The sequence below is a fragment of the Paenarthrobacter nitroguajacolicus genome (assembly GCF_031455195.1).
In the GTDB taxonomy this organism is placed as follows: Bacteria; Actinomycetota; Actinomycetes; order Actinomycetales; family Micrococcaceae; genus Arthrobacter; species Arthrobacter nitroguajacolicus_D.
In genome coordinates this window covers 282,236-512,921 of the sequence record NZ_JAVDSH010000002.1, presented here as the reverse complement: position 1 = coordinate 512,921, position 230,686 = coordinate 282,236, and the positions used below count along the sequence as shown (strand labels likewise).

The window sequence follows — 230,686 nt, the reverse complement described above, 5'->3', positions numbered from 1 at the left end:
CCCAGGATTACGGGAGCTATGTGGAGGCGCAGTTCGTCGATCAGCCCGGCCGACAGGAATTGCCGCGCAGTCGACGCGCCCCCGGCAATGGCCACGTCCTTCGCCCCCGCAGCGTTCCGTGCCAAGGCCAGCGCAGCTTCGATTCCATCGTTGATGAAGTGGAACGTGGTACCACCCTGCATTTCCAGGGGCTCGCGAACATGGTGGGTCAGCACATACACCGGCGCGCGATAGGGCGGCTCCTCGTCCCACCAACCGCGCCATTCGGCGTCCCAAGGGCCCGGGCCCGGTCCGGCAAACATATTCCTGCCCATGATGAAGGCCCCGGCAGCCAGGATCCCCTCCACCTGGGCGGCGTTGGCTTCCCGTTCCTCGAACTGCCAGCGGTGCAGGGTCTCGCCCCGCTCCCCCAACGGCATCTGCAGGCTTTGGTGGGGACCGGCAACGAAGCCGTCGAGGGACACGGTGAGGTCGCATGTGACTCGGCTCATGCGCCCATCATTGCATCCCACACCCTGAAGTGGTGCCAACCCCTCGCCAAACCACCACAGCTAGGCGGACACTGGGGCTAAACCTTCAGGAGGATCCCATGGCACGTGCAGCAAACCTGGAGCAACTTGGCATCCTGGTGGGCGAGTGGGAAACCACCGTCCCAGGGCGGGAGGTGAAGGGCCGGACGACGTTCGAGTGGCTCGAAAACGGCGGCTTCCTCATCCAACACTCCACGGTGCAGCAGCCGGACTATCCCAACTCGGTCAGCATCATCGGCGCCACGGGCTCCGACGGGGCATTCCAGCAGCACTACTTCGATTCCCGCGGCGTCGCACGAATTTACGACATGATCCTCGAAGACAAGGTGTTGACGCTTTTCAGGGACGGTCCGGACTGGCCTCAGCGGTTCGTGGGACGGTTCAGCGACGATGGCAACACCATCAACGCACGCCTGGAACGCGGCACGTACCCCGGCGGGCCACTGGAGCACGACTTCGACATGGTCTACACACGGATACGCTGACACCCGCCGGGCACCAGCCAGTTACTCCACCTCATTTACAGAACCCTTGCCCGGTGGGAACATAAGGCCCATAGTCCGCGGAGGCATCGCCCGGCCACACCCGGCGACCCCCACCCGCGACGCAGCGAAAGCTCTCCCTCGAGAGGAACGGCCATGGGTCGTCTGGGAACCGGAAACGGCGGAGATACGGGTTCTGAGCCCGCTACTGCTCCGGTACGCCACACTTCGAACGGTATTGAGAAAGTTGATGCCGTGGTGGTCGGTTCCGGATTCGGCGGTTCCGTAGCCGCCCTCCGGCTGGCCGAGGCGGGCCAATCCGTGGTGCTCATGGAGCGCGGCAAGCCTTATCCGCCAGGCAGTTTCGCGCGCTCGCCGTCTGAGATGGGCCGGAACTTCTGGGATCCGGACCGCGGCCTATACGGCCTCTTCGATGCCTGGACGTTCCGCGGCACTGAGGGGCTTGTATCCAGCGGGCTCGGCGGCGGTTCGCTGATCTACGCCAATGTCCTTCTGCGCAAGGACGAGAAGTGGTTCGTCAACGAGTCCCCCATCCCCGGTGGCGGCTACGAGAACTGGCCCTTCACGCGGGCAGACCTGGACCCCTACTATGACGCCGCCGAAGCCATGCTCCAGCCGGTCCCCTACCCTTACCGGGACACGGCCAAGACCATGGCCATGGAAAAGTCTGCCGCCAACCTGGGCCTCTCCATCACCAGGCCACCCATTGCGGTGACGTTCGCGGCAGGACCGGGGCAGGAACCAGCCACCAACCGGGCGCTTCCCCTGCCCGCATACGGCAGCATCCATGGCCCAAACACGGTCAGGACCACATGCACGCTCAGCGGCGAATGCGACATCGGCTGCAACGCCGGTGCCAAGAACACCCTGGACCACAATTACGTCTCCGCCGCCGCCTTCAAAGGAGCCGATGTCCGCACTTTCCATGACGTCCGCGGCATCCGGCCCCTGGATCAGGGCGGCTATGAGGTCCGTTACGTGGTCCACCAGCCCGATCGCCAGGGCGAACTTCTCACCGAGCGCATCATCCACTGCCGCCGGCTCCTCCTCGGTGCAGGAACGTTTGGCACCAACTTCCTCCTGCTCCGCAACCGTGGCTCCCTCCCCGCCCTCAGCGACGCCATGGGGACCCGGTTCAGCGGTAACGGCGACCTCCTGACGTTCATCATGGCCGCGAAGACCCCGGCCACCAACGGCGGACGGCCGGGAGTCCGCACGTTGACCGGCAGCAAAGGTCCCGTGATCACCACGGCGATCAGGGTTCCGGATTCGAACGACGACGACGGCGACGGCCGCGGCTACTACGTTGAGGACGCCGGGTATCCGGCCTTCATGAACTGGCTCATCGAAACCGCGCAGTTGCGAACCACCATCAAACGCACCGCAAAAGTTGCTGGGCAGCTGTTCAAGGACAGGCTGTTCGACGCCGGCCGCTCCAACGTCTCAGCCGACCTCGCCGCAGCCCTGGGCGACGGACACTTGTCCTCCAGTTCGGTTCCGCTGCTCGGCATGGGCCGGGACATTCCCGACGGCGTCATGACACTTCGCGACGGACGCCTCGCCATCGCGTGGACCATGGCAACCTCGCAGGAATACTTCGGCCGGGTCCGCAGGACCATGGAATTGATCGCCAAGGACCTCGATGGCGACTTCGTTGACAACCCGCTCTGGTGGGTCAAACGCGTCATCACCGTCCACCCCATCGGTGGTGCTCCGGCCGGACGGCATCCGGGCGAAGCGGTTTGCGACCCTTACGGGGAGGTCTTCGGCTACCCGGGGTTGTTCGTGGTGGATGGGTCCGCGATGCCTGGCCCCGTGGGCGCGAATCCGTCGCTGACCATTGCCGCCTTCGCGGAACGCACGTGTGCGCGCATCAACGAACAAAACGAACAAGCGGACAGGGCGGGCCGTGGCGGCATCAACCCCGGCGACGCCGCAGGCGCACAGCGGGAGGCGGCTGGCGCCGTCGTCGACGTCGGTTCCGTGGCACCGCGCGCCCTGGCGCCGGACGCAACCAAAGGCAAGGCCGCGCCACCAGAGCAGCCCGCGAGCGCTTCCCCGGAAACGGCGAGCCGCAGCCTGGGTGCCCCGGAAAATGCCACATCCAGCAGCAAGGCGACATCCGTGCGTTTCACCGAACAGATGCACGGTTGGTTCAGTCCGGGCGTGACGGATCCGGAACGGGGCCGGAGCCTGGGCCGGGATCGCAGCCGGAAGATCATGTTCGAACTGACCATTATCGCGGAGGACATCGACGCGTTCGTCGCAGATCCTGCCCATCCTGCCAAGGCCGAGGGCTACGTGCTGGCCGACTACTTTGGCGGCCGGATGCCTGTGGAACGTGGCTGGTTCAACCTGTTCGTGAAGGACAAGTCCGACGACGGCGTGCCGGCCAGGCGCATGCTGTACAGGCTGTGGCTCCGCGACCCTGGCGGCACGCCATTCACCTTCACCGGTCACAAGCTGATCCATCACGAAACAGGGCTCGACGTCTGGCCGGACACCACCACCCTCTACGCGACCATCCTGCGCGGACACGTGCCTCCGGGGGCCGCAGAACCCGATCCCGATGGCGTGGCAGGCGCGGGGATCCTCTACATCCGACCCCTGGACTTCGCAAGGCAGCTCACCACGTTCCGTGCCGAGGGCCCGTCTCCGGCGGCGGGGTTGCTGGCTTTCGGAACGTTGTTCGGCGGCGAGCTGTGGCAGGTCTACGGCCGTTCCCTGGCTCGCGTCCCGTTCCCCCTCAAGCCGAAGCGATGAAAAGCCGGGAGCTCGCGCAACACCACGCAGTCCTGGGCTTCACTCCCCAGGAGGCGGTTCGTTGGCTCTCACCCATGTCTTTGGCGAGGACTGCGCTGAAGGTCATGGCGGCCACCGTCTTTGCCGACTTCGGGGACAAGCGTGAGCTGGAGGGAGGTTTCCCGGCCGATCCCCTGCGCCTGGACAAACTCCCGGTGCCGGGCCAACCAGCGCAGCCATCCGTCAGCAGCAGGGGCCTTCCATTACCGGGCGAGTTGCCGGGCGAGCTACCGGGCGAGCCAAGGGAAACCGTCCCAGCAGCGACGGACATGTGGCTCGACTACACGGCGGATCTCGGCGATGGGTTCGATGCCACCTACACGGTGGCGTCCCTGCTGGCCCAAGACTCCCTGAGCGTAAACGGCCGTGAACTCCCCCGCGGCAGGGTGCTGGTCCTCGGCGGGGACGAGGTCTATCCGGTGGCGTCCCCGGCAGCGTACGAGAACCGGATGACCGGCCCGTACCGGATGGCGTTTCCGAAGCGAAAGGTTGCGTTGCGAGGCCCGCAGAGCACGGTAAGCGGCCAAGATAGCCTGCAGAGCGGGCCTCACAGCGAGACCCCGATCATGCTCGCCCTGCCCGGGAACCACGACTGGTACGACGGCCTCACCTCCTTTATCCGGACGTTCACCCGGCAAAGAAGCATCGGCAGGTGGCGGACCATCCAGACGCGAAGCTACTTCGCGGTCCGGCTCTCGGGCGAACCACCCGGCCGCGACGGCAAAGGCACGCCGGGCTGGTGGCTCCTGGGATTGGACAGCCAACTGGGGCAGTACATCGACGAGCCCCAACTGGACTACTTCTACCGGAACGTCACACTCCAACTGCAGCGCGGTGATGCGATCATCCTGTGCGTCGCTTCGCCCTTCTGGGTCAAAGCCGCCGAACCCGGGCTCAACGCCTTCCGGCAGGTCAACTTCTTCGAACAGGACTACCTTCGCCGCCGTTTCGACCCCGAAACTCAGACGTTTCAACCCACCGGCGCCAGTGTCCGGCTGTGGCTCACCGGCGACCTGCACCACTACGCACGGTACGAACAGCGAGGACCCGGCGAACCCCGGAACCTCCCCGCGGATCCCACCAGGACCCAATTGGTTACGTGCGGCCTGGGTGGGGCCTACCTTTCCGACGCCCACTGGCTCCCCGACGATCTGATCCTCCCAGCACCGTCCAACCTTCCCGGGGAGCCCACCGTTCCCAGGGAGTCCAACCTTCCCGAACAGTCCACCGGCGGACGCGACACCACCACAACGCCCCGACGATTCGCTCGGATGCCCGCGGTCTATCCCGGCCCCGCCGATTCCCGGCAATTGGGTCGCCGCCTCGCGAACCCCCTCTCCCCGTTCTGGCTACCGGTCCGCAACCCCGGGTTCGGGCCTTCCCTAGGCCTGGTGCACATCGCGGCGGCCCTGACCCTGTGGACTGTCTTCAGCGCATTCCGCGGCGAATCGTTCGTTGACAGTTTGCGCAGCCTCAGGGAGGGGAACACTGCCCTGCTGGTGGTCTGGGTGGTGCTGGCCATGCCGCTCCTGCTGGCCGTCGTAGCCCTCACCGCCCGCGCACTGGGCCTTGCAACATCCGGCCTTGTCGTCTTTGCCCGGGGTGCGCTCTACCAGCTGTCCGCGCTCGCGGTCAGTGCCGTCGTCGTGATCCTGGTTCCTTGGCCGGACTGGCCGGATGTCGTCATCCTGCTCCTCGCGGTCACGCTGGCGTACCTGGGCGGGTGGGCTGTTGGCAGCGAAGCTTTCGCCCTGTTTATCCTGGCGACCCCCGCCGGGGAAGTGTCGTCGTGGAAGATGTCCGGGCAGTCCATTGAGGACCACAAGGGGTTCCTCCGCATGCATCTGACCCCCGACGGCGACCTCACCATCTACCCCCTCATGGTGGACACGGTCAGCCGGGACTGGCACCTGGCAACCAACGACGACGGCGCGCGGCTGGTTCCAGCCAACGGCCTGCCAACCGTTCGGCTGCTTGAACAACCCATCACCATCGCACGGAAGGGAAGCACCCCATGATCATCACCCGTGCCGAGCACAGGACCGAGGTCATCCCGATCCGTGCCCGGGACAACACACCGCTCAGCCTGGTCCACGTCACGTCCCCGGCGGAGGCCACGAAAGGACCGGTGATCCTGGTCCACGGCTCCGGCGTCCGTGCGGAGCTGTTCCGGCCGCCAGTCAGGACCACGATCGTCGATGCCCTCCTTGAGGACGGGTGGGATGTGTGGATGCTGAATTGGCGGGCTTCGATCGACCTTGATCCCCTGTCCTGGACGCTTGCCGACGCCGCCGTGTACGACCATCCCGCCGCCGTCGAGCATGTCCTGGCCGCTACCGGTGCGGAGACCACGAAGGCCGTGATCCACTGCCAGGGGTCCACCTCCTTCACCATGTCCGCAGTGGCAGGCCTGCTGCCCCAAGTGGACACCATCGTTTCCAACGCTGTTTCCCTGCACCCAGTGGTCCCCGCATTTTCGAGACTGAAGATCGACTACCTGACGCCGCTGGTTAAGGTCTTCACCCCGTACCTTTCACCCGCGTGGGGCTACAAGTCACAGGGCTACTTCACCCGGGCCATCCGCGGCCTGGTCAAAGCCACCCACCACGAATGCGACAACACCATCTGCAAAATGGTCAGCTTCACCTACGGCAGCGGCCGTCCTGCCCTGTGGTCCCATGAAAACCTCGACGACGCCACCCACCAATGGCTGAGCGGCGAGTTCGCCGAGGTCCCCGTGACGTTCTTCGAGGAAATGGGCCGCAGCATCAAAGCCGGGCACCTGGTGGCCGCCGGCAACCATCCGGAACTTCCACCCAACCTGGTAGCCGAAGCCCCCCAAACCGACGCGAGATTTGCTTTCATCGCAGGCCTGGACAACCTGTGCTTCCTCCCCGAAAGCCAGCAACGCACCTATGCGTTCTTCCAACAGCACCGTCCAGGCAAAGACTCCCTCCACCTCATCCCCGGCTACGGCCATTTGGACGTCTTCTTTGGCGACCACGCCTGGCAGGACACCTTTCCGGTCATCCTCCAGGAGCTGAACGGAACACAGACAACCAGTACAGCCCAGGAGCCAAGGTCATGAAATCCCTTACCGAGCTGGTCACGCCGTTGCTCAAGCTCATGCCATCGCCGGTCCCCCGCAGGCAGGAGCGGCTCCGTGGACAGCATGCCTACGCCGATGGCATCAAGTACGTGATGCCGGTCAATTCAGACGACTCCCCCGTCCTCATGGCCGCCTTTCCCATCGACAAGCGGGCCGCAGCGGCCGCACTCCCAGGTTCCGAAATGCGGCCCTTCAGCCTTGGCGGCAAAGGACTGCTGGTGGTCACTGTGGTCAACTACAAATCCACGGACATCGGGAAGTACATCGAATACTCCCTGGCAATCGCCATCACCCACGGGAGCCGGCCCGCACCGCCCATCCTTCCCCTGCTGTTCCAGAAGACCTTCAAACTGGGCCAGTTCGTGGTGGACCTGCCCGTGAGTACCGAAGTGTCAGTCAAGGGTGGCAAGGGAATCTGGGGCATGCCCAAGCATCAGGCGAACCTGGACTTCGTGGTCACCGACTCCACGGTGTCGGCGCAGTACGACAAGGACGGCCAACTGGGCTGCTACATCGAAATCGAACGGCCCCGCCCCCCAGAGGCAAGCCCGCTGCCGCTCAAACTGGCTGCTTCCAACTACTGCGTCTTCCGGAACATGCTCTGGAAATCGGACATCTATTTCGAAGCCTCGGGAGACATCGCACTCGGAGCGCAGGCCAAGGCCCGACTCATCCTCGGTGACGCGCCCGGCGTCGAACCCCTCAAGAACCTGCACGTGGGGAGCAAACCGGTGTTCACCGCCTGGCTGCCCGAGGCCCACGGAGTCCTGGATGACCACTTCGAAGCTTGGTTCCTTACCGCTCCCACCGAAGCCGGAGCCTCAACGCTGAAAGGCGGAGACATGATGGACAGCGTGGCGGACCTTGGCCAAAGCCAGGAGTGGCTTGCCCCGCCGGACCGGAGCCGGATTTCCGGCGCTCCCGCAGGAAACACCCCATGAACTGGTTACTCCTCCTCAACGCCCTCTATTTCCTCTTCGGCGCCACCATGTACGTGGGCACCATGTGGGTCCTGAAATTCTTCCTCTACCCCACTTGGCACGGACTGGCACGCGACAACGTGGACATGCACTTCGGCATCCCCACGCGGGCCGCCACCAAGTTCTTCACCGTGGTGGTGCCCATCATGTTCATCTCCGGCGGCATCCTGGTGTGGTCCGAGTGGGGCACCATCCGGGTCATCCCAGCAATCATCTGCCTGCTGGGAATCATCGTCCTGACCTGGGTAGGGCAAGGGATCATCATTCCCATCAACATCCGGATCCGTGGCGGCGACTTCGCTGACGACGCCGAACTCCGCGCCCTGCTTAAACGCTGGATGATGCTCAACGACATCCGCTTCTATGTCTCCACCCTGACCTGGGCCTCTATGGTGTGGTTGCTGGTGGACCGTGGCCGCCTGCTGGAATCCTTCGCATGACCGCGAACCAGCACGCTTCCCGGAAACCCCACCCTCCCGGGACGTTGGCGTGGGCCGCAGCCGATCCGCTGAGGGCTGTCCTGGCCGCGATCGCCATCATCACCATCCTGACGGGCGCCATCCAGGTCCCGTTCGGCGGCCCGGTCCTCCAAATCATCGGCGCCGACTCCACGCGCGGAACCCGGCAGCTCTTCGGCACAGTGGGGATGTTCATGGTGGTAGTAGGTGGGCTTCTCCTCCACACCCTGCTCAACGCGGTCCCCGCACCCGAAGTGGTGCTCTGGTCCGGGGTTCAGAAGGCCGGGGCCTTCGGGGCGGTCGGTATTGGCGTGCTCAATGGCGTCTTCGCACCGCTCGCACTGCTGGTCACCTTCTTCGACCTCGCGACGGCGGTACTGCTGTTCATCTACTGGCGCCGTATCCCGGCGCCGCCGCTGGATGCCCGGCCCGCCCGATGAAACGCTCACTGGTCCTCGCCGGAGGGGGGATGCGTGTGGCGTGGCAAGCCGGAGTGATGAAAGCCCTCGCCGAAGAGGGCCTGGAATTCCAGCATGTCGATGGCACCTCCGGCGGGATCCTCACTGCCGGGATGCTGCTCTCCGGGGTCCCGCCCGAGGAACTGTGCACCCGATGGTCCGGAGTGGACGTCAAGGACTTCGGCTCCGCGCTACCGACGGGTGACTACCTGAAAGGACCCTGGTCCCTTCCCGCCATCGGGGATGCCGACGGCATCCTCAACAAAGTCTTCCCTGCCCTGGGGATCAACGACGCCACCATCCGGGCACGCGCAGCGGAACCGGACGCCGTCGAGGGTTCCTTCAACGTCGTGGAATTCACCGGAAAACAGTGCCACGCCATCGACGCAACAGCCATCGACGCCCAACTGATGGCTGCTGGGATGTCCTTGCCCATCTTCCTGGCTCCCCTGCGCCGGGACGGGCAGGTCTGGACCGACGCTGTCTGGGTCAGGGACGCCAACGTGGCCGAAGCCCTGAGGCGCGGCGCCGATGAGGTGTGGCTGATCTGGTGCATCGGCAACTCGCCCTATTGGGGTGATGGGCCGTTGGAGCAGTACGTGCACATGATCGAAATGAGCGCCATGGGCGCGTTGCTGGCGGATTTTGAGGCCGCCAAAGCTGCTGGACGCGAATTCGTGCTGCACGTGGTCCGGCCCGAACATCCGCTCCCCCTTGACCCAGAGTTCTACCTGGGCCGGATTGACGCGGACACCCTGGTGGGCATGGGTTACCGCGATGCCCGTAACTACCTTGCCACTATGGACCCCGCAGGACTGCCCAAGGATTCCACCTGCACGGCCATGACCGAGCCTGCGCCGGGGGTGCGCTTCAACGACACCCTCCGCGGCGAACTGGACGGCTCGTCGCTGACGTTCCGGGCTGCCGTGGTGCTGCCATCGGTCCGGGGACATGCGGCGCCCCAGCTCACCGGCTACCTTGAACATGCACGGTTCGGTCGCGCGTTCCTGGCGGAAGGGCAGGTGGAGACCCACGGCGACGACGTCAGCTACCGGGCACGGATCAGGCTCGACGGCGGGTGGCAGGACTTGTCGGTGACGCGGACCCTGCGGGACGACCCCGGACCGGACGCCTGGGCCGACTCCCGGCGGGCCCGGATTGAAGTGGGCGGGTTGGCTGCCGATCTGACAATGAGCCTGCCCGATGCTGCCGGGCTCCTGGCATCGGTTGAACCAGTCGGCGCCCACGGATTCGTTGACCGGGCCGATGCAGTGGCGGGCTTCGCCAGGAACGGCTTCCGTGAACTCTTGCGACGTTACTGACCCGGACCCGAAACCCGATGTGACGCACGTTATTACCGGCTGGTAAACAACACGCTACGGATCAGCCAAAGATGGCAACAGCGGGGAAACACCCGCGAAAAACCGGACGCCTACGCTGATGATCAACAGCACCAAGCAGGTCATCAGCGAAAGGGCCAAACATGTCCGCCACCCCGTCCGCAGCATCCCTCCACATCGTCATCGCAGGCGCAGGCCCAGCAGCCCAGGCTTTGGTGCGGCGGCTGGCAGGCACGGCCGATACCAGGCAGCAGCGTCCCTTCGGCGGCACCATCACCGTGCTCAGCAACCGCGACGACTGCCCGGACGCGCTCCTCGAACTGGCAGAACTTCCCCAGGTCTCCGTGCGGTTCGGGCAGGCCGCCAGCTTCATCGACCCGGACGCCAAAGTTGTGACCACGGTGGACGGCATGGACTTCTCCTACGACCAGTTGGTCATTGCGACCGGATCCGCCCCGGCCCTCCCACCCGTCGCCGGCTCCGAAGCCAGCCTCAGCTACTCCACCATCGATGACGCCGCCAACATCGGCGAAGCCGTCCACGATGTCGCCCGGATCGTTGGGCGCCGCCCGCTTGGAATCCTCGTGGGCAACGGTCCTGCTGCCGGCCAGGCAGAGGCTGTGCTCCGGGCCCGTGGAGTCCGTCCCGTCCGCACCACCCTCCGCCCGGCCGCCGTCGTGCGTTCCATCGCCGGTTCCCCCTTGCCCGCAACCGGCATCGTGTTCGAGGACGGCAGCAGCATGAACGGAGACCTTGTGGTCCTGGCCGAGGAGCGTACGGCCCGCAACGACCTCGCCGAGAGCGCCGGGCTCCTGATTGGGTCCGACGGCGGCATCGCGGTGGGCCGCGACCTCGCCACCTCCGTCCCGGGCATCTGGGCAATTGGCGATGCAGCGTCCTGCGACGGCCTCCGCTTGGGGCTTCTCCTTTCCGCCGAATCCTCCGCGATGCTGTGCGCATCCGGCATGTTGCTCGGAGTGGTGACCAGCGATCAGTTGGCCCCGTTGGCGGCCTAGCTCTTGTGGCAAGATGGTCCTTTGACGGGCAGTGACAACCCTGCGGCCACCGGGCCGGCCACGCCCTGCACGGAAGGATCCCATGAGCAACGAAGCCGCCACCCCGGCACACATCGCCTCCTACATCGACCACACCCTGTTGAAGCCCGAGGCCAGCGAGGCGGACATCCTCAAAGTGTGCGCCGAAGCCGTCGAATACAAGTTCAAATCGGTGTGCGTGAATCCCCTTTGGGTCAAGACCGTCGCCAAAGCCCTCAAGGGCTCAGGCGTCCTGACATGCTCCGTGGTCGGCTTCCCGATGGGCGCCACGCCGAGCGACGTCAAGGCATTCGAGGCCCGCGGCGCCGTTCTTGATGGGGCCGACGAAATCGACATGGTGATCAACATGGCTGCTGCGCGCGCTGCAGACAAGGGCGCCCTGGTGGACGACATCCGGACAGTCGCGGAAACCGTGCACGCCGGTGAAGCAATCCTCAAGGTCATCATCGAGACCTCCATGCTGGACGACGAGCAGAAGGTCATCGCCTGCGAGGCCGCCGTCGAAGCTGGCGCGGACTTCGTCAAGACCTCCACCGGGTTCAACGGTGGCGGAGCCACTGCCGAAGACGTCGCCCTGATGCGCAAGACAGTCGGACCGGAGCTGGGCGTCAAAGCCTCTGGCGGAGTGCGGTCGCTGGCCGATGCACAGGCTATGATTGCAGCTGGTGCAACACGTATCGGAGCGAGTTCCGGAATTGCAATCGTCAAGGGTGAACAAGGTTCATCAGCCTACTGAGGCTTCCCGACCGCCAGAGATTTTGAGCCCTGCGGGGCCGAGGAGGAACGAATGTCCAAGAACGCAACCAGCGCCCCCATCGAGCGTGAGAACAACCTGGGCCAGAGCATTGTCCTGTTCCTGGTGATGATTGTGCTCTTCCTGGGCGCTATCTACTCGCTGTCCTTCCTCAGCCTCGAAAACCCGTGGCCGATGGCTGTCTGCCTGGGCCTTTTCGCCCTCGCCTTCTGGATCCCGCAGACCATCCTGGGCCGCTCGGATTCCGCTGGCGAAAGCTAAACCCCCTACTTCCCAAGAATGGCCCGGGCATCTGCCCGGGCCATTCTTGTCTGGCGGCCCTGGCGGCCCTGGCCGCGCATCGCCTCGCAGAAAAGGTTTGTCCTCTCAGGGCATCGGCAGGACGCCTCCAAACGCCGCGAGCATGCCGGGCCAGTGCTCTTGAGCCAGGGTCCAGGCCGCTACGCCCATCCCCACCATGGCATAGCCGCTCACCGGAATCAGCACAAGCCATTCCCTCCGCGAACCGGCCCGGCCCAGCAGGGGAATCGAAAACGCGCCGTTGGCCCGCCAAATTCCGCTGACCAGGGATCTCCGCAGGAATTTGGGAGGCTTGATCACTATCGGCCACAAGAGCGGTACGCCTCCCACGGTGATCATGTCGCCCACAATGTGGATCACGACGCCGGTGAGCATGGAGAGCGGCAACCATCCCCACTGGTCCGGCGCAAACCAGGTCACCAAGCCCGCCATCGCCACAGCGAAAAGCCAGTTGGTTATCCAGCCGGATTTGGGAAACAGGTTCAAGGCCTTCGCCGCGAGGTTAATCATGAACATGCACAGCAACCCGGCGCCGATCGAGAGTTTTCCCACGGGTGTCACCATCTGGAACTGCGCCGCCATCGCCGCGAGGACCACGAACGCCGAAGCACCAAGCAGCGAATGGGTCCCCTGCCGGTGCCCGCCGCTGGCCTTTTCGATCCCCACCGCGATCACATTGGACAGCGGTGGCAGCGAATTCGCGATGGTGCTGTGCCGGTGGTCCCAGTCGCACACAAGCGCAGTTCCCGCCGTCGCCATGGCTCCAATGAGGATTCCTGTGGAATCGAGCGGGTACCAGCCCAGGGCGTAAGGGCCGGTCGAGGCAATAGCTATCCACGCCGCGGCTCCTGACGCGGCGTGGTGTCCTCCCATCATCCGGTTAGCCTGCCTTAACGGGCACGTCGGTGAAGATCGCTTCGATGACTGTATTGGCCCATTGCAGGATGTCGGCGTCCTGGAGGTCCCGCCCGCCGATCCTGGCCGTCTTCGGCTTCGGAATGAGCACGGCGTCCAGTGCAGGCTTGACCTGCGAACCTGGGTACATCCGGTTCAGGCGCATCGTCTTGGACTCAGGCAGTTGCGCCGGCGAGAAGCGGATGAAGTTTCCCTGGAGCGCGACGTCGGACAGCCCGGCTTCGCGGGCGCCGACGCGGAAGCGGGCCACGGCAATGAGGTTTTGGACAGGCAACGGAGGCTCGCCGTACCGGTCAACGAGCTCAGCCAGGACCTCATCGATGGCTTCGTAAGTGATGGCCGAAGCCAGCTTGCGGTAGGCCTCCAGGCGCAGCCTTTCGCCGGGCACGTAGTCGTGCGGCAGGTGGGCGTTGACCGGCAGCTCGATCTTCATCTCGGCGGCCTTCTCTTCGGCCTCGCCGCGGTACTCGGCCACAGCCTCGCCCACCAGGCGGATGTAGAGGTCGAAGCCCACCCCTTGGATGTGGCCTGATTGCTCGCCGCCGAGCAGGTTGCCGGCCCCGCGGATTTCGAGGTCCTTCATGGCCAACTGCATGCCCGCACCGAGCTCGTTGTGCGCCGCCACGGCTTTCAGGCGCTCCAAGGCAACCTCGCCCAGCGGCTTCTCCGAAGGGTAGAGGAAATAGGCGTAGGCACGTTCGCGGCCACGGCCAACACGGCCACGCAGCTGGTGCAGCTGCGAGAGGCCGTACTTGTCCGCGCCATCAACAATCAGGGTGTTCGCGTTGGAGATGTCCAGGCCGGTCTCGATGATGGTGGTGCAGACCAGTACGTCGAACCGTTTCTCCCAGAAGTCCACGATGATCTTCTCGAGGCGGCTTTCGGACATTTGGCCGTGCGCCACTTCCACGCGGGCTTCCGGTACCAGCTCGCGGATCTGGGCAGCGATCCGCTCGATCGAGGACACCCGGTTGTGGACGAAGAACACCTGTCCTTCGCGCATGAGTTCACGGCGGATGGCGGCGGAGGTCTGCTTGTTGGTGTACGGACCAACATATGTCAGCACCGGGTGCCGCTCTTCGGGCGGGGTGGCAAGGGTGGAGGTTTCCCGGATGCCTGTCAGCGACATTTCCAGGGTTCGTGGGATGGGGGTGGCACTCATGGCAAGGACATCCACGTTGGTGCGCATTTTCTTGAGCGCTTCCTTGTGCTCCACCCCGAAACGCTGTTCTTCGTCCACGATCACCAGGCCCAGGTCCTTGAACTCGAAGTCCTTGGACAGGAGACGGTGGGTGCCGATCACCACGTCCACGGCACCGCTCTTGACCCCCTCCGCCGTTTCCTTGGCTTCCTTGGTGCTCTGGAAACGGGACAGCGGCTTCACGCGCAACGGGAAACCCGAGAAGCGTTCAGTGAACGTTTCGTAGTGCTGCTGGGCCAGGAGCGTGGTGGGCACCAGAACGGCAACCTGCTTGCCGTCCTGCACCGCTTTGAATGCAGCACGGACGGCGATCTCGGTCTTGCCGTAGCCCACGTCGCCGGAAACCAGCCGGTCCATGGGGATCTCCCGTTCCATGTCGGCCTTGACCTCGTTGATGGTAGTCAGCTGGTCCGGCGTTTCGACGTACGGGAAAGCTTCTTCGAGTTCGCGTTGCCATGGAGTGTCCGGGGCAAAGGCATGCCCGCGTGATGCCATGCGGGCAGAGTACAACCGGATCAGCTCGCCGGCGATTTCCTTGACGGCCTTGCGGGCCTTGGATTTGGTGCTCGCCCAGTCAGCACCGCCCATCTTGCTCAGTGCCGGCGCATCGCCGCCGACGTAGCGGGTCACCTGGTCCAGCTGGTCGGTGGGAACGAAGAGCCGGTCGCCCGGGGCGCCGCGCTTGGACGGTGCGTACTCGAGCACCAAATACTCGCGAAGCCCGGCGTCGGAGGAAGACGTGCCAACCACCTTGCGCTGGATCAGCTCCACGAACCGGCCAATGCCGTGCTGCTCGTGCACCACGAAATCGCCCGCATGAAGCTGCAGCGGGTCCACTGCGTTCCGTCGCTTGGAGGGCATGCGCCGCATGTCCTTGGTGGAACCCGCGGTGGCGCGCCCCAGCAGGTCGGCTTCGGTCAGCAAGCCCAGTTTCAGGCCGTCAAGGACAAAGCCACGTCCGACGGCGGCCGTGGTCACCTCGATGATGCCCGGCTGGGGTTCCTTGTCCAGGGAGTCCACGCGGGAGCAGGGAATTTCGGCGTCGTGGAACAGCTCGGCGAGGCGCTGGGCGGGGCCGGGGCCATCGGTGACCACCACAACACGCCACTGCTCGCGGACACGTGAGCCGATGAACTCCAGCATTTCGGCCACGTCACCCTGGTACCCGCGTGGTTCGCGGGCACGCATGTTGAGTACGTCAATATCCAGGACCAGGTCCTCGTCCGACGCCAGCGAGGTGATGGACCACCAGGACACGCCATGTGCAAGGGCCGCCGAGCGGGTGTCGGTCAGGGACCGGAAACTGGCAGCGTGCAGGTCGGTGGAGGCCTGGGAGGACAGGTCAAGGGGGGCCGCACCGCCGTCGGACGCCGTTGACCAAGCAGCTTCCAGGAACTCTTCGTTGGTAGCCGCGAGGTCGTGCGCGCGGGTGCGCACCTTCTCCGGTTCGATGACTACCGACAGGGAACCTGCCGGTAGCTGGTCCACAAACGGGACCATGGCGTCCACCAGCACGGGAGCCAGGGATTCCATACCCTCCACCGCGATGCCACCGGCGATCTTCTCCAGCATGTCGGCCGCGGCGGGCATGTCCGCTTTGAGCTTGGCGGCCCTGGACATCACCGAGGGCGTAATGAGGATCTCCCGGCACGGCGGGGCATGGAGTTCCGTTGGGTGGTGGATGCCAGGCGCGGACAGCGAGCGCTGGTCGGCCACGGCGAACCACCGCATCTGGTCTACTTCGTCGCCGAAGAACTCCACCCGGATGGGGTGGTCCTCTGTGGGCGGGAAAACGTCAATGATGCCGCCGCGGACGGCGAACTCGCCCCGGTGCGTCACCATATCCACCCGGGCATAGGCGGCATCGGAAAGTGCCCGGACCACCTCGGTGAAGGAGCGATCCTGCCCCACCTGCAGCGTCACGGGCACCAGGTCACCCAGGCCGGCCACGATGGGCTGGACCACGGCGCGGACCGGGGCAACCACTACACGCAACGGGGCCGCCGTCGAGGTTTCGGGGTGGGTCAGGCGGCGCAGGACCGAGAGGCGCCGGCCCACGGTGTCCGATCGCGGCGAAAGCCGCTCGTGCGGGAGGGTCTCCCAGCTGGGGAAGGTGGCCACCGTTTCGACGGGAAGGTAGGAACCGAGCGCTGCGGTGAGGTCTTCGGCTTCGCGGCCCGTCGCGGTGACGGCGAGTACCACCGGAGCGCCGGCGCCATCGGCAGCAGTCTGGGCCAGGGCATCGGCCATTTCGGCGAGGAGGACCGCACGCATGCCGGTAGGCGCGCTGATCTGGTAGTCGCTGTTGCGCTCGGAAAAGTCCCGCTGCGCCTCCGTTCGCACGCGCGCAAAAGTCTTGTCCTCCGCCAGTGCGCGGCGCAGACCGTTGAGGCTCATGGCAGAAACTCCTAGGGTGGGTCCAAGGGCAGGCAACACAAATGCCCGGAAATTCACATGAACGCCGGGTCATTCCAGCCTACCTCCTACCCCCAGCCCCAGGAGTTCCTTTGCAGCCTTCCGAATCCACCCATTCGAACACTCCGGAGAACACCAGGACGGTCCTGGTGACCGGTGCTACCGGCTACATTGGCGGCCGCCTTGTCCCCCGGCTCCTCCAAGCGGGCCACCGGGTCAAAGTCCTGGTCCGTACGCCGCAAAAGATCGCGGACGTGCCTTGGCATGACGACGTCGAAATCATCGAGAACAGCCTGTCCGACGCCGAGGGACTCACCGAGGCTTTGAGCGGCGTCGACGTCCTGTATTACCTGGTGCATTCCATGGCCTCGGGCAGCGATTTCGAAGCCAAGGAAGAAGCCATGGCGCGGCTCGTCGCAGGAGCAGCCGCGGAGGCTGGCGTGGACAGGATCGTGTACTTGGGCGGCCTGCACCCGGAGAGCACGGAACTTTCAACCCACATGCGTTCGCGGGAGACCGTGGGCAAGGTGTTCCTCGAATCCCCGGTCAATGCGATCGTGTTCCAGGCCGGTGTGGTGATCGGTTCGGGGTCCGCCTCCTTTGAAATGATCCGGCACCTCGCCGACACCCTGCCTGTCATGCCCGCACCAAGCTGGGTCAACAACCGCATCGAAGCCATAGCGGTCCGGGATGTCCTGCATTACCTGGTAGCGGCCGCCGCCCTCCCGGAGCACCTGAACCGTTCCTTCGACATCGGTTCGCGCGATGTCCTGAAGTACAAGGAGATGATGAACGAGTACGCCGTGGAACGCGGGCTCCCCCGCCGTCTGGTCATCGCGCTCCCTGTTCCAGCACCCAAGCTTGCCGGGCTGTGGGTTGCGCTGGTAACCCCCATTCCGCTGTCCATGTCCCTGCCGTTGGTGCAGTCGCTGCAGCATGACGCAGTGTCCCGGGAGCACGACGTCGACCATTACATTCCGCAGCCCGACGGCGGACTGACGCCTTACCGGCGTGCCGTCGCTTTGGCGCTGGGGAAGGAAAGGGACGGGCAGGTGGAGACCACCTGGGCCAATGCGGGTATCGACGCGGACCCGTTGCCGAGCGACCCCAACTGGGCCGGTTACAAAGTATTCCTGGACGAGCGGACGTTCCACAGCGAAGCCAAACCGGAACACGTATGGACCATCATTGAGGGCATCGGCGGCAAGAACGGCTGGTACTCGCTGCCCTTGGCGTGGCGCGTCCGCGGTTGGCTGGACAAGCTGCAGGGCGGGGCCGGGCTGCTACGTGGCCGACGGCACCCGAAAACACTGAACACAGGCGAGGTGGTGGATTGGTGGCGCGTCGAAGCCATCGACCGCGGGCATTTGCTCCGCCTGCGGGCTGAAATGCGAGCTCCGGGCGGCGCCTGGCTGGAGTTGGGCGTGGAACCCGACGGCGACGGCAGTCTCTACAAGCAGCGCGCCATCTTCTTCCCCCGCGGTTTGGCGGGCCGGCTGTACTGGCTGGGTGTATACCCGTTCCACGGGTTCATCTTCCCGTCCATGGCCCGCAACATTTCGGCGGCCGCAACAACGCTCCAGGACGCCGGGCAGGAGCAGGGTTCAGGGGTGTCCACCCAGACCCCGTAGGATGTTTGGGAGCTAAGAAGCTTCACCAACACCATCCACGGAGGACCCATGGCCCTGAGTGCATCCACCACCCTGCCGCACAGTGTCGACCGCGTAGCGGCCGTATTCATCGACGAGGATTTCCTGCGCCACACCAGTGAACTGGTTGGCGGCTCCCTGGAATCGTTCACCATCGAAGGCGACCCCGCAGGTGCGTTCAACACCACCACGGTCCGCACCCTGCCCACCACCCGCCTGCCGGACATTGCCCGCAAGTTCGTTGGCGAAACCCTGACGGTCACCCAGAAGGAACAGTGGGAAGCTCCTGCTGCTGACGGCTCACGCTCCAGCAACATCGCGCTGAAGATCTCCGGTGCTCCCCTTGACGTGACCGCCGTCCAGCGCCTGGTGGCCGACGGCACCAGCACGCGTATCGAACTCGATGGCACCGTGTCCTCTTCGGTGCCGTTCCTGGGTGGAAAGATCGCCGACGCAGCGGAGCCCATGGTGGGCAAGGCCCTGAACATCCAGTCGCAGCAGGCCCAGGCCTGGCTCGAAAGCCACTAGCGTGGAGATTCCGGCGATCCTGGCCGTTGTCTTGATCGTTGCCGGCGTCTGGTCCTTGGCTGTCTGGCCGCAGTTCCTGAAGCGCGTCATGAAGGACCCCCGCGCCCGGGACGCTGCCGGCAAGGCCACCAAGTTCCTCACGGTCCACGTCGTGCTGGTCACCATCTCCATGGTGCTTGGCCTCGCCACCGCGGCCATTGGCGTCGCAGGCCTGGTCGCCTAACGCCTCCCCCACCCAACTAGGGGACAGCACATGCTCCATTGAGTCCTCAGTGGAGCATTTGCTGTCCCCTAGTTGGGTAAGATGGATATTGGTGTGCCGGGAAGTCTGGTCGGCGGAGTCATTGTGCTCCCCTTTGACCGACTGATTCCCGCGAGTTAAGGAGCCCTTCGTGGCCCAGAAACCCCCCGCAGCCCCCCGGCAGCCCAGCAAAGTCTTTGCCCGGTCCAGTTACCCTGAGTACCGGCGCATCCTTTCCATCCTCCGCACCGAAACCGTCGGCGGCGCCCTGCTCCTGGCAGCCACAGTGGTTGCGCTCATCTGGGCGAACTCCCCCGCAGCGGACGGTTACTTCGCCCTCCGCGACTTTAAGATCGGCTTCGAACCCTGGCACCTTGAACTCAGCCTCGGCCACTGGGCCTCGGATGGACTGCTGGCCGTGTTCTTCTTCCTCGCCGGCCTTGAGCTGAAGCGCGAATTCGTTGCCGGTGAACTCCGCAAACCGGCCCGGGCAGTGGTCCCGGTGGCAGCAGCTGTCGGTGGCGTGTTGGTCCCGGCCCTGATCTATGTCCTCTTCAACCTCAGCAGCCCGGAAACCCTCCAGGGCTGGGCGATTCCCACAGCCACTGACATTGCGTTCGCCTTGGCCGTCCTTGCTGTGATCAACACGCACCTCCCCGCGGCGCTACGCACATTCCTGCTGACACTGGCCGTGGTGGACGACCTCATCGCCATCGGCATCATCGCGTTCTTCTACTCAACAGGACTTCAGCCGCTCATGCTGGTGGCGGCACTGGTGCCCCTTGGCCTGTTCGCGTTCCTCGTCCAGAAGCGGATCCGCAATTGGTACCTCCTGCTCCCTCTGGCTCTCGCCACCTGGGGCTTCGTCCACGCCTCCGGTATCCATGCCACTGTTGCCGGAGTCCTGCTGGGCTTCGCCGTTCCCGTCCTTGCCAGCGGAAAGAAGGGTGAACCCGCCGAAGGCTTGGCCGAGCACATCGAACACAAGCTCAGGCCCTTCTCCGCAGGATTCGCGGTGCCTGTCTTTGCGTTCTTCTCCGCTGGCGTAGCCCTGGGCGGACTCGACGGGATGGGTGCGGCGCTTAAGGACCCGGTTGCCCTGGGCATCGTGGCAGCCCTGGTGGTGGGCAAGGCCGTGGGCGTCTTCGGAACCACGTTCCTGGTCACCAAGACCACGCGCGCAAGCCTGGACTCGGGCATTGCGTGGATCGACCTCTTCGGGCTCGCTCTGCTCGCCGGGATCGGGTTTACCGTCTCGCTCCTGATCGGCGAGCTGAGTTTCGGTGCCGGATCCGCGCACAACGACCACGCCAAGGTGGCCATCCTGGCAGGTTCCCTGATCTCGGCGCTGCTGGCCGCCGTCGTCCTTAAGGCCCGCAACCGGCGGTACCGCCAGATCCAGTTGGACGAAGAACGGGACGACGACGGCGACGGCGTGCCTGACGTCTTCGCCCGCACCTGAGTGCGGGGCCGCTGCGGCGGATGGCTAGGTGGTGGTGGCCTGGTTGAGGGCGTCCTCGGCCGCGACCCAGGAGATCATGGCGCACTTGACGCGGGCCGCGTAGCGTGCGACGCCTTCAAACGCGGCGGCATCGCCCAGGATCTCGGGGTCGGCCTGGACTTTTCCGCGCGAACGGAGGACCTCCCGGAAATTCTCGATCACCGAGTGCAGCTCGTCTACCGACATGCCCTCACCCATATCGCTGAGCACCGAAGCAGAGGCCATGGAGATGGAGCAACCCGCGCCGTCCCACCTGATCTGCTGAACGGTTCCGTCCGACACAGCGAGCCGCAACGTGACCTCGTCCCCGCAGACCGGGTTCAGCTGATGCGACTGTCCGGTGGTGGCGCCGGCCGGAGCTGGAGTTTCCGCGAGCCCGATGCCGTGCCGTTGCTTGGAGTGGTCCAGGATGATCTGTTGGTACAACTGGTCAAGACTCATGATGCGCTGATGCCTAACTAAGTATCTGGGGGGAAACCCGGTATTCAGGCCTGGAAGTAGGCCCGGACCCCGGAAACGGCGTCAAGGAAAGCATCGACGTCGTCCGTGGTGTTGTAGAGGTAAGTGCTTGCGCGGGTGGTGGCCGTCAAACCCAGGCGGCGGTGGAGGGGCTGCGCGCAGTGATGGCCGACGCGAACCGCGATTCCGCGATCATCAAGGAACTGGCCGACGTCGTGGGCATGCACGCCGGCGACGTCGAAGGCGGCCAGCCCGATGCGCTCAGCGCCGGAAGCAGGGCCCACAACGCGGATGCCGTCGATGCTCTTGAGCCCCTTGACCAGCCGTTGGCCCAGGGTCGATTCCCAGGCGTGGATGCGGTCGATGCCGGTTTCGGAGAGATAGTTCACGGCCGTTGCCAGGGCTACGGCCTGCGAGATGCGTTGGGTTCCGGCTTCGAACCGCTGCGGGGCGGGCAGGTACTCGGCCCGTTCCATGGTGACCGTGGTGATCATGGAACCCCCGGTCAGGAACGGTGGCAGGACATCCAGGAGTTCCTGCTTGCCGTACAGGACGCCGACGCCCGTCGGTGCCAGCATCTTGTGACCGGAGAACACAGCGAAGTCGACGTCCAGGGCCTTGACGTCGACCGCCATGTGCGGCACTGACTGGCAGGCATCGAGCACTGCCAAAGCACCGACGCGACGAGCCAGGGCCACGAGCTCCGCCACAGGATTGATGGTGCCCAGGACGTTGGAGGCATGCGAGAACGCCAGCACCTTGGTCCGCTCCCCCACGATTTCCGCCGCAACATCCAGGCGGAGCGCGCCGTCGTCGGTGATGGGGATGTATTTGAGCGTGGCGCCCGTCCGGAAGGCGAGTTCCTGCCACGGGATCAGGTTGGCGTGGTGCTCCATCTCGGTGACCACGATCTCGTCCCCAGGGCCAACGGCGAGTTCCTTCAGGGCAGAACCACCACGCCCCTGGGCTGCCCACAACGCGGCATTGGAGAGGGCGTAGCTGACCAGGTTGAGGCCTTCGGTGGCGTTGGACGTCCACACTGTTTCTTCATAGTTGGCGCCGATGAAGTCCGCGACAGTCTGCCGGGCATCCTCGAACACTTCCGTGGCTTCGACAGCCAGGTGGTGCGCCCCACGATGAACGGCGGCATTGCGTTGCTCGTAGTATTCCTGCTCGGCCTCGATCACGCTGAGCGGGTTCTGCGACGTGGCCCCGGAATCGAGGTAGATCAAGGGCTTGCCGTTGACCAACTGATCCAGCACCGGGAAGTCGTTCCGGATCCGCAACACCTCCGCATTGTCCATGGCAGGCACGGACCGTAGAAGTGAGGCGGGGGTTGATACGGCAGTCAAGGGACGCTCCTTGGAAATCCTTCAGGGACTCCCCATTATCCCACGGAGACCTCCGGCGTGCGGTGCAGCAGGTGTGCCTTACAGCACGTCAGCTGCCGGCCCTCCCCGGTACCCACCCCAGCGGCGGAACAACACCGCTGTCAAAAGCAATGAGCAACCTGTTGACCAGCATCGTGGCGCGGCGGCTGGCCGCACTTCGGGTCTTTGCCTCGTAGCCGCGCGCGGCCCGCGAATAGCTCATGGCGGCGTGCGCAAACAGGCGATCGGCCGATAGGCTGCGGCCCGCTGCCTCAAGCAACTTGGGCTCGTCACCCAGCAACGCTGTGGCAAACGTCCCCAACGAGGCACCCGCCGCCCCATGGAGGGCTGCGACTGCCTCGGCCAGCTGCCGCTGGATTACCAGATCGTCGACGGCGGTACTGTTTGGGTCCAGCGTCATGAGGGAGAACGCCTCGGCTTCGATCAAAAAGGCCCCCTCGCGGTGGCTCTCTCCTGCGAGTTGGAGCAAGTGCGCTGACTGGCCGGAGGCGTGATCCCGCCCGGAGACGCAATCCCGGGCCGCAGCGACGTAGAGTGCGCTGAGCCGGGGCAGCAACTCCTCGGGGTCGTGCCCGGTAAGCGCGGCCCCGCTTTGCGCGGCCCGTTCCAAGGCCGCCTCCGGATTGCCGCACAGGGCCTCCGAGTAGGCCAGCAACGCGGCGGCCAGCGAGAGTACCGGGGGCAGGCCGGCGTCGGACAATTCTGCCAGCACTGGCCTCAAGGTGCTTCGCGCTGCACGGGCAAGGCCCTGGCCCAGCTGCGCGTATCCACGGGCCACGTCCATGCACAGGGCCAGATTTGCCGGCAGGGCGTAGGGGGTGGGGCATTTCAGGAGTGCGTCGATGTTGTCCCACGCCAGGTTGTAGCGCAGGCACATCACGTGGCGGAGCAGAACCGCGGGCCGGAACATCGCCAAGGCCGGGTCCGCGTCGAGTGCCGCCATCGCAGCTACGGACCGTTCAAGTGCCTCCGGCGCGGCTCCGGCGAGCAAGAGCCGTTCGGCGTCCCGGACGTTGCCGGTGATCAGGGACCACGGTTCCGCGGCGTCCACGGCCGCCGGCCCGTGGACCGGAACGGCCCCCAGGAGGTCCAGTGCCATGAGGTGGTGCGTGGCGTCGGACTGCACGGCCGCCGACTCCCCGCCTTCAGCCAGTTCACGAAGTTCGGGAGCGGCCTCGCGAAGCTGGCCCTCGGCGAGCAGCGCCCTGGCCCTCAGGAGCCTCGCTTCGTCGCGGTGGCCGGGTCCCGTCACAGCCGCCGCAGCCCGCATGGCAAGTTCCGCCGTCGACGGCTTGTCAGCAGCAGGCGCCGCCGCCAGGAGAAGTTCATCCGAAAGGGTCAGTCCACAGTCCAGCGTCCACGTCATCCACCGCAGCAGGGTGGGTGCGGATTCCCTGGTGAGCGCCGGCTCCTCGATTCCCAGGCGCAACGCCAGGCTCCGGGACCGGGGAACCGACAGTCGGGTCGCCTCACCGCGCAGCCACGAACTTGTGCGGAGCAGAGGGGGGCTGCCGGCCAGCATCCTGATGTACTGCATGGCGAGGAGGTGCTCCACGGCCCGTTGCCCAAAGTGCCGCTCCACGACGTCCAGTCCCACCGGTTCGGCGAGCGCAATGAGTTCCAGCGCCTGCCGTTCTTCGGAAGTCCTCGCAGCATTTTCCGTGCGGACATGGTCAACAACCCGAGGCCACTCGCAGTGTGCGCGGACGTTGATGGTCCAGAAGCCCTCCCGCTGCACCAGTAGTCGGGCGCTTCGGGCGTCATCAATCGCCAGGCAGAGCAGCCCCGCATTGAAACCACTCATGGCTGACAGCAGGCTGCTGGCCCGTCGCTGGACCTGCCCGCCGAGTACCGCCTCGCACAGGGCGTGCGCTTCGCTGAATGTGAAGGGGGGAAGGAAGTACTGCTCCAGGAAGCCGTCCTCCCAGAGCTGGTAGAGATCCTGGGGCAGCGGACGGCGGCTGTCGGCGGTTGCAACCAAGGTGGCCCCGAAGCCCGGAATGAGCTGCAACAAGACCGCCAACGACGCCGGGTCGATGTAGTGGATGTCGTCCACCAACAGGACCAGCGGTGGCCGTGCCTGCTTCTTGTTCCGGCGTCGTCCGGGAGGAGGGGTGTACAGGTGCTCGGCTGGTCCCAGCGAACTGGTGAGGGCCCTGAGGACGTGCAGGCCCGGCGGAACGGAGTCCCCGCCGTCAGCTTCGAAGACCCCCAACGCGCCATACCGGATGGTCTTCAATTCAGGCTTGCCCGCAAATGTACGGACATCCATGGTCTCGGGTAGTCCTGCCTTGACGGAGAGCAGCAAGTGGGTCTTTCCCGATCCCCTGTCGCCTGCAACTACTATCCCGTTGGTGGATGGCGAGGGTACTGAGGAAAGAATGATGTCCAACAACTGTGTGCGGTCCGGGAAAGGCGATGGCCGCAGTCCGGCTGTGACGGTCTCTTCGTCCAGCCAAGGATCCGGCAGCATGCACACTCCACTAGAAGCAGTCCCATGGTCCGGGAAGTTTGGGGTTTCCGCGATTCGCGGGTCCCTGGCCTAGAAGCCGGCGACGGCTGGGGGGAGAGTCTCGGTCTCAGAAGACTCTGTCGCCGCCGGCTTCGTCCAGGGCCGAACCACCTTGCGGTGGCCGGAGCATCGGCTCTAGAGACCACCGATGCGGATGATGCGACTTTCGGAATCCCGGTGATGCTTGGGGCTGAACCGTTCTTCCAAGATCAATACTGCCGGGACCGGAAATCCCGTACATCAGTAGTTGGTACTCGAATAGTTGGGGGCTTTTAGGACCCCGATACTGTGTTGTACTCAGTCCCTTGGGTGGGCACTACTTGGTTTGGGCGCGGGACATCCGCGTATTACTCCAGTGAATGGTTAAATGCGGCAGGATCCCGGCGTAAGTAGCGCGGGATCCTGCATGCGGGTACTCGGTCGGGTCCGCTCAGGGACGGACGGCAGCACCCAGGTCTTCGCGCCGGCGGATACCCAACTTGGCGTAGCTCCGGTACAGGTGCCCTTCAACGGTACGCACCGAAACCATCAGCTTCTCGGCGATCTGCCGGTCAGTCAGTCCGGAGACGGCCAACGCAACGATGTCCTGCTCGCGTCGCGTCAGCGGGACCGACCGGTCAGCGTCGGCATGTGGATCGTGGACCAGTGCGTCACCGAGGTTTGCCTCGCTGGCGTCCCGCAGGACCGCCGCTTGCCTGGCCTCGGGGCGTTTGCCCTCGGCATCGAACGTTGCCGCAGCCTTGTCGAAAGCAACAGCTGCGGGGCCCGGCATTCCGCCAGCGGCCAACAGGTTTCCCGCGTTAACGAACCCTTGGCCTGTACCGTCCAGGTCGGCTGCGGCCAAAGAATGCCAGCCGGCCGCCCAAGCCCCCGCCATCGATGACGCCGTTTCCCTTATGGACTCCATGGCCTGCACGTCCCCGAGTTCCGCCCTGAGGACCAGGTTCTGGAGCAAGACCCCTGGCAGGCCGTGTACTGGCTTGGACCCGGGGAGCTCCTTCAGTGCCGGCAGGCCGGAGCCCTCCTCAACGAGTTCCTTGCCGGCCAGCCTGAAGGTCTCGGCCAGTGCGTCCACATATGCGCCTCCCGACCCGTTGGTGTCCTGCTCCCCTGCCACACGCTGGGCGAGGGCGGTATCACTGGACCTGGCCGCGGCATACATCGCCAGGGCGACGCCCAATCCACCCAGGCGTTGAGGATCAGAAACCCTGAGGGCCTCCACCGCCGGGGTCAGAAGCTCAGTAGCCTGCTCCAACCGGCCCTGCCGAAGCAACGACAACCCCTTGAGGGCCTGGATGCCCCCGCCAAAAACAATGAGACCCATGGCCGAGCTTGCGGCGTAAAGGTCAAGCGCAGAGTTGGCCGCATCCCAGTCGCCGGACTCCAGGGCCGCGAACACATAGCGGACCACCACGAAGTCGCGGAAGTAGAGGAGGTCCTCCGCACGCCCGTCCAGGAGCGACAACGCCTCCCGACCCGCCTCCATTGCCTGTACAGCCTGGCCTTCGGCAGTCAGTAATTCACACTGCATGGCCAGCAGGAAGATCCGGTTCATGACGAAATCCTGCTGATCCGATTCCAGGCCCACCTCAAAGTGTTCCAAACCTTCGCGGAGTTCCTGATACAGCCCGTCATAGGCCAGTGCGGCCAACTCCAGCACCCGTGCCTGCCTGCCGACATGCCCGATCATGGCCTCAGGCAGCCCCTTCACCAGGGCCTCCGCAGCGGACCGGGCCTCAGCCACGATCGACTCAGAAGAATCCCCGGCTGCCGTCCTGGCTGCGGCCCACAACAGGCCGGCTCCCAGGGGTCCCGACGGGTCGGCGTCCAGGAACCCGGAGTCCACTTCCAACAAGCGCGCGGCGCTGCGGAAGTCGCCGTCGTTGTAGTGGACCATCGCCATCACCGCTCGTGCCCGCGGCTGCAGCGCGTCCGAACGGACTTTGCGGGCTGCAGCCATGGCCAATGGTTTTTGGAGCAGTTTGGCTGCGAGGAAGGCAGCCTGAAGCAACTGTTCATCCTCGACGTCGGCGCCGCAGTCCAGCGCCCAGCTCACCATGCGGAGCAAGCCCTCAGCCGTGGGCGGCTCCGAGGGCAGGTGCTGCACCATCCGCTGGCGGATCTGCAGGCTGCGGGCCGGCGAGACGATCTGGCGAAGAGCCTCGCTGTACATGGGATGCCACATTTTGAGCGGGCTGCCGGGCCCATTGGTTGATACCACCAGGCGGTTGTCCACCAACGCCCTCACAGTGTCCCTGCCAACCTGTGCATCCAACACCGAGGCAGGGACGGGTTCGGACAGGGCAATGACGTACATAGCCTCCCGTTCAGCCTCGCTGGTCCGCAGGACCCTGTTCCGCACAACCTCGGCCAAGCCTTCGCCGCTCCCGGTGAGGGCGCGCGTCAGGAACCAGATACCGTTCCGGCGCACCAGGTTCCCGTCGGCCCGGGAATCGTCCAGCAAGCAACGCAGCAGCAAGGGGTTTCCCTCGGAGAGGGTGTGCAGCACCTCAGCGACGCTTGCCATGACTGTTCCACCGAGTGTCTTCTCGGCGAGTTCAGTGACCTTGTCCTTCTCCAAGGGATGCAGTTCCAACCGCTCGGCCAGTCCGTCATACCAAAGCTGGAGCAACGCCGGCGGCAAGCCAGGACGCGGCCTGCTGGTAGCAACCAGCCGGGCCCATCCTGCCGTCACCAGCTCGGCCAGGATCTGGGTACTGCCTTCATCGAGGTCATGGGCGTCATCGACGATCAACAGCAGGCGGGCACCTTCCCCACCACGGCGCCTCTCGAACTGCGACCAGAACTCGCGGAGGATCGCCACCGGGGACGTGGCCTGCCCTACCGGGAGGTCCAGCAGGTATGGAGCGAGGACACCATAGGGAACAGCGGACAGTGCGGGACTACCGTGAATCCGCATCACCACCATTTCCCCGGCGAGGCGGGCAGCGATTTCGGCTGCCAAGGCAGTCTTGCCAATACCGGGATCCGCGACCAGGAGCACCGCCCCCGCACCCTCTTGGCGTAATATCTCCGTGGCCAGGGCAAGCTCTGAGTCCCGGCCTACAAGGTGCTCAGCCTGCATGGGCAATCCGTGCCGGCCTTACGGGGTTTCCTGGTCCAACCTCACAGCAGCCCATTGAGCTCGCCTCGAGACGAAACACCAAGCTTGGTGAACACCTGGTACAGGTGGCCTTCCACAGTTCGCACAGACACCCCAATATCCATCGCGATTTCGCGATTGCTGACACCTTTTCCCGCGAGTTTAGCAATTTGGCGTTCCCGCTCCGTCAACACCGGCGCGTCGCTACGTGGTTGGATGGGCAGCGCCGAAACCGAGTGCTCCAACCGTTCGAGCCTCAACTGGGCTGTCCGGGCAGCAGTCGACTCGCCGGCGTCGCGTGCAAAGTCCAGGGCCATGGCCACGCAGCGCGCTTCGACAACCAGCAGGTCCAGCGCCGAGGCTGCGTCTGCGGCGGCAAGCATCGACTTCGAGCTCTTGTTCAGCGCTCCGCGCGCCAGGTCCGCTGAGATTCTGGCCAGCGGCCCTTGGCGGCGGGTAGCAATGTCCTCCAGGAGGCGGTATTCCTCGTCCGTGCCTTCCACTGTTGCACCGAAGAGGCAGATGCCGGCTGTGGTGTACCGCTGGTTTTCCATGTCGTTGCGGACCCGGGCCAGGAGCCGCTGCTTGACGTCCCGGTCCCCCATCCACCGCCCTGCCATCTCAGCGCAGAACTCGGCCACGGACTCCGAAAAGTAGGTTCCAACACCACGGCAGGTGCGGTAAAGGTCCAGGTACCGGCCCGCCTCCACCGAATTGCCCAGTTGGGCGTAGGCGAATGCGGTGGCCGCATAACCCACCTTGTTCATGTTCATGGCCGGGCGCAGCTCCAATTGCGCAACGGCGGACCGCAGGGGTTCGATCGCGCTGGCTGGCTTGCCGGCGTAAGCGTAGGCCAATCCGATCCCCAATTCAGTGAGCGCACCCCTGTACTGCAGGCGGGAAGATCGCGAGGGGGTGCGGCGCATGAGCTCTATGCATTGCCGCCACTGTCCGGAGAGCAACAGGACCAGGAACGCGTGCCTGGCGAAGGCTTCCTCGAGCTGGGCGGGCCGGTCCGTGTCGCCAAGCTGCCGCGAAACGGTCCGGGCAAGCTCCTGGGCGTCAAGCTCCCTGCCCAGCATGCAGCGGGCCTCCACCAGGAACAGGGACGACCGCAGCCAGTGCTCGTGGTCCTCGGCGGGGTCCTTGGCCAGCTCCTCTTCCAGGGAATCGATCATGGCCGCATATTCACCCATGTAGGTGTTGTACTCGTAGCTGCAAAGCTGGAGCCGGTTGCGTGCCCGGCCCATGGTCCCTGCCGGGTGTGAGCCGTCCATGGCTTCCAGCGTTTGCTGCCCGTCCGCGATGACGCCGGGAACCAGAGCCGACCGGCCATCGATCCACGTCATGGCCTGGCACTTGGACGCCGTGAATTCAGCGAACTCCAGCGGGTCCAGGGCAGCAACATGCGGCTCTGAGACTTCATCCAGTGCCTGCGCTGCGTGCAGGGGAAGGTCCAGCATGAGGTAGGCAGCAGCTTTCAGGCGCTGTCCGGGAACCCACTCACTGTCCTTCGGGTCAAGGGACTGCGTGCACTGGATCGCGAAGTTGGGGTCGTAGTCGTCCAAAGCCGCCCTGCCTGCGGCCAGGGCCAAGGAAGGAGAGGGCATGGGCTCGTCCTCGGAGGCGTGCATCCAGGCCGCGTAGCTCAGCAGGTCCTGGGGGGCCAGCCCCTGAAGCTCAGGCTCTTTGGGGCCGTGGAGCATCAGCCGCAGCTCCCTCATCCGGCGGGTGTTGAGCCACCCCCGGACAACCTCTCCCACATACGGGTCCCGCAGCGAGACCCAGTGTGCCTCCCCGCGTTCGACTGTGAGCAGCCCACGCTCTTCCATGTCCACCAGGACTTCGGTGTCAAAGAGTGCTGCCAGGTCCACGAGTGTTGCGCGCTTTGCGCAAGCCAGGATTTCGACGACGGTCCTGCTGGCTTGCGGTTCGCGCGCCAGCCTGGAACGGACGAAGTCCTCCACCACCGTTGCGCCTTCGAGCTTGATCCGGTCGCGGAGCGTCCACACGGAATCATTGAGGACCAGGTTGCCGGTATGCCGTTGCTCCTCCAGAAGGGCGTGCAGCAGCATCGGGTTACCACCCACGGCAGAGTGCAGCGACCCTACCAAGGTGGAAGAGACGTAGTGGCCAAGGACGGAACCGAGCACCTGCTTGGTCTGTTCTTCGCTGAGCGTGTTCAAATGAACTTCGGCCAACTCGCCCTCAAGGACCAGCCGGTGGAAGTCGGCCGGGAGTTCGCTTGCGCGCTGCACGGTGGCGATCACCTTGGCGGTTCCGGTGGCCATGAGGTTCAACAGGACCCCTGTGCTCATGGGATCCATGCCGCCGGCGTTGTCCACGATGAAGACTGTGTCCCGGCCTGCGGCTTCGGTGCGGATCAGGTTGGTCACGGCGTGCAGGATGCCCGTTGGCGAACTGACGGCTTCGGAAGGCAAACGCGCCAGGAGGAAGCCCAGGCATCCGTAGGGGGTTTGGCCGCCAGCCACGGTATTGCGAAGTTGCAGGCTGTGGACCTTGGGCCCCAGCGATGAGACAACCGCCCGTGCGACGCCGGATTTGCCGATCCCCCGCTCACCGGTCAGGACCACGCCGAAGGATTCCGGGGACTCCAGGACCTTTGCGGCCCTGGACACATCGTGGCTTCGCGCCAGGAGCGACCACGTTTGCCGATCCGTCGCGCCGCCCACAAGATCAGGAGCCGCAGCCCTCGCTGCGCCTCCACCGCTCCTGTTTAGCAACTCCGCCGACATCCGCATCCTTAGCTACACATCCGCGACAGTCCCCCACCGCTTTTCTGCGTACCATGCACACTACCTTCGGGCGCCGACAGTGTGTAGGCCTTAAGGTCCTGGGGACCGTCAGGCTTTGATCAGGCTTTCCTCAAGATTTGCTCAAGTTTTGGCGGGGTGGTGTTTCTGCTGCGCCGCCATCAACCCCTGGTCCATGAGCAACTCCACGGCGTCGGCTGCTTCGTCCAGGAGGAACGGGAGATCCTTCTTTTCCGCAGTGCCGAAATCGCGCAGTACGTAGTCGGCGGTTTCCATTCGTCCCGGCGGCCTTCCGACACCCACCCGAACGCGGTAGTAGTCCTTGGTGCCGAGGGCTTTGGAGATGTCCCGAAGGCCGTTATGTCCGCCTTCACCGCCACCCGTTTTTAGCTTGACTGTGTTAAAAGGGATGTCGATCTCGTCGTGGACAGCGATGACGTGGTCCGGGGCGATGTCGAAAAAGTTGCACAATCCGGCGACCGGGCCGCCGGAGACATTCATGTACGTCATGGGCTTGGCCAACACCACCCGCGGTCCGCCAATGCCAAGCCGGCCCTCCACCACCTGGGCCCGCGCTTTATGGGTCTTGAACTTCCCGCCCATGCGTGAGGCCAGCTCATCCAACACCATCTGGCCCACATTGTGCCGGTTGTTGCTGTACTCGCTGCCGGGGTTGCCGAGGCCGACAATCAGCCAGGTGTCAGTCATGATCCCATCCTAGGAAAGCGTCACGGTCCGTGTTCAAGGGCAAAGGCAAATGGCCGGGACCCCAATGGGGACCCGGCCATTTGAAGGCAGGAGCCTCAAGCAGTCAAAGACTACTCAGCAGCTGCTTCCGTGGTCTCTTCGTCCTCAGCTGCGGAAGCTTCCTCAGCGATGCGGACCACCAGGGTGTCACCTTCGGTGAGCAGGGTGGAACCCTTCGGCAGTTCGAGGTCCGAAGCGTGGATGTTCTCGCCGGCCTTACGGCCTTCGATGCTGACCTCGACGGCGGTGGGAACGTGGGTTGCCTCAGCTTCGAGGGAAACCGTGGTGGCTTCGAGGCTGGCGACAGCACCCGGAACAACTTCACCGGAAACGTGGATGGCGATGTCGACGGTAACCTTCTCGCCGGCCTTCACGGTCTGGAGGTCAACGTGCTCGATGATCTGCTTTACGGGATCGCGCTGGATGTCCTTGACGAGCGTCAGGTGCTGCTCGCCGTCGACGTCGATCGCGAGGAGGGCGTTGGAAACGCGTACTGCCAGCGTGGTGGCGCGGCCGGGCAGGTTGATGTGGATCGGCTCTGCTCCGTGGCCGTAGATGACAGCCGGGATCTGGCCGGCCATGCGTGCACGGCGGGCGAAACCCTTGCCGAATTCGGTGCGCAGTTCTGCGGTGAGCTTCTGCTCAGACATGTGTACTCCTTGATTACTGTGGCGTCCGGCTCAGCCGGACTGGTCTATCAGCAAGGGCGGAGGTCTGGAGACCTTCTACGCCCAGCTGAAGCCGGCCGCGGAGCAGCCGTTCTGCCTGTGTTGAAGGAGATGCAGACCCAGTCGATAACGGAGACCCGCAACCCTGGTTCACACTGATGCGAACCGGATGTGCTCTCCCTCGCCAAGGTATCCCCAAGAGTTTACCAGTGGAACGTCCGGATACTGAAAACGGGCCACCTGCTCGCACGGAGGCGGCAGGTGGCCCGTTTCATGGGGCTTTGGTATCAGGCCTTGCCGTCGAACAGGCTGGTGACCGAACCGTCGTCGAACACTTCACGGATGGCGCGAGCAATCAACGGCGCGATCGACAACACGGTCAGCGACGGGAAGCGCTTCTCGGCCGGGATGGGCAGCGTGTTGGTGACAACCACCTCGCGTGCGCCGGAGTCAGCGAGCCGCTGGGCTGCGGGATCGGAGAAGACTGCGTGCGTGCAGGCAATGATGACGTCCTTGGCGCCGGCATTCTTCAGCACCTGGACGGCGCCGGAGATGGTTCCGCCGGTGTCGATCATGTCGTCGATGAGCACGCAGGTGCGTCCCTCAACCTGGCCAACAACGGTCTTGGAAACAGCCTGGTTCGGCACGGTAAGGTCGCGGCTCTTGTGCACGAAGGCCAGCGGGGCACCGCCCAGGCGCTCGGCCCACTGCTCTGCCACCCGGACACGGCCGGTGTCGGGCGAAACAACGGTGATGTTGTCAGCCTCAACCTTGGTGCGGATGTAGTCAGCCAGCAGCGGGATGGCCATCAGGTGGTCGACGGGGCCGTCGAAGAAGCCCTGGATCTGCGAGGTGTGCAGGTCCACGGACATGATGCGGTCCGCACCGGCCGTCTTGTAGAGGTCGGCAACCAGGCGGGCGGAGATGGGCTCGCGGCCACGGCCCTTCTTGTCCTGGCGGGAGTACGGGTAGAACGGCGAAACAACCGTGATCCTCTTGGCAGAGGCCCTCTTGAGGGAGTCGATCATGATCAACTGCTCCATGAGCCAGTTGTTCAACGGCGCCGGGTGGGCCTGGATGACGAAGGCGTCAGTGCCTCGCACGCTCTCGGCCGAACGGACGTAGATTTCCCCATTGGCGAAGTCGTAGGCATCGATGGGCAGGAGCTCGGTTTCCAGCTCCTTCGCGATTTCCTGCGCCAGCTCCGGATGCGCCCTTCCGGCGGCGAGAATCAGTTTCTTCTCGCCGTGTGCGGTAATTTCGCTCATGCCTATTTGCCCTCTTCTATGGTTGCCGGGGATTGTGAAGATGTGGAGGCCTGCGCGGCCTGGGCCAGCTGTGCGGAGGCAGTTCCTGGGCGGTTGGAGATAACCCAGTCTTCGGCGTTCCGCTGCGCGGCCAGGCTCACGGCGAGTGCACCTGCGGGAACATCCTTGCGGATGACTGCCCCGGCGCCGCTGTACGCACCGTCGCCTACTGTCACGGGGGCTACGAACACCGTGTTGGAACCCGTGCGGACGCCAGAGCCGATTACCGTACGGTGCTTCTTCTCGCCGTCGTAGTTTGCGGTGATGTTGCCGCAACCGATGTTGGTGTCCTCGCCGATCTCGGCGTCGCCGGCGTAGCCCAGGTGCGAGAGCTTGGAACCACGGCCGATGGTCACGTTCTTGGTCTCGTAGAACGCACCGATCTTGCCGGTCTCCCCCAGCACCGTGCCTGGACGCAGGTACGTGAACGGTCCCACGCTCGCCTTGGCACCAATCGTGGAACCGGAGCCGTGCGTGCGGGTCACTTTCGCGCCTTCGCCGATGGTGACATCGGTCAAGGTGGTGTCCGGACCCACGACGGCGTCGCGCGCCACTGTGGTGGAACCGTGCAGTTGCGTATTGGGCAGGAGACGGACGTCTTCGTCCAGGGTGACGGTGGAGTCGATCCAGGTGGTGTTCGGATCCACGACGGTCACGCCCGCGCGCATCCAGGCCTCGACGATGCGGCGGTTGTGCTCTGCGCCCAGCGCCGACAACTGGATGCGGTCGTTGGCACCCTCAACCTGCCAGCGGTCTTCAGTAACGACGGCGGCAACCCGGCCGCCGGCGTCGCGCGCCAAACCGAGGACATCGGTCAGGTACATCTCGCCCTGGGCGTTGTCCGTGGTGACCTTCGAGAGGGCGGTCCTCAGCACGGCAGCGTCGAAAGCGTAGATACCGGAGTTGACCTCGCGGATGCTGCGCTCGGAATCGCTTGCGTCTTTGTGTTCGCGGATGCCCGTGACGGTGCCATCCTCGGCGCGAAGGATCCGGCCATAACCGGTGGCGTCGTCCAGTACTGCGGTGAGTACCGTAACGGCGTTGCCTTCAGCCTCATGGGTGGTGACGAGCTCGCCGAGCAATTCACCCGTCAACAGGGGAACATCGCCGTAGGTGACAACAACGGTGCCGGAAAGTTCGGCGGCGGCGTCGAGTGCGTTGAGCGCTACCTCCACTGCGCGGCCCGTACCGGGTACGTCGTCCTGGTCAACGATCAGGGCTTCCGGGTCCAGGGCGGTAACGTGCTCGGCCACACGGTCGCGCTCGTGGCGGACAACAAGGGCCAGCTGCAGCGGGTTGATGGCCCGGGCAGCCAACAGGGCGTGGCCCACCATGGAGCGGCCGCCGATTTCGTGGAGAATCTTAGGAGTCCGCGACTTCATGCGCGTTCCGGCACCGGCGGCCAGAACAATGACCGCTGCGGGACCGGTGGTTTCGGGGCTCACGTACTGGCTCTCCTTGCTCGGTATGTCCCGGGTAACCCGGCTTCGGAATGCTGCCATCCAACAATGGACCCAGGCACCGTTCGAGCCGTTCCAGGTACAGAGAGGAGCGCATTTTCCGACCGTTCCGCCCATAGGATTCGAACCTATACTCCACGGCTCCAAAGGCCGGGGTGCTGCCATTACACCAGAGCGGACCGTGCATGATTCACACCTCCAGGCGGCAGGGCCCGGGGGCTTCCCGACTCACCGGGATGCACACACAAGAATCTAGTTTGCCATGACCTTTGCGTGGTTCGCGACTTGGCTGCCCGCCACCACTTCGCCGACGCACCAATGGACACCGCCTTGGCCCTCACCGGCTGGCACCTGAGGCATGATGGTCACGTGAGCAAGCGCACTGAAATCCCCCTGCCCGCAGCCGCCATCGAGCCTGTGGAGGCTGCCCACAACGGCCCGGTAGTGCGCGTTCGGATGACTGGGCAGCAGCGGAAATTGCAGCTCATTGGCATCGGCCGTGCACTCTTCGCGGCCCGCGGACTGGATGGCACCACCATCGAGGAAATCGCAGCAACGGCCGGTGTGTCCAAGCCGGTCATATACGAACATTTCGGGTCGAAGGAGGGGCTGTACCGGCAGGTCGTTGAGACCGAATTCCGGATTCTCCTGGACTCCATTACCGAGGCACTGAGCACCGACGCCAAGCCCCGCGTCCTGGTGGAGCGTGCCGCGCTTGCCCTTCTTGGCTACATCGAAGACCGCACGGACGGCTTCAGGATCCTCATGCGGGATGCCCCACCCTCCCAGCCCGAGGGTGCCTTCTCAACCCTGCTCTCGCATGTGACAGCGCGCGTCGAGCACCTGCTTTCGGACGAATTTGCCCGCCGGGGTTTCAGCGCAGCCGATGGCGCCATGTACGCGCAAATGCTCGTAGGCATGGTGGCCATGACGGGCCAATGGTGGCTCGACAGCCGCCAACCCGACAAACGTGCGGTTGCAGCCCACTTGGTGAACCTCGCCTGGAACGGGCTCACCGGATTGCAGAAAGAGCCGGAGCTGCGTTCCGAAGGCTGAGCCCGGTTCTCCCCTAGTTCCGTCGCCAACCCGCAATTGCGTCGCTGGGCAACGACGGAGAAGCGGGCCCACGACGTGTCAGCGCAGGAGAAACCTGGCCGTGTTCGTAGGATTTGCCCATGACAGCACCCGAGATCTATGTCCTCTTCCCAGGTACTGCCCGCGAAGCCTTGGGTTTCTACGCGAAAATCTTTGGCGGAGACCTAACCCTTCACTCTTATCAAGACTTCTCACGCACTGACGGACCGGCAGACGCCATCGCCCATGGGGTCCTGAGCGGAGTAGTTGCCGTGGCCGGCGCCGACGCAGCGACGGGTGAGAAGAGCGTCCGCATGGAAGGCGCCATGCTTAGCTTGCTCGGAGCGGCCGAGCCTGCGGTCCTCCATGAGTGGTTCGACAAGCTTGCCGACGGCGGCCGCATCGTCGACCCCCTGGCACAGAAGCCGTGGGGCGCGTCAGACGGCCAGGTTATCGACCGCCACGGTTTGCATTGGCTCCTGGGCTACGAGGCCGCCAAATAGCACGCGTGAAGTGAGCGAGCGTCTGCGGGAAAGCTACGGGACGTGAGCGAGCGTGGGAGCAGCGGCGGGCATCCGGCAGCGTGCGTCAAAGCGACGAAGGAGCAGCACGCAGAGGATGCGCGCCGCTGCGTCCCCACCAGCAGCACGCAGAGGATGCGCGCGCTGCGCCGCCACCAGCACCCAGAGGATGCGCCGCTGCGGCGCCCCCACCAGCCCGAGCTACTCGCCCAGGATTTCGGCAGCCTCCAGCCACTCGAGCTCCAGGCCCTCTTTCTCGTCGAGCAATTCGCGGAGCTTGCCGTTGAGTTCGCCGAGTGCGTCGAAGTCGCCGGATTCGGATTTCGCAGCCATCTGGGTGTGGAGCTTTTCTTCCTGCTGGGCGATCTTGCCGAGTTGGCGGTCGATCCTGTTGAGGTCCTTGCGGGCTTCGCGTTTTTCGGCCTCGCTGGCACCTGATGCACCAGTGGATGCAGAGGACCCACTGGCGGAAGTCGGCGCGCCGGATCCCCCGCCGACGGCGCCGGAAGCAAGTGCGGCTTCGCGCAGTTCGAGGTATTGGTCCACGCCGCCGGGCAGGCCACGGAGTTTGCCGTCTCCCAGCAGCGCCATTTGGTTGTCGGTGACGCGTTCCAGGAGGTAGCGGTCGTGGCTGACCACCACGAGCGTCCCGGGCCAACCGTCAAGGACGTCTTCGACGGCGGCAAGGGTGTCGGTGTCGAGGTCGTTGGTGGGTTCGTCGAGCATGAGGACGTTGGGCTCACCGACCAGGAGGCGCAGGAGCTGGAGTCGTCGGCGTTCGCCACCGGAAAGGTCGGAGACCGGGGTCCACTGCTTTTCCTTGGTGAACCCGAGCTGTTCCACGAGCTGTCCTGCGGTGAATTCCTTGCCGCCGACGCTGAAGGACCGCTTTTCGCGTTCAATGACTTCAATGACGCGCAGGTCCGAGACGTCGTCGAGTTCTTTGACGTCCTGGGTGAGCACGGCGGTGACCACGGTCTTGCCGCGCTTCACTTTCCCGGACGTGGGCTGGATTTCGCCGTTGAGCAGCTTCAGCAGGGTGGATTTCCCGGCACCGTTGACGCCCACGAGTCCCAGGCGTTCGCCCGGCGCGAGCCGGAGGGTGATGTTGTCGAAGAGTTTCTGTCCCTCGTCGCCGTCGAGGAAATCGAGGGTCACATTCTCGAGGTCCAGCACGTCCTTGCCCAGCCGGGCCGTGGCCATCTTGCTGAGGGCCACCGAATCGCGGGGATCCGGTACATCGGCGATGAGGTCGTTGGCGGCTTCGATGCGGAATTTCGGCTTGGCGGTCCGGGCGGGGGCGCCGCGGCGAAGCCAGGCCAGCTCCTTTTTGACCAGTTGCTGGCGCTTGCCTTCGACGACGGCGGCCATCCGGTCACGCTCGGCGCGTGCCAAAACGTAGGCGGCATATCCGCCGTCGAACATGTCCACCATGGCATCGTGGACTTCCCAGGTGTAGTTGCAGACTTCGTCCAGGAACCAACGGTCGTGGGTGACCACCAGGAACGCGCCCTGGTTGGCGCGCCAGCGGGTCTTCAAGTGCCGGGCCAGCCAGGCGACGCCTTCGACGTCGAGGTGGTTGGTGGGCTCGTCCAACATGATGACGTCGTGGTCTTCGATCAGTAGCTTGGCCAACGCGACACGGCGTTTCTGTCCACCGGAGAGGGCGTGGACGTTGGCGTGCCAGTCGACGTCGCCCACCAATCCGCCCATGACTTCGCGGATTTTGGCGTTGGCAGCCCATTCGTGGTCCGCGCGGTCGCCGACGATCGCAGCGCCAACTGTGAGGTCGCCGTCGAGCACATCGCCTTGGTCGAGGTAGCCGACGGTCACGTCGCCGCGTTTGGTGACGCGACCGGAATCCGGCGTTGAGCGCAAGGCGAGCAGGCGCATGAGGGTTGATTTGCCGTCGCCGTTGCGGCCCACCATGCCGATGCGGTCACCGTCCTCCAAACCGAGGGTGACGCCGTCGAGGACAGTGCGGGTCGCGAACGAAACGGTGAGGTTTTCGCCGCCGAGCAGGTGGGCCAATGGGTACTACTTTCTACTGCTGGAATGCGGGAGTACAGAAGCTGGAGGGGTACTACAGGAGGGTATCGGAGATGATCCGGGCACCGGGAACGGGACCGTGCACCGCTACGGCGGTGTGGCCCCGGTGGGTCAGTTCTTCGGCGAGGACGCCGGCCGAGACGGCGTCCCGGGCCAGCAACGCAATGGTGGGGCCGGAACCAGACACCATTCCGGCCAACGCGCCGCGTGCTTCGCCCAGTCCGATGGTGTCGCGCAGTTGTGGGGCGAGGGTGATGGAGGCTCGCTGGAGGTCGTTGATGAGGACCCGGCTGAGGGTCTCGGGGTCGCCGTGGCGGAGGGCTTGGAGAATGGTGGGATCCACGTCCACGGGCTCCGGGATGTCCACCCCTTCGGAATCCCGGAGGCCATCGAGGGCGCGGAAGACGTCCGGCGTTGACAGACCGTAGTCGGCGAAGACCAGTACCCAGTCCGTTTGCGCCTTGGCCAGTGCGGGCGAGAGTTTATCTCCCACGCCAAGCCCAACGGCGGTGCCGCCTAAGAGGGAGAAGGGCACGTCTGCACCCAGTTCTGCTGCCAAGTGCGCGAGCTCCTCGCGGGAAAGGCCGCTGTTCCACAGGGCATCGCACGCGAGCAGCGTGGCCGCGGCGTCCGCGGAACCTCCGCCCATGCCACCCGCAACCGGCACGCGCTTGGTGATTTCCAGGTGCACGCCAGTGGGCTTCTCGGACATTTCTGCCATGATGGCGGCGGCCTTGTAGGCGAGGTTGCGTTCGTCCAGCGGTATCTCGACGCCGTCGAGGTCCAGGGTGCTGTCCGGGCTGATGCTGACGGTGATTCCCTCAGCCTCGGTACTGGTTGCCGCTACTTCCTCGTAGAGGGAAACGGCGAGGTAGACGCTGGCCACCGAATGGTAGCCGTCGGCGCGCAGGGGGCCCACGCTCAGGGAGACGTTGACCTTTCCGGGAGCTTTGACCCGCACTGTCCGGGCATGGAAGCGGTCCCCCACGAACGGCAGGCTGCTCGGCTTACGGGTGCCCGGCGTCATGCGTCCACGGGGTGGCGGGCTTCGGCGATTTTGACGTACGCGGAAATATCCAGGACTTCACCGCGGGCAGTCGGGTCCACTCCGGCAGCAACGAGGCAACGCTCCGCTTCTGCTGCGCTCCCTGCCCAACCGGCCAGGGCTGCGCGAAGGGTCTTGCGCCTCTGGGCGAACGCTGCGTCGATGACGGCGAATACCTGTTCCCGGGTGGCGTGCGTCTGCGGCGGGTCATGGCGGGTGAACGCGACGAGTCCTGAGTGTATTTTGGGCGCGGGCCAAAACACGTTCATGCCGATGACACCTGCCTTGCGCATGTGCCCGTACCAGGCGGCCTTCACGGACGGCACCCCGTAGATCTTGGATCCCGGAGTTGCTGCCAGGCGGTCGGCTACCTCGTCCTGCACCATGACCAGGCCGTGCTGCAGGCTCGGGAAATGCTGGAGCAGGTGCAGCACCACGGGCACGGCAACGTTGTAGGGCAGGTTGGCCACCAGTGCCGTGGGAGGCACGGGCAGTTCGGTAACCTTCATGGCGTCCGAGAGCACCAGGTGGAAGTTCTCCTCGGCGTGCGGCCGCCAAGCCCGAACGGTTTCCGGCAACTTCCTGGCCAGGACGGGGTCGATTTCCACAGCCACCACCGATTTGGCCGCGTCCAGCAGGCCCAAGGTGAGGGAACCCAGCCCGGGGCCGACCTCCAACACGGTCTCGCCGGCGTCGATATTGGCGGCGGACACGATCCTGCGGATCGTGTTGCCGTCAATCACAAAGTTCTGGCCCAGGGTTTTTGTAGGGCGTACACCGATTTCCTCGGCGAGCCGTCGGATGTCTGTGGCGCCCAGCAAAGGCGCGACGGCGGCGGGATCGGAATTCGGTTCAGTCACCTAGGTATCGTATCGCCTGTGCGGGCCTAGGCTGCGTGCGCGCAGCCCCAGTCGCTGAGGCCGTTCTTTGCGTAGAGGCGGTTGGCGATCTCGATTTGCTGCGCCTTGGTGGCGAGGCTGGCGTTGGCAGCGTAAGCGCCACCACCGTTGGCCAACCAGGTAGGACCGGAGAACTGGAGGCCGCCGTAGTAGCCGTTACCGCTGTTGATGGACCAGTTTCCGCCGGATTCACACTGGGCGATCCTGTCCCACATTGCCTCGTTCGGGGCGCCGGTGGGGCCACTGGACGTTGGTGCCGCTGCGGTGGCCTTGGCCGGTGTGGCGACAGGGCGTGCCTTGGTTCCTACGCTGACCTGCTCGGTAACGGGTTTGGTGGTGACGTCGCTGGAAACCAGCGTGCGGGACGCCTCGCGGCCATCAACCATGACCAACTTGAAGTTCTTCGTCAGTGCGCCGGGAACGCCCTTCTGGGTGACCTTCTCTTCGCCCTTGAACAGGTCTGCGGAGTCGGTCTTCACGCTTTCGAAAGGAACTTCCTCGGTAGCCTGGGCGGTCTTGCTGGTGTCCACCCGGGAAACCTTGATCACCATGTCCTGGATGACGGGGGCGTTGCCGGGCTGGGAGACACGGTCGTTGGCGCCCACGGCGATGCCGGCGTCCTTGAGAACAGTGGCGACGTCGGGCGCCGTCGTGGTGGTGCTGGTGTCCTTGCCGTCAGCGACGAGGCTGATGGTCTTCGGAGTGGAGATCGAAACGAAGGAGCCGGTCACCTGGAGGGAGGCTTCCTTGGGCTGGGACACCTCGGAGGAACTGGCCACTCCGAGTTCGCTCACCAGCCCAGCCACGTCCGGAGCGGTGGTGTTGACGGTCTTCCGGGCACCGTCCAGCTCAATGGAGACAGCCTTGGCCAGGTTGACGTTGACCACCGAGCCGTTCTCGACCTTGCTGTCCAATGCAGGGGAAACACGGTCTGCGTCCTTCAACTCGACCTTGGCTGCCTTGACCACCTGGTCTACGGTGCCACCGAAGGTCTGGATGGAGCTCACTTTGCCGTCGACGTTAAGGGTGACCGTCTTGTTGTTGCCCACGAAGGCGACGACACCTACAACCAGCGCTGCAACAACCAGCAACTGGGTCCCGACTTTGAGGAAGCTGAACTTGCCATCCGTTGTGAAGAACTTGATCACGATTGCCCATTACTCTCAGACCATCCGGGCACGGGGAAAAGCACAGAAGAAATGCCAGCCGCAAAACGGAGGGGCCAGACTACAAGCCTGGTCCCACTCATGCTGCCGGCATCTGCGCCGCCAAAATCATTCAACTTGTGGGCACGGAATCAACCCGCCCAGTTGTCCGAAGGCCTTCCCCGACCCCGGCTACTTGTTTAACACAGTAACCGATCTGTTATAAAGCGGCCAAGACATCTGCATACCCGGTATCCATCAGAAAGGCCTCCAAGGGGAACTCAAACCGGCATCAGGCCCATGATCCGTAGGCCCGCAGCGTGTTTTCGGCCAATCGCGAACACAGCTCGGAAAGGTCATTTCCTGTCACTTCCGCCATGGAACGGACCGTGTACGGAACCATGTAGCTTGCGTTTGGCCGTCCTCGATGCGGGTGGGGAGTCAGGAAAGGCGAATCCGTTTCCACCAGGATCCTGCTGGGCTCGGCGATGGCCAACGCCTCCCGGAGATTCCCTGCGTTCTTGAAGGTCATGGTGCCGGCGAAAGACATGTACCAGCCGTTGTCGTTACAGATCCGGGCAAGCTCCGCGTCGCCTGAGAAACAATGGAAAACCACCCGCTCCGGTGCCCCCTCCTCCCCCAGCACCTGCACCACGTCATCATGGGCGTCACGGTCGTGGATCTGCAGGGTCAGACCCAGCCGCTTTGCTATGTCGATGTGGCGCCTGAAGGAGTATCGCTGATGGGCCAACCCTTCCCCGTGGGTCCGGAAAAAATCCAACCCGGTCTCTCCGATGGCGCGGACGCGCGGGTGGGATGCCAATTCCTCGATCTCTGCGAGCGCCGACTCCAGCTCCCCGCGCCCTGCATAGATGGGCGCGTCGTTGGGGTGGATGGCCACGGCTCCCAGCAGGCGCGCATCGGCTTCCACGGCCTGCACGGTGAACCGGGAGGATTCAAGGTCGCAGCCCACCTGCACGGCGCCCTGTACGCCCACGGCCTCGGCTGAGTCCATGGCGTCCCGGACCGAGACCTCGATCAGGCCGTGCCGGAAGTCCAGATGGGTGTGGTTGTCCATGACCGGCACGGGCAGTGGTTCTGGCGCCGGCGGATATTCCTTCCGGGCTTCTGTGGGTTCAGTTGCATCGGCTGGCGCGCGGTACGGAGCAGGGGCGAGGGAGTTGCACATCTTTCCACCTTAATCGGACCGCGGTCCTTGGAACGGAGGCGATAAATTCCAGATGGCACATAAATTCCCGAAGCACTATGTCAGGGACGGCCAAAGTCTGGGTAGTCTGGAACGGAAAGGCGCCAGCACCAGCAGGTTTGCTGTTGTGTAGCCACGGCTGAAGGGCAATCCATGGAGTCCAAGCGACAAGTCACTGTTGAACCCTCGCCCCTCCATGGCGAGGCCTACAGTGAGCGCCCCCATGATGGTGCTGCCCTCAATGGGCACAGGCCGCAGGTCATGGACGCGGACCGGTTCCACGACGCCAGTGAACGCATCCTGGCCTCCATCAACCAGGTCATCGACGGGAAAGCGGACGCCGCCAAGCTGGCACTGACTGTCCTGCTGGCCCAGGGACACCTTCTGTTGGAGGACGTACCCGGCGTCGGAAAGACCCTCTTGGCCAAGACGTTGGCCCGTACCGTGGACTGCACGGTCTCACGCATCCAGTTCACCCCGGACCTCCTGCCCTCGGACGTCACGGGCGTGTCCATCTATAACCAGTCCTCGCGGCAATTCGAGTTCCGCCCGGGCGCCGTGTTCGCGAACATCGTGATCGGCGATGAAATCAACCGCGCGTCTGCCAAGACCCAGTCGGCCCTCCTGGAGTGCATGGAGGAGCACCAGGTCACCGTAGACGGCCATTCCTACCAGCTGGGTCTCCCATTCATGGTGGTGGCTACGCAGAACCCCATCGAAATGGAGGGCACGTACCCGCTGCCCGAAGCGCAACGCGACCGGTTCATGGCCAGGATCTCCATGGGCTACCCGGACAAGGAAGCCGAGATCGAGATGCTTGAAACGCACCAGGCATCTTCACCGTTGGTCAAGGTGACGCCGGTGGTGACGGCCAATGATGTTGCTGCCATGATTGCCACCGTCCAGCAGGTTTATGTGTCCACGGCCATCAAGGAATACACGGTGGCGATCGGTCGGGCTACCCGCGACAGCGCCCGTCTGCGTCTGGGTGCGAGCCCGCGGTCCTTGCTGCAGCTGTTGCGGGCCGCGAAGGCCACAGCGGCCCTCGACGGCCGGGACTTCGTCCTCCCGGATGACGTCGTGGATGTGGCCGAGTCGGTGCTGGCGCACCGGATCATCCTGGACCGCAAGGCTGCGAGTTCGGGCGACACACCGCAAAGCATCCTCCGGGGCATCCTCGCCTCCCTGCCGGTGGCGCAGGAAACGCCCGGCGCGGGTCGCAGGGACCGGCACACCGCTTAGGAGGCGGGCACATGGCACTCGTGGATCGGCTTCCCAAGCACTTGTTCACTAATCGCGGCTGGGGACTGCTGGCCGCCGGGGCACTGGCCCTCGGGTGTGCGTATGTCATGGGCAGGCGCGACCTCCTGACGTTGGCGGTCCTCTTGCTTGCCCTGCCGTTGGTCTCGCTGGCCGGCGTCCGGGTGCTCAAACCGAAGTTCCAGGTGTATCGGGAGTTCAATCCCTCCACAGTGGAAACGGCCAATACGACCACGGTCCGCCTGGCCGTTGCCCGGTCCTCCTACTCCAGCGGCCACGTGATCATGGAAGAGCAACTCCCTCCCCGGTTCGGCGAACCTCCCGCTTTCCGGTTCCCGGCCCGGTCGGCTTCCGGCGGCACCAGCCGCTATGAATACCATTTGCGTTCGGGCAAGCGGGGCCAGTTCCGGATCGGTCCGGTCACCGCTGAGTTCAGTGACCCTTTCGGTTTGTCGTTGCGCCGCCATTCAATAGACGACGGCGACATCCTCACCGTGACGCCCGCCGCCGTCGAACTTCCCGTCACCGGCCTGGCAGGGGCGCGTGGCAATGACGGCGTGACGGCGACCCGGATCCGGGCCAACCCCAGCGACGACGACATCATGACCCGCGAGTACAGGCACGGCGACCCGATGCGCCGCGTCCACTGGGCTGCCACCGCACGCCACGGCCAGCTCATGGTGCGGCAGGAGGAGTCAGTCACCACCCCGGAAGCCACGCTCGTCCTGGACCAGCGCTTCACCGCGTTTTCGGGTGGACCGGTCTCTGTGTTCGGGGGCCACGACGACGACTCGGACCTGGTGACCAGCCCTAACTTTGAGTGGATGGTTACCGCTGCCATGTCCATCGCCGCGCACCTGGCGGAGCGTAACTATTCGCTGAGGGTGCTGGATTCCTTTGGCGCCCCGGCGTTCCTCCGTTCGCGTTCGGCACCGGAGCCGGACACGGAGGAGTTTGCAGGTGCTGGCGGCTTGCATGCCGTCGCGGAAGGGCTGGCGGCGATAGAGCTCAGCGGCCCCAGGCATGCCCGGGGCGACCACCATCGGGGCGAGCATCCACGCGCGGACCACGGCGCCCAGGGAAACCACAGCCCTGACCACCGCGAGTCCGGTGCCGGCGCAGAGGATTCCGTCTTCGATGACCGGCTCATGGACAAGCTCGCGGCCCACCGCCTGCGGGGCCCGTTGCTGGCCTTGGTCGGGCAAATGACTGCGGCCGAGGCGCGGTCCCTCGCCCCGGCCGCCGCCTATGGAGCGAACGCTTTTGCCCTGGTCATGACGGACGCTTCCCGGAGCAACGACGAGGTGTTGGAGATCCTGCGGCAGGCCGGTTGGCGGGTTGCCGCCGTCACGTCCAAGACGTCCCTTGCTGCCTCGTGGTCCTCATTCGATGAAGGTGGCATCGTCGCGGCCGCAGGAGCAGCCATGGATGTGCGGCGCGGGGCCGCGGTGCCCCGATGACTGCCACTTCGCACCGCTCCCCTAGCGCCACCACCCAACCCGGCGGAACGCCCGGCCAGGACCAGCCCAGGAGGGCCCAGCCGCAGAGGCCTGGGCCTGGGCTGTACCCATGGGTCATGGCGGGATCCATCGCAGTGGCTGTCCTTGGAGCTGCACTTTCCCTGAATGGGGTGCTGAGGGGCTGGGCCTGGTTCATGCCGCTCATCACCACGGTCGCGGTGGTTTCGCTGACCCTGGCCGGGCTACGGGCCCTGCGTGCCCAGCCCATGCTGGCCACGTTGGGCTCGTTGGCGAGCCTCACGGGGGTGCTGAGCTTCGTTTTCTGCCGCCAGGACAGCCTCGCCGGTTTCATCCCCACTCCCGGGACCTTGACCGCCGTCGGACGCCTCATCAAGCGCGCCGGGGAAACGGTAGTCTCCGAGAGTGCGCCGGTAGCGCCCAACGCGGGCATCGTCTTCGTGATGTGCGCTTGCCTTGGCCTCCTGGTGATCCTGGTTGACGCCCTGGCTGTTCCGCTGGCCATGCCGGCTGCCAGTGGAATCGGTCTGATTGCCATCATGGTGGTTCCAGCTACCATCAAGCCCCAGAGCGTGGGTATGCCCGGGTTCCTCGGCGCGGCCGTGGGGTATCTCCTCATCCTCGGGTGCAGCCACTGGTTCGCCCCCGATGCCCGGCTCCAGTCCGGGACCGGGCGCGGTTCCGGCCAGTTCCGTCGATCCGTGGTCACGGGCGGGCTGGCGCTTGCTTTGGCCATGGTGGTTCCGCTGGCCATCCCGGGCTTTGAGACGGGCACGTTCCCGCAGGGATCGAGGTTGAGCCCGTGGGGTACCTCCAACGGGCTGAACCCCATGATCACGTTGGGCAACAGCCTCCGCAGCCCCATCGGTTCGGGTCGGATAACGTACGCCACGAGTTCCAGCACGCCGCTGTATCTGCGCTCGGTCACCATTGACCATTTCGACGGCGAGACCTGGGCCCCGGACGACCGCACCGCCCAGAGGCGCACCGGCGCCGACAGGATCGAGACCGGCTACTCAGTCCAGGGCGACATCGTCAACGCCGTGACATCAGTCAACGCGGGCCTGTTCACCAGCCCCTACCTCCCGGCGCCCTTCGCGCCGGCATCAGTGAACGGGCTCAACGGAAACTGGACCTGGGACCCGGCGACCCTCAGCATCATGAGCACGGAGACCACCACCCGCGCCCAGCGCTACGTCGTCTTCTCCGCCGCGCCCAAGGTGACGGCGCAAGCTTTGGCCCAGGCGTCCCCCACGCCGAGGGGCATCTCCGATGACTTCCTGCGGATCCCCAACGGCCTGCCGGAAATCGTCCGCCAGACCGCGGACTCGGTCACACGCCCTGCCGGGAACAACTACGCCAAGGCGTTGGCCATCCAGAAATACCTGCGCTCCGGTGAGTTTACGTACTCGCTGCAGGCCCCCGTCCAGAACGGTTACGACGGAAACGGCCTCTCGGTACTGGCTGACTTCCTTGCAGTGAAGAGCGGGTACTGCGTGCATTTCGCATCAGCCATGGCCGTGATGGCGCGGGCTGAGGGCATCCCGAGCCGGATCGCCGTGGGGTACGCGCCCGGCCGTCTCACCGGCGAGTCTGTTGCCTTGGTGGGCCAGGGCTCCTTCCCGGAGTACGAAGTTGACGCCCGGGACGCACACGCCTGGCCGGAACTGTACTTTGAAGGCCTCGGGTGGGTTCCTTTTGAACCAACACCGTCGCGGGGTGTCGTCCCCGAGTACGCTACGGAAAACTCCTCCACGGGAAACCTCAGCACCAACGCGGACGAGAAAGATGTCCCAACCACGGCGGCACCGCCGGCCATCACCCCCGTTCCCCTGCCCGGCGTTGACACACCGGCAACGACCACGGCCAGCGTCAACCCCTACCCCGCCATGGCTGCCATCGCGGCCGGGGTCCTGCTGTTGATCGGCTTCCTGTGGTCGCCCCGGCTGAGCAGGACAATGCTCCGCAGGCGACGGCTCAACCGGAAGCCCCCGGTTGATGCCCACGGTGTCCCGCCCGGTTCTGTTGATGAGGCTCCGCAGTTGGCCTGGGATGAACTGCAGGACCTCGCTACGGATTACGGGGTGCCGTCAACGCCCAGCGAGACGCCCAGGCACTTCTCCGCCAGGCTCCGCTCAAGTCCCGCTTTGGGTGAAGTGGGCGGGATGGACGACGCCGCGCACGCCGCCGTCGCATCGCTCACCTCGGACTTCGAACGGCAGCGCTATGGTCGCCCCGCGGAGGCCGCCCCACCGGCGGCGACGCGCATCGCCGTCGTCCGTGAATCGTTGCGAAACAACTCACCGTGGTTGGTCCGCTTCCGCGCGGACTGGCTGCCGCCGTCGATGATGCGCCGCTGGGTCCGCGCCCTGGGTGCGCCGTTCCGGGCTGTTGGGGCACTGGGAAAGTGGCTCGGATGGGCGGCCGCCCGGTGGTGGCGGGCGCTCCGGGGGCTGCTGCCCGAGCGCCGCTGACGCTGCCGGATCCAGCGCCACCCCACCATTCGTCGCAGGACAGCAAAAGGCCCGACGCCGGAACTTGTGGTTCCGGGGCCGGGCCCCTGCATGTGTCAGCCGTTCTTGTTGCGAGAGCGGCGGACCGGGCTCCTTGGTGGAAAGAGCAGCATTAGTCGGCGTACGGGTCCGCGATACCTACGTACTGGGTGTAGAGGTACTCTTCGATGCCTTCGGAGCCGCCTTCGCGGCCCAGTCCGGACTGCTTGACACCACCGAACGGAGCGGCGGCGTTGGAGATCACACCGGCGTTCAGGCCAAGCATGCCGGTTTCAAGGCGTTCGCTGATCCGCAGGCCACGGTTGAGGTCCTTGGTGAAGACGTAGGCAACCAGGCCGTATTCGGTGTTGTTGGCCAGGCGAACGGCGTCGTCCTCGGTGGAGAACGTGATGATCGGGGCAACCGGTCCAAAGATTTCTTCCCGCAGGATGCGGGCGTCCGCGGCGACGTTCTTCAACACGGTGGGCTGGTAGAAGTAACCGGGACCGTCCACTGCGGCACCACCGGTGACTGCCTCTGCGCCACCTTCCACAGCTTCAGTGACCAGGGCGTGCACGCCGTCGCGGGCCTTGCCGTCGATCAACGGACCAACCTTGGACTCCGCTTCGGTGCCGCGGGCCGTGGTCAGTGCGCCGATCCTGGCGGCGAGCTTCTCCGCGAAGGAGTCGGCGATGGACTCGTGCACAATGAAGCGGTTGGCTGCGGTGCAGGCCTCGCCCATGTTGCGCATCTTCGCAGCGATGGCACCTTCAACGGCCTTGTCCAGGTCAGCGTCCTCGAAGACCACGAACGGGGCGTTGCCGCCAAGTTCCATGGAGGTGCGCAGGACCTTGTCCGCGGCTTCGCGGATGAGGGCCTGGCCCACCGGCGTGGAACCGGTGAAGGAGATCTTGCGGAGCCGGTCGTCCTTGATCAGCGGGCCGGTAACGGCACCCGCCGTGGAAGTCTGGATGACGTTCAGGACACCAGCGGGGAGCCCGGCCTCCTGCATGACCTGCGCGAACAGCAGGCTGGTCAGCGGGGTGAGGTTGGCCGGCTTGAGGACCATGGTGCAGCCAGCGGCGACGGCGGGGGCTACCTTGCGGGTGGCCATGGCCAGTGGGAAGTTCCACGGGGTGATCAACAAGCAGGGGCCCACCGGCTTCTTCTGCACGAGCAGGCGGTTCTTGCCGTCCGGTGCTGCAGAGTAGCGGCCCGAGACACGGACGGCTTCCTCGGAGAACCAGCGCAGGAATTCCGCACCGTAGGTGACTTCGCCGCGGGCTTCGGCCAGGGGCTTACCCATTTCCAGGGTCATCAGGAGTGCGAAGTCTTCGGCACGCTCGGTCACGAGCTCGAAGGCACGGCGCAGGATCTCGCCGCGTTCGCGCGGGGCGGTGCGGGCCCAATCAGCCTGGGCGGCAGCAGCGGCGTCCAGGGCCGCGGCGCCATCCTCGGCACCGGCGTCGGAGATGCTGAGAAGGACCTTGCCCGTAGCGGGGTCCTCAACATCAAAGGTCTTTCCGGATCCTGCCGGGCGCCACTGACCGTTGATCAGCAGGCCGGTGGGAACGGAAGCCAGCAGTTCGCTTTCGCGTTCAACCGTGACAGTCATGGCGACTCCTTCGTCTTGGGTGCTTTGTAGTGTTGCACCACTAGGGTTCCTTGCCAGAAGTGGCTTGAATTACTGCCACGGTACTGCCCAGCCGGAAGGAGTGTCTACGCCTTCGCGCACTGCCAAGCAGGCGCCTATTTGTGCAGCTGCACAGCAACGATCAACGGGCTGCCAGGACCGCCGAGTACAGTTCCCGTTTGCTGACGCGTGCATCCTCAGCCACCGCTGCCACGGCTTCCTTCAGGCGGATACCTTGGGAAATGAGCTCGTTGACGGCTGCAACGTGGTCCTCCGGCTTGCCGGGTTCCTGTTCAGGCGCACCACCGACAACCACGGCGATTTCGCCGCGGACCTCGTTGTTTTCGGCCCATTCAAGGAGTTCACGGAGGCTACCGCGGATGACTTCTTCGTAGGTCTTGGTCAGTTCCCGGCAGACGGCTGCCCGACGGTCGGCGCCGAAGCGCTCATGCAACGCCCGGAGCATTACTTCGAGCCGGTGCGGGGCCTCGAAAAAGACCATGGTGCGGCGCTCGTCGGCGAGGTCCACCAGGCGGGAGTTCCGCTCCCCGGACTTGCGCGGCAGGAAACCTTCGAAGCAGAAACGGTCAGTTGGCAAGCCGGAGAGGGCCAGCGCGGTGAGCACTGCGGAGGGTCCGGGAACCGCGGTAACGGTCAGTCCGGCCGCGACGGCTCCTTCAACCAGACGGAAGCCGGGATCCGAGACCGCCGGCATGCCGGCGTCGCTGACCATGAGGATGGTCTTGCCTGCACGTACGTGGTCCAGGAGTTCGCCGGTCTTGGCCACCTCGTTGTGCTCGTGGTAACTGATGACCCGGCCGGTAACTTCCACGCCCAGTGCTGTCACCAGCCGGTGCAGGCGGCGGGTGTCCTCCGCTGCGACGATGTCAGAGGTCCCAAGGAGTTCAATCAGGCGGGCCGATGCGTCGCCTACGTTGCCGATCGGGGTCGCCGCCAGCACGATCCTGCCGACCCCCGGGGTTCCGTTGGACTGTGGACCGTCGGCGAGGGGTGCCTCGTCCACTTCTTCTTCGCTGAAAGGAGCCGGGTCCGGGGTGTTGCGTTGTTCGTCCACCTGCCAAGCCTAATGCCGCACGGCCCTCCACGCCGCACCTCAACGCCGGCATAAGGATGGAAAGGTAGCATGGGCGGGTGAACCAGTCGCCCGTTCCTGCCACAGCTTCCGGCACTCCTGAGGCGTCTTCCGCGACCGCCGAAACAAACGGCGCAGCGGCCCGCGGGACCCCTGCGCTGCCCGGCACTGCGGGCCACGCGGGAACGCCAGCCCATGACGGGCCAAAAGCGTCCGCCCCGCGAGGCCCAAGCGCTCCCTTGCCTGGCCGCGGGTTGGAACGCCACAAGTGGATAGCCCGGCCGGCGGAAGCCTTCACCGCCACCGCCCTGCGGGCCCGGCTCATCGGCGAGGTGCAAAGCTGGCGCGACTACCCGGCGTCGTTGCGTTTGTGGTTCTGGCTGATCCCAACCATCACGGCGATACTGGGCGGAATCCTGCGTTTCTTCCGCCTCGGGGAGCCTCACAGCCTGGTTTTCGACGAAACGTATTACGTCAAGGACGCCTACTCCTACCTGGTGAGCGGCTACGAGCGCAGCTGGCCGGCCCAGGCCAATGACTCATTCAACGCCGGCAACCCGAATGTCCTGCTCAACACTCCCGAATACGTGGTCCACCCACCTGTGGGCAAATGGATGATCGCGTTTGGGATGTGGCTCTTCGGCGGCGACAATCCGTTCGGCTGGCGTTTCAGCGCAGCGCTGACGGGCACACTGATGGTGTTCCTCGTCTCGCTCATAGCGCTCAAGCTCTTCCGCTCCCACACCCTGGGCGCCGTGGCCGGACTCCTTCTTGCGATCGACGGCCACCATCTGGTGCTCTCGCGGACCTCACTCCTGGACATCTTCCTGGCGTTCTGGATCCTCGCCGCTTTCGGCGCCCTGCTGTTGGACCGCGACGACGGCCGCCGCCGGCTGGCTGCACGGCTCGCCGCCCAGGCGGCTGCTTCGCCGGGCCGTATGCCAACACCCACCCAACTCGTCGCTGGCCCTTGGCTTGGAATGCGCTGGTGGCGGCTCGTCGCCGGCTTGTGCCTTGGCTTGGCGGTGGGCACCAAATGGTCGGCCCTTTTCTTCGTTGCCGCCTTCGGCCTGATGACGGTCCTTTGGGACATGAGCGCCCGCCGTATCGCCGGTATCCGCAGTTGGTTCAGCGCTGGGATCATCAAGGACGGACTGCCTGCTTTTGCGACCATCGTCCCGGTCGCCGCCCTCACCTATGTGGCCACATGGACGGGATGGTTCCTCTCCAAGGACGCCTACTACCGCCAGTGGGCAGCAACCAACCCGGCCCCCGGCTGGGATTGGTTGCCGAACTCTGTCCGGTCCCTGGCGCACTACCACCTGGAGGCGTACAAGTTCCACCAGGGCCTCAGCGCCGACCACCCGTACGAGTCGAGCCCGTGGACATGGCTGGTCATGGGGCGGCCTACGTCTTTCTACTACCAGTCACCGAAGCAGGGCACCGCCGGCTGCGTCGTGGACACCTGTTCCTCGGCCATCCTCCCCGTGGGGAATCCGGTGGTCTGGTGGGGTGGGACCATCGCCCTGGTCATCCTGCTGTTCTGGTGGGCCGGACGCCGTGACTGGCGCGCGGGAGCCATCCTTGCCGGGGTGGCAGCCGGTTATCTGCCCTGGTTCATGTACCCGGAACGCACCATGTTCATCTTCTATGCGGTGTCATTCGAGCCGTTCCTGGTACTGGCCTTGGCCTATGTGCTTGGTTTGGTTCTGGGGCGCAGCAGCGACCCTCCGTGGCGGAGGCGATCGGGGCTCTACATTGTGGGTTTGGTGATGGTGTTGGCAGTTCTTGCAACCGCGTTCTTCTACCCGGTGCTGACTGCTGAGGTGATCAGCTACCAGGAGTGGCGGATGAGAATGTGGATGCCGTCGTGGATTTAGGAGGCAAGAAGTGAGGGAAGCAACCACGGAGCTTCTGGTGGAGGCCGATCCCAACACCAACGTGACGGACCTCCTCCTGGAACGCTGTGCCAAGGATCCATTCGGCATCCTCTATGCCCACAACACTCCCAACGGCTGGCTGAACGTGTCAGCAGCCAGGTTCCTCGCCGACGTCACGGCACTGGCCAAGGGGCTGATCGCCGGCGGCCTGAACCCCGGCGACCCCGTGGCTGTACTCTCGCGGTCAAGCTTCGAGTGGACACTGGTGGACTTCGCCATTTGGATGGCCGGCGGGGTCACCGTGCCCATATACGAGACGTCCTCTGCCAGCCAGATCGAATGGATACTGGCCGATTCCGGGGCACGACGGATCTTTGTGGAGGACACAGATAAGGCCAACCTCGTCCACGCCCTGGTGGACAAATCACCGTCGCTGGGAGACGACCCAGTCACGATTGTGCGGATGGAGCACGACGGCGACGCCCCCAACCTGACCAGCGTGTCCGCCGTCGGCGTCGGAATTATGGACGCCGAGCTGGAGCGGCAGCGCAACGCCGCGACGCTCGCCGACGTCGCCTCCATCGTCTATACCTCCGGAACCACGGGCAAGCCGAAGGGCTGCGAGATCACCCATGGCAACTTTGTCCTGGTGGCACGCAACGTGATCCCTTTCCTTCCCGAATTGTTGATGCAGCAAGGCGCCAGGACGTTGATGTTCCTGCCCTTGGCCCATGTACTCGCACGGGCTGTCCAGGTGGTCTGCCTCACGGCGGGCATCACCCTGGGGCACAGCGCCGGCGCCAGCGGGCTCATGGCCGACCTCGGAACCTTCAAACCCACGTTCTTGCTGGCGGTCCCCCGCATCTTCGAGAAGGTCTACGCCGGTGCGGGACACAAAGCTGCCATGAGCGGCAAGTCCGCACTCTTTTCCGCGGCTTCGGCAACCGCTGTTGAATATTCGACGGCGGTGGACCTCGCCTCGCGCGGCAAGGGGCCTGGTCCGGGTTGGCTCCTGAACCTCAAGCACAGCACCTTCGACAAGCTCCTCTACCCGAAGGTCCGTGAGGTATTCGGCGGCCAAGTGGGTTACACGGTGTCCGGCGCCAGTCCCCTGAGCCTGCGCGAGAACCACTTCTTCCACGGCGCAGGCGTCCCCGTGCTGGAAGGTTACGGCCTGACCGAGACCACTGCACCGTGCACGGTCAATACGCCCAGCATGACCAGGATCGGCACGGTGGGGATTCCCTTGCCCGGGACCACCGTGAGGGTGGCCGCGGACGGCGAAATCCTGGTCAAGGGAATCGGTGTGTTCAAGGGCTACCACGGCAATCCCCGTGCCACTGCCGAAGCCTTCGTGGACGGGTTCTTCCGGACGGGCGATCTCGGCGAACTGGACGAGGACGGCTTCCTGACCATCACGGGACGGAAAAAGGACCTCCTGGTCACGGCCGGCGGGAAGAACGTGGCTCCGGCTCCCTTGGAGGAGAAGCTCCGCGAACACCCCTTGGTGGGCCAGGCAGTGGTAGTGGGCGACGGCAGGCCGTTTGTCGCAGCACTGGTGAGCCTGGACCCTGAAGGGCTCGCCGACTGGTGTGCCGTAAACAAGGTGTCCCTCTCCTTCGAGGAAGCGGCCGGGGACAGCCGGGTGCAGGCCGCGGTTCAGTCCGCAGTGGACGAGGCTAACAAGCTCGTCTCCGAAGCCGAGTCCATCCGGAAGTTTGCCTTCATCAAAGCCGAGCTCAGCGTCGAGTCCGGGCACCTGACGCCGTCGCTGAAGCTCAAGCGGGCCGCCGTCGTCAGCGACTTCGCGCCCATCGTGGAGAAGCTCTACGCAAAGTAGGGGGCCGGCATCGGACAACAAAAACGGACCCCAACCGGGGTCCGTTTTCGTGTGGCTTAGCGGGCAGCGCCGTTCGCGTTCTCGCGAACGTCAACAGCTTCGGAATCGTCGTCCGCTGCCTCCGTGGTCATTTCCAGGTTGTCGTCAGCGGGTGTGGAAGCGATGCCCGCGCGACGCCGCTTTGTCGGCCAGGTGAAGATGAACGTCAGCGTCGCCACCAGGAACACCAGGGCACCGATAACGATCCCGGCATCCACCCAGAACTGTCCCGGGAAGAGCCGGATGAGGGTGTCATCCAGGGAGAACGTCCACGTCCCGTTGGCGAAGAAGATCCTGTGGAACTCGGTAAAGAACTGCTGCCAGCTCAACGCGGCCAGGACGGCGAGGCCAATGATGATGACCAACGTGACAATTGATCCCGCGAACAGGCCGCGGCGGATTCCGCCGTTGCTTCGCTTACGCAGGTACAGGATGCCGATGATGCTGAGGATGATCAGCAACAGACCAGCCGCGAAGGAGGTCAGGATGACCACTTTCACATCAGCCATGTGTGCCACTTCGCTGTCCTTGAACAGCTTGGTCCCGTCCTGGTTCACCAAGCCGCCCAGGTACCGCGGACCGGCCCAGTTGCTGAGGTAGTCCACGGCATACGAACCATAGGTCATCCGGTCATCGGTGCTGAAACCGTAGCCATCGCCAGGGAAGCCGGGGCGGTTGTACTCCACCCACAGGAACAGCGGGCTGGTCACGGCCCTCACGGCGAGCACCAGGAGGATCACCGGGTAGAAGACCGCCAACAACACCTGGAAGATCCGGGGACCCACAGGCTTGACCTTCGCCGCCTGCTCGCGTTCGGCATTGCGCCGGGCTACTTCGTCTTCGGGCGGTCGGACCTGGAGGGCCGACGTCGGCAAGGGTTCCGAATAGTGCGACGGCTCCTTATCCGCTGAAGTACTCGCAAGCGTGTCGGCAAAAAGCGGCGGTTCAGGCTCGGCGTCGGCCGCTTCGGCGGCCTTCCGGTCTGCCCGGCTCCCGGGCTGGCCCGTGCTTGCTGAGGCGGTGGGAGTGGCGCCCGTGGTGCTAGCGTGCGCCGGCTGGGCATCGTTGGGAGTGGGGGCTGCCGTGGTTTCGGAGGTCGCTGCGGAAGCACCGGCGGACGTCTTTGGCTTCATCCAGTCGAATGCCGGTTCGTTGGGGTCCTCAGGGACGTCCGTGTCAGGCTCTTGTGGTTTTGGGCTCTTGTCGCTCACAGCGGGTTCACTTCCGTAGGCATGCACCGGCGGTTGGGGACTGCCGGCTCTCTTGTCTGCATTCGAGCCTACCGCCCGGCATGACGCAGACACGCGGAGCCACCCCGCCTGCGACCAGATCGCAACGCAACCGTAAGGTCTAGGCTGCGATACTCCGGTAACCGGCGTCGCGTGCGTCCAAATCGCCTGTGACACCGGACCGGACCGCCTTCCGGCCCAGAATCAGCGTGTACGCCCAATAGGCAGCCAAAACGAACGCGCCGATGCCGATCTTGGCCCAGACCGGCAGTTGGCTGGGCGTCACGAAACCTTCCACGATCCCGGATACCAGCAGGACCAGCACCAGGCCCAACGCAATGGTGATCAGGGAACGGCCCTCATCGGCGACCGCCTGCAGCCGTGTCCGCGGACCGGGCCGTACCATCGCCCAAAAGATCTTCAGCCCTGCCGCACAGGCGATGAAAACGGCGGTAAGTTCCATGAGCCCATGCGGAAGGATGTAGCTGAAGAAAACGTCCATTTTTCCGGTCGCCAGGAAGAGTCCGGCGGCTATGCCCACTCCCTGCGCATTCATGAACAGAATGAAGGGAACCCAGAAACCCGTTACACCGAAAGCGACTGCCTGGGCTGAAATCCAGGCGTTGTTGGTCCACACCGCGCCGGCGAACGAGGCTGCGGGATTCTCCGAGTAGTAGTCAATGAAGTCCTCCTCCACGTACTGCTTCACCTTCGCGTCGCTTGCCACAGCCCTCAATGCTTCCGGGGATGTGCCTATCCAGAGTGCATAAGCCCCTGCCACCAGCACGAAGGCGAGCCCGCACCACACCGTCAGCCAACGGATCCGGTAAAAGGCGGCCGGCAGGGCGATGACGAAAAAGCGTGCCAGGTCTTCCATGAAATTCGAGCGGGCACCGGTGAACCTGGTCCGGGCCTGCGCCAACGCTGCAGAAAGGGACGCTGACTGCCCGGACTCGGGCGCCACCGACCTGATCAGCGACAAGTGCGAGGACACGGTTTGGTACAGGCGAAGGAGTTCGTCCGCCTCAACCCCTGTGAGCCGGCGTTTATGCGCGAGGAAGTGAAGCCGCGCCCATTTGTCCCCATGCACGGCCGAGAAGGCATCGATGTCCACGGCACCACCCTAGCGCCCTTGTCCGCCCACCGGACCTGAACCGCCGTTAGACTCATTGGTGCGGGCACGCAGCCCGCAGCATGGGGGGCAGTCTTGAGTTCCATCATCACTGGCGAGGCAGTTGTCCTTGAGTTGCGCCCAGCGTCCTTCGCCTCCCGGGCGCTGGGGCTCATCCTGGACGTCATCTCACAGGTGGTCCTCGCGATCCTGCTGATCATCCTGGTCTCCGCCGCCTCCCGGGACCTCGACGAAGCTGCCATCCGGGCCCTGATCCTCAGCAGCGTAATCTTCTCCGTCATCGTTGTACCCGTAACCGTCGAAACGCTCACCCGTGGGCGATCCCTGGGAAAGCTCGCTGCAGGGCTTCGCATAGTGCGCGACGACGGCGGCGCCATCCGGTTCCGGCACGCCCTCATCCGCGGACTCCTTGGCTTCCTGGAGATCTACCTGACCTTTGGTGGCCTCGCCATTTTCGTGGCCCTGTTCAACGAAAAATCCAAACGCCTCGGGGACATCGTCGCCGGCACCTACTCCCTCCGGCAACGCGTCAACTCAAAGCCGCGCATCATGCCCGTGGCACCGCCCTACCTGCAGGCGTGGATAGCCATGGCAGACATCGGCAGGGTGCCCGACGCCACGGCACGCCGTGCCGGAACCTTCGTACAGCAGGCCTACCTGATGGCCCCTGCCTCACGCATCAACATGGCCGCATCGCTGGCCTCGGAACTCACCCGCTACGTGGCACCGCCTCCGCCCGCCGGGACCATTCCCGAGGACTACATCGGCGCGGTCCTCGGCGAGCGGCGCAACCGCGAACTGGCACGCCTCCGCCAGGCCGAAATACGGAACCGCGCCACCGGCGAAAGGCTCCGTAAACTGCCCTTCACCAGTAACTAACCGGCCCCGGGGCCGACACCCTCCGCGTGCTCGTGCCCCGCTTGGACGCACGCTGCCGGATGTCGCCCCGGGCTCGTTGGGGTGGCCGCTTAGAGCCAGTGGTCCGGTCTTGAGAGCCGCGTTGGTAAGTGCGTGTCGGAGTTGCCTTCGGCGGCGTTCATTTGCGGCTGGGTCACGTAAAGGGCGCTTGAGAGGTCCGCGCCGTGGAGTTGTGCTCCGCGCAGGTCGGCTCCCAGCATGTCCGCCGCTGCCAGGTCACTCCCCCGCAGGTCCGCCCCAATCAGATAGGCGCCACGGAGGTCCACCCCGCAGAGGCGCCGGTTCGCCAGGGCGGCACCCATGAGGTCGGCACCCGGGCGGAGGCCACCGTCGAGCGTTGCGGTTCCTTCGGCACCGTACGAACCGCGGACTTCCCCGCTGACCTCCATCAGGAGGTTCCGCACCTCGCCATGGAGGAGTTCGACGTCGGCGCCCAGCACCGCCGACGCGTCGCCTTGGGCGATGGTTGCGATGCGGCCGGACAGGAGGGCTGCCTCGCCGGCGAGCTCAGGATCGAAAGTGCGCCGCCCCGCTTCGTCCAGGTACCACAGCATCTCGTGCAGTTGCTTAACTGTTTTGAAAACGGCGAACATCGAGTGCCTGGACGACGGATCTTCGGCCCAGCTGATGCCTCCGAAGGTGTGCTGGGATACGGCTTGGCCTGCCCCGAAACAGTCAAAGACCGTGCATCCGCGGAAGCCCCGGGGGCGCAGGCGTTGGTGGATGGTGCAGGAAAAGTCGCCGGCGAGGTTGGGGCATGGCGCAGCCGCAGGTTTGTCGATGGCGAAGTCCGCCGAGCGGGCGAAGCCGAGGGCGGTACAGCAGAGCGCAAAACAGCTGCCGCAATCAGGGCGAAGGGTTGGTGAAATAGTCACATGTGCTCCAAGTGGGGAAAAGGGGTCCGGTAGGGAGGGCCGGGGAACCCGTGGACGGGTTCCCCGTAGGGACTCCCGGAATCACCACAAAGGGCAGCACAAAAGAGAGGGCCAACGAAGGGTGGGCGCCTAAGGAATGGGTCAAAGCATGCAGGAAATAATCACTGCCTTGATCCTACAACCGGAACTATCGCTGGGCGTAGCTGGCCCAAGGGATGTTCCAGTCCCCGAAGCCTTCCAAAGGCTCCACGGCAGGTGCCCCGGTGTTCAGGATCTGGACAACATCTCCGGTCTTCATGTTGTTGAAGAACCAAGCGGCATCATCCGGCAACAAACCGACGCAGCCGTGGGAGACGTTCACTCGGCCTATGGCGCCCCAAGCAGCTTCGAGCGCTTGGTGTACGTATACGCCGGACCAGGTGAGGCGGTTGGCGTAGTCCACCACCATGGGCGCGTAGTAGCCCTTGTCCCCGGGCTTCAGGCCGATGCTGCCGGCGTTGAAGTTGGATTTGCGTTCCTGTTCCAGGATGACGGCGTACCCCGTGGGCGACAACCAGTCTTCGCCGCCCAGGGAGACCGGTGCTGTGTGCACCAACTGTCCATCCGAATAGACATTCATGGTTTTGGTGGTGTCGTCCACCACGGCAACACGCTGGGGGCCGGTGGTGAACGTGGACACGACGTTCCCGTTGCCGATCATCTTGTTGCCAAAATCGACGCCCAGCAGCTTCATGTCGACGGTGACAGTGCTGCCGGAGGCCCAAAAAGCCTCCGGACGGATCCGGACCTTCTTGTCCGAGTACCAGTGCCACGCGACAGGCTGGCCCGAGGACACTGTGATGGCAACCCGTTTCTCCATGGCTGCCTTGTCCAGGACCGGCTCGCTGAAGTTGATTTCGATCGGCTGGCCGGACCCGGCCGTGGTGCCGTTGCGGGGGTAGATGGACGCGTCGGCCTCATAGGCCGCGGAAACCGTGGTGAAGGTCTGGGTCTTCTTGGTCTCCTTGCCGGCTGTATCCACCACGGTGAAGGAATAGGTGTACTGGGTCTTGAACTTCAGGACCTCAAGCGTGGTCCATGTGCTGCCGTCCGGGCTGGTCTTCCCTTGCACCGGCGCGCCACCGCCAACCGGAGTGAGCACCACGTCCTTGACCTTGCCGTTGACTGCCTTGATCTGCGGTCCAACCACAGGGTTCCATTCAACGGCGCCGTCCAGGGGCGTGATTCCCAGCTCCACGGGCTTGGCTTCAACTGTGGGAGTGGGTGACGGCGCGGCTCCGGCATCCTGGCTGGATCCAGCCAGCAACCCTGGAACGGTTGCCACGCCAATCCCGCCCACGGCGATAGCGGCGCAGATCCCTGCAATGGCAAGGATCTTGCCCGTCTTCCGTTTGGCGACTTCCGTCATGGTTCCCGTCTTCCTGTCCCCCGGCAAGCAATACTGAACACCCAATTCTAGCCGAAAGGCCGGCCACGCTGGACGCGTGCCGACCTTTCAACAGTGAGGTGGTGACCCAAGCACCGCTTAGTAGCGGTAGTGCTCCGGCTTGTAGGGGCCGGCTACGTCCAGGTCGAGGTAGTCAGCCTGGTCCTTGCTCAGTTCGGTCAGTTCAACGCCCAGGGCATCCAGGTGGAGGCGGGCAACCTTCTCGTCCAGGATCTTCGGAAGGACGTAGACCTGCTTCTGGTATTCGCGCTCCCCGGCAGGCTGGTCCTTCTTGGTCCAGAGCTCAATCTGGGCGATGGTCTGGTTCGCGAAGGAGTTGCTCATCACGAAGGACGGGTGGCCGGTCGCGTTGCCCAGGTTGAGGAGGCGGCCCTCGGAAAGGACAATGATGGAGCGCTCCGCGCCGGTGCCGGCCTCGAAGACCCACTCGTGGACCTGCGGCTTGATCTCGACCTTCTTGACGCCTGGAATCTTGGCCAGCCCCGCAATGTCGATCTCGTTGTCGAAGTGGCCGATGTTGCCCACAATGGCCTTGTTCTTCATGCCCAGCATGTGCTCGGCCAGGATCACGTCTTTGTTGCCCGTGGTGGTGATGAAGATGTCACCCTGCGCGAGCACCGATTCCAGCTTTGCCACCTGGTAACCGTCCATGGCTGCCTGCAGGGCACAAATGGGGTCGATCTCCGTGACGATGACCCGCGAACCCTGCCCGCGCAGCGCCTCCGCGGCGCCCTTACCGACGTCGCCGTAACCGCAAACCACGGCAACCTTGCCGCCCATGAGGACATCGGTGGCACGGTTGATTCCGTCCGGGAGGGAGTGGCGGATCCCGTACTTGTTATCGAACTTGCTCTTGGTGACGGAGTCGTTGACGTTGATGGCCGGGAACAGCAACTTGCCCTGCTCTGCCAACTGGTACAGGCGGTGCACGCCGGTAGTGGTTTCCTCAGTGACACCCTCGATCCTGGCTGCCAGGCGGGTCCATTTCTGCGGATCGGCTTCGAGGGTCCGGCGGAGGAGGTCAAGGATGAGGACGTATTCCTCGGGGTCATCCTCCGTGGCGGTGGGGACAGCGCCCGCCGCTTCGAATTCGACGCCCTTGTGCAGCAGCAACGTGGCGTCGCCGCCGTCGTCGAGGATCATGTTGGGACCCAACTCCGGGTTGGTTTCCGCGCCGGGCCAGGTAAGGATCTGCTCGGCAGTCCACCAGTATTCCTCGAGCGTTTCGCCCTTCCACGCGAAGACCGGGACACCCTGCGGGTCTTCCGGCGTGCCTTTACCGACGACGACGGCGGCGGCTGCTTCGTCCTGGGTGGAGAAGATGTTGCAGGAAGCCCAGCGAACCTCGGCGCCCAAGGCTGTGAGGGTCTCAATGAGCACAGCCGTCTGCACGGTCATGTGCAACGACCCTGCGATGCGTGCGCCCTTCAGCGGCTGGGAAGCCCCGAATTCCTCCCGAAGAGACATAAGCCCGGGCATTTCATGCTCGGCGAGGCGGATCTGGTGGCGACCTGCCTCCGCGAGGGTGATGTCGGCCACTTTGAAATCAAAAGTCATGGAAATCCTTTGGGTACCGTGCGGGTTTGGTGAAAAGAGGGTATTACGCCTTGGAATCGTGCTGGCCGGAAGTCGCTGCGTGGGCAGCGGCCAACAATTCCGGCGGCAGGAGAAGCGGAATGCCGTCCTCGATCGAGTAGCGGAGCTTTTCGCCGTCCGCCGCGGCGACGGAGGCAACCAACTCGTCGCCCTCCTGGACCAGCGGTGAACCCGTCACGGGACAGCGCAGGATGGACAACAGTTCAGGACTGACCTTTGGCATGAATGATGCTCCCTGGGTGGCGCCGCCCGGCGCCGCTGGCTGGTTAATCTGCAGATTCCAGACTACCGCGCACGTTCGTGCCGTCTGGAGCACCGCGACGATTTGCGACCCCTGCCTTGGGGTGCCCGATCAGGACGGTTCGCGAAGGATCCGCAGGTGACCGCGTCGTGTGCCTTCGGTACCGGCAGGTGGCTCCATGTGCGCATGGTTGTGCCGCACGGGAGCTTCCGGAGCTGCGGAGGCTGCTTCGCGAACAGCGTTGGCGAGTGCGAGCAAGTCGTCGGGCCCGGGCTCAGGGGGCGAGCTGGGCATGGCCAGCCGAAGCACTTCCCATCCCCGCGGGACAGTCAGGCTTTCCGCGTGCTGCGAGCACAGGTCATAGGCGTGGGGCTCGGCATAGGTGGCCAGCGGACCGAGGACCGCTGTCGAATCCGCGTATACGTACGTCAAAGTAGCCACCGCGGACTGGCGGCAGGCCGACCTGGAACATTGACGAATAGCACCCACAACATCCCAGAGTAGCGCCTCGTGCCACCCAAAGTGCGCATTGGCCGTCCGTGGCCCACCACATCCGTTTATCGGGAACAGCTGCGGCGCGCTGGGGGCGGTGATGTCGCGCTGGCGGTCGCCCGGTACTAAAGTCGATATATGCAGTCACAGCCACATATCCCCGGTTTCACCATCCGGTGGACTGACGCGGATGGCGACCAGGCCGGGGAACACGCAGGCACGGGCGGGCGGAGCTTTCGGCGCCGCAGGCGCAACCGCCACGGACGGGGGCTGCGCGGAGAACTGATGCTTGCCAACCTGCCCGGGTTCCGTACCCGTTCAGAGCGTTTTGACGACATGGTGCTGGACTCCGCGGAACGGCTCCAGGACATGTGGGGCAAGCAGTTGGACGGCGTGCTCTTCGCAGTCGATGAAATCCCACCGGATCTGGAGCAACTGGTCGCCACGGGAGGCACCGCGCCCATGGGCTCGTATACGCCCGGTGGCCGTGGCGAAGCACCCATGATCACCATCTACCGCAGGGTTGTGGTGCAGGGCGCCAACACACGGGAGGAACTCCAGGACCTGGTGCACGACGTCGTGGTGGAATACACGGCTGAGATGCTCGGTGTGCCACCGGAAACGCTGGACCCGGTCTACCGCCGTCGCTATCAATAACGACGGCGGCCGACCCGGGAACGCTGGCTAGTAACCCACCGAAACGGGAACCTTTTCAAGTCCCGCCGCTGCGTCCTGGATCGCCACGACCGATACGTCCGGACGTCCCTGCTTTCCCAGGACAAGGGCACCGTAGACGGGATCCCCGGAAGCCGAAACAACATATCCGGCCACGATGGCGTCGCCGGACTTCGCCGGGAGCTCGATCACGGACGTGGTTCCGCCGCTCATGTCCACATCCACGGCCTTGCCGATTTTACCGTCGGCCGTCACGGGGGCGTAGCTCACTGTGGCACGGCCGACGGGCACGCCGAAGCTCAGCAACCGTTGACCATCACGGGGAATGGCAACCAGGTGCTGGCTTCCCAGGCGGGCTGAGGCCGGCGACCAGGCGAAGTCTGTAGCGTCCTCCGGCTTGGCGCCGCGGGTGATCCTGGTCGATGCCACGAACGACACGTCGGAGCTGGCCTTGACGGTGTAACTGCCGGCAGGAACGCCGTCAAGGTTCAGCGTGGCCACGGAACCGCCCTTGACCGTCACTACTCCCCCGTTGGGTACCTTGCGTTCACCGTTGGCTCCGTAGAGACTGACCTGCACCACGGCATCGGTGGAACCCGGAACAGCTATTTGGAGGGCCGGCACGGCATCGGCAAACCCCGACTTCCCGGCCAGCGCTTTGGTAGCCGCCGGGTCCTGGATGTCGACGCCGGACATGACCTGCAGGTTCGACGGCCCGGTTCCGGGAGAGAGGTATTCAACCCCGCCCGGAGCGAGCCCCCGCAGCACACTTTGCTGGATGGTCCCTGCCACCGGACCGCCCGTACTGCGCACATGGACAGCCAGTTGCGATTCACCCGGAGCGAGGCCGGCCAGGTTGACAGAACGGGTTGTTCCCGGAGCTACCAGGAGTCCACGAGCTCCCGGCGCCTGGATTTGACCCTTGTAGCCGAAGAGCTCCAGGTTCACCGTTGCGGGGGTTTCGGAGGCATTGCTCAGGTTCAGGACGGCGGTGCGTCCCACAGCGGTGTTGGCCCCCAGCAGCCAGGCATCATTTCCAGGCGGCTGGCATTGGGCTGAGGCCAGTCCACGGAGGTCACCGTCTGCGGCCGAATAGCTGAGATTTGCGGCCAAGGAGGCCTGTTCGTTCCCCAACGCATCCGCAGCCACCACTGACGGTCCCGTGACCGGGCTGATGGAGGCTACGCCCGCGGACAATACCGGCGGACCGGATGTGGGCGTGGGAGTGCTGGTGGGCGCCTTGGCGATCTCAGCCACCGTGCCGCCGCCAAGCGATGTCACCGTGCTTCCGGGAACGGTTCCCGCCGGATTGCTCAGCACTACGGCGTTCAGCGCGCTGGTGGCGGTGGTGGACACCGGGCTGAAGTCCGCATCCGTGCCCACTACAGTTCCGTTGACCAACCGGGCCGGTTCAGGGCAGACACCAAGGGCGCGCCCCGCGGGGACATCAGCCTGCCGGATGCCCATGGTTGTGCCGCCGGAAGGCTCGGGCACCATCGACGCAGCAGCAACCGCGCCACCGCCGGCGGCCAGGATGACCACGGCGGAGAGCGCACCGGTGACGACGCCCTTCCGGGAGCTTCGGCTGCCCTTGCCGGCGCTGCGGGAGCTGCCGGCGTCGCCGCCCTTTTCGCCGCGGGAACTGCCGGCGTCACCGCCCTTGGTGGCGCGGGACTTCCGGGGCACCGGGACTTCAGTGGCTTCGTCAGGCACTTTCTTCCGGTCGTCAGACACTGCTGTACTCCTTACGGAGGGAAACTTCGTCCCTCGACATGCCGGTTCGGGTGCGGCGGGCGGGCATCGGCACAGCAAGCAGGAGCGTCAAGCCGATCACCACTGCCTGCAGGATCCCGAACCATACAGCCCACGGATTCGTGTAACGGACTTCGAGGTTTCCGCCAGTGGCCGGAAGGTCGAAAGCCTGCGACCAGCCCGAGGTCGTGGAGGTCAACTCGCGGCCGTCCAGCCAAGCGGACCAGCCGGGATCGGCACGTTCAGCCAGCACCACTTTGCGCCCCTCGTCACCTGGCGCCACATCGGCGTCAACGGAGACCTCTTCGGAGGGCAGGGAACCGGTTACTGCCCCTTGCGCGTCGAGAATCCTGACCCGGTGTGTCGTGTCCGCTGCAGTAGCCGCCGGCTGGTTCCGCGGCGTGACGCGCCACAACCACCCGGCGTCGGTCTGCCCGACAGCAACGAGGCCGGGAACGGCGTCGATCCTGCTGGCAGTGAGCTGGGCTGCATTGTCGGCAACCTTCAGGACGACGAAACCGGCACCAAGCTGTTCCAGGTCTGCCCGCGGATCCACTCCGGTGCTCGCCACGATGGTGGCAACCGCCCTGCGGAGGGACGTGGTGGCGGGGTCGTCGGCGGTGATCTCCTCGCGCCCCGGAGCACCAATGATGGTTCGGGCCGAAGCGATGGTGGACAGGCTGTCCAAGGTGGTTCCCGCACCGCGCATCAGTGATGACGTGAAGGCGCCCTGCTCACCGCTGGTGATAACCAGGGTGCGCGTCCGTTCGGGACCCATCCCGCGGTCGACGGCGGTGGCCGGCAGCGTGCCGGTATCCACCGGCCGAACCTGGCGGCTGGAGCCCAATGCCGACGTCGGTTGTTCAGTCGCGGGTGGTCCCGCCTCGCCTGCTACGGGTGAGGGCTGGAGGACGTTCTGGGAAACCCATGCACCCAGGCCCGCCAACGGGCCGGCAACGAGGAGCGTCATCACCACAGCGGACGCAACCCGGCGCAACGGAAGCTTCGCCCGCTGTGTATCCGGAGTCCGGCGGCTGGCTGTGAAGAGTTTGTCGGCACCGATGATCCCGGCGCCGAGCAACAGCATCCCCGCAGCGGAGACGGCCGGCCCGGTGAATGGGCCGACCATCACGTTGCCATTGACCCCGGTGGCGACATGCCCAACCAGCCAACTGCCCGCCAGGGTAGCCAGGGCCGCCAGCCAGAAGACCCTGGCCATGGCGGTCCGTTTGCCGGGAAGGAACAGGGCTGTCACAGCGAGGATAAGGATGGGCGCACTGACGAGCAGTGCCAGGATCAGCGCCCACGGCACAGCGCCTGGACCGAAGAAAGCCAAGCCGTTCAGGCCGCCGTCGATGCTGAACGCCAGCGGTTGGCCCAGAAGCTGCTGCCACAGCGGTGCCGCTTCAAAGGTGAGGGGCAGGCCGGGGTCGGCGAGCAAGGAACGGGGCCTGTCCAGAACGGAAATGCCGTAGGGCAGGAACAAGGCAATGGTTGGAAGGAGCGACCACCACAGCGTCTTGCCCCGCTGCCCCAGAACCACGGCTGCGAGAATCACGGCGACGGCGATGGGACCCAGGAGCGAGGGTGCCGATGAGGTGACCACTGCCATTGCCAGGCCTGCGGCTGCGGCAGCGGTCCACGACGGCGTTCCGTTGATTCCGGGCTTACCCAGGATCGGAGCGGGCCGTCGACTGAGTGCGGAGCTGCCAGTGGGCCCTTGGCCGATGGCGGATCCGGAAGCACGCAAGAGCGCCAGGAGCAGCAGGGGCATCATCACGTGCACCACCAAGGCACCGATTCGGCCCTCGTTGATGGCGATCAGGAGGGCAGGTGCGGCGGACCAAGCCAGTGCGGCCACGGTGCGGAAACGACGTTTGGCCGTCAGGGCGCCAGCGGCGAACCAAGCTCCCACCGCGGAGAGCGGCATGGCCAGGATGAGCAGCCAGACCATGGCGACGTTTCCATCCCCGCCACCGAACAGCGACAACAGCCACAACACGTATCCGAACGGATCGCCATGCCCGGGCAAGCCTGCCCCCAGGGAGATCCACCAGGTGGACGCGTTGGCCCAGATGTCTCCTGGGGAGGCGGACAGGGGAAGAAGGCCCCCACCGGTCACTGAGCCGGAGCGCAGCAAACCGAGGAGTCCTACCAGGGCTGCGGCAAGGGCCAGGACCGCGGCTGCGACTGCGCCCGTGCCCACCCAGCCGCGTTCATTGGTTGCCAGTGCCGCGAAGTCGTCTGCGGCATCGCCACTTGGCTCCGGTGCCAGGAGGTCGGAGGTGGCGGAGGATTCTTCACTGGGACGGATGGCCTCCAGCAGTGAGCGCCGGTTTGCCCGGACTTCGCGCGTGGATGTTTGCAGGCCACGGATGACGGAGCGGTGCACTCGCCGCGTCCCGGCCGCTACCCGGCGGCCCCTCGCAATTGCGCCCGGGCGGAACAAGGCAGCCACCGTGGAGGTGAACTGGGAGAAACCGTAACCCGGCTCCTTGACCAGGATGCTGAGCAGCAACCGGACCACCGCACCGAACAAGGCGCCGATTGCCTGGAACGGCACGTTCCACCACGGGGTGTGCTTGAGCCGTAAGTGGATCTGCGCTTTCCGGGCCGCGGAGGAAGTACCCAAACCGTGCGGCCTGTGCTCCACGTGGAACATGCGGGCGCTGGGGACCACCACAACACGGTTGCCTGCGAGCCAGTTGCGCCAGCAGAAGTCGACGTCGTCCCCGCTGCCCGGGAGGGCGGGGTCGAAGCCCTGCAACTGCTCCCAGACGTCACGGCGGATCAGCATGCCGGCAGAATTGACGGCGAACGTGTCAGTGCGCGCGTCGTATTGCCCTTGGTCCACTTCATCGGCGTCGATCAATGTGAGGCGTTCGGCCCAGCGGCTGGTCGACAGACCCACATCCACCAGGTGCCGTTCGTTATCCCAGCCGAGCTGCTTGCAGCCGGCCACCGTTACGGACGGGGCGCGTTCCACGGCGTGGAGTAGTTCCGCCAACGCATCCGGCGCCGGCGCGGCGTCGTCGTGAAGGAGCCAGATCCACTGGACGGACGCCGGGGTGCTGCCTTCGGCTGCGCCCTGGGCGGGGGCAAGCTCGTGCAAGCCCGCCTGGACGGCCGCGCCGAAGCCGGACTTCGGGTGCGTGAAGGTAGTGACGTTGCCTGTTCCGAACGATTCGCGGAGCAACGCCTGCGAGTTATCGGTGGAACCTGTATCAATGCCAATGGCGGCATCTGCCGAACGCGTCTGGTTCGACAATGCCGCCAAGGTCCTGGGGAGATAGTTTCCGCCGTCGTGGGCAACCACGACGGCGGTAACATGCACTTCCTTGAGAATTAGACCGCTCGCTTCCTTAGCCGACGACGTTCCCGCTCAGAGAGGCCGCCCCAAATACCGAACCGTTCGTCGTTTGCCAGGGCGTATTCCAGGCACTGCGAGCGGACATTACACGCCCCGCAGACCTTTTTGGCATCCCTCGTCGATCCACCCTTCTCGGGGAAGAACGCTTCAGGATCGGTTTGCGCACACAGCGCGTCTGTCTGCCAGCCGAGCTCTCCTTCGTCATCGAAGTCACCCTGGCTGGGAAGGCCGATCCACACGGGCTGCCCCGGTGTTTCCAGCGGACGACGCAGCTCCATGGGAGGGTCGTCAACGTCATCGTCCGGCCCCGCGGGCAGATCACCGATCAATGCCTCATGTGCTGCCAGGAGGGCAGTTGCCTGATCCTCCAGAGACTGCTGCACATTCTGGTTGTAGCGGTCTGCCGCTTCCGGATCCGCAGGATCGACGTACCAGTCTCCCGGTACTTCCCGCGAACGGTATTTCACCGACGCATGTTCTGCGACGACTGCATCTTCCTGGATACGCAACGCTTGCCCCATGGCGTCCCTCCTGAGTTTGCAGCTGCTGCTTGGATGTATTTCCGATTCCCGGTGGCGTTCCGGTCCTCTGTGCAGCGGCGTTGATTACTAATTACACGCGTGTAACTACCGACAGTCAAGCCGCGCCGGAATAATAATCAAGAATCTGTAGAAACGTGGGATGCGCCACGCCCAACATTTTCGCCGCGTCGCCGCGTGTTGCGGCGGAAAACGGGAGCCTTGGATCGATTTACGTGAACTTTCATTGAATTTATGCGGAATTTCGCCCGCCCCCGGAGCGTCAACCACCGCCCCACACGGGGCTGGCGTGTTTCATTTCACAATGGCTGGCGACCGCCCAATCGCAGCGTGGCAAGATGGGCCTATGACTATCCCGGCAGCGAACCTGATGACGGCCCTGAGGTCCGGACACGCAACTTCACCACGGCTTACCTGGTACGGACCGGACTCAGAGCGCGTTGAACTTTCGGGCCGCGTTTTGGACAACTGGGTGGCCAAGACCAGCAACCTGCTGCAGGACGAGCTGGACGCCGAACCAGGGATGGCAGTCCGACTGGACCTCCCCGCGCACTGGAAGTCATTCGTGTGGGCCTTGGCGGCCTGGCAGCTTGGACTGGAAGTGGTGTTCGACGACTCGTCAGCGGACCTTCTTGTCACGGACAAGCCCGACGACGGCGGCGGGGCCGGCTTCGACGCCGTCGTGGCCGTGCCATTGGCCGCACTCGCTATGCGTTGGCCCGGCGAGTTGCCGGCCGGCGTCGTGGACTATGCCGCGGAAGTCCGCTCCCACGGTGACGTTTTCATGGCGCATAACGAACCCGAAGGTGATTTGCCCGCAGTCCGAAGCACCACCGCTCATGCGCACGACGCGCTGATGGACGGGTTTGCTGCCGCCCAGGAGCCAGGGGTGCGCCTTTTGGTACGCGCCGCCGACGGTTTGGAAGAGGGCTTGGCGGCGTCGTTGGGTGCCTGGAAGCAGGACGGTTCAGTGGTCCTGGTGCACCCTGCACTGGACGTCACCGAACACCTTCTGGAGAACGAGCGCGTCACCCGTCGCTGATGTCAGTGGAGGTGCTGGTCAGACGTTCTTGATGGGGAGTTCGCCGGTGGCAGGGCTGCCGGTCTCGCCGTTCCTGGGCTTGTGGTGTCCCTCGAGGATCTCGTGGTCGTGCGAGAACTCCGGCTCGGCGTCCAGTTCCTCGTTGAAGACCCAGAAGCGGTAGGCGAAGAAGCGGAAGATGGTACCCAGGATGAGGCCCACAACACTGCCGGCAATGAACAATGACGGCTTGTCGTTCAGGTCCAGGATGTACTTGGCGAACCACACACATCCGGAAGCGATCAAGAGCCCGACCACGTTCATGACGGCAAACAACACGGCTTCGCGGACCACGTTGGCCTGCTTGCGGTGGCGGAAAGTCCAGAAGCGGTTGGCTACCCAGGAGAACACACTTGCAACAATGGTGGCGAGTGCCTTGGCCCACACTTCGCTGCCGTGCATCGGGCCCGAAAAGAGCCAGATGAAGACAGCCGAGTCAATGACGAAGGCAACACCGCCGACGGCGCCGAACTTGGCTACCTCGCGCCAGAAAAGCGAGGCAAGTCCGCGGATGCGATCTGCAAGTGTGGTGATCATGACCCTCCATGGCCGTTGAAGATGGGCCGATGGGCCAAATTTATTTTAGCGCCGATTTCGCGGCGTTGCCCGGGAACAGCCTGTGAGAACACCCATAGAAGGCAGGGCACACCGCAAAAAGGCAGGGAAAGAGCGCCAGAATCAGTGATCCCGCCGCCGGTTCGGTAGGCTGAACATTGTGACTTTTCCAGTAATTGGCGTTGTTGGCGGCGGCCAACTCGCCCGAATGATGGCTCCGCCCGCTACCGCACTGGGCTTCGAACTCCGCGTTTTGGCCGAAGGCGAGGACGTTTCTGCCGTGGCCGCGGTGGCCTCGTCCCCTGTCGGCGACTACAAGGACCTGGACACTCTCCTCGAGTTCTCCAAGGGCGTGGACGTGCTGACCTTTGACCACGAGCACGTTCCTACCGGTCACCTCCAGGCGTTGCTGGACGCCGGCGTCAATGTCCAGCCGGGACCGGATGCCCTGGTGAACGCCCAGGACAAGCTCGTGATGCGGGCCGCCATTGATCGGCTTGGACTGCCCAACCCCGAATGGTCCGCCGTTCACACACCCGACGAGCTGGTGGCTTTCGGTGACCGCATCGGCTGGCCCGTGGTCCTGAAAACACCCCGGGGCGGATACGACGGCAAGGGCGTCAGAATCATCGGCTCGGCGGACGAAGCCCAGGAGACCGGCGACTGGTTCCAGGCCATGAGCCCACTGCTGGCCGAAGCCAAGGTGGAATTCAGCCGCGAACTCTCCGCACTGGTCGCCCGCACCCCCAGCGGCGAGTCCCGGGCATGGCCCGTAGTCCACACCATCCAGGTGGATGGCGTCTGCGACGAAGTGATCGCACCGGCCCAGGACATTTCCGTTGAGGTGGCTGCCGCCGCCGAGGAAGCTGCACTTCGCATTGCCAACGAACTCGGCGTCACAGGCGTCATGGCGGCCGAACTGTTTGAAACACCCGGAGTGGGGGCAGGCTTCCTCATCAACGAACTGGCCATGCGCCCCCACAACACGGGGCACTGGACGCAGGATGGCTCCATCACCAGCCAATTCGAACAGCACTTGCGGGCGGTCCTGGATCTTCCCCTTGGCGCTACGGATGCATTGGCCCCGGTTACGGTCATGAAGAACTTCCTGGGCGGCGACAACCAGGATCTCTTCAACGCCTTCCCCATGGCCCTCGCCTACGAGCCTGCAGCCAAGGTCCACGCCTATGGCAAGTCCGTCCGGCCCGGCCGGAAGATCGGGCATGTCAACCTCGTCGGTACGTCGATCTCCGACGTCGACTCCGTCCGCCAGCGTGCCACGGCCGTGGCCAACATCATCCGCGACGGCCGCAAACCCGAGCCGACATCCTTGGAGGAAACCGTATGACGACTGGAACAACTGCCCCACTGGTCGGGCTCGTCATGGGCTCCGACTCGGACTGGCCCGTCATGGAGGCTGCCGCTGACGCCCTTGCCGAATTTGGCATCCCGTTCGAGGCAGACGTCGTCTCGGCGCACCGCATGCCAACCGAAATGATCCGGTACGGCCAAACGGCCCACGAACGCGGCCTACGGGTCATCATTGCCGGTGCCGGTGGCGCTGCGCACTTGCCCGGCATGCTGGCATCGGTAACCCCCCTGCCTGTGATCGGCGTACCTGTCCCCCTGAAAACGCTCGACGGCATGGACTCCCTGCTGTCCATCGTGCAAATGCCCGCGGGCGTTCCCGTTGCCACGGTGTCCATCGCAGGAGCCCGCAACGCCGGACTCCTGGCGGTGCGCATGCTGGCATCGGGTACGGACGAGCTCGCATCCAAGCTCCGTGCAGACCTGTTGGCCTTCGCCCAGGAGCTGAACGACGTCGCCACCAAGAAGGGTGAAAACCTGCGCCACAAAGTGGAAGAGGTCTTCTCCCCCGCCAACGCTTCAGCCCGGAGCATCCGCTAGGAAGGCAGCGGATGACTACCATGCACAAGACTCCGAATCAGCCCGGTGCTGCACTGACTGATCCTGTCCGCTACCCCTCCGGAGCCAGTGCTCCGGTACGGACCAAACGCGCCTTCGTGCTGGTACTCCTGACTCTCTTCATCCCCGGCAGCGCGCAGATTGTCGCTGGTGACCGCAAACTGGGCCGCAGGGCGTTGCGCGTTACCCTGACGGTCTGGGCCTTGGCGCTGCTGACCCTCATCATTGCCCTGGTAAACCGGACCATGCTGCTGAGCATCGTCACGCACCCTGTTGGTTCTCTGGTGGTCATCGTGCTGCTGGTGGCCCTGGCGCTGGGCTGGGCCTATTTGTTCCTCAACACGCTGAGGATCATCAGGCCCAATCTCCTGGCACCTGGGATGCGGCCCATCATCGCCGTTGTCCTTGCCGTGTCCACGGTCCTGGCCAGTGGATCCCTGGGTTACATCGCGTACGTCCTGAACGTGAGCCGCAACGCGATCGGCAGCATCTTCGACGCCGGTCCCGCCATCGATCCCGTGGACGGACGCTACAACTTCCTGATGATGGGCGGGGATGCCGGGGATGACCGGACGGGCCGCCGCCCGGACAGCCTCTCGGTCATCAGCGTCGACGCGAAGACGGGCGAAAGCGCCATCATCTCGGTCCCCCGGAACCTGCAGAACGCGCAGTTCAGCGAGGGCTCGCCGATGCGCAAAATCTACCCCGATGGCTACAACTGCGGCGACGAGTGCCTCATCAACGCCGTCAACACCGAAGTCACCAACAACCACCAGGACCTGTACCCAGGCGTAGCAGACCCCGGCGCACAAGCCACCCTGGAGGCAGTATCCGGAACGTTGGGCATTACCGTACAGGCCTATGTGCTGGTGGACATGGATGGGTTCGCCAAACTTATCGACGCCATGGGTGGAATCCGCATCAAGGCCGGAGGCTGGGTGCCCATCAGTGGCCCCGTCACCGATGAGGCCCACGGCATCCACGGCATGCCCGATGGCTGGATCCCTGCCGGAGACCAGCACCTCGATGGCTTCCATGCCCTGTGGTACGGGCGGTCCCGCGAATTCGTGGACGACTACGCCCGGATCGCACGCCAACAGTGCGTGCAACAGGCCATGCTCAAGCAACTGGACCCGGCCACTCTGCTCACCAAATTCGAGGACATCGCCAACGCCGGCACCAAAGTGGTGGACTCGAACATTTCCTCCAACCAGCTGGGCAGCTTCGTTGACCTTGCGCTGAAGTCCAAGAACCAGCCCGTCAAACGGCTCACCATCGGCCCTCCCGACTTCGATGCGTCGTTCTCCACCGTTCCCGATTTCGACCTGATCCACGCAAAGGTCCAGGAGCTCCTGAAGTCCGCCAACAGCCCCAAAGCGGATGACGCCGTCGTCTCCCCGGCCGGCACCCCTGCAGGTGCGACCGCAGCAGCGGGCCCGGTATCCGGGCGCCTGCCGGCAAGCCAGCTCCCATCGCCGTCGGCGGATTTCACGCCGGTGACCACCACCCCGGACGGCACGCCTATCACCATTGAATTGTTGAACGGCCTCAAGGCCCAGGGCGATGAGCAGGGCATCCGTGACCTCGTGGCCACCAACGGGCAATGCGCACCGCTCTAAGCCCGGCTGTCGTCCAACCACCACGTCCAGCGCAACGATAAGGACCTTCTTTCGTGTACCAGATTGAGAATGTTTTGCGGCCCTACGTCTGGGGGTCGACGACGGCGATCGCCGACTTGCTGGGTCGGCCGGCCTCGGGTGGACCGGAAGCGGAATTGTGGATCGGGGCGCACCCGGATTCACCCTCGACGGCCATCCACCCGAATGGCGTCACTGAACCCTTGGATGCTTTGATCGCGTCCGATCCCCGGCATTTCCTGGGAGCAGAAAGCCTCGAAGCGTTCGGGCCGCGGCTTCCGTTCCTGACCAAGCTCCTGGCCGCGGAACAGCCGCTGTCCCTGCAAGTCCACCCCAGCCTTGAGCAAGCCCGTGAGGGCTACGAGCGCGAAAATGCGGCCGGACTGCCAGCCGATTCCGCCGAACGGAACTACCGGGACGACAACCACAAACCGGAACTGATCTTTGCCTTGACTCCGTTCCGGGCACTGTGCGGATTCAGGTCCGCTGCGGCCGCCAAGCAGGTTTTCGAGCACCTTTCAGCGTCGATGGACTCCGCCGCAATGGATGTCCCGGACATCATCACGGGGGTCATTGCCGACCTCAGCCAGGCCGATGAACCGGCAGCACTGAAGGCCGCCTTTACCCGCCTGATCGAAGGTGGCCGGAAGGTTTCGGAGGCTGTTGTCGAAGTCGAAGCAGTGCTCCGCTCGGGTGCGCCCAAGGAACCCCACGAGGACGTGCTAAGTGCGCTCCTTGACATCAACGAGGCCTTCCCCGGGGATCCCGGGGTGCTCATTTCGCTCCTCCTGAACCTCGTTTCGCTGGAGCCCGGCGAGGTGGTCTACCTGCCTGCCGGGAACGTCCACGCCTACCTCCATGGCCTGGGGGTGGAAGTGATGGCGTCCTCGGACAATGTGCTGCGCGGTGGCCTGACCCCCAAGCATGTCGATGTCCCCGAGCTGCTGAAGACCGTCCGATTCGAGGCACTTGGCGTGCCCCGCGTCGAGGCTAGTGGCACAGAATTCGGGCAGGAACTCTACCGGCCGCCGTTCACGGAATTCCAGTTGCAGCGCATTGAACTCGCTCCGGGAGCAGAACCGGTGCCCCTGGCGCAGGCCGGGCCCGCCGTCGTCGTGGTTGTTGCCGGCGACGTGCTGCTGGACTCCCCCAAGAGCGATCTCCAGCTCCACCGCGGTGCTGCCGCCTTCATTCCCGACATCGAGGCGCCCGTCAACGTGCACCCGGTGCAGGGCGCCACGGAAACCAGCGTTGCCTTCGCCGTCACCACAGGGCTGGGGAACTGATCCATGGAGTTTTTCCTGCAAACCCCCGCGTGGGCCGATGTCCAGCGCGCCCTCGGTCGCCGCGTCCATCAGCAGTCCGGCCCGGGCTGGAGCTTCCTCGCCATTGAGGAGAAGAACCCCGCGGGCAAGGTCATTTACTCCCCGTACGGCCCGGTCGCCGAGTCAGTGGAAGCTTTCGATGCCGCAACTGAGGCCCTGGTGGCCTTGGCCAAGAGGGAGCATGCGGTCTTCGTCCGCATGGAGCCCGCTGCCGCCGGTTTTACAGCGTCCGACGCCGGCGCCCTCCTTCGCGCACGCGGCTTGCGGCCGGCTCCGGTCAACCAGCAACCGGAACTCAGCTGGGTGGTGGACCTCGAGGGTGACTTCAAGGATGTCCTGGCCGGGATGAAGCCGACCAACCGGAACCTGTACCGGAACATCCACAAAAAGGGTGTGACCTTCCGGGCTTCCCAGGATCCCGCCGACATTTCGGTGCTCCTCCACTTCCTCCACCTGACGGCGGCCCGCAACGGCTTCAAACCGCAAAGCGACGAGTACCTCACCCAGGTGGCAGCGTCGTTGCTCCCCGTAGGCGCCGGAACGTTATTCATCGCGGAGTTGGAGGGCGAGCCGATCGCCGCGGCTTTCGCCTACGATTCGTCAGACACCCGCGTGTACGCCCACGCAGCCTTGGACGATACCCACCGCAAGCTCAGCGCCGGGATCCCGCTCCTGGTTACCTTAATGGCAGATGCCAAGGAGAAGGGCCTCAAGCACGTAGACCTGTGGGGCGTGGCGCCCGAGGACCAGCCGGACCATAAATGGGCGGGCTTCACGTCCTTCAAGAAGTCCTTCGGTGGCCGCGAAGTTTCCTACCCGGGCACCTGGGACCTCCCGTTGAACAAACTCCGCTACGGTGCCTACCAGCTGGCCCGAAAGCTCCGCGACAAAATCCGCTAGGCCTTTCCCCGCGATCCGCCCGTACCGCCACCACCCACTTTGAGCCCGGGGCACTCTGACACGCCGTGGATCACGGTGTGTCGGCAGGGTTACCAAATCAAAGTGGGTGGTGAAGGCACACCTCGCGCTCTGCCGTACCAACCCCACAACAGCGGGAAGCCGGAAGCCGCGGCACCATCGCATCCGGACAGCGAAAAGCGCCCTATCGCGTCAGCGGCATCAAATCGACGAGGTACGAGGAGATAGCCGCAGAGCGATAGGGCGCTTTTCGCGTCAAAGACGCGACAGCAACGGGGTGGTTACGCCTTGCGCGCGTACGTCTCCCACTTGGATGCGTGGTGCTCAGCATCCACGAAGCGCACGGTCCCGGACTTGGATCGCATCACGATGGACTGCGTGAGGACGCGGTCCTTCTGGTAGCGCACGCCGTGGAGGAGGTCGCCGTCGGTGATTCCGGTGGCTGCGAAGTAGCAGTTGTCCGAGGTGACGAGGTCGTTGGTGGACAGGACGCGGTCGAGGTCGTGTCCGGCGTCGATGGCCTTCTGCTTCTCGTCGTCCGACGTCGGCCACAGCCGGCCCTGGATCACGCCGCCGAGTGACTTGATGGCGCAGGCAGCGACAATGCCTTCCGGGGTTCCGCCGATGCCCATGAGCGCGTCAACGCCGGTACCGGTCCGGGCTGCTGCGATGGCACCTGCGACGTCGCCGTCCATGATGAACTTGGTGCGCGCTCCGGCTTCGCGGATTTCTTCCACGAGGGGACGGTGGCGGTCGCGGTCCAGGATCATGACGTTGAGCTGGTTGACCTTGACGCCCTTGGCCTTGGCGATCAGGTGCAGGTTCTGCTTGACGGGAAGGCGCAGGTCCACCATGTCAGCGGCTTCGGGACCGGTGACGAGCTTCTCCATGTAGAAGACAGCGGAGGGGTCGAACATGGAGCCACGCTCGGCTACTGCCAGTACTGCGAGGGCGTTGTTGATGCCCAGGGCGGTGAGGCGGGTTCCATCGATGGGGTCGACGGCGACGTCGCACTCCGGCCCGGTGCCGTCGCCAACCTGTTCGCCGTTGAACAGCATGGGGGCTTCATCTTTTTCGCCTTCACCAATCACCACGACGCCATTGAAGTGGACGGTGTGAAGGAACGAACGCATGGCGTCGACGGCCGCGCCGTCTGCCTTGTTCTTATCGCCGAAACCTACCCAGTGGCCGCCGGCAATTGCCGCGGCTTCGGTGACGCGGACGAGTTCAAGCGCAAGGTTGCGGTCGGGTTCGTCGATGCCGACGGCGAGCGACGGCGAAATCGTGGAATACTGCTGGGTCATTGGTGCAGGAGACACTTGAACCTCTTCTTCGAGTGACGATTCACGGGACCGGACATGGTTGCGCGGGGCAACCCGGGGTTCCTCTACCAACGATCATAGTCGCCGCATCCACTTGCGGTCGTTGAATGACCACCGACCGCAATAACAGTGGTGAGGTGCCCGGATGTGTGTTCCCTGCCCCGATAAGGGATCATGGAGTGGTGAGCGAAACGCAGGACAAGCCCGCAGCGGACAACCCTTCCAATGCTGCAGAGGCCAACCACACCCATGACCAGGCCGCCCCTGATGCACCGTACAAACCCGTCATCGCGGCGAAAGCTGCCAAGCGGGCCAACGCTTCGGTCATCGGTATGGTCATTGCCCTGCTGGTCTGCGTCCTGGCATTCCTTCCGATCGTCCTGATGAACCCGGCACCGAAAGGCGAAGGCTTCAGGCCGCCTGTGGACGTTGCATCCATCGCCAAGAACGCAACGGATGTGGCGGGATTCACACCAGTTACGCCGGATACCGGCGACACATTCACCCCTAACTACGCCAGGTGGGAGTCCGGTACGGGCAGCGGAGTTCCCACGTGGGAAGTGGGCTACCTGACTCCCAAGGAGGCTTTCATCGGCCTCACCCAGACCAAACAGGCCAACCCCACCTGGATTTTGCAGCAGACGGGCAACCTGCCGGTCACCGGTACACGCAACGCAGGCGGGCAGGACTGGGAACTGCGGGACTCCGGGAAGGACAAGCGCAGCATGGTGCTGGAATACCGCGGCACCACGCTGATCCTGAGCGGCACAGCCAGCCTTGACGAATTCGCAACGCTCGCAGCCGCCGTCGTTAAATCCGCCGACCAGGCGCCGGCACCCACCGTGTCCGCCCAGCCGTAGGATTAGCGCCAAACAGCGCAACAGTTTCGCAGCCCGCGACACCGGCACCGTAAGGTAATAAGGTGCCTACTAAACTGACTCCAGCCCTGGCTTGGCAACGCCTCCGCGAGGGCAATGAACGCTTTGTATCGGGCGAGTCACGCCATCCCAACCAGGATGCCTCCCGCCGCTCGTCGCTCCTTGAGGGCCAGAATCCTTTCGCGGTCATTTTTGGTTGCGCGGATTCCCGCCTGGCTGCTGAAATCATTTTCGACCTCGGTCTTGGCGATGCCTTCGTGGTCCGCACGGCCGGGCAGGTGATTGATGACGCGGTCCTGGGTTCGCTCGAGTACAGCATCAGCGAACTCAAAGTTCCCCTGATCGCCATCCTTGGCCACGACAGCTGCGGAGCTGTGACGGCTACCAAGGCCGCGGTGGAAACAGGCGAGATGCCGCCAGGCTTCATCCGGGACCTCGTCGAACGCATCACCCCCTCGGTGCTCACGGCCAAGCGCAACGGCCAGGAGGACGTCAACGACATGGTGGTGGAACACGTCAAGCAAACTGCCGACCGCCTGGCCGACAGCTCGCGTGTGATTTCGGACGCCATTGAGGAAGGTCGCGTCGCTGTCATCGGCCTTTCCTACAAGCTTGGCGACGGCCAGGCGGCCCTTGTTTCCGCCATCGGCGAGCTGTAGCACAGCGTGCCCCGGCCAGGTGGCCGGGGCACGTAGCACTCCCCAGCGGGTTTTCGGTGAGGCGTCCAATCGCCATAAGCTAGCCCCATGACTTCCACCACTGAGTTCCGTATTGAACATGACACGATGGGCGAAGTTCGCGTCCCCGTGAACGCCCTGTACCGCGCCCAGACGCAGCGTGCTGTGGAGAACTTCCCGATCTCCGGCAAGACGCTCGAGCGCACCCACATCGAAGCCCTGGCCCGCGTGAAGAAGGCCGCTGCACTGGCGAACGCCGAACTGGGGGTGCTCGATGGTGAGCTCGCCGAGGCCATCGCTGCCGCTGCCGATGAGGTTGCCACCGGCAAGTACGACGGCGACTTCCCGATTGACGTCTTCCAGACCGGCTCGGGCACGTCCTCCAACATGAACACCAACGAGGTCATCGCCGAGCTCGCTTCACGCTCCCTCGCAGCAGCCGGGAGTGACAAAGTCGTCCACCCGAACGACCATGTGAACGCGTCGCAGTCCTCCAACGACGTCTTCCCGACGTCCGTGCACGTTGCCGCCACCTCGGCCCTGATCAACGACCTGATCCCGGCCCTCGAGTACCTGGCAGCATCCCTGGACCGCAAGGCTGTTGAGTTCAAGGACGTCGTCAAGTCCGGCCGCACCCACCTCATGGACGCTACGCCGGTCATGCTGGGCCAGGAGTTCGGTGGTTACGCCGCCCAGGTCCGCTACGGCATCGAACGCATCAACGCAGCACTCCCCCGCGTGGCAGAGGTTCCCCTCGGTGGCACCGCCGTTGGTACGGGCATCAACACGCCTGCCGGCTTCCCGGAGCGCGTCATCGAACTCCTCGCAGCCGACACCGGCCTGCCGCTGACCGAAGCCCGCGACCACTTTGAAGCACAGGCGAACCGCGATGGCCTCATCGAGGGTTCCAGCCAGCTGCGCAACATTGCGATCTCCTTCATGAAGATCAACAACGACCTCCGCTGGATGGGCTCGGGCCCCAACACGGGCCTCGGCGAGATCGCCATTCCGGACCTTCAGCCGGGTTCATCGATCATGCCGGGCAAGGTCAACCCGGTCATCTGCGAAGCTTCCATCATGGTCTGCGCCCAGGTCATCGGCAACGACACCGCCATCGCCTGGTCCGGCACCAACGGCGCCTTCGAACTGAACGTCGGCATCCCCGTCATGGCCGCGAACCTGCTGGAGTCCATCCGCCTGCTGGCCAACACCAGCCGCGTCATGGCCGACAAGATGATCGACGGCATCACCGCCAATGTTGAGCGCGCACGCTTCCTCGCTGAGGCTTCCCCGTCCATCGTGACGCCGCTGAACAAGTACATCGGCTACGAGAACGCAGCCAAGATCGCCAAGATCGCCGTCAAGGAAGGCCTGACCATCCGCCAGGCAACCGAGAAGCTCGGCTTCGTTGGCGAGGGTGAAGGCAAGGTCTCTGAGGCTGACCTCGACAAGGCCCTGGATGTCACCACCATGACGTCGCCTGCACACAAGAACTAAACACAAAGCACGACGACGGCCGGTACCTTTCGCACGAAAGGTGCCGGCCGTCGTCGTACCCGGATTAAGTGAGAGATGACACAGGGCGATCTTTTTGCACTTTCTAATCATGAGTGCAAAACTTTACTTTGTGAGCAATAGTGCAAATATCGATGGGGGTCTCCGCGAGCGCAAACGGGCCGCCACAAGGCTGGCCATCACCGCAGTCGCACGTACCCTGACCGCCGAGCACGGCCTCAATGGCTACACCGTGGAGGAAGTGTGCGAAGCGGCGGGCATCTCCCGCAGGACCTTCTTCAACTACTTCCATTCCAAGGAAGACGCAGTGATCGGAGCTTTCTCCGACGACCTGCCCCAGGATGCGCTGGACGAGTTCAACCGCGATCCGAAGAGGCTGCCGGATGGCATTTCCGCCACCCTGCTCGCCGCCCTCTACCACCTCACTGTGGACATCGTGGAGCGTTCCACCATCAGCCGCGCCGAAATCCACCAACTGATCGCCGCCATCAAAGCCGAGCCCCAGCTCCTGGGCCGCATGACATTGGAAGGCGAGGCCAGGGAACGGCAGTTCATGGAACTGGTTGCCGCCCGTGAAGGCCTCTCCCCCGACCACCCGGAGGTCATCATGGCCTCAGTGGTCTTTGGTGCCGTTTCCAAGAAAACCTCCCATCAGTTCTTCTCCGAGGACAACGCCCGGCCCTACCGCGAGCTCCTGGAGGAGAACCTCGCCGCAGCCCGGAAACTCTTTTCGCAACCGCTGGACTCCACTCCTGCACAGACACCGAAGGAACCCGCATGAGTACACTCTCGAAAGCAGCAGAACCCTTGCTGCTGACCCAGAAGAGAATCTGGATCATCTTCTCTGCGCTGATCGCAGGCATGCTCCTGTCCAGCCTCGACCAAACCATCGTCTCCACCGCCATGCCCACCATCGTGGGCAAGCTCGGCGGCGTCGAGCACCAGGCATGGATCACCACCGCCTACCTTTTGGCAACCACCATCGTGATGCCGATCTACGGCAAGTTCGGTGACATCCTGGGACGTCGGAATCTGTTCCTGGTTGCCATCGCCCTGTTCACCCTCGCTTCCGTGGGCTGCGCGTTCGCCACCGACTTCTGGGGCTTCGTGATCTTCCGTGCCATCCAAGGCCTGGGTGGCGGTGGCCTCATGATCCTCTCGCAGGCCATCATCGCCGACATCGTTCCCGCCAAGGAACGCGGTAAGTACATGGGCCCGCTGGGTGCCATCTTCGGCCTCTCCGCTGTGGCCGGTCCGCTCCTGGGCGGCTTCTTCGTGGACCACCTCACCTGGGAATGGGCTTTCTACATCAACATCCCCATCGGCATCGCCGCCTTCATCACGGCCTGGTTCACCCTGACGCTGCCGAACAAGAAGGCCGAAAAGAAGATCGACATCCTTGGTGTCGTGTTCCTTTCCGCGGCCACCACCTGCCTGATCTTCTTCACCGACTTTGGCGGCAAGAAGGACGAAGGCTGGGATTCCCCGCTCACGTGGGCTTTCGGTGCCGGCATGGTCCTGGCAGCAGTAGCGTTCGTGATGACTGAACGTCGCGCAGAGGACCCCATCATTCCGCTCAGCCTCTTCAAGAACCCCATCTTCATCAACGCAACCGCCATCGGCTTCACCCTGGGCCTGGGCATGTTCGCGGCGATCGCCTTCGTCCCCACGTTCCTGCAGATGTCCTCCGGGACCTCCGCCGCCGAATCCGGCCTCCTGATGCTGCCCATGATGGTGGGCCTGATGGGCACCTCCATCTACTCCGGTATTAGGATTTCCAAAACCGGCAAGTACAAGATGTTCCCCATCCTCGGCGCATCCCTGACCATCGCGGCCATGCTGTGGTTGACCACCCTCACGGCTGAAACACCCATCTGGGTCATCTGCGTTCAACTCTTCATCTTCGGCGCCGGGCTGGGCCTGATCATGCAGGTCATTGTCCTGGTGGTGCAGAACTCCGTTCCGGCTGACCAAATCGGTACGGCAACAAGCACCAACAACTACTTCCGTGAAGTAGGCGCCTCATTGGGTGTGGCTGTCTTTGGCTCCATCTTCACCAACCGCCTGGCAGAGTCCCTTACCAAGGCCTTTACCGGGGCCGGTGCGTCTGCCGAGCAGGCGTCGCAGTCCACCAGCACCCTGGATCCGCAGGCACTGGCACAGCTGCCCGAGCAGTTGCGCGACGCAATCGTCAACGCTTATGCGAACTCGCTGGCTCCCGTGTTCTGGTACCTCGTGCCGTTCATCGCCATCGCCCTGCTCCTGGCCATCACGTTGAAGCAGATTCCCCTTTCGGACACCGCCGGCATGGTGGCCCGTGGAGAGGCTGTGGGCGGCGCCGAGGCTGAAAGGCTCGAGGCGGAGCGCTTGGAGGCCGCCCAGTTGGAAGCCAGCCTGACGGCTTCCGCAGAGCTCGACGACGTTCGTCCCACGGCCGATGCGGGCCGTCAGTAGTCCTCGTCCTCCAGTTGGTACGCCACGGGGCCTTCGGGCTCCGTGGCAAGCCTGATGGCTTCAAGGTTCCCGGCGCTCATGTCCGGGAGGTCATCCAAGGCGAACCACCCGACGGCAAGTGATTCGTCGTCGTTCACACGCGCTTCTCCTGACACGTATCTGCAGCGGAACGTGATGTCCAAAAAGTCGCAGACATCGCCGTTGGGGAACGTTATTGGCCCCACTACGCCTACGCCGATGATTCGCTCGGTCCGGGCCACTACCGCCGTTTCCTCGAAGATCTCGCGCACCAGGCCGGGCGCAGGATGTTCGCCGGGTTCCAGCATGCCGGTGATGAGGGCCCAGTGCCCATTATCGGCACGCTGGCCGAGCAGCACCTGTCCGTCGTCGTCGAAAACCACTCCGCGGACGGCGGGAAGCCAAAGGGCGTCGTTGCCGATCTTTTCCCTCAGCTTGAGCACGAACTCGGGTGCACCCATGGTCCCAGCTCCTCATGAACAGGTTTCAGTTTCACGCGTTGTTGCCTTTGCAGACAGGCTAGCCTCAGGCGGGCAACAGCACCATGGCGGCCACGGCACCGGCGAGCATGAACGGCCCAAAAGGGATGGCCGAACGCAGGGTTCCCTTCCGCGTTGATAGGATGGCCAGGCTCCAGAGCCCTCCCAGCAGGAATGCCGCGAACGTTCCCGCGAAGAGGTGCGTCCATCCCAGGTAGCCCAGGTAGAGGCCAAGCACCCCTGCGAGCTTGACGTCCCCGAACCCCATCCCGGGCGGGTGGATCAGCCGGAGCACAAAGTAGAACAGCCAGAGCCCAACTCCGCCAGCCAGTACCCCGAGCCCTGGCACTCCCAGAAGGGCGCCTGCGGGTTCAGGGGCCGCGCCGGCCATGGATGCTGCGAGGGCTGCCGTCAGCAGGAGCACCCCGGCCACGGCGTAGGACGGGAACACGATGCGGTTGGGCAGCAGGTGGCTCTGGACGTCAATCACTGTGAGCCGCACGGCCATCACCAGGAAGTACAGGCATGCGACGGCGACCAGCCAGAAGCCCAGCGGGCTGTCGTACCAGAGGTCAGAGAGTCGTCGGATCACCTTCGGATGCTATCCCGTTTTGGTTTCCCGAACCGTGTGGACGCCTAGGTAAACTGTGGATATGGGGCGATACAGTGCAGGCGGACAGGCTTCTGACATGTCCTCCACATTCCGGAACCTTTGCCGTTCTTCGCCGTGGAAGTGGACCACCCTCCGTTTCGAATACCTTGAGCGGCCAGGGACCGGGGCCACCATGGTCCGGGCCTGGCTTCGGCGTCCGGGTGCCCTCCGCCTTGAAACTCCTGACGGCCAGTTGCTGCACAGCACCACGGGCATCAACGATTCCCGGGATGGCTTTTACGTCAGCGCCACCCGCCGCTCGTGGCTGCTCCCACCCCACCTTGTTACGCCGGTCTATGACGACGTCGGTTTGGTCCGGCGACGCCCTGAGGCGGCGTACGGTGAGCCTGCGTTTGGAAATGGCCGGCTCGCCGCTGCGCTCGACCCCGTGGAACTTGCCGGCAATTCGCCGGTTCCGATCGAGTTCCCCGATACCAACAGGGTCTTCATGGAAGAGCCGCGTGAGGTGGATCATGAGGGCCGGCCGGCATTGGAAACGATCGTCACGCCCAGCCGGGCCTACGTCCCTTCAGACCCCAAGGAGCCACTGGTTCACCCGGGACGGACACTGCTAAGGATCGACGCCGGTACGGGAGTTTGTGTTGCAAGCCAGAGTTTGGACGGGGACACGTCCGGCAAGGGACACTGGCTCAAGATCCTGGGCGTCGATGAGTACATGTTGGACGACCTGTTCCTGGCGGAGTCCATGAACCTCACCGACGTGAGGCGCCACATTCCCTGGGACATCGGCCCCGCTGCCTGAACCAGGGGCTTGACTCGCCCATGCCCACCCGGCGGGCTAAGCTACGGCGATGACATCGCTGGCAAACATCTGGCCCCCGTTCGGACTCATCCTCACCACCCCGAGGCTCACCCTGCGCGCCGTTCTCGACGCGGATATCCCCTCCGCTGTGGCTGCCGCCCGCTCCGGCGTCCACGAGCCCGGCAAGAGCCCCTTCAGCACCCCATGGGCCGAACTGCCGGAGGACGAGCTGGCGCCCAACATGGCCCAGTGGTACTGGCGGTGCCGTGCCAACTTCACGCCGGCTTCGTGGACGCTGCTGCTCGCCGTTTGGCATGAGGACGAACTCCTCGGAGTCCAGGACATCGGCGCCAAGGACTTCGCCACTCTGAAAACAGTCAGCACGGGCTCCTGGCTCAAGCAGTCCGCGCAGGGCCGGGGCTTCGGCAAGGAGATGCGTGCCGCCGTCGTGGGTTACGCCTTTGACTACTTGAACGCGGAGGTTGCCGAGTCCGAAGCCGCGGGCTGGAACAAACAGTCCCTGGGCGTCTCCACCGCCTTGGGCTACGAACCCAACGGCATCTCCCGCCATGCCTGGGGAGAAAAAGTCGAAGAAGTCCAAAAAGTCAGGCTCACTCCCACCACATTCAAGCGCCCCGACTGGACCCTCAAAGTCCAAGGCCACGAAGAGCTGAAAACGTACTTGGGTCTCTGACGGGAGGCACCAGCGCGACGGCGAAGGGCCGTGGCCCGGCGAACCGGACCACGGCCCCAGACCAAGGAAACGCTTAGATTTCAGCCCCTTCGAGCAATTCCGTCACAAGGGCAGCAATCGGCGAGCGCTCGGACCGCGTCAAGGTAATGTGCCCGAACAACGGATGACCCTTGAGCGTCTCCACGACGGCCGCGACACCGTCGTGCCTGCCGACACGGAGGTTGTCGCGCTGGGCTACATCATGGGTCAGGACGATCTTGGAGTTTTGACCGATCCTGCTCATGACGGTGAGCAGGACGTTCTTCTCCAAGGACTGGGCTTCGTCGACGATCACGAAGGCATCGTGCAGCGAGCGTCCGCGGATGTGGGTCAGGGGAAGGACCTCGAGCATGCCCCGGTCCATGACTTCTTCCACCACTTCCTGGCTGACCAGGGCTCCCAGGGTGTCAAACACAGCCTGCGCCCAGGGGTTCATTTTCTCGGACTCGGACCCGGGGAGGTAGCCAAGTTCCTGGCCACCTACTGCGTACAGGGGCCGGAACACGACTACCTTTCGGTGTTCGCGGCGCTCAAGCACGGCTTCCAGGCCCGCACAGAGCGCCAACGCCGACTTGCCGGTTCCTGCCCGGCCGCCGATGGAGACGATGCCCACCGATGGGTCCATGAGCATGTCGATGGCTAGCCGCTGCTCGGCTGAGCGTCCGTGGAGTCCAAAGACGTCGCGGTCGCCCTTGACCAGCCGGACCTGCTTGTCGGCGCCTACGCGGCCAAGCGCGGAGCCGCGGTTGGAGAGCAGGACCAATCCGGTGTTGACGGGGAGTTCCGCCGCTGCGGGGATGAAGACGGGCTCGTGTCCGTAGAGCGTGGTGATTTCGTCATCGTTGGCTTCCACCTCGGCCATGCCTGTCCAGCCGGAGTCTTTGACCAGTTCGTTGCGGTACTCGTCGGCATGGAGACCCATGGCGGAGGCTTTCACGCGCATCGGCAGGTCTTTGGAGACAACCGTGACGTTATGGCCTTCGTTAGCCAGGTTCTTCGCAACGGCCAGGATGCGGCTGTCGTTGTCTCCCCCACGGAACCCTGCAGGGAGGACGTCCGGGGAGATGTGGTTCATTTCCACCCGGAGGATTCCACCGTCGGGTCCAAGGGGGAAGGGGTGGTCCAAGCCTCCGTGTTCGATCCGGAGGTCATCCAGGAGCCTGAGCGCTTTTCGGGCGAAGTAGCCCAATTCGGGGTCGTGCCGTTTTCCTTCTAGTTCGCTGATGACAACGATCGGAACGATGACTTCGTGTTCGGCAAAGCGCAACAACGCGTGTGGGTCGGATAGCAGGACCGAGGTATCGATCACATAGCTGCGGCCTGTGGCGGACGTGAGGGTCCGCTCTTTTTGTGGGACCCGCTTGGCGCGAGAGGTAGCTGCACTTTCCCCGTCGGAAACCACTGCGGGCAGTTGCTCAGAAATAGCCACATCGACTCCAGCCCCGGGCGGTCGCCCGGCCTAATGGTGAAGCGGCTCGGCCGGAAGGCCGGGCGTGGCCTCCCATGTAACTGGTGCGATGATCCGCTCCATGTACTGGCCTCCCCGATCAGCGGGCGGTTTTGCCTGCTGATGGGATTAACGTAATCCCGGACACATTCATTTCCGCAATCCGTCGTCGGCAAGTCGCATGTCCGGCTCGTTAATTTTCGGCGAACCGGACCAGGGCTAGGTTCCGTAGCGGCGCTGCCGCCCGGCATAATCCCTGAGCGCACGCAGGAAATCGACCTTGCGGAACGCGGGCCACAGGGCTTCGCAAAAATAGAACTCACTGTAGGCGCTTTGCCACATGAGGAAGCCGGAGAGCCGCTGCTCTCCGGAAGTGCGGATCACCAGGTCCGGATCGGGCTGGCCCCGGGTGTAAAGGAAGCGCGAGATGTCGTCCACCGAAAGTTCATCTGCGACCTCCGTCATGGAGCGTCCCTTGGCGGCAGCATCGTGCAGGAGTTCCCGCACGGCGTCGACGATTTCCCGGCGCCCTCCATAACCAACTGCTACGTTGACGTGGATCTTTTCATGGACTGGCGTGCGGGACGTCAGCTTGTTGAGTCGTTCGGCTAGGTAGTCCGGGAGGAGCTCGGGTGCGCCCATTGCGTGGACCGAGACGTCTTCGTCCTCATCGAGGCGGTCCATGGTGTTGGCGATGATGCCCATGAGCAGGTCCAGTTCCTCACCGGAGCGGTTCATGTTGTCGGTGGAGAGCATGTAGAGCGTCACAACTTTGACGCCGAGCTCCTGGCACCAGCCCAGGAATTCGTGGATCTTGTCCGCGCCGGCTTGATGACCCTGGCTGGTGGGAGCGTTGAACTGGCGGGCCCACCTGCGGTTACCGTCCACCATTACGCCAATATGTCGCGGGATCTGGTCCTGCTTGAGTGAGCGCAGCAGCTTGCGCTCGTAAAAGCCATAGAGGAAACCGGGCAGCTCCACCGGACTCTCACCTGACTTCCTTGCTTGTACGACGACGGCGCACATCCAAGGCTACCTGCCCGAGCCGTCAAGCCGGTGCAGTCCCCAGTCAAATTCCATCCTGCATCGGTTACCCTGCAGTAACTTACCGGAACGTAAGTTATTCTTGAACCATGGCTGAGCTCCTCGAAACCAAGCCCCTCTGGCGTGGGTGGATCCACGCCGTCGCTGCTCCTTTCGCGCTGGCTGCCGGGATTCTTTTGGTGGCAGTCGCACCCACTCCGGACCGCAAGGTCACCTCCGCCATCTATGCGCTGACTGGATTCCTGCTCTTTGGCGTCAGTGCCGTCTACCACCGCGGCAACTGGTCGCCCCGGGTCAGGATGATCCTCAAGCGGCTGGACCACACCAACATCATGCTGGTAATCGCGGGCAGCTACACCCCATTGGCCTGGTCCCTCCTGGGCCGCTCCGAGGCTGTAACCCTGTTGTGGCTCGTGTGGTCCGGGGCGATCGTCGGCGTGCTCTTCAGGATTCTCTGGACACACGCTCCGCGCTGGCTGTACGTCCCCGTCTACATCGCGTTGGGGTGCGGAGCCTTGTTCTACCTGCCGCAGTTTTTTGCGGCCAACGCCGCCGCGGCGGTCCTTATTTGCGTCGGTGGTGCGCTCTATATCGCCGGGGCCGTGTTCTACGGCATCAAGAAGCCGAACTTCAGTTCCACCCACTTCGGCTTCCATGAGCTCTTCCACGCCTTCACGGTGCTGGCCTTCGCGGCACACTTCATCGCCATCATGATGGCGGTCCTGAGCTAACTGGCGGACTGACTGCTTGAAGCCATCGCCGCCAGCCGCGCCAGTATCGCCGGCACGTCGCCCAGGGGCCGTTCACACACCATCCCGTGGCACAAGTAGACCAACGGTTCCCCTTCCGGGCCTCCGGCCCTCTGGAGCAGCAACGGAACGTCGACTATGCCGCCCTCCGGGGACGCGCCGTCGGGGTCCGGCTGCAAAGCGACCACCAGCCCGGGGCTGGGCGACTTCAACAGCGCCAGGTGCAGTTCGCGCCGGAGGGGTGATTCAGGACCTGCGACTGCGGCCTCCACCGGCCCGGCCAGGGCGGCTTGGGCGGTGGCCAGCAGCCATCCGGCAACCCGGGGCGCCTGGGTGGCCAGCGGCGGGAGCAAGCCCAGGATATTACCTCCCATGACCCGGTGATCGTGCGAGCCTGAGTAGGCGGCGTAGGACAGCAGCGCACCGGCGAAGGCGGAGGCGCCACTGGGCGTGGCGTTATCAAAAGGGTCAAGCGACGGGAGCTGGCCCTGCGCGTTGAATACCTGCGCGGACTCCCCTGTCGAGTCAGACAGGTTACCGTTTTCGGTGAACCGCGTGCAGGCAGCGCGAATGATGTCCTCCGCAGCCGCGTACCAGCAGCTGTGCCCCGTCACGGCGTACAGCGCAAGGAGACCGTCAGCGCAGAACGCATAGTCCTCCAGGAGGCCGCCGATGCCGCGCGCCTTCGAGTCGTGCGAAACGCGCACCAACTGCCGTGCCCCGCTGTCCCAGTGGACGTCGACCAGGTACCGGGCAACAGCTTCAGCGGCCTGCACCAGGTCCGGGCGGTCCAGGACTGCACCTGCCTCGGCAAGTGCCGCTACGGCGATCCCATTCCAGCCTGCCACCACTTTGTCGTCCCGGGCCGGCTGGCTCCTGAGGTCGCGGGCGGCGAGCAGCCGCGGGCGGACACGCTCCCAGAGCTGTGCCTCGGCGTGGGTCAATGATCGCCCTGGGTGCAGCGGGGATCCGAGGGTGGACACGGTCCCCCGCGCACCGATATTCATGATGGCAGCGACGGCCAGGGCATCGCCGGGCCCAAGGGCGTCCATCAGCGCCTCGTTGGTCCACAGGTAGGTGGCACCCTCGTGGTGCACGCCATCCACCACGGTGTCGGCGTCCAAGGACGATGCCAGGCCGCCGCCCGCGAGCAACAGCGAGTCCAGCATCCAGTCCGCGCACCGTGACGCGACAGCGGCGCCCTCCTCGGCCGTAAAGACCTCATCACCGCCCCGGCGAACCCAGTGTGCGTACACCCGCAGCAGCTGGGCGTTGTCGTAGAGCATCTTCTCGAAGTGCGGTACGGACCAGTCCGCCGTCACCGAATACCTGGCGAATCCACCGTCGAGCTGGTCGCACAGAGCCGAGCGGGCCATGCCGGCAAGGGCGCGTCCCGCCATGTCGCGCGCGGCGTCCGCCGTATCCGAAGGTACGGTCGAGTGCCGGATCAAGAACTCAAGCACCGCCGACGGCGGGAACTTGGGTGCGTTGCCGAAGCCGCCGGCGTCGGGGTCCTCGGAGCGGGCAAGAAGCCGGACGGCCTCGGCGAGAACCGCGGGATCCAGCAGTTCAGGAGGCCCGTCGAGCCGAACAGCCGCCGCCATCTGGGTGTTGGCCATGGTGGCTGCCAACCCCCTGGCGTTCTGTTCCACCCCATCGCGGCGTTCCATCCAGGCGTCATGGACAGCTTCCAGGACATTCCGGAAGGACGGCCTGCCGGGTAGCGGGGTGGGCGGAAAGTAGGTGCCCGCATGGAAGGCAAGGCCTTCCGGTGTGAGGAACACGGACATCGGCCAGCCACCCTCGCCGCTGATGGCTTGGGTTGCTGCCATGTACACGGAGTCGACGTCGGGCCGCTCTTCGCGGTCCACCTTGACCGGCACGAAGTGTGCGTTCAGGTAGTCGGCAATTTCCTGGTCCTCGAAGGACTCGTGGGCCATGACGTGGCACCAGTGGCAGGCGGCGTAGCCGATGGAAAGAAAGACCGGCACGTCGCGCTCGGCAGCGAAGGCGAAAGCCTCATCACCGAAAGGCCGCCAGAACACAGGGTTGTTCGCATGCTGCCGCAGGTAGGCAGAGGGCTCCGAGCCAAGGGCGTTTCCCGCCCCTGGCCAGTTGTGCCCGCCGGGGTCAGCGGGTCCCGGGTCCGGCATCGCCGTTCTCATCCGAGCGGTCGCCGGCTTGCGCAGGCTCACCGGCTTGCGCGGACTCGCCGGTTCCCGTGGGCTCGCCGGCTTCGGCAGCCAGGCGGGCTTCCTCCACCTGCGCCCGGTAGCGGACACGACGGATACGCCGCACCATGTCCACAATGAGGAACGTCGTGAGGATCACGATGAAGGCCGTCAGGACGAAGCCCCAGGTACCTGGCGTCACCTGATCCTCGGACAGGCCGGGCCGCAGCGTGCCCGTGGGATCGGGCGACGGGGTAACGGTCAGGGCGAGTAGCAAGTGGTGCACGTTCAAACCTTCTATGGGAGCTGATGCAATTTCTACGAGCGATAGAAACTACCGGCGTTCCTATCTTATCCCCGCGAAGAGGTCCTTCTCCGGCAGTTCGGAGGGGACCCGCGAGGTGACCAAGGTGTAGTCCTCCCATGGCCACACCGTTCGCTGCAGCTCCGGTGACACAGCGAAGAAGAACCCCAGCGGGTCGATCTGGGTCCGGTGTGCCCGCAAGGCGTCGTCCCTGGCCTCGAAAAAGTCCCCGCAATCCACCTGGGTGGTTGTCTGGTGCGCAGGGACCGGCGGGGTGTGGCCCTCGGCGTCGGCTTCCAGCCACGCAGCGAGCCGTTCGGCGTAGGGCGATTGCAGGCCGGCTTCTTCCAAGGCGAAGTGCAGGGCACGGAACCGTTCGGGGCTGAATGCGCGGTCGTAGTAGAGCTTGCTCGGGGCCCAAGGCTCCCCGAGTCCGGGGTACCGATCAGCATCCCCTGCGGCTTCGAAGGCTTCCACCGCCACCTTGTGGGCCATGATGTGGTCCGGGTGCGGGTACCCTCCATTTTCGTCATAACTCAGGATGACGTGGGGCTTGAAGTTCCGGACCAAGCGGACCAGCGGCGCCGTTGCCCGCTCCAATGGCTGCAAGGCGAAGCAACCCGCGGGCAGCGAAGGGAGCGGATCCCCCTCGGGCAGCCCTGAGTCCACGAAACCCAGCCACCGCTGCTTGATACCGAGGACGGCCGCTGCGTTGGCCATCTCCAGGCGCCGTGCACCAGCCATGTCGCGCTTGGGGTGCGGGGCATCCTCCATGGCCGGATTCTGGATGTCGCCGCGCGACCCGTCCGTGCACGTGGCAACCATGACGTCCACTCCAGCCGCGGCATACATTGCCATGGTCGCCGCACCCTTGCTGGACTCATCGTCCGGGTGGGCGTGGACGGCGAGCAGCCTCAGCTGCTGGTCGGAACTGCGGGACGCTGTCACGTGACGGCTCCTCTTTCGTGTAACGGGTTTGTGTAACGGGCATGCGGGGCGGTGAGCGGGCGCCGGGATCGGCACTAAACTGGATGGGTGACTTCAGAGGACCTATCGGCCACCCACGTACCGGCAAGCACCAGCCTAGCCAATCGCTACGGCGGCCAAAAGCACGCCATGACCCGCAAAACCAAGCGGATCATCGTCCTCGTGGCACTGATCGTGGGTATTGCGTTCGCGGCGTGGGTTGCTACGTCCTCGGCCCAAGCCCCCGTCACCTTCAAAGATATCGGGTACAGCACCGTGGATGGCACCCAAGCGGAAGTGGACTACCAGGTCACCAAATATCCCGGCGCAACAGCAAAGTGCGCCATCAAGGCCATGGATTCCAAGTTCGCCGTGGTGGGCTGGAAAGTGGTGGAAATCGGCCCCAACCAGCCCGAACAGAGCGCCGACGGCGGCCGGACCACTGCACAGCGTACCGTCCTGCGCACCGAGTCCCCGGCAGTTTCCGGCGTGGTGGACAGCTGCTGGATCGTGGACAGCGGAAAATAACAATCATGTGACCCACGACTCAAGCGGTTTGGGTTCGTCCAGAGGATTTACTACAATGGATGAAACCTTCACCCCGTTAAGTTGGTTACTGAGTTTCATGAGTGGCCACCTAGGCGGGGTCTTTTGCATTGTCAGATCAAGAGGAGAAATCCGTGTCTACCACCAACAGCGCCACTGCAGCTTGGCTTACCCAGGAAGCATTCGATCGCTTGACGGCTGAGCTGGACCACCTTTCCGGCGCTGGCCGGGCGGATATCGTCCAGAAGATCGAAGCTGCCCGCCAGGAGGGCGACCTCAAGGAGAACGGCGGCTACCACGCAGCCAAGGAGGAGCAGGGCAAGATTGAGGCCCGCATCCGTCAACTCACTGCACTTCTGCGCGATGCCCAGGTGGGCGAAGCACCTGCCGACGACGGCATCGTTGAACCCGGCATGCTGGTTGTTGCCCGCATCGCCGGCGACGAAGAGAAGTTCCTGCTCGGCTCCCGCGAAATCGCCGGGGATTCCGATATTGATGTCTTCAGCGAGAAGTCCCCATTGGGCGCCGCCATCATCGGCCACAAAGAGGGCGACAAGCTGAGCTACGTTGCCCCCAACGGTAAGGAAATCCCGGTGGAGATCGTTTCCGCGAAGCCCTACGCCGGCTAAGCTGCAACGCCTTTAACCAACGACGCCGGTCCGCCCCTTCAGGGGGCGGGCCGGCGTTTTCTGTGTTGGGTCAGAAGGTAGCGGCGGGTTGGGGTTTAGGGCGCAGGAGGACGGCGGCGATGACGCCACCAACAGCTCCGCCGAGGTGTGCCTGCCAGGAGATGTAGCCCATGACCGTGGGCAGCACTCCGAAAAGGATGCTGCCATAGGCCATGAAGAGCACCACGGACAGCAGGATCTGCCACCAGTTGCGGTTGAAGAATCCCCGCACCAGGAGGAACGCGAAAAGTCCGAAGACCAGCCCGGAGGCGCCCACCGTCACGCCTCCCCCACCGATAAGCCACACGGCCAGTCCGGAGCCCAACCAGCTGAACGCCAGGGCAGTGATGAACACACGGAACCCGGACATGAACGCCAGAAATCCGAAAATGATCAGCGGCAGCGTGTTGGACAGCAGATGGTTGAAGTTGGCGTGCAGGAGCGGAAACGTCAGGATGTCCAGAACGCCATCCAAGGTCCGGGAACGCAGTCCGAATGTGCGGTTGAGGCCATGAAGCATCAGCGTGTTGATGAACTCGATGACGTAGAGCAGGATCACGAAGCCGCCCATGAACAGCAGGCCGCCCTTCGCCCGCCCGGCCAACGATTCCTTAGCCTCTACCGGCGTCCCTTCGGGCATTCCGAGCACCAATGGCCCCCTCTGTCAGTGCACCACGATTGGCTGGAAGCCCTCGGCCCGCAACGCGCCGAGAACCTGTTCGCCATGTTCGTGGCCTTTGGTTTCCAGGTTGATGGTGATGGAGACATCGCCCATGCTGATGGATCCGCCCAGGCGGGTGTGGTCGAGTCCGGTGACATTGGCATCGTTTTCGGCGATGATCCGCGCGATGGTCGCCAGCGAACCGGGACGGTCGTCGAGCATCATGCGGACCGTCATGAACCGGCCGGCCGCCGACAGGCCGCGCTGGATCACCTTGAGCATCAGCATGGGATCGATGTTGCCACCGGAAAGCACGACGGCGGTGTTCCCCGGGTTTTCGATCTTGCCGTCCATGAGTGCGGCTACTCCGACGGCGCCGGCAGGCTCAACCACCATCTTTGCCCGTTCGAGCAGGAAGATCAGCGCACGCGCCAACGAGTCTTCGCTAACGGTGACGACGTCGTCGACCAGCTCCCTGATGATGCTGAACGGAAGCTGTCCCGGGCGGCCCACGGCGATACCGTCTGCCATGGTGGTGACCTTCTTGAGCGGCACCAGGGCATCGGCGGCAAGGGAGGGAGGGTAGGCGGCAGCGTTTTCTGCCTGGACTCCGATGACGCGGATTTCGCGGCCAAGTTCCTTAGCCCGCGCCTTGATGGCCACTGCCACACCGGCCAGGAGTCCACCACCACCGACACCCATGAGGATCGTGTCCACGTTGGGGATCTGGTCCAGGATTTCGAGCCCGATGGTGCCTTGGCCGGCCACGACGTCCACGTTGTCGAAGGGGTGCACGAACACTGCGCCGGTTTCGTTGGCGTAGCGTTGGGCCTCGGCGAGTGCCTCATCCACGTTGTGCCCGTGCAGGACCACTTCGGCGCCATGGCTGCGGGTTGCTGCCAGTTTGGGCAGGGCAACGCCGAGCGGCATGTAGATTCTGGCATTGATGCCAAGGCTCTTTGCGGCTACGGCCACGCCTTGCGCGTGGTTTCCGGCGGAGGCCGCCACCACGCCGCGCTTCTTTTCGTCGTCGGTCAGGCGGGCCATCCGGACGTAGGCGCCACGGACCTTGAAGGAGCCTGCACGCTGGAGGTTCTCACACTTGAAAAAGACGTTTCCGCCTACAAGGCTGCCCAACGCACGGGACGACTCCACCGGAGTCTTGGTAATAATGCCCTCGAGCAGCTCCTGCGCCTTGAGGACATCGTCCAGCGTGACGGGCAGGGTTTCGAGGGTATTCACTGACTATTCTCCTTTGTTGGTGTTGGCCGCAGGGTCCTCCACGGAGGTACTCCCTGAAACCTTGGTCTTTCCGCCGACGCCTTTGCCGGACCGGGATTGGAGCTTTTGGATGCCAATGTCCTTGAAGTTGGCGTCTGAGTCCGGACCCGCCGAAGCTGTGCCCGGCTGGAGCTCCACGCCGCCCAATCCTTCATCATGTTCCCACGTCCGGCCCGCAATGTAGCGAACTGCCGTGTTTACTACGGCGAGCAACGGCACTGCGAACAGCGCTCCGGGGATTCCGGCCAGGTAGGACCCTGCGGCCACCGAGAGGATTACTGCGACCGGGTGCAGGGCTACGGCCTTGCCCATCACCAGCGGCTGGAGGATGTGGCTTTCGAGCTGCTGGACAAGCAACACGATGGCCAGCATGATCAAGGCGTTGATGGGCCCGTTGGCCACCAGTGCCAGCAGCACGGCGATGGCACCGGTGACCAGGGCACCCACCACGGGGATAAAGGAGCCGATGAACACGAGCACTGCAAGGGGCAGGGCCAGCGGGACCTGGATGATGGCTGCGCCAACACCAATGCCCACGGCGTCCACGAAGGCAACGAACATCTGGATGCGGACGTAACTGACCATGGAGGTCCATCCGCGGCGACCGGCACCGTCTGTGGCCCGGCGCGCTGTCTTGGGCAAAAGACGGACCAGGAATCCCCAGATCCGGCTGCCTTCGAGCAGGAAGAAGATGAGGATGAACAGTGCCAGGACCAGGCCTGCCGCAAAGTGGCCGGCGGTGCTGCCGAAGGACAGGGCACCGCTAAGGATGCTGCTGCTGTTGTTCTGCAGCGCGTTGGCGCCATCGGCAATGTATTGGTCGATCTGGTCGGCCGTCAGGTGGAGCGGCCCATCTGCCAGCCACGTCTGGATCTGCTGGATGCCGGCCAGGGCCTCTTGCCAGAGCTCTCCGAAGCCGGATACCAGCTGCCTCCCCACAAGGGCCAGAGCACCGGCGATGACGCCAATGAAGCCCAGGACTGTGACGGCGACGGCGGCGCCGTTGGGCATACTCCGTTTGCGCAGCCAGGCGACCACCGGATAGAGCAGGCCGGCCAGGAGGGCTGCGACCATCACGGGAATAATGAGGAAGCTGACCTTGCCCAGCAACCACACGAGGGCGCCGATCATGAGCAGGATCAGCCCTGCCCGCCACGACCACGCGGCGGCAATACGCACCCCATAGGGGATGTCCTCGGCGATTTGGCGGTCAGAACGTGGTCTGGCGTCCGGTGTTGGCGTCATGAACCTATACTTCCGCAGCCCGCGCCGTATGGGAAACCGGACCGCGCCGCGGTCCGGTATGGCTAAAGGGACGCCGTGATGCCCCAGTTCATGGTGAATGCTTCGCCGGGGGCAAGCCAGCGCAATCCGTCGCCGCTGTTGAACGCGTTGGCCGGACCAGTCATGGGCTCTATGGCTACCGCCCTGGCGCGGCCCGGGAAGGTGTCGGTGACGAAGACGTGCACATACTGGCAGGCTTCATCCTGCTCCAGGCTCACGCTTCGGCCGTCTGCTGCCGTCAGCGTGTGGCGGGCCACACCGCCGTCGAACGCCAGGTCCGTCAGGGCGACGTCCACCAGCAGTCCGCCCACGGTGGGCCCTCCGGAAAAATCGAACTCCCCGTCCGCCGCAGCGGCGCTCCTTGGGATGAGCCGTTCATCGGCCACCAGGCGGGTGCCTGCGTGCACGGTCAGTGTCAGGTCCTCCGGTGCGACGTCACCGATGCGCAAGTAGGGGTGGGCGCCCAGGACGAACGGCAATGCGGATGGGGAGTCGTTGAGCATTGTCTGCGAGACACGGAGGTCCAGGGCTTCATCCAGCTCATACCGCACCTGGTGCCGAGCCAGGAACGGGTACCCGTGCTGCGGGAAGACAGTGGCTTCCAGGGTCACGGAGAATTCGGACTCGTCCACCAGCGTGTATCCGGTGTTCCGGAGGAGGCCGTGGCTGGCGTTGTTGCGGGAGGCTTCGGTGATGTCGAGCTGCTGCTTTTTCCCGTCGAGGTACCAGACGCCGTCTTCGATGCGGTTCGCCCAGGGTGCCAGGGTGATGCCTGTTGCGCCGGGCGGGATCTGGTGGTCGCCGTAGCTTTCGGTCAGCTGGGTACCGTTGCGGGAATAGAGGCGGAGGCCGGCTGCGAGCTCTGTGACCACGGCGAGCGCGTCGCCCCTGCGAAGCTCGAATTGGCGGCCAGTGGCGAAGCGGCGGGAGGCTGGCTGGTCGGTTTGGTCAGCGGGCGTTGGTGAGGCAGGCATGGCATTACCGTACTGCATAACGGATGCTCCCCACCGCTCGGCAATGTTTGCTTTTGTTAGAAACTATGCGTTTTTGGTCACTTGTGGAATGATGGATTCATGAGTCGCATCACCAGCACACGCCTCGCGGACAGCCGGGAGCTGATCTACTTCGACGACCCCGGAACCCCGGAGCGAACCCCCGGATCCGTGGTGGACCACCGCAAACTTCCCGCCCGGGGCGAACCGGGCGAAGTCAGGTACGACGCGTTGTCCGGTGACTGGGTGGCCGTAGCTGCCCACCGGCAGGCCCGGACGCATCTCCCGCCCGCGGACCAGTGCCCTATTTGCCCCACGACCCCAGCGAACCCGTCCGAGATTCCGGCCCCGGATTACGACGTGGTGGTCTTCGAAAACCGCTTCCCGTCGCTGGGACCTGCGGTGGGCGACATTCCCGCGCTTCCAGCACCAGGCTTCAGCGGCCACGGGGTCAAGGGAGCGGCGTATGGCCGCTGCGAAGTGGTGGCTTTCACCCCGCAGCACACGGGTTCATTCGCCGAACTGGGTGAAACACGCGCCCGCACCGTGATCGAGGCGTGGGCCCAGCGCACCGAGGCCCTGAGCGCACTGCCGGGCATTAAACAAGTGTTCCCGTTCGAAAACCGTGGCGCAGACATCGGCGTCACCCTGCACCATCCCCACGGCCAGATCTACGCCTACCCGTACGTGCCCCCCCGCGCGGCCCAGCTCGGCGCAGTCGCCCGTAAGTACTACGACGACGTCGACGCGAAGGAAACGCTGGGTGCCTCACTGCTCAAGGCCGAGCGTGACGATGGAAGCCGGATGGTGCTGGAGGCCAAGCACTTCAGCGCCTATGTACCTTTCGCCGCGCGCTGGCCCCTGGAAATCCATCTGGTGCCGCACCGGAGCGTCCCGGACCTGGCAGCGCTGACCGGGGAGGAGCGGGACGAACTGTCGCACGTCTACCTTGACCTTTTGAAGCGGCTGGACTCGCTCTACCCGACACCCATGCCATATATCTCGGCATGGCACCAGGCGCCGTTGGATCCGGTCCTGCGCCCGGCCGGCCAACTCCATCTGCAGTTGACCTCGCCCCGCCGCGCGGCCGATAAGCTCAAGTACCTGGCCGGCTCCGAAGCGGCCATGGGAGCGTTCATCAACGACACCACGCCGGAGGCCGTCGCCGAGCGGCTGCGCAACGTTGCCGCCCCGGCCTCCGCCGAAACCCTGGAAGGCACCCGAGCATGAGCACCACCACCGACACCAGCGCCCTCGCCTCCCGCTTCCAGGAAGTCTTCGGAGCCGCTCCTGACGGCGTGTGGCAGGCTCCGGGACGGGTGAACCTGATCGGCGAGCACACCGACTACAACGAAGGGTTCGTCCTGCCCTTCGCCATCGACAAAACGGCAAAGGTGGCAATGCGCGTCCGCGCCGACTCCACGGTGCGCCTGCTCTCCACCTTCGGTGGCCACGGCCTTGTGGAGGCTGACATCAACGCTCTGGAACCTGGCTCGGGCGAGGGCTGGTCGCGGTATCCGTTGGGGGTGGCCTGGGCTTTGCAGGAACGCGACGTCACCGTGCCTGGATTCGACCTGCTCCTCGACTCCGATGTTCCTTTGGGCGCTGGCCTGTCCTCTTCCCACGCCATCGAATGCGCGGTCATCACTGCCCTCAACGACCTGACCGGCTCCGGGTTCGCGGCCGAGGAACTGGTGCTCGCCACCCAGCGCGCCGAGAATGTTTTTGTTGGCGCACCCACGGGAATCATGGATCAGTCGGCCTCCTTGCGGGGAGCCAAGGGGCACGCGGTCTTCCTGGACTGCCGCGACCAGCACGTGGAGCTGGTCCCCTTCGATGCCGAGGCTTCAGGCTTGGTCCTGCTGGTCATCGACACCAAAGTGTCGCACTCCCACGCCGACGGCGGTTACGCCTCCAGGCGGGCGTCCTGCGAGTTGGGTGCCGAGATCCTTGGAGTCAAAGCACTGCGCGACGTCGGTGTGGAGCGTTTGGAGGAAGCGTCCGGCCTGCTGGACGAGACTACGCTTCGACGGGTCCGGCACGTCGTCACTGAAAACGACCGGGTCCTCCAAACGGTGGAAATTCTTGGTACGCAGGGTCCAGCCTCCATTGGGGCGCTCCTGGATGCCAGCCACGTCTCCATGCGGGACGACTTCGAGATCTCCTGCCCGGAACTCGACCTCGCTGTGGACACTTCCCGGTCCGCCGGCGCCATCGGCGCCCGCATGACCGGCGGCGGTTTCGGTGGCTCGGCCATTGCCCTGACCCCGGTGGGCCAGGAGCAGCAGGTGCGCGACGCCGTCGTGCGTTCCTTCGCGGACGCGGGCTTTACGGCGCCGGACATTTTCACCGTTACCCCGGCAGCCGGCGCCTTGCGCCTGGCCTGATGTCCACCTCGCTTGCGCCCGGATTCCCTCCCGGATGCCGGGCGTAAGCTGGGGCCATGGTTGAGGCTGTCATTGTTTCCACTGCAAGGAGTCCCATAGGCCGGGCCTTCAAAGGCTCGCTCAAGGACGAACGTCCGGACGACCTTGCAACCGCCATGGTCCAGGCGTCCCTGGCCAAGTTGCCCGACTTCGATCCGGGCGCCGATGACGGCCGGGGGCTGGACGACATCCTGCTCGGCTGCGCTGAGCCCAGCGGCGAGGCTGGCTCCAACATGGCACGGGTGGTTGCTGTCCTCGCCGGACTGGACCGTGTTCCGGCAGCCACCATCAACCGCTTCTGTGCGTCGAGCCTGCAAACGCTGCGAATGGCCTTTCACGCCATCAAATCGGGGGAAGCCCACGCGATCGTCTCGGCGGGGGTGGAGAGCGTGTCCAGGTACCAGAACTGGGCCGGGGCAGGCGAAACCGATACCGCCAACCACAACCCCCTCTTCGAGGCCGCCGCACAACGGACTGCAGCCCGGGCGGCCTCAAACATCCCGTGGACGGACCCCCGGCTGGGCGGCCGTTTGCCGGACATCTACATCTCCATGGGCCAGACCGCCGAGAACGTCGCCACCAGCTACGGCATCAGCAGGGCTGAGCAGGACCAGTGGGGAGTGCTGAGCCAGAACCGCGCCGAAGCCGCCATCGCCTCGGGGTTCTATTCCCGCGACATCACACCGTACACACGCCAGGACGGGGTTGTGGTGGACCGCGACGATTCGCCCCGGGCCGGGGTGACCCTGGAAGCGGTATCCGCGTTGCAACCCGTGTTCCGCGCATCAGGGACGGTGACTGCGGGCAATGCCTGCCCCCTCAACGATGGCGCCGCCGCCGTAGTGGTCATGAGCGACACCCGTGCCCGCGAACTTGGACTCCAGCCCCTGGCGCGGGTGGTTTCCACCGGCGTGAGCGCCCTCTCCCCCGAACTCATGGGCATGGGACCGGTGGACTCCTCGCGACGTGCACTCGCGTTGGCCGGCCTGACCATGGACGACATCGATCTGGTGGAGCTCAACGAAGCCTTCGCGGTCCAGGTTGTCGCCAGCGCCCGCGAACTTGGGATCGACCCCGCCAAGCTCAACGTCCACGGTGGTGCCATCGCGTTGGGGCACCCTTTCGGGATGACGGGGGCCCGAATGACCAGCACGCTGCTGAATGGCTTGAAGGAGCGCGACGGGACCTTGGGCCTTGCGACCTTATGCGTGGGCGGCGGCCAAGGCATGGCCGTGGTGTTCGAGCGCCTCAGCTAGCACGGAATACGAAAATGCCCCCGAACATTGTCCGGGGGCATTCTTGCATTTACTTGTTCCGGCGGCGTTAGTCGTCGCCGCGCAGAATTGCCAGCAGGCGGATGATTTCGACGTAGAGCCACACCAGGGTGACGGTCAGGCCGAATGCCGCAACCCAGGAATAACGTTCCGGGGCACCGGCGCGAACGCCTTCTTCGATGCTGGTGAAGTCCATGATCAGCGAGAAGGCTGCCAGGCCGATGGCCAGGATGCCGATGAAGACACCCAGGGGGATGCCCGCAATCGTGATGCTGGTACGCAGGCCGAAGGGCTCCTGCACGGCGCCGGTCCACATCATGACCAGGTTAATGAGCGCGAAGACCGCGTAACCGATGGTGGCGATCATGAAGAAGCGGACCATCTTGGGAGTCGCGCGGACCTTGCCGCTCTTGAACAGGACCAGCGTGACACCGAAAACAGCCAGGGTGCCGATGACTGCCTGCAGGCCGACACCCGGGTACATGCCATCAAGGATTCGGGTGAGGCCGCCGAGGAACAGGCCCTCGAGGCCGGCGTAAGCCAGGATCAGCGCGGGCGAGGGCTGCTTCTTGAACGTGTTGACGAGGGCCAGCACGAATCCGCCCAGCGCGCCAACGACCATCAGCATGGTGGAGAGAGCCGGGGCAACGAAGAGCGTTATGCCAGCACCGATGACCAAAACCACGAGGCAGGCGACGGTCTTCATGATGACGTCGTCATAGGTCATGCGACCGGTGTCGGCGGGGCCGGCAGCGGGCTGGTTGTACATCTGCTGCAGTTGCTCATTGGTCATGCTCTGCTGCTGGGCCGACCATGCGGCTTGACCGTCCATGACCTGCCCGGGCGCCCGGCCTGCAGGGTTAAACTGCTGGCCGTACGGATTTTGCGGTACAGGCGGGGCCTGCTTTGCTCCACGGAAATTCTTTCCGTTGAAGACTGGGTTTCCGCCAAGTGCCATTACGGGTGTCCTCCTGAAAAAGGGCTAAGTGATAGTTCACGGTACCAATTACCACGGCCGGGCGGCAGGGATAGTTCCCTTGTTCACGCAGCCGAAACGTAACCGTGACACGAAATTGGGACAGTGGCTGGCGTAGGCGTTCGGCCGAACGTTTAGTAACACCGTCAAACAACAAAGGTTTACTTAAGGAGTGCTACACCCTTAGTTGCCTCCAGCTTCACAGTTGTTACCTGATCGCGATCTTCGCGCCGCCCAACTGGGCATTTATTACTCGCCGCGAGCGGTAACATAGGCCACACATGGGTGACTTAGATCACAATCGAGGCAGCTAGGCAAGAACTGTTCACAAGCCCCATGACCGTTCGCACCGGCTGCAATGGCGCAGCCGGGACCACCCCCACTGTGGAGGTTTCCATTTTGAGAAGCACACTGCGCGACCCGTCCATCAGACGGTCCAAGGGACTGCAGAGAGTAGTGGGGGCGCTTTTCGCTTCCCTCATCGCTGTTCTGTTGATCGCCGCCCCCGCGGCGGAGGCAACCACCCCCTCGCCTTCGCCATCAGCAACAAATTTCCAGAACAACATCAGCGGGTTCCTCCGCGATGACGCCCGGGCGCCCATACCCGGCGTCAAAATCAAGGCCTCAGGTAATGGCTTCCAGGGTGAAGCCACCTCAGGAGCCAACGGAGCCTGGAGCATCGGCGTTCCCGTCCAGGGCACTTACACCGTCGAGCTGGATACCTCCACCTTGCCAGAGGGCATCAAGCTCGCTGAAGGCCAGGACAATCCCCGCGATGTCACCTTCAGCCAGACCTCCAACTTGTCGGTGATCTTCGCTTTTGGCAAAGGCATCGTGATCCAGCAACAGGACTTCGGCCAGAACCTGCTCAACCGCCTGGTCGCGGGCCTGAGCTTCGGCTTGCTCCTGGCCCTCGCCGCTGTTGGACTGTCCCTGATCTTCGGAACCACCGGCCTCACCAACTTCGCCCACGGCGAGATGGTCACACTGGGCGCGGTCCTGGTGTTCATGTTCAACGGTATGGGGCTCCCCTTCTGGCTGGCCATCCTGCTGGCACTGGTTGGCGGCGGACTCTTCGGCTACGTCCAGGACGCGGGACTGTGGCGCCCGCTGCGTAAACGTGGCTCAGGCCTGGTGCCCATGATGATCGTCAGCATCGGCCTTGCCTTGGCGATCCGGTACGTCATCCAGTTCTTCTTCGGCGGCGCCACGCAGCAGCTGCCCGGAGCCCAAAGCGCCGAAATCCAGATCGGGCCGGTGTCCATCACGCCGAACAACCTTTGGTCACTGATCATCAGTGCCGTGGTCATCGCGCTGGTGGGCATCGTCCTACTGAAAACGCGCCTCGGCAAGGCAACCCGCGCCGTGGCGGACAATCCCGCACTGGCAGCGGCTTCCGGCATCGACGTCGACTCCGTAATCAGGCTGGTGTGGATCGTTGGCGGTGTCCTTGCTTCCCTCGGCGGCATCCTGTGGGCGTACTACCGGCCAGGCGTCACCTTCGACATGGGCTCGCAGATCCTGCTTCTCATCTTCGCCGGTGTGACCCTTGGTGGCCTGGGAACTGTCTTCGGCGCACTGATCGGCTCGATCGTCGTCGGCGTCTTCGTGGAACTGACTACCGTGTTCGGCCTCCCCGCCGACCTCAAATACGTCGGTGCCCTGTTCATCATGATTGTTGTCCTTCTGTTCCGACCGCAGGGTATCCTCGGCCGGCGTGAGCGTGTGGGTTAGGAGCGGGCCATGGATTTCGGATTTATTCTCTCCAGCGCCCTTGGCGAACTTTTCAGTCCGACGACGGCGGCCTACGCACTTGCCGCTTTGGGCCTTGCGGTCCACTTCGGCTACTCGGGCCTGCTGAACTTCGGTCAGGCAGGTTTCATGGCCGTGGGTGCCTACGGCTTTGCCATCTCCACCCTGACGTTCAAGGCTCCGTTCTTCATTGGCCTATTGATCGCCATCTTGTGTTCGGTGATCTTCGCCTTCATCCTCGGCATTCCCACACTGAGGCTACGGGCCGACTACCTGGCCATCGTGACCATTGCCGCCGCCGAAATTGTGCGCTACGTCGTCACCACCAACCAGCTGACCAGCGTCACCGGTTCGGCAAACGGCCTGGCCGCCTTCGAGGGCGATTTCTACGCCATGAATCCTTTCCCCGAGGGCTCCTATATGGGCATGAACAATAGGGACTTCTTCATCCGCGTGGTGGGATGGGCCTTGGTCATCGTTTGCTGCCTGTTGGTCTGGCTCCTCATGCGCAGCCCCTGGGGCCGGGTACTGAAGGGCATCCGTGAAGACGAGAACGCCGTTCGGTCACTCGGTAAGAACGTCTACTCCTACAAGATGCAGGCGCTGGTCATCGGCGGTGTGCTCGGCGCACTTGCCGGCATGATCTTCACGTTGCCCCGCGGCGCTGTCCAGCCGTCCAACTACGGCACGGAGCTGACGTTCTTCCTGTGGACCTGCCTCCTCCTCGGTGGCATGGCCACTGTCCTGGGACCCGTCATTGGAGCCATGATCTTCTGGGTAGTGCTCTCCCTGACCCAGAGCCTTCTGTACGGCCTCATCGAATCGGGGGTCATCACTTGGCTTACCACCGTCCAGGCAGGCCAGCTCCGCTACATCCTGGTGGGTGTGGCCCTGATGCTCCTGATGATCTTCCGCCCGCAAGGCGTCTTCGGCAATAAGAAGGAGCTTGCATTCGCATGAGTGAAATGAACGAACAAGACATCGACTATATGACCGATTCGCGGCCGATCGCCGTCGGGGAGAACCTGCCCGGCTGCAAGAAGCGCGACCCGATCGTGGTGGCAGAGGACGTTACCCGTTCCTTTGGCGGCATCAATGCCGTGGACGTCGAGTACCTCGAAATTCCCCGCCACAAGATCACGGCCCTGATCGGGCCCAACGGCGCAGGCAAGACCACGCTGTTCAACCTGCTCACGGGCTTCGACACTCCCAACACGGGAAAGTGGCAGTTCGAGGGCAACAGCCTCGCCGGTGTTTCCTCCTACAAGGTGGCCCGTATGGGCATGGTCCGCACCTTCCAGCTGACCAAAGTGATGGGCAAGCTGACGGTCATGGAAAACATGCGTCTCGGCGCTGCCGACCAGCCCGGCGAACGTCTCTCCAAGGCCCTTTTCAAAGGCATGTGGGGTGGCCGGGAAAAGGAAATCACCGCCCAGGCTGACATCCTGCTGCAGAAGTTCAAGCTTGATGCCAAGAAGGACGACTACGCTGCGTCACTCTCCGGCGGCCAGCGCAAGCTCCTGGAAATGGCACGCTCGCTGATGGTCCGGCCCAAGCTCGTCATGCTCGATGAACCCATGGCAGGCGTGAATCCGGCCCTGACACAGTCGCTGTTGGATCACATCAAGAACCTCAAAGCCGAAGGCATGACCGTGCTCTTCGTTGAGCACGACATGAACATGGTCCGCCACATCGCTGACTGGGTGGTGGTCATGGCCGAAGGCAAGGTGGTGGCTGAGGGACCTCCGGGAGAAGTGATGAAGAATCCCGCCGTCATCGACGCCTACCTTGGCGCCCACCACGACGTCGATCTTGGCGACGCTGAAGGCATCAAGGAACTTGAAGCGGAACTCGTAGCCGATGACGAGTCGGTTGTCGGAACGGAAGATGCCGGCATTCTGTCCGACATCGAAGAACCCAAGAAGGAGGACGGGAAATGAGCAGTCCCGCTGCAATGCCCGCCTCGGCAGCCGCCCCGGCAAGCGATTCCGTCGTCAAAGTCACCAACCTGGTGGCGGGCTACATCCCGGGCGTCAACATCCTCAACGGCTGTAGCATCGAAGCACGCAAGGGCGAGCTGATCGGCATTATCGGCCCAAACGGCGCCGGCAAGTCCACCCTGCTCAAGGCCATGTTCGGCCTGGTGAAGGTGCACTCCGGCACCGTAGTGGTTCGCGGACAAGACCTCACAGGTTTGAAGGCCAACAAGCTGGTGACCCAGGGCGTGGGCTTCGTTCCGCAGACCAACAACGTCTTCGCTACCTTGACCATCGAAGAGAACCTCCAAATGGGCATGTTCCAGCGGCCCAAGGACTTTGCCGAGCGCTTCGACTTTGTCACCAGCCTGTTCCCGGAACTGGGCAAGCGGCGCGCACAACGCGCCGGTTCCCTCTCGGGTGGCGAACGCCAGATGGTGGCCATGGGAAGGGCCCTCATGATGGACCCGGCTGTCTTGCTGCTGGATGAGCCGTCGGCCGGCCTCTCCCCCGTCAAGCAGGACGAGACGTTCCTCCGCGTCCACGAGATCAACCGCGCAGGCGTCTCCGTGATCATGGTGGAACAGAACGCCCGCCGCTGCCTGCAGATCTGCGATCGCGGCTACGTCCTGGACCAGGGCAAGGACGCGTACACGGGTACGGGCCGTGAGCTCATGAAGGACCCGAAGGTTATCCAGCTGTACTTGGGCACCCTGGCGGACGAGGTCTAACCTCAAGCAACGCGGGGTCACATCCGGCCCATGTTGGGTTTCCCAACGGGCCGGATGTGACCCCGCGTTTTGCTGTTTGCTGGCATGCTGGACTGATGCCAGAGGGGATCACCGAAAGACAGCAGAGTATTTTGACGTCCTGGCTCGGCCGCTATGAGGTCGTGGTGGACCACTCCTGGCCCCTCCAGGACACCACCGTTCTGCAGGTGAAGGATGTCCAAGGACACCAGCTGATCATCAAGGCGAGCGAGACAAGCCATCACATCCGCCGGGAAATCGCAGCCTATTCCCGTGGGATGCCCGGTCTCGACGGCAGGGTCCCGGTGATGCTGCACGCCGCAGCCGACGCCGGACTGCTGGTCACCCGTTTCCTGCCGGGGACTTTGGTTGCGGGGACTCCCGCCGAACAGGAGCCGGAAACCTACCGGCAGGCCGGCGTCATCCTGGCCGCGCTCCACCAGCCGGCAGGTACGTCCCACAGCTACGTGCGGGCGTTGAAGACCAGGACGGGCTCCATCATTAAGCGAGCAGGCTCCCTACTCCCCCGGCAGACCCTGGAGCAGCTCACGGTGGCCCTCGATGGCATCGTGGCGGGCCCTGCTGAGCTGGTCACCACCCACGGCGACTACCAGCCCCGCAACTGGTTGACGGACGACGGCGAGACAAAAGTCATCGACTTCGGTCGGGCAGAGCTACGCCCTTGGGTCCACGACCTTGTCCGACTCAGCCATCAGCAGTTCTTGGGGCATCCGAGGCTTTCTGAGGCCTTCTACAAGGGCCTGGGAAGGACAGTAGAGTCCGGGCAGGACCGGCAGCTTTTGAGGCTGGAAAGCCTGAACCAGGCCATCGGCACTGTCGTCTGGGCACACGACGTCGGCGATCCGGTCTTTGAGCGCCAGGGCGTGGAAATGGTGGAACGCGTGCTCAACCACAACGCGGGGTCACTTACGGCCCATGTTGAGCCCCCACATATGCCGTAAGTGACCTCGCGTTGGAGTTAAAACAAACAGGCCCCCTTCCTCCGTGAGGAAGGGGACCTGTTGCGTCGCTACGGTCTCAAGAGTTTAGAGCTTGCCGAACTCTTCGCGGACCGGCTTGTAGGTGTTGTCATCCTGGTACTGGTAGATACCGATGTACGCCTCGGTGGGGTCACCGGCGTCGGAGAACGTGACAGGACCGGACTGGCCGTCGTAGTCGATATCCTTGCCCTGGCGGAGCAGGGTGACACAGGCTGCGAAGCTGTTGCACTTCTCGCCGCCTTCAGAGACTTCCTTGAGCTTGGCTGCGATGTCTGTACCCTTGGTGCTCTTGGCTGCCTCGGAGGCCAAGGCAATCAGGTTCACGGCGTCGTAGGATTCACCTGCGTAGCTGTAATCCTTCAGGGCCGGGTCGATTGCCAGCAGCTTCTTCTTGAAGTCATCCTTGGCGAACGTGCCGGGAATGGTTCCCTGCGCGCCCTTCAAGGTGCCCGGCTGGAAGTCCTTGCTGTAATCCGACGTGTTGCCGTCAACCATGAACAGCTGCGTGGGCTTGATGCCCTTGCCGGTGATCAGGGGGACGATGCTCTTGGCCTGGTCGAAGGTGATCAGTGCGATGGCGTCCGGCTTGGCGGCCAGTACCTTGTCCACCTGGCTGCTGAACTGGGAGTCACCTTCGTTGAAGAGTTCCTCGGCCACAACCTTGCCGCCAGCTGCCTCGAAGGCTTCCTTGACGTTCTTCTGCAGGCCGGTTCCGTAAGCGTCGTTGAGGACGATCATGCCAACGGTCTGGGCTCCACAGGTAGCCATGTAGTTACCGAGCACCTTGCCCTGCAGGACGTCGGACGGTGCAGTTCGCCAGTAGAGGCCCTTGTCGTCCCACGTGGTGAAGTCGGGCGACGTGTTCGCAGGCGAGAACTGGATGACACCGGCGCCAGTGATCTGGTTGATAACCGTCTTGGAAACGCCCGACGAAGCCGCACCGATGACAGCGCTGACGCCTTGGCCCAGGAGGGCCGTGGTGGACTGGGTGGCGATGTCTGTCTTGGTATCACCGGAGTCACGGTGAACAACCGAAACAGGGGCACCCAACACGCCACCGGCGTCGTTGACTTCCTTGATACCGAGGTTGACACCGGCGATTTCGGGCGGGCCAAGGAACGCCAGCGACCCCGTTGTCGGCAGGAGCGATCCAAGCTTAAGCGGCGTGGAAGTAGTGGTGGTCGAGGGAGGTACAGGTCCAGAGTTGGTGGCAGCCTGGCTGTTGCCGGCTCCCGCCCCCGCACTCGGCGCCGGGCAGGAGATTCCTGCTGCGGCCGCGGCGGATGAAGACCCAGTTTGGGTTGGCGTCGAAGACCCACCACAAGCTGTGGCCAAGAGGGCGACCCCAATGCCAAGCGCGGTTAGCTTGGCGGCTCGGGGCGCCGCCGGGGAAAGATCAAACATTCGTTGTCTCCTCGATCGAAAGGTGCGAACTGCCTTTGATGCGATTACTCAGGTGTTCCTGATTAAGACTCAAACTAATGCAATTGATCGGCGAACATAAGTGATTCAGGTCACATCCCTATAACACTCGTTGCCTGTGGGAAATCTACGAGGTTGCTGGGAAAGGGCACCGAACACAACACCCGCGTCGCGGAAGGGAGAAACAGCTCTCACCTTCCGCCGTGCCCCAGGTGGGACTCGAACCCACTTTAAGTCTGAGCTTTGGGGTTGCGAGGGGGTGCGCTGGGGTGCTTATTCGCCTAGATCACGGGGAACTCCGGTGCGCTGTGGTGCGCTGAAATGCGCCCGCGTTTGAATGATAGACACCAAATAGGCCACCAATCAGCCGGCGTTCGGTCGGTCCTGCCTCGCCCCCAGCCATTCCTTGACTGGACGGACGAACCACTGGTAGCACCTGAAGAAAACGCGCCGCCAGATGGAGTCCCTGTCGACTGAGTCAAGGTCGGAACGCATGGCCTCGAGGAGCCGCTCCAGCGCCAAGTTGAGAGCGTACCTATTGGTGATGTATTCACTTTTGCTGACAGCCTCGCGACAACGCCAGCGCTCCCCTTCGAGTCTGACGATCAGACCCCGCACCTTCCGGGATGCCACCAGATCTAACCTTGCGTTTGTTGTGTCAGTGATGTCCTTCAAGGGAACGGATTCTTCATCTGCCGCCATAGGTGCATCGTGTTCTTTGTCTAGAGCCCTGATCCATGCGTGGATCTGGCGGAGGAAGTTCGTATATGAGTCGATCTTCTGATTCCTCAGCCACTGCTCATGCTCTGTCGTCTTGCTCAGCCGAGCACCGATCCAAACGCCGGCCACAGTGCCTACTACCGCCGCAGCAATAGGCACAAGAAGCCACCACCACTGGCCCTGCCTTAGAAGTTCGTCCATCCCCTAAACCTAAGGGAAATAGGATTGGGTGCTTGGAAGTAAAGCTGAGCTATGAAAATCCCCAGGGCGAGCAGGGGCACGTCAGCGCGTTTGGTCATACCTACGAGGACGCGCTTGCCGTCGCTCGCAGCTTGGTCCCCGAGGGCTGCACACTCCTAGATATTCGCAAGGATTAGAGCAGCCCGGCCGTGCAGGCGAGACTCACTGTCTGCACAGTCCAGGACTCTGGTGGCGCTATATCTTCCAACGGAGCACGAGCCGAGGACAGCATCAGCTAGAACCAATGCGTCAAGGAACCGACACGTTCGTCTGTGAGGCGGCGCAGCCGTTCGCGGGGGCCAGGCTGATAGGCCCCCAGCAATTTGACCTTGGGCGTGCCCGTCGTCTCGTCATAGTCCAGCAGTTCGTAGAGGTGCGTTTCTTTATAACGAAGGGACTGGCGTCCTCTGGCGGGACGGAAACTGATGTTCCATCCACTGCCCGTGGGGTCTACTGTCGAGCGGAAAGCCCAGCCGGAACTCATCTGCTTGGGCATATCCCAGAACTCCAGCGCCAGCAACCTCGACAGCCTGTAAGGTTCGGGGTCATCACGTCCGGCTTTTGAGCTGAAGGACTCGTCAAGGAAGTCCTGAATGACCTGCAACTTGCGGCCGTTTTCCTCGCTGAGTCCAGGCATCAGCGGGGCAAATCCAACGACGATGGCGCTGAGGAGATCTTTAGCCTCGAAGCGGCTCATGGCAAACACATCTCCCACTTCGAAGCGGCACTCTGCCAAGGCCGTTCGAGGAGAAGCTAATGACGTGTACAGAATCGACTCTCCCGAGCTGTTCAAACGTCCCGCCCGTGAGACGTGCTCGGCCTTGGGTTCCCAGATGTCCGATGTCGTCCGTAACTGCTTGTCCTTGTCCTCTATCCAGCGGGCACGGAAGAGGTTGCTGCCGGCGGCGATCTCGATCTTGGTCCGAAGGAATGTTATTGATTGGCTCTTCTCGCCTAAGAGAATCGCGTATACGCCGTCCCGTAACTGAGTGTCCGAAAGCTCGTTCTGTGGACGGGATCGGAACGCATCGACACGGTGTTTCAGGTCCTCAACCGAGAAGCGAATGTACTGATGATCTAGGTTGCCGGGTCCCCCGCTTGCGGAACTTTTGGCCGGATCAGTGGCAAGGATGCCAAGGCCGCGCGCGACATATAGATCTCCAGCTGGAATGATCTCCGGCGTCAGGTACTCGTGCAATTGTTCTCCCCCATTTTTAGACCGAGTTCAAATTATCAGGGGCAGCCGGAAGGAACGGCAAGCGGCACTCAACGGCGCTAAGGCCCCCACCCTCCCGAAGGAGAGTGGGGGCTTTCGCTTTTTATCTGATCGGGGTGTTGCCATCGATGATTTTGGTTGCGGCGTTGGCGATGGTGCCCTCGCCGCCAATCTAGAGGTCTGCTACGGGTGCTCCGGTTTCGTGCTTGCCCTGCTTCTGCTGGATGTCTGTTGCGGTCTGAATGGCTTCGACGACGCGAGCTTCTTCCAGGCCTCGCGATAGGCAGTCCCGCAACGATGAACACGAGAAGCACCGCGGCAACCCAGCCAACGACGTTGAATAGGCCGTTGAGCCAAACCCAAATGCCAGCTATTACGACGTAGAAGAGGAAAGCCACAACGGATTTCTTCCGAGCAGACCATTGTGTCTGCTGAATGACAGCGATTACTGGCGGGGCGAAGAAGGCCACGGCCATGAGCCACAGCACTGGAGTGCCGTGCTTGGCGAGTGCGTCTAGGGCGGCCGGGTCAAGGCCAGGGACGATGGGGGGTCATTGGGTAATCTCCTTTGCTTCGATGACTGCAAGTTCTTCGGGCGTCGGTGCGCTCAGTCGCTTGAAGGTTCAAACCGAGGGGAGCTGTTTATTGATGGTTAGTGAGATTCGGCCTGTTATCGCACATGGGCCGGAGGGGTGCGCTCAGCACGCCGTCAGGGGGCATGACAAATGTGTTTGGCACTATCGCCAGGCGCGTTGAAATTGGCGGAGGCGAGGTGTGGGAAGTTCATTAGCCGGACGGAAGTTTGAGCCTTTGGTTTCACGCATCAAGCACTTAGACCACCAAATAGACCACCAAGCCCATCTTGGTTGGTCGAACTCGGGCAACAAAAAGGCCTCCGAATCCCTTAGTTCGCAAGGGATTCGGAGGCTTTTTTGTTTGTGCCCCAGGTGGGACTCGAACCCACAACACGCGGATTTTAAGTCCGCTGCCTCTGCCAATTGGGCTACTGGGGCGCCCGGACCATGGTATCCCAGCTACAGCCTGTTGAAGGGTTCGGCGTAACGGAAGGTGCCCCGAACGCCGTTGGGCCATTCCGGCAGTGGCAGCAACTGGAAGTGCTCACCCCACGCCGCTTCCGGCGCTTCAACGCCAAAGGACGAGGCCGGCACGTAGCCGAAGCGTGGATAGTAGGCGGGGCTGCCGAGCAAGGCTATGCCGCGCTCCCCCATGGCTGTTGCCCGCACTGCGGTTTCACGCATCAACGCTGATCCGACACCGCGCCGCTGGAACGTCGGCAGCACACCGATGGGGCCCAAACCCAAAGCGGGCAGTTCGCCGATCCAGCCCCGGGTGGTGATGGCGTGGCCCACGATCTCCCCGCCGATCTCCGCAACAATGCTGAGTTCGGGAATGTACTCCGCGCATTCGAACAGCTCCCGCAGCAGCCCTACCTCAATGGGCGTGCCCTCCACGGGTTCGCCAGTCACCGGCGAAATGGAGAACGCCCGGGCCGTCAGGTCCAGGATCCCGGCCCGGTCCTCGGGCCGTTCGGAACGCAGCACGACGCCACGAGCCAGCAGCTGGAGCACATCCATGGCCCGGCCCGCATCTGCGGTGGGCACCAAAAGGTGGTCGTGGTGGAACCCGGCCAGGACGTTGCAGCTGATCCCCGCGTGAGTCAGGGCCGCGCTCACAGCCGCCGTGAGACCTACGGCTTCGAGGGCGGAGTGGACCTGGAGGGTGATCCACGAGGCCACAAAATCATAAGTGAGGCCCAGCCGATCGGCCTCGTCACGGTGGAGGACAACGGTCAGTCCCTCGGCCTCGCGCACGGCCGCCTCCACCTCGCCCTCCAGCGGACGCCCGTGCGGCCAGAGGGCGTACACGTACTCGCCGTCGCGGACCACGGGATGCAAGGACTGCAGGAGGGTCTTCAGGTCGGTTTCACCGGACATGCCAACAGTCTAGGGCCCGGGGAAACGCGACTGATTAAACGCCGACGGCGGCCACCCCCGCAAGGGGATGGCCGCCGTCGCGCGTGTACTACTTGGCGTCAGCAGTTACCGGGGTCTTGGCTTCCTCGGCAGCAGGCTTGGCTTCGACGGGCGCCGGGGCAGCTGCGGGCTTGGGGGCCGGCGTTGCCGCGGCCACGAAGGCACCGCGCGGGTTGTCGAGATCGATCAGCTGCGTGGTGTCGCGGCCTGCGAAGAAGGCCAGGATCCAGCCGAAGATCACGCGGAACTTGCGCTCAACGGTGGGCATCGCCATGCCGTGGTAGCCACGGTGTGCCAGCCAGGCGAGGCCGCCCTTGAGGCCGATGCGGCCGAGCAGGTTGATGTTTGCAACACCCTTCCACTCGCCGAAGCCGGCAACAGCGCCAAGGTTCTTGTGCTTGTAGTCGTGCAGCGGCTTGTCCCAGCGGGAAGCCCACAGGTTCTTGGCGAGCTTCTTGGCCTGGCGAAGTGCGTGCTGGGCGTTGGGGACGCAGGTGCCGTCCGGCAGGCCCTTGCCCGTGAGGTCCGGGACAGCGGCGATGTCGCCAGCGGCCCAGGCGTTCTCGACGATGCCTTCGTCGCCTGCGATGCGCAGGTCCGGGAGGACGCGAACGCGGCCACGGGGTTCCAGCGGGAAGTCCGTGGAGCGGATCATCGGGTTGGCCTGCACACCGGCAGCCCACACCAGGGTGTCAGCTTCAACTTCCTGCGCCGGGGTCTTGTCCGGGAGGTTGATGAGCTTGAGGTTGCCCTCGGCGCTGTCCAGGGAGGTGTTGAGGAGAACTTCGATGCCGCGGCTGCGGAGGTGCTCAACAACCCATTCTGCCTGCGAGGCGGTAACCTCGGGCATGATGCGTCCCATGGCTTCGACCAGGATGAAACGGATTTCTTCCTGGCGGATGCGCGGGTTGTTGCGCACTGCGGCGCGGGCGAGGTCTTCCATCTCGGTGAGGCACTCGATGCCGGCAAAGCCGCCACCGACTACGACGAATGTGAGGGCCTTGGCGCGCTCTGCGGGGTCGGTCATGGTGGAAGCGGCTTCAATGCGCTCCAGCACCTTGTTGCGCAGCGCAACGGCTTCCTCGATGGTCTTCAGGCCGATGCCCTTGTCCGCGAGGCCCTTGATGGGGAAGGTGCGGGTGATGGCGCCAGCAGCGATGACGACGTCGAAGTACGGGATTTCGAAGTTTTCGCCGCCGTCGGACGGGGCGATGACCGCGGTGCGGTTGGCGTGGTCGATGCTGGTGACGCGGCCCTGGATGAGCTCAGTCTGCTTGAGGTGCTGACGGTGGGAGACGACGGCGTGGCGTGCCTCGATGTTGCCGCCTGCAACTTCCGGAAGGAAGGGCTGGTAGGTCATGTACGGCAGGGGATCGACGACGGTGACGATGCCGCCGGCGTTCGCGATCTTCTTCTGCAGTTTGAGTGCTACGTACAAGCCGACGTAGCCGCCGCCGACGACGAGAACCCGGGGACGGTCAATGAGCTCTGGGGTGGTTGCCATGACACCAGAGTACAGTACTTTGTGAAAATCTTCACTAACTACTTCTTGCCGGGTGGATCCACCGTCTCCATGACTCCGGTTTCGGCTTCCTCGACCACAGGACCGGGACGTTTGGAAACCCTTCGCAGTTGAATTGCGGCACCTACGATGAGGGCGAGGAACAGGCCACCAAAACCAAGGACGACGGCGGCAGGAAGGGCGTCGTCCATGGACGCCGGCGTCTTGGCTACGGGGACGGTGGGATCGGCCAAGGTGGGCGCGGCGCTGGTGGGACTCGCGACCGGTGCCTGCGAAGGCTCGCTGAAGTCTCCGCGCCGATGCACGCGAATCCAGTCCGCGATGGAGCCCAAGGGATTGCTGGCCGCCGCGGGTACGTCGTCCTTGAGTGCAGCTTCGGCGTTGAGGATCCCGTACCCGTACAGCGGGTCCTTGCCCGGGGCGCCTGCATCCTTGGCGGTGCTGACGATCCTGTTGATGACCTGGTTGGCGCTCATCTCAGGCCACTTGGAACGGATAAGGGCGGCCACACCGGACACGATGGGTGCCGCTCCGGACGTCCCGGCCCACTCGGCGTAGCCGGCGCCTGGCATGGCACCCACCAACTTCTCCGCCGGGGCTGCGACCCCAATGCTGATGCCTTGGGACGAGGAGTCCACGCTGGCGCGTCCCTCGCCGTCCAACCCGGCGACGGTAAGGACACCTGGAATGGTGGCGGGGGCACCCACCTGGATGTTGCCACCAACCCGGTTACCGGCGGCGGCCACAATGACAACGTCCTTTTGCTCGGCGTAAAGAAACGCCGCGTCCCAGCTCTGGGGCCAGTCCGGCGAGGTGCTGCCCAAGGAAATGTTGATGACCTTGGCACCGTTGTCCACGGCCCAGCGAACAGCGTCGGGGATTTGTTCCTGGTCCGACTTGCCGCCAGGGTTCGGGGAGCCGAGCCACGTGGAAACCGAGAGGATCTGCGCCTCGGGCGCGACACCTACGATTCCGTCGGGCCCTCCGGCAGGAGGTGTACTGGGCGGCACAGGCGGCGGGGCCGAAGCGGACGCTGAAGGAGAGGCCGTGGGAGTGGTGTGTCCCCGGCCGGCAAGCATGCTCGCAACCAGGGTCCCGTGCTCTGTCTTGGCGCCGATGCTCTTTTGCCCGTTGGGAGCGCCGGCACCGGATACGTCGGTCCCTCCGACCACGACGCCGTTGAGGTCCGGGTGGCTGCCGTCAATACCGCTGTCGATGATGGCGACTTTGACGCCCGCTCCCTTGGAGACCTGCCAGGCGTTGGTGACCCCGGAGTCCTTGAGCCAAAACTCCTTGTCCCGCCAGGCGTCGGCGCTGGCAGCCGGAGCCGTCAGCAGCGCGCCCGCGAGCGTCCCGCCGGCCAGGGTGGTGGCCAGCGCGATCGAAAGGGAACGGCGGCGTCGCAACGTCATTCGGCTCCCCGGATGCTCAGCGCAATTCCGTCCAGGATGTCGTGCTCGCTGGAGACAGCAGCGCTGATGGCACCTTCACTGACCTCGGTCAGGCGCGCCAGGATGCGTCGCCACACCAAGGCACCGGCACCGATGACGTCCACGCGACCGGGATGCATGTAGGGAAGCGCTGCCCGTTCCGCACGGGTCATTTCGAGCAGGTTGGTGGCGGCGTCGCTGATCGTTTCCAGGTCGAGGGAGGCACCGTGGATCCGGCTTGGCTGGTACTCGCTCAGGCCAAGCGCGTGCGCGGTGATGGTGGTGATCGACCCGGCGACGCCAACAACGGCTGTGGCGCGGTTCAACGGCACAGCCTGGGCGGCAAGCGCAAGGGCGGCATCGACGTCGGCCTCTGCTGCGGCGATCTGGGCGGCAGTGGGCGGATCGCTGCGCAGGTGGCGTTCAGTCAGCCGCACGCATCCGATGTCCACGGAACGGGCAGCGATCACGCCGGAGGAGTCCCCCAGGACGAATTCCGTGCTGCCTCCGCCGAGGTCCACGACGAGGACGGCGTCCTCCCCCGTTATTGGAAGGACACTACTGGCCCCGGCGAACGAGAGCGCGGCTTCCTCATCCCCGGAAATTACTTCGGGCTCGACGCCAAGGAGGTCCCGGATCCCGTCCACGAAAACCTGGCGGTTGCGGGCGTCGCGGGTGGCTGATGTCGCCACGAAACGGACGGGCCCGGCACCATGTTCCTTGATGAGGGCTGCGTAGTCCCCAGCGGCGGCGAACGTGCGTTCCAGGGCTTCAGGAGCGAGCTCGCCGGTGGCGTCAACGCCTTGGCCAAGCCGCACCACGCGCATTTCGCGCACGACGTCCGTCAATGGCCCCGCAGCCCCCTCGACCGAGGTGTCCGCGATGAGCAGGCGGATGGAATTGGTTCCACAGTCGATCGCGGCGACGCGGCTCATGCGGTGCCGTCCTGGTTGCTGGCGGACTGCTCGCCAACAGCTTCAGACTTCGGCTTACGTACGGGCGCGGGGCGGCCCACGATGTCGGGCAGGCCCTGCGGGCCGTGGCGGCTGAGATCGCGGGAAGGGGCCTCCCCCGCAGTGTCCCACGCGCCGTCGCAGTAGCAGCGGTCCTTGGTCCACCACTCGGCGATTGCTTCCAAGGCTTCGTCCCCCAAGGGGTTGACGCCCGGCCCAGCAGCCAGCGAATGGCCTACCAGCACGTGCAGGCACTTGACCCGGGTGGGCATGCCGCCGGCGGAAATGCCGTCGATTTCGGGCACAGCGCCGGTTCCGGAACGGTCAGCGATCTCGTTGCGTGCCTGGAGGTAGGCTTCGTGCGCACCGCGGTACGAGTCAGCGAGTTCCCCGTCTGCGGTCAGCCGGTCGTTCATCCGGGTCATGAGCCCGCCCGCTTCCAGCCGCGACACAGCGGAGGTGATGACCGGGTGGGTCAGGTAGAACGTAGTGGGAAACGGTGTTCCGTTGCTCAGCCGGGGCGCTGTGGCCGCGACCAGCGGGTTGCCGCAGACGCACCGTGCGGGGATCTCAACGACGTCGCGGACCGGCCTGCCCAGCTGGCGGCTGAGGACCTCGAGATCGTGTGCTGACGGCTGGCGGGATTCCTGCGGCAGGGCTGCCGTGTACTCTTCCACGTGCGTTGCCAACCTTCCTGCCCGTTAGTCGTGTCCCAGGCGGGCACGACGGCGGCGGGCACCGCGTCTAGTCAGTTGCCGACCGTCTGATTGACTCCCAAAGAGCATCCACCCAGGGCAGATTCTCCGGGTTTGCAGACGATCCGGAGCCGGTGCGGCCACCCGGCGTGCCAGCGGCTTCTTCCCCGCCAAACACCCAGTAGCCCGTTTCACCCGGCATAACCATGTTAATGCGGTCTCGGGCCTGCTGTTTCACATAGTTGGGATCCTGCCAGCGGGAGATCTGCTTGTTCAGCTCCGTTTGCTCAGCTTTGCGGCTGGCAATTTCGCCCTCCAGTGCCGAGATCTCGGCACGTTTCTCCAGGAAGATCTTCACCGTGGGGGCCAACATGATGGTGATCGCAATCATGACGACCGCCAGCGCCAGCATTCGTCCGGAGAACGCCTTGGCTGGAACGGGATCGGTGTCACGCCCCTCCTTGGCAGACGGAACAGTCCGTCCGGACCCGCCGGATGTCGGCTTCGCGGAAGGGGCAGGCTTCTTTCCCGCGGCCTGGCTCTTTCCGGCGGCCGGGCTTTTTCCGGACTCCGCGGGTTTGTTTGCGCCCTTGCTGCCGCTGCCAGCCGCTGTGGTGGGCGCTGCCGCCGTCGACGGTTTCGAAGCGGTGCGTGTGGCACCGAACTCTGCCTTGATGACGTCCGCCCCACTGTTGCCCGCGCTCCCTGACCCGGCCGGGCCGGGACGGGGAGCCGGGGTGGACGGCCGGGCTGCGCTGGAGCCGGAGCCCAAGGCGTCGGCCCTGGGTACCTTCGGACGACGGGTGGCCATGACACTCCTGTAATGCCCGGTGCTTGCCTGGCGGGTTGCTGCGCTTGCTTGTTCGAGGTGGCCAGCGTTAAACAGAACCGGTGGCCATGGTCTTTCCACCATAGCCACCGGTCAGCTGTTTTCGCGGAATGCTAGCCCTTGAAACGCGGGAACGCGCTGCGGCCGGCGTAGCGTGCGGCGTCGTCGAGTTCTTCTTCGATGCGCAGCAGCTGGTTGTACTTGGCGACGCGCTCGGAGCGGGCCGGGGCACCGGTCTTGATCTGGCCCGCGTTGGTGGCAACGGCGATGTCAGCAATGGTGGTGTCCTCGGTTTCGCCGGAGCGGTGCGAGGTGATGGTGGTGTAGCCGGAGCGCTGTGCCAGCGAAACAGCATCAAGCGTTTCGGTCAGGGAACCGATCTGGTTGACCTTGACCAGCAGCGAGTTGGCCGTGGCGGCGTCGATGCCCTGCTGCAGGCGGACCGGGTTGGTGACGAAGAGGTCATCGCCCACCAGCTGGACCTTGTCACCGATGGTGTCGGTGAGGGTCTTCCAGCCTTCCCAGTCGTTCTCGTCCAGCGGGTCCTCGATGGAAACCAGCGGGTAGTCGGCAACGAGCTCGGCGTAGTAAGCGCTCATCTCGGTGGCCGAGAGTGCCTTGCCTTCGAACTGGTAGGCGCCGTCCTTGTAGAACTCGGAGGACGCGACGTCCAGGGCCAGGGCGATGTCCGTGCCCGGGGTGTAGCCGGCGTTCTTGATGGCTTCGGTGATCAGGTCAAGTGCCGCACGGTTGGACGGCAGGTTGGGGGCGAAGCCACCTTCGTCACCGAGGCCCGTGGAGAGGCCCTTTTCCTGGAGGACGGACTTGAGGTTGTGGTAGACCTCAACACCCCAGCGCAGGCCTTCGGAGAAGGTCTCGGCACCGATCGGGGCGATCATGAATTCCTGGATGTCCACATCGGAGTCGGCGTGCGAGCCACCGTTGAGGATGTTCATCAGCGGAACCGGCAGCACGTGGGCGTTCGGGCCACCCAGGTACTTGTACAGCGGCAGGTCAGCCGAAGCTGCTGCAGCGTTGGCCACCGCCAGGGAAACACCCAGGATGGCGTTGGCGCCGAGCTTGCCCTTGTTGGGGGTGCCGTCCAGGTCGATCATGGCCTGGTCGATGCTGCGCTGGTCTGTGGCGTCGAAGCCGATCAGGGCCGGCGAGATTTCGTCGATGACCGCGTCAACGGCCTTCTGGACACCCTTGCCGAGGTAACGGCCCTTGTCACCGTCACGGAGTTCGACAGCTTCGTGCTCGCCGGTGGAAGCACCGGACGGAACTGCTGCGCGGCCGATCTGGCCGTCGGAGAGCAGGACCTCAACTTCAACGGTCGGGTTTCCGCGGGAATCAAGGATCTCGCGTGCGTGGATGGCATCGATAAGCGCCATGGATGTGCTCCTTATGGGCAAATTACAGGAATGAGGAGGGAAATTCTCAACGTCCTCGTCGCTACTAGCGTAGTCCAGAGTGGCTCAGGTTACGGAACGACTTCCAACCTTTCACGTCATGAAGCCTGGGCCTGGCCGTTCTGAAACGATCGAACGGTCGCGCGGAGGGCTCGTTCGGCGTCGAGTCCTTGCTCCCGGGCCGCGGCGACGACGGCGAGCAGCAGCTCACCGAGCGCCTCTTCCGAGTCCGGGACGGCTGGAAGTCCGACGGCGGCCAGCGCGCCTTCCGCGTCGACATCCAGCCCGGCGCGGACTGCCCTGTCCAACGATTTCTGCGCCGCTGCCAGCGCCGGAAGGTGCGGCGGAATGCCCTCGAAGGGGTCCTTCCGCTCAGGCTTCTCGGCGCGTTTTGCGGCGTCCCATTTCACGATGATTTCCTCGACACTGGCCGGGAAACTCTCCTGCAGGGAACCGTCCGCTTTGAAAACGTGGCTGTTCCGCCGGACCATCTTGGCGTTGATGGACCGGGCTACGTCGTCGAAAGTGAAGCTGCCGCGCTCCTCGGCGAGCCGGGCGTGAAGCACTACCTGAAGCAGCACATCGCCCAGCTCGCCGCGAAGTTCGTCGTCCCTCGCGGGTAAGTCGCCCGCTTCGATCGAGTCCACCACTTCGTAGGCTTCCTCGATCAAATACTCCACCAGCGACTCGTGGGTCAGCGCCCCCATCCAGGGACAGTGCTCACGCAGGGCAGCGATGGTCCCCAGCAGCTCCCCCACATCGCCGGGCCGGCCCGGGAGTGCGGAGTTGTCAGCCGAGGTTGGCGTAGGCATCGTTGATGTACTCGACCAGGGCTTCACGCTCGTCCAGCGGCAGGAAAGCTGCCTCCGCGGCGTTGAGGGTCAGTTCGAGCAAATCGTCGAGGTCGTAGTCGAAGGTCTCCACCAGGAGTTCGAACTCGTCCGTCAAGGTGACCCCGCTCATGAGGCGGTTGTCCGTGTTGATGGTCACGTTGAAACCGAGCTGGAACAGCATGTCCACGGGGTGGCTTTCGATGCCCTCACCGAAGCTGGAGATCGCGCCCGTCTGCAGGTTCGATGAGGGGCAGATCTCCAAGGCGATGCCGCGGTCGCGGACCCAGGCGGCCACGCTGCCGATGGTCACCATCCCAATGGTGTCTTCGCCGTCGTCGTCGGAGTTGTCCTCAAACTCAACGGAGATGTCCTCGGCGATCCGCACGCCGTGGCCAAGGCGCAGTGCCCGGCCGTCAACCAGTGCCGATTGGATGCTGTCCAGGCCTGCAGCCTCACCGGCGTGGACGGTTGCAGGGAAGTTGTTTTCGGCGAGGTAGGTGAAAGCGTCCTTGAACCGGGACGGCAGGAAGCCGTCTTCGGCGCCGGCAATGTCGAAGCCTACGGCGCCGTTGGCCCGGTGACGGACGGCGAGTTCGGCGATCTCCTGGCCGCGGTCGGCGTGGCGCATGGCGGTGATTAGCTGACCCACCTGGATCTGCTGCCCGCGCTCCTCGGCCGCGTCCACGCCGGCTTCGAGGCCACTCTGGACGGCCTCTACCACTTCGTCCAGGGTCAGGCCCTTCTGGAGGTGCTGCTCGGGAGCCCAGCGGACTTCGCCGTACACCACGCCGTCCTCGGCGAGGTCTTCCACGAATTCCTTGGCGACCCGGAACAGGCCTTCCTTGGTCTGCATGACGGCGATGGTGTGGTCGAACGTTTCAAGATAACGGACCAGGGAGCCGGAGTCGGCGGACTCGCGGAACCATTCGCCCAGGGCCACGGGATCGGTGGAGGGCAGTGTGTGGCCGACGGCTTCCGCCAGCTCAATGATGGTGGCGGGGCGGAGACCTCCGTCCAAATGATCGTGGAGGGAAACCTTGGGAAGGCTCTTCAGGTCGAAGTCGAGGGCAGGGGCGGCGTCAAGTATGGGCTCAGTCACGTACTAAGACTAGTCCCCACCGGCAGGTGCGGGCCGCTTAGCCGGCCGGCTTGGAGAGGTCGACGCCGGCAACTGCGGTTTGCTGCGGGTCCGGCTTGGTTGCGTGCGCAGATGCCGCAGCCTCGCGGGCTTGGTCTTTCCTCTCCAGGTACTTGTGCCACCAGCGCAATGCGTGGTCAACCACGACGCCGAGGACCACCGCGAATGCCACAGCGATGCCGACACCGAGCAGTGGGTTGTTGTGTACCCACTGGCCGGCGAGGAGGCCGATGCCGATGGAGTATCCCACCCAGGTGACGCACGCGAAGGCGTCCAGGAGGAAGAAGGTCCGGTGGCGGAAGCCGGTCTGGCCTGCCACGTAGTTCACCGCGACGCGTCCCCAAGGAATGTAGCGGGCCGTGAAAATGAGGACCGCTCCGCGCTTATCCAGCTCGTATTGGGCCCAGGCGAACATCTTCTGGACTTTGGGTCGTCGCATCCACTTCCAGCGGGTGAGGCCGATTTTGCGGCCCAGCATGTATGCCATGTTGTCGCCGGCCATGGCACCGACCAGTGCTGTGGCCCCAAGGATCCACAGGTTGGGCTCTCCGCTGTGAAGGGACAGCGCCGAGAGGCCAACGATGGCCGTTTCACTGGGCAGGATGGTGGCAAAACCATCAATAAAGAAGAAGACCAGGAGTACCGGGTAAATCCAGGGCTGCCCGGCTGCATGCTCGAGCATTTGGTTCAAAGACTCCACGCGGCGGTAGCTCCTAGATGAATATGACTTGACACTGTGACCAAAGTCGCTCTTAGTGTCCCACGGCCGGGACGTCGTTCGCTACGTCCCAGCCTTGGGATCACGCGTTTAACGCTACCGGTGCGGTCCCCGTTCCGTCGTCAGCCGCGGGACTGATCTTGCGGAGCCATCAACGTCATACCGTGGGTGGAGGTGGGGCGCCTTCCCCGGGGATGTTTTTTCGGTCCAGCGGCACGGATCCACGGACCCTGCTGATGATGCGATCGATGATGACGCCCAGGATCACTGCCACGACGATCGCTATGACTGCGCCCAGCAGATGGTTGTGCTCGAACCAGACTCCGAAGAAGTATCCAAGCACCACCGAGTACGAGGCCCACAGGATCGCGGACATGGCGGTGAGGCCAACGAAGCGCCGGTGGTTGAAGTGCGTGGCGCCCGCTGTCAGGTTGACCGCCACCCTCCCGATCGGGATGAATCGCGCCACCATGATCAGGGACGCCGCCCGGCGTCGGAGTTCCTTGCCCGCCCAGCGGAAGGCGCCTTGCATCCGCTGCGTTCGCATCCATCGCCACCGATGGATGCCAATCCGTTGCCCAATGATGTAGGCGAGGTTATCGCCCGCGAAAGCGCCGAGGGCCGCCATCAAACCCAGAAGCCACACATTAGGCAAGCCGCTGCTCCCCGATACGGCGCTCAGGCCCACCACCACCGATTCGCTGGGGATCGGTGGAAAAAAGCCATCGATCAGGCAGCACGCCAACACCAGGAACAACACCCAGGGCTGCCCTGCCGCGGCGAGGATGAAATCGTTGATGCCCTGCACGGTTTCCTTACGGTAGCCGGCTCCACCTGGGGCGCCGGATGGCTGGTGATCCGGGCCGTCCCTGACGAACAGCCCGGAACACTTAAGCCTAGGCGATGCGGTCGATGATGAGCTGATGTGCCGGGCGTGATCCCTCGGGGGCAATCACCACGGCGTCCTGGAGTGCTTCCTTGGCGCGGTCGAACTTTTCCGGCGTGTCCGTAAGCAACGTCATCAGGGGTTCACCGGCGCGCACCAGCGCACCCGGCTTGGCATGCAAGCGGACGCCTGCCCCGGCCTGGACCTGGTCCTCCTTGCGGGCCCGTCCGGCCCCAAGGCGCCAGGCGGCAACACCCACCGAGAGCGCGTCCAGCCCCACCAGGACGCCGTCAGCGGGTGCGTAAACAACCTCCGACTCCCTGGCCACGGGAAGGGCTGCCCGCGGGTCCCCACCTTGGGCTTCGATCATCCTGTTCCACACGTCCATGGCCCGGCCGTCCTTGAGGGCCGCGGCCGGATCGGCGTCGTGGATACCGGCACCGGCCAGCATCTCCTCGGCCAGCCGGACAGTCAGTTCGACGACGTCTTCCGGACCACCGCCGGAAAGGACCTCCACCGACTCCTCAACCTCGATCGCATTGCCCGCGGTCAGGCCCAGCGGAGTGGACATGTCCGTGATCAGCGCAACGGTGTGGACCCCGGCGTCCTTCCCCAGGGCCACCATGGTCTCGGCGAGCTCACGTGCCCGTGCCTCATCCTTCATGAAAGCACCCGAGCCCACCTTGACGTCGAGCACCAGCGAACCAGTGCCCTCGGCGATCTTCTTGCTCATGATCGAGGAAGCAATCAGCGGGATGGCTTCCACGGTGCCTGTGACATCGCGCAGCGCGTACAGCTTCTTGTCCGCCGGCGCGAGCCCGGAACCTGCCGCGCAAATGACCGCACCCACGTCCTGGAGCTGCGCCATGATCTCGTCATTGCTCAAGTTGGCCCGCCACCCCGGAATGGCCTCAAGCTTGTCCAAGGTGCCGCCTGTGTGGCCAAGGCCGCGGCCCGAAAGCTGTGGAACCGCGACGCCGAAGACCGCCACAAGCGGCGCCAGCGGCAGGGTGATCTTGTCCCCCACCCCACCGGTGGAGTGCTTGTCGCTGGTAGCCTTCCGGCCGCCGTCGGGCGTTGTCAACGACGAAAAGTCCATCCGCTCGCCCGAGGCGATCATGGCGGAAGTCCACCGCGAAATCTCGGCACGGTCCATGCCGTTGAGCAGGATGGCCATGTTCAGCGCCGCCATCTGCTCCTCGGCGATAACGCCGCGCGTGTAGGCGTCGATGGTCCAGTCGATCTGCTCGGGAGTGAGCGTGCCTTTGTCCCGTTTGATGGAAATGATCTGGACGGCGTCGAATGCTTCAGTGCTGGTCACGGGGTTTCCTCCAGATTTTCGGGACCGAAGGCATCAGGAAGCACCTGGTCCATGGATTTGATGCCCTGCGTTGTCATGAGCTGCATGCCCGGTGCCCGGAACTCGTACAGCAGCTGGCGGCAGCGCCCGCACGGCATGAGGACGTTGCCCTGGCCATCCACGCAATAGAACGCAGCGATCCGGCCGCCACCGGTCATGTGGAGTTGGCCCACCAGGGCGCATTCGGCACAGAGGGTCAGGCCATAGCTGGCGTTCTCCACATTGCAGCCGCTGACAATCCGGCCGTCCTCGGTAAGGGCCGCAGCCCCTACCGGGAACTTCGAATACGGCGCGTATGCACGCTCCATAGCCTGTTTTGCCGCGTCTTCAAGGGCTTCCCAGTCGACGTTGTTTGCCGGCATGGTCAACCCTTCACGTACGGTATGCCGCTGGCGGCCGGTGGCCGCGACTTACCCACCAAACCGGCGACGGCGAAGATGGTCACCAGATACGGCAGCATGGCCATGAACTGGCTGGGCACCGGAGTGCCGATGATGCCCAGGATGGACTGCAGGTTGTAGGCGAAGCCAAACAGCAGCGAAGCAAGGAAGGCACCGATCGGGTTCCATCGGCCAAAGATCAGCGCGGCCAGGGCAATAAAGCCACGGCCACCGGAGATGTCCTTGGTGAAGGAATCGATGGTGACCAGCGTGAACACGGCGCCGCCGATACCGGCGATGGCGCCGCCAAGGGTGACGTTCCAGAAACGGGTGGCGTTGACGTTGATGCCCAACGTATCGGCCGCCTGCGGGTGTTCGCCGACGGCGCGGACGCGAAGCCCCCACCGCGTCTTGAACAGGCCGAACCAGACCACGGCCACTGCAACGTACATCAGGTAGCCGGCGATGGACTGCTCAAACAGGATCGGTCCGATGATGGGGATGTCCGAGAGGAGCGGAATCGGAAGGATGTCCAGCCGGCCCGGGGTGTTGAACTGTTCCTTGTTCGGCACCATCAGTGTTCCGTAGAGGAAACCGGTGAGGCCGGAGACCAACACGTTCAGTACCACGCCAACGATGATCTGGTTGACAAGGTATTTGATGCTGAACACGGCCAGGACCATGGACACTGCAGCACCCGCGGCAGCGGCAGCGATCAGGCCGATATAGGGGCTGCCGGTCATCGTGGCCACCAAGGCCGCGGTGAATGCGCCACCCAGGAGTTGGCCTTCGATCGCGATGTTGACCACGCCGACCCGTTCACATAAGACGCCCGACAACGAACCGAAAACCAAGGGCACGGCCAGCGTCACCGAACCGGCAACAAGGCCAGCCAACGAGATGGACGGCTGGCGTGCACCGGCCACAATCCAGACCAGCAAGGCAAACACGAACACCACGGCAAACGCGATGGGCAGCCACTTCGGTGAGCGCTCCCCCCGCGTCCACAGGTAGATCGAATACGCCGCCATGGCCAGCAGGAGGATGCCCAGGACAACCCCGCCCACCTGGCCCGGGATCATCAAGGCAGGCACGGCAACAGCATCCCCGGAATCGCTGATCTTCATCTCGGCGGTCTGGTCCGGGCCCAGGAAACCGAAGAAGACCAGCGCTATCAGCGCCAGGACTCCAAGCGAGATGGGGACCTTCATGGAAGGCCGGAATGCAGGCAGGGCCGTTGCTCCCGACCTGGGAGCGGTGGTTGTAGCGCTCACTTGGCACCTCCGGTGGCGTTGGCAAGGGCAGCCTTCGGGGCCGCTTTCGGTGTCTTGTCCTTCTTCTTGGGTTCAAGCCTGAAGATGGACCGGATCAGTGGCGGCGCCGCAATGAACAGGACGATCAGCGATTGCACCACCAGCACGATGTCGATGGGCGTACCCGTTTGGATCTGCATTTGAACGGCTCCGGCGCGGAACGCACCGAACAGCAGGCCAGCGAAGAACGTTCCCCACGGAGTGCTGCGGCCCAGCAGGGCAACAGTGATGGAGTCGAAGCCGATCTGGGCCGCGACGCCACCGGTCAGTACCTTTTCGGTACCGGCCACCTGGGCGACGCCGCCGAACGCAGCCAGCGCACCGGCCATGGCCATCACCATGATGGTGGCGCGGGATACCTTGACGCCGGCGGTCCGTGCTGCGATGGGATTCGCGCCGACGGCACGGAATTCGAAGCCGATGGTGGAACGGTTGAGCAGCCACCACACGCCGTACGTCAGTGCCACTGCCACGAGGAAGCCAAGGTGGAGCCTGGAACCCGGGATGAGCACAGGGTATGCGGCCGTCTCGTCAAGGCGCGGCGAAATGGGGCTGTTGTCTCCCGGACGGCGGAATGCTGCGGTGTTCAGAAGGAAGTCCAGCAGGAACAACGCCACATAGTTCAGCATGATGGTCACGATCACCTCATGCGCACCGGTCCGGGCCTTGAGGATGCCAACGATCGCGCCCCACACTGCACCGCCCAGGACACCCATGATGATGACCACCAGCAGGTGCAGGCCGAATGGCAAATGCCACGCGAAGCCGACGTAGGCTGCAAGGGTGGCGCTGATAATGATCTGCCCCTGGGCGCCGATGTTGAACAAGCCCGCACGGAACGCCAGGGCGACGCCGAGGCCCGCACAGATCAGCGGGGTGGCAACGGTCATGGTTTCCAGGATGGGCTTGAAGCCTTCACGAGGGCTGAAAACGGAACCTTGGAAGAGGGCGCCGTAACTCTCGGTCATTGCAGCCCACAAGGCACTTAGGAAGTCAGTGGGCCGCGCGAAGAGGTAGCCCGCAGTCTTGGCCACCTGGCTGTCCGTGCTGGCAATCAGCAGGCCGCCAAGGAAGAGCGCGACGATCACCGCCAGGACGGACACAAAGCCGTTTCCCATGACGATGCGGCGCATCACGCTGGCCTGCTGGTGGCCCGAGTCTCCGCTCTGGGAGGACACCGGGACAATGGACGGTTCCAGCATTCCGCCGGCAGTATCGAGTGCGACGTCCGCCGCCCGTACCTCCGCCGTGGACTCAGCGGGGTTCTGATCGCTCTTGGCCTGATCCTTCTCAGTCATCGGAGCCTCCTTCCGGGCCGACGCCGGCCATCATCAAGCCGAGGGTGTCCCTGGGAGTTCCCGCAGGGACAATGCCCACGAGCTTGCCCTTGTACAGCACCGCGATCCGGTCTGCGAGCTCAATGACCTCATCGAGCTCAGTGGATACGATCATCACCGGTGTTCCCACATCGCGTTCGGCAACGATGCGCTTATGCAGGAACTCAATGGATCCCACATCCACGCCGCGTGTGGGCTGGCTTGCGATGAACAGCCGCAACGGGCGGGACAGTTCACGCGCCATCACAACTTTCTGCTGGTTACCGCCGGACAGTGTTCCTGCAGCAGAACCGGCCGAAGGTGTCCGGATATCGAACTCCTCGATCTTGGCCTTGGCATGTTCGGCAACCTTGGCGGGCTTCATGCTGATACCGCTCGCGAACGGGGCTTGATCGTAGAGGTCAAGGACCAGGTTCTCGGCGACCGAGAACGGACCAACAAGTCCGTCCACTGTGCGGTCCTCCGGGACGAACCCGACGCCGGAACGCAGCACATCCTTGACGGGCAGGCCAAGCAGCTGCTTTCCATCCAGGGTCACGGATCCGGTGACGTGCTCCTGCACGCCAAGGATGGCTTCCGTCAGTTCCGTTTGGCCGTTGCCCTGGACACCGGCGACGGCGAGGATCTCACCCTGGGCGATGTCGAAGCTGATGCCATCCACCACGTTGGTGCCGTTGGCTGCACGCACGGTCAGGTTCTCCACGACAAACGTGGTTTCCTTCGGCTGGGCTGGAGCTTTATCCAGGCTCAGGCTGACGGGGCGGCCCACCATCATGGAGGCCAGCTCGGTAGCGGACGCTGTGGGAGGCGCATCCCCCACCACTTTGCCCCGGCGGATGACGGTGATGACGTCCGAAACAGCCTTCACTTCGCGGAGCTTGTGCGAAATGAAAACAATGGAGGTGCCACTCGCCTTGAGCTGCCGCATGATGTCCAGGAGTTCATCGGTTTCCTGGGGTGTCAGCACGGCCGTGGGCTCGTCGAGGATGAGCACCTTGGCTTCGCGTACCAGTGCCTTGATGATTTCGACGCGCTGCTGGACACCCACGGGGAGGTCCTCCACGAGCGCGTCGGGATCAACATCGAAACCGTACCTGTCAGAGATCTCCCGGATCTTCTTGCGGGTTTCGTCGATGCTCAGGACGCCGCCGAACTTGGTTGGTTCGGCACCGAGGGCCACGTTTTCTGCCACCGTGAAGACGGGAACCAGCATGAAGTGCTGGTGCACCATGCCAATGCCGGCCGCCATGGCATCGCCGGGGCCGCGGAAGCTGACGGGCTTGTCGTCCACCAGGATGTGGCCGGCGGTGGGTTCATAGAGCCCGTAGAGCACGTTCATGAGGGTCGATTTGCCGGCCCCGTTTTCGCCCAGGAGGCAATGGATCTGGCCGGATTCGACCACGAGGTCAATATCTTGGTTGGCGTAGAAGGTCCCGAAGGCTTTCGAGATCCCCTTCAATTCGAGTTTCACAACTCCACCGTTCTGTGAGTCCGAGGGACTGTACTGCCCGCAAGCCGTTGGCTTGGGTTCAGCCTAGTCAGGGCAAAAACGCGCCGCCAGTACCGGGGCACGGTACTGGCGGCGCGTTCAGGAATTGTTTACTTCTTGGGGCTCGCTGCCGATTCGACAACCAGCTTGCCGGAGACGATGTCCGCCTTCAGGGCATCGAGTTCGGTCTTGGTGTCAGCCGAAACAGCGGAGTCGAGGTCGTGGAACGGAGCGATAGCAACGCCGTCGTTCTCCAGCGTGCCGACGTAAGCGGTGTTGCTGAACTTGCCGTCCTTGTCGTCCTTCACCACGGTCTCCACGGCTTCGCCCATCTGCTTGACCACGGAGGTCAGCATGAGGTCCTTGTACTCGGGAGCCGTGAGGTAGCCATCGGAGTCAACCCAGATGAGCTTGACGTCCTTACCTGCAGCCTTGGCTTCCTTCAGTGCAGCACCGGCACCCTTGCCTACCGGGCCGGCTACGGGCATCACGATGTCCGCGCCCTGGTCCAGCAGGTTGATGGTGACCTGCTTGCCGGTGTCCTGCTTTTCGAAGTCGCCCGTGAACGAGCCGTCCTGGGTGTTCTTGTCCCAGCCGACAACCTGCACGGACTTGCCCTTGGCCTTGTTGTAGGCTTGGACGCCGTCGTAGAAGCCATCCATGAAGATGGTGACAGTGGGGATCTTGATGCCGCCGAAGGTACCGACCTTGCCGGTCTTGGTGGTGGCCGCAGCAGCGTAACCGGCCAGGTAGGCGGCCTGCGCGGTGTCATAAACAACGGGCTTCACGTTGGCGATGGGCTTGTCGTACGTGTAGTCGATGATCGCGAAGTGCTTGTCCGTGTTCTTCTCTGCAGCGGCCTTGGTGGCATCGCCCAGGAGGAAGCCGACGGTGACCGTGAGGTTGCAGCCAGCGGAGATCATGCCGTTGAGGTTGGTCTCGAAGTCGCTGTTGGCCTTGGATTCGGCGGACTTCATGGTGATGCCGAGGTCCTTCTCGGACTTCTTGAGGCCTTCGAACGAGGACTGGTTGAAGGACTGGTCATCGAATCCACCGGAGTCGGACACGATGCATCCCACATAGTCGCTCTTGGTGGCAGCGCCGGATCCGGCGTCGGGAGCCTGGCCACAGCCGGTCAGCAGGAGCGCTGCTGCGCCGACGGTTGCGACGCCGGCCATTGAACCGCGCTTCAGGGTGGCACGCAGTGGTTTCTTCAATTTTCCTCCAGGAAGAAAGTGATTGGCGCTACGACGGATGGTCAATGAGTGTCCGTTTCCTATACCTGAGGCAGAAATTCTGTTTTCACTGATGCTCGCAGCTGCGCCTAAGCGCATTGATGGAACCAACACTAGTGTCCTAAAACACACCCGGATAGCACATCGCGGTCCCGGAGGGCAGATTGTTGACCTTTTGTTACCAAGCAGTAGCCGGGTGCGCAAGTCACACCCGGCTACTTGGACCTTAGAGTCGGACGAGCATCTTTCCGGTGTTCGCTCCGTCGAGCAGGTCGATGAAGGCCTGGGGTGCGTTTTCGAGGCCATCGACGATCGTCTCGTCGTAGCTCACACTGCCGTCGGCGAGCCAGCCGGCCATCTTCTGCGCGAACTCGGCAGCGTGCTGGCGCTGTCCGCCCACCAGGAAACCGCGCAACGTCAGTTGCTTGCCGATGGCGACAGCCAGGTTGCGGGGAGCGACCGTCGGCTCGGTGGAGTTGTACTGGGCGATGGCGCCGCACATGGCCACGCGTCCGCCGACAGTCAGCGTCGCCAGGGCAGCCTCAAGGTGCTCGCCACCGACGTTGTCGAAGTAGACGTCGATGCCACGCTCCCCCGCTGCTTCACGCAGCTGGTCCAGCACCGGGGCGTCGTTGTAGTTGAAGGCCGAGTCGAAGCCAAGCTCCAGGAGTCGGGCCACCTTCTCCGGGGAGCCCGCACTGCCGATCACCTTGGAAGCGCCCATGGCCTTAGCGATCTGGCCCACCATGGAGCCAACGGCCCCGGCCGCGCCCGAGACGAACACGACGTCGCCTTCCTTGAACTCGGCCACCTTCAACAGGCCCGCGTAGGCGGTCAATCCCGTCATGCCCAACGCACCGAGGAACGCCGAGGTCGGCGCCAGGCCGCCCGGGACAGGCGTGGTTGACGCCGCATCCACTACCGCGTGTTCGCGCCACCCCAGTTGATGCACGACGACGTCACCCACCTTGTGCGCGTCCGAACGGGACGCGATCACCTCACCTACGGCACCGCCGTCGAGCGCTGCATCGAGGCGGAACGGCGCCGAGTACGACTTCACGTCGTTCATGCGGCCACGCATGTAGGGGTCCACGGACATGAACTGGTTCTTCACCAGGAGCTGTCCCTCCGCCAATTCAGGCAGTTCGGCCTTGGCCAGGCGGAAGTTCTCTTGCGCCGGGCGGCCTACGGGACGGGAGGCGAGCTGGATTTCGCGGGTTTCGGCGGGCAGGGCCGTTGTTGCGGCGCTCATGCTGCAAACTCAACGAGCTTGAGGTCAACTGCCATGTTTCCGCGCGTGGCGTTGGAGTAAGGGCAGATCTGGTGGGCTTTGGTCATGAGCTGTTCTGCGGTCTCACGGTCCAGTGCCGGCAGGGCAATTTCAAGTTCGGCGGCTAGTCCGTAGCCTTCGCTGTCCGTCAACGCACCAAAGTGGATCTTGGCTGCAACGGCCGAATCGCTGAGGTCCACCCGCTCCTTGCGGCCCACCAGGCGGAGGGCGGAGTGGAAGCATGCGGCGTAACCGGCAGCGAAAAGCTGCTCCGGGTTGGTGCCTTCGCCGTTGCCACCGAGTTCCACGGGGCTGGCGAGGGCGACGTCCAGCTTGCCATCGTTGGTACGGGCGTTGCCGTCACGGCCTTCGCCGGAGGCCAGTGCCTCAGCAGTGTAAAGAGTCTTCATGGTGCTTCCGTTTCTCTTCGGTAATGGGTGGCTTGGAAAATTCTTAGAGTGAGCTGTTCAGGGCCGTAGTGAGTTTGGCCAGCGTGGCGTGGAGTTGTTCAATTTCCCCACTCGACAGTCCGGCGGCATCGGCCAGCCGTTGGGGCACGGCCTTGGATTTGGCGCTGAGGGCATGTCCAGCCTCGGTGAGGACCACGTCAACGCGGCGCTCATCCTCCGCCGAACGCCGGCGCTCCACCAGGCCGAGCCCCTCCAGGCGCTTGAGGAGCGGCGAGAGCGTGCCGGAATCGAGCCCCAGTTCGGCGCCGAGTTCGCGGACGCTTCGCGGCTCCTGCTCCCACAGCACCAGCATCACCAGGTACTGCGGGTACGTCAGGCCGAGGTCCTCCAGCACCGGGCGGTAGACCGCGGTCGCTGCTTTGGAGGCCGAATACAGCGCAAAGCAGACCTGGTGGCGGAGGCGAGGTGCATCACTCATGGATAAAACGATAGTGCACAATTCAATTGTGCACAACTCAATCGGCCAGCCATCTACCAACAGGTCGCTGATAAGTGCGTTCTGAGGGCTCAAAACGCACTTAACTGCGACTCAGTGGGGACTACTGCTCGAGGTCGCGCACTGTGCGGAGGGCTGCGCCCGTGAGGACGCGGATGGCATATCCCAGGGCACGCTCATCGACGATGAAATCGCCGCGGTGAAGGTCGTACTCCTCGCCACCAGGCGTGTGCGTACCAAGCCGCATCATGGCACCGGGGAGGTCGGCCAGGAACCACGCGAAGTCCTCACCGCCCATTGACTGTGGAGTCAGGACCACGGCGTTCTCGCCGAGCTCAGCGCGGGCCGACGCTTCGATGAGGGCCGTCTCGTGTTCCGAGTTCACCACCGGCGGCACGCCGCGCGTGTGCTCCAGATGAACATCGACGCCGTAGGGCGCGGCAACCTGCTTCACGACGTCGTCCAGCAACTCGCCCGCACTGTGCCAGGCATCGCGGTCGAGGCAACGCATGGTGCCGGCCATGTATCCGGACCCGGGGATGGCATTCGGCGCCGATCCGGCAGAAATCTGGCCCCACACCACGGACACGCCACTTCGGACGTCCACCCGGCGGGAAAGTACGGCCGGGACGTTGATGGCGATCTGCGACAAAGCGAAGACCAGGTCTTCGGTCAGGTGCGGCCGCGAAGTGTGTCCGCCACGCCCTGACAGTTCAATCTTGATGGTGTCCGACGCCGACGTGATCGCACCAATACGGGTACCGATCTGGCCTACGTTGATCCGGGGATCGCAGTGCAGCGCGAGAATACGGGGAACGCCTTCCAGCACGCCCTGCTCGATGCAGGACAAGGCACCACCGGGCATGGTTTCCTCGGCCGGCTGGAAAATGATGCGGACGGTGCCGCCCAGCGGATTGTTCTTGTGCATCCGGTGCAGCACCAGGGCAATGCCAAGCATGGTGGTGGTGTGGATGTCGTGCCCGCAAGCATGGGTTACGCCGTGGTTCTTGGAAGCGAACGGAAGACCGGTTTCTTCGATGATGGGCAGGGCATCAATGTCGCCGCGGAGCGCTGTGGCAATGGGACCTTCGCCGACATCTACCGTGAGCCCGGTGCCCTCGAGCCGGCGCGGCTTCAGGCCCGCTGCCTCGAGGCGCTCTACGAGCTTGTCCGTCGTCCTGAATTCCTTGAAGGACAGCTCAGGGTGCGCATGGAGGTCGCGCCGGAATTCGATGAGTCCGGGCAGGAATTCGTCAACCCAGGGACCGACTACAGGGGTGGGCTCGGTTTCAGTCGTGTAATTGCGCACGTCACAACTGTAGCCATCCACGGCCCCCGAAGAACGAAAGCCACCTCTTGGTTACGCCGCGTTCAGGCGCACGATAACCAAAGAGGTGGCTCACGGTATAAGCAGATGCGTTACAGCACGTCCGTATCGCCGCTGGCTTTGAGAGCGTCGACGGTGCCCTTGACCAGTTGCGCGTGTTCCTTCGTGGTCACCAGCAGGGCGTCCGGGGTGTCCACAATGACCACGTCCTTGATGCCGATGAGGGCAATAACGCGCTTGGTATCGGAAACCACCACGCCGCTGGCATTCTCCGCGAAGACGCGTGCGCCCTCGCCCAGGACGGTGACTTCGTCGACGTCGCCGGCGTTGTTCAGTCGACCGATTGCGGCGAAGTCGCCGACGTCGTCCCAACGGAAAGTGCCAGGCACGACGGCGACGTCCCCGGCTTCCGCTGCGGGCTCAGCCACGGCGTAGTCGATGGCGATCTTGGGCAGGGTTGGCCAGACACGCGCCTTGACCTCGTCGCGCTGCGGCGTGTCCCAGGCTTCGGCGATCTCCTGCAGGCCTGCGAAAAGCACCGGCTGGTTCGCTTCGAGGTGCTTCAGCATCAGGGCAACGGGCGCAACGAACATGCCCGCGTTCCAAACGTAGTCCCCGGCTTCGACGTACTTGTTGGCCACTTCCTGGCTGGGCTTCTCAACAAATTCGGCCACGGCCATGGCGTTGGGAGCGCCCTCGACGTTCAGCGCCGCGCCGGAGCGGATGTAGCCAAAGCCCGTGGACGGGTGCGTGGGCTTGATGCCGATGGTGACGATCTTGCCCTTGGCAGCCGTATAGATTGCCTCACGCACGGCCTCCTGGAAGAGATCGTCGGGGCTGATGACCTGGTCCGCGGCGAAGGAACCCATGATGGTCTCCGGATCGCGGCGGTGCAGGATCGCGGCGGCCAGTCCGATGGCAGCGCCGGAGTCTTTGGGCTCGCTTTCGAGGACGAGCTCGTCATCCCCCACCTCGGGCAGTTGACGGCACACGGCAGCACGGTGTGCCTCACCAGTCACCACCAGCACCCTATCCCCGGCCAGCGGTTGGAGCCTGTCATAGGTGGCCCTCAACAACGTGCTGCCGGAACCGGTCAGGTCGTGGAGGAACTTGGGCGCAGCGGCACGCGAGAGTGGCCACAACCGGGTCCCCACACCGCCCGCCGGAATGACCGCGTGAAAGCGGTCCAATGGCGATTCCGGGTATTTCGCGTCTTCTGTACTCACCGCAACACTTTATCCTGTGCAAGCAGGAAGCCCCGCAGAACGCCACACATGTGGCGTTCGTCTCAGGCAGCACCGAAAATCGCCTGAATCCGGGCAGGAAACATGGAATTAACAAGCAGAGAAGCCCGTCCTAAATTGAATATGCTGTGAGCGAAGCCTAGATTTAGGCGTGAGCTACGAGTGCTCTCGCAGCAGGCGTTCCCCCCGCATGGATCCCATGCCAGCGCCGCTGTGTTGCAGGAAGGTTTAATCAGTGCCGACAAAACCAGCTGGCACCTTGTACCGCGGCCGTGAAGGCATGTGGTCCTGGGTTGGACACCGTATTACCGGTGTAGTGATCTTTTTCTTCTTGTTGGTCCATGTGCTGGACACCTCATTGGTGCGCGTGTCCCCTGAGGCCTACACCGCCGTTATCGGCGCATACAAGAACCCCCTGATGGCCCTGGGTGAAACGGGCCTGGTCGCAGCGATCATCTTCCACGCCTTCAACGGCCTGCGTGTGATCGCCATCGATTTCTGGAAGAAGGGCGCGAAGTACCAGCGCCAGCTGCTGTGGATCGTGCTTGCGCTGTGGCTGGTCACGTTCGCCGGCTTCGCGATCCGCCACCTTTCCCTTGCGCTGGGAGGCCACTAAGCCATGACAACCATCGAAACACCACGCAGTGGAAAAATCGGGTCCGGGAAGATCGCACCGAAGTACAACCGCACCGGCTCCAGCCGCGGCAACTTCGAGATGATCGCCTGGCTCTTCATGCGCCTCTCCGGCATCGTCCTGGTGGTGCTGATCTTCGGCCACCTCTTCGTTAACCTGCTGGTGGGCGAAGGCATCCACGCCATCGACTTCGGCTTCGTTGCCGGCAAGTGGGCCGATCCCTTCTGGCAGTTCTGGGACCTGGCCATGCTGTGGCTTGCCATGCTTCACGGCACCAACGGTGTCCGCACCATCATCAACGACTACGCCGAGAAGGATTCCACTCGCTTCTGGCTCAAGATGGTTCTTTACGCGGCCACCCTGGTCATCATCATCCTGGGCACTCTGGTGATCTTCACCTTCAACCCGTGCCCCGTCGTCGACGGCGTTCAGCTGCCCGGCGGATTCTGCCCGGCCCCGTAGCGGGTTGTGCCACAGCGGCGCTCCGGCCCCTCCTTGGAGTAAACCGGTTCGCCTGACGTAGCGGAGCAGCCTCCGCCGACCATCTGAATTTTTGAAAGAGAGAGCATCTGGTATGCAGGTCCATAAGTACGACGTCGTCATTGTCGGTGCAGGTGGCGCCGGCATGCGCGCCGCGATCGAATCCGGTCAGCGCGCACGCACAGCGGTACTGACCAAGCTCTACCCCACCCGCTCGCACACTGGTGCGGCACAGGGTGGTATGTGTGCAGCACTGGCCAACGTCGAAGAAGACAACTGGGAATGGCACACCTTTGACACCATCAAGGGTGGCGACTACCTGGTTGACCAGGACGCAGCCGAGGTCATGGCGAAGGAAGCCATCGACGCCGTGCTGGACCTGGAAAAGATGGGCCTGCCGTTCAACCGCACGCCCGAGGGCCGGATCGACCAGCGTCGCTTCGGCGGCCACACCCGCGACCACGGCAAGGCGCCCGTTCGCCGCGCCTGCTATGCAGCGGACCGCACCGGCCACATGATCCTGCAGACGCTGTACCAAAACTGCGTCAAGCACAACGTTGAGTTCTACAACGAGTACTACGTCCTGGACTTGCTGATCGTCGAAGAAGACGCAGTGCGCGAAGACGGTACCCCGTACAAGCAGAAGCGCGTTGCCGGTGTGGTCTCCTACGACCTCGCCTCCGGCGAGCTTCACGTGTTCCAGGCCAAGTCCGTGGTCTTCGCTTCCGGTGGTGCAGGCAAGGTCTTCAAGACCACCTCCAACGCCCACACCCTCACCGGCGACGGCATGGGCATCGCGTTCCGCCGCGGCATCCCCCTGGAAGACATGGAGTTCTTCCAGTTCCACCCGACCGGCCTCGCCGGCCTGGGCATCCTCCTCACCGAGGGTGCACGTGGTGAAGGTGCCATCCTGCGTAACTCGGAAGGTGAGCGCTTCATGGAGCGCTACGCCCCCACCATCAAGGACCTCGCACCCCGTGACATCGTGGCCCGCGCCATGGCGAACGAAGTACGCGAAGGCCGCGGTTGTGGCCCGAACAAGGACTACGTCCTCCTGGACCTGACCCACCTTGAGCCGGCGCACATCGAGGCCAAGCTTCCGGACATCACCGAGTTCGCCCGCACCTACCTGGGTGTGGAACCGTTCACGGACCCCGTTCCGGTATTCCCCACTGCGCACTACGCCATGGGTGGCATCCCCACCAACATCACCACCGAGGTGCTGCAGGACAACGACACAATCGTTCCTGGCCTCTACGCAGCCGGTGAAGTCGCCTGTGTTTCCGTGCACGGTTCCAACCGCCTGGGCACCAACTCGCTCCTGGACATCAACGTGTTCGGTAAGCGGGCCGGTATCGCCGCTGCGGAGTACTCCAAGACGGCCGACTATGTTGAGCTTCCGGCTGACCCCGAAGCCATGACCCGTGGCATCCTTGACCGCCTGCTCACCGGCAACGGCACCGAGCGTGTTGCGCAGATCCGCAAGGAACTGCAGGACACCATGGACGCCAACATGCAGGTGTTCCGTACCAAGGAATCGCTGGAGCAGGTCCTTCGTGACATCGCATCCTTCGAAGAGCGGTACAAGAACGTCACGGTTCAGGACAAGGGCAAGCGCTTCAACCTGGACCTCCTGGAAGCCGTTGAGCTGGGCTTCCTCCTGGACATGGCCAAGGTCATGACCGTCGGTGCATTGCACCGTGAAGAGTCGCGCGGTGGCCACTACCGCGAGGACTTCCCGGACCGCAATGACGAAAAGTTCATGAAGCACTCCATGGCTTACCTGGACAACAACGTCACCGCCGCATCCTCGGCGGAATCTGTTGCGGGCATCCGTCTCGAGACGAAGCCCGTGATCTTCACCCGTTACGAGCCGATGGAGCGTAAGTACTAATGACGACCGAAATGGCAGAGCCCGCTTCCAAGATCGAGCTCCCGGCAAGCGTTGCCGGCGACGGTGAAATCCCCACGTTCCACATCACCCTCCGGGTACGCCGCTACGATCCGGAAATCTCGGATGAAGCACGCTGGGACGACTATAAGCTGACCATGTACGGCACGGACCGTGTGCTGGATGCCCTTCACAAGGTCAAGTGGGAGATCGACGGAACTGTTTCCTTCCGCCGCTCCTGCGCCCACGGTGTCTGTGGCTCCGATGCCATGCGCATCAACGGCCGCAACCGCCTCGCCTGCAAGACGCTGCTGAAGGACCTGGACACGTCCAAGCCCATCACCGTCGAGCCGATCAAGGGCCTCCCCGTGGAGAAGGACCTGATCGTGGACATGGAGCCCTTCTTCCAGTCCTTCCGCGAAGTCATGCCGTTCCTGATCAACAAGGGCCACGAGCCCACCAAGGAACGCCTGCAGTCCGTCGAGGACCGTGAGCGCTTTGACGACACCACCAAGTGCATCCTGTGCGCCGCCTGCACCTCGTCCTGCCCGGTCTTCTGGACCGACGGCCAGTACTTCGGTCCCGCTGCGATCGTCAACGCACACCGCTTCATCTTCGATTCCCGTGATGACGCCGGCGACATGCGCCTTGAAATCCTCAACGACAAAGAGGGTGTGTGGCGTTGCCGCACCACCTTCAACTGCTCCGAAGCATGCCCCCGTGGCATCCAGGTGACCAAGGCAATCGCCGAGGTCAAGCAGGCCATCCTGGCACGCAAGATCTAGTTAGCCGTTCCCACAAAGAACAGCACGACGACGGCGCCGCTCACCCCACATGGTGACCGGCGCCGTCGTCGTTAATCACCGTCAGCAACCGGTTATCGCAACACAAGGAGACCAGCGTGTCACGCTCTGAGAAGATCAGCTTCACGGGAAGCACCGGCGACACGCTGGCTGGCATCGTGGACGTCCCTGAGGGACCCGTTCGCGGCTGGGGTGTGTATTCGCACGGCCTGACACTGGGCAAGGACAGCCCGGCGGCCTCCCGCATCTGCAAGGGGCTCGCGGAGCAGGGTGTGGGGATGCTGCGGTTCGACAACCTCGGTCTGGGTGGTTCCGGCGGCGAGTGGTCGGCCGGCTCTTTCAGCGTCAAGGTGGCCGACACGATCCTGGCCGCAGCATTCATGCGGGAACAGGGACGGGCCATTTCCCTGCTGGTGGGTCATTCCTTTGGCGGTGCGGCGGTCCTCGCCGCTGCCCGCGACGTCCCGGGCCTCAACGCCGTGGTGACCGTGGCAGCACCTTACGAACCCAAGCACGTGGAGCATATGTTCGACGCCGAGATTGACTCCATCCTTCGTGACGGCAGCGCCGTGGTGGACCTGGGTGGCCGTCCGATGGAGGTTCGCCGCCACTTCGTGGAAGACGTGGAAAGTGCCGACCTGCGCGATTGCATCCGGACGCTCCACAAGCCCCTGATGGTGATGCACTCCCCCACCGACAACACCGTGGGCATCGACAACGCCAGCGAGATTTTCCGTACTGCCCGGCACCCCCGGAGCTTCATCTCCCTGGAGGGCAGTGAGCACCTCCTGACGGGGAAGGGCCAGGCTGCCAGGGTGGCCCGGATCATCAGTGCATGGGCGGATCCGTACCTGGAGGTCCGGGACGCCGGCTAACAGCCGGGCCCACCCAAGTAGGGGACAGCTATCGCTCCACTGACGTCTCAGTAGAGCGTTAGCTGTCCCCCAGTTGGGTGCTACTTGCCGATCGCCGCCTTGCTTTCGCTGATCCACTGTTCCGCGGCCTTCTCCGGGGCCAGCCTCTTGAAGAGCACCTCTGTGTTGATGCGGGCCGTGATCTCGGAGACGGCAGTCGAACCGGTGGGACCAATGAATGTCGGGGCGAAGTCCATCTTGCCGATCTGGTCGATATAGGCGGCCTCCACCTTGCCCTGGGGCGTCAGGAGATCCTGGATCGCCGTACGCATGCCGGAGTTGCTGGGCACGCCGCGGTCGCTTTGGATGATCTTTGCCGCGGCCTCGTTGTTGACCAGGAAGTTCACCAGTTTGGCAGCGGCGTCGGTGTGCTTGCTGCGGGCGGAGATGGTGTAGAACTGCGATGACTGAAGCCAGATGCCGGGCTTGGGGGTTTCGCCAGGCAGCTTGAGCAACTTCAGCTCGGCACCGGAGGCTTTGCTCAGCGCAGTCAGCGAATTGCTCCAGGTGAGCATCATCCCGGCCTGCCCCATGCCCATGAGCGTCTGCTCGGTGCTGACATTGAGTTTCTCAACGGTCTCCGATGCGCTGGGGGCCGCACCGGTTTCGCTGAGTTTCAACGAATAATCGAAGTAGGCCTGCACGGTGTCCTTATCCAGGCCGAGTTGGCCGTCCTGGGTGTAGAGGGACTTGCCCCGCTGGCGGGCGAAGGCATCCAAGGAGTCATGTGTCAGTACGGTGGCCGTGCCGTACGTTCCTTTGGGACTCTTGTCCGTGACGTCTTTGGCGATCCGGGCGAAGTCGTCCCAGGTCCATGAGGAGTCGTCGGGAAGTTCCACGCCGGCCGCCTGGAACACGGCGGGGTTAGCCACAATTGCCAGTGCGTTCGCGCCGGTGGACACACCGTACTGCGCGCCCTTGACCTGGCCATTCTCCAGGGCACCCGGGTCCAGTTTAGAGAGGTCCAGGGAATCCTTGACCTTGGACAGGTCCAGCAGCGCTCCCCTGTTTGCGTATTCGGCGGGGTACGCTCCGCCCATGGTAATGACGTCGGGAGCGTCGTTTGCAGCTACTTGGGTTGCGAGCTTGTCGAAGTAACCGCTGATATCGCCGTATTCGGGCTTCACCTTGATGTTGGGGTTGGCGGCCTCGAACTCCTTGATGGCTTTGCTGGTGATGTCCGCCCGGGTTGCGTTGCCCCACCAGGAGAACCTGATTTCCACTGGGCCGTTCTCCGGCTGGTTTGAGGACGGGCTGGAGCAGGCCGCAGTGAGGCCCATCAGGCCGAGAGCGGTGACGAAGGCGATGGATTTTTGGATGCTACGGAGAGATTTACGCGCCATTGGGTAAGCTTCTTTCAGACTCAAGAAAACGGTTCCTGAAACGTATCAAGGCGGTGTATATTCGTCAATAGTTTGGGGCATGAACTATATCTGCAGCAGAGGAAACCACCGTGTCGCACAGCTTGGATGACATCCAAATCAGGGATCCGTTCGTACTAACACTGCCCGCCTCCGGGCGGTATCTGCTCTTTGGCAGTACCGACCGGAACATCTGGTCCGGCCAGGCAACGGGGTTCGATTGCTACGGGAGCCGTGACCTGATCCACTGGGAGGGACCAGTGGCAGCTTTCCGCCCGTCCCCCGGCTTCTGGAGCCATGAACAGTACTGGGCTCCTGAGGTCCACGAATACCAAGGCCGGTACTTCATGTTCGCCACGTTTATTGCGCCCGGCCGACTACGTGGCACCCAGGTCCTTGCGTCGGAAGCACCGGAAGGGCCCTTCGAACCGTGGAGCGACGGTCCCCTCACGCCCCACAACTGGCAGTGCCTGGACGGGACCCTCCACGTAGATGGTGAAGGGAGGCCGTGGATGGTGTTCTGCCATGAATGGAAACAAGTGCACGACGGCACCATCATGGCCCAGCGCCTCAGCCCTGACCTCCGCACCGCCGTAGGCGTCCCGGTGTTTCTCTTTAGCGCCTCCGAGGCACCGTGGGCCCGCGCCTTGGACGTTCCATCGGTGAAAGACCGGGACTTCCCCGTGTATGTCACCGACGGTCCGTTCGTGTTCCGGCTCCGCAGCGGCAATCTCATCATGCTGTGGTCCAGCTTTGGCGACGAGGGGTACGCGATGGGGATAGCGCGCAGCCAATCAGGAACCGTTCTGGGCCCGTGGGTACAGGAAGAGGAACCGCTCTGGAGCACGGATGGCGGCCACGGCATGATCGGCCGGAATCTGGACGGAGGCCTGTTCCTGACGCTGCATCAACCCAACCAGAGCCCTCACGAGCGGGCCGCGTTCTTCCCGCTCCTGGAACTCGAAGAAACCGTTGTCCTCCACCCACAAGCCCAGGAATGTGATTCGCGCCGTGCGTAAGCCCAGCATTATCGACCGCAAGGAACTCGTCCAGCGTCACAACGTCCGGCAGGTGCGTCTTGATCCAAAGAGCCCCGTGTCCGTTGGCAACGGCGAATTCGCGTTCACCATGGACCTCACCGGACTGCAGTCATTGCCTGGTTCCTACCCAGTCGGGGCCCGCGGCGACTTGCCACCGGGCACACTCCTGGGTACGCAAGCACAGTGGGGCTGGCATTCAGTACCCCCGGAGCAGCCCTATGAACTGGCTGGCTCTACTGTCCTTTACGACTCGCCACGCGGCCCGGTGCCATACGTGGACATGGTGGGCGACATCGTTAACGACCGCGAGACGGACACGTCCCGGGCTGAAACATGGCTCCGGGCCAACGCCCACCGGCTGGACCTGGGCCGCATTGGATTCCGCTGGGTCACCGACGGTAACGAGCACCCGCTCGAAGAAGCCGACGTCACTGACACCGAACAAACGCTGGATCTCTGGGCGGGCGTCGTGACCAGCCTCTTCGCCGTGGCCGGACTGCCTGTGAAAGTCACGACGGCGTGCCACCCGGACCGTGACGAACTCGCGGTCCGCGTTGAGTCACCTGCCTTGGGTGCAGGCTTGGTGGTCGGCATTGATTTTCCGTACGGCTCCGAGGCGTGGCACGACGCCGCGGACTGGGACAGCCCGGCCGCCCACACCACTGTGCTGGGCGAACCCACCTCCTCGGCAGGTCATGAGGGAGCTGACGCTTGGCCGGTCCACCGCGAGCTGGATAACTCGCGCTATCTGATGGTGATTAACGGGCAGAACCTTGCAGTTGAACACACCGGGCAGCATCACCTCCGGATAGCTCCAGCATCCGACGGCCCGGACGGCACGGGGATTCTGGACTTCTCCGTCTCCTTCACCCCATCCGGCGATGGTGACTGCATCGCGCGGGGCACCCATCGGCCTGCCGGCGTGGCACCCGAGGCGAGCGGCCACGCGATGACGGGACACGGCGTCGGGCTTTCCCCGTCGGGCAGGGTGACCGCAGCAGCGGCAGCCCACTGGCCACAGTTCTGGTCCGCTGGCGGAGCCATCGAGCTTAATGCCACGAAGGATCCCCGCGCCCAGGAACTCGAACGCAGGATTGTGCTGTCCCAATATCTGACCGCGATCAACTCCTCCGGTTCGTTGCCACCGCAGGAAACCGGGCTGGTGTGCAATTCGTGGCGCGGACGCTTCCATCTGGAAATGCACTGGTGGCACGCCGCGCACTTCGCCCTTTGGGACCGGTCGGAGCTGCTCCTGCCGTCCCTGCGCTGGTACTCCACAGTGTTGGAGACATCACGACGGACCGCCAAGGCCCAAGGATTCGACGGCGTACGGTGGCCCAAGCAGGTAGGGCCCGACGGCCGGGAAAGTCCCAGCCCCATCGGGACATTCCTGATCTGGCAGCAACCGCACCCCATCTACCTGGCGGAACTCGTATACCGGGCGAACCCCAGCCGGGACGTGCTGGAGGAGTTCGCGGAGATCGTCTTCGAGTCGGCGGCCTTCATGGCCAGTTTCGCCCATCCCACCCCCCGCGGGTTCGAACTGGGGCCACCCTTGATCCCGGCACAGGAAAGCTACGGCTCAATCCGGACCAACGTCACCAACCCCACGTTTGAGCTGGCCTACTGGCAGTGGGGGCTCAGGACTGCGGCGTTGTGGCGGGCGCGTCTGGGACTTGGGCCCGTGGAGGAATGGTCGGAAGTATCGGAGGGCCTGGTGCGCCCACGGGTACTCAACGGAGTCTACGCTGCGATCGACGTCGAACCATTCACCATCCGCACTGACCACCCCTCCATGCTGTGTGCCCTCGGAGTTCTCCCGCAGACGGGCTTGGTTGATCCGGCCATCATGCGCGCAACCCTCAATGATGTCCTGGACGACTGGGACTGGGGCAGCACATGGGGCTGGGATTATCCAGTGATGGCCATGACCGCAGCCCGGCTGGAAGACCCCGAAGCTGCAGTGGACGCGCTCCTCCTCGACGCAGGGAAGAACACGTTCCTGGTCAACGGGCACAACCGCCAGACGGACTCGCTCCCCCTCTATCTGCCGGGGAACGGTGGGCTGCTCGCCGCGGTGGCACTGATGGCGGCCGGCTGGGACAACGGACCGGACCGGCATGCGCCCGGCTTCCCGGCCGACTGGACCGTCGCATGGGAAGGGCTGGTGCGGGCCCCGTAGAGCGCCAACTCAGGAGCGGTGGGGCTTCAATTCCGGCGGGGACCCACGGCAGCCCCAACAAGGGCGCCGATGCCCACACCAATGAGGATGCCCAGGAAAGGCGAGTTGAAGATCAGTTGGCCAACAACAAGGCCCGCCGCAGCGCCGACGAGACAGGAGATCCACAGCTGGTTGTTCATTCGCGCCTCCCGGGGCCAGAAAAGAGTCAGGTACGGGGCGCTACGCGGCGCGAACCAAGGACCTTCTTGCGGGGCGCCTCCCCCGATTCAGCATCAGCTTCCCGAATTGCCGCCCACGAAGCCGAGACCAGATAGACCTGGCTCACCAGGTTGAACCAGATCAGCAGGCCGATGATGATGGCGAAGGACGCCAGGACGGGATTGTTCCCGGAGCGGGCCAGGAGCTCGGTGCTGAAGAACTGGAGGACGGTGGTTCCGACCCCGGCCAGCACCACCCCTTCAAGGAAGGAACGGCGCCCCAACTTCAGGCCAGCGGCGACACGGAACAGTACTGCCGCCGTCGCGCAGTTCAAAAGGAGTGGAACCACGATCTTGACGGTGGCGGCGATGGGCGCTGCCACCTCCTCGTTTAGCTTCAGCAAGCCGATGAACCAATCCGCGGCTGTACCGAAGATCAACGAGGCTCCGGCGCTGATCACCAGGATGACGCCGAGGAGCAGGAGCGTGCCGGCGTCGATGGCTTTCTGCAGGAGCGCATTTCGCACCAGGGGGCCTGCGTTCATGACCCCTCGAAGACCTTCCCTGACGCTGGCAATCCAACCCAGGGACGTGAAAATGGTGACCGCCGCCGCGATGAGCGCCGTCCACCCCAGCCCGGACGGGTTGAGCAGCGTCTGTGGATCCACCAGCCCTTTACCGCCGTCGACCTGCAGGAGCCCTGGGGCGGCGGCGGCCACGCTGCTGATGACGGCGTCTTCGAGGACCGGATTGCCGCCCAGGACGATTCCGGCGATCGCGAAACCGGTGGTGAGGAGACCCGTCACCGAGAAGAACATGTTGAAGCCAATGCCCGCGCTGAGCAAAGGGCCGTGCTGCCGCGAGTAATGCTGGAAGGAGCGCATGGCGCGGTTGGTGTTCAGCCTGGCCATGAAGACAGCGAAAAATGCTCCTGCCCTGGCGGGCAACCCCGCTCCGGAACGCTTGGCGTGGCCCAATTCCTGCCGTTTACGGAGAAGCTCCAGTTTGAGCTTCGCCAGCTCAGTTGGAAGCGGAGGAGTGTCCGCCTCCGTGGCTTGTATCCGCTTGCTGTTCCTCGTCAGTATCGCCGCCAAAGTCGAGCTCTTCCCGTAGCTGCCAAATTCCATTGGTGTCGTGCTCGTAAAGTCCCATGCTAACCACAGGGAACGTGGCCCGGTAATCCCTGAGCACCGTTTCGGCTTCATCAAGGTTTTTCTGGGCGACGTCGTGGGCTACCGTGACGTGCGGGTGGTAGGGGAAGGGAAGCCTCCGCTCGAGCGGGCCGCTTTGCAGCTTCTCGTGCAGTTGCACGCACTCCTCAAAGCCTTCTTCGACGTTGACGAACACAACGGGTGAGACAGGCCGGAAGGAACCGGTGCCCGAGATGGTGATGTTGAAGGGCTCCTGGGTTTTGGCGACCGCGCGCACGTGTTCGCGGGTGGCTGCCCAGTCCTGGGTGGGGGTGGTGGTGATCAGCGTGATGTGCGCCGGAATGACCTCGGCCATGGGATCACCGAAGGATGCCCGCCATTCCTGGAGCTCACGGGCGATCTCCGGCGGGAAGCCGAGAATCACCCCCACGCACATGGTGTCACCGGCACCGCAATCGGCGCCGGTGACAGCGGGCTGGCGAGAATCGTCCGGACCGACACCCTTCCGGGCGTCGGTCTTGACGTTAAGCTGGCCAGCAGAGCACATGGGCTTAGCGGACTCCCTGCTCGCCGCGTACGGCGTCCCCGCGATACGGAAGGAAGCCGACCTTGGAATAGACATCGGCGAGGGTTGCTGAGGCGATCTCGCGGGCTTTGTCCGCGCCGAGAGCCAGCAGACGGTCGAGTTCCGCAGGATCCGCCAACAGTTCGTTGGCCCGTTCCCGGATGGGTGCAAGGTGGGTGGAGACGAGTTCGGCAAGGTCCACCTTGAGGTGGCCGTACATCTTGCCCTGGTAGTCAGCCACGATCTTCTCTACGGGGGTGCCGCTGATGGCCGAGTAGATGGTCAGGAGGTTTGAAACGCCCGGCTTGTTCTCGCGGTCGTAGCGGATCTCCGTCTCGGTGTCCGTGACAGCGGACTTGATGCGCTTGGCCACTGTCTTGGGGTCGTCGAGGAGATTGATCAAACCGGCCGGTGATTCCGCGGACTTGGACATCTTTGCCGTGGGGTTCTGGAGATCGTAGATCTTGGCCGATTCCTTCTGAATGAAGGCTTCGGGGACCTGGAACGTCTCGCCAAACCGGCTGTTGAAGCGGTTGGCGAGGTCGCGGCTCAGTTCCACGTGCTGGCGCTGGTCTTCGCCAACGGGCACGCCGTGCGGCTGGTAAAGCAGGATGTCGGCGGCCTGCAGGATGGGGTACGTGAACAGGCCGACGCTGGCGTGGTCCGAGCCCTGCTTCTGTGCCTTGTCCTTGAACTGGGTCATGCGGGCGGCTTCACCCATGCCCGTGATGCAGTTCAGGACCCAGGCCAACTGGGCGTGCTCGGGAACCTGGGACTGGACGAACAGTGTGCACTTGTCCACGTCCACACCGCCTGCAATGTACTGCGCGGCGGTTACACGGGTGCGACGGGCAAGTTCGGCCGGATCCTGCGGCACGGTGATGGCGTGAAGGTCCGGGATGAAGAAGACGGCGTCGTACTCGTCCTGCATCCGGACCCAGTTGACCAAGGCGCCCAGGTAGTTGCCAAGGTGCAGGGAATCGGCCGAAGGCTGCATCCCTGAGAGGACGCGATGCTTGGCACCAACGGCCAATTTGGTGGACGTGGCGGCGGCGGTGCCGGTTTCAGTCGTGATGGAACTGGTCATGGAGAAATTACCTTCGGAAGCTCAGAGCCGGTAGTCGACTACCAGCGGTGCGTGGTCAGAGAAGCGGGTGTCCCACGAAGGCGCCCGGTCAACCACAGCCGAGAAAGCGGCTGCTGCGAGGCCCGGGGTGGCCAGGTGGTAGTCGATGCGCCAGCCAGTGTCAGTATCAAAGGCCTTACCGCGCTGGGACCACCAGGTGTAGGGGCCGGCGACGTTTCCTGCCAGGCCCCTGTGGACATCCCTCCATCCGATCTCTTCGCCGAGGAAGCGGTCGAAGTACGCCCGCTCCTCCGGGAGGAAGCCGGCACGCTTGACGTTGCCCTTCCAGTTCTTGATGTCGAGTTCTGTGTGTCCGACGTTGAGATCGCCCACCACCAAAGCGTGGTCGCTGTGCTTGGCGAGCTCGGGCAGGCGGACGGTCATGGCGTCCAGGAAGCGGAATTTGTCGTCCTGCTTGGGGGTTCCCACTTCTCCGGAGTGCACGTAGGCGCTGACAACGGTGAGGGTGGCGGACTCTCCGGCACTGGTCTTGACGGTGTAATCCGCTTCAACCCAGCGCCCGGAGGTGTCGAAGTAGTCGTCGCCGATGCCAACACGGGTGGCCGTGGGCTCGTCGCGGGAAGCAATGGCAACACCGGCGCGGCCCTTGGCCTCAGCTTCGGTGTGAAGGATGTGCCAGCCCTCGCCGATCAGCTTCCTGACGATGTCGTCAGGGGCGCGGACTTCCTGCAGGCAGAGAATGTCTACCTCGCGGGGCTCCAGCCATTCCGCCATGCCGTTCTTGTAGGCAGCCCGCAGGCCATTGACGTTGACTGATGCGATGCGAAGGAAATCCTTCTTCAATGCCGTACTCACCCGGTCCACTCTAGTCGATGATGGTTCCGGCCACGGGCTCCTCCGAGCCACCGGAGGACTTGATCATGTCCCGGGCGTTGGTTGCCGTGATGGCGATGGTTTCCAGTGCGCGATTGATGGTGTCCTGGTCCGCCGCGGCGCCCTTGGCACGTTCTTCGTCCACCACGCGTACCTGCACCTGCACGATCTTGAAGGAGTGGTCCAACTTGAGGTCGCGGACTTCGTCTGCCTGGCTGCGCTCAGCTACCACGCGGGTGCCGCCGTTGTCAGTGACAGTCGACGACGGCGCGCGGCCGGTTGCCGAGTTGAACGCAGCTTGGGCTTCGCTCAGTTTTGCCCCGGCCCGCTGCGCGGCCTTGCGAATGCTCAGGACCACGAAGGTGGCCAGAGCCAGCCATCCGAAGGCTACAACCGCGACGACCCAGCCCACAACGTCGTTCTGGTTGGCCGCGAAGATGACGGCAACCAGGAAGGCGATGATGACGACGGTCATCCCCAGGCCACCAATGCGGAAGCCCTTGAACATGCCTTTGCCGGCGGGGGACGTGGACGGGTGCGGGTCACCGAGAGATTGCATGGCTCCATTCTCTCAAACGTGCCATGGTGCCTGTGCCGGCTTCCACGGACGGCGAACACGGGATTTTTTGCATTGGCTGTACAAAATCTCCATCATTTCAGGAACAGCTGGCGCAGCCTTCCAGTAGTGAGCATGATGCCGAGCGCGATCATCACCACGTAGTAGCCCACATGGATGGCAGTAGCCGGGCTGAACGAACCCACGCTGATCTGCCGGAGCAGCTCCACCCCGTGCCACAGGGGCATGGCCTGGATGAACCACTGGATCACCTGCGGGTAGACACTCAGCGGGTAGAACGTGGCGCTGAACAGGAACATGGGCAGCAGGAAGAAGTTGATCCAGTCCATCTGTTGGAAGGTCTTCATGAAGCTGGTAATGCCCATGCCAAAGCTTGCAAACCCAAAGGCGATCAACACGGACGCCGGGATGACAAGGATGGCCCACCAACTGGTAAGCAGCCCCATCACCCCCATGACGGCGGTGAACCCGGTGGCGTACAGCAAGCCGCGCAGCAGGGCCAGGAAGATCTCGCCGATGGCAACGTCCAGCGGCCCCAGTGAGGTGTAGAGCATTCCTTGGTATAGCTTGGCGAAGTTCATCTTGAAAAAGACGTTCCACGTGGAGTCGTAGATTGCCCCGTTCATTGCCGAAACCGCGAGCAGCGCCGGGGCAATGTAGGCCGCGTAGCTGATTTCCTCGCCGCCCGGCCCCTGGACCGTACCGACGATCGAGCCCATGCCCACGCCCATGGCGAGCAGGAACAGAACGGGCTCAAAGAACCCGGACACCAGCACCAGCCAGGTGCTGCTCTTGGCCGCCATCAGCCCACGGCCCACAACAGCCTTCGCATTGCGGGAGTACAGGGAACCGAACTTCCGCTCGCGCGCAAGATCCGTGGCGCTGTGGCCACCTGTCAGGACACTCATGAGCCCATCCTTTTCACGAACTGGCGACGGACGAGCACCCAGCCGACGGTGGCCGTTGCCAGCAGGAACACCACATGGGTGATGGTCAGCACAGGGTTTTGGTCCATGCCATACGTGAAGACGCGTCCCAACTCCGTTCCATGCCAAACCGGCGAGATCCACCCGATCCAGCGGACGGCCAACGGCAGGGTATCAAGCGGGAAGAACGTGCCCGAGAAAAGGAACAACGGCATCACGATGAACCGCTGGACCAAGGCGAACTGCCCCTTGTCCTGGGTGATACTCGCGGCGTAGGCCATCAGCGGCAGGCCGAAGGACAGTGCCGCCACTGTTGCCACGATGGCCGATACCCAACCCCACGGACTTGGGGACGCACCGAACAGGGCCACCACCACGAAGTAGACCACCGATTGCAGCAGGAACCGGACCGTGCTGGCCATGATGTGGCCACTGGCGATCTGTTGCGGAATCAACGGCGAAGCGTGGGGGCCGTAGAACACCCGGCGCCATTTGAAGCCGTCCATAATGGGGTACGAGAACTCCCCCGACGCCGTCATCACCGCCGCGGAGACCAGCAGGGCCGGCGCCACGAACTCGAGGTAGCTGACGCCGCCGAAGGCCGCCTCGCTGTTGGCGTCCACCAAACTGGCGAGCCCAACCCCCATGGCGAACAGGTACGCCACCGGCTGGCCCACACTGTAAAGGACCACGGACCAGCCGTAGTTGCGCATGACGCGGAGCACCTGTTCGGCGTAGAAAAACGCACCCCAGCGCCGCGCCCTGGCGGCCGAGACGGCAGGTGAATGGGCCCGCAGCGGTGGCGCCGCCGTCGTGATTGGTTTGTTCGCCGAGTCAGTCAACAAGGCTCCTACCGGTCAGCCGCAGGAACACGTCCTCCAGCGATGATCGGCGCACCAGCGACGTCATGGGCCGCAGCCCCCGCGACGTGACCTGCTCCAACGCGGCCTCGCCGTCGTGCGCGTAGATGAGCACGCGGTCGGGCAGCGTCTCCAGCCGCTCACCGATGCCTTGGAGTTCGACGCCGATGGTCGCGTTCCGCTCGGATCCGAACCTGAGTTCAAGTACTTCGCGCGAGGAGTGCTCGCGGATCAGGTGGGCCGGCGACCCCTCAGCCATGATGCGGCCTTTGTCCACCACGATCAGTCGGTCGCAGAGTTGCTCGGCCTCGTCCATGTAGTGCGTGGTGAGGATGAGCGTCACTCCGCTCTCCTTGAGCCGGAACAGCCGGTCCCAGAGAATGTGCCGGGCTTGCGGATCCAGGCCCGTGGTGGGCTCATCGAGGAGGAGGATTCGAGGCTCGTTGATGAGTGAGCGGGCGATGGTGAGCCGCCTTTTCATGCCGCCGGACAGCGCATCCACCTTCGAGTTGGCTTTGTCCGTCAGCTGCGCGAACTCGAGGAGTTCGTCGGCTTTGGGCCGCAGGTAGCTCAGCGGAAGGCCGAAGTAGCGCCCGTACACGATCAGGTTCTCGCGGACTTTCAGCTCTTCGTCGAGGTTGTCCTGCTGCGGGACCACGCCCAGGTGCGCGCGCACTTCGGGGCCGTGCGACTCGGGATCCAGGCCCATGATGCTGAGCGAGCCCGAGGTGCGCTGGGAGACGCCGCCGATCATTCTCATGGTGGTGGACTTCCCGGCACCGTTGGGCCCAAGAAGGCCGAAGGACTGTCCAGCAGGCACGTCGAAGGAGATGTTGTCCACGGCGGTGAGCTCACCATAGGCCTTGGTGAGGTTCCGCGCACTGATGACGGTCGGCTGGTTCATGTCGAAGCTGGTTTGCAACGATTCTGACGGTGTTGGTGAGGGTGTCTGAGAGCGGGTTGCTTCATTGTGCACCCTCAGCAGACTAGTAGCGCCGGGGAATATGTGAAAGGGCTCTTGCAGATATTCCTGCAAGAACCCTCTCGCTTAGCCTGCCGCGCTGCTCGCTTAGCCTGCCGCGCCGGTCAGCCGCCCGGCCGCGCCGCTCAGCTGCCCGGTTGCGAGCGCAGCACCTCCAGCCGCTGCCGGAACTCGGTCTCGTCAATCTCGCCGCGCGCATACCGCTCCCGCAATACACCCTCGGCGCCTTGGGTTGCGGCCCAGTGATGGTTGCGGCGCCAGGTACGGCGGCCCACGAAAATGAACAAGCCGATCACGATGATCCAGAACAACGGGAACAGCAGGAAGAACGGCCAGTACGGCCCGTCGCCCCAAGGACCGTGCGCGGCGACGGTGGCCGGCAACTGGGCCAGCGCTCCCCCAAGCGTGGTGGTCTCTCCGACGATCGAGGTCAATGCGGTGAACATGTCAGTGATCCAAACTCTCTCCGCCGATGCCCGGCGTGAACCGTCTTTCGGCTCTGGTTCGAGTCTGCTCGGGCGCGGCCGGCGAGGCGTCCGCCGTCGGGAGTCACCTTCGGGCAGCGGGCTACTCCCGGCGGAGTCGCTCCAGGCGGGTCAGCTGCTCCACCCGGGCCTCACCAGCCCGGATTCGTACGCCAGGACCACCAGTTGGGACCGGTCGCGGACCATCAGCTTGGTCATGATGCGCGAAACATGGGTCTTGGCTGTGAGCGGTGTGATGAAGAGCCGTTCGGCGATCTCGGCGTTGTTCAGGCCCTCGCCCACCAGGGCAAGGACTTCGCGTTCACGCTCGGTCACCTGCTCCAGCGGGACCGCCTTGCCGGCAGCACGGCTCTGCGATGCCAACTGGGCCATGATCCGCCGGGTGACCGACGGGGAGAGCAGCGCGTCTCCATCGTGGACCACACGTACGGCCCGGATGAGCTCGGCCGGCTCGGTGTCCTTGACCAGGAAGCCTGCGGCTCCGGCCCGCACGGCTTCGGCGATGTACTCGTCCAGTTCGAACGTGGTGAGGATGATGACGCGCGTGCCTGCCAGGGCCGGGTCGCCCAGGATTTTGCGGGTGGCGGTGAGGCCGTCGTCGTCCGGCATGCGGAGGTCCATGAGGATGACGTCGGGCCTGTCCCGGGTCGCGAGGCGGACAGCGTCGCGGCCGGTGCCGGCCTCCCCCACCACTTCCATGTCCGGTTCGGCGTCCAGGAGCGCGCGGAAGCCAGCCCGGATGAGGGTTTGGTCGTCGACCAGGAGGATGCGGATCATGGGCGGTTTCCTTCTTGGTGGATCGGCAAGGTTGCTTCGACGCGCAAGCCCGGTTCCCGGCTGTGAAGCGTGAGCGACCCGCCCAAGGCGACAGCCCTCTCACGCATCCCCGTGAGGCCGTTGCCGGGGAGCGCGCCGCCCATGCCCGCGCCGTCGTCGTCAATGGTCACCGTCAGCGCCCCGCCGGTTTGGGTAATGCGTACGACGGCGGACCGGGCACCTGAGTGCCTGCCGACGTTGGTCAGGGCTTCCTGGGTGATCCGGTAGGCGGCTTCCTGCTGGGCGGGGCCGACACGTTGATGGTCTGCGTTGTCTTCCAGCGTCACCCGGAGACCACCGACCTCCGCGTTTCGCAGCAGCTCGGGGACACGGGCCAGCGTGGGCCGCACGGCGGGGGCCAGCGGAACGTCCTCGCGCAGCACACCCAGGAGCTGGCGGACCTCTGTCAATGACTCCTTGCTGGCGGCCTTGATGGCTTCGAGGGCGGGCCTGAGCTTCTCCGGATCGTCGGCACCAACATGCAAGGCCACGGACGCTTGGACGTTGATCATGGAAAGGGAATGGGCCACAACGTCGTGGATGTCGCGGGCCAGGGTAAGCCGGTACTCGTCGCGTTCCGCTTTCTGTGCTTCCTCGCGGCGCCGTCGGTATTCGGCGAACCGCTCGCTCCGCCGTCGGAAGCTTTGCCCCACAACGACCAGGATCGCGGCCCAGGCGACACCCGCGGACGCACGCACCGGCCAGTTCTCGTCGCCTGTCAATGCTGACCCGACGACGACCGCCGCGGCCGCGATACCGGCGCCAGCCCACGCTTGCCACCGCAGCCCTGCAGCTGCGGTGAGCACGATTGCGAGCGCCAAGGACAGGACGATGGGCCCCCAGGCGTAGCCGAACGCCAAGTAGGCTCCGGTAGCGACGAGCGCGACCGGGAGCATCACTTGCGGCTCCCGCTTCCGGTACGCCAGCCCGGCCGGACCGGCGAGGAGCAGCAGGATCGCCAGCGCATCCAAGGGCCGTGGCGCATCCTGGTGGCCTGCAGAGAACAGCGTCCCCACCACCTGGATCACAGCCACCGTGATGACGATGAAACTTGTGGGCGGGCCCGCGAAACGGCGGGGGCCTGTGATGTGCTGTGGCCCCGGACTCCACGCGGGCTCAGGGGAACGGGGCTGCATACACAGAGCCTAGCCGTGGTTGTTGTGTGGCGTCGTCGGGTTAACGGAGCAGGGCGCCTACTCCGTGGGGAGTAGGCGCCCTGCTGTGTTCGCGGGAACCTAGGCGATGCCGGCCTGGCGTTCGGCGCTCTCCACCACGTTGGCAAGCAGCATGGCGCGGGTCATCGGGCCCACGCCGCCCGGGTTCGGGGACAGCCAGGCGGCGACGTCGGCAGCGGCCGGGTCCACGTCTCCGGTGACAACAGCCTTGCCGTTGCCGTCGTCCACGCGGCTGACGCCGACGTCGAGCACGATGGCGCCCGGCTTGAGGTCTTCAGCCTTGATCATGTGCGGGACACCGGCGGCGGCGATCACGACGTCGGCCTGCTTGAGTTCTGCGGGCAGGTCCACGGTCCCGGTGTGGGCGAGGATGACGGTTGCGTTGACTTCCTTGCGGGTCAGGAGCAAGCCGATGGGACGGCCGATGGTGACGCCGCGGCCGACCACCAGGACACGCTTGCCCTTGAGTTCGATGTTGTGGCGGCGGAGCAGCTCCACACAGCCCTTGGGCGTGCAGGGCAGCGGCGACTTCATCTCACCGTTGACGTTGGCCACCAGGCGGCCCAGGTTCATCGGGTGCAGGCCGTCGGCGTCCTTCTCAGGGTCCATGGCTTCGAGGATGACGTCCTGGTCAATGTGCTTGGGCAGCGGAAGCTGGACGATGTACCCGGTGCATTCCGGGTTGTCGTTGAGCTCGCGGACAACCTCCAGGAGGTCCTCCTGGCTGATGTCCTCGGGGAGGTCGCGGCGGATGGACTGGATGCCAACCTCGGCGCAGTCCTTGTGCTTGCCGCCGACGTACCAGGTGCTGCCGGGGTCCGAACCCACCAGGATGGTGCCCAGGCCGGGGACGATTCCCTTGGCGGCGAGGACGGAAACGCGAGTGGTCAGTTCTGCCTTGATGGCTGCGGCGGTGGCCTTGCCGTCAAGGATCTGTGCGGTGGACTGTGTCATTCCATCTGCTCTTTCTGGTGGGTGACCTGTTGGCTCATGCCAACGGGATCCGCCGCCGAAGATGTGGCGGCGGATCCCGTCGGCTCCGGTTCAATGCCCGGGCGGTGCTTCCTTTATCCGCGGTAACGCGGATTTACCACTGCTCGTGCTGCGGGTACAGCGGGAAGTCAGCGGCCAGCTTGTCGACGCGTGCCTGGAGGGCTTCGACATCCGTGGCGGAGCCCGCCTTCAGTGCGGTGGCGATGATCTCGGCAACCTCGGTGAACTCGGTGGCACCAAATCCGCGGGTCGCCAGGGCAGGCGTACCGATGCGGAGGCCGGAGGTGACCATCGGCGGGCGGGGATCGAACGGAACAGCGTTGCGGTTCACGGTGATGCCCACGGAGTGCAGGAGGTCTTCGGCCTGCTGGCCGTCCAGCTGCGAGTTGCGCAGGTCAACCAGGACCAGGTGAACGTCGGTGCCGCCGGTGAGGACCGAGACGCCGGCTTCGGCGACGTCGGCCTGGTTCAGGCGGTCAGCGATGATCTTGGCACCTTCGAGAACACGCTCCTGGCGCTCCTTGAACTCTTCGCTGCCTGCGATCTTGAAGGCAACAGCCTTGGCCGCGATCACGTGCATGAGCGGCCCGCCCTGCTGACCCGGGAAGACGCTGGAGTTGAGCTTCTTGGCCCACTCCTGCTTGCCAAGGATCACACCGGAACGGGGGCCGGCCAGGGTCTTGTGCACGGTGGAGGTGACGACGTCGGAGTGCGGGACCGGGCTCGGGTGCAGTCCTGCTGCAACGAGGCCGGCGAAGTGCGCCATGTCGGTCCACAGGAGTGCACCGACTTCGTCGGCGATGGAGCGGAAGGCGGCGAAATCGAGGTGGCGCGGGTACGCGGACCAGCCGGCAATGATGACCTGCGGCTTCTCGGCGATGGCCTGCTCACGGAGCTTGTCCATGTCGATGCGGAAGTTGTCTTCTTCAACCTGGTAAGCCGCTACGTTGTAGAGCTTGCCGGAGAAGTTGAGCTTCATGCCGTGGGTCAAGTGTCCACCGTGGGCCAGGGACAGGCCCAGGATCTTGTCGCCCGGGGTGATCATGGCGGAGAGCGCTGCGGCGTTTGCCTGGGCACCGGAGTGCGGCTGGACGTTGGCGTATTCGGCGCCGAACAGTTCCTTGACGCGGTCGATGGCGAGCTGCTCAGCGACGTCGACATATTCACAACCGCCGTAGTAGCGGCGGCCCGGGTAACCCTCGGCGTACTTGTTGGTCAGGACGGAGCCCTGGGCTTCCATGACGGCGCGGGGGGCGAAGTTTTCGGACGCAATCATTTCCAGGGTGCCGCGCTGGCGGCCAAGCTCCTGGTTGAGGACTGCTGCGATCTCGGGATCGAGATCGGCGAGCGACTGGTTGCTGACAGACGCGGAAGTGGTTGTGGTAGTCACGGAGATCTCCTGGCTAGGCAACGGGTGGTGCTACAGGTCAGGCTACCGGCAGCAGCATTCCCGCGTCCCCTTGATTACTGAGGAATCGGTCACGTGCGTGCAACGGTAAGACATGACCCTCGGCCCAGGCGTACGATCCGTGGTCTTCGTGATTGCCGCTCCCTGGTGGTAGTCCACCCAACGCCAGTTGCGACCCATTAACAGTACAACAAGGCAGCACGGGTAGGCTTATCCGCGTGACTGACTCCGCCGCTTTCGTTGTAACCCTGTCCTGCCCCGACCGTCCCGGCATCGTGCACGCGGTAGCCGGAGCCTTGCTCGAGGCCGGTTGCAACATTGCCGACTCCCAGCAGTACGGAAGCCCCAGCACCGGCAACTTCTTCATGCGCGTGGAGGCAACGACGTCCAGCACCCAAGCGGACCTGACCGCTGCACTGCGGCCGGTGGCTGAGTCGTTCGGCATGACCTGGCAGATTAACCCCGTCGCTGAGAAGGTCCGCACCATCATCCTGTGCTCCAAGGACGCGCACTGCCTCAACGACCTGTTGTTCCAGCAGCGCTCCGGCACCTTGCCCATCGAGGTTCCGGCCATCGTGTCGAACCACCGCGACCTGGAGTCGCTGGCGGAGTTCTACGGCATCCCGTTCCACCACATCCCCGTAACTCCGGACACCAAGCCGCAGGCCGAGGCTGCACTGCTGAAGCTGATCGCCGAGCACGACGTCGAACTGACCGTCCTGGCCCGGTACATGCAGGTCCTCTCCAATGATCTGTGCACGGAGTTGAACGGCAAGGCCATCAACATCCACCACTCGTTCCTCCCGTCGTTCAAGGGCGCCAAACCGTACCACCAGGCCCACGCACGCGGCGTGAAGATCATTGGCGCAACGGCACACTATGTGACCGCCGACCTCGACGAGGGTCCGATCATCGAGCAGGAAGTCATCCGCGTGGACCACGCCCGTACGGCTGCCCAGTTCGTCCAGATGGGCCGCGACGTTGAAGGCCGCACCTTGGCCCAGGCCGTGCAGTGGCATGCCGAACACCGGGTGCTCCTGGACGGCACCCGGACCGTGGTGTTCAACTAAGGCCCCGCCGCGCCCAACTAAGCTGGGCGCATGGCTCCCTCTTACACTTTCGCCGGGGACACCCCGGACATCCATGAATCTGCTTTCGTGGCGCCCACCGCGTCCATCATTGGCAAGGCCACGCTGGCCCAGGACTCCAGTGCCTTCTACGGCGTCTCCGTCCGCGCCGATACGGCCGCCATCAAGGTCGGCGCGGGTTCGAACCTGCAGGACAACGTAGTCCTGCACGCCGACCCCGGTTTCCCTTGCACCGTGGGCGAGCGCGTCTCCGTTGGGCACAGCGCTGTAGTCCATGGCTGCACCGTGGAGGACGACTGCCTGATCGGCATGAGCGCCACCATTCTCAACGGCGCCGTGATCGGCACAGGCTCCCTCATTGCTGCCGGTGCCGTGGTGTTGGAAGGAACGGTCATTCCCCCGCGCTCCCTGGTTGCAGGTGTCCCAGCGAAGGTCCGGCGGGAACTTACGGACGACGAGTTTGAGGGCGTCAAGCACAACGCAACCCACTACAAGGAACTCGCAGCAGCACACCGGGAAATGCACGCTTAAATGACCAATGCGAGGCCCGCTCTGCACCCTATCGTGAGGTTTTAGGGGGCAGAGCGGGCCTCGCAACGCAAGGTTCGTGGCGGGATTAGTCCAGTGAAATCGGGCCGAGCTCGTCCAGCAGGTCACCCGGTCCTGGGTTTGAGGCCACGGACGAGCCACCCAGGTGGTTCACCACGCCCCATACGGCGTTCAGGCCCGTAGTGACAGCGCCTTCAGCCCAGCCAGCGGTGAAGGACACGTCGTCGCCGGCGAGGAAGATGCCGCGCTGGTGCTCAGGCAGCTGGTCCTGCTTGAAATGCGTGAAGAGGCGCTGCTGGTAGCGGTAGTGCCCGGGAAGGTTGGCCTTGAAGGCGCCCATGAAGTTGGGGTCCGCTTCCCAGGACACCGTGATGGGCTGCCCAACGATGTGGCTTGCGATGTCCACACCGGGGTAGATCTGCTCCAGAGAGTGAAGCATCAGCTTGACTCTCTCTTCTGCGGTCAGGGCCAGCCACTTCAATGCGTCATCGTTCCATGTGTAGGACAGGAGGATGACAGCGGGCTTGTCCGGGCCGTCGTCGAGCAGGTATGTAGCCCGGTTGAGGCGGTCGGTGAGCGTCATGGACAAAACTTCGCGCCCGGTCTCCGGGTCGATGTCTTTCCAGAACGGCCGGTCCACCATCACGAACGTCTTGGACGACTGCATGTAGTGAGAGCGCTCGATCGCCGTCCACAGCTCGGCCGGGAACAGCGCTTCCTCGGTGTGGATGCGCGTCGACAACAGCCACGACTGGCAGGTGGTCACCACGGCCTGATAGGTCGCTTCGCGTCCCCAGTTCTCGCGGACCAGGAGGTCGCCGTTTTCTGCGCGGCGGATATTGTCCACCGCTCCGCGCGGGGATCCTGAGTGCAAGGACGAAAGCGAGGTACCTTCCGGCCAGTGCTTAATGCCCGACGGCGCGTGGTTCCACAGTGCCTCGGGGAGCCTTTGCGCTCCTCCCGCAATGGAGCGGTGCTGATCGTCCGCGTCGGTGTAAACGACCCGAAGGATTTCGAGGATGGAGTTGGGGAAGTCTGTGTCCCAACCGCCGGTACCGAAGCCCACCTGGCCGAACGCTTCACGATGCGCGAAGCCGGCTTCCTTGAAGGACTTGCTGGCAGCGATGAAGCCGTAGAAGGTTTGCTCGTCCAGTTCCGGCAGGAGCGCGTTCCACAGCTCCTTGATCCGCTGGGTGTCGCGGGCCTTGATGGCTTCCTGCATTTCGGCGAAGGCTGCGCCGTCGTTCACTGCGGCTTTCCAGGCGTCGGCCACTTCGCGGAAGAACTCCGGCAGCTCATCAGCGGTGGTGGCGTAGTGCTTCTTGCCGGCGAGCTCAATGACGGTGCTGGACGTGGCCGGGGCCATGGGGTTGGGGAAGTCGTTGGTGTCCAGGCCGAGCAGGTCCACGTAGTGGTAGAACGCCTTACCCGAGACAGGGAAGCGCATGCCACCAAGGTCGGCCACGACGCCGGGGGCAGACGGGAAGCTGGCTGTGCGGAGGCGGCCACCGATCTGGTCGGCTTCGTAAATGACCGGTTTGAGGCCGAGCTTCATCAGCTCGTAGGCGGTCACCAGCCCGGACAGGCCGGCACCGATGATGGCCACTTCGGTGCCGTACAGCTCCTCGGGTATGGCGCCCAGCCCGTCGGGGTGAGCCAGATAGTGGTCGTAGCTGAAGGGGAAGTCCGGGTTCAGCATGGTGATGGGCGCTTCGCCGGGCGCGCCAGGTTCTTCTACGAGAGGGAGTTCGGTGGCGATGGTCATGGCTTGTCTGCTTTCACAGGTTCCGGGCTCACGGCCCTGGTGGTCATTTCACGGTAGTCCTGCTCGCTGAGCGCGGCTACCTTGGAGTTCCGGCGTCCATAGCCGAAGTAGATGGCGATGCCCACAAGCATCCACACGCCGAAGGTGATCCAGGTGTCGGCGCCGAGGTTGAGCATCAAGTAGGCGCACATCAGGGTGCCCAGTATGGGTGTGATCGGGTACAGCGGAACCCGGAAGCTACGCTCCAGGTCGGGACGGTTGCGCCGCAGGTAGATGACGGCAACGTTGACCAGTGCGAAGGCGAAGAGCGTTCCGATGCTGGTGGCGTCCGCCAAGGCACCGAGCGGGACCAGGCCAGCGGTGAGGGCGACGGCGGTGCCGATGATCAGGGTTCCGGCCACCGGGGTGCCGGTGCGGCGGGAAACCCTGCCGAAGACCCTGGGCACCATTCCATCGCGGGACATCGACAGCATGATGCGTGTCTGCCCGTAGAGGACAGTCAATACGATGCTGGCGATCGCAAGCACAGCACCGATGGAGAAGACAAGTGCAATCCACGGTTGGCCGGTGATTTCATGCAGGATCTGCACCAAGGCAGCTTCGGTGCCGTCGAACCAGCCCCAGGGGCGGGCACCAATGGCGGCAACGGCAACCAGGACGTAGATGCTGGTGACGATCACCATGGAGAGCATGATGGCGCGGGGCAGGTCCCGCTTGGGGTTCTTGGCTTCCTCGCCGGCGGTGGAGGCGGCATCGAAGCCGATGTAGGAGAAGAAGACGCTGGACGCTGCGGCCGAAACGCCGGCGGCGCCCATGGGCATGAGGGGCTCGAAGTTGCCTGCGTTGAAGGCGGTAAACGCCACAGCGCAGAAGAAGATCAGGATGCCCACCTTGATCATCACGATGGTGGTGTTGATCCAGGCGCTTTCCCGGGCACCCCTTACCAAAAGGAACATGGCAAGAACCACGATGATCAGCGCGGGGAGGTTGACGACGCCCCCGTCGCCCGGTGGCTGGCTGACGGCGTCAGGGAGGAACTGTCCAAAGGCCGCCAGCGTCTCGTTGACGTACTGCCCCGCACCCACGGCAACGGCTGCCACGGAGACCGCGTATTCCAGCACCAGGCACCAGCCACAGATCCAGGCCATGCCTTCGCCCATGGTGGCGTAGGAGTAGGAGTAGCTGGATCCGGCCACCGGAACGAGTCCGGCCATTTCGGCGTAGGAAACGGCCGAGAGGAGTGCGGCCAGGCCGGCTATGACGAAGGAGATCCAGATGGCCGGGCCCGCCAGGGGCACGGACTCGCCGAGGATCACCAGGATGCCGGTGCCGAGCGTGGCACCAACACTGATCATGGTCAGCTGGAGTACGCCGAAGCTGCGGACCAACGGCGTACCGCCCTCGCTGCTCCCGGCTTCGTCGACCATCTGGCCGATGGGCTTGCGGCGCAGAAGTTGAGCGCCGAGGCTGGGCCTCGTCACGCTCACCGCCGCTTCGTTTTCGGTGTTCACAGGCACGGTCACCCTTGACGTCCCTTCAAAGTAGTTTCGATTTCCCCTCCACAAGACTGGCATGTGAGCCACCTCTCACTGCGGTGCAAAATGACCTATAGTGTTCAACCATGAGACGTAATGCACAGTATCAAGCGGCAGCTCCGGCAGCCCTTTCCGGACAGGTCACCGTAGACCTGTCTGCAATTTCAGACAATGTCCGTTCCTTGAAAAAGCGCAGCGAAGCGCCGTACTTCATGGCCGTAGTAAAGGGCAACGCCTACGGTCATGGACTGGTGGAAGTGGCCCGCGAAGCAGTGGCGGCAGGCGCCGATTGGTTGGGAACCGCCCAGCTCACCGAGGCCATCGCATTGCGGCAAGCAGGAATCACGGTCCCCATCCTTTCATGGCTCTATCTGGCATCCCAGACGAGTGCCACCATTCTTGAAGCCCTCGAAAACGACGTCGATGTTTCCTTGGGAAGCGTCGGTCAACTGGAGGTGCTGGTAGGTATCGCTGGACGCCTTGGCCGCCCCGCCGTCGTACACCTGGAACTGGACAGCGGCCTGAGCCGCGGCGGCGCACGCAAGGAGGATTGGGCCGAACTGGTGGCCCGGGCGCGGCAGGCCGAACTGGACGGAACCCTGCGCGTTCGTGGCCTCTGGACCCACCTGGCATGGGCGGATGTTCCCGCGCATCCAGGCAACGCGACCGCTGTCGCCGAGTTCGAAGACGCGGTCCGTGAGGCTCGGGAAGCCGGACTCACCCCCGAACTCCGGCATGTGTCCAGCTCCGCCAATATCCTGGAACGGCCCGAATTCCATTTCGACATGGTCAGGGCAGGGCTGGCCATTTACGGCCTCGCCCCCGCCGATCACCTGGACCCGGCAGACTTCGGACTGCGCCCCGCGCTCAGCGTCACCGCCCCGCTGGTCATGGTCAAGAAAGTCCCGGCCGGCACCGGCGTGAGCTACGAACACCAGGCAATCACCTACGAACCCCGCTACCTCGGGCTGATCCCGCTCGGCTACGCTGACGGCATCCCCAAAGGCATCAGCGGACGCTCCGTGGTGAACGTCGCAGGCCGCAGCGTACCGGTGATTGGCAAGGTCTGCATGGACCAGTTCATGGTTGACCTGGGCCCGGACGCCACGGGAATCGGCGTCGGCGACACCGCGGTGCTGTTCGGCGACCCCGCATGCGGGGCGGCGAGCGCCGACGATTGGGGCGCGGCAATCGGCAGCCACGGGGACGAAATCATCAACAGGATCGCCCCTCGCCTGCCGCGGGCCTATGCCACTACCGCTTACCAGTGCCCCGACTACCAGGAGCCGGCAGCCGCCGGGCCGGGCAATGTCGCCTGAGCCCGCCACCGCCCGCCTGAGTTTCGTCACGCTCGAACAGTTCCTGGAGCAGCTGCCGCCGGAGTTGAAAATGCTTCACGACGGCGGCAGCGGCGCCTCGCTGCTGCGGTGGGTGGAACCGAGTGAGCTGGAGGACCCCACGCCCTACCTGCCTGAGGGCGAGTTCCTTCTCACCGCCGGGCTGCCTTTCCTTGGGGAGGGTGGCTCGGCGGCGAAGGTGGATGCCTACGTCCAACGGCTGGTCGAGGCGAAGGTGGCGGCACTCGGGTTCGGGATCAGGCCCTATTTCGACGCCGTCCCGGACGTGCTGATCGATGCTTGCAGAAGGTACAACCTCACCTTGTTCGAGGTACCCGAATCCGTGCCGTTCGCGGCCATCGGGCTGGAGTTCTCGCAGCTTCTGGAAACCGACAACGCGCGGGTGTTCCGTCAACTGGCCGACACCAACCGCCAGCTCATGCGGGCAGTCCTCTCCCCCAGGCCGGAACACGAACTGCTTGCCGCGCTGGTCCAGCGCGTGCCGGTGTGGGCTGTCCTGGTGGGTGCGGACGGGCGGGTACGTGCCCGTGGGCACAACGCCGGCGGCAGCACCGGCGTCGAACATTCCCTCCTGGAACCGATGCTGGGAAGGCTGCTGTCTGGCAGCGGGCCACGGGTTGAAATGGACGGTTTCGACCAGCCAGGGTCTGCCTTGGTGTTCGGCCATCCGCTGCGCAGCACCAAGGACGCCAACCTCGGTGCCCTGATCCTCGGCTCGGACACTCCCCTGACGCCTGCGCAGAACAACGTAGTGCAGGCTGCGGTGGGGTTGCTGGAGTTGCTGGTGAGGCAGCGGACCAGCGGCTCGCTTGCCCCCAGCCAATTGGCGACGGCGGTTCTCCTGCACCCGGAATCGCTCGCCACGGGAGGGACCAAGCATGTCAACGGCTTGAAGGACCTGCTCGCGCAGAGCCTATCCTCCACCCGATCCGCGCCCATGCGTGTCATTCAGGGGGTCCGGACGGAGGACGCAGCTGACGACGGTCCGGTCCGTGAAGTGCTGCAGTGGCGTCGCTTGTTCGATACCAAGCTTGTGGAGCTCACCGAGTACGGCTTCGCGGCCATCACACGCCTGCGCGTTGACGATTCCCTGCTCGCGGACGTCGAGAAGCTCGGTTGGCGCTTGGTCATCGGCGAACCGACCGAAATGACCGGGCTCGCGGCGGCCTATCAGCGGGCCAGTTCGTTGCGTTCACGCGTGCTTTCTACCAGCCTGAGCGCACGCGTGGATGAGGTGACGTGGTCAGTGACTGGCCTTCTGGGCCGCGATGCCGGAACCATGCTGGCCGCACGGCTGCTCGCACCCGTGCTGGCACTGGAGCCCGACCGCAGGGACCCGCTACTGGGCGTGCTTCGGGGGTGGCTCAGCGAAAACGGCAGTTGGGATGCCTCCGCCAAGCTCCTGGGGTTGCACCGAAACAGCGTGCGTCGCCAGATCGGCGTGCTCGGCGATCTGCTGGATATGGACCTGAACCAAGCGCAGGTTCGTGCCGAACTGTGGTTCGCGTTGCAGTACATGGAGGAACTGGTGGCGTCCTCGCCCGAGATCGTCACATAGGAAAAAAGCTTGACTGTGGCGGATCGCACACTTAGAGTTCTGATATATGAGTCGTATGTCACGTTCCACCCCCACCGACTCTGGGTTTTGACGACGCCGTAATCACTTCGCGGCCCCCGCCGCCGGCTGGCATCGTGCCAGTCGGGCATTGTCCCTGGGTCGCAAAGGACTGCGTCTGTCCGAACGTCAGGAAACGGCGCCCTGGTGCCGTCAGCGATTCGCGCTGAAGCCAGAAGGGAACATATCTCAATGAATCATCCGAGCAGGACGACGGCAGCCGTCGACTCCTCCATCTCAAAAGAGACAAGCTCCACGTTCAAACGCCGTTTTATGGTTCGGCTTGTGGCTGTCTTCATCGGCGGGATGTTCCTGGACGGCTACATCCTGGGAATCATCGGACCCGTAGCCGGACTCATGCGGACAGACCTCCAGCTCAACGAACTATCGCTCGGCATGATCGCAGCAGGTCCGCTGGTTGGAATTTTCGTGGGCTCCCCGCTGGCCGGCTGGGCTACGGACAAATTTGGACGCAAGCCCATGTTCCTGGTGGATATGGGCCTGTTCCTGATAGCTTCCGCGGCCCAATTCTTCATAACCTCCGGAGACGGGGCCGTGATCCAACTGGCCATCATCCGGTTCTTCATGGGCGTCGCAATCGGCGGCGAGTATTCAATCGGCGGGCCCTTGCTCTCGGAGTTCTCCCCTCCCAAGCTCCGCGGTCGGTTGCTCGGGCTGACCCTGATCGCCTGGTACGTCGGCTTCATGATGGCCTTCATCGTGGGCACGCTCCTGCACGACGCCGGCACCCCATGGCGCCTCGTCATCGGCACCAGCACCATACTCGCGCTCGTCCTGTTCGTCGCCCGCTTGGGCCTGCCCGAATCACCGAGCTGGCTGATTACCAAGGGACGGCATGACGAAGCACTGGCGATCGCACGCAAATACGTCGAATCGCCCCAGATGCGTGAGAGCATCACCGAAGAGATGGATCTGAGGATGATCCAGGAGGCGCAAGCCGCGAAGAGCAAAACCACAATCAAGAACGCCTCCTTCGGAATGCTGTTCTCCAAGCAGTACTGGCGCACCACACTCTTCACCGCCGGCTTCTGGTTCTGTGCCGTCACACCGTACTTCGCAATCGCGACCTTCGCCGACGATGTGCTCAAAGAAATCGGCCTCGGCGGCGGCTGGGCAGGGGGCGTCGGACTGTCCGCACTTGCAGCCGCGGGTGTTGTCACCACCGTACTTCTGATCGACAAGCTGGGCCGCCGAATCCTCACCGTACCCGGGCAGTGGCTCTGCGCAGGCATCCTGCTGGTCATCGGAGTCTGGGCGGACGCACCAGCGATCCTGGTACTGGTCCTGTTCCTCGCTTTCTCCTTCTTCAATGCCGGCTACACCACCATGACCCAGGTCTATCCGGCCGAAGTATTCCCAGGCCACCTGCGCGGCATCGGCATGGGCTTCGCCGCGGCCTTCAGCCGCATCGGCGCCGCACTCGGCACCTTCGCCCTGCCATGGTCCATCAGCACCTTCGGCATGGGCCCAACCATGGTGGTAGCCGCCGGAGTTGCGTTACTCGGCGCAATCCTCTCGCAATGGCTCGCGCCTGAAACCAAGGGACGCACCCTCGCCGAGATCTCAGCGGACTTCTCCCACTGACACCGGGACTCCACGGAGACCGTGCCCGCGTCCCGGGCTAGGTCTTGGCGAGGGCGGGAACGCCAAGCTCGTTGCAGACGTCTGCTGTACCGGGAATGACGCTCACTTTTCCTTCAACGACGCATTCGGTGACTGTCCTGCATCAGCCCGGAGCTGGCGTCTTCGGGTGTTGGGTTGGTCTTCGTATCGAATCCGACTTCTTGGTTACCGTTTCCCGCCGTCTAGGAACCGCGCTGCTCCCACCGGTTGTAGAGGTCCGGGCGGCGTTCGCGAAGGTACGGTACATCGTCCCGGGCAGCTTTGACCGTCTCTGTGCCCACTTCCGCGAACAGCAGTGCCGCCGACTCCCCCGCCGCGGCGAGCAATGAGCCGTCCGGGCCGGCCACCACGCTGCCTCCCAGGAAGTTGTAGATGTCCTCGTTCCCGCTGTGGTTGGCATAGGCCACGTTGAGCTGGCTTTCCAAGGCGCGGGCCCGGATGAGGACCTGCGGGACGTTCTCGAATCCGGCGGACAGCGCCGTCGGCACGAGCAGGAGTTCGGCACCCCTTGTTGCGGCGGCCCTGACTGCTTCCGGGAATTCGACGTCGTAGCAGATCAGCATCGATGTCCGGATTCCATTGAAATCCACGACGGCGGGAGGTTCTTGGGCGCCGACGAACGCCTTGAGTTCCTCCGGGCCGAAGAGGTGGACCTTGGCGTAGTTGAGGATCTCAGCTCCCGTTGCGTCCAGCAGAGTAGCCGTGATGTTCCAGGCGCTATGAGCGACAGGCGACTCTCCGCCGTCGTGCGTTTCCTCCCCCGACGCCAGGGCGGGAAGGCTGTACACCAGGCCAATGCCGTGGGACCGAGCGATCTCGGCGAGGCGTTCCCGGATGCCAGGCAGTGTGGCTGGATCCAGTTCGGCGTGCAGACGCAACGGGGCGTAGCCAACGGGGAACAGCTCGGGCGTAAGGAGCAGTCCGGCCCCCGCGTGGGCGGCGCGCTGCGCGGCGTCGTCGATGGTGCGCAGGTTCGCTTCGACATCCATGACGGAAGCGTTTGCCTGCAGGACTGAGAGCAGCATCTTTACCACCTAGGTTTCGCCTCATCCCGACGCTCATCCGAGAGCCCCGGGCTTTTCGTGATTCAAGCTTAGGCTCGTGGGCCGCGCGCAGGCTGAGGCGATTGGACCCGCGCACTTCCAAAATGGGACGCATTGCCCGCTCCCCTCGCGTTGTGAGGCCCACTCTGCACGCTATGGGGCGAACTTACCCTGCAAACCAGGCCCCGCAACGCATAGAGAGCTTCACAAGGGGTACATATCCGGTGTTCTTGTGTTGGAGTATGTCGGGGAAGGTTGACTCGCTGTGTTCACTTCTTGACTACAAGGATGCTTGTGGGGCAATCTTCTTGTCATGCCCGCTACACAGCGCTCAACGAAGAGCCACCCTCGAAAACCCGGCTCGCAGTCGGCGCTCCGCCACCTCAATCAACAGCGCATCATCGAGTGCTTGCTGAGCGGACCATCCACGCAGGCAGAGCTTTCCCGCCAGACCGGGCTCTCCACGGCAACGGTGTCCAACATCGTGAAAATCATGCAGGACGCCGGCTTGGTCTCGACGGAACCCACCACGAGTTCAGGCCGCCGGGCAACCAACGTGAGACTGAACAGCAACGGTGCGGTCGCCGTCGGAATCGACTTTGGGCGCCGCCACCTCCGGGTGGTCCTGGCGTCACTGGGCTATCACGTCATTGCCGAGGATTACATCGAATTGCCGCTGGGTCACCAGGCAGAAGAAGGCATCGAAGCGGCCGTCCAGCTACTGGAAAAACTGCTCCGCGAAAACGGTATCGACCGCACCGCCGTGGTGGGAGCGGGCGCCGGCATTCCAGGACCAATCGACCGGCGCACAGGCACTGTCGCCCAAGGTGCCATCCTGCCTGAATGGGTGGGCATCGACATCCTCCACCGGCTGGAGGAAGCACTGAATTGCCCGGTTTTTGTTGATAACGACGCCAATTTGGGTGCGTTGTCCGAGGTGACTTGGGGACCGCACAGCGGCGTCTCCAACCTGATGTTCCTCAAGATTGGATCCGGCATCGGCGCGGGCCTGATTCTCAACGGGTTTCCCTATTACGGCAACGTGGGAATCACCGGGGAAATCGGCCACGCAACCATCCACGAGCACGGACTGGTGTGCCGGTGCGGGAACAGGGGTTGCCTCGAAACGATCGCCTCCACAACCACCATGATCGAGCTGCTGGGACGCGGGCAAGAGACGCTCTTGACGCCCCAGGACATCGTCCGCAATTGCCTTGCCGGCGACTCTGCTACACAGCGGGTGGTGGACGACGCGGGCCTGGCCGTGGGCCGCGCTTTGGGCAACGTGTCCAACCTGATCAACCCCGAGGTGATCGTGGTTGGTGGCCCGCTTGCCGGGCTGGGCGACCTCCTGCTGGACCCGATCCGGCGCGGCCTCGTCAGGCACGCGGTGCCGGTGGTGGGCGAGACAACGCACCTGGCCATGTCCTCTCTTGGGGCCCGCGCAGAGGCCCTGGGAGCAGCCGCTTTGGTGTTCCAACACGCGGGTATTACTGGCAGGTAACGAAATCGTTAGCTGGATGATGCGTTCAAGTCTTGACGACAAGCAGGGTGATCCAGTTTACTTTTTCATCAGACAGCTCCGCCGTTTGCGGGGCCGACAACGAAGTCATGCATTGGAGGCGTAAGGGCTGATGACATCCCTCGACACGCAAGGTGATCCCATCCTTTTGGAGATGCGATCGATCACGAAGGAATTCCCGGGCGTGAAGGCCTTGTCGAATGTGAGCCTCCGAGTGATGGCCGGCGAAATCCACGCCATCTGCGGTGAAAACGGAGCAGGGAAATCCACCCTCATGAAGGTCCTCTCCGGCGTTTACCCGTACGGGAGCTACACGGGCGACATCGTTTACCAGGCCCAGACACAGCAGTTCAAGGACATCCGGGCCAGTGAGGCTGCGGGCATCGTGATCATCCACCAGGAACTGGCATTGATCCCCGAACTCTCCATCATGGAGAACATCTTCCTGGGCAACGAACCCACCAAGTGGGGCGTCATTGACTGGGCAGAGGCGCGCAAGCGTTCCCTGGAACTGCTGGCCCGCGTGGGCCTGCGGGACGACCCCGACACCCCCATCAAGGAAATCGGCGTAGGCAAGCAGCAGCTCGTGGAAATCGCGAAAGCGCTGAACAAGTCCGTACGCCTGCTGATCCTCGATGAGCCCACCGCGGCACTGAACGAGTCCGACTCCCAGCACCTGCTGGACCTGATCCTTGGCCTGAAGGGCAAGGGCATCACCTCGATCATCATTTCCCACAAGCTCAACGAGATCGAACAGATCGCCGATGAGATCACCATCATTCGCGACGGCAAGTCGATCGAGACCTTGAACGTCAAGCGGGACGGCGTGGACGAAGACCGCATCATCAAGGGCATGGTGGGCAGGACGCTCGAGTCCCGCTTCCCGGATCACGAACCCAAGATCGGGGAGGTCTTCTTCGAGGTCAAGGACTGGACCGTGGGACACCCACAAATCCAGGACCGCCTGGTCTGCAAGGGCTCCAACTTCTATGTGCGGCGCGGCGAGATCGTCGGTTTCGCAGGCCTCATGGGCGCCGGGCGGACCGAGCTGGCCCGTTCCCTGTTCGGCCACTCTTACGGCCGCTTCATCAAGGGGCAGGTCTACAAGGACGGCAAGCCGGTGAACCTCCGCAGCGTCAAGCAGGCGATCGATGCCGGACTCGGTTACGTCACCGAGGACCGCAAGTCCCTGGGCCTGAACCTGTTGGATGACATCAAGACCACCACTGTGGCGGCGGCCCTGGACAAGATCAGCAACTACTCGGTGGTGGATACCCGCAAGGAGTTCTCCGTCGCGGAGGAATACCGCAAGTCACTGCGCACCAAGACCCCCTCGGTTGAGGAAGGCGTAGCCAAGCTTTCCGGTGGTAACCAGCAAAAGGTGGTGCTGGCCAAGTGGATGTTCACCGATCCGGACCTCCTGATCCTGGACGAACCCACCCGCGGAATCGACGTGGGCGCCAAGTACGAGATTTACGGCATCATCCAGAGGCTCGCGAACCAAGGCAAGGGAGTGATTGTCATTTCCTCGGAGCTTCCTGAGCTCCTGGGCCTGTCCGACCGTATCTACACCATCTTCGAAGGCGCCATCACAGGCGTCCTGGACAAGAACGAAGCAGACCAGGAAAGCCTCATGAAACTCATGACTTCCGCCCGCAAGACCGCCTGACCCGTTGGCCCAGACTTACCCCTTCCTGACACAAGGACCAAAACAATGAACGCGCTCAAGAAGCTATTTGGTGGCAATACCCGCCAGTTCGGCATGATCTTCGCCCTGGTGGCACTTATCGTCTTCTTCCAGATCTTCACCGAGGGACGCACGCTGACCCCCGGCAACGTGATCAACCTGTTCAACGGCAACTCCTACATCCTGATCCTGGCCATCGGCATGGTGCTGGTCATCATCGCCGGCCACATCGATCTTTCCGTGGGCTCGGTAGCCGCTTTCGTGGGCGTCTTCGTGGCCCTCGCGATGCGGGACTGGGGCTTCCCCTGGTGGGTCGGTGTGCTCTTCGGCCTGTTCCTGGGAGCGGTGATCGGTGCCTGGCAAGGGTTCTGGGTGGCCTACGTGGGTATACCTGCCTTTATCGTGACACTGGCCGGCATGTTGCTTTTCCGTGGCTTCAACCAGTTCGTGGGCAAGTCCAACACCATTCCCGTCCCCAAGGAATTCCAGTTCATTGGCTCCGGGTACCTTCCCGAGGTTGGGCCGAACACCGGCTTCAACAACCTCACATTGCTTATTGGCCTGGTAGCCGTCGCATTCGTGATCATCATGTCCCTGCGTGCCCGTGCCGCCGCCAAGGCCCTTGGCGCCGAAGTTCCGGAGCTCTGGGTTGAGGTCACCAAGCTGGTCCTGATCTGTGGCGCCATCCTTTACGCAACGTACCTGTTCGCCACAGGCCGTCCCGGGACCTCCTTCCCCATCCCCGGCCTGATCCTGGCTGTCCTGGTCCTCATCTACGGCTTCATCGCCGACAAGACCGTCCTTGGCCGCCACGTCTACGCAGTGGGTGGCAACCGCCACGCAGCGGAACTTTCCGGTGTGCAGTCCAAGAAGGTCAACTTCATGGTCATGATGAACATGTCCATCCTGGCTGGCCTGGCCGGCATGATCTTCGTAGCCCGCTCCACCGCCTCGGGTCCGTTCGACGGCGTCGGTTGGGAACTGGATGCCATCGCCGCAGTCTTCATCGGTGGTGCTGCCGTTACCGGTGGTGTTGGTACGGTTATCGGCTCGATCGTCGGTGGCCTGGTGATGGCTGTCCTGAACAACGGCCTCCAGCTCCTCGGCGTTGGCGCCGACCTCACCCAGATCATCAAGGGCCTGGTGCTCCTGGCCGCCGTGGCCTTCGATGTCTACAACAAGTCCCAGGGCAAGCGCTCCATCACCGGCATGTTGATGAAGAACTTCCAGCGCAACAACGAAATCAAGCCCGACGAAGCCACCTCCACCAAAGAGGTCATTTCCAAGGAAGCCTGACCGGTTTCCGCACGACTCGCTCCACCCCACCCACACAGAAAGTGAACCAAGATATGCGAATGTTTGGTAAAGCAGGAAAGGCAGCAGCAGTCGCTGCCATCGCGGCACTGGCGCTGACGGCCTGCGGCCGCACTGACAGCGGCTCAAGCAGCAGCACAGCTGGCGGGGAAGCGTTCCCCAAGGACTCGCTGATCGGCGTCGCACTTCCGCAGAAGACCAGTGAGAACTGGGTCCTGGCGGAGAAGCTGTTCAACGACGGCCTCACCGGCGCCGGCTTCAAGGCCGACGTCCAGTTCGCCAACGGCGGCGTGTCCGAGCAGCAGAACCAGATCAGTGCCATGGTCACCAAGGGTGCCAAGGTGATCATTGTGGGTGCCATCGACGGCGCCCAGCTGGGTACGCAGCTCAAGCAGGCCAAGGATTCCGGCGCAACGGTCATCGCTTATGACCGCCTGCTCCTGAACACCGAGAACGTGGACTACTACGTGGCCTACGACAACTTCAAGGTTGGTGTCCTCCAGGGACAGGCCCTGCTGGACGGCATGAAGGCCAAGAAGCCCTCCGGCCCGTACAACATTGAGCTCTTCGCCGGTTCCCCCGACGATGCCAACGCGAAGGTCTTCTTCGACGGCGCCATGAGCGTCCTGAAGCCGAAGATCGACGACGGCACCCTCAAGGTAGTTTCCGGCCAGACCTCGTTCGAGCAGGCTGTTACCCAGGGTTGGAAGGCTGAAAACGCCCAGCGTCGCGCTGACACGCTGCTCACCGGCAGCTACGGCACCGCTTCACTGGACGGCGTCCTGTCCCCGAACGACACCTTGGCCCGTGCAGTGCTCACGTCCGTCAAGGCTGCCGGCAAGCCGCTCCCGGTTGTCACCGGCCAGGACTCCGAGGTTGAGTCCGTCAAGTCGATCATGGCTGGCGAGCAGTACTCCACTATCAACAAGGACACCCGCAAGCTCGTTGAGCACGCCATCACCATGGTGAAAGACCTCCAGGCAGGTAAGCAGCTGGAGATCAACGACAAGGACTCCTACAACAACGGCGTCAAGACCGTCCCGGCCTTCCTCCTGCCGCCACAGATCGTGACCAAGGAGAACGTCAAGACCGCTTACGTTGACGATCCGGTATTGGGTCCGATCACCAAGTAACTCCGCAACACAGCAAGCCCGGTCCGCCACACAGGCGGGCCGGGCTTTTGCTTTGGCAGCCCACGCTTTGGCAACCCACGCATTCACAGCCCACGCATAGCTTCGGCTGGTGCGCCGCACAGCAGGGCTCAGCAATGTTGGACCTGCGGCCCGCGCTTGAGCGGGCCGGACAATCTGCAGGTCCAGAGGAGAAACGTGAGCGTCCTTGCCCGAAGCGTAGGCAATGCCTTCCGCAACAAGATCAGAACGGCGGCGGTTGTTGCCGTCCTGGCCGTAGCCATCGGCTTGGCTTTGGCCATGCTCGTAGCCAACCAAGCCGTGGGCGCCAAGGTCCAGGAGCTCAACGCCTCCGTGGGCACCACCCTCACGGTCAACCCGGCGGGTGGCCAGGGCTTCGAAGGCGGCGGCGAACCACTCACGACGGCGGAAGCCCAGACGGCGGCCTCCGTCGCCAACGTGACATCAGTGGTGGGAACCAAGGCGCTGCGGCTCCAGACCGCGAGCACGACGACGGGAACCACCGGAGCGACCACCGGCACCACCCAGCAGGCCGGCCCGGGTGGCGGGTTTGGTCCGGGCGGGCAGCAGGCAACAGTGAGTACCAACCTGACGGCCGCCGTCGACGCCGGTACTTTGGGCAACCGCAACAATGCCAACGGCACTACCGGTACCACTACCCAGCCCACCCGTACCCTGCCCATTACGGCAACGGGTATCGGCGCCGAGGTGGACACCACCGGCAAGGCCCTGAACCTGACCAGCGGAACCGGCCTGGGCGACTACGACACAGCAGCAGCCAACGCACTGGTGGGCACCTCCCTGGCCCAGAAGAACAACCTCACCGTGGGCTCAACCTTCACTGTGCAGGACAAAACGTTCACCGTCGCTGGCATCTTCGACGCAGGCACCACGTTCGGCAACAACGCCGTCTACGTGACGCTGCCCGAAGCCCAGGCGCTGGCCGGAACCCCGGATGAACTCTCCACCATGATCGTCACGGTGAACAGCATGGAGAACGTGGACAGCACCAAGACCGCCGTCCAAAACGCGCTGGGCACGGACAAAGCAGACGTCACCCAGGGCCAACGCAACCTCGAAACAGCCGTCAGCTCCCTGGACAGCGTCAAGAACATCTCACTGATCGCCTTCATTGCCGCCCTGGCGACAGCTGGAATCATCATCCTGCTCATCATGGTGATGCTGGTCCGCGAGCGCAGCCGCGAAATCGGCGTCCTCAAGGCGATCGGCGCCCCGAACCGGACCATCGGCCTGCAGTTCGTACTGGAGTCCCTGGTGCTTGTGGCCCTTGGCAGCGTGGTGGGTGCCGTCATTGCTTCACTGGCCAGCGGCGGCATCGCTTCCGCGCTGATCAGTTCCAACACAACCACGACGGCCGCCACCACCACCCAGCGCGGCGGCGGGCTCGCCGGAGCCGTACCGAACGGTGCGGTGCCCGGTGGCGGCAACTTCCCCGGTGGAGGGTTCCCGGGCGGCGGGCAGGGAGGTCCGTTCGGCGGCGCATCCCAGTTGCTGACCTCCGTTACGGCAAGCGTCTCCCCCGGCGTCCTCGCTGCCGGCATCGCAGCGGTGTTCGCTGTAGCAATCATCGGCGCCCTGGTCCCTGCGCTGCTGACCGCCCGTATCCGTCCCATCGAAGTACTCCGAGGAGAATAGCCGTGATTGTAGTCAAGGATTTGGTCCGTCAGTTCAAGTCCGGCGACCGGACCATCAAGCCGGTCAACGGCGTGAGCTTCGAACTCGAAAAGGGTTCGCTTGCCTCCATCGTCGGCAAGAGCGGCAGCGGCAAGAGCACACTGTTGTCCCTCCTCGGCGCGTTGGACAAGCCCACTTCGGGAGACGTCGTCGTGGATGGCGTCAGCCTGGCGGGCCTACCGGACGGCAAGCTGACCGAGTACCGCCGCCGCGACATCGGTTTCGTCTTCCAGCAGTTCAACCTGATCCCCAACCTCAGTGCCGTGGACAATGTCATGCTGCCCATGGAGTTCGCCGGTGTCCGTAAGTCGGCCCGTTTGCAGCGGGCCAAGGAGCTGTTGGAGCAGGTTCAACTGGATCCGGAGAAGCAGTCGCGCAGAACCAACAGGCTTTCCGGCGGCGAGCAGCAGCGCGTGGCCATCGCACGGGCACTGGCCAACGAACCCAAGCTGATCCTCGCCGATGAGCCCACCGGAAACCTGGACGAACAAACGGGCGAGCACATCATCGAACTCCTCAGCTCACTGAGCCGCGACCACAACACCACCATCCTGGTGGTCACCCACGACCGCAGCCTGGCCCAGAAAACCGAACGCTGTTTCCGGCTTCAGCAGGGCCGGCTCACGGAGGAGGCTAGAAGCGGATCGCGTCGATGACCTTGACGCGCACCGCCACCAGGGCAGGAATTGCTCCGGCGAGTGCGCCCACAAGGACGGCGGCGCCGAACCCCAGCAGTGCTGCGTCAATGGGAAAGGCCGGATATTCGGTGAGTCCCGGTGCCACCTTCGATTCGATCCAAGGGTGTTTGACCACCGCGACGGCGAGCATCACTCCGGCGATCCCCGCAACAGCGGTGGCCACCACGGATTCCATCATGACGCCAACGAAGATGCGGCCCGATGTCGCTCCGAAGCTGCGCCGGATGCCGATTTCCCGCACCCGGTATCGAACGGTGACCATGGAGATGTTCAGCATGCCCACCGCGCCGAGCAGCAGCACCAGCCCGGCAACTCCGCCCACCACCAACTGCACGGGAGCCAGCGGGTCTCCCCAGGCCGCGTAGTCCACACGGTTGGCTTGGGCGTAGTAGCCGGGGAACTGTCCCTGGAGGTCGGCGGTGATTGCTGCCGTGAGGGCATCCGCCTGTTCCTCGCCCACCCACAGTTTGAACTCCGACATTTGCGGTTGCATCCCCGTCATGGCCGCGCCCTCGGTCAGGATGAACGCCGCAGGTGGCATGTCCGGATAGACGTCGGGCACCACTCCGATGATCACGGCCGTTGCCGGCTGGTCACCTGAAATGGTGACTGTGGGGTGGGTTGTCAGGTTGGGCCTGCCCGCTTGGTTGTAGAACGCTTCGGAAACCACGACGGCGGGGGCCAGCCTTTGGCCGTCATCGGCAGCGAACCAGCTCCCTTGCAGGAGCGGAACGCGGTGGATGGTGCCATAGCCGATGTCCACGATGGTCATGCTCACCGGGGTCACTCCGCGTGGAAACTGGAACCCGGCCTGGGTCTGGCCCATGTGGGTGGAGGTAGTGATGCCGTAGCGCTGCTGGATCCCCTGGTACACCTTCTCGATCTTTGCCGGGTCCGGCGGGGTGGGGCCGTTGACGCTGAGGGCCAGCGTGGCAACGCGTCCTCCGTTGCGCTCCGACTGCACTTTGTAGCCTTCGCGGGCCAGATTTCCCACCCCAACCACAGACGTCAGGGCAGCCACGGACAGGGCAACACCCATGAGTGCCAGAAGGATTCTTACCTTGTTGATCCGGAGTTCCTGCCACGCTTCAACCAACGTGGAGATGACGCCCGTCATGCGGACACCCCCGCTTCAGCGAGCGTGAGCGGGCTGAGAACCCCTGCATCCAGGCGGTAGCAAGCCCGGGCCAGCGCCGCCACGTTGGTGTCGTGGGTGATGGTGACCAGGGCCGCGGCGGTTTCCGTGGCGACGGTGTCCAGCAGCGCCATGACGGACTGGCCGGTCTCAACGTCCAGGGCACCCGTCGGCTCGTCGGCAAGGATGAGCCGGGGCCGGCGGACCAAGGCCCGAGCAATGGCAACGCGCTGCTGCTCACCGCCGGAGAGCATGTTGGGCATGGTGTTGGCCCGTGCCGCGAGGCCCACCCGGTCCAACATGTCCATGGCCAGTTCCCGTCGACGCCAGAACTCCCGGCCTTTGGCGTAAAACAGCGGCGTGATCACGTTGTCCAACGCGGTCCGCCCCGGCAGTAGGTTGAACTGCTGGAACACGAAACCTACGGTGGATCCCCGGAGGCGGGCCCGCGCGTTGTTGCCCAGCCGATCAGCGGGCTGGCCCAGGAACTCCAGCTCCCCCGACGTCGGAACGTCCAACAGGCCCAGAAGGTTGAGCAAGGTGGATTTGCCGCATCCTGAACGGCCCACGATCGCTGTGTGGTCTCCGCTGTGGACCTCCAAGTCGATGCCCTTGAGGATGTGAAGTTGTTGTTCATCCGGCAAGGTGACGGATCGGGTAACTGACCGGAGACTGACGAGTGTTTCCTTGAGTTGATCCATTGCTGCTAACCCGCAGGGGCGAAAGCAACCTGTCCGGGACCCATAGGCCCTTGGACAGCCGGTGCGCCGGGTACGAATTCAAGAACCTGCTCGCCTTCGGCCAGGCCCGAGGTCACTTCCACCACCGAGCCGTCATTTAGCCCCAATTGGACCGTGCGCTGTTCGGGTGCGGCACCCGCCCCACCCGGCCCTGCGATCCAGACGATCCCGTCCTTCACGCTCCCCTTGACCGAGGTCAACGGAACAGTGACCACATCCGGCGCGACGCCCGCGCTGACTGTCATAGTGGCTCCCAATCCGGGGAAGACTTGCTGGCCGGATGGGACGGCGCAGCTCAACGTTCCTGTCGGAGTGCCGCCCTCCTCGGGTTGGCTCGGCGCGCCCGGGCCGGCAACAGCCATGCCGACGCCCATTCCAGCACCTCCACCGTTGGCGACGGAACCGCCGGAGCCGGTGCCGCCGTCGTCGGACGCGTTGTTCTTGAGCTTCACTTCGGTGCACTGGAACGGCGCCGGGCCGCCCACCAAGGCGATTTCTGCCGGACCGGGCTTGCCGAGGAGCCGGTACTGCTGGGCAGCGGTAACTGAACCCGCCACGGTGTAGGTGCCGGGATCGATCTTGCCCACGGACTCGCCAACGGTCACTTGCTGGTCAATGAGCGTGGAGAGTGACTGCAGGGTTCCTGCGCTGGGAGCCAGGATGTCGAAGTAGTCGTAGACAGGCTTCGGCGGGGTGCCGTCCTTGGAAGGGGCGGCGTTGACGGCGCGCTCGGCCTTGACCTGGAACAGCGCGTCACCCTTGGCAACGGTGGCACCCTGATCAACGAAGACCTTGATGACTTTTCCGGCCGAGGTGCTGCGGACGGTGTCGGCTGCGTCGCTCTGGACGGTGCCCTTGATCTGTACGGTGTTAGTGACCGTGGCCCGCGTGGCCGGGACCACGGGAATGTCCACTTGGGCCAGCGGTGCCGGCTCCGATGCCGCTGACTCCATGCCATCAACAAAAGCGATCTTGACCAAAGCCACCGCGATAATCGCGAATACGGCCAACCAGGCAACCGGCAAAATGACGCGCCGAAAAATACCCATCCCTGCTCCATTTCGGTAACTCCCCACAGAACCTCTGCGAGGGATGATGGCCTAAGCCTAGGCGAGGAAATTCGCGTCGCCGGGCATTCGTGTGACTTGACAGAAGGCTTACCGTGTCGCGAACGTTCCGGGACCGAGCGGCCCGAAAGGGTGCGGCACCCCATCGGCTTGGCCGCCAACCCTTGCCCTAAATGAGAGGATGAAACGCATGACTCTCCCCATTGCCAGGCCGTGGCTGTTCGAGCAAACCAACCAGGATCCCCAGGCAGCTACAGGCCGTCCTTTGCGGTGGGGTGTGGTGTCCACGGGCAACATCGCCAACAGCGTGTCCCAGGACCTGGCGCTGCTGGAAGACGCTGAGCTCTACGCAGTAAGTTCACGGACCCAAGCGGCGGCGGATGCGTTCGCCGGTGCGCTCGGCTTTGCCAAGGGTTACGGTGACGACGGCGGTGTTCCCGGCTACCAGCGGTTGTTCGCCGACCCCGCAGTGGATGTGGTGTACATCGCCACTCCGCATGCCCAGCACTTCCAGATCGCCTCGGCCGCGCTCCGGGCCGGCAAACACGTCCTTTGCGAGAAGGCCCTGACCATCAACGCCCGCGAAGCGTCGGAACTGGTGAAGCTGGCCCGGGAAAATAACGTGTTCTTCATGGAGGCGGTCTGGAGCCGCTTCCTGCCGAGCATGCAACGCGCCTTCGAGATCGCCGCCTCGGGCGAGCTTGGGGATATCCAGTGGGTCAGCGCAGATCTTGGGTTCCCGGCACCCTACGATCCGACCGCCCGCATCTGGGCCCTCAACGATGGCGGCGGCGCGCTCCTGGACATCACCGTCTACCCCCTGCTCTGGGCACTTGGAACGCTGGGCTTCCCGCAGTCAGTCACCGCGGTCGGGTCGCTGAACGAGGATGGCGTGGACACCCAGAACGCCCTGACGCTCGGGTACGCCGACGGTGCGCAGGCCCAACTGACGTCGTCCCTGATGGCCCACGGGCCCCGCACCGCCACAGTTGCCGGCGGATTGGGCTTCCTGCAGACCGTCGGTTCGGTGAATAACCCGCGTGAACTGCTCATCAGGGTCGGCTGGGACGAACCGCGGCACGAGCACTTTGATGTAGTGGGCATCGGCTACACGTACGAGCTCCGCGAAGTGACGCGATGCGTGCAGCAGGGCCTCACGGAAAGCCCTGTCATGCCGCTGGAAGACTCGGTCAACGTGATGCGCCTTTTCGACGGGGTGCGCTCACAGCTGGGCATCCGGTATCCGAACGACGCACGGTGACTGCCCGCGCGAGGGGCTGCCGCCGTCGTGATTTAACCCAGTTACGTTAACGACTCCGCACCGGCTGACGGGCTAATTTACGGTCCAGGGAGAGCGCGCCGGGACCCAGGAACACGAACGCCACCGAGATCGCGAAATAGACGATCAGGAGTTCCGCCGTCACGCCGGACGCGTCGGTCAGCAGCGGTTTGCCCGCCTCCGTCACGAACCAGATCGACGCGAAAAGGATCGCTGCGAGGAACCCGGCCACCCGGGTCAGCGCACCCAGGACCAGCAGCGTGCCAAGGCCGAGTTCGCCGGCGATGACCAACCAGGCGATGAGCTCGGGCTTCTGGACACCCATGGCGGCAACGGACGCGGCGAAAGCTGCGTGTCCGGCCATGAGCTTCTGGAGGCCGTGGACCACCATGAGCGCACCAAACACCACGCGCAGGATGGTGACGCCGCGGGAGGATGACTGGGGAGAGGGGTGAAGGAATTTCACGGTCCCAATCTTCCATGTCCTCGGCCCGGGCGCCAACCAGGACAGTCGCGCGCTGCTCCCCTCCCCTGACATCCCGCGGTCCTCGACCCAACTGAGTATCAGCAAACGCTCCAATGAGCCCTCATTGCGACGTTTGCTGCTACTCAGTTGGGTGAGTGGGGGCAGAATGGGAGGTGGCCCTGTTCGGGGTTGTTTACGGCGCGGACATTGTGGATGGAGCAGGCATGGAAGTTGATGTTGTAGTTGTTGGCGGAGGAGCCATGGGATCGGCTGCCGCGTGGCAACTCGCCCGGTCGGGTCGCTCGGTGGTCCTGCTGGAGCAGTTCGAGGCCGGCCACCACATCGGCGCGTCACACGGCGCAACCCGCAACTTCAACACCGCCTACTCCGAAGCCGACTACCTCGACCTCCTGGCAGAGTCCAAAACCCTCTGGGACGAGCTCGCCGCTGAGCACGGAGCGCCGCTCCTGGACATGGTGGGGCTTGCGAACCACGGCAACATCCCCCGTTTGAAACAAGTCCGCGAAGCCCACCAGGAACGCGGCATCGAGAGCTATTTCATTTCCGCGGACGACGCCGCCAACCGCTGGCAAGGCATGAACTTCGCCACCGACGTCCTTTTCGTACCCGGGTCGGGGCGGATACGCTCCGCCGATGCTTTGGTGGCGCTGCGGCAATCCGCCGAGGCGCACGGCGCCGTCTTCAAATACTCGACGCCGGTCCGGGACATCCGCGTGGACGGCGCCGAATCGGTGGTTGTGGTGACAGAGGACACCGAATACAGGGCCAACCGCGTGGTGGTCACAGCCGGGGCATGGACCCCCAAGGTCCTTAAGGACCACGCCAAACTCCCTGCCCTGGTGGTCACGCAGGAGCAACCCGCCCACTTCACCCCGACGGACAACACCCTGGTCTGGCCCAGCTTCAACCACAACCCGGACCCGGATCCCAACAACGAGCTCTACGAATACTGGTTCAGCCCCGTGTACGGCATGCTCACCCCAGGCGAGGGCGTTAAGGCCGGCTGGCATGGTGTCGGGCCTGTCATGGACCCCGATGAGCGCACGTTCGAGCCCATCCCCCAGCAGCTCGAAGCCTTGGTGCGCTACGCAGAAGAGTGGCTTCCCGGCGTCGACCCTTCCACCGCGGTTCCCATCAGCTGCACGTACACCACCACCCCCACCGAAGACTTCGTGCTGGACCGCTTCGGTCCGCTGGTGGTGGGCGCCGGCTTCTCGGGTCACGGCTTCAAGTTCACGCCGGCTATTGGCCGGGTGTTGAAGGACATCGTCGACGGCGGCACGGCACCGGAGCGGTTCCGCGCGGACCGCTGAATCACCGCTTAAGAGCAACTGGCCCGCAGGCAATGCCTGCGGGCCAGTTTCGCTTTGCGGAGACTACTTCTTCAGGTCAGCAAGGACCTTGTTGAACGTAGCCGACGGGCGCATGATCTCAGCCGCCTTGGCGGCGTCCGGACGGTAGTAGCCACCCAGGTCGACGGCGGGACCCTGGACTGCAGCGAGCTCGCCGACGATTGCCTCTTCGTTGGAGGTCAGGGCTTCAGCGATTGCTGCGAAGTCCTTGGCCAACTCGGCATCTTCGGTCTGCTTGGCCAGTTCCTGGGCCCAGTACGTGGCCAGGTAGAAGTGGCTTCCACGGTTGTCCAGCTCGCCGACGCTGCGGCGCGGGGACTTGTTCTCCAGCAGGAACGTGCCCGTGGCCCGGTCCAGCGTGTCGGCAAGGACCTGTGCACGGGCGTTGCCGGTGGTGGTGGCAAGGTGCTCGAAGCTGACGGCCAAGGCAAGGAACTCGCCCAGGCTGTCCCAGCGGAGGTGGTTTTCCTTGATCAGCTGCTGGACGTGCTTGGGAGCGGAGCCACCGGCGCCGGTCTCGAACAGGCCGCCACCGTTGATCAGCGGAACGATGGAGAGCATCTTGGCGCTGGTGCCGAGCTCAAGGATCGGGAACAGGTCCGTGAGGTAGTCGCGGAGGACGTTACCGGTGACGGAGATGGTGTCCTCACCCTTGCGGATGCGCTCCAGGGTGAAGGCCGTGGCCTCAACCGGGGAGAGGATCTTGATTTCCAGGCCCTCGGTGTCGTGGTCCTTGAGGTACTCGTTGACCTTGGCGATCAGGTTGGCGTCGTGCGCGCGGGTCTCATCCAGCCAGAACACGGCCGGGGTCTGGGAGGCGCGGGCACGGGTGACGGCCAGCTTGACCCAGTCGCGGACCGGGATGTCCTTGGTCTGGCATGCACGCCAGATGTCGCCCGGGAAGACCTGGTGCTCGGTGAGGACCGTGCCCTTGCTGTCGACGAGCTGGACGGTGCCGGCCGCCTGGATCTCGAAGGTCTTGTCGTGGCTGCCGTATTCTTCGGCTGCCTGCGCCATGAGGCCCACGTTGGGAACGGTGCCCATGGTGGTGGGATCGAACGCACCGTTGGCGCGGCAGTCGTCCAGGACAACCTGGTAGATGCCGGCGTAGGAGCTGTCCGGGATAACCGCCAAGGTGTCAGCTTCCTTGCCGTCCGGGCCCCACATGTGGCCCGAGGAACGGATCATGGCCGGCATAGAGGCGTCAACGATGATGTCCGACGGGACGTGCAGGCTGGTGATGCCCTTGTCGGAATCGACCATGGCCAGTGCGGGACCGTCTTCGAGGCCCTTGGTAATGGCTGCCTTGACGCCTTCACGGACGTCCTCCGGCAGGTCATCCAAGCCGCTAAGGATGGCAGCGAGTCCATTGTTCGGGCTGATGCCTGCGGCTGCGAGCTGCTTGCCGTAAGTGTCGAACAGCTCAGAGAAGTAGGCCTTGACCACGTGGCCGAAGATGATGGGGTCCGAGACCTTCATCATGGTGGCCTTCAGGTGTGCGGAGAAGAGGACGCCCTCTTCCTTGGCGCGGGCAACCTGTGCCTTCAGGAACTCATCCAGGGCGTCGGCGCGCAGGACGGTTGCGTCCACAACTTCGCCGGCCAGGACGGGGAAGTCCTTCTTGAGGACCTTGGTGGTGCCGTCTTCGCGGACCAGCTGGATGCTCAGGGAGTCGTCGTTCTTGAGGACAACGGACTTCTCGTTGGAGCGGAAGTCGTTCTCGCCCATGGTGGCAACGTTGGTCTTGGAATCGGGGGACCAGGCACCCATGGAGTGCGGGTTCTGGCGGGCGTAGTTCTTGACCGACAGAGGTGCGCGGCGGTCAGAGTTGCCTTCACGCAGCACCGGGTTGACGGCGGAGCCCTTGATCTTGTCGTAGCGCGAGCGGATGTCCGTCTCGGTGTCCGATGAGGGGTTGTCCGGGTAGTCCGGGAGGGCGTAGCCCTGGGCCTGGAGCTCGGCGATGGCAGCCTTGAGCTGCGGCACGGAGGCGCTGATGTTGGGCAGCTTGATGATGTTGGCTTCCGGCTGCTTTGCCAGTTCGCCAAGTTCAGCCAGGGCGTTGCCCGTTCGCTGCTCCTCGGTCAGGAAATCACCGAAGACGGCAATGATGCGGCCGGCCAGCGAAATGTCGCGGGTCTCCACCTCTACACCTGCGGTTGAGGCATACGCTTCCACAATCGGCAGGAATGAGTAGGTTGCCAGCATCGGCGCTTCGTCTGTGTGGGTATAGATAATCTTGGCCATTGGCGGGGTTCTCCCTGAAAGTCTGCAGATTTCAACATCTCCTAACTTACCCGAGTGGGCCGTTTTGGCGGCTCTTCGTGTCCGGGATCACTCCCTTGGTTACCGGCCGGGAAAACGATTTACGCCGGGCGGTGACCTGCCCGCCGCCGCTGCGCACCGCCGTCGGGTCCTGGTTGCGGCCGGTTGGTTACTGTGAACAAATGTCCGATTCGAGGCGCGTCGGCATCCGTTTTCACCGCCAAACCGCACATAGTGGAACCATGTCCCGCCGTTTCCGACGTCCGGTTCCGACTGCCCTCATGGCCGGAATCTTTCTTTTCCTGACCGCCTGCTCCGTCCCGGCACCGTCCCCGCCACCCAAGGAGACCATCCCGCATGACGCCGATACCGGCCAGACGTTGGCCGAAGCCCGAGAGGCCATCGAGGCTGTTCCGGGGATCTCGGTGACCGGCTTCGCCGGAGGAGGTCCGCCAAACGTGAAGGGCAACACCGGATACTCCGTCCAGTTAGACATCGACCCCGGTTACACCGTTCTTTACGGCGATTTGCTGGTCGATTACGTCGTCCGGAACGTTTGGTCTGTAGGCGAGGGTTACATGCCCAACACCCAGATTCAGATCAGTGCCCGAACCGCCGACGGGGAGCCGTTCTTCGACCTCTCTACTGCAGGCGTGGGATCAGCCTGGATGGGCGGGCAGCCCTCGGCTCCTTCGCAGCACAACACCATCATCATCCCGCTCAGCACCGACGATCCCGAGGGCACGCGCAATCTCTCCCTGCTCTCACGGGACGGTTCATGGCCTGGCGTCACACCCAAGCCCCTCCCTGACAGAGTCACGGTCAAAGACCACTGATAGTGACCCCCGGATAACCCTCAACAACAGGAAAACCATGCGTGCAGATCGTTCCACCCTTGGCTTCTTCGCAGTTGCCGCGACACTCACTCTCGGCCTCGCATCCTGCGCCGCTGGGGCCAACCAAGATGATCTCCAATCCGCCCTCGCGGACAGCCGGACCCTGCTCGAAGGAGCTTCCTTGGCTGGCGCTCCTTCTCCGAAAATGCCCGCCCTCGCCGCAGAAGAGTGCGATGGACCGAACGGCGGAAGCCGCCAGGCCACTGAATGGTCGGGCCACATCGCTGACGGCTTTGCGTCCGAGGTCAGCAAAGGGCTCGCAGACACCATCACAGCCCACGGATTCCCGGTAACGCGCGAGTCCTCTGAAGCCGGTGATGCAGATTGGGCGTCATCCAGGACCTTTGAGTCCGGCGGCATCCGCGTCGAAACCGACCTTCGGATGACAGATGGTGCGGCTACCTTCACCCTGACCGCTGCCACCGGCTGCCGCTGACCGTCGGCACCTCTTTCGCGCCAGGGTGCGCGGCGGCCACCACGGGCTGCACCTTCTCACGCCCGGCTGCGCGGCGCACGCCACAAGGACGTCGCCACTTGACCCAGAAGTGACAGCAAATTATCACAAACTCTGAAACATCTCTTTACAAAATTGTCATACGCGCGATACCTTCGATTCCGTCAGTCGGCGGTCGCCATCACTGGCCGCCTCACTCCCTCGATAGGTAGGAACAACGTGACGAAAACCAAGACCCTGGCCACAAGCCTGCTGAGTCTGTCTGCTGCCGCGATCCTGGCGCTGGTTGGAACCACCAGTGCAAACGCGGCACCGGTCAACACCACAGACTCCAGCGGCGCTGCGGTCAGCAGCCATGCAGCGTCCGACGCGGGTGCTGCAGACTACTGGACGCCGGAACGCATGAAGAACGCCAAGTCCGGCGACATCCTTGGCGCAAAAGCACTCGAACGCGGCAAGCTCCTGAACCTTGGCAAAGCCCCGGTCACCGAAGCCCCGGGCGCAGTGAGCAGCATTCCCGGGCAGGCAGCGGCCACCGACTCCAAGGCCATCAACCTGAAGGTCAACCAGAGCGAAACGCCGGTCAAGCACATCGGCAAGATCTTCTTTACACTGGGCGGCTCCAACTACGTCTGTTCCGGCAACTCCGTCACCGCAGCCAACAAGAGCACCGTCTCTACCGCCGGCCACTGCGTCAACGAAGGGCCCGGCGCTTATGCCACCAACTTTGTCTTCGTACCGGCATACCTCAACGGTGCAGCACCATACGGGAAGTGGACGGCAAAGGCGCTGTACTCCCCCACCCAGTGGGCCTCCAACGGCAACATGCAGTACGACACCGCGTTCGCCGTCATGAACACCCTCAACGGCCAGAAGCTCGCCGACGTTGTGGGCTCCTCCGGCGTCCAGTTCAATGCCGCACGCGGCCTGAGCTACAAGTCCTTCGGCTACCCGGCCGCCTCCCCGTTCAACGGCGAATCGCTCAAGAGCTGCTCCGGCACCGCAACCAACGACCCCTACAACCCGCAGTTCAACAGCCAGGGAATTCCCTGCAACATGACCGGCGGCTCCTCGGGCGGTCCTTGGTTCATCGGCAACAGCTCCTCCGGCTACCAGAACTCCGTGAACAGCTACGGCTACGGCAGCAACTCCACCACCATGTACGGCCCGTACTGGGGCACCGTGATCCAGTCCACCTACAACACCGCGGCGGCTTCGTAGCCTAATTAGCAAGTCCCTGTTAAATACGACGGCGGCCGTCCCCTTCCCGGGGGCGGCCGCCGTTGCGTTTCTACTGGCTTTCGGGCTGCTGCCCGTCCGTCAGTGGAAGAAGTGGCGTGCGCCGGTGAAGTACATCGTGATGCCGGCAGCGTTGGCTGCGGCGATGACTTCCTCGTCACGGACGGAACCGCCCGGCTGGACCACTGCGCGGACACCGGCGTTGATCAGGATCTCCAAGCCATCGGCAAACGGGAAGAACGCGTCGGATGCCGCAACGGCACCGCGTGCGCGCTCAGGTGCGTCGGCACCGCTGGCGTTCGACGCGCCGCCGGCACCTTCGACGTCGGACTCCACCTGGACACCAAGGGTGTTGGCGCGCTCCACTGCGAGGCGGCAGGAATCCAGGCGGTTGACCTGGCCCATGCCGATGCCCACTGCTGCGCCGTGGTTGGCCAGCAGGATGGCGTTGGACTTTGCCGCGCGGCAGGCGGTCCATGCGAAGGCGAGGTCCGCGAGGGTTGCCTCGTCAGCAGCTTCGCCAGCGGCGAGGGTCCAGTTGGCGGGGTTGTCGCCGTCGGCGTCCACCTTGTCGGACATCTGGACCAGGACGCCACCGGAAACCTGGCGCATCTCGGACGGGTAGCGGCCGTAACCCTCGGGCAGGGCGAGCAGGCGGATGTTCTTCTTCTTGGAGAGGATCTCCACGGCTTCGGGCTCGAAGTCCGGGGCGATGACAACCTCAGTGAAGATGTCCGCGACCGTGCGGGCCATGCCAGCAGTAACCGTACGGTTCGCTGCGATCACACCGCCGAAAGCGGACACGGGGTCGCAGGCGTGGGCCTTGGCGTGGGCGTCGGCGATGGGGTCTGGCGCGTCGGCGGAACCAACAGCTACGCCACACGGGTTGGCGTGCTTGATGATCGCAACGGCAGGCTCGGCGAAGTCGAAGGCAGCGCGGAGGGCGGCATCGGCGTCGACGAAGTTGTTGTAGCTCATGGCCTTGCCGTGCAGCTGGTCGGCCTGGGCGATACCGGCGGGGGCAGCCTTGTCCACATACAGTGCGGCCTGCTGGTGCGGGTTTTCGCCGTAGCGGAGGACCTCGGAGCGCTCCAGCGCGAGCCCGGCGTAGGCGGGCCAGTCGATGATGCCGTCGCCGTCTTCGTCCAGGAACTGGCTGGCGGTCCAGGTGGCCACGGCGTTGTCGTAGCTGGCCGTGTGCGCGAAGGCCTTGGCAGCCAGGCGGCGACGGGTATTCAGGTCGAAGCCACCGTGAGCTGCGGCGTCGACAACTGCGCCGTAGAAGTTGGGGTCCGTGACAATGGCGACGGCTGCGTGGTTCTTCGCAGCGGAGCGAACCATGGCGGGGCCTCCGATGTCGATCTGCTCAACAACGTCGTCCTGCGCTGCGCCGGACTTCACGGTCTCGACGAACGGGTACAGGTTCACCACCACGAGGTCGAAGGTTTCGATCTCCATGCCGGCGAGGGTGTCCATGTGCGCCGGGACGCGACGGTCGGCCAGGATGCCGCCGTGTACGCGCGGGTGCAGGGTCTTGACACGGCCGTCCAGCATTTCCGGGGAGCCGGTGACTTCTTCGACTTCCTTGACCGGGATGCCTGCGGCGGCGATCTTCTTGGCGGTGGAGCCGGTGGAAACAATGGCGACGCCGGCTGCATGCAGGCCCTTCGCGAGCTCCTCCAGTCCCGTCTTGTCGTAAACCGAGATCAGTGCACGGCGGATGGGAACACGGTCAAGCTGCGTCAAGCTCACAAAAGTCTCCGTCTTAGTTCGCGTAGAAGTCGCGGGTGGTGTCGCGGGGTGGGATACGGAGAGTTTATCGCGTTTCGTTGGTTGGCTCGTTTTGCGTCTTTGGGGGCTCTTGCGTTGCGAGGCCCACTCTGCGCCCCACTCGAGGGGCGAGTCGCGCACACCAGGCCCCACAAGTGTGCCCCCTTCCTTGCGAGGCCCACTCTGCGCCTCATTAGAGGGGCGAGCCACGCACACCAGGCCCCACAAATCACGCCCCTTCCTTGCGAGGCCCGCTCTGCGTGCCACTCGCGCCCCTAAGCGCGTACACCAGGCCCCACAAATCACGCCCCCTCGTTGCGAGGCCCACTCTGCGTGTCACTCGCGCCCCTGAGCGCGCACACCAGGCCCCACAAATCACGCCCCCTCGTTGCGAGGCCCGCTCTGCGCCCCACTCGCGGGGCGAGCCACGCACACCAGGCCCCACAAAATCCCCCCTCCTTGCGAGGCCCACTCTGCGTGTCACTCGCGCCCCTGAGCGCGCACACCAGGCCCCACAAATCACGCCCCCGTGTCTACGAATTACGACGCCGGGCCTCGCCACCCGCGCGACACCAACGCATCGCGCACCTTACGTTCGGCGTTGGCCCATCCGCCTTTCATCTGGACATCGGAGAACCTGAGCACGATCCAGCCCAGGGCTCGAAGCCGGTCGTCACGTTCGATGTCTTTGCCCCACTGCACGGGATCGGAGCGGTGGTGATCGCCTTCGTAGTCCAGTGCAATTTTGTATCCCTTGTATTGGAGGTCGGGCGTTGAGATGTACCGGCCTTGATCGTCAAAAATAGGCTGGGTGACAGCTGGCTCCGGCAGCCCGGCGTCGACGATTTTTAGTCGTAACCTTGACTCCTGCGGCGAATCCACGCCCTCACGAAGCAATGGCAAAATCTCACGGGCCATGCGGATTCCTTTGACTTTCGGACGCCGGTCAATCACTTCCTGGATGGCTTCAATCGAGGACAGCGGATTGTTCCGGGCGAGCAATGAGTCGCCGGCTGCCACAAGCGACGACCTCCCCATGTGCCTGGCCAGATCCACCCACGTCCATTCCGGCGACGTCAGCTGAACTCCGTTCAACACACGTACGTCCCGAGCAAGCAGAGGAGCCCGATGTCCTATCACTCCGCGACGCTTGACCCTCCCGATCTCTTGCCGACGGGTCACGTGGATCAGCCCGCCCTTGCCTTCTTCCTCGAGGTAGATGGGCAGCGGCATGGACCACAACAACGCTGCCGTGACATGGCTGACGGCACTTCGTGGAGTGACCGCGGTATGCAGCCGCCCGAGCAGTTCGAGGTCGTGTTCCCATGCCCTGGAGATACGGATGCCACGGCTTGGCGTCACAAGTTCTTTCGTCTGGAGTCGCCACCGAGGCACGCCGGCAGCGTAGGCATCGGCGACGAGAAAACCCTGAGGATCGACCTCCGGCGGCAAAGGCGTGAGATTCCGCATGGGTCCATGGTTGCGGGAAACGATGGCTCACATTCGGTTATCCACAGAAAGCGCCCTGGATGGCACCTTCGACTACTCCTCCACATGTCTTGTGAGGCCCGCTCTGCGCGGCAAACCCACGACCAAACACGCAAAGCGGGCCCCGCAACCCGGGGGCCACGTCTTGTGAGGCCCGCTCTGCGCGGCAAACCCACGACCAAACACGCAAAGCGGGCCCCGCAACATAGGGTTGTGCCATGGAAGACCCCCAGGATGTGGTTCTTGTTGCCGATGTAGGGAAGAGCCGTTGCCGCGTGGAGTTGCGCCGCGGTTCGGAGTTGCTGGGCGCGGCGGACCAGCATGGATTCCCGGGAGTGCATGTGGACAACGGCCCTACCCTCGCGTTCGATCTCCTGCTCGAGACTGTTGCCCTCCTGCCGCCGGGCCTGCCCATCACCACAGTCACGGGCATCGGAGCTGCCGTGGCCGGCGTCGAGGCCTCTGCACAGAAATCGCAGGAGCTCGCCACCATGTTGGCCCAGCGTTTCGGCGTCCCGGCAGCGGTCCTTTCCGATGCCACCGCCGCCCAACTCGGCGCACTCCAGGGCGCCCCTGGCACCGCGTTGATCGTGGGCACCGGTGCCGTCGCTTTCCGCTTCGACGAGTTGGGGGTTCTCCACCGGGCCGACGGCTGGGGTCCCTACCTGGGCGATCGCGGCAGCGGCCGTTGGATAGGCCAGCAGGGTCTTCAGGCAGTTCTTGAAGCGCACGACGGCGGCCCGGCCACATCGCTCTCAGCTTCGGCCGGGGCCCTGGTTGAGTCGCCGGAGATGCTCCCGGGCTGGCTTGCCGAACAAGAAAACCCCTACAGGGCGATGGCCCGTTTCGCGCCGCTGGTTCTGCAGGCAGCGGAGGCGGGTGACGCCGTCGCACTTAACATCGTTGGTGAGGCGTGCCGCATCCTGACGGCGACGGTGCAACGGGCCTCCGGAGACGGTGCGGGCAACAAACAGCGTGTGGCGCTGCTGGGCGGAGTGGTGGGATCGGACTTCTTCGCGGCGCTCTTGCGGAAGTCCCTCGCTTCGGCTGGGATTGAGGTGGTGGTCCCGCTGGGCGATGGCTTGGACGGTGCTGCCCTCGCTGCGACGCGCCGCGGGCTCATCCAGGAAAGGTACATCCACCGTGACGGAACAAACTGGCCCGACTAACGCCGACAAACTTGCGGGCCTGCGCACGGAACTCGCCGGATTGCAGACCGAAGCCGCCGCGGAGGGCCTGGACAACCTGGACATCCTTGGCACCGAGGAACTCGTTGCCGCGATGCTTGCCCACAGTGCAGGAGTACACGCCGCCGTTGAAGCGGCCAGTCCCGCGATTGTCCAAACGGTCGACGCCGTTGCGGAGCGACTCCAGGGCGGCGGGCGCCTTTTGTACGTGGGAGCGGGAACGGCCGGCCGATTGGGCGTGCTCGACGCCAGCGAGTGCCCGCCGACGTTCGGCACCCCGCCGGGACTCGTCGTCGGGCTGATCGCTGGCGGCCCCAAAGCGATCCAGCACCCTGTGGAGTACGCCGAAGACAACGCAACGGCCGGAGCACGCGACCTGCACGACATCAACGTAACCGAAGCGGACGCCGTCGTCGGTATCACTGCCTCCGGGAGGACGCCGTACGTGATCGGCGCGCTGGAGGAAGCACGGAAGCGTGGTGCGTTCACGGCGTCGCTGGCGTGCAACAAGGGCTCGGCCGTGAGCCATGTGGCGGATGCCGCGATCGAGGTTGTGGTGGGTCCGGAGTTCATCGCCGGCTCCACCCGATTGAACTCCGGCACGGCCCAGAAACTTGTCCTCAACATGATCAGCACGTTGGTGATGGTGAAGCTAGGGAAGACCTACGGAAACCTCATGGTTGATCTGCGTGCCACGAACGAGAAGCTGCAGGCCCGTTCGCAGCGGACCGTCCAGCACGCCACAGGTGTTTCTGCCCAGGAAGCCGCCGCTGCCTTGGACTCCGTGGGCGGCTCGGTGAAAGCCGCGATTTTGGTGCTCCTGACGGGTATCGAGGCTGGTCAGGCCAAGGGTGCGTTGGAGGAAGCCGGCGGTTTCCTGCGCCGGGCCATCGAGAACCAGAAGTAACGTTGCCCGGCAGCGCATAAAGTTGCTTGCAGGAGGCCCAATGAATACATACACAGCCGTGCCCAGCGGCGAACAAGTAGTGCAGGAACTGCCGTGGCGGTGGAAGGTTCAAGGCAGGATTTTCCTGATCGGTGGCCTCGGGTTCATGTTCGATGCCTGGGACGTCACGCTGAACGGCATCCTGATCCCCCTGCTGTCCAAGCACTGGTCGCTGCAGCCGGCCGACGCTGCGTGGATCGGTACCGCCAACCTGATTGGCATGGCCGTGGGTGCGTTCGCTTGGGGCACTATTGCCGACACCATTGGGCGGAAAAAGGCCTTCACCGCCACCCTCCTGATCTTCAGCATCTTCACCGTTCTGGGCGCGTTCTCGCCGGACATCGTGTGGTTCTGCATCTTCCGCTTCATGGCCGGCTTCGGCCTCGGCGGCTGCATCCCGGTGGACTACGCATTGGTGGGTGAGTTCACGCCGCGCAAGCAACGCGGCCGAGTACTGACAGCCATGGACGGTTGGTGGCCGGTGGGCGCTGCCCTGTGCGGGTTCATATCGGCCTGGCTGGTTGCGGCTTACGGCGACTGGCGGCTCACCATGCTGATCATGGTGCTGCCCGCACTGCTGGTTTTCTGGATCCGGCGCAGTGTTCCGGAGTCTCCTCTGTTCCTGATCCGCAAGGGCAGGCGTGCTGAAGCGGCGGCTGTCATTGACGGGTTGGTGGACGCGACCGGGGCTGAGCCCCGCGCCTACAGCCTGCCCGAGCCGCAGGCCGCACCACGGCTCTCGGCCGGCAGCGCGTGGGCGCAACTTCAAAAGATCTGGCAGTTCAACTGGAAGATCACCACCACGGCCTGGGCCTTGTTCTTCAGCATTCTGCTGGTCTACTACTTGTCGCTGACCTGGATGCCGCGCATTCTCATCGGCGCCGGGTTCGAGGAATACAAGGCGTTCGTCACGACGGCGGGTATGGCCGCCGTCGGGCTTTTGGGCGTGGTGGTTGCTGCGCTGCTGGTGGAGCGGGTGGGCCGCAAGTGGATCCTGGCCGTCACCGGTCCCCTGTCCGCGGTGACGCTGGTGATCGTAGCGCTTGTGGTGGACGTTCCCTCGGCTGCGGTGTTCTGGCTGCTGGTGTTCGGGTTCGTGGTCCAGGTGGCCATACCGGTGCTGTACGCCTACGTGTCCGAACTGTATCCCACCGAGCTTCGCGGCTCCGGTTTCGGTTGGGCTTCGACGTTCTCCCGCATCGGCGCGGGCTTTGGACCCCTGGTGTTTGCGTCGTTCTTCTGGCCGGAGTTCGGGTTGGCGACTTCCTTTGCCCTTGCCGGCGGCCTGGTGCTCCTGTCCGTGCTGTGGATGGCGTTCTTCGCCCCGGAGACGAAGCAGCGCGTCCTGGACTAGCCTGCTCACCCAACTAGGGGACAGCTATTGCTCTACTGAGTGCCCAGAAGGACGTTTGCTGTCCCCTAGTTGGATGGCCACCCTTGTTGTTCCAGCGCCCGCCGCACCTTGCGCACCGCGGTGACTGCGCCCGTGGACATATGCCGCTTCGAGATCCGAACCAGGATCCACCCCGCGCGGCTGTAATCCTCTTCGCGGGCAATGTCCCTGACGATTTGCTCCGCGTCCGAATGCCCCTCCCCCTCGTATTCGACGCCGACCCGCCACTCGCGATAGCCCAGATCAGGTTGACGTACGACGCCGGGACCCAGTTCCGTCCGAACGTTGACTTGCGCCGTGGGCAGCCCAGCCCGCTCCAGTGCCAGCCTCAGTCGCGTCTCAGGAGCGGAATCGGCACCCACGACCGCCTGCTCCAAAGCGAGGCGGGCCTTGCGGATTCCCGGTGTCCCCCAGTGTCGGTCCAGCATCTCTTCAAGGCCATCCGTGGTGCAGTACGGCTCCGATCGGTCTTCGAATTCCGGCCTCGGAATACGCAGCAAATGAACGGCCACTACAGTGATTTCGTCGATGTCCATCTTCCGGGAGCAGTCCAGCCATGTCCGGGCTCGACTGGTAACGAAAAGTCCGTTGAGCGTGGTGATTTCGTCCTCGAAGAATTGTCCCTTGTGCGCAATGACACCCCTGCGGCGTACCCGCCCCAGTGTGTCGGGCCTTGAAATGTGAATGCCTGGTTCATGGCTCTTGGGAAGGAACCCGGGGAATTTCCAGAGCAGGAAGGCCGTGGCATGCGAAGCCGCGGAGAACCGGGTCACCAAAGTCAGGGGCCGAACACGATCAGCGAGCGACGTTTCTCCGCCTGTCTGGGGAACGCGGATCTGCCGGCTCGGTATTTCCAAGTCTCTGTACTTCAGGCGCCCAACTGATACACCGGCGTCGAGCGCTTCCTGACTGGTGAACGGCGCGGAAGCCAAGTTCAGCGGCAGCGGCTTGGGGATCTTCATGAGCCCATGCTGGCAAAAGTGCCGAGTGCGTGGGGCGTTATCCACAGGCCCAGGGCCACAACGGGAAACTGGGGGACAGCTCCGGCTCTTCTGAGGGCTCAGAGCGGCGTTATCTGTCCCCTAGTTGGGCGCGGGGGCGGCTGCGGCGGCGAGGTCTGCGAGGGTTTGGACCAGCAGGCGGCGCTCCACGATCTTGATGCGCTCGTGCAGGGTTTCCTCGGTATCGTCAGGAAGCACAGAGACGGCTTCCTGGGCGATGATGGGGCCTGTGTCCACGCCGGCGTCGGCCCAGTGGACGGTGCAGCCTGTGACCTTCACACCGTAAGCGATCGCGTCGCGGACACCGTGGGCGCCTGGGAATGACGGGAGCAAGGCCGGGTGGGTGTTGACGTACTTGCCGTCGAAAGCGTTGATGAAGTCTTCGCTGACGATCCTCATGAACCCGGAGGAAACCACGACGTCCGGGCTGTAGGAAAGCACCTTGTCGCGCAGGGCAGCGTCCCACTCCGCGCGGGTTTCGAAGGAGTTGAAGTTCACCACGAACGTCTCGATGCCTGCTTCGTCGGAACGCTCCACGCCGTACGTGTCTGGGCGGTCCGCACCCACAGCGGCGATCTCGACATCCAGTTCACCCGACTTCACGGCGTCGATGACAGCCTGAAGATTGGAACCGGTACCGGAGACGAGGACAACAATGCGCATTGCACTAGCTTATGGGCGGCTCGCGTAGGCTGGAAAACATGAATCCCGACGTCGGTCCCAAGCCGAGCCAGCAATCCCGCTCCGAGGCCGAAAAGTCCGCGCTCGGCGTGACCCAGATCCTGTTCCGCGCATTCCTTTTGACAGCTCTGGGCGCGTTCTTCGTGTTCTCCCTCAACGTGGATTACGTCTGGCTGAGCGCCATCCTCACCCTCGCCGCCGGGGTGTTGGGCGTGGTGGTGCTGGTGCGGACAGTGAAGTTCAAGCAGCCCCGCCTGATCCTGTTCGGGACCATCTCCGGCCTGATCGTCACCGCCGTGATGTGCCTGCTCATCCTGACGTCCGTGCTTTTCTTCAAGCAGGTCAGCACGTATCAGGATTGTTCTCGTAGTGCCCTCACGGAATCCGCGAAGACACAGTGCCTGACCCAGCTGGAAAACTCCATGCCGGGACCGATGCGCTGACCGGCATCCGCCTAAGCGGCCGCTGACCCGCTTAGGCGTGTTCGTCGTCGTACGCTGCTTCGTCGAGGTTCGCCTCGCGCAGCTTCTGGCGGCGTTCCAGCCAGGGCCCCACTGCATAACCAATCACGACGCCGATCCCCACTTCGGCGGCCAGCCAGACTGCCGTCCACAGCGGGTGGGGTCCGATTTCCGTGAGCCTGCCGATGCCTGCTGAACCGCGGGCGATCCAGGCCATGGCCCCGCCCAGCAGCCCTGCGACAGCGCCGATGAACGCGCCGAGGAACAGCGTTGATGCCGCCGCGGTGAACCAACGGGCTTTGATCTTGATGGAGAGCCATTCGTCGAAATGGTTTTCGCCTTCGCGCAGGAACCACCAGCCTGCCAGTATTCCGGCGACCACCGGCAGCACCAGGGCGGCCGAACCGAAGTCGAGCTGTCCGGCCGGGAGCCCACCCAAAATGGGGACGGCAGGGAGCGGTCCTACCACGGTGCCCAGTGGACCTGCCGTGGAGCCGACCCCCAGGGAGAAGCCCGCGCCCGAGGACCAGGAAAGCGCAAAGATGACAAGGTTTGGCAGGAAGCCCAGTTGCGCGATCGTGAGTACGGCACCGCCCAATGCGCCGGCCTGGATGCCCTCATAAACGGCAATAATGTCCGTCCAATGCCACACGATGGTAACGGCGAGCAGCACCGCCGACAAACACACAGCAGCCATGATCGCTACGAAACCGGCCTTCAACGCGGAGCCCACATAGGAACCTGCCCACCGTGAATGCTGGCTTGTCTTAGAAAGCCACGCCACGGCGTCGACGCCGATGAGCCGGCTCCAGGAACCGGCCTCGCGGCGAGCACCGACGATCATGCCCAATGCGAAGGAGATCAGCGGGATCATCATGGCGTACCAGAGGTTGATAACCACCTCCGGTGTGCGGCACACGAACCCGGTGGCCGTCCCGAACGCGGCGTACACCACGAACGCGCCCATGAACGCCTGCCACAGCTGGTCCGTGTACGAGGCACGGGCAAGTCGACGGCCTGCGCGCCAAGCTAGGAGGAACGGGATGAGCGTCAAGCCCAGCGGGTGCAGGGACAACAAGCCCGATCCCGGTTGAGCGGCCGTTCCCATATCGACATGCGCGAGCTCCAGGGGCACACCGTGGATCAGCAGCCAAGCCTGGCCGGCCAGACGGGCCAGGGAATCGACGTTCCGGTTTTGAAAACCGTCGGTCGCCCACACCCCCACCAGCGGCAACACCACAACAATGGCCGAAATGAACGCCGACTGAGCCGCTTCCAAACCGCCCTGCAGCCAAAGGGGCATCGGGAGGCCACGGTTTCCGGTCTGATCAGCGCGCAGTTTCATCGTGATCTATCGTGCCATGGTGGGCAGCACTCCCCCGTCAGACTCCCCCGAAATACCGCGAATTCCTGCGCTTTTTCCCGTGGGCCGCCGTAAGATGGGAGGTGTTCTCCCGGGGCAGATGAGCGCCCCCAACTGATGTTGAAAGACCCGGAAACAATCGAAGCCGGGAACTAGGAGCGGCCAATGGATAGGTGTCACAACTTCTAAACGGAAAGTCGTACTAGCAGCTGGTGCAGCCACCTTTGGATTCTTTTCCCAGGCTGCACCAGCCTTCTTTTTCCGTGGCCCTCGCCCTATCACGTTCTCCCCATCCGGGGGTGACGTCCCGCCCTCGGGAGCTGCAGGGGTGCCGCACAAATGACGCACAAATGTGCTGGACTTCCCTGCTCCAGCGCAACGAGACTGTGTACACGAGCAACCATTTGGCCTATTGGGGGTCAACCAAAGTGTGTCGCTCACACCGTCTGAAGGGACAAGGTCAATGGACGACCTCGCAGCTTTCTTTCCCCTGATCGCCATCATTCTGGGCGTGGTGCTCGTGATCGGTTTCATTTGGCTGGCCACCAAGGCGATGTGGAAGGTAGCGGAACCGAATGAAGCCCTCATTATCTCGGGGCTGACGCGCGGAACCCTCGAAAATACGGACGGCATGGACTTCAAAATCGTCACCGGCAAAGGCGCATTGGTGGTCCCGGGACTGCAGACGGTTCGCAGCCTGGCCTTGACCCTGAACGAAACCGAGCTCAAGGTCTCCTGCGTTACCTCGCAGGGGATTCAAGTGATCGTGGACGGAGTGGTGATCTACAAGATCGGCGACGCTCCGCCATTTATCGCCAACGCGGCCCGGCGGTTCCTGGGTCAGCAGCCCAAGATGGAGAGCCAGGTCTACAACGTGTTCGAGGGGCACCTGCGCTCGATCATCGGCAGCATGACCGTGGAGGAAATCATCCGCGAACGCGATAAGCTCGCGTCTTTGGTCCGCAGTGCCAGCGGCGTGGAGATGGAGAAGCTGGGCCTGGTGGTTGATTCCCTGCAGATCAAGGACCTTCAGGATCCCACCGGCTACATCCAGAACCTGGCCAAGCCGCACATCGCACAGGTCAAGATGGAGGCTCGCATTGCCGAGGCCACCAGCAACCGGGAAGCGGCAGAGAAGGAAGCAGAAGCGGCGGCCCTGATCGCTGATGCGCAGAGCCTTTCCGCCATCAAGCAATCCGCAGCGCAGGCGAACGCGGAGCAAGCTCGCGCCCAGGCAGCGCAAGCGGGCCCGCTGGCCGACGCCACCGCCCGGCAGCAGGTGGTGGTTCAGGAGACCGAAGTGGCCAAGCTTGAGGCCGACCGCGAAGAGCAAAAACTTCAGACCACCATCCGTAAGCCCGCCGACGCCCGGGCCTACGCCCAACGCACCGACGCCGAGGCGAAGAAGGCAGCTGACATCAGCGCTGCAGAAGCATTGGCCAAGCGCACCGAACTCGAGGCCCAGGCCAATGCCCGCCGAGTGGAGCTCGAAGCCCAGGCCAACGCGGGAGCAGCGGCAGCAATGGCAAGCGCAACACGCGTCACGGGTGAAGCCGAAGCGGCAGCGACGACGGCACGCGGCAATGCGGCTGCCTCCGCCGTGAAAGCCAAGGCGTTGGCTGAAGCTGAGGGCATCAAGGCCCGCGGTGAAGCGCTGGAGACCAATCAGGACGCCGTCATTTCGCAGCAGATCGCTGAGAACATGCCGGCTATTGTGTCGGCAGCCGCAGAGCCGTTCTCACGCATTGGGCAGCTGACTGTACTCAATGGTGGGGAAGGGCTGAACAGCATGGTGGGCGGAATCCTGTCCCAGGTGGGTAGCTTCCTGCCGTCGCTGGCTTCGGCGTTGCGGGGCAAGGAATCGCCTGCCGCTTCTCCCCGGCCAGCTCCGGTGAAGGCACCACCCGCTCAATCCCCTTCCGGCAAGGCGCCAGATGCATAGAGAGGTGGATCGTAGCCTCACCGGAAAGATCGGCCGGGTCACGGGCACCGTCGCGCCCGGGACCATTGGCGAAGTCATGCTTCCTTTCCACGGTGGAACCAGTGCGTTCTTCGCCTACCCGTTCGATAAGACGAGCGTTTTCCCTGTCGGGGAGAAGGTACTGGTGATCTACTTCGAGCCGCCGCAATCGGTGTACGTCGACGAGCTGCCAGACGTCCTCCAAGGTAAGGGGTAGCTGCCTCGCGAGGCGCACCCTCACAACTGTGGCCCGTAGATGAACTCCTTGGCGTGGTTCACGGCCTTCTTGAAGGCGTCGTTGCGCAGTGTCACCTGCTCTCGACTCGCTCCCCCGCTGGGTTCCAGGAACGTGGTGGGTCCGGGCCGCAGCATCCAAATATCGCCGGCTGGCGGCAGGTAGAAGACGCCGAAGGATCTGTGCTCGGGGTCGTCGGTCCAGATAGGAACGACCGCCACGGCCGCGCCCGTATCAGGGTTGATCCACTGGGCACGGGGCATGGGCTGCTCATGGACCTCGGGATCGAGGAACGGCGCGGTCCCCCTTCCCCAGCGTTTCTCGAACCGTTCGTAGAAGGCCGGGATGATGTGGCCGTCGTAGGGACGCCATGCGCTCATGAATGTCTCCTTGGAAGTCGGGTGCTTCGGGGCAGGGGCTCCCATCGGGCCGGGCCAAACGACAGCGGCCCCTGCCCCGAGGTGGGACCCGCAGTAGCTTCCGGTGATCGATGGACACGGACCTTCACCGGCGTCCCACGTTCCCCGGATGGAGCACCTGTTCGCCGCTCACGGTCGTATGCCGCCCGCTTTCCTGGGTCCGACAAAACGACGTACGCCTGCATGATGGCGTGCAGTTCCTGGACGTCGCCCGCTGAGGGGGTGCCGCCGTCGTCGGTTGCCTGGCGCGTGTCCGGGTGGTGGGTGCGCAGCAGCGAGCGGTAGGCGCGTGCGATCTCGCGCGGGGTGGCATCGGGTGTTACGTGCAGGGTGGCGTAGTGGTCTGGCTGGGTGTTCACTGCTGGTTCCGGGTGGGATGCGGTGGATGGGAGATGGCCCCCGGCCGAAGCCGAGGGCCATCCGATCGGGAGGCGACGTCAGGGGCCGCGTTTTCCTCTGCGCGACAAGCGCTGTGGCGTGGCGCGAAGCCTGCGCCCATTTTCCGATACTGCGGCCGATCCGAAGCTCCCGTCCTGCACTCCGCTGAGGGCCACCCCCGGGCGAACCCTTAGCGGAGAGGGCGGATTATGCGTTGATTTCCTGTCGTTGCTCGTTGGACGTGATTTCGATGCGCCGTGGCTTGGCCTTCTCGGCGACGGGGATGCGGAGTGTCAGCACACCTGCGTCGTAGCTGGCCTTGACGCCGTCGGTGTCCAGGGTGTCGCCCAGGATCAGTTGGCGGCTGAAAACGCCTTGGGGGCGTTCGGCGGCGATCAGTTCGGTGTTCTCGCCCGCTGGCGACTTCCGTTCTGCCTTAACGGTCAGGACATTGCGCTCGACGTCGAGGTCCACCGATTCAGGGTTTACGCCAGGCAGATCGAAAGCGACCACAAACTCTTCGCCTTCCTGCCAGGCGTCCATCGGCATGCCGGCGGGGCGTGCTGTTGTGCCAAAAACCTGTTGGGCGAGCCTGTCGAATTCGCGGAACGGGTCAGTGCGCATCAGCATTTTGTTCTCACTCCTTAGATCTTGATGCTGACTTTTCTGTTGGTCCAGCCTTCCAGATCTGTGGTGGCTGGTATAGATTTTTTATAGCACTGGTGAGAGAGTGGTGCAAGTAGGTTTTCGGAAGAATTTTGGAGAGGTTTCGGATGGCTGCTTCGGACAGTTCCACTGGAGGGCACGACGGCGGATTGGGCGCCCCTGCTTCGGCCGTCGGCAGCTCTGGTGGCGCTGATGATGGGGACGCCCGGGGCGTGTACGCGATCTCCGTCGCAGCGGAACTCGTTGGCACAGGCCAACAAAACATCCGCCAATACGAACGCAAGGGCCTGCTCACCCCTGGCAGGACCGACGGCGGCACCCGGCGCTACAGCGAGGACGACCTCACTACCCTGCGTCGGATCGGGGCGCTCCTGGATGAAGGGCTGAACCTGGCCGGCGTGAAGCTCGTGCTGGAACTGGAGGCTGCGAACCGGGGCTTGACGGAGGACAACCATGGCCTCACGCAGGACAACCGGGAGTTGCGGGCGGACAACAAGGGGCTGCGGAAGGATTTGAAGCGAGCGCGGGCGGGGGACACCGGCATTGGCGTGTGACTTGCTTACATGCCGGGAAGGCCCAGTATCATTCAGACGCAATGCACACTTATACTTTCGTCATGACCCCTCAGAAGGCCTTCGTTTATTGCCGCATCAGCGATGACAAAACCGGTGAAGCTTTAGGTGTGCAGAGACAGGAACAAGACTGCCGAGCCATGGCGCAACGAGATGGTTTCGAGGTAGCCGAGGTCTTCGTCGACAACGACATCAGCGCCTACAGCGGCAAGTCCCGCCCGAGATATTCGGCGATGCTGACCGCCCTCGCCGAAGGCCGCGCCTCACGCGTGTACTGCTGGGCGGAGGACCGGCTTCACAGGCGACCCGTCGAGCTAGAAGAGTACATCACGCTCGTCGGCCCAAGAAACATCCAGACGCACATGGTCCAGGCCGGCGAGTACGACCTAGTGACGCCGGAGGGTCAATTTCGTGCGGGAGTTATGGGACAGGTGGCGCGCTTCGAATCCGCCCGGAAGGCTCAACGTGTCAAACGCGCACAGGAGCAAAAGATACGGGCGGGTGGATGGACCGGCGGCACGCGTCCATTCGGTTGGCAGTTCGAAAACCAAGTCCCCGTGCTGGACCCAGTTGAGTCCGAGCTCCTACGGGTTGCGTTCCGTCATGTACTGACAGGGGGAAGCTTGGGCTCGGTTGTTTCCGACTGGAATGCTCGGTCAATTACAACGAGCGTCGGCAAGCAGTGGGGGTTTACGCAGCTTCGCCAAGTTCTCCTTCGAGCCCGGAACGCCGGGCTGGCGGAGTGGAAGGGGGACATTGTCGGTAGTTCCCAGTTCCCGGCCATTGTCTCAGAGGATATTTGGCGCGCCACAGCTGCAATCCTGCGGGATCCCGCCCGCAGGCGTTCTCAGTCAAACAAGGCCAAGCACTTGCTATCGGGCATCGCGCGGTGCCACTGCGGCAGCGCGGTTCGTTCGGCTACCATCACCGGAAGAAACGGCGAAAAGCATCCGACGTACAGGTGTCCCGAAGCTGGAACCGGCCACGTTGGTAAGCGCATTGAACAAGTTGACGCGGCCGTAACTGATTCCATGTTGCGGTGGTTGTCGACGGCGCAGCTGAACGGGCATGGTAATGACCATGAACCAGAGCTGGCTAACCTCGATGTCGAGGCGATGGCCCTTCGCAAGCGCTTGGACGACGTAGCTATAGAGGCCGCCGACGGAGTGCTGACCATGTCTCAGCTGCGCACCATGACTGAGCGAATCAACTTGAAGCTCCGAGCTGTTGAATCTCGGATGGTAGTACTTCAAGCCGACAAACGGTCGGCGTCTGCTCCCCTTGACACGATGAGGCAGGCGGATTCGGACGCCGCAACTCTTTGGTCCGATTCAACGATCGATCAGCGTCGAACCATGATTAGACAATCCTTCGACGTCACGTTGCACCCTCACAGGAAGGGCTCCTCACGGAGGTTTGACCCGGACACGGTCACCGTCTACCCGAAAGGTTACCTTCCAGGCCTTCATGGAGCAGACCTTGCAATTGTTAGGAAGAAGCTTGAGGAGGGACCCTAGCTGTACCGACTTGCAAATACGCCGTCCAGTGCAATTGAATGATCGCCACTGTACTTATTTCAGCAATTAAGCCATTACGTAATTAAGGCGTTACTCAATAACATTATTAAGTATTTACACAGTTGCGCAGATAAGTAGTTTGGTGATAGCACTGGATTTGCGATGTGGGGATATTTAATGTCACGCTTTCCACATGAAGACGCCCTTAGTTCGAATCGCTCAAGATACGCCAACACCTCTCGCCGACAGTAAATTAAGATATGCTGGGAACCACTCCTTTCCGAGTGAATGAGGGGGGCAGCGCACATCATCCCCGCTTAGGCCCATGTGGACTTCAGAACCTCAAAAGCATGCCGAATTGGCCAATTCAGATGTCACTGCAGCAGGGTGGTACGTCCGGCGGGCACGCGACCGCCGGAAAGCGTACTTCTCCCCGGGCCTGTTCACGCTGGCGCTTGAAGACTCCAATCTAAACAAGGGCGCGAAGCGCACGATGCTGCGAACCCTTGGCACGTCGAGTAGCGAGGGAATTACAACTGCTAGCGGCAGGAACATTGCCGCTTACTTGAACATCCGCGACGCCACCGTATCCGATCACTGGATGCAAGCGCGACGCGCGGGCCTGCTGCTAACTCAACGCCGTTTCAATGCGGCCTCTGTGCAACAGCTCTGCTGGCCCGGGAGCGGAATTGGTGGGCCGATCGCTACCGATGCGCCCCTCTATTCACACTCTTGGACAATCGAGGAGCTCTCCTGGTGGAACTCATTCGCCCTAGGGCCGATACCGGCTCCGCCTTGGGGCGGCGGCTTCGCGCCCTTTTAAAACCGCAATCTAAATAAGGGGCGAGCTACGCGATGCCAAGGCCAAGGATTGTCTATATTCACCACTCGGACGTCCTCCGCCATTGGTGGCTACGTCCCCGACTACGGGTTACGACGGCCCGGAAGGGCCGTTGCGAATAACCAACCATCTCCAAGAGGGTGCCAAGGGCTGCCCTTCCCAATCCCGTACACGCGCGCCAGTCGCGTGCTTTGTGCCGAAAGTAGACGCCGAATGTCACACGAAGGTAAGAACAAACCGACCACGTCAGCCGCAAGGACGGACTCGCGCCGAAAACGACGAAGCCCTCAGGAGCGGTTTAGGGCACTCACGGAAATTGCGCCTGGCGACTGCCATCTCTGGCTCGGTGCGCGCCCGGGGGGCTACGGACTGTTCTTTCTGCACGGAACAAAGCTCGTAATCGCACACCGTTTCGCCTACGAGCAGGCACTCGGTTCTATTCCACAGGGGCTGCAAATCGATCACGTCTGCAGGGTTCGTCGATGCGTCAATCCGGACCACCTGCAAGTGGTCACAGCCGAGCAGAACAAACTACTTCATCAAATTCGGATAGGCGACAAACATATTTACGTCTGGGAGGAAGCTCTACTACAGGGCGTGGCTGTCGAGCTAGACGACTTGGAGCGGTTCCGCCGGGGTGAAACTTTCCCCTGGCGGTAGCCACATGTCTTCGTGTTCGTCGAACGCAAACGCGGGTGAGCGGGGCGCGTCCCCAGAGCCGCAACTGAACAACTCCCCATGCACTAAAAACCTCTAACCCGTACGCGATTAAAGCTGCTAACCACAACCGGTGGCGGCGTGAGGCTAAAGGGGGTACACCCCCCGCCTTGGCGATTGCATCCCCGTGATGAGCCGACACCGCTACTAGTACGACCGCGCAAGACCTCCATGAGGGGAGGGATAGAAGGTATACAACACGCCCGCGAATCCCTCCTTCAAAGCCGCATCGGCCAAACGATGCCGGAGCATTTCGACAAGCAACGGTCGCAGGTCAATCGCACGCCAGGCTGATGCTTATCACCCAAGACTTCACGCATCGCCGCCGTGCTCATGGGCACTGCTGCCAAACGAGCATCTGGAAAGTCGGGGCGTTCCACGATTGCCACGTGATCCATCGAAGCCTTCGTAACTACGACCACACATTGTTGGTTATCGTAATAGCGCCCGGTCACGTGAAAACACTCTTCATCATCTGGATCAAGCCCACATATGGAGCACTCGGACTCCTCGATGATGGCCCCAATACTCAGTCCGACCCTGTTATGAGCTAAAGCCACCGGGCAAGTGTGCTGGTAAACGCCCTCAGCGTAAGCGAGGGCGCAATCGTCGGCGAAGAGGAGACGCCTCACCCTTCCAAAATGGTCTAAGACCTGGTGAGCCGATTCAAAGTTGTTCGATCCCTCAAGCCAGTTAGTTGCAGATCGCAATTTTTCAAGAGCATTCGCGAGAGTCCCAGCATCGTCCTCGTTTAGGGTGCCCGCCAAGCTTCGACGAACAACACCGTTCGCTGCATTCACGGCGTCCCTCAGAAGCGTTAGTCCGTGCTCATGCCTCAATCTCGCCGAGGCCAAGCTGCTTCCTTTCAAAGACGTCGAGAGCTTCCATTACCTCGCCGCCGGGTCCGGTTGCCGAGAACTCGCGCTCTTCGCCGTTCGGGCGAGAGATCCGGTAGGTAACGTGCAAAGTAGAGGTTTCAGAGTCAGCCCTGCCTATCCAATCTTGGATCACACTTGTGAGGAGCCCCTCCCCCACTGACTGCAGAACCTGGAGGCTGAGACAAACTACGGGTAGCCAAAACTCAGCGGAGTGAAGACTCGTGTACCGACGGTCGGCCTGGTCGTGCTCAAACTCGACACTCAACCCGCGCTCTCGAAAAAGCTTGGCAATATCTGGCGTCGAACTGGGATAGTAAAACGATTCTTCCCCGTGTGCGTCGGTTCCCTCTCCAGGAGTTCCAGCTACTATCCGCACAGTTCCAAGCGTTTCCGTCAAAGCAAATCTCCTAGCAACAGTGGTGAGAGATGCAGAGCCCGCACCCTCCTACATTCTAAAACGCGATGGTACGCCTGACGCACACCCACGATAATGTCAGTTATCATGTGCATATGAAACTTGAGCCGATCACCGGACCGACAGGGAATGAGCAACGGCACGGCCACATCATTGCGGCTTGGAAGCTGGCGCAGAGTTCACCTCACACGCTCCGCGCCTACAGCCGGAGCATGACTGACTTCTGCTCATGGTTGGACGCCAGGGGAATGGACCTGCTGAAAGTGAAGCGCCCAATCATCGACGGCTACCGGCACACGCTGGCAAATCTGTCCCCTGCCACGATCGCGGCTAGGCTGGCCGCGCTCTCCAGCTTCTACCGTTACGCGGTATCCGCTGGCGGGATCGGCGGGGGGAATCCGGTGGAGCTGGTGAAGCGTCCCAAGGTGGACGCTGACCACTCAAGCACTGAGGGTATGACCAAAGACCAGGCACGGGCACTGCTGGCAGCGGCACAGGCTGACGGCCCGCGCTCCCACGCTCTCGTATCACTCCTGCTGTTTACGGGCATCCGACTCAGTGAGGCGCTAAATGCTAGCGCAACCGACTATGGGCACGACTCCGGGCACCGGACACTAAGCGTCCTACGTAAGGGCGGCAAAAATGGCAAGGTGGCGGTGCCGGCCCCTGCGGTGCAAGCGCTCGATGTCTACTTGGGAGCCAGCGGCGTCGAGTTAGCACTCGGCAGAGCAGGCGCCGGTAGACCGCTGTTCAGTACGGCCACCGGGAAGCGGTGGGCATCGTCGGAGGCATTTCGTACGGTGCAACGGTTGGCGCGAGCAAGCGGATTGGAAGGACGGATCAGCCCTCACTCACTGCGGCATACGTTTGCCACGCTGGCACTGGATGCAGGGACCACCCTGCATGACCTCCAGGACAGCATGGGACATGCTGACCCTCGCACGACACGCCGGTATGACCGGGCGCGAGGAACGCTGGCGAAGTCTGCGGGATACGACGTCGCCAAGGCATTATCCTAACGGTCCACATCAGGAAGAAAGAGAGCCAAGATGCGTCGAAGCCTAGTTGAAGCGGACCCCGAAAAGGCCACCTTGCTCGTACTCATCCGTCATTGTGGCGCACTGATGGAAAACTAGCCCAGTGGACATAGCCCTTGCCTTTTCTAGATCGTCGGAGTTCATGCCCACAACGTACTGCATGTCCTCGGCGGCACAGACACGAGAAGCGAGATCGAGGGCACTAGCAATCTGCCTAGCCTCAACGGCATCATACAAGTGACTGTCGTGGACTAGAAAGTCGGGGCCATGTCCAGCTCGTTTTGCGATGACGGCCATGGCAAGATCAAAGCAGAAAATCTCAATGCTCTTCACACCCGCGCTATCGTCGCCCCCCAAAGTTGGCGTGAACAGGTAGCCGTGGTCGCTTTCGCGGATTCCGAGAGTCGCTGGACGACGGCTTCCATATATATCGTAGGCGTATTCGCTGAACAGGTTTCTTATCCCCTCGACCTGCTCCCGGCGCTGCTCAAGGTCATTCTTTGTTGTATCTTCCAAGGCCTGCGATTGTTTATTGAGGAACGTTTGCGCTTCCTTGAGCGCTTGAACAGAGCTTAGACGTTCTCGCAGCTCCGCGATCCTACCTTCAGTTGCGCCGAGATCCTTCTGCATCTCTTGAAAAGTCTCAAGGGCCCCGCCTTCCCGGAGAAGAATCATGAGCTCGGCACGCTCGGAATCCAGCTCAGCGATCCGCGAACTCCTAGCCTCAAGCTGGCTCTTGGCGTCGGCAAGTTCGTCGCCCAAGTAGGCTCGTCTGTTTCGCACTACCGAATCGTGGAACTCCGCCACGGCGGCGAAACTCCTTATAGCGCGTTCTGGGAACAAGACGCCTACCTGCTCATAGATTCCTGCCAGATAGCTCTGGTCTGGCTGCTGACCATCTTCTTCCGTGAGTGAGTGCTCAAGATCCCTGACTCGGCGTAAAGCAACAGTTGCCGCATCATTCTCTTTCCTAATGGCCCGTGATAAGTCCTCCGCTGTCCGTAGGCTTTCGGAGTACCTATCAACCACACGAAAGCCGTCTAGCTGCCGCTCCAGGCTTCCGCGTTCTAGCGAGAGAGTTGCAATCTCCGCTTCGAGCTGAGCCACCGAACCCATCGCACGACCAAAGACAGGGTCCTTTGCCGCGTCCCTTAGCGCCTTTGTGCTTTTCTTGGAATTGAATATTTCCCGCGCTCTGGCAGGAACGCGCAGGTCCAAGCCAAACAGATATGCCAATGGACCTTGGACCGTGATGTTGGATTGCCGCGAATGTGTCCTGGTCGCATCTTGGAATGCGCCGTCAGCCTCACTTCGAAGGTAGTAGCTTATGAGCTGCCGGTATGTCGGCTCCCCCGGTTCTCCGGTAAGGCCGAAGAGCTCCGAACCGAGAAAGCTATTAAGTGCGGCTAGATTGACATTCTGCCCATTCAGCTCTACTAAGTTAGGAGCCTCACCGGCTCTCTTGATAACTACGGGTTGGGTCCCCGCTTCCAATGTCAGTTCGAACGTGTACCCCGCAAGTTCGAGCCGACGCAGGACATGTTCCACACCAGCGGATGAACCGAGCAAGAAGTCCAGCGTTCTTACAAGACTGCTTTTACCGACGGCATTTCTGCTGTCAGAAGCACTGGCAGTACGTGTACGCTCAGCGACTGCAATGTTCAATCCAGGTTCAAACTGTGCTGACTTAAAATTCGGCAGGTCACTTTCCAGTCGAGTTAGCACTGTCCACCCTCATGAGTTGTCCGTTAGAAATGTCAATGGCTCCAATGGTGAAGACTACGTCCATTGCTAATGAGAACCACCAAAAAGGAACAAATGACTGCATCCCGTGTTCTCTGCGCCACTTGTTCACGCGTCGCCAGACATCAGGAACTGTTCGTGGTTTGTCTAGTTGCAGAAGGATTTGTCCACCCACGGATACCAATGCCTGATCGGCCTGTACGTACTTAGACGGCAGTAGCATGGTCGCCTTCCTCGGGCATTTCGAAAAGTAGGCACGACTCAAAGAAGTGAGTGACCACTAGGATTGCAGCACTACGCTGCTGTTCCTGATCAACCATGGATTCTTCGAAGTCTGCTTCAGCTATCAAGTCATCGCATAAATGATGAAAGACCTCGTCAGCTGATTCCAACCTGGCAGTCAGCCCGTCGTACCGCATTCGTAGATTCTCCGAGACCTGGAACTGTTCACCGGGAGTCGCTTGGCGAAAGTAGTACCGGACGTGATGGGTGTGATTTTTCGCTTCTGTTATCAGGTCAACCGTAGAGGGCTCAAAGTTGTTATACTCAAGTTTTCCAACGGGGACGGGCTGAACGTCATCAAGATCTTCAATCATTCTTGTTCTCGACAGCGCTTTCACGCACTGGGCAATATAGGACATTTCAGCCGGGCGGTCAGACGGAGGAATACCGAGGATTCGAACCAGCTTAGCCCGTTCAAGCTCGGCGAAAACGTTATCCCAGAGCACTTGAGGTGGCCAATGCTCGATAACATGGGGCAATGATGCCCGTCGCATCTCCATCATTTTCCGAGCGGCGAGTGTGGGAAGACCATTGGCATTGTTGTGCACAAACGCCCACGTCTCCATCTCCGTTCCCCAATGCAGTGCTGCTTTTGCATAGTCACCCGTGATCTTCTGAGCGACATAGGACTCGGAGGGACTGGTGGCTCCATAACACGCCAACATCAAGCCGTTGACGTAGCCGTCGCAGCCTTTGTCGCCACGCCCCGATGCGTCCACCTGCAGAAAGTCTGCACCGTATTTCGCCGACATGCCCTCTCCGACGAACTCTTCCCAGGCGTTCCCCACGGCGCGGATGCACCTGATGCTGAACACACTATGGAAGAACGCAATCTCAAAGTCACTAGGCATAGCCACCAACGCTACCTTCCGGCGCATTGATAGCGGAGGCGAAAGGACTGAGCGCGCCTTCAACCATGCCCGGTCCTCTCTTACATGGCAAAGTCATCAGCATCCGCAGCCTCCTCCAACGTATGCAACTCGACGATGTCTCGAACAGCTCGCAGGCGGTAAGCGATGGTCTGGTAGTACCTTATGTCCACGTCAGTCAGTTCACGTCCGACCCTGTCTTTCAGCCACTTGTGCATGACCTGATACCCGCCGACAGGTGTTTCCCAAACTTCATCATCGATGCCGCCAAAGTATTGGACATCGTTGATCCAAACCCTAGATTCATGCCGTCTGATGAAAGATACAATATTCGAACCAACAACTGGATACGTAGTACCGAGATTGAGCGGTAATGACTCAAGATCCAAGTGTAGCCTGCGTATCTTCTTTCCCATTTCGGCCGTGCGCTGAAAAGACTCACTACTAAGCGGAGGCGTGATTTTTGGGAAATCAACATCTAGATAGTTCTTGTTTACCTGCCTATACTCCGTGGAGTGCAGCACGCCGTAGACATAGTCGAAAACCTGAAGAGGGGTAATTATCCCAGCCTCGGGATGATGCGAATCATCACTGTACAGATCAGCAAACTCATATTTTCCAATATTCTTCAAGAGCTGCTTTAGGGCACCTGGTTCAATATTTGCCCCGAGATAGTGGCCATCACTGGTGTACCGATAAAGTGGCATCACCACACCACCGCCCCGGTAAAATAGGTTCAGGTCGGAGATGACGTCTTCCACAAAGACGATGTTCCATTCACCACCGCCGACAGCCTTTCCCTCTCTACCGACGATAAGGCTGACATTCGGGAAATCCATGTTCGACATGACTTTCGTGCGGGGCCAATCAGCATATGTAGGCCCAATTCCAGCATAGCGAACATCGAATGGACGGTACCCGTAGGGTTGCACATCTTCATCCAAATCAGAACTGCGAATTAGTGCGCGCTTTTCGGGAAGCTTCCAACCGCGGGTGTCGCCCGGAAGGAAATTACCTGTCTTTTTGGCTTTCGGAAAGTACTTGGTACGAATCTCGTCATCAGACCGGCGTACGTCGGCAAAATCTCTCAGCCTCTCCGTGAGCTCTTGCTTAGTAAACTCTACGACCAAGCTGTCTCGTGAGGTCTGCACACCACTGGTTCCCAGCGTAAAGAGGCGGTCAACTTGAACACCGTCTTCGTAGGTGGCACTTTCAAATGTCCTACGGTTAAATAGGTACATCGGCTTTTGGGGGTATATCTCACTAACTTCGACATCGCTACCCAAAGCATCGAACTTTTGTTGCCGCGTTCCCCACATATCGGCATGGTAGACCCGCGCGAGTTTGGTACCCCGGTCGCCATTCTTGCAAGCGATGATTATACTAACGCCTTGCCTGATGTCGAAGACATTCTCATCGGGCGAGCCATCGGACTTCAATTCCTTCTTGGTCATGTTTCCGTGCAGGTCATAAATGTATATATGGTCAAATGACTTCATCAGATGCCATCGCATACCTCGATAGGAGGCATTGTCTATGTAGCCATGGTTGGTAATCATGGCCATCACCCCTTCGCCGGTCCTGTTAATCACAGACTCCGCAAAAGCAATAAATTTTACATAGTCATCATCAAGGCGATGCTTTTTTTCTTTGAGCTTGTTCTTACTTCCAGGCTCGCGCTTGTAGTTGGCAATCAGCCCGTCAGCGTATTCCGTTTTGTTATAGCTCACACCGGAATAAGGAGGATTTCCAATAACTACCATGACGGGATGGTCATTCTTAAGTTCTGCCGCGCGCCGAGACTCCTCCGTTATTGCTGCCGAAAGACCGAGTGTGCTAAAGAGGTCCGGAGCGGCGGAACTTCCTTCTTCAAGAGTGTTCGTAAGGTAGATCCCGAGACGCTCTCTGACGTCGGTTACGCCGGTTTCAGCCAGTGTCATCCCCAGTTTGAGATGTCCAACCGTATAAGAAGCCATCATCAGTTCAAATCCGTGCAGGCGAGGTAGCAGTTTGGACTTCGCGTAGCTCGACCAAGCGCCCTCTTGGCCTTTAAAGCGTTCGCGCACAAAACGAACGACTTGATCCAAAAAAGTTGCGGTGCCAGTCGCTGGATCTAGTATTTGGACACGGGGAAGTGACACTGTCTTGGTCTTCCCCTGAAGTGCCACAGCAGCCTTGGTCTGGGATGTGTCAGCCAATCCGTCAGCAATATCAAAATGTTCGATAAGTACTTCGTTAACCCGTCGTACGATGAACTTCACTACTGGTCTGGGCGTGTAGTACACACCTAGGGCTCGACGCTTATCTGGGTCGTAGCTCGCCAGGAAGTCTTCATAGAAGTGGATAATCGGGTCTTTCGGGTCTTTGCCGTTCTCCCTACGTGCACCCAAGTGACGGTTGACAACATACCGAACGTCACTAGCCCGGAACACGTCGCACAAGTCATCGATGATGTACCTCAGCCGAACGTCAAATCCTGTTCCCGCAATGTGATCGAAAAAGGCCCTGAGGAAGGGGTTTGTGGCGGGAATCAGCTCACGTGCTTCAGCCCGGGAAAAGTCAGCTGGCGAAGCATCACCGTATCGAGCGATGAACAGCCCATATACCAGTGTCTGTGCGTACATATCCGCGAAGTCGCGGACGCTGAGGTCATGAACCAAAAGATTCTTGACGACCTTGTGCATCCGCTTCAATTCGCCCGTTGGGTCGTCGTTCTCGGTTAGGAAGTAGCTCACGTTCTCTCGGATCCGCAACGCGTTGCTACCCATGATTGCGGAGAGTCGACTACCGCTTCTGATGGCGGTTGGGGGTAGTTGCACAAACGCCTTAAGCTCCCGCAACAGCTCGTCCCTCGCACCAGAATTTTCTACCAAGACGTTGCCCTGGAGCGTGCCGAGGGTCACCGATTTGTACGCTTCGCCCGTCCGGTAAAAGGTGAAATCGATGTAGTTGGTCAGAATGAGACTCTTGTATCCTGCGTACCTACGCATCTGTTCCGAATCGGCTACCGAGGCAAGCGAAACGGTAACATCCTTGGTTTCCGCGTAGCCTCGAACGATGGCAGCGTTGTTGGCAGACAAGAAGATGAAATCAGGATTGCCATTCTCGCTGCGCTTAGGATCGTTGACGGCGCGGATGTTCTCCAGTGACTCCATCAGAGCTTTGAACGCTGGCCGGTACGCATGCTCACGTGCATGCCCTGTCGAAAGTTGTTGCAAGATCTCCTCAACGTAGAGATCGATAGCCTGCTTACCACCAGACATGTCCTGGCACTCCCCATTTACTAGTCTCTGAACCCATGCGCGTCCTGCCTATCGAAACTGTATCGGACGCCTTGGCCAACGCTGGCCCTCAGGCCCGGGTCGTTACGTTCCCGCCTCGTGAACGGCCCAATAAGTCCGCTTGACGGCGGGCATGACATGTACCAGCGTCACGGAAGCTCGACGATTCCAGCCAATTCCCATCCGAGGAGCAAGACCGACTTAAGCGCCGAGCATCTCCACCTCGCCTTCGACTTCGTTGAATTGTGTATGAGCAATACTCAGCAGCCCTGACTTGTGCACAGCCCAAGGCGCAGAAGCTTCTAACAGGATCCCCGCGTCAGATAATCGCCGTCATCACATTCCACCCGGCCCCAACCTGCGTCGCCGTGGGCCATGCCGATCCCCCTTGGCCGGAGTACAGCCACAGCCCACCGCCGGAGTCCCGGGCCAACAGATCGGCGCGTCCGTCGCCGTCGAAATCGCCGGGCCCAACCAGCGAGTTCATGCTGTTCCAGCCTTGCCCGGTAACTTGACGGGGCAGCCATCCGCTGATTCCCGTGGGCGGGTAAAGCCACAAGGTTCCGGCGCTGTCGCGAGCGACGAGGTCGGTTACGCCGTCGCCGTTGAAGTCGCCTGCGCCGGTGATTTCGGACATCGCCGACCACCCGGAGCCGACCCACATCCGCGGCAACCAGCCACCTTTGCCGTCGCCCCGGTAAAGCCACAAGGCTCCGCCCCGGTCGCGGGCCACGACGTCCCCAAAGCCTGCGCCAAAGAAGTTGATGGGCTCTATGGCACTCAGGTTTTCCCAGCCGCTGCCAACCAGCACCCGGGTTCCAAGCCCGCCGGCACCGTTGCCCGGGTAGAGCCACAAAGCCCCGGAGCTATCGCGCGCCAAAACATCGGCAAGCGAATCGCCGTTGAAGTCGCCCGGCGCGACCAGGGCAGTCATGACGTTCCAGCCCTGACCCACCTGAATGCGCGGAAGCCAGCCACCCGATCCGTTCCCCGGGTAGAGCCACAAAGCCCCGGACACGTCGCGCGCCAGTACGTCAGCAAAGGAGTCGCCGTTGAAGTCGTTCCTGAGCGGCGCCGTAACAGAGCCGTCAATCACGGACACTGAGGCACTTCCGTTGTTGGAAACGTAGACCTTGCCGGTGTTGGGGTTGACCGCGGCGTCCAGGGGATCCTGCCCGGAGAACACGGCGGAGAAGCGGTTGTCGCCATCCACCACGGTGACTCCCCTTCCGCTCAGGAGCGCGTAGGCCTTGTTGCCCGCAGAGTTGACCAGGATGTCGCGGATGCGCGTCGGGGTCCGCAGCTGAGCGACCTGAGTTTTGGTCGTTGGGTCGATGACCTGCACGAACCCGTCAATGCCTTCACTGTCCCCAGCGACGTAAACCGTATTGGTCACCGGGTTCACGGCCAGTTTGCCCACGTTGTTCGCCGTAGGAATCGTGTCGGTGACGGTGTCCGTGATGCCATCAATCACGCGGACCCCCGCACCATACTTGCCCAGGGTGGTGAAGTAGATCTTGTTCGTGGTTTCGTTGATGGCCAGGTCCAAGATGCCGCCAGCGCCGATGCTGATGGTGGACGTCACCACACCACCGGCGCCAATCACCTTGATGACTCCCCCTCCCAAAACGTAGACCTTGCCGGTGGTCGAGTTCACCGCGATCTCCTGGGCCCCGGTCAGGGGCAAAGCAGTGGTAGTCAGGGTGGCACCGTCGATCACCGTGACACCGTTCTGCCACCCGACGTAGGTCTTGTTCGTCACCGGGTTAACGGCAAGAACGCCGGGGTTTGCGCCAACGGGAACGGACGTCACCGCACGGGTGGCACCGTCAACCACGGCCACAGCACCGCCAATCTCACTGACGAAAACCTTGTTCGTCACAGGGTTCACCGCGACGTCCACCGGCATGTCCCCCGTATACAGGAGGCCACCGGAGAGCTCCCCGTCAACCACCTCAACACCGTCAAACGTGGCAACATACGCCTTGTTGGTGGCCGGATTCACGGCGACGCTCGTGGGACGATCGCCCACGGGGACAACGCGGGTGAGGTCGTCAGCCACTGCCGGGGAACCCGAGGTTCCCATTAACAGCCCCAGCGCCAGTCCGACGGCGACAGTTCCCGCCGCTGCCCGGCGCCGCCGTCGTAGGCCAACCCGCCGTCGTAAGCCAAGTCGCGAAACCTCAAAAGGCACGCGCGAAACATCCCCAGCAGCAAACATGGCAGAACCCCCAGATCATCGACGCCCCAGTACGTCGTAGAACGCCAGCCTACAACCGCACACGGACAAAACAGAGAACCACCTGTTAACCCACTCTTCCTCCACAGGCCACCCGATCGAACCCGCACCGCCAACCGCCCCGACCACCGTTGAAGGCGTGAGGATCGCAATCGTCGCCGAATCATTCCTGCCACTGATGAATGGGGTAACCCACTCGATATTGCGGGTGCTGGAGCATCTGCAGGAGTGCGGGGATGAGGTGATGGTGATCGCGCCGTCGACGTCGGACACTGATGTTTCGAGCGTCGAGAAGGGTGCGTATGTGCACCGGCTTCCCTCGGTGCCGCTGGCAGGTTACACGAATGTGCGGGTTGCGTTGGGTGGTGTGAATCGGGTCAAGCGAATCCTTGCCGATTTCGCACCCGACGTCGTTCATCTCGCTTCCCCGTTCGTCCTCGGCTGGCGCGCCGTGCAGGCCGCCCACCAGCTCGGCATCCCGACTGTGGCGATCTATCAAACCGAGGTTCCCAGCTACGCCGCCCGCTACGGCGTGCCGTTCCTGGAGAACTGGGCATGGAACCGTGTGGACAACATCCACCTTCTGGCCACCCGAACCCTTGTGCCGTCCACGTTCGCGCTAAACCAGTTGCGCGGACGCGGCATCCTGCGCGTGGACATGTGGCGTCGCGGTGTGGATACCGCGCGCTTCAACCCCAGCAAGCGCTCGACGGCGTGGCGCAGCTCAGTAGCGCCCGACGGTCACCGGATCATCGGCTACGTCGGCCGGCTCGCCGTGGAGAAACAGGTTGAGGACCTCGCCGTGCTCGCTGATCTGCCGAACACCAAGCTGGTGATTGTGGGCGACGGCCCGCAGCGCGCCTCCCTTGAAGCTGCGCTGCCGGACGCTGTATTTACGGGATTCCTCGGTGGTGACGAGTTGGCCGAAGCTGTTGCCTCCTTTGACCTGTTCGTCCATCCCGGCGAGTTCGAAACCTTCTGCCAGACCATCCAGGAAGCCATGGCTTCGGGCGTTCCCGTGGTTGCGACCGGCCGTGGAGGCCCCTTGGACCTCGTGGAAAACTCGCGCACCGGCTGGCTATACGAGCCAGGGAGCCTCACCCAGCTGCGCGATTACGTGCAGGACCTGATGGGCGACGACGCCAAGCGCCGTGCCTTCGCAACGGCAGCAACTGCTTCGGTCCAGGGCAGGACGTGGCCGGTGCTCAGCGCCGACCTTGTCCGCCACTACAACGAAGTCATAGCCTCCTTCTCCCGGGAAAACGGCCCCACCGAATTGACCTCCAGCAAAGGACCTACCTCATGAAGATTTCCGTGATCGGCTGCGGCTACCTCGGCGCAGTCCACGCAGCAACGCTCGCTTCGATGGGCCACACCGTAGTGGGTATCGACGTCGACTCCTCCAAAGTTGAACAGCTCAACAAAGCACTGGCGCCCTTCCACGAACCCGGCTTGGACGAACTCCTGCGCGACGGCCGCACCACCGGCCGGCTCGAGTTCACCACGGACTTTTCCCTCGCAGCGGACGCCCAAGTCCACTTCCTTTGCGTAGGCACGCCGCAGTCCAAGACCTCGGACACCGCGGACCTCTCCTACCTGATCGGCGCCACGAAGAGCCTCCTGCCGCATCTGGCCAAGGGGGCCGCCGTCGTCGGTAAATCGACAGTGCCGGTAGGCACGGTGGAGAAGCTGCGCGACCTGCTGGCACGACGCTCCGACGTACTGCTCGGCTGGAACCCCGAGTTCCTGCGCCAAGGCACTGCTGTCAAGGATTCGTTGGTTCCCGATCGGCTGGTTTACGGCGTCCCGGGTGGCAAGGATGCCGCTGCCGGGCTCCCGGTCACCGCCGTGCTGGATGCCGTGTACGAACCCTTGATCAGCGCCGGGATCCCGCGCCTGGTCTGCAATTTCGCGACCGCGGAGCTGATCAAGTCCGCGTCGAACGCGTTCCTGGCCACGAAGGTCAGCTTCATCAACGCGATGGCCGAGCTCTGCGACGCGTCGGGCGCTGATGTGAGCGAGCTCAGCGAGGCGATGGGGCTGGACCCACGCATCGGCAATCGCTACCTGCACGCCGGGCTCGGATTCGGCGGCGGCTGCCTGCCCAAGGACATCCGGTCCTTCCGGGCCCAGGCGCGTGAGCTTGCGGTGCCATCGGTGGACGAGTGGATGGCGTTGGTTGATTCGGTCAACCTCGATCAGCGCTCCCGTGCCGTGGAGATCGCCCGCGAAATGTGCCGCGGGTTCCTGTCCGGCCGCACCGTGACTATCCTCGGCGCAGCCTTCAAGCCCGACACCGACGACATCCGCGACTCCCCCGCCCTGGACGTCGCCCAGCAACTCGCCTCCGCCGGCGCGCACGTCACCGTCACCGACCCCAAAGCCATCAACAACGCCTGGATCCGCTACCCGCAGATCCGCTTCGAAGCCTCCACCAAACGCGCCCTCGAAGGCGCCGAACTCGTGCTGCTGCTGACGGAATGGGACGAATACGTCTCGCTGTCACCTGCGGTAGCCGGATCACTCGTACGACGCCGGATGGTGCTGGACGCCCGCAACGTACTGGACGCTGAGGCTTGGCGGAGCGCCGGGTGGACGGTCCGCGGGTTGGGGACGGCTGCGGGTGTGAGTGTCGGTGAGGAGCATGGGGCTGCGACGCCTGTCGCCACGCGACGGAAGCACGCGCGGGCTTAGAGCAAGGCTTGTGCGGAATGACTGGTCCGTAACTTTCGCTCCATGCAAAGTCATAGATAACTTCCTCTCCCTTTGCTGTTCAGCCGGTGTTATGGTCGCAACACGCGCCATCGCATCGGCGCATCTAAAAGGGGGCATTACATTGAAAAAGGGTGCTATTCGCACGTCCAAAAATAAGCATTTCCGGCGCAAGTCTTCCTTGGCTCAAGGCAGTAAATCGCTCGCCCTGCTCGCCTTAGGCTCTGTCGTTGTCCTGCTGACGGCCTGCGGACAGGGGTCCACAACCACCGCCAGCTCAGTGAGCACGTCCAAGTCATCGCCATCGTCGACGCCGACACCAACTCCGAGCAAGGTCGCCGGAACAACCTGCACAACAGAGAAGGCTACGCAGGTGGGCGCCGGCGACACCTATCTCTGTGGCATGGATCAATCCGGAAAGTTGGTGTGGTTGGACTCAGCAACCGCCCGGAAACTTTCGGATCAGCGCGCTGCCGAGGCCGCAGCTAAGGCTGCAGCGGATAAGGCCGCGGCCGATAAAGCAGCTGCTGATAAGGCCGCGGCCGACAAAGTCGCTGCAGACAAGGCAGCTGCAGAGCAGGCCGCAGCTGCTCAAGCTGCGGCAGCTAAAGCGGCTGCTGACAAGGCAGCAGCCGCGGTAGTTCCAAAGGCCCAAGCCCCCGCACCACAGGCACAAAATGGCTGCGATCCGAACTACAGCGGCTGCGTTCCCATAGCTTCGGATGTCGACTGCGCAGGCGGCAAGGGCAATGGTCCCGCGTATGTTCGGGGTCCCGTGACGGTCATTGGCTCGGACATTTACAAGCTCGACTCGAACGGCGACGGGATCGGCTGCGAAAAGTAGCTTTTCTGTGGGGCGGGTGTGGCGTGAAGTGCCGTGGTCGCCCCACACTGCTATCAGCGTCGGCGCTTCGACGCTTCTCCGAGGGATAGCAACCTGGGTTCGTCCGGCTGAGTGTTGTCGACAACCCTGGTTGCGCGCGTCCACGGTTCCGCGGCCTCGAAGTAGAGACGCTGGCCGCCGACATACCGGCGCATGGACGGATGTTCGGGGTCTGGGTTGCCGCCGTCGCGTATGGACATTCGTCGTGCGGTTTCGGTGAACGGGACATCGAGGAAGATCGAGTAGTCCCACTGGCCCATCAATTCGTCCCGGTGAAGGAACATCCCCTCGACCAGCACCAAGGCTTCCTCCGGCGCTTCCCGTATAGGTAACTCAAGTCTCTGGTTCTGACGGGCATCCGTGACGGCCGGGCGATACTTTCCGTCCCCGCCCCTTCGCAGCGGAGTCAGAACGTTTTCCTGGAAGGCCGCGTAGTCGTAGGTGTCCAGCCAGAACCCTTCGGGCGATGCCCGTCCGCGCCGATGCCGGACTTCCTGCAGGTTGAGGAAATCGTCGAGGTGAATGGTCACGACCGGGCGGTCCCGAATCGATGCTGCGAGGTTAGCGGCAAACGTCGTTTTCCCACTTCCGTCGGCGCCATCAATGCCAATCAGGCGGCGGCCCTCGCCGAGGCCCACCAGTTCCGTTGCAATGAACTGCAAAAGTTTCGTTCTGCCCACCACGACGTTCTCCCCAATCATCGGACCATCGTGGCACAGGATGACCTCATCCCCCAGCACCTAGGGACGCCGAATCTCCACTCATCTTGGGCCATGAACCACACAAACCGGGCGCGCTCAGCACCTAGTTGTCCCTTCATACCACCTAGTCCCGAAATCCGCCCATAGTGTCTTCTTGTGCCTCTGGGGCGGGATCCCGTTGTCCGGCGGGAAACCCCACCCGCCCCGGCGTCGGAGGCACTACGGCACGGCTCCACCCGATTACCCCCAGGTGGAGCCGTGCCCAACCGCTCTAAGTCCGCCTCGCCCGAGCCAGCCGCAGCAGCCGGAACACGATGCCAACCACAAACATGAGAACACCAAGCCCCACGGACAGTGGCGGCAGCGTCACAACAAGCACCACGCACGCCACCGCTCCAGCAACCTGTAGTGCCTTCGGATAGCGACGATCCTCGACTGGTTGCGTGAACGCGGCGATGTTGGCCACCAAGTAATAGAGCAGCACGCCGAAAGATGAGAAGCCGATGGCACCCCGCAGATCAGCCACCGCAACGATCACGCAAATGACCACCGCCAGCGTCATCTCTGCTCGGTGCGGCACTTTATATTTCGGGTGGACGGCGGCGAGCGCATGCGGAAGATCGTGCTCACGGGCCATCGCCAGGCTTGTCCTCCCCAACCCGGCGATCAGAGCCAGCAGTGCGCCCAGCGAAGCGATCGCAGCTCCGACGCGAACCACGGGAGCAGCCCACGCATTGGTTCCCTGTTCGACGGCGGCGGCGAGCGGCGTCGTATTTTCCGCGATACCGTCGGGACCGAGCGCGACCAGCAGCGTGACGGCGATGGTCGCGTAGACCAGGATCGTGATCCCAAGGGCGATGCTAACTGCCCGTGGGATGGTCCGGCGAGGTTCCCGGACTTCCTCGCCCATGGTCGCAATCCGCGCGTAGCCGGCGAAAGCAAAGAACAGCAGCCCAGCCGACTGCAGAACCCCGTACCAGCCGTGGGCCAGCAGCCCATCCCCCACCAGGTTGCCAAAGTCAGGCCCGGATCCGCCCCACACGGCAGCTGCCGCGATGGCCAACGCAATCAACACAGCTACCACCAGGATCCGGGTCAGGCCGGCTGTTCGGGTTACGCCGTGATAGTTCACTGCCGTCAAAAGTACGACGGCGGCAATCGCCACCGGGCGTTCCCAACCCTGCGGCGCGGCATAGGCTGCGAACGTCATTGCCATTGCAGCGGCGCTGGCTGTTTTCCCGATGATGAAGCCCCAACCGGCCAGGAATCCATACCAGGGCCCAAGCCGTTCGCGTCCGTAGACGTAGGTGCCGCCGGATGTCGGGTAGGCGGCGGCGAGTTGAGCGGACGACGTGGCGTTGCAGAAGGCCACGAAGGCTGCCACGACCAGGCCCACCAGCAACCCCGATCCTGCAGCTGCCGCAGCGGGGGTGAAGGCAGCGAACACACCGGCGCCGATCATGGAGCCGAGGCCGATAAGCGAGGCATCGAAGGTGCCGAGTCTGCGGGCCAAGGCAGGGGAATTGCTCACGGAAACCCTTCACTCGTTGGGAGGCTGACAACGCCGCAAATGGGCGATGATCAGGAGGTACTCCGAGCGTATCCCGGGTCAGCGCGGTGGAAGTGAATTCCCCACGAGCATGAAGAGACTGTTCCGCGACGTTGCACCGGTTTTCCTGAGTGCGTTGGAGATGTGGTTCTCCACGGTCCTGGCGCTGATGCCTAGGTGTTCGCCGATTTCGACGTTTGAGCGGTGTCCCGCCAGTACAGCCACCTCGATCTCCCTTTCAGTAAGTGGCGTAGTCCTGAAGGTATTGAAGGACAGTTGTTCGTTGGCCGAGGGGAACCGAACCGCGAACATCGACGAGGCCTGGGCAAGGGCGTCGGCAGCGACACTGTCACCTTCGATGACGTGGCGTTTGAGTGCGCCGCGGAGCAGCATCCCTATTTGGTAAGTGTCGGGATCGGGTTCGTAGTGCTTGAGGAGGAGGCCCAGCAGCTGGTGGTCTCCCTCAACAACAGCGGCGGCAATGGCCAGGAGTTTGTCGTGGACGGCTATTCCGCACTCCCTGAGGATCTTCTGCAGCAACTCCAGAACAGGCCGCCCTGGACACAGGCATGTGCACAGCAACGCCGTCATCATGGCTTCCAGAACGTATCCACTCTTCAGCTGTCGTTTGACGAGCTTGGTTGCCTTGCGATCGAACGTTGCGGGTTGGGCGCTGCTGTGAGCGATGAGTTCGTAGGCGCCTTTACCAATGCCGGGAAGCGGTCCGATATCGTGCACGTCTTCCCGTGCCTGGGCGGCGATGGAGAAAGCCGGTGAGACCACGTTGGTTGCGTGCCTCAGCCCGGCAAGCCGCAGCATGGCATCGTACAAGGAGTCGACCACAAACCCGGGCCGGCCCATGGCGAAGACGCTGCTCATAAGGTATTCGGCTTCTTCGAAGTTTCCTCGGTACAGCAGCCCGTGGGCAGCAATGTAACTGCTGGTGACTATGCCGAACTGATCCAGGTTCTTGCGGGCCTCGGCACGCCATTCCAGAGCGAAGACGAGTGATTCATCCACCCGGCCGGCGGCGAACATCGCGAAACCCCGGATAAAGGGGCGAAGGTGTGTGAAGGCGTCTTCATCCCCGTCACCCTCGACTGCTTTGACGGCAGCTTCGGGCCGCAGGCGGTATAGCTCCAGTAGCCCGCTCACCAGGTTCCGCATGCCTGGCTGCGGATCTGAACCCTCTGGATGGTGCCCGCCGGTGGGCTGAACACGACCATGGGAGGCGCTGAGAAAGAGAACCGCGTTGGCGACTTCCGTTTCATGCTCGGGGTGGGCCGCCGACAAGGACCGCAGAATCTCGACGGCGGCACCTGGACCTTGGCCCGTATGGATAGCGAGCATCGCCTCGGTGATGGTGAGGAACAGCAGGTCTGATGGATCGGCGTCGGCGGTTGTTGTTTCCGCACAGACACGGACGGCGCGCTGAATGTTCACTGGAGCGCCCCAATACGTACGGAGGAGCGCCACCGCGTTCGCGGCGGTCTTGTTGCCTTCCCAGCGTTCGAACCGGGCGCGTTCACGTGCTGCGTTGTGGTCGTGGATGTGGCGAGCAGTCACGGCGTCGTCGTCGCCCTTCTCCAGGCGGAGCTCGGCGAGAAGTTGGGTAAGGCAGTCCGTCGTCGAAGAATTTTCGCCAGTCACCTGGGGAGCGGTCTCGAGTATCCCCGCGATCTTGCTTCGCAGCAGATGCCGGTCGCGGAGCATCTTCGCTCCTCTGAAATAGTCGGCGATCACCGGTGGACTAATGGCGGCGATCGCCCCGCCGTGGTGATCGTTCATCACGGACAGAAATCCGCGGCGTTCCAGGTTCTCCAGGATTTCTGCGCTGATGACCTTCTGAAGGATATCGATACGCGCAGTGCCAAGTATCGCCATAATGTGGAGGGCCGTGAACTCCTCGGCGGTGAGTTCCGCCAGCAGCGCTTCCAACGTTCCCCTAAGGTGCTCGTTCCATAGGGTGTGGCTGGTCATGCGCCATTGTTTGTCCCGCAGAACAAGGAGGTCGCTCATTGAGGCCGTCTCAGCTATCCGGACTATGAGCCGGGGATTTCCCGCGGACTTGGTGAGTATACGGGCGGTTGCCTCCGCATCTGCAGGCGCACCAAGCACCTGGGCAATCAGCATGTGGACCTGCTCGTAGTGGAGAGGGTCCAGCTGCATATGAGCCTCGCGGCCCTGGTTGAGGACAGCGAGTTGGCCCTTTGAGAATGCCCACGTCTCCGGTGCGGTGGCCACCAAAGGGCAGTCGGAGCGGCGCCGGACTGCTTCCAGGACAGCCAGGGACTCGTTGTCCACCAGGTGGATGTCGTCAGCCACCATCAGGTGCTTTCCGGGTTTGGCCAACTGCGCGGCGAACACGTCCGCAAGATCGAAGACACCATTTCGGCCCGGGCGCAGGTCCAGACCGAGCCCCTTGATGGCCGAGTACGGAATACCGCGGTGCGTGCGCATGCCGCTGATGAAGTGGACAGAGACGCCCGTCTTCTCCAGGTTGGCGATCACGCTATTTACGACGGCGGTCTTGCCGCTTCCAGGGGCACCGACGACGCGCACTCCTATGCCGCGTGCAACGAAATCGAGGATTCGCTGAACCTCTGAATCGAACACTCGACCTGACCTTCTGTTTCTGTGGACGCCCGACATGCGGCTCACTTCGCAGGCTAGATCGACGAAACAGGACTAGGTGGCAAAACGGCCTTGCACAGGCCATTTTGGGGGCTTCTAGGTGGTGATTTCGGCCAAACTAGGTGCTTACGCGGCCGGTCTAGGTGGTGTGAGGCTAGGTGGGCAGTGCTCGCAGTCTTCATCTGGATCCCTCGCGTAGTGGGTGATTGAGTCCCACGCTACGGACGGCTGGCAGTGAATTACATGCGTGTAATTCACTATGTGGATATGTTTTCTAACCGCCGATTGCCTACTAGTACATATATCCGTTAGGGCAGACAAAAAGCAGGGCCGGTCCGTGACCGGCCCTGCTTCTCCGTCGCAGGAACCCTCCTGGTCTTCTTCGACGGAACGGTACGCCGAGGAGTTGATCGGAGAGTAGTGAGCTACCGCCGGCCGGCACGCAGACGGGATGCACCCGCTCACTACTGCGCAGTCGCCAGATCATCGAATCTCGAGAATCACATTTCGCCCTCGCCTTCTCTTATGAATCTACATACGCAGCCCTCTTCGACGGGTAGAGGGAGAAAATTGAACTAGGTGGTAATTCGTCCTTGCACAGCCCGTTTTCGGGCCCTCTAGGTGGTGATTTAGCCAAAAGTAGGTGGTGGTGCGTCTCCTCTAGGTTGTGAACGCTTTGCTAACTCAGTGATCGCACTGAAACAACCCTTGGATTGTTTGTGCTGCTCCCAACGTGAACGTTTGACAAATGCAGATCTGGGATTGAGAGTATTGCTCAATCACTTGAACGGCTAGCGGAACAGCGACCGAAAAAGTGAAAGTGATTTCGCTAGCATCAACTTGTTAATGCACTCAAACCAAGCTCAATGCCCGAGAAGGTGTTGGGAAAATCTCAATCAAGTAGGCCTGTGTGGCACTTGAGATCATGTCCATTGGGGGACACAAGATCATGAAACTTCGCACTAGCATCACAGCAATATGTTTGTCAGTATTCATCGCTGCCCTGGCAACCACGGCTCATGCAGCTGATGAGCCCCTGGAGCCGGGTGACGAGTAGTTACGGATATCAACGCGTTGGCGCGTTCGGGTTCAACACGGTTCAGGCACTGGGCATCAATCGAAGTTACGTGAGCAACTGGCAGCACTCGTTCAGAGCACTAACCGACGCAGGCGTAGGCACCCCCACCCCTTGGGGAAATGTCAACGTCTATCACTCAACCGTGATCCAGAGCGCAAACGTATACGGCGACGGTGCCTGGTATGCGTGGCAGGGCTAGTCACTGACTCATAGCCCGTAGGGGCCGGTCCAGAGCGGCCGGCCCCTCCATAAACGAGGACTCATGTTACGCATAACAGATCTTTCCAAACGGTACGGGCGCACAAACGTATTGCACAACGTATCACTGACTATTCCCTCAAATGGCATATACGTACTTCGAGGTGAAAACGGGACCGGCAAGACCACCCTCCTGAAGTGTTTGGCTGGGCTTGAACGATACCGAGGAAGCATTCTCTGGCACAGAGATCCATTGTTGAACAACATTGCTGCAGCCTTTGATGATTCCACAGTGCACGGCCGACTCACAGGTTTACAAAATCTGCAAGCCTTACTGGATGCATCACCAAAAGTCATTGAAGAGACTCCTGCAGTTCGGATGTTTTTAAATCATGATCTTCTCAAGAAGAGGTCTGCGACCTACTCTCTCGGACAAAGAAAAAAGATCAAGATAGCAGCTGCTTTCGCGGCACGGAAACCATGCATCTTGTTGGATGAGCCGCTGTCTGGCCTGGACAAATCCGGTCGAGAGGGCCTGCTGCATTTGCTGGAATCCAGCGCCGACACCAACTGTGTACTGATCTCAGATCACGAATCCGCGTTCTACCGCAGCGTTTCCTCATCTGAGTTCACCATTCGACATGGCAAGGTTCATCGGGATCCAGGCAACGAGGCTTTCAAGAGTGATGATTTTGATGAATAGCCTGCTCTGTTCCATAAGAACAGAACTGAGATACCAGCACTGGAGCAGAATGCTCTGGCTTCCCTTCAGTGGCCTGGTTTTGGCTCTCGTATGCGCATTCACCGGGAGTGCCAGCAACGTCGGTGCCAGCATGACTCGTCTTGAGGCGACTGAAGCACAAGCAGCAGCCAACGGACTGTCCCTGGCTCAGGCCATGGAACAGCCCATGAGCCTGGTGGTTCAGGACGGTCAGAAGCTGGTGGACAATCCACTTCGCTATGACTACGAAAGGGCCTACCTTGCGTACCAAGCCCTCGAAGGAACGAATGGAGTCGGAACCGGACTTGAAATGATCACCTTCTTGGTCATCCCGCTACTCTTTTTCGTGTACGGGTGCGGCGTGGCGGCCGGCGACGCCCGCCGTCGTATTTTGAAGGATCGAGTGGTCATACAAGGCGCAACGTCATACGTCGTTGCCAAGGCGGCGACTGTCGTAGCCGTTTCCCTGGCCGCGATCCTGATCGCGGCGACGTTGAGCCTTGCTGCGGCGCCTATCGTCAGAGCCGCCTTTCTACCCTCTGTCGATCGCAGCTTTCCCTACCCTGTGGCAACAGTGGCTGTTGAAAGCCCCGCAGTCCAAATCGCGTTCAGTGCGTCTACGGCAATGATGTTCGGGCTACTGGGTCTGTTTGTCGGACTTGTGGCCAGAAGCATGCTGATACCGAGCTTGGCCGCCGGCGGGCTGCTTATGGTGGCACCTTTCGCTGGGCCCTACGATCCACGAAACATTCTTACCGCTGCCGGAGAGGGCGTCTTCAACTACTGGGGTGGGTTCAGTCCACGCCCGCCATTCCCAGTGCAGATCGAATTCGGCTTGGCAGCCATGGCCGGCGGATTGGTCTTTGTTTCCCTGGTGTCCGTCGTTATTTGGTCACGGATGACGAAATTTGTGTAACCGACCACGTGGGCAGACAAAAAAGCAGGGCCGGTCAGTGACCGGCCCTGCTTCTTAGTTATCCGAAGACTAGATAGCCTGGATGTTTACTGCCTGGGGACCCTTGGGGCCCTGCTCGACGTCGAAGGAAACCTTCTGGTTCTCTTCGAGGGAGCGGTAGCCCGAGGAGTTGATCGCAGAGTAGTGAGCGAAAACGTCCTGGCTGCCATCTTCAGGAGAGATGAAGCCGAAGCCCTTTTCGGAGTTGAACCATTTCACGGTACCTGTAGCCATTTTTTCAGTCCTTACTGAAGGTGGAGATTGTCCCGACTTTCGGGTCTCCGGGTGTGGGGTGTTCTCCACCGTTACTTCAGAAGGTCACGATCCGGAAGGATCGTGGGGACTGCCTGAACTACCAAATGCCAAACACAACAACACCGTCAAGTCTACAGAGTTTTGAGCAGATGGCTAGTGCTGGGAAATATTTATCCATCAGATGTGTTCCGGAGACAGTCCTGGCAGCCCCAGTTGGGCGCTACTGCGGCTCGTCGCCTTTGCTTGCACCCTGGAGCCTTTCCTTGATCACCCAGCTGGAAATTGCCGGAGCGGCAGTCGCTATCAGGCACGCCGTGGCCCAGAGGTTGTCCAATAGTCCGCTGAAGAGCAGAACCAGGCTAAGGGCCGCCACCACCCACGTTGCGATATCGAGAGCCCGGATCAAGCTTGTGGTCGACATGTGCAAATCGTCCCCCCAGATTGTCTTTCGGAAAGCCTACGTCTTTTCAAAACCTTCTTCGCCCATCCCCAAACGCCGCCCGCAAGCGTAACGTTCACCCCATGGGACCGACACCTGACACGGTCATCATCGGCGCAGGCCAGGCGGGCCTCACGACGAGCTACTGGCTCACGCAGTTCGGCGTCGAGCATCAAATCCTTGAGCGACGGGATTCTCTGGGCGGTGCCTTCCAGGATCGTTGGGACGGCTTCTACATGAACACTCCCAACCTTTCGCTGGACCTCCCTGGGATGCCGTACGACGGCGACGACCGGGACGCGTTCATCCCCCGCGACGCCGCGGTGAACCTCTTCAGGCGGTACGCGGAGCTGATCGCAGCGCCAGTTCACACCGGCGTCGACGCGACCAAGTTGTCCCCGACCTCGAACGGAGGCTTCCAGGTTGAGACGTCTCTGGGCAGCTTGAAGGCGCGCAACGTTGTTCTTGCAACGGGTGCCTACCAAGTTCCCAAGATCCCGGCTCTCGCCGCGAAGCTCCCAGACGGTGTAACCCAGCTGCACACTCACGATTACCGCAATCCCGAGCAGCTACGCGAAGGCGCCGTGCTGGTCGTCGGCACCGGGCAGTCAGGTGGGCAAATCGCCGAGGAACTCCACGCCGCCGGACGCGACGTCCACCTCGCAGTTTCGATCGTCCCTGAAGCGCCCCGCCGGTACCGGGGCCAGGACCTCATCTACTGGATGCTCGAAACCGGCAAGCACGGCCCCGACTACGGAATCAACGCCCTTACCACCAGGGCGCTCCCCTCCCCCTCCCTGCGATTCGCACCCAACCCTCTGCTCTCGGGCATCGACGGCGGCCACAGCATCCACCTCCGCGAACTCGGCCGCCGCGGCATGCACTTGCATGGCCATGTTGAAGCAATCGACGACGGCGGCATCACCTTCAGCGACGACCTCCCCGAGCGCCTCGCCGCCGTCGAGTCCGCGTTTGGACAGCGGTCACGAAAGGCGATTGATGCTTACATTGCGGCAGCGGGGATTGATGCGCCGTCGCAGCCACCTTTGGCAGCGGATGACTGGCTGCCTACGGAGCCGGCGCAGCTGAACCTGGCCGACTCCGGCATCACGTCCGTCTTGTGGGCAACCGGGTACAAACTCGACTTCAGCTTCGTTGACATGCCGGTGGTTGATGAGTGGGGCTACCCGAAGCACGTGGGTGGGGTGATGGAGGCAGCTGGACTGTTCGTCGTCGGGCTGCCCTGGCTCACGCGGCACTATTCAGCGATAGTCGGTGGTGTGGGCCTAGACGCCAGATTCATCGCTGAGCGAATCTCCGGCCTATGAACACTGTTCCCACTCAGTCAAAACGCTCCCAGGAGGACGATTCCATGCAAATGCCCAAGCCATCAGAGGCGGACAAGGAACGCTTCCGCTCGGCCGTCCCCGAAAATACGGAGGCGGAGGTTAAGCCGATGTTCGGGAACCTCGGCGCTTTCGTTCACGGCAACATGTTTGCCGGCCTGTTTGGCCCCACCATCGGCGTGAAGCTCTCCGAGGCCGACCAGCAGGAATTAGAGGCCAATCACCAGACGCAACCCTTTGGTCCCGCAGAACGTCCAATGGGCGGTTACGTCGGACTTCCGGAGTCGTGGCAGGACGACGCCGAGCAAACTGCGGAATGGGTGTCCAAGGCGTTTGAGAACGTGGCGAAATTGCCGCCCAAAGCACCGAAAGCACCCAAGGCGAAGCAGCCCAAGAATTAGCGAATCCAGCGCCCAAAAGCTCTCGCCAAACATGTCCGGAAGTGCTGTGATCCTGCTATGGCATCAATGAATGGGCGCGTGTCCCTCGTGTCGGGCGCTACGGGCGGCCTTGGCAAGGCCATCGCTACTGCGCTGGCCCGCGAAGGAGGGACCGTCGTCGTGCTTGGCCGTTCAGAAGCGCGGGCAGAAGACGCGATTCGCGACATCCAGGCTGTGGTCCCCAACGCGGCGCTGGAGCCGCTTGCGTCTGACCTCTCGAGCCAGGCCTCAATCCGGTCGGCAGTTGACGAGTTCCATTCCCGTCATCAAAAACTCAACGTGCTGGTCAACGCTGCTGGCGTGTTCCGTAAAGAACGCCAAGTGACCCCGGACGGCCTCGAAGTCACATTCGCCACCAACGTAATGGGCTATTTCCTGCTCACCAACCTGCTCGTGGATTCGCTAAAACAAGGCGCGAGTGAAGACGATCTTTGGACGTCGCGGGTGGTCAATATCGCGTCGAAGTATTCGGGTGGCCCGTCGGTTACCAAGATAGATTTCGACGACCTTCAGACCACCAAGCGCAAGTACAGCTACATGCGCGCTACCCCACCAACGATGCTTGGCCGGGTTCTGTTGACTCAGGAGTTCGCGGAGCGTCTTCGGGGCTCAAACGTTGTGGTGAATGCCGTGCACCCGGGCCTGGTAAAGAACACGGGGCTGCTGCAGGACGTTGGCGGACCATTCCGCTGGCTGACAAACACATTGGGTAAGCCTGCCGAGGAAGCGGCAGATACGCCCGTCTGGCTGGCCACTTCGCCGGATACTGCTGCCGTGACCGGCAAACTGTGGGCCAAGCGCAAGGAACTGCCGACGCCGGGCATGGGGTCGGACCCGGCGTCGCGGAAGAGGCTGTGGGAGGAATGCACCCGACTGGCGAAGATCCTCTGAGCTTCCGCTCCGGAAACCTACGACTCCTTCAGGTCCAGCTGCGGCGCAGGCCTGCGGAAACCACGCGTCAAGTAGGCGAGCCAGACCAAGCCAACGGCAGCCCATGCCAGACCGAATCCGATCGACAGGCCACTCAGACTCGTCCATAGCCAGATCGTGAGTACAAACCCAATGCCCGGAAGCACAAGGTTATGGATCACGCCGCGAGCTCCGCGGGCCTTTTGGTCGAAGAAGTAGTGCTTGATGACTGCCAGGTTGACCACGGAGAACGCTACGAGCGCTCCGAAGCTGATCAGCGATGAGATGGTCAAAAGGTCCAATACGAACGCCAGTAGCGACACGGCGGAGGTCAAAAGGATGGGCAGGACGGGTGTCCGGAATCGTTCGTGCAGCCGCCCCAACGCTGCAGGGAACACT

201 protein-coding genes, 2 tRNA genes and 1 riboswitch (2 of these 204 cut by a window edge) are annotated in these 230,686 nt (G+C 63.4%); of the genes, 90 read left to right on the top strand and 113 right to left on the bottom strand.

Features of this window, described 5'->3' with window-relative positions:
• Positions 1 to 491: the 5' portion of a dihydrofolate reductase family protein gene (locus tag J2Y68_RS06115; RefSeq protein WP_309991043.1), read on the bottom strand. 115 nt of this gene lie to the left of the window's left edge; the window shows 491 of its 606 coding nt (coding positions 1-491); its start codon is at positions 489 to 491; the stop codon falls past the left edge of the window.
• A 98-nt stretch (positions 492 to 589) separates the two neighbouring features.
• Between J2Y68_RS06115 and J2Y68_RS06110 the strand changes: the two genes are divergently transcribed.
• From J2Y68_RS06110 to J2Y68_RS06060, 11 genes are all read left to right on the top strand, one after another.
• Positions 590 to 1,015 (top strand): hypothetical protein, encoded by a 426-nt coding sequence (locus J2Y68_RS06110; RefSeq protein WP_309991040.1) that lies wholly within the window; start codon positions 590 to 592, stop codon positions 1,013 to 1,015.
• A 153-nt stretch (positions 1,016 to 1,168) separates the two neighbouring features.
• On the top strand, positions 1,169 to 3,796 hold the full coding sequence (locus tag J2Y68_RS06105; RefSeq protein WP_309991037.1) for a GMC oxidoreductase: 2,628 nt from the start codon (positions 1,169 to 1,171) through the stop codon (positions 3,794 to 3,796).
• Entirely contained in the window at positions 3,793 to 5,853 is a 2,061-nt protein-coding gene (locus tag J2Y68_RS06100) for a hypothetical protein (protein WP_309991035.1), read from the top strand. The genes J2Y68_RS06105 and J2Y68_RS06100 overlap by 4 nt, the downstream gene beginning before the upstream one ends.
• Entirely contained in the window at positions 5,850 to 6,923 is a 1,074-nt protein-coding gene (locus J2Y68_RS06095) for an alpha/beta hydrolase (RefSeq protein ID WP_309991033.1), read from the top strand. The genes J2Y68_RS06100 and J2Y68_RS06095 overlap by 4 nt, the downstream gene beginning before the upstream one ends.
• Positions 6,920 to 7,885, top strand: a complete 966-nt coding sequence (locus J2Y68_RS06090) for an acetoacetate decarboxylase family protein (protein ID WP_309991030.1) — start codon at positions 6,920 to 6,922, stop codon at positions 7,883 to 7,885. The genes J2Y68_RS06095 and J2Y68_RS06090 overlap by 4 nt, the downstream gene beginning before the upstream one ends.
• The gene (locus J2Y68_RS06085; RefSeq protein WP_309991028.1) at positions 7,882 to 8,364 is read left to right on the top strand and encodes a hypothetical protein; all 483 of its coding nucleotides are present in this window, start codon (positions 7,882 to 7,884) and stop codon (positions 8,362 to 8,364) included. The genes J2Y68_RS06090 and J2Y68_RS06085 overlap by 4 nt, the downstream gene beginning before the upstream one ends.
• The gene (locus J2Y68_RS06080) at positions 8,361 to 8,822 is read left to right on the top strand and encodes a hypothetical protein (RefSeq protein ID WP_309991026.1); all 462 of its coding nucleotides are present in this window, start codon (positions 8,361 to 8,363) and stop codon (positions 8,820 to 8,822) included. Before J2Y68_RS06085 ends, J2Y68_RS06080 begins: the two co-directional genes overlap by 4 nt.
• Positions 8,819 to 10,162, top strand: coding sequence for a patatin-like phospholipase family protein (locus J2Y68_RS06075; RefSeq protein WP_309991022.1), 1,344 nt, complete (start codon positions 8,819 to 8,821; stop codon positions 10,160 to 10,162). Before J2Y68_RS06080 ends, J2Y68_RS06075 begins: the two co-directional genes overlap by 4 nt.
• Positions 10,163 to 10,323: 161 nt before the next feature.
• Complete coding sequence (locus J2Y68_RS06070) at positions 10,324 to 11,196, top strand: FAD-dependent oxidoreductase (RefSeq protein WP_309991019.1); 873 nt, start codon at positions 10,324 to 10,326, stop codon at positions 11,194 to 11,196.
• An 82-nt stretch (positions 11,197 to 11,278) separates the two neighbouring features.
• Positions 11,279 to 11,971, top strand: coding sequence for a deoxyribose-phosphate aldolase (gene deoC / locus J2Y68_RS06065; RefSeq protein WP_309991016.1), 693 nt, complete (start codon positions 11,279 to 11,281; stop codon positions 11,969 to 11,971).
• A 51-nt stretch (positions 11,972 to 12,022) separates the two neighbouring features.
• Entirely contained in the window at positions 12,023 to 12,250 is a 228-nt protein-coding gene (locus J2Y68_RS06060) for a hypothetical protein (protein ID WP_211713208.1), read from the top strand.
• Positions 12,251 to 12,355: 105 nt separating this feature from the next.
• Here J2Y68_RS06060 and J2Y68_RS06055 read toward each other — a convergent pair whose 3' ends face one another.
• Together J2Y68_RS06055 and mfd are read right to left on the bottom strand one after the other, a co-directional pair.
• A complete protein-coding gene (locus tag J2Y68_RS06055; protein ID WP_309991013.1) occupies positions 12,356 to 13,165 on the bottom strand; it encodes a metal-dependent hydrolase in 810 nt (269 codons plus the stop codon).
• A 4-nt stretch (positions 13,166 to 13,169) separates the two neighbouring features.
• Positions 13,170 to 16,802, bottom strand: coding sequence for a transcription-repair coupling factor (mfd, locus tag J2Y68_RS06050; protein WP_309991010.1), 3,633 nt, complete (start codon positions 16,800 to 16,802; stop codon positions 13,170 to 13,172).
• A 41-nt stretch (positions 16,803 to 16,843) separates the two neighbouring features.
• Between mfd and J2Y68_RS06045 the strand changes: the two genes are divergently transcribed.
• From J2Y68_RS06045 to nhaA, 4 genes are all read left to right on the top strand, one after another.
• Complete coding sequence (locus J2Y68_RS06045; RefSeq protein WP_309991007.1) at positions 16,844 to 18,451, top strand: SDR family oxidoreductase; 1,608 nt, start codon at positions 16,844 to 16,846, stop codon at positions 18,449 to 18,451.
• Between the two features lie 48 nt (positions 18,452 to 18,499).
• Positions 18,500 to 18,997, top strand: coding sequence for a DUF2505 domain-containing protein (locus J2Y68_RS06040; RefSeq protein WP_211713204.1), 498 nt, complete (start codon positions 18,500 to 18,502; stop codon positions 18,995 to 18,997).
• A 1-nt stretch (position 18,998) separates the two neighbouring features.
• Positions 18,999 to 19,220 (top strand): SCO4848 family membrane protein, encoded by a 222-nt coding sequence (locus J2Y68_RS06035; RefSeq protein ID WP_211713203.1) that lies wholly within the window; start codon positions 18,999 to 19,001, stop codon positions 19,218 to 19,220.
• A 169-nt stretch (positions 19,221 to 19,389) separates the two neighbouring features.
• Positions 19,390 to 20,700: a Na+/H+ antiporter NhaA gene (gene nhaA, locus J2Y68_RS06030; protein WP_309991003.1), complete on the top strand. Its 1,311-nt coding sequence runs from the start codon at positions 19,390 to 19,392 to the stop codon at positions 20,698 to 20,700.
• 24 nt (positions 20,701 to 20,724) lie between these two features.
• On the opposite strand, the gene sufU is transcribed toward nhaA, so the two are convergent.
• From sufU to J2Y68_RS05980, 10 genes are all read right to left on the bottom strand, one after another.
• Positions 20,725 to 21,180, bottom strand: coding sequence for a Fe-S cluster assembly sulfur transfer protein SufU (gene sufU, locus J2Y68_RS06025; RefSeq protein ID WP_309991002.1), 456 nt, complete (start codon positions 21,178 to 21,180; stop codon positions 20,725 to 20,727).
• Between the two features lie 44 nt (positions 21,181 to 21,224).
• Entirely contained in the window at positions 21,225 to 22,550 is a 1,326-nt protein-coding gene (locus J2Y68_RS06020) for a cysteine desulfurase (protein ID WP_309991000.1), read from the bottom strand.
• A gap of 88 nt (positions 22,551 to 22,638) precedes the next feature.
• Positions 22,639 to 25,062 (bottom strand): ATP-binding protein, encoded by a 2,424-nt coding sequence (locus J2Y68_RS06015; protein ID WP_309990999.1) that lies wholly within the window; start codon positions 25,060 to 25,062, stop codon positions 22,639 to 22,641.
• 469 nt (positions 25,063 to 25,531) lie between these two features.
• Entirely contained in the window at positions 25,532 to 28,186 is a 2,655-nt protein-coding gene (locus J2Y68_RS06010) for a helix-turn-helix transcriptional regulator (RefSeq protein ID WP_309990996.1), read from the bottom strand.
• A gap of 41 nt (positions 28,187 to 28,227) precedes the next feature.
• A complete protein-coding gene (locus J2Y68_RS06005) occupies positions 28,228 to 30,960 on the bottom strand; it encodes a helix-turn-helix transcriptional regulator (RefSeq protein WP_309990994.1) in 2,733 nt (910 codons plus the stop codon).
• A 141-nt stretch (positions 30,961 to 31,101) separates the two neighbouring features.
• Complete coding sequence (gene pth / locus J2Y68_RS06000) at positions 31,102 to 31,686, bottom strand: aminoacyl-tRNA hydrolase (RefSeq protein WP_309990991.1); 585 nt, start codon at positions 31,684 to 31,686, stop codon at positions 31,102 to 31,104.
• Positions 31,687 to 31,796: 110 nt separating this feature from the next.
• The gene (locus J2Y68_RS05995) at positions 31,797 to 32,375 is read right to left on the bottom strand and encodes a 50S ribosomal protein L25/general stress protein Ctc (protein ID WP_309990989.1); all 579 of its coding nucleotides are present in this window, start codon (positions 32,373 to 32,375) and stop codon (positions 31,797 to 31,799) included.
• Positions 32,376 to 32,680: 305 nt separating this feature from the next.
• Complete coding sequence (locus tag J2Y68_RS05990; RefSeq protein WP_011774071.1) at positions 32,681 to 33,661, bottom strand: ribose-phosphate diphosphokinase; 981 nt, start codon at positions 33,659 to 33,661, stop codon at positions 32,681 to 32,683.
• 2 nt (positions 33,662 to 33,663) lie between these two features.
• Positions 33,664 to 35,145: a bifunctional UDP-N-acetylglucosamine diphosphorylase/glucosamine-1-phosphate N-acetyltransferase GlmU gene (glmU, locus tag J2Y68_RS05985; protein ID WP_309990986.1), complete on the bottom strand. Its 1,482-nt coding sequence runs from the start codon at positions 35,143 to 35,145 to the stop codon at positions 33,664 to 33,666.
• Between the two features lie 122 nt (positions 35,146 to 35,267).
• A tRNA-Gln gene (locus J2Y68_RS05980) sits at positions 35,268 to 35,339 on the bottom strand.
• A gap of 277 nt (positions 35,340 to 35,616) precedes the next feature.
• On the opposite strand from J2Y68_RS05980, the gene J2Y68_RS05975 reads away from it, so the two are divergent.
• Positions 35,617 to 36,216 carry a TetR/AcrR family transcriptional regulator gene (locus J2Y68_RS05975; protein ID WP_309991648.1) on the top strand — a complete coding sequence of 200 codons (600 nt, stop codon included), beginning with the start codon at positions 35,617 to 35,619 and terminating at the stop codon, positions 36,214 to 36,216.
• A 119-nt stretch (positions 36,217 to 36,335) separates the two neighbouring features.
• Positions 36,336 to 36,737, top strand: a complete 402-nt coding sequence (locus J2Y68_RS05970) for a VOC family protein (protein WP_309990983.1) — start codon at positions 36,336 to 36,338, stop codon at positions 36,735 to 36,737.
• A 219-nt stretch (positions 36,738 to 36,956) separates the two neighbouring features.
• Here J2Y68_RS05970 and J2Y68_RS05965 read toward each other — a convergent pair whose 3' ends face one another.
• The 5 genes from J2Y68_RS05965 to J2Y68_RS05945 all read right to left on the bottom strand — a co-directional run bounded on the left by J2Y68_RS05965 (position 36,957) and on the right by J2Y68_RS05945 (position 43,082).
• The gene (locus J2Y68_RS05965) at positions 36,957 to 38,786 is read right to left on the bottom strand and encodes an ABC-F family ATP-binding cassette domain-containing protein (RefSeq protein WP_309990980.1); all 1,830 of its coding nucleotides are present in this window, start codon (positions 38,784 to 38,786) and stop codon (positions 36,957 to 36,959) included.
• 52 nt (positions 38,787 to 38,838) lie between these two features.
• Positions 38,839 to 39,831: a 4-(cytidine 5'-diphospho)-2-C-methyl-D-erythritol kinase gene (locus J2Y68_RS05960; protein ID WP_309990978.1), complete on the bottom strand. Its 993-nt coding sequence runs from the start codon at positions 39,829 to 39,831 to the stop codon at positions 38,839 to 38,841.
• Entirely contained in the window at positions 39,828 to 40,709 is an 882-nt protein-coding gene (gene rsmA, locus J2Y68_RS05955; RefSeq protein WP_284986141.1) for a 16S rRNA (adenine(1518)-N(6)/adenine(1519)-N(6))-dimethyltransferase RsmA, read from the bottom strand. The genes J2Y68_RS05960 and rsmA overlap by 4 nt, the downstream gene beginning before the upstream one ends.
• Before the next feature lie 26 nt (positions 40,710 to 40,735).
• Positions 40,736 to 41,896, bottom strand: coding sequence for a transglycosylase family protein (locus J2Y68_RS05950; RefSeq protein ID WP_309990975.1), 1,161 nt, complete (start codon positions 41,894 to 41,896; stop codon positions 40,736 to 40,738).
• 289 nt (positions 41,897 to 42,185) lie between these two features.
• The gene (locus tag J2Y68_RS05945) at positions 42,186 to 43,082 is read right to left on the bottom strand and encodes a TatD family hydrolase (protein ID WP_211713188.1); all 897 of its coding nucleotides are present in this window, start codon (positions 43,080 to 43,082) and stop codon (positions 42,186 to 42,188) included.
• Between the two features lie 171 nt (positions 43,083 to 43,253).
• Between J2Y68_RS05945 and J2Y68_RS05940 the strand changes: the two genes are divergently transcribed.
• The 3 genes from J2Y68_RS05940 to J2Y68_RS05930 are packed head-to-tail and all read left to right on the top strand — an operon-like array spanning position 43,254 to position 48,312.
• Positions 43,254 to 44,342 (top strand): AAA family ATPase, encoded by a 1,089-nt coding sequence (locus tag J2Y68_RS05940; protein WP_309990971.1) that lies wholly within the window; start codon positions 43,254 to 43,256, stop codon positions 44,340 to 44,342.
• 11 nt (positions 44,343 to 44,353) lie between these two features.
• Positions 44,354 to 45,820: a DUF58 domain-containing protein gene (locus tag J2Y68_RS05935; protein WP_309990967.1), complete on the top strand. Its 1,467-nt coding sequence runs from the start codon at positions 44,354 to 44,356 to the stop codon at positions 45,818 to 45,820.
• On the top strand, positions 45,817 to 48,312 hold the full coding sequence (locus J2Y68_RS05930; protein WP_309990966.1) for a transglutaminase TgpA family protein: 2,496 nt from the start codon (positions 45,817 to 45,819) through the stop codon (positions 48,310 to 48,312). The genes J2Y68_RS05935 and J2Y68_RS05930 overlap by 4 nt, the downstream gene beginning before the upstream one ends.
• Before the next feature lie 151 nt (positions 48,313 to 48,463).
• Here J2Y68_RS05930 and J2Y68_RS05925 read toward each other — a convergent pair whose 3' ends face one another.
• On the bottom strand, positions 48,464 to 49,945 hold the full coding sequence (locus J2Y68_RS05925) for an NAD-dependent succinate-semialdehyde dehydrogenase (RefSeq protein ID WP_309990963.1): 1,482 nt from the start codon (positions 49,943 to 49,945) through the stop codon (positions 48,464 to 48,466).
• Between the two features lie 160 nt (positions 49,946 to 50,105).
• A complete protein-coding gene (rsmI, locus tag J2Y68_RS05920) occupies positions 50,106 to 51,038 on the bottom strand; it encodes a 16S rRNA (cytidine(1402)-2'-O)-methyltransferase (RefSeq protein WP_397334651.1) in 933 nt (310 codons plus the stop codon).
• A 257-nt stretch (positions 51,039 to 51,295) separates the two neighbouring features.
• On the opposite strand from rsmI, the gene J2Y68_RS05915 reads away from it, so the two are divergent.
• Positions 51,296 to 52,936: a dolichyl-phosphate-mannose--protein mannosyltransferase gene (locus J2Y68_RS05915; protein ID WP_397334706.1), complete on the top strand. Its 1,641-nt coding sequence runs from the start codon at positions 51,296 to 51,298 to the stop codon at positions 52,934 to 52,936.
• 10 nt (positions 52,937 to 52,946) lie between these two features.
• Positions 52,947 to 54,776 (top strand): AMP-dependent synthetase/ligase, encoded by a 1,830-nt coding sequence (locus tag J2Y68_RS05910; protein WP_309990958.1) that lies wholly within the window; start codon positions 52,947 to 52,949, stop codon positions 54,774 to 54,776.
• Positions 54,777 to 54,832: 56 nt separating this feature from the next.
• Here J2Y68_RS05910 and J2Y68_RS05905 read toward each other — a convergent pair whose 3' ends face one another.
• Positions 54,833 to 56,026 carry a TIGR01906 family membrane protein gene (locus tag J2Y68_RS05905; RefSeq protein WP_309990955.1) on the bottom strand — a complete coding sequence of 398 codons (1,194 nt, stop codon included), beginning with the start codon at positions 56,024 to 56,026 and terminating at the stop codon, positions 54,833 to 54,835.
• Positions 56,027 to 56,165: 139 nt separating this feature from the next.
• Positions 56,166 to 57,158 carry a stage II sporulation protein M gene (locus J2Y68_RS05900; protein WP_309990951.1) on the bottom strand — a complete coding sequence of 331 codons (993 nt, stop codon included), beginning with the start codon at positions 57,156 to 57,158 and terminating at the stop codon, positions 56,166 to 56,168.
• Between the two features lie 93 nt (positions 57,159 to 57,251).
• Between J2Y68_RS05900 and J2Y68_RS05895 the strand changes: the two genes are divergently transcribed.
• On the top strand, positions 57,252 to 58,055 hold the full coding sequence (locus tag J2Y68_RS05895) for an RDD family protein (RefSeq protein ID WP_309990948.1): 804 nt from the start codon (positions 57,252 to 57,254) through the stop codon (positions 58,053 to 58,055).
• A gap of 89 nt (positions 58,056 to 58,144) precedes the next feature.
• Here J2Y68_RS05895 and J2Y68_RS05890 read toward each other — a convergent pair whose 3' ends face one another.
• From J2Y68_RS05890 to J2Y68_RS05870, 5 genes are all read right to left on the bottom strand, one after another.
• Positions 58,145 to 58,969, bottom strand: a complete 825-nt coding sequence (locus tag J2Y68_RS05890) for a pentapeptide repeat-containing protein (protein WP_309990945.1) — start codon at positions 58,967 to 58,969, stop codon at positions 58,145 to 58,147.
• Between the two features lie 187 nt (positions 58,970 to 59,156).
• Positions 59,157 to 60,377 (bottom strand): L,D-transpeptidase, encoded by a 1,221-nt coding sequence (locus J2Y68_RS05885; protein ID WP_309990942.1) that lies wholly within the window; start codon positions 60,375 to 60,377, stop codon positions 59,157 to 59,159.
• Positions 60,378 to 60,494: 117 nt separating this feature from the next.
• On the bottom strand, positions 60,495 to 61,973 hold the full coding sequence (ahcY, locus tag J2Y68_RS05880; protein ID WP_309990939.1) for an adenosylhomocysteinase: 1,479 nt from the start codon (positions 61,971 to 61,973) through the stop codon (positions 60,495 to 60,497).
• A 43-nt stretch (positions 61,974 to 62,016) separates the two neighbouring features.
• Positions 62,017 to 62,235, bottom strand: a complete 219-nt coding sequence (locus J2Y68_RS05875; protein WP_257368651.1) for a Trm112 family protein — start codon at positions 62,233 to 62,235, stop codon at positions 62,017 to 62,019.
• A gap of 129 nt (positions 62,236 to 62,364) precedes the next feature.
• Positions 62,365 to 62,742 (bottom strand): DUF3499 domain-containing protein, encoded by a 378-nt coding sequence (locus J2Y68_RS05870; protein ID WP_211713169.1) that lies wholly within the window; start codon positions 62,740 to 62,742, stop codon positions 62,365 to 62,367.
• Positions 62,743 to 62,883: 141 nt separating this feature from the next.
• Here J2Y68_RS05870 and J2Y68_RS05865 point away from each other — a divergent pair, with 141 nt between their 5' ends.
• Complete coding sequence (locus tag J2Y68_RS05865) at positions 62,884 to 63,402, top strand: metallopeptidase family protein (RefSeq protein WP_211713167.1); 519 nt, start codon at positions 62,884 to 62,886, stop codon at positions 63,400 to 63,402.
• Between the two features lie 27 nt (positions 63,403 to 63,429).
• Here J2Y68_RS05865 and J2Y68_RS05860 read toward each other — a convergent pair whose 3' ends face one another.
• The 3 genes from J2Y68_RS05860 to J2Y68_RS05850 are packed head-to-tail and all read right to left on the bottom strand — an operon-like array spanning position 63,430 to position 69,063.
• Positions 63,430 to 65,154 (bottom strand): DUF5719 family protein, encoded by a 1,725-nt coding sequence (locus J2Y68_RS05860; RefSeq protein ID WP_309990934.1) that lies wholly within the window; start codon positions 65,152 to 65,154, stop codon positions 63,430 to 63,432.
• The gene (locus tag J2Y68_RS05855; protein WP_309990931.1) at positions 65,147 to 68,506 is read right to left on the bottom strand and encodes a glycosyltransferase family 2 protein; all 3,360 of its coding nucleotides are present in this window, start codon (positions 68,504 to 68,506) and stop codon (positions 65,147 to 65,149) included. Before J2Y68_RS05855 ends, J2Y68_RS05860 begins: the two co-directional genes overlap by 8 nt.
• Before the next feature lie 11 nt (positions 68,507 to 68,517).
• Positions 68,518 to 69,063, bottom strand: coding sequence for a WhiB family transcriptional regulator (locus tag J2Y68_RS05850; protein ID WP_211713163.1), 546 nt, complete (start codon positions 69,061 to 69,063; stop codon positions 68,518 to 68,520).
• 364 nt (positions 69,064 to 69,427) lie between these two features.
• Here J2Y68_RS05850 and J2Y68_RS05845 point away from each other — a divergent pair, with 364 nt between their 5' ends.
• Entirely contained in the window at positions 69,428 to 70,123 is a 696-nt protein-coding gene (locus J2Y68_RS05845) for a TIGR03089 family protein (protein WP_211713161.1), read from the top strand.
• An 18-nt stretch (positions 70,124 to 70,141) separates the two neighbouring features.
• On the opposite strand, the gene J2Y68_RS05840 is transcribed toward J2Y68_RS05845, so the two are convergent.
• A complete protein-coding gene (locus J2Y68_RS05840; protein ID WP_309990927.1) occupies positions 70,142 to 70,699 on the bottom strand; it encodes a GtrA family protein in 558 nt (185 codons plus the stop codon).
• A 178-nt stretch (positions 70,700 to 70,877) separates the two neighbouring features.
• Here J2Y68_RS05840 and J2Y68_RS05835 point away from each other — a divergent pair, with 178 nt between their 5' ends.
• The 5 genes from J2Y68_RS05835 to J2Y68_RS05815 are packed head-to-tail and all read left to right on the top strand — an operon-like array spanning position 70,878 to position 76,505.
• A complete protein-coding gene (locus tag J2Y68_RS05835; protein WP_397334650.1) occupies positions 70,878 to 72,065 on the top strand; it encodes a 5-(carboxyamino)imidazole ribonucleotide synthase in 1,188 nt (395 codons plus the stop codon).
• Positions 72,062 to 72,625, top strand: coding sequence for a 5-(carboxyamino)imidazole ribonucleotide mutase (gene purE, locus J2Y68_RS05830; protein WP_309990924.1), 564 nt, complete (start codon positions 72,062 to 72,064; stop codon positions 72,623 to 72,625). The genes J2Y68_RS05835 and purE overlap by 4 nt, the downstream gene beginning before the upstream one ends.
• A gap of 11 nt (positions 72,626 to 72,636) precedes the next feature.
• Entirely contained in the window at positions 72,637 to 74,262 is a 1,626-nt protein-coding gene (locus J2Y68_RS05825; protein WP_309990921.1) for an LCP family protein, read from the top strand.
• 53 nt (positions 74,263 to 74,315) lie between these two features.
• A complete protein-coding gene (gene manA / locus J2Y68_RS05820; protein ID WP_309990919.1) occupies positions 74,316 to 75,566 on the top strand; it encodes a mannose-6-phosphate isomerase, class I in 1,251 nt (416 codons plus the stop codon).
• Positions 75,567 to 75,569: 3 nt separating this feature from the next.
• Positions 75,570 to 76,505, top strand: a complete 936-nt coding sequence (locus tag J2Y68_RS05815) for a lipid II:glycine glycyltransferase FemX (RefSeq protein ID WP_309990916.1) — start codon at positions 75,570 to 75,572, stop codon at positions 76,503 to 76,505.
• 299 nt (positions 76,506 to 76,804) lie between these two features.
• Here J2Y68_RS05815 and glpX read toward each other — a convergent pair whose 3' ends face one another.
• Entirely contained in the window at positions 76,805 to 77,827 is a 1,023-nt protein-coding gene (gene glpX / locus J2Y68_RS05810) for a class II fructose-bisphosphatase (protein ID WP_018777307.1), read from the bottom strand.
• 200 nt (positions 77,828 to 78,027) lie between these two features.
• Here glpX and J2Y68_RS05805 point away from each other — a divergent pair, with 200 nt between their 5' ends.
• The 5 genes from J2Y68_RS05805 (at position 78,028) to J2Y68_RS05785 (ending at position 83,369) form a co-directional block, all read left to right on the top strand.
• Positions 78,028 to 78,705 carry a DUF4245 domain-containing protein gene (locus J2Y68_RS05805; protein ID WP_309990912.1) on the top strand — a complete coding sequence of 226 codons (678 nt, stop codon included), beginning with the start codon at positions 78,028 to 78,030 and terminating at the stop codon, positions 78,703 to 78,705.
• Positions 78,706 to 78,767: 62 nt separating this feature from the next.
• Entirely contained in the window at positions 78,768 to 79,382 is a 615-nt protein-coding gene (locus J2Y68_RS05800) for a carbonic anhydrase (protein WP_211713146.1), read from the top strand.
• 87 nt (positions 79,383 to 79,469) lie between these two features.
• Positions 79,470 to 80,897: a class II fumarate hydratase gene (locus J2Y68_RS05795; protein ID WP_309990909.1), complete on the top strand. Its 1,428-nt coding sequence runs from the start codon at positions 79,470 to 79,472 to the stop codon at positions 80,895 to 80,897.
• A gap of 130 nt (positions 80,898 to 81,027) precedes the next feature.
• Positions 81,028 to 81,696 (top strand): TetR/AcrR family transcriptional regulator, encoded by a 669-nt coding sequence (locus J2Y68_RS05790; RefSeq protein ID WP_309990906.1) that lies wholly within the window; start codon positions 81,028 to 81,030, stop codon positions 81,694 to 81,696.
• The gene (locus J2Y68_RS05785; RefSeq protein WP_309990904.1) at positions 81,693 to 83,369 is read left to right on the top strand and encodes an MDR family MFS transporter; all 1,677 of its coding nucleotides are present in this window, start codon (positions 81,693 to 81,695) and stop codon (positions 83,367 to 83,369) included. The genes J2Y68_RS05790 and J2Y68_RS05785 overlap by 4 nt, the downstream gene beginning before the upstream one ends.
• Here the strand turns inward: J2Y68_RS05785 and J2Y68_RS05780 are convergent.
• Together J2Y68_RS05780 and J2Y68_RS05775 are read right to left on the bottom strand one after the other, a co-directional pair.
• Positions 83,363 to 83,848 (bottom strand): NUDIX hydrolase, encoded by a 486-nt coding sequence (locus J2Y68_RS05780; protein WP_309990901.1) that lies wholly within the window; start codon positions 83,846 to 83,848, stop codon positions 83,363 to 83,365. The two genes, J2Y68_RS05785 and J2Y68_RS05780, sit on opposite strands and share 7 nt — an antisense overlap.
• Positions 83,849 to 83,912: 64 nt before the next feature.
• Entirely contained in the window at positions 83,913 to 84,458 is a 546-nt protein-coding gene (locus tag J2Y68_RS05775) for a prepilin peptidase (RefSeq protein ID WP_309990898.1), read from the bottom strand.
• 61 nt (positions 84,459 to 84,519) lie between these two features.
• On the opposite strand from J2Y68_RS05775, the gene J2Y68_RS05770 reads away from it, so the two are divergent.
• Positions 84,520 to 85,281, top strand: coding sequence for a hypothetical protein (locus J2Y68_RS05770; protein ID WP_309990896.1), 762 nt, complete (start codon positions 84,520 to 84,522; stop codon positions 85,279 to 85,281).
• A gap of 49 nt (positions 85,282 to 85,330) precedes the next feature.
• On the top strand, positions 85,331 to 85,975 hold the full coding sequence (locus J2Y68_RS05765) for a GNAT family N-acetyltransferase (protein ID WP_309990893.1): 645 nt from the start codon (positions 85,331 to 85,333) through the stop codon (positions 85,973 to 85,975).
• Between the two features lie 73 nt (positions 85,976 to 86,048).
• On the opposite strand, the gene J2Y68_RS05760 is transcribed toward J2Y68_RS05765, so the two are convergent.
• Complete coding sequence (locus J2Y68_RS05760; protein ID WP_397334704.1) at positions 86,049 to 87,323, bottom strand: PhoH family protein; 1,275 nt, start codon at positions 87,321 to 87,323, stop codon at positions 86,049 to 86,051.
• Between the two features lie 357 nt (positions 87,324 to 87,680).
• Entirely contained in the window at positions 87,681 to 88,487 is an 807-nt protein-coding gene (locus J2Y68_RS05755; RefSeq protein ID WP_211713133.1) for an isoprenyl transferase, read from the bottom strand.
• A 107-nt stretch (positions 88,488 to 88,594) separates the two neighbouring features.
• Here J2Y68_RS05755 and trhA point away from each other — a divergent pair, with 107 nt between their 5' ends.
• Positions 88,595 to 89,236 (top strand): PAQR family membrane homeostasis protein TrhA, encoded by a 642-nt coding sequence (gene trhA, locus J2Y68_RS05750; RefSeq protein WP_309990886.1) that lies wholly within the window; start codon positions 88,595 to 88,597, stop codon positions 89,234 to 89,236.
• Here trhA and J2Y68_RS05745 read toward each other — a convergent pair.
• The 3 genes from J2Y68_RS05745 to mca are packed head-to-tail and all read right to left on the bottom strand — an operon-like array spanning position 89,233 to position 92,677.
• Entirely contained in the window at positions 89,233 to 91,407 is a 2,175-nt protein-coding gene (locus J2Y68_RS05745) for a thioredoxin domain-containing protein (RefSeq protein WP_309990883.1), read from the bottom strand. The two genes, trhA and J2Y68_RS05745, sit on opposite strands and share 4 nt — an antisense overlap.
• Entirely contained in the window at positions 91,385 to 91,711 is a 327-nt protein-coding gene (locus J2Y68_RS05740; protein ID WP_309990880.1) for a hypothetical protein, read from the bottom strand. Before J2Y68_RS05740 ends, J2Y68_RS05745 begins: the two co-directional genes overlap by 23 nt.
• 60 nt (positions 91,712 to 91,771) lie before the next feature.
• On the bottom strand, positions 91,772 to 92,677 hold the full coding sequence (gene mca, locus J2Y68_RS05735; protein ID WP_309990877.1) for a mycothiol conjugate amidase Mca: 906 nt from the start codon (positions 92,675 to 92,677) through the stop codon (positions 91,772 to 91,774).
• 87 nt (positions 92,678 to 92,764) lie between these two features.
• Between mca and J2Y68_RS05730 the strand changes: the two genes are divergently transcribed.
• Together J2Y68_RS05730 and greA are read left to right on the top strand one after the other, a co-directional pair.
• Positions 92,765 to 93,223, top strand: coding sequence for a DUF4307 domain-containing protein (locus J2Y68_RS05730; RefSeq protein WP_309990875.1), 459 nt, complete (start codon positions 92,765 to 92,767; stop codon positions 93,221 to 93,223).
• A 152-nt stretch (positions 93,224 to 93,375) separates the two neighbouring features.
• The gene (greA, locus tag J2Y68_RS05725; protein WP_211713125.1) at positions 93,376 to 93,870 is read left to right on the top strand and encodes a transcription elongation factor GreA; all 495 of its coding nucleotides are present in this window, start codon (positions 93,376 to 93,378) and stop codon (positions 93,868 to 93,870) included.
• Between the two features lie 70 nt (positions 93,871 to 93,940).
• Here greA and J2Y68_RS05720 read toward each other — a convergent pair whose 3' ends face one another.
• From J2Y68_RS05720 to J2Y68_RS05705, 4 genes are all read right to left on the bottom strand, one after another.
• The gene (locus tag J2Y68_RS05720) at positions 93,941 to 94,549 is read right to left on the bottom strand and encodes a rhomboid family intramembrane serine protease (protein ID WP_309990870.1); all 609 of its coding nucleotides are present in this window, start codon (positions 94,547 to 94,549) and stop codon (positions 93,941 to 93,943) included.
• A 24-nt stretch (positions 94,550 to 94,573) separates the two neighbouring features.
• Positions 94,574 to 95,812: a threonine ammonia-lyase gene (ilvA, locus tag J2Y68_RS05715; RefSeq protein ID WP_211713122.1), complete on the bottom strand. Its 1,239-nt coding sequence runs from the start codon at positions 95,810 to 95,812 to the stop codon at positions 94,574 to 94,576.
• 3 nt (positions 95,813 to 95,815) lie between these two features.
• Positions 95,816 to 97,096: an AI-2E family transporter gene (locus J2Y68_RS05710; protein WP_309990867.1), complete on the bottom strand. Its 1,281-nt coding sequence runs from the start codon at positions 97,094 to 97,096 to the stop codon at positions 95,816 to 95,818.
• Between the two features lie 62 nt (positions 97,097 to 97,158).
• Positions 97,159 to 98,109 (bottom strand): aldose 1-epimerase family protein, encoded by a 951-nt coding sequence (locus J2Y68_RS05705; RefSeq protein ID WP_309990866.1) that lies wholly within the window; start codon positions 98,107 to 98,109, stop codon positions 97,159 to 97,161.
• A gap of 99 nt (positions 98,110 to 98,208) precedes the next feature.
• Here J2Y68_RS05705 and galT point away from each other — a divergent pair, with 99 nt between their 5' ends.
• Genes galT through J2Y68_RS05690 form a run of 3 tightly spaced genes read left to right on the top strand, consistent with a single transcriptional unit; the run spans position 98,209 to position 101,809 of the window.
• The gene (galT, locus tag J2Y68_RS05700) at positions 98,209 to 99,357 is read left to right on the top strand and encodes a galactose-1-phosphate uridylyltransferase (RefSeq protein ID WP_309990863.1); all 1,149 of its coding nucleotides are present in this window, start codon (positions 98,209 to 98,211) and stop codon (positions 99,355 to 99,357) included.
• The gene (galK, locus tag J2Y68_RS05695; protein WP_309990860.1) at positions 99,354 to 100,514 is read left to right on the top strand and encodes a galactokinase; all 1,161 of its coding nucleotides are present in this window, start codon (positions 99,354 to 99,356) and stop codon (positions 100,512 to 100,514) included. Before galT ends, galK begins: the two co-directional genes overlap by 4 nt.
• Before the next feature lie 56 nt (positions 100,515 to 100,570).
• Entirely contained in the window at positions 100,571 to 101,809 is a 1,239-nt protein-coding gene (locus J2Y68_RS05690; RefSeq protein ID WP_309990856.1) for an acetyl-CoA C-acetyltransferase, read from the top strand.
• Between the two features lie 67 nt (positions 101,810 to 101,876).
• On the opposite strand, the gene J2Y68_RS05685 is transcribed toward J2Y68_RS05690, so the two are convergent.
• Positions 101,877 to 102,785 carry a Bax inhibitor-1/YccA family protein gene (locus J2Y68_RS05685; RefSeq protein WP_309990853.1) on the bottom strand — a complete coding sequence of 303 codons (909 nt, stop codon included), beginning with the start codon at positions 102,783 to 102,785 and terminating at the stop codon, positions 101,877 to 101,879.
• Between the two features lie 354 nt (positions 102,786 to 103,139).
• Between J2Y68_RS05685 and J2Y68_RS05680 the strand changes: the two genes are divergently transcribed.
• From J2Y68_RS05680 to J2Y68_RS05660, 5 genes are all read left to right on the top strand, one after another.
• Positions 103,140 to 104,537: a branched-chain amino acid ABC transporter permease gene (locus J2Y68_RS05680; RefSeq protein ID WP_309990850.1), complete on the top strand. Its 1,398-nt coding sequence runs from the start codon at positions 103,140 to 103,142 to the stop codon at positions 104,535 to 104,537.
• Positions 104,538 to 104,546: 9 nt separating this feature from the next.
• Entirely contained in the window at positions 104,547 to 105,515 is a 969-nt protein-coding gene (locus tag J2Y68_RS05675; protein WP_211713111.1) for a branched-chain amino acid ABC transporter permease, read from the top strand.
• Positions 105,512 to 106,495 (top strand): ABC transporter ATP-binding protein, encoded by a 984-nt coding sequence (locus J2Y68_RS05670; RefSeq protein WP_257368706.1) that lies wholly within the window; start codon positions 105,512 to 105,514, stop codon positions 106,493 to 106,495. Before J2Y68_RS05675 ends, J2Y68_RS05670 begins: the two co-directional genes overlap by 4 nt.
• Entirely contained in the window at positions 106,492 to 107,262 is a 771-nt protein-coding gene (locus J2Y68_RS05665; RefSeq protein ID WP_309990844.1) for an ABC transporter ATP-binding protein, read from the top strand. The genes J2Y68_RS05670 and J2Y68_RS05665 overlap by 4 nt, the downstream gene beginning before the upstream one ends.
• A 95-nt stretch (positions 107,263 to 107,357) precedes the next feature.
• Complete coding sequence (locus J2Y68_RS05660) at positions 107,358 to 108,242, top strand: phosphotransferase family protein (protein WP_309990841.1); 885 nt, start codon at positions 107,358 to 107,360, stop codon at positions 108,240 to 108,242.
• An 84-nt stretch (positions 108,243 to 108,326) separates the two neighbouring features.
• Here the strand turns inward: J2Y68_RS05660 and J2Y68_RS05655 are convergent, their stop codons facing one another.
• The 26 genes from J2Y68_RS05655 to J2Y68_RS05530 form a co-directional block, all read right to left on the bottom strand.
• Positions 108,327 to 109,685: an ABC transporter substrate-binding protein gene (locus tag J2Y68_RS05655; protein WP_309990838.1), complete on the bottom strand. Its 1,359-nt coding sequence runs from the start codon at positions 109,683 to 109,685 to the stop codon at positions 108,327 to 108,329.
• Between the two features lie 381 nt (positions 109,686 to 110,066).
• Positions 110,067 to 110,624 carry a hypothetical protein gene (locus J2Y68_RS05650; protein ID WP_309990835.1) on the bottom strand — a complete coding sequence of 186 codons (558 nt, stop codon included), beginning with the start codon at positions 110,622 to 110,624 and terminating at the stop codon, positions 110,067 to 110,069.
• A 274-nt stretch (positions 110,625 to 110,898) separates the two neighbouring features.
• The gene (locus J2Y68_RS05645) at positions 110,899 to 111,861 is read right to left on the bottom strand and encodes an RES domain-containing protein (RefSeq protein WP_309990832.1); all 963 of its coding nucleotides are present in this window, start codon (positions 111,859 to 111,861) and stop codon (positions 110,899 to 110,901) included.
• A gap of 957 nt (positions 111,862 to 112,818) precedes the next feature.
• Positions 112,819 to 112,892 (bottom strand) — tRNA-Leu (locus tag J2Y68_RS05640).
• 21 nt (positions 112,893 to 112,913) lie between these two features.
• Complete coding sequence (locus J2Y68_RS05635) at positions 112,914 to 113,834, bottom strand: N-acetyltransferase (RefSeq protein ID WP_309990830.1); 921 nt, start codon at positions 113,832 to 113,834, stop codon at positions 112,914 to 112,916.
• Between the two features lie 88 nt (positions 113,835 to 113,922).
• Positions 113,923 to 115,377 (bottom strand): NAD(P)/FAD-dependent oxidoreductase, encoded by a 1,455-nt coding sequence (locus J2Y68_RS05630; protein ID WP_309990827.1) that lies wholly within the window; start codon positions 115,375 to 115,377, stop codon positions 113,923 to 113,925.
• A 38-nt stretch (positions 115,378 to 115,415) separates the two neighbouring features.
• Positions 115,416 to 116,807 (bottom strand): S8 family serine peptidase, encoded by a 1,392-nt coding sequence (locus J2Y68_RS05625; protein ID WP_309990824.1) that lies wholly within the window; start codon positions 116,805 to 116,807, stop codon positions 115,416 to 115,418.
• Positions 116,804 to 117,760, bottom strand: a complete 957-nt coding sequence (locus J2Y68_RS05620; RefSeq protein WP_309990821.1) for a Ppx/GppA phosphatase family protein — start codon at positions 117,758 to 117,760, stop codon at positions 116,804 to 116,806. Before J2Y68_RS05620 ends, J2Y68_RS05625 begins: the two co-directional genes overlap by 4 nt.
• Positions 117,757 to 118,455 carry a DUF501 domain-containing protein gene (locus tag J2Y68_RS05615; RefSeq protein ID WP_309990818.1) on the bottom strand — a complete coding sequence of 233 codons (699 nt, stop codon included), beginning with the start codon at positions 118,453 to 118,455 and terminating at the stop codon, positions 117,757 to 117,759. Before J2Y68_RS05615 ends, J2Y68_RS05620 begins: the two co-directional genes overlap by 4 nt.
• 67 nt (positions 118,456 to 118,522) lie before the next feature.
• Positions 118,523 to 119,284 (bottom strand): FtsB family cell division protein, encoded by a 762-nt coding sequence (locus J2Y68_RS05610; protein ID WP_309990815.1) that lies wholly within the window; start codon positions 119,282 to 119,284, stop codon positions 118,523 to 118,525.
• A gap of 131 nt (positions 119,285 to 119,415) precedes the next feature.
• Positions 119,416 to 120,696, bottom strand: a complete 1,281-nt coding sequence (gene eno, locus J2Y68_RS05605; protein ID WP_235519264.1) for a phosphopyruvate hydratase — start codon at positions 120,694 to 120,696, stop codon at positions 119,416 to 119,418.
• 116 nt (positions 120,697 to 120,812) lie between these two features.
• Positions 120,813 to 121,526, bottom strand: a complete 714-nt coding sequence (locus tag J2Y68_RS05600; RefSeq protein ID WP_309990811.1) for a MazG nucleotide pyrophosphohydrolase domain-containing protein — start codon at positions 121,524 to 121,526, stop codon at positions 120,813 to 120,815.
• The gene (locus J2Y68_RS05595; protein ID WP_309990808.1) at positions 121,504 to 122,646 is read right to left on the bottom strand and encodes an adenosine deaminase; all 1,143 of its coding nucleotides are present in this window, start codon (positions 122,644 to 122,646) and stop codon (positions 121,504 to 121,506) included. The genes J2Y68_RS05600 and J2Y68_RS05595 overlap by 23 nt, the downstream gene beginning before the upstream one ends.
• Before the next feature lie 37 nt (positions 122,647 to 122,683).
• The gene (locus J2Y68_RS05590; RefSeq protein WP_309991640.1) at positions 122,684 to 123,367 is read right to left on the bottom strand and encodes a DedA family protein; all 684 of its coding nucleotides are present in this window, start codon (positions 123,365 to 123,367) and stop codon (positions 122,684 to 122,686) included.
• A gap of 193 nt (positions 123,368 to 123,560) precedes the next feature.
• On the bottom strand, positions 123,561 to 124,211 hold the full coding sequence (locus tag J2Y68_RS05585) for a DedA family protein (RefSeq protein ID WP_309990805.1): 651 nt from the start codon (positions 124,209 to 124,211) through the stop codon (positions 123,561 to 123,563).
• An 88-nt stretch (positions 124,212 to 124,299) separates the two neighbouring features.
• Positions 124,300 to 125,610 (bottom strand): thymidine phosphorylase, encoded by a 1,311-nt coding sequence (locus J2Y68_RS05580; protein ID WP_309990803.1) that lies wholly within the window; start codon positions 125,608 to 125,610, stop codon positions 124,300 to 124,302.
• Complete coding sequence (locus J2Y68_RS05575) at positions 125,607 to 126,011, bottom strand: cytidine deaminase (RefSeq protein ID WP_309990800.1); 405 nt, start codon at positions 126,009 to 126,011, stop codon at positions 125,607 to 125,609. The genes J2Y68_RS05580 and J2Y68_RS05575 overlap by 4 nt, the downstream gene beginning before the upstream one ends.
• A 2-nt stretch (positions 126,012 to 126,013) precedes the next feature.
• Positions 126,014 to 127,303: an ABC transporter permease gene (locus J2Y68_RS05570; protein ID WP_211713092.1), complete on the bottom strand. Its 1,290-nt coding sequence runs from the start codon at positions 127,301 to 127,303 to the stop codon at positions 126,014 to 126,016.
• Positions 127,300 to 128,640, bottom strand: coding sequence for an ABC transporter permease (locus J2Y68_RS05565; protein WP_309990793.1), 1,341 nt, complete (start codon positions 128,638 to 128,640; stop codon positions 127,300 to 127,302). The genes J2Y68_RS05570 and J2Y68_RS05565 overlap by 4 nt, the downstream gene beginning before the upstream one ends.
• Positions 128,633 to 130,150, bottom strand: a complete 1,518-nt coding sequence (locus tag J2Y68_RS05560) for an ABC transporter ATP-binding protein (RefSeq protein ID WP_309990790.1) — start codon at positions 130,148 to 130,150, stop codon at positions 128,633 to 128,635. The genes J2Y68_RS05565 and J2Y68_RS05560 overlap by 8 nt, the downstream gene beginning before the upstream one ends.
• A 128-nt stretch (positions 130,151 to 130,278) precedes the next feature.
• Positions 130,279 to 131,385, bottom strand: coding sequence for a BMP family lipoprotein (locus J2Y68_RS05555; protein ID WP_442789708.1), 1,107 nt, complete (start codon positions 131,383 to 131,385; stop codon positions 130,279 to 130,281).
• A 244-nt stretch (positions 131,386 to 131,629) separates the two neighbouring features.
• On the bottom strand, positions 131,630 to 132,655 hold the full coding sequence (locus tag J2Y68_RS05550; RefSeq protein WP_309990785.1) for an NADP-dependent oxidoreductase: 1,026 nt from the start codon (positions 132,653 to 132,655) through the stop codon (positions 131,630 to 131,632).
• A complete protein-coding gene (locus J2Y68_RS05545; protein WP_211713087.1) occupies positions 132,652 to 133,083 on the bottom strand; it encodes an organic hydroperoxide resistance protein in 432 nt (143 codons plus the stop codon). The genes J2Y68_RS05550 and J2Y68_RS05545 overlap by 4 nt, the downstream gene beginning before the upstream one ends.
• Before the next feature lie 43 nt (positions 133,084 to 133,126).
• Positions 133,127 to 133,561 (bottom strand): MarR family winged helix-turn-helix transcriptional regulator, encoded by a 435-nt coding sequence (locus J2Y68_RS05540; RefSeq protein ID WP_309990780.1) that lies wholly within the window; start codon positions 133,559 to 133,561, stop codon positions 133,127 to 133,129.
• A gap of 121 nt (positions 133,562 to 133,682) precedes the next feature.
• Positions 133,683 to 134,888, bottom strand: a complete 1,206-nt coding sequence (locus tag J2Y68_RS05535; RefSeq protein WP_309990778.1) for an amidohydrolase — start codon at positions 134,886 to 134,888, stop codon at positions 133,683 to 133,685.
• A 110-nt stretch (positions 134,889 to 134,998) separates the two neighbouring features.
• On the bottom strand, positions 134,999 to 136,132 hold the full coding sequence (locus tag J2Y68_RS05530; RefSeq protein WP_309990775.1) for a mannose-1-phosphate guanylyltransferase: 1,134 nt from the start codon (positions 136,130 to 136,132) through the stop codon (positions 134,999 to 135,001).
• A 253-nt stretch (positions 136,133 to 136,385) separates the two neighbouring features.
• On the opposite strand from J2Y68_RS05530, the gene sdhC reads away from it, so the two are divergent.
• The 5 genes from sdhC to J2Y68_RS05505 all read left to right on the top strand — a co-directional run bounded on the left by sdhC (position 136,386) and on the right by J2Y68_RS05505 (position 140,833).
• Positions 136,386 to 136,766 (top strand): succinate dehydrogenase, cytochrome b556 subunit, encoded by a 381-nt coding sequence (gene sdhC, locus J2Y68_RS05525; RefSeq protein ID WP_211713083.1) that lies wholly within the window; start codon positions 136,386 to 136,388, stop codon positions 136,764 to 136,766.
• 3 nt (positions 136,767 to 136,769) lie between these two features.
• On the top strand, positions 136,770 to 137,246 hold the full coding sequence (locus J2Y68_RS05520; RefSeq protein WP_011773977.1) for a succinate dehydrogenase hydrophobic membrane anchor subunit: 477 nt from the start codon (positions 136,770 to 136,772) through the stop codon (positions 137,244 to 137,246).
• A 112-nt stretch (positions 137,247 to 137,358) separates the two neighbouring features.
• Positions 137,359 to 139,158, top strand: coding sequence for a succinate dehydrogenase flavoprotein subunit (gene sdhA / locus J2Y68_RS05515; RefSeq protein WP_309990769.1), 1,800 nt, complete (start codon positions 137,359 to 137,361; stop codon positions 139,156 to 139,158).
• Complete coding sequence (locus J2Y68_RS05510; RefSeq protein WP_211713080.1) at positions 139,158 to 139,940, top strand: succinate dehydrogenase iron-sulfur subunit; 783 nt, start codon at positions 139,158 to 139,160, stop codon at positions 139,938 to 139,940. The genes sdhA and J2Y68_RS05510 overlap by 1 nt, the downstream gene beginning before the upstream one ends.
• 116 nt (positions 139,941 to 140,056) lie before the next feature.
• Positions 140,057 to 140,833 (top strand): alpha/beta hydrolase, encoded by a 777-nt coding sequence (locus J2Y68_RS05505; protein ID WP_309990766.1) that lies wholly within the window; start codon positions 140,057 to 140,059, stop codon positions 140,831 to 140,833.
• An 80-nt stretch (positions 140,834 to 140,913) separates the two neighbouring features.
• Here J2Y68_RS05505 and J2Y68_RS05500 read toward each other — a convergent pair whose 3' ends face one another.
• Positions 140,914 to 142,215: an ABC transporter substrate-binding protein gene (locus J2Y68_RS05500; protein WP_309990763.1), complete on the bottom strand. Its 1,302-nt coding sequence runs from the start codon at positions 142,213 to 142,215 to the stop codon at positions 140,914 to 140,916.
• Between the two features lie 110 nt (positions 142,216 to 142,325).
• On the opposite strand from J2Y68_RS05500, the gene J2Y68_RS05495 reads away from it, so the two are divergent.
• Together J2Y68_RS05495 and J2Y68_RS05490 are read left to right on the top strand one after the other, a co-directional pair.
• Positions 142,326 to 143,252, top strand: coding sequence for a glycoside hydrolase family 43 protein (locus J2Y68_RS05495; protein ID WP_309990760.1), 927 nt, complete (start codon positions 142,326 to 142,328; stop codon positions 143,250 to 143,252).
• Between the two features lie 109 nt (positions 143,253 to 143,361).
• Positions 143,362 to 145,455, top strand: coding sequence for a hypothetical protein (locus J2Y68_RS05490; protein ID WP_309991637.1), 2,094 nt, complete (start codon positions 143,362 to 143,364; stop codon positions 145,453 to 145,455).
• Positions 145,456 to 145,481: 26 nt separating this feature from the next.
• On the opposite strand, the gene J2Y68_RS05485 is transcribed toward J2Y68_RS05490, so the two are convergent.
• The 14 genes from J2Y68_RS05485 to glyA form a co-directional block, all read right to left on the bottom strand.
• Positions 145,482 to 145,634, bottom strand: coding sequence for a glycine zipper domain-containing protein (locus tag J2Y68_RS05485; RefSeq protein ID WP_309990758.1), 153 nt, complete (start codon positions 145,632 to 145,634; stop codon positions 145,482 to 145,484).
• A 26-nt stretch (positions 145,635 to 145,660) separates the two neighbouring features.
• A complete protein-coding gene (locus tag J2Y68_RS05480) occupies positions 145,661 to 146,746 on the bottom strand; it encodes a YihY/virulence factor BrkB family protein (protein ID WP_309990755.1) in 1,086 nt (361 codons plus the stop codon).
• On the bottom strand, positions 146,673 to 147,350 hold the full coding sequence (locus J2Y68_RS05475) for a 2'-5' RNA ligase family protein (protein ID WP_309990752.1): 678 nt from the start codon (positions 147,348 to 147,350) through the stop codon (positions 146,673 to 146,675). Before J2Y68_RS05475 ends, J2Y68_RS05480 begins: the two co-directional genes overlap by 74 nt.
• A gap of 4 nt (positions 147,351 to 147,354) precedes the next feature.
• Positions 147,355 to 148,455, bottom strand: a complete 1,101-nt coding sequence (trpS, locus tag J2Y68_RS05470) for a tryptophan--tRNA ligase (protein WP_309990750.1) — start codon at positions 148,453 to 148,455, stop codon at positions 147,355 to 147,357.
• A gap of 21 nt (positions 148,456 to 148,476) precedes the next feature.
• Complete coding sequence (locus J2Y68_RS05465) at positions 148,477 to 149,310, bottom strand: exodeoxyribonuclease III (protein WP_309990747.1); 834 nt, start codon at positions 149,308 to 149,310, stop codon at positions 148,477 to 148,479.
• A gap of 10 nt (positions 149,311 to 149,320) precedes the next feature.
• On the bottom strand, positions 149,321 to 149,887 hold the full coding sequence (locus J2Y68_RS05460; protein WP_309990744.1) for a hypothetical protein: 567 nt from the start codon (positions 149,885 to 149,887) through the stop codon (positions 149,321 to 149,323).
• A gap of 92 nt (positions 149,888 to 149,979) precedes the next feature.
• The gene (locus J2Y68_RS05455) at positions 149,980 to 150,813 is read right to left on the bottom strand and encodes an ABC transporter permease (protein ID WP_309990741.1); all 834 of its coding nucleotides are present in this window, start codon (positions 150,811 to 150,813) and stop codon (positions 149,980 to 149,982) included.
• The gene (locus J2Y68_RS05450; RefSeq protein ID WP_397334649.1) at positions 150,810 to 151,673 is read right to left on the bottom strand and encodes an ABC transporter permease; all 864 of its coding nucleotides are present in this window, start codon (positions 151,671 to 151,673) and stop codon (positions 150,810 to 150,812) included. The genes J2Y68_RS05455 and J2Y68_RS05450 overlap by 4 nt, the downstream gene beginning before the upstream one ends.
• The gene (locus J2Y68_RS05445; RefSeq protein ID WP_309990740.1) at positions 151,666 to 152,595 is read right to left on the bottom strand and encodes an ABC transporter ATP-binding protein; all 930 of its coding nucleotides are present in this window, start codon (positions 152,593 to 152,595) and stop codon (positions 151,666 to 151,668) included. Before J2Y68_RS05445 ends, J2Y68_RS05450 begins: the two co-directional genes overlap by 8 nt.
• A gap of 203 nt (positions 152,596 to 152,798) precedes the next feature.
• Positions 152,799 to 153,119 carry an SHOCT domain-containing protein gene (locus tag J2Y68_RS05440; protein WP_309990737.1) on the bottom strand — a complete coding sequence of 107 codons (321 nt, stop codon included), beginning with the start codon at positions 153,117 to 153,119 and terminating at the stop codon, positions 152,799 to 152,801.
• A 150-nt stretch (positions 153,120 to 153,269) separates the two neighbouring features.
• Positions 153,270 to 153,935, bottom strand: coding sequence for a response regulator transcription factor (locus tag J2Y68_RS05435; RefSeq protein WP_309990734.1), 666 nt, complete (start codon positions 153,933 to 153,935; stop codon positions 153,270 to 153,272).
• Positions 153,932 to 155,110, bottom strand: coding sequence for a sensor histidine kinase (locus tag J2Y68_RS05430; RefSeq protein ID WP_309990732.1), 1,179 nt, complete (start codon positions 155,108 to 155,110; stop codon positions 153,932 to 153,934). The genes J2Y68_RS05435 and J2Y68_RS05430 overlap by 4 nt, the downstream gene beginning before the upstream one ends.
• Before the next feature lie 99 nt (positions 155,111 to 155,209).
• The gene (locus J2Y68_RS05425; protein WP_309990729.1) at positions 155,210 to 156,103 is read right to left on the bottom strand and encodes a bifunctional methylenetetrahydrofolate dehydrogenase/methenyltetrahydrofolate cyclohydrolase; all 894 of its coding nucleotides are present in this window, start codon (positions 156,101 to 156,103) and stop codon (positions 155,210 to 155,212) included.
• Between the two features lie 133 nt (positions 156,104 to 156,236).
• Entirely contained in the window at positions 156,237 to 157,532 is a 1,296-nt protein-coding gene (glyA, locus tag J2Y68_RS05420; RefSeq protein WP_309990727.1) for a serine hydroxymethyltransferase, read from the bottom strand.
• Positions 157,533 to 157,647: 115 nt separating this feature from the next.
• A riboswitch (ZMP/ZTP riboswitch) is annotated at positions 157,648 to 157,733 on the bottom strand.
• 35 nt (positions 157,734 to 157,768) lie between these two features.
• Here glyA and purU point away from each other — a divergent pair.
• Positions 157,769 to 158,620 (top strand): formyltetrahydrofolate deformylase, encoded by an 852-nt coding sequence (gene purU, locus J2Y68_RS05415; protein ID WP_309990724.1) that lies wholly within the window; start codon positions 157,769 to 157,771, stop codon positions 158,618 to 158,620.
• A gap of 30 nt (positions 158,621 to 158,650) precedes the next feature.
• Positions 158,651 to 159,169, top strand: coding sequence for a gamma carbonic anhydrase family protein (locus J2Y68_RS05410; RefSeq protein ID WP_309990721.1), 519 nt, complete (start codon positions 158,651 to 158,653; stop codon positions 159,167 to 159,169).
• Between the two features lie 85 nt (positions 159,170 to 159,254).
• Here J2Y68_RS05410 and J2Y68_RS05405 read toward each other — a convergent pair whose 3' ends face one another.
• Positions 159,255 to 160,952: a flavin monoamine oxidase family protein gene (locus tag J2Y68_RS05405; RefSeq protein ID WP_309990718.1), complete on the bottom strand. Its 1,698-nt coding sequence runs from the start codon at positions 160,950 to 160,952 to the stop codon at positions 159,255 to 159,257.
• Positions 160,949 to 162,379, bottom strand: coding sequence for an amino acid permease (locus tag J2Y68_RS05400; protein ID WP_309991631.1), 1,431 nt, complete (start codon positions 162,377 to 162,379; stop codon positions 160,949 to 160,951). The genes J2Y68_RS05405 and J2Y68_RS05400 overlap by 4 nt, the downstream gene beginning before the upstream one ends.
• 194 nt (positions 162,380 to 162,573) lie before the next feature.
• Between J2Y68_RS05400 and alr the strand changes: the two genes are divergently transcribed.
• From alr to J2Y68_RS05385, 3 genes are all read left to right on the top strand, one after another.
• Entirely contained in the window at positions 162,574 to 163,806 is a 1,233-nt protein-coding gene (alr, locus tag J2Y68_RS05395; RefSeq protein WP_309990715.1) for an alanine racemase, read from the top strand.
• Positions 163,796 to 165,403 carry a PucR family transcriptional regulator gene (locus J2Y68_RS05390; RefSeq protein ID WP_309990712.1) on the top strand — a complete coding sequence of 536 codons (1,608 nt, stop codon included), beginning with the start codon at positions 163,796 to 163,798 and terminating at the stop codon, positions 165,401 to 165,403. Before alr ends, J2Y68_RS05390 begins: the two co-directional genes overlap by 11 nt.
• Before the next feature lie 249 nt (positions 165,404 to 165,652).
• Complete coding sequence (locus J2Y68_RS05385) at positions 165,653 to 167,065, top strand: MFS transporter (RefSeq protein ID WP_309990710.1); 1,413 nt, start codon at positions 165,653 to 165,655, stop codon at positions 167,063 to 167,065.
• 221 nt (positions 167,066 to 167,286) lie between these two features.
• Here the strand turns inward: J2Y68_RS05385 and J2Y68_RS05380 are convergent, their stop codons facing one another.
• A complete protein-coding gene (locus tag J2Y68_RS05380; protein WP_309990707.1) occupies positions 167,287 to 168,129 on the bottom strand; it encodes a carbon-nitrogen hydrolase family protein in 843 nt (280 codons plus the stop codon).
• A gap of 331 nt (positions 168,130 to 168,460) precedes the next feature.
• Here J2Y68_RS05380 and J2Y68_RS05375 point away from each other — a divergent pair, with 331 nt between their 5' ends.
• The 6 genes from J2Y68_RS05375 to J2Y68_RS05350 all read left to right on the top strand — a co-directional run bounded on the left by J2Y68_RS05375 (position 168,461) and on the right by J2Y68_RS05350 (position 176,172).
• Entirely contained in the window at positions 168,461 to 169,651 is a 1,191-nt protein-coding gene (locus J2Y68_RS05375) for an ROK family transcriptional regulator (RefSeq protein WP_211713050.1), read from the top strand.
• A 130-nt stretch (positions 169,652 to 169,781) separates the two neighbouring features.
• A complete protein-coding gene (gene mmsA, locus J2Y68_RS05370) occupies positions 169,782 to 171,338 on the top strand; it encodes a multiple monosaccharide ABC transporter ATP-binding protein (RefSeq protein WP_309990703.1) in 1,557 nt (518 codons plus the stop codon).
• Positions 171,339 to 171,383: 45 nt separating this feature from the next.
• Positions 171,384 to 172,652, top strand: coding sequence for a multiple monosaccharide ABC transporter permease (gene mmsB, locus J2Y68_RS05365; protein WP_309990700.1), 1,269 nt, complete (start codon positions 171,384 to 171,386; stop codon positions 172,650 to 172,652).
• A 53-nt stretch (positions 172,653 to 172,705) separates the two neighbouring features.
• On the top strand, positions 172,706 to 173,803 hold the full coding sequence (locus tag J2Y68_RS05360; RefSeq protein WP_211713047.1) for a substrate-binding domain-containing protein: 1,098 nt from the start codon (positions 172,706 to 172,708) through the stop codon (positions 173,801 to 173,803).
• A gap of 195 nt (positions 173,804 to 173,998) precedes the next feature.
• Positions 173,999 to 175,477: an ABC transporter permease gene (locus J2Y68_RS05355; RefSeq protein ID WP_309990695.1), complete on the top strand. Its 1,479-nt coding sequence runs from the start codon at positions 173,999 to 174,001 to the stop codon at positions 175,475 to 175,477.
• Positions 175,478 to 175,479: 2 nt separating this feature from the next.
• Positions 175,480 to 176,172, top strand: coding sequence for an ABC transporter ATP-binding protein (locus tag J2Y68_RS05350; RefSeq protein ID WP_309990690.1), 693 nt, complete (start codon positions 175,480 to 175,482; stop codon positions 176,170 to 176,172).
• Here J2Y68_RS05350 and J2Y68_RS05345 read toward each other — a convergent pair.
• Genes J2Y68_RS05345 through J2Y68_RS05335 form a run of 3 tightly spaced genes read right to left on the bottom strand, consistent with a single transcriptional unit; the run spans position 176,150 to position 179,138 of the window.
• A complete protein-coding gene (locus J2Y68_RS05345; RefSeq protein WP_309990688.1) occupies positions 176,150 to 177,331 on the bottom strand; it encodes an ABC transporter permease in 1,182 nt (393 codons plus the stop codon). The two genes, J2Y68_RS05350 and J2Y68_RS05345, sit on opposite strands and share 23 nt — an antisense overlap.
• Positions 177,328 to 178,050 (bottom strand): ABC transporter ATP-binding protein, encoded by a 723-nt coding sequence (locus J2Y68_RS05340; RefSeq protein ID WP_309990686.1) that lies wholly within the window; start codon positions 178,048 to 178,050, stop codon positions 177,328 to 177,330. The genes J2Y68_RS05345 and J2Y68_RS05340 overlap by 4 nt, the downstream gene beginning before the upstream one ends.
• Before the next feature lie 5 nt (positions 178,051 to 178,055).
• Positions 178,056 to 179,138: an efflux RND transporter periplasmic adaptor subunit gene (locus J2Y68_RS05335; RefSeq protein WP_309990683.1), complete on the bottom strand. Its 1,083-nt coding sequence runs from the start codon at positions 179,136 to 179,138 to the stop codon at positions 178,056 to 178,058.
• A gap of 208 nt (positions 179,139 to 179,346) precedes the next feature.
• On the opposite strand from J2Y68_RS05335, the gene J2Y68_RS05330 reads away from it, so the two are divergent.
• Positions 179,347 to 180,417 carry a Gfo/Idh/MocA family protein gene (locus tag J2Y68_RS05330; RefSeq protein ID WP_309990680.1) on the top strand — a complete coding sequence of 357 codons (1,071 nt, stop codon included), beginning with the start codon at positions 179,347 to 179,349 and terminating at the stop codon, positions 180,415 to 180,417.
• 46 nt (positions 180,418 to 180,463) lie between these two features.
• On the opposite strand, the gene J2Y68_RS05325 is transcribed toward J2Y68_RS05330, so the two are convergent.
• Positions 180,464 to 180,901 carry a DoxX family protein gene (locus J2Y68_RS05325; protein WP_309990677.1) on the bottom strand — a complete coding sequence of 146 codons (438 nt, stop codon included), beginning with the start codon at positions 180,899 to 180,901 and terminating at the stop codon, positions 180,464 to 180,466.
• Positions 180,902 to 181,125: 224 nt separating this feature from the next.
• Between J2Y68_RS05325 and J2Y68_RS05320 the strand changes: the two genes are divergently transcribed.
• Positions 181,126 to 182,235 carry an FAD-dependent oxidoreductase gene (locus tag J2Y68_RS05320; RefSeq protein ID WP_309991628.1) on the top strand — a complete coding sequence of 370 codons (1,110 nt, stop codon included), beginning with the start codon at positions 181,126 to 181,128 and terminating at the stop codon, positions 182,233 to 182,235.
• Positions 182,236 to 182,298: 63 nt separating this feature from the next.
• Here the strand turns inward: J2Y68_RS05320 and J2Y68_RS05315 are convergent, their stop codons facing one another.
• Positions 182,299 to 184,521 (bottom strand): NADP-dependent isocitrate dehydrogenase, encoded by a 2,223-nt coding sequence (locus J2Y68_RS05315; RefSeq protein WP_309990674.1) that lies wholly within the window; start codon positions 184,519 to 184,521, stop codon positions 182,299 to 182,301.
• 260 nt (positions 184,522 to 184,781) lie between these two features.
• On the opposite strand from J2Y68_RS05315, the gene J2Y68_RS05310 reads away from it, so the two are divergent.
• The 3 genes from J2Y68_RS05310 to J2Y68_RS05300 all read left to right on the top strand — a co-directional run bounded on the left by J2Y68_RS05310 (position 184,782) and on the right by J2Y68_RS05300 (position 187,110).
• On the top strand, positions 184,782 to 185,375 hold the full coding sequence (locus J2Y68_RS05310) for a hypothetical protein (RefSeq protein ID WP_309990671.1): 594 nt from the start codon (positions 184,782 to 184,784) through the stop codon (positions 185,373 to 185,375).
• A 37-nt stretch (positions 185,376 to 185,412) separates the two neighbouring features.
• Positions 185,413 to 185,871 (top strand): hypothetical protein, encoded by a 459-nt coding sequence (locus J2Y68_RS05305; RefSeq protein WP_309990668.1) that lies wholly within the window; start codon positions 185,413 to 185,415, stop codon positions 185,869 to 185,871.
• Between the two features lie 132 nt (positions 185,872 to 186,003).
• Positions 186,004 to 187,110: a trypsin-like serine peptidase gene (locus J2Y68_RS05300; protein WP_397334702.1), complete on the top strand. Its 1,107-nt coding sequence runs from the start codon at positions 186,004 to 186,006 to the stop codon at positions 187,108 to 187,110.
• Between the two features lie 99 nt (positions 187,111 to 187,209).
• Here the strand turns inward: J2Y68_RS05300 and purH are convergent, their stop codons facing one another.
• A complete protein-coding gene (gene purH / locus J2Y68_RS05295) occupies positions 187,210 to 188,880 on the bottom strand; it encodes a bifunctional phosphoribosylaminoimidazolecarboxamide formyltransferase/IMP cyclohydrolase (protein ID WP_309990662.1) in 1,671 nt (556 codons plus the stop codon).
• Positions 188,881 to 189,438: 558 nt separating this feature from the next.
• Positions 189,439 to 190,368, bottom strand: a complete 930-nt coding sequence (locus tag J2Y68_RS05290; RefSeq protein WP_309990659.1) for an endonuclease domain-containing protein — start codon at positions 190,366 to 190,368, stop codon at positions 189,439 to 189,441.
• A 236-nt stretch (positions 190,369 to 190,604) separates the two neighbouring features.
• On the opposite strand from J2Y68_RS05290, the gene J2Y68_RS05285 reads away from it, so the two are divergent.
• Genes J2Y68_RS05285 through J2Y68_RS05275 form a run of 3 tightly spaced genes read left to right on the top strand, consistent with a single transcriptional unit; the run spans position 190,605 to position 193,873 of the window.
• A complete protein-coding gene (locus tag J2Y68_RS05285; RefSeq protein ID WP_309990657.1) occupies positions 190,605 to 191,555 on the top strand; it encodes an N-acetylglucosamine kinase in 951 nt (316 codons plus the stop codon).
• A complete protein-coding gene (gene murQ / locus J2Y68_RS05280) occupies positions 191,530 to 192,480 on the top strand; it encodes an N-acetylmuramic acid 6-phosphate etherase (RefSeq protein WP_309990654.1) in 951 nt (316 codons plus the stop codon). Before J2Y68_RS05285 ends, murQ begins: the two co-directional genes overlap by 26 nt.
• 40 nt (positions 192,481 to 192,520) lie before the next feature.
• Positions 192,521 to 193,873: an MFS transporter gene (locus J2Y68_RS05275; RefSeq protein WP_309990651.1), complete on the top strand. Its 1,353-nt coding sequence runs from the start codon at positions 192,521 to 192,523 to the stop codon at positions 193,871 to 193,873.
• Positions 193,874 to 193,938: 65 nt separating this feature from the next.
• Here the strand turns inward: J2Y68_RS05275 and J2Y68_RS05270 are convergent, their stop codons facing one another.
• Both J2Y68_RS05270 and purN read right to left on the bottom strand, forming a co-directional pair.
• A complete protein-coding gene (locus J2Y68_RS05270; RefSeq protein ID WP_309990649.1) occupies positions 193,939 to 194,874 on the bottom strand; it encodes an endonuclease domain-containing protein in 936 nt (311 codons plus the stop codon).
• A 120-nt stretch (positions 194,875 to 194,994) separates the two neighbouring features.
• Entirely contained in the window at positions 194,995 to 195,576 is a 582-nt protein-coding gene (purN, locus tag J2Y68_RS05265; RefSeq protein ID WP_309990646.1) for a phosphoribosylglycinamide formyltransferase, read from the bottom strand.
• 11 nt (positions 195,577 to 195,587) lie between these two features.
• On the opposite strand from purN, the gene J2Y68_RS05260 reads away from it, so the two are divergent.
• Complete coding sequence (locus tag J2Y68_RS05260) at positions 195,588 to 196,037, top strand: hypothetical protein (RefSeq protein WP_309990643.1); 450 nt, start codon at positions 195,588 to 195,590, stop codon at positions 196,035 to 196,037.
• 31 nt (positions 196,038 to 196,068) lie between these two features.
• Here the strand turns inward: J2Y68_RS05260 and J2Y68_RS05255 are convergent, their stop codons facing one another.
• A complete protein-coding gene (locus J2Y68_RS05255; RefSeq protein ID WP_309990640.1) occupies positions 196,069 to 197,400 on the bottom strand; it encodes a cell division protein PerM in 1,332 nt (443 codons plus the stop codon).
• A 481-nt stretch (positions 197,401 to 197,881) separates the two neighbouring features.
• Here J2Y68_RS05255 and J2Y68_RS05250 point away from each other — a divergent pair, with 481 nt between their 5' ends.
• Positions 197,882 to 199,360, top strand: coding sequence for a flotillin family protein (locus J2Y68_RS05250; protein WP_309990637.1), 1,479 nt, complete (start codon positions 197,882 to 197,884; stop codon positions 199,358 to 199,360).
• Positions 199,353 to 199,595: a hypothetical protein gene (locus tag J2Y68_RS05245; protein ID WP_309990633.1), complete on the top strand. Its 243-nt coding sequence runs from the start codon at positions 199,353 to 199,355 to the stop codon at positions 199,593 to 199,595. Before J2Y68_RS05250 ends, J2Y68_RS05245 begins: the two co-directional genes overlap by 8 nt.
• Positions 199,596 to 199,615: 20 nt before the next feature.
• Here the strand turns inward: J2Y68_RS05245 and J2Y68_RS05240 are convergent, their stop codons facing one another.
• The 3 genes from J2Y68_RS05240 to J2Y68_RS05230 all read right to left on the bottom strand — a co-directional run bounded on the left by J2Y68_RS05240 (position 199,616) and on the right by J2Y68_RS05230 (position 201,040).
• The gene (locus J2Y68_RS05240) at positions 199,616 to 199,993 is read right to left on the bottom strand and encodes a hypothetical protein (protein WP_141283126.1); all 378 of its coding nucleotides are present in this window, start codon (positions 199,991 to 199,993) and stop codon (positions 199,616 to 199,618) included.
• The gene (locus J2Y68_RS05235) at positions 199,990 to 200,391 is read right to left on the bottom strand and encodes a J domain-containing protein (protein ID WP_309990628.1); all 402 of its coding nucleotides are present in this window, start codon (positions 200,389 to 200,391) and stop codon (positions 199,990 to 199,992) included. The genes J2Y68_RS05240 and J2Y68_RS05235 overlap by 4 nt, the downstream gene beginning before the upstream one ends.
• Positions 200,392 to 200,617: 226 nt before the next feature.
• Positions 200,618 to 201,040 carry an Hsp20/alpha crystallin family protein gene (locus J2Y68_RS05230; protein ID WP_235519155.1) on the bottom strand — a complete coding sequence of 141 codons (423 nt, stop codon included), beginning with the start codon at positions 201,038 to 201,040 and terminating at the stop codon, positions 200,618 to 200,620.
• 143 nt (positions 201,041 to 201,183) lie between these two features.
• Here J2Y68_RS05230 and J2Y68_RS05225 point away from each other — a divergent pair, with 143 nt between their 5' ends.
• The 3 genes from J2Y68_RS05225 (at position 201,184) to J2Y68_RS22020 (ending at position 204,666) form a co-directional block, all read left to right on the top strand.
• On the top strand, positions 201,184 to 201,630 hold the full coding sequence (locus J2Y68_RS05225) for a MerR family transcriptional regulator (protein WP_309990625.1): 447 nt from the start codon (positions 201,184 to 201,186) through the stop codon (positions 201,628 to 201,630).
• A 62-nt stretch (positions 201,631 to 201,692) separates the two neighbouring features.
• Positions 201,693 to 203,165, top strand: a complete 1,473-nt coding sequence (locus J2Y68_RS05220) for a recombinase family protein (protein ID WP_309990621.1) — start codon at positions 201,693 to 201,695, stop codon at positions 203,163 to 203,165.
• Positions 203,166 to 204,219: 1,054 nt separating this feature from the next.
• Positions 204,220 to 204,666: an HNH endonuclease signature motif containing protein gene (locus tag J2Y68_RS22020; protein ID WP_397334648.1), complete on the top strand. Its 447-nt coding sequence runs from the start codon at positions 204,220 to 204,222 to the stop codon at positions 204,664 to 204,666.
• A gap of 885 nt (positions 204,667 to 205,551) precedes the next feature.
• On the opposite strand, the gene J2Y68_RS05215 is transcribed toward J2Y68_RS22020, so the two are convergent.
• A complete protein-coding gene (locus J2Y68_RS05215) occupies positions 205,552 to 205,998 on the bottom strand; it encodes a hypothetical protein (protein ID WP_309990618.1) in 447 nt (148 codons plus the stop codon).
• A 113-nt stretch (positions 205,999 to 206,111) separates the two neighbouring features.
• Here J2Y68_RS05215 and J2Y68_RS05210 point away from each other — a divergent pair, with 113 nt between their 5' ends.
• A complete protein-coding gene (locus J2Y68_RS05210) occupies positions 206,112 to 207,035 on the top strand; it encodes a tyrosine-type recombinase/integrase (protein ID WP_309990615.1) in 924 nt (307 codons plus the stop codon).
• A gap of 42 nt (positions 207,036 to 207,077) precedes the next feature.
• Here J2Y68_RS05210 and J2Y68_RS05205 read toward each other — a convergent pair whose 3' ends face one another.
• From J2Y68_RS05205 to J2Y68_RS05190, 5 genes are all read right to left on the bottom strand, one after another.
• Positions 207,078 to 208,718, bottom strand: a complete 1,641-nt coding sequence (locus tag J2Y68_RS05205; RefSeq protein WP_309990613.1) for an ABC-three component system protein — start codon at positions 208,716 to 208,718, stop codon at positions 207,078 to 207,080.
• 37 nt (positions 208,719 to 208,755) lie between these two features.
• Complete coding sequence (locus tag J2Y68_RS22015) at positions 208,756 to 209,019, bottom strand: ABC-three component system middle component 6 (protein ID WP_397334647.1); 264 nt, start codon at positions 209,017 to 209,019, stop codon at positions 208,756 to 208,758.
• Positions 209,003 to 209,929, bottom strand: coding sequence for an ABC-three component system protein (locus J2Y68_RS05200; protein WP_309990610.1), 927 nt, complete (start codon positions 209,927 to 209,929; stop codon positions 209,003 to 209,005). The genes J2Y68_RS22015 and J2Y68_RS05200 overlap by 17 nt, the downstream gene beginning before the upstream one ends.
• Before the next feature lie 80 nt (positions 209,930 to 210,009).
• On the bottom strand, positions 210,010 to 213,210 hold the full coding sequence (locus J2Y68_RS05195) for a type ISP restriction/modification enzyme (RefSeq protein WP_309990607.1): 3,201 nt from the start codon (positions 213,208 to 213,210) through the stop codon (positions 210,010 to 210,012).
• Positions 213,211 to 213,547: 337 nt separating this feature from the next.
• On the bottom strand, positions 213,548 to 215,314 hold the full coding sequence (locus tag J2Y68_RS05190) for an FG-GAP-like repeat-containing protein (RefSeq protein WP_309990605.1): 1,767 nt from the start codon (positions 215,312 to 215,314) through the stop codon (positions 213,548 to 213,550).
• Positions 215,315 to 215,606: 292 nt separating this feature from the next.
• On the opposite strand from J2Y68_RS05190, the gene J2Y68_RS05185 reads away from it, so the two are divergent.
• The 3 genes from J2Y68_RS05185 to J2Y68_RS05175 all read left to right on the top strand — a co-directional run bounded on the left by J2Y68_RS05185 (position 215,607) and on the right by J2Y68_RS05175 (position 219,023).
• Positions 215,607 to 216,773 carry a glycosyltransferase family 4 protein gene (locus tag J2Y68_RS05185; RefSeq protein WP_309990603.1) on the top strand — a complete coding sequence of 389 codons (1,167 nt, stop codon included), beginning with the start codon at positions 215,607 to 215,609 and terminating at the stop codon, positions 216,771 to 216,773.
• Positions 216,770 to 218,161 carry a UDP-glucose dehydrogenase family protein gene (locus J2Y68_RS05180; protein ID WP_309990601.1) on the top strand — a complete coding sequence of 464 codons (1,392 nt, stop codon included), beginning with the start codon at positions 216,770 to 216,772 and terminating at the stop codon, positions 218,159 to 218,161. Before J2Y68_RS05185 ends, J2Y68_RS05180 begins: the two co-directional genes overlap by 4 nt.
• Positions 218,162 to 218,360: 199 nt before the next feature.
• Entirely contained in the window at positions 218,361 to 219,023 is a 663-nt protein-coding gene (locus J2Y68_RS05175) for a hypothetical protein (protein WP_309990598.1), read from the top strand.
• A gap of 53 nt (positions 219,024 to 219,076) precedes the next feature.
• On the opposite strand, the gene J2Y68_RS05170 is transcribed toward J2Y68_RS05175, so the two are convergent.
• From J2Y68_RS05170 to J2Y68_RS05160, 3 genes are all read right to left on the bottom strand, one after another.
• Positions 219,077 to 219,763, bottom strand: a complete 687-nt coding sequence (locus J2Y68_RS05170; RefSeq protein ID WP_309990596.1) for a nucleoside/nucleotide kinase family protein — start codon at positions 219,761 to 219,763, stop codon at positions 219,077 to 219,079.
• 271 nt (positions 219,764 to 220,034) lie between these two features.
• Entirely contained in the window at positions 220,035 to 221,294 is a 1,260-nt protein-coding gene (locus J2Y68_RS05165) for an APC family permease (protein ID WP_309990594.1), read from the bottom strand.
• 78 nt (positions 221,295 to 221,372) lie between these two features.
• Positions 221,373 to 223,928, bottom strand: coding sequence for a LuxR C-terminal-related transcriptional regulator (locus J2Y68_RS05160; protein WP_309990592.1), 2,556 nt, complete (start codon positions 223,926 to 223,928; stop codon positions 221,373 to 221,375).
• A gap of 1,064 nt (positions 223,929 to 224,992) precedes the next feature.
• On the opposite strand from J2Y68_RS05160, the gene J2Y68_RS05155 reads away from it, so the two are divergent.
• The 3 genes from J2Y68_RS05155 (at position 224,993) to J2Y68_RS05145 (ending at position 226,859) form a co-directional block, all read left to right on the top strand.
• Positions 224,993 to 225,223 (top strand): hypothetical protein, encoded by a 231-nt coding sequence (locus J2Y68_RS05155; RefSeq protein WP_309990589.1) that lies wholly within the window; start codon positions 224,993 to 224,995, stop codon positions 225,221 to 225,223.
• A gap of 63 nt (positions 225,224 to 225,286) precedes the next feature.
• Positions 225,287 to 225,925, top strand: coding sequence for an ABC transporter ATP-binding protein (locus tag J2Y68_RS05150; RefSeq protein WP_309990587.1), 639 nt, complete (start codon positions 225,287 to 225,289; stop codon positions 225,923 to 225,925).
• Positions 225,926 to 226,055: 130 nt separating this feature from the next.
• Positions 226,056 to 226,859 carry a hypothetical protein gene (locus J2Y68_RS05145; RefSeq protein ID WP_309990585.1) on the top strand — a complete coding sequence of 268 codons (804 nt, stop codon included), beginning with the start codon at positions 226,056 to 226,058 and terminating at the stop codon, positions 226,857 to 226,859.
• 69 nt (positions 226,860 to 226,928) lie between these two features.
• On the opposite strand, the gene cspE is transcribed toward J2Y68_RS05145, so the two are convergent.
• Together cspE and J2Y68_RS05135 are read right to left on the bottom strand one after the other, a co-directional pair.
• Positions 226,929 to 227,132 (bottom strand): transcription antiterminator/RNA stability regulator CspE, encoded by a 204-nt coding sequence (gene cspE, locus J2Y68_RS05140; protein ID WP_011773907.1) that lies wholly within the window; start codon positions 227,130 to 227,132, stop codon positions 226,929 to 226,931.
• 241 nt (positions 227,133 to 227,373) lie between these two features.
• On the bottom strand, positions 227,374 to 227,574 hold the full coding sequence (locus J2Y68_RS05135) for a hypothetical protein (RefSeq protein WP_309990582.1): 201 nt from the start codon (positions 227,572 to 227,574) through the stop codon (positions 227,374 to 227,376).
• A 101-nt stretch (positions 227,575 to 227,675) separates the two neighbouring features.
• Here J2Y68_RS05135 and J2Y68_RS05130 point away from each other — a divergent pair, with 101 nt between their 5' ends.
• From J2Y68_RS05130 to J2Y68_RS05120, 3 genes are all read left to right on the top strand, one after another.
• Entirely contained in the window at positions 227,676 to 228,920 is a 1,245-nt protein-coding gene (locus J2Y68_RS05130; RefSeq protein ID WP_309990579.1) for a flavin-containing monooxygenase, read from the top strand.
• Between the two features lie 44 nt (positions 228,921 to 228,964).
• Positions 228,965 to 229,339: a TfoX/Sxy family protein gene (locus tag J2Y68_RS05125; protein WP_309990577.1), complete on the top strand. Its 375-nt coding sequence runs from the start codon at positions 228,965 to 228,967 to the stop codon at positions 229,337 to 229,339.
• A gap of 78 nt (positions 229,340 to 229,417) precedes the next feature.
• Complete coding sequence (locus J2Y68_RS05120; RefSeq protein ID WP_309990574.1) at positions 229,418 to 230,269, top strand: SDR family NAD(P)-dependent oxidoreductase; 852 nt, start codon at positions 229,418 to 229,420, stop codon at positions 230,267 to 230,269.
• A 17-nt stretch (positions 230,270 to 230,286) separates the two neighbouring features.
• On the opposite strand, the gene J2Y68_RS05115 is transcribed toward J2Y68_RS05120, so the two are convergent.
• Positions 230,287 to 230,686: the final stretch of an APC family permease gene (locus J2Y68_RS05115; RefSeq protein WP_309990571.1), read on the bottom strand. It continues 992 nt past the right edge of the window; 400 of the gene's 1,392 nt are visible here — the last part of the coding sequence; its start codon lies beyond the right edge, outside the window; it ends in the stop codon at positions 230,287 to 230,289.

Coding starts and splice junctions, on each gene's coding strand:
- J2Y68_RS05400 (WP_309991631.1), bottom strand. CDS start 162,379: ATGGTCGACGAAGCCGGGAGCAGCGAGGGCGGTACGCCGTTGGTCCGC.
- J2Y68_RS05670 (WP_257368706.1), top strand. CDS start 105,512: ATGAGTGAAATGAACGAACAAGACATCGACTATATGACCGATTCGCGG.
- J2Y68_RS06060 (WP_211713208.1), top strand. CDS start 12,023: ATGTCCAAGAACGCAACCAGCGCCCCCATCGAGCGTGAGAACAACCTG.
- deoC (WP_309991016.1), top strand. CDS start 11,279: ATGAGCAACGAAGCCGCCACCCCGGCACACATCGCCTCCTACATCGAC.
- J2Y68_RS06040 (WP_211713204.1), top strand. CDS start 18,500: ATGGCCCTGAGTGCATCCACCACCCTGCCGCACAGTGTCGACCGCGTA.
- J2Y68_RS05435 (WP_309990734.1), bottom strand. CDS start 153,935: ATGATCCGCATCCTCCTGGTCGACGACCAAACCCTCATCCGGGCTGGC.
- cspE (WP_011773907.1), bottom strand. CDS start 227,132: ATGGCTACAGGTACCGTGAAATGGTTCAACTCCGAAAAGGGCTTCGGC.
- J2Y68_RS06005 (WP_309990994.1), bottom strand. CDS start 30,960: ATGTCGGCGGAGTTGCTAAACAGGAGCGGTGGAGGCGCAGCGAGGGCT.
- J2Y68_RS05850 (WP_211713163.1), bottom strand. CDS start 69,063: ATGGGGCAAGCGTTGCGTATCCAGGAAGATGCAGTCGTCGCAGAACAT.
- J2Y68_RS05490 (WP_309991637.1), top strand. CDS start 143,362: ATGGACCTCACCGGACTGCAGTCATTGCCTGGTTCCTACCCAGTCGGG.
- J2Y68_RS05270 (WP_309990649.1), bottom strand. CDS start 194,874: ATGAAGATCCCCAAGCCGCTGCCGCTGAACTTGGCTTCCGCGCCGTTC.
- J2Y68_RS06055 (WP_309991013.1), bottom strand. CDS start 13,165: ATGATGGGAGGACACCACGCCGCGTCAGGAGCCGCGGCGTGGATAGCT.
- J2Y68_RS06085 (WP_309991028.1), top strand. CDS start 7,882: ATGAACTGGTTACTCCTCCTCAACGCCCTCTATTTCCTCTTCGGCGCC.
- J2Y68_RS05865 (WP_211713167.1), top strand. CDS start 62,884: ATGCAGTCACAGCCACATATCCCCGGTTTCACCATCCGGTGGACTGAC.
- mmsA (WP_309990703.1), top strand. CDS start 169,782: ATGACATCCCTCGACACGCAAGGTGATCCCATCCTTTTGGAGATGCGA.
- J2Y68_RS05210 (WP_309990615.1), top strand. CDS start 206,112: ATGAAACTTGAGCCGATCACCGGACCGACAGGGAATGAGCAACGGCAC.
- J2Y68_RS05765 (WP_309990893.1), top strand. CDS start 85,331: ATGACATCGCTGGCAAACATCTGGCCCCCGTTCGGACTCATCCTCACC.
- J2Y68_RS06015 (WP_309990999.1), bottom strand. CDS start 25,062: ATGCTGCCGGATCCTTGGCTGGACGAAGAGACCGTCACAGCCGGACTG.
- J2Y68_RS05290 (WP_309990659.1), bottom strand. CDS start 190,368: ATGCGGAATCTCACGCCTTTGCCGCCGGAGGTCGATCCTCAGGGTTTT.
- J2Y68_RS05630 (WP_309990827.1), bottom strand. CDS start 115,377: ATGGCAACCACCCCAGAGCTCATTGACCGTCCCCGGGTTCTCGTCGTC.
- J2Y68_RS05310 (WP_309990671.1), top strand. CDS start 184,782: ATGTCCCGCCGTTTCCGACGTCCGGTTCCGACTGCCCTCATGGCCGGA.
- J2Y68_RS05885 (WP_309990942.1), bottom strand. CDS start 60,377: ATGACGGAAGTCGCCAAACGGAAGACGGGCAAGATCCTTGCCATTGCA.
- purE (WP_309990924.1), top strand. CDS start 72,062: ATGACGACTGGAACAACTGCCCCACTGGTCGGGCTCGTCATGGGCTCC.
- J2Y68_RS05170 (WP_309990596.1), bottom strand. CDS start 219,763: ATGATTGGGGAGAACGTCGTGGTGGGCAGAACGAAACTTTTGCAGTTC.
- J2Y68_RS05255 (WP_309990640.1), bottom strand. CDS start 197,400: ATGAAACTGCGCGCTGATCAGACCGGAAACCGTGGCCTCCCGATGCCC.
- J2Y68_RS05935 (WP_309990967.1), top strand. CDS start 44,354: ATGGCACTCGTGGATCGGCTTCCCAAGCACTTGTTCACTAATCGCGGC.
- J2Y68_RS05520 (WP_011773977.1), top strand. CDS start 136,770: ATGACAACCATCGAAACACCACGCAGTGGAAAAATCGGGTCCGGGAAG.
- J2Y68_RS05125 (WP_309990577.1), top strand. CDS start 228,965: ATGCAAATGCCCAAGCCATCAGAGGCGGACAAGGAACGCTTCCGCTCG.
- J2Y68_RS05220 (WP_309990621.1), top strand. CDS start 201,693: ATGACCCCTCAGAAGGCCTTCGTTTATTGCCGCATCAGCGATGACAAA.
- mmsB (WP_309990700.1), top strand. CDS start 171,384: ATGAACGCGCTCAAGAAGCTATTTGGTGGCAATACCCGCCAGTTCGGC.
- J2Y68_RS05225 (WP_309990625.1), top strand. CDS start 201,184: ATGGCTGCTTCGGACAGTTCCACTGGAGGGCACGACGGCGGATTGGGC.
- J2Y68_RS05335 (WP_309990683.1), bottom strand. CDS start 179,138: ATGGGTATTTTTCGGCGCGTCATTTTGCCGGTTGCCTGGTTGGCCGTA.
- J2Y68_RS05425 (WP_309990729.1), bottom strand. CDS start 156,103: ATGACACAGTCCACCGCACAGATCCTTGACGGCAAGGCCACCGCCGCA.
- J2Y68_RS05690 (WP_309990856.1), top strand. CDS start 100,571: ATGGTTGAGGCTGTCATTGTTTCCACTGCAAGGAGTCCCATAGGCCGG.
- J2Y68_RS05970 (WP_309990983.1), top strand. CDS start 36,336: ATGACAGCACCCGAGATCTATGTCCTCTTCCCAGGTACTGCCCGCGAA.
- J2Y68_RS05245 (WP_309990633.1), top strand. CDS start 199,353: ATGCATAGAGAGGTGGATCGTAGCCTCACCGGAAAGATCGGCCGGGTC.
- J2Y68_RS05770 (WP_309990896.1), top strand. CDS start 84,520: ATGGGGCGATACAGTGCAGGCGGACAGGCTTCTGACATGTCCTCCACA.
- J2Y68_RS05430 (WP_309990732.1), bottom strand. CDS start 155,110: ATGCAGCCCCGTTCCCCTGAGCCCGCGTGGAGTCCGGGGCCACAGCAC.
- J2Y68_RS05705 (WP_309990866.1), bottom strand. CDS start 98,109: ATGCCTGCCTCACCAACGCCCGCTGACCAAACCGACCAGCCAGCCTCC.
- J2Y68_RS05475 (WP_309990752.1), bottom strand. CDS start 147,350: ATGTGCTCTGCTGGCCAGCTTAACGTCAAGACCGACGCCCGGAAGGGT.
- J2Y68_RS05135 (WP_309990582.1), bottom strand. CDS start 227,574: ATGTCGACCACAAGCTTGATCCGGGCTCTCGATATCGCAACGTGGGTG.
- J2Y68_RS05330 (WP_309990680.1), top strand. CDS start 179,347: ATGACTCTCCCCATTGCCAGGCCGTGGCTGTTCGAGCAAACCAACCAG.
- ahcY (WP_309990939.1), bottom strand. CDS start 61,973: ATGACTTTTGATTTCAAAGTGGCCGACATCACCCTCGCGGAGGCAGGT.
- J2Y68_RS05625 (WP_309990824.1), bottom strand. CDS start 116,807: ATGACGTTGCGACGCCGCCGTTCCCTTTCGATCGCGCTGGCCACCACC.
- J2Y68_RS05875 (WP_257368651.1), bottom strand. CDS start 62,235: ATGCCAAAGGTCAGTCCTGAACTGTTGTCCATCCTGCGCTGTCCCGTG.
- J2Y68_RS05685 (WP_309990853.1), bottom strand. CDS start 102,785: ATGGCACTTGGCGGAAACCCAGTCTTCAACGGAAAGAATTTCCGTGGA.
- J2Y68_RS05315 (WP_309990674.1), bottom strand. CDS start 184,521: ATGGCCAAGATTATCTATACCCACACAGACGAAGCGCCGATGCTGGCA.
- J2Y68_RS05660 (WP_309990841.1), top strand. CDS start 107,358: ATGCCAGAGGGGATCACCGAAAGACAGCAGAGTATTTTGACGTCCTGG.
- eno (WP_235519264.1), bottom strand. CDS start 120,696: ATGGCGCTTATCGATGCCATCCACGCACGCGAGATCCTTGATTCCCGC.
- J2Y68_RS05940 (WP_309990971.1), top strand. CDS start 43,254: ATGGAGTCCAAGCGACAAGTCACTGTTGAACCCTCGCCCCTCCATGGC.
- J2Y68_RS05240 (WP_141283126.1), bottom strand. CDS start 199,993: ATGAGCGCATGGCGTCCCTACGACGGCCACATCATCCCGGCCTTCTAC.
- mfd (WP_309991010.1), bottom strand. CDS start 16,802: ATGAGCCTCAACGGTCTGCGCCGCGCACTGGCGGAGGACAAGACTTTT.
- J2Y68_RS05385 (WP_309990710.1), top strand. CDS start 165,653: ATGAATCATCCGAGCAGGACGACGGCAGCCGTCGACTCCTCCATCTCA.
- J2Y68_RS06090 (WP_309991030.1), top strand. CDS start 6,920: ATGAAATCCCTTACCGAGCTGGTCACGCCGTTGCTCAAGCTCATGCCA.
- J2Y68_RS05545 (WP_211713087.1), bottom strand. CDS start 133,083: ATGAAGACTCTTTACACTGCTGAGGCACTGGCCTCCGGCGAAGGCCGT.
- J2Y68_RS05785 (WP_309990904.1), top strand. CDS start 81,693: ATGAGTACACTCTCGAAAGCAGCAGAACCCTTGCTGCTGACCCAGAAG.
- J2Y68_RS05405 (WP_309990718.1), bottom strand. CDS start 160,952: ATGACCATCGCCACCGAACTCCCTCTCGTAGAAGAACCTGGCGCGCCC.
- J2Y68_RS05945 (WP_211713188.1), bottom strand. CDS start 43,082: ATGTGCAACTCCCTCGCCCCTGCTCCGTACCGCGCGCCAGCCGATGCA.
- J2Y68_RS05780 (WP_309990901.1), bottom strand. CDS start 83,848: ATGGGTGCACCCGAGTTCGTGCTCAAGCTGAGGGAAAAGATCGGCAAC.
- J2Y68_RS05260 (WP_309990643.1), top strand. CDS start 195,588: ATGGGCGGCTCGCGTAGGCTGGAAAACATGAATCCCGACGTCGGTCCC.
- J2Y68_RS05930 (WP_309990966.1), top strand. CDS start 45,817: ATGACTGCCACTTCGCACCGCTCCCCTAGCGCCACCACCCAACCCGGC.
- J2Y68_RS05990 (WP_011774071.1), bottom strand. CDS start 33,661: ATGAGCGAAATTACCGCACACGGCGAGAAGAAACTGATTCTCGCCGCC.
- J2Y68_RS06110 (WP_309991040.1), top strand. CDS start 590: ATGGCACGTGCAGCAAACCTGGAGCAACTTGGCATCCTGGTGGGCGAG.
- J2Y68_RS05440 (WP_309990737.1), bottom strand. CDS start 153,119: ATGTTCACCGCATTGACCTCGATCGTCGGAGAGACCACCACGCTTGGG.
- glpX (WP_018777307.1), bottom strand. CDS start 77,827: ATGACCCAGCAGTATTCCACGATTTCGCCGTCGCTCGCCGTCGGCATC.
- J2Y68_RS22015 (WP_397334647.1), bottom strand. CDS start 209,019: ATGCTACTGCCGTCTAAGTACGTACAGGCCGATCAGGCATTGGTATCC.
- J2Y68_RS05925 (WP_309990963.1), bottom strand. CDS start 49,945: ATGACTGTCACGGTTGAACGCGAAAGCGAACTGCTGGCTTCCGTTCCC.
- J2Y68_RS05200 (WP_309990610.1), bottom strand. CDS start 209,929: ATGCCTAGTGACTTTGAGATTGCGTTCTTCCATAGTGTGTTCAGCATC.
- trhA (WP_309990886.1), top strand. CDS start 88,595: ATGGCTGAGCTCCTCGAAACCAAGCCCCTCTGGCGTGGGTGGATCCAC.
- J2Y68_RS05675 (WP_211713111.1), top strand. CDS start 104,547: ATGGATTTCGGATTTATTCTCTCCAGCGCCCTTGGCGAACTTTTCAGT.
- sdhA (WP_309990769.1), top strand. CDS start 137,359: ATGCAGGTCCATAAGTACGACGTCGTCATTGTCGGTGCAGGTGGCGCC.
- J2Y68_RS22020 (WP_397334648.1), top strand. CDS start 204,220: ATGTCACACGAAGGTAAGAACAAACCGACCACGTCAGCCGCAAGGACG.
- J2Y68_RS05485 (WP_309990758.1), bottom strand. CDS start 145,634: ATGAACAACCAGCTGTGGATCTCCTGTCTCGTCGGCGCTGCGGCGGGC.
- purN (WP_309990646.1), bottom strand. CDS start 195,576: ATGCGCATTGTTGTCCTCGTCTCCGGTACCGGTTCCAATCTTCAGGCT.
- J2Y68_RS05600 (WP_309990811.1), bottom strand. CDS start 121,526: ATGCCTACGCCAACCTCGGCTGACAACTCCGCACTCCCGGGCCGGCCC.
- J2Y68_RS05550 (WP_309990785.1), bottom strand. CDS start 132,655: ATGAGCGCCGCAACAACGGCCCTGCCCGCCGAAACCCGCGAAATCCAG.
- J2Y68_RS06080 (WP_309991026.1), top strand. CDS start 8,361: ATGACCGCGAACCAGCACGCTTCCCGGAAACCCCACCCTCCCGGGACG.
- trpS (WP_309990750.1), bottom strand. CDS start 148,455: ATGACCAGTTCCATCACGACTGAAACCGGCACCGCCGCCGCCACGTCC.
- J2Y68_RS05285 (WP_309990657.1), top strand. CDS start 190,605: ATGGAAGACCCCCAGGATGTGGTTCTTGTTGCCGATGTAGGGAAGAGC.
- J2Y68_RS05410 (WP_309990721.1), top strand. CDS start 158,651: ATGGCTCCCTCTTACACTTTCGCCGGGGACACCCCGGACATCCATGAA.
- J2Y68_RS05745 (WP_309990883.1), bottom strand. CDS start 91,407: ATGCCGGACCCGGGACCCGCTGACCCCGGCGGGCACAACTGGCCAGGG.
- J2Y68_RS05755 (WP_211713133.1), bottom strand. CDS start 88,487: ATGTGCGCCGTCGTCGTACAAGCAAGGAAGTCAGGTGAGAGTCCGGTG.
- J2Y68_RS05720 (WP_309990870.1), bottom strand. CDS start 94,549: ATGCCCGAAGGGACGCCGGTAGAGGCTAAGGAATCGTTGGCCGGGCGG.
- J2Y68_RS05130 (WP_309990579.1), top strand. CDS start 227,676: ATGGGACCGACACCTGACACGGTCATCATCGGCGCAGGCCAGGCGGGC.
- J2Y68_RS05230 (WP_235519155.1), bottom strand. CDS start 201,040: ATGCTGATGCGCACTGACCCGTTCCGCGAATTCGACAGGCTCGCCCAA.
- J2Y68_RS06095 (WP_309991033.1), top strand. CDS start 5,850: ATGATCATCACCCGTGCCGAGCACAGGACCGAGGTCATCCCGATCCGT.
- J2Y68_RS05360 (WP_211713047.1), top strand. CDS start 172,706: ATGCGAATGTTTGGTAAAGCAGGAAAGGCAGCAGCAGTCGCTGCCATC.
- J2Y68_RS05815 (WP_309990916.1), top strand. CDS start 75,570: ATGGAGTTTTTCCTGCAAACCCCCGCGTGGGCCGATGTCCAGCGCGCC.
- J2Y68_RS05180 (WP_309990601.1), top strand. CDS start 216,770: ATGAAGATTTCCGTGATCGGCTGCGGCTACCTCGGCGCAGTCCACGCA.
- J2Y68_RS05825 (WP_309990921.1), top strand. CDS start 72,637: ATGACTACCATGCACAAGACTCCGAATCAGCCCGGTGCTGCACTGACT.
- pth (WP_309990991.1), bottom strand. CDS start 31,686: ATGACTGACACCTGGCTGATTGTCGGCCTCGGCAACCCCGGCAGCGAG.
- J2Y68_RS05250 (WP_309990637.1), top strand. CDS start 197,882: ATGGACGACCTCGCAGCTTTCTTTCCCCTGATCGCCATCATTCTGGGC.
- J2Y68_RS05340 (WP_309990686.1), bottom strand. CDS start 178,050: ATGGATCAACTCAAGGAAACACTCGTCAGTCTCCGGTCAGTTACCCGA.
- J2Y68_RS05575 (WP_309990800.1), bottom strand. CDS start 126,011: ATGCCGGCAAACAACGTCGACTGGGAAGCCCTTGAAGACGCGGCAAAA.
- J2Y68_RS05845 (WP_211713161.1), top strand. CDS start 69,428: ATGACTATCCCGGCAGCGAACCTGATGACGGCCCTGAGGTCCGGACAC.
- J2Y68_RS05665 (WP_309990844.1), top strand. CDS start 106,492: ATGAGCAGTCCCGCTGCAATGCCCGCCTCGGCAGCCGCCCCGGCAAGC.
- alr (WP_309990715.1), top strand. CDS start 162,574: ATGAGACGTAATGCACAGTATCAAGCGGCAGCTCCGGCAGCCCTTTCC.
- J2Y68_RS05195 (WP_309990607.1), bottom strand. CDS start 213,210: ATGTCTGGTGGTAAGCAGGCTATCGATCTCTACGTTGAGGAGATCTTG.
- J2Y68_RS05345 (WP_309990688.1), bottom strand. CDS start 177,331: ATGACGGGCGTCATCTCCACGTTGGTTGAAGCGTGGCAGGAACTCCGG.
- J2Y68_RS05190 (WP_309990605.1), bottom strand. CDS start 215,314: ATGGGAACCTCGGGTTCCCCGGCAGTGGCTGACGACCTCACCCGCGTT.
- J2Y68_RS05150 (WP_309990587.1), top strand. CDS start 225,287: ATGTTACGCATAACAGATCTTTCCAAACGGTACGGGCGCACAAACGTA.
- J2Y68_RS05650 (WP_309990835.1), bottom strand. CDS start 110,624: ATGGACGAACTTCTAAGGCAGGGCCAGTGGTGGTGGCTTCTTGTGCCT.
- J2Y68_RS05795 (WP_309990909.1), top strand. CDS start 79,470: ATGACTTCCACCACTGAGTTCCGTATTGAACATGACACGATGGGCGAA.
- J2Y68_RS06105 (WP_309991037.1), top strand. CDS start 1,169: ATGGGTCGTCTGGGAACCGGAAACGGCGGAGATACGGGTTCTGAGCCC.
- J2Y68_RS05655 (WP_309990838.1), bottom strand. CDS start 109,685: ATGTTTGATCTTTCCCCGGCGGCGCCCCGAGCCGCCAAGCTAACCGCG.
- J2Y68_RS05635 (WP_309990830.1), bottom strand. CDS start 113,834: ATGTCCGGTGAAACCGACCTGAAGACCCTCCTGCAGTCCTTGCATCCC.
- galK (WP_309990860.1), top strand. CDS start 99,354: ATGAGCACCACCACCGACACCAGCGCCCTCGCCTCCCGCTTCCAGGAA.
- J2Y68_RS05540 (WP_309990780.1), bottom strand. CDS start 133,561: ATGAGTGATGCACCTCGCCTCCGCCACCAGGTCTGCTTTGCGCTGTAT.
- J2Y68_RS06010 (WP_309990996.1), bottom strand. CDS start 28,186: ATGCAGGCTGAGCACCTTGTAGGCCGGGACTCAGAGCTTGCCCTGGCC.
- J2Y68_RS05460 (WP_309990744.1), bottom strand. CDS start 149,887: ATGCAATCTCTCGGTGACCCGCACCCGTCCACGTCCCCCGCCGGCAAA.
- J2Y68_RS05500 (WP_309990763.1), bottom strand. CDS start 142,215: ATGGCGCGTAAATCTCTCCGTAGCATCCAAAAATCCATCGCCTTCGTC.
- J2Y68_RS05375 (WP_211713050.1), top strand. CDS start 168,461: ATGCCCGCTACACAGCGCTCAACGAAGAGCCACCCTCGAAAACCCGGC.
- galT (WP_309990863.1), top strand. CDS start 98,209: ATGAGTCGCATCACCAGCACACGCCTCGCGGACAGCCGGGAGCTGATC.
- J2Y68_RS05710 (WP_309990867.1), bottom strand. CDS start 97,096: ATGACGCCAACACCGGACGCCAGACCACGTTCTGACCGCCAAATCGCC.
- J2Y68_RS05840 (WP_309990927.1), bottom strand. CDS start 70,699: ATGATCACCACACTTGCAGATCGCATCCGCGGACTTGCCTCGCTTTTC.
- J2Y68_RS05620 (WP_309990821.1), bottom strand. CDS start 117,760: ATGAGCCGCGTCGCCGCGATCGACTGTGGAACCAATTCCATCCGCCTG.
- J2Y68_RS05590 (WP_309991640.1), bottom strand. CDS start 123,367: ATGCTCGAGCATGCAGCCGGGCAGCCCTGGATTTACCCGGTACTCCTG.
- J2Y68_RS05390 (WP_309990712.1), top strand. CDS start 163,796: ATGTCGCCTGAGCCCGCCACCGCCCGCCTGAGTTTCGTCACGCTCGAA.
- J2Y68_RS05975 (WP_309991648.1), top strand. CDS start 35,617: ATGACTGGGCAGCAGCGGAAATTGCAGCTCATTGGCATCGGCCGTGCA.
- J2Y68_RS05145 (WP_309990585.1), top strand. CDS start 226,056: ATGACTCGTCTTGAGGCGACTGAAGCACAAGCAGCAGCCAACGGACTG.
- J2Y68_RS06075 (WP_309991022.1), top strand. CDS start 8,819: ATGAAACGCTCACTGGTCCTCGCCGGAGGGGGGATGCGTGTGGCGTGG.
- J2Y68_RS06045 (WP_309991007.1), top strand. CDS start 16,844: ATGCCCGGAAATTCACATGAACGCCGGGTCATTCCAGCCTACCTCCTA.
- J2Y68_RS05305 (WP_309990668.1), top strand. CDS start 185,413: ATGCGTGCAGATCGTTCCACCCTTGGCTTCTTCGCAGTTGCCGCGACA.
- J2Y68_RS06070 (WP_309991019.1), top strand. CDS start 10,324: ATGTCCGCCACCCCGTCCGCAGCATCCCTCCACATCGTCATCGCAGGC.
- J2Y68_RS05610 (WP_309990815.1), bottom strand. CDS start 119,284: ATGGCCACCCGTCGTCCGAAGGTACCCAGGGCCGACGCCTTGGGCTCC.
- J2Y68_RS05995 (WP_309990989.1), bottom strand. CDS start 32,375: ATGTCTGAGCAGAAGCTCACCGCAGAACTGCGCACCGAATTCGGCAAG.
- J2Y68_RS05320 (WP_309991628.1), top strand. CDS start 181,126: ATGGAAGTTGATGTTGTAGTTGTTGGCGGAGGAGCCATGGGATCGGCT.
- J2Y68_RS06100 (WP_309991035.1), top strand. CDS start 3,793: ATGAAAAGCCGGGAGCTCGCGCAACACCACGCAGTCCTGGGCTTCACT.
- J2Y68_RS05565 (WP_309990793.1), bottom strand. CDS start 128,640: ATGACTGAGAAGGATCAGGCCAAGAGCGATCAGAACCCCGCTGAGTCC.
- J2Y68_RS05680 (WP_309990850.1), top strand. CDS start 103,140: ATGACCGTTCGCACCGGCTGCAATGGCGCAGCCGGGACCACCCCCACT.
- J2Y68_RS05275 (WP_309990651.1), top strand. CDS start 192,521: ATGAATACATACACAGCCGTGCCCAGCGGCGAACAAGTAGTGCAGGAA.
- J2Y68_RS05445 (WP_309990740.1), bottom strand. CDS start 152,595: ATGAACCAGCCGACCGTCATCAGTGCGCGGAACCTCACCAAGGCCTAT.
- sufU (WP_309991002.1), bottom strand. CDS start 21,180: ATGAGTCTTGACCAGTTGTACCAACAGATCATCCTGGACCACTCCAAG.
- J2Y68_RS05510 (WP_211713080.1), top strand. CDS start 139,158: ATGACGACCGAAATGGCAGAGCCCGCTTCCAAGATCGAGCTCCCGGCA.
- J2Y68_RS05455 (WP_309990741.1), bottom strand. CDS start 150,813: ATGAGTGTCCTGACAGGTGGCCACAGCGCCACGGATCTTGCGCGCGAG.
- J2Y68_RS05380 (WP_309990707.1), bottom strand. CDS start 168,129: ATGCTGCTCTCAGTCCTGCAGGCAAACGCTTCCGTCATGGATGTCGAA.
- J2Y68_RS05960 (WP_309990978.1), bottom strand. CDS start 39,831: ATGACGCCGGGCACCCGTAAGCCGAGCAGCCTGCCGTTCGTGGGGGAC.